This window comes from Coprococcus sp. RTP21204st1_G4_RTP21204_210225 (genome assembly GCF_040915385.1).
Taxonomy (GTDB): Bacteria; Bacillota; Clostridia; order Lachnospirales; family Lachnospiraceae; genus Allocoprococcus; species Allocoprococcus comes.
This window is the reverse complement of sequence record NZ_JBCPDP010000001.1, coordinates 173,015-353,203: the sequence shown is the minus strand read 5'-3', so window position 1 is coordinate 353,203 and position 180,189 is coordinate 173,015. Positions and strand designations below refer to the sequence as shown.

Here is a 180,189-nt window from a genome sequence, read left to right as displayed (position 1 = left end):
CAGAGGTGGAAGTGCAGTAATGCATGGAGCTGACTGTTACTAATCGGTCGAGGGCATAACCAAGAAGGTAGGACAGGGTAAGGAAGAATGGATGGAGTAAAGATTTAAATTTGTATGTGGTTTTCAGAGTACATAAAAAATGAAAAAAGCACTTGCAAAATATATGTAAAGTGTTTATAATAATAAAAGTAGTCCTCGATAGCTCAGCGGTAGAGCATTCGGCTGTTAACCGAAGGGTCGTTGGTTCGAACCCAACTCGGGGAGTTCTAAAATCTGTCAGCCAATTACTTGCAGATTTTAATTTTGAAAAAAATCAATATCTGGCTCCGTGGTCAAGCGGTTAAGACATCGCCCTTTCACGGCGGTAACACGGGTTCGATTCCCGTCGGAGTCATCTGGCGCCATAGCCAAGTGGTAAGGCAAAGGTCTGCAACACCTCTATCACCAGTTCAAATCTGGTTGGCGCCTCTAAGAGAAATCTGGAAACAAATGTTTCCAGATTTTTTGGTATACAAATATAATATACCATATATAAAAATGCGGTATGTGAAGAATGTGCTTCCTACATCAAAAAATAACAGAAAATATATTGAAAATCAGCTTTCGGGAGCCATTGAGCAGATGGAAGAATATATCAGAAAGTATCTGGAATTTCCAATACCTGCTCATTATGCTCATCCAATTGTGCTACAGAGAATGCAGGAGATCATGAGAGAAGAACGAGCAAAAACAATTCCTGAAGCATTACAGGTTTTGAAAAGCGATTTGAAAGCATTGAATTCGGATGTAGTGGTCGAGAAAGAAGAATATGATGAAATCGTAGCAATTAAACCGATGTTTCTTGTTATGGATTATGTGTAAAACTATAGATTATTATAACAATTAAAATATTGTTTCGTCATCTTGAATATGCTATACTTGAATTATGTTTATAGGGGCAAAGCTGTTGAAAAACTGTGACGCAAAGCCAAAGGGACTAAGGCAGTACGCTATGTCAGCCGGTTGCAATAAGAAGATGCGGATAGGTTAATAGAGTAAGTGAAAAAAGTTATTCGGCTTAAATTTTAGTCACCTGTATAACGCAGGTGACTTTTTTGTTTCATAGGAAATTTTGAAGGAACTTCCTATGAAACAAAAGGCACTGCGTGCCGGAGATGCGCACTCGCACGAAGATGAAGAATGTCGCAAGCGGTCTACGCTCCGCTTCGGTCGTTGCTTAACGAGCGCCACTGGCGCTCAGCAACGCGCTCGGCGCGAGAATGTGCCGAGGCACATTCTTTTTTGCATAGGAAATTACATTTTCTATGTAGAAAAGCTTCCGGCAGAATGCATAGGAGATGAGGGAAATGAAAAAAGGAAAGAAATGGAAAAAAATTGAAGCATTCTGCATTTTGCTCATTGTGACATTGTTGCTTATTTTTGTCAGAATACTGTATCAGCCGGGTACGGAGTCGGAAAGGGGCGAGTTGTACACCTTCAGCAATGGATGGTATCAGCTGAAGGATGGGAAAAAGACGGAGCTCAAATTGCCGTGTTTTGTTACAGCGGATAAAGATGGGCAGATCATTCTTTACAATGATATGTTATCAGAGGCTGATAAGGGAAAAATCTTGTCGATCCGAGGAATACAGGATCAGCTGGAAGTCTGCATAGGAGACCGGCTTCTCTACCAATATAAGGATAACAGATTTGAAAAAAACAGGCAGATGAAAGGGAAAATATGGGCAGATATTTCTTTGCCGGAGAAAATCGGGCAGGAAGTGTTATCAATCAGCTATGAAACTAAAAAGAATGCCAGACTATATGTGTATGCCCCGATGATCGGAGAGTTTTGTTCTGTTTTCAGACAGCATCTGCTAGGATCGATTTTTTCGATACTGGTAGTTTTGGGAATGACCGGTCTCGGTCTCGTTTCGGTGATTGTCTTTTTCTATACCAGATACAGGCAGATTGTAGAAAAGAGATTTTTAAATGTAGCATTGTTTTTGCTTTTATGCAGTTTGTGGTGTATTCTGGATTCAGGAATTTACCAGATGTATGGCAGTCAGAGTGCAGCAGGAACGTTGGTATCCTTTTATGCGTTTATGACGATGTCTGTTCCTATGCTGCTATTTATACAAAATACAGTAAGTGAAAGTGTAAGATGGATACCGCAGGTTTGGATTTTTCTTCTTTATGCAAATGCTGTTTTACAGGGGATCCTGCATCTTCTGTTTAAGATTCCTTTTATACATATGTTATATATCACACATCTCTTATTGTTTACGGGGGTTGTGTCTATGATCCTTCTTTTGTGGAAAGAGTATCGGAAAACGCAGGAGAAGGAAGTAAATCTCTGTCTAAAGGCATTTAGTGTATTAGGGATAAGCGGTGTAATCGCACTGGTACTGTACTGGGTATTATCCATTTACTGGTATGAATCTATTTTCCAGTTTGGCATTCTTCTTTATATTGCTGTTTTGTTTTGGGGATTGCTTTGTAAAGTATCCAACAACATTCAGTTTTGCCTGGAACAGGAGGTTTATAGGAGAATGTCCTTGGAAGACCGGATGACAGATATGAAAAACCGGAAATCATTTGAGATGTATCTTGAAGAGATCCAGGAGGGTGCGATTTTACTTGAAAATGTATTATTGTTGTTTGTGAAAATTGCAGAACTGAAGAAGATTAATGATATGTCTGGAAGACAGATGGGTGATGAAACGGTTATCCGAACGGCAAGAAGCATCCAGAGTGCAGAAAGAAGTGTTCTGGAACAGCAGGCAGTAAGTTTTCGTGTTGATGGTGGTGAGTTTGCGATTATCGTAAAAAACCCGCAAAAGACACCGGAAGAATGGGAGCATTTTATAAAAGAAGAGATGAAAGAAGAATGTGGAAACAGACAGCCTGTGCGGCTGAAGTTCGGGTATAGTTATCTGAGAAAAAAGAATGGTAGTCTTCTTTCGTTCAGTGACTGGAAACAGCAGGCAGACGATATGCTTTGTTCAAATAAATAAAAACCGGCGGAGGATAAATATGACTTATAATATAGATTTTCTTATTGCGGCAATGGTTATATTGTTGCTGGTTTTATGGTATTTTCTGGGACAGAAAAGAGCAGAGGATCTGAATAATCAGGTATTCCTTTCCTTTGCCATCATCGGTATTTTAGATGTGGTTGCGGAACTTGCCAGTAATTATTATATTTCTTTTCCAAATAGTAATTGTGAAATTGCTGCAATGCTTGCAACAACGATCTTTTATCTGCTTCAGGCATTGCTGCCGTTTACGGTGATCTGTTATATTCAGACATTACATGATAATAAGATCATTTCGGCAAAAAAGATGTTTTTATCAGGTGTGCCGACATTCATTCTGATGGGGATGATTCTGACAAACCCGTTCACAGAAAAGCTGTTTTATTTTGATATACCGGCAGGCTATATGAAAGGTCCATGGTATATGCTGATGTATTACAGTGCACTTTGTCATATGGCAGCAGCCTTGATCCTTATTGTTTTATGGCGGAAAAAACTGGGCTATCAAAAAGTGAAGAGCCTGCTGGAAATCCTGTTGATATCCGGTGCGGGAGTGGTGATCCAGCTTTTATATCATCCGCTTCTTACAACAGGGTTTGGTATGAGTCTGGGAATTCTGGTACTATTTATTACGATCAACAATCCTCATGCAAATATCGATACACTTACCGGATTATATAATCATCTGTATCTGGTCAGAAAAAGCAATGAGCTGATCAGTGCGGGAAAATCATTTCACATTATTACGGTGTATCTTTATCAATTGAAGCACATTAATAAAATCGCAGGGGTACAGGGCGGTAATTCAATCTTAAAGCTGACAGCAAGAAAACTTGGTGAGATGTGCGGGAAAAAAGCATTTCGTACAACGGGAAAGAGTTTTATGATACTCACCGGTTCACTTGAAGAATATGAATATTATCTTACGCAGCTGAAGAGAATGTTTGATGGAAACAGTAAGCTGAATGTCAACAATAAAATTATTACGATGCCTGTGATCATAAGCGGGATCATGAATGCGCAGAAACTCGGAGACAGCGGGCTTATTCTAGAATATGCTGAATATCTGGAAGCCTTATCTGCGAAAAATGGTCTGACAGAGGTGATACAGGATGATTATCAGACGATGAATGGTTTCCTTTATAATAAACGGGTAGAACAGTATTTGCATAAGGCGATTACAGAGGATCTGTTCGAGATATACTATCAGCCGGTTTACTCTACACGGAAAAAATGCTTTATCACACTGGAAGCGCTAAGTCGCCTTCAGCATCCGGAGCTTGGCTGGATCGCACCAGATGTATTTATTCAGATTGCAGAAAAGAATCACATGATCGAACAGATCACAGATCTACAGTTTAGTCGTGTCTGCAGATTTTTAGGAGAAAACCGATACCTGATGAGGCATCTTCTGAATGTAAAAGTGAACCTGTCTTCTCTGGATCTGATGAGAAATGACTGTAGCAGACATTTTATCCGGATTATGGATGCTTATAAGATTCCACATAACTGGATACAGTTTGAAATCACGGAAACGGTTGCGACTGAATGCAATGCGAGTCTAAGAAGAGTTGCGGAGGAATTTACGGACGCTGGCATTGGTTTGTGTCTGGATGATTTTGGTTCCGGATATGCGAATCTGAATACGGTAATGAGGCTTCCGTTTTCTGTGATCAAGGTTGACAGATCTCTGCTTTTTGATATCTGCAGGGATGAGAAACGGGCAATTTTCTATGAAAGTGTTGTAGAAACATTTCATAAAATGAATTATCATATTGTTTCCGAAGGGGTGGAAACACAGGAAGAAATGGAACAGATCAGCAGCTGGGGAGTCGAGATGATTCAGGGCTATTATTTTTCCAAGCCGCTTCCTGAAAAAGAGCTTTTGGAATTGCTGAAGAAGCAGGATAATATAGAAAGAGAAAATTAAGAGGGAAGGGAGATAGTAGATACACATGGGGACATCCGATTGCGGATGCAATTCATCAGGCAGACAAATTAATGTATGAAAATAAAAGAATGTCATAAAGAGGAGGAAAGAAAATGTTACTTATTAAAAATGCAAAAGTTTATGCACCGGAGTATGTTGGAAAAAAGGATCTTTTAGTATGTGGGGGAAAAATTGAATGTATGGAAGATAAGATCGAGGATTTTCCGATCGCATGTGAAGTTATTGATGCAGAGGAAAGAATTCTTACACCGGGGTTTATTGATCAGCATGTTCATGTTACCGGAGGCGGTGGGGAAGGAAGCTTTCATACCCGTACACCGGAACTTCAGCTGTCAGAATTGGTAAAAGGCGGAATTACAACGGTTGTAGGACTTCTTGGAACGGACGGACTTACAAGGAGTGTTGAAAATCTTTACGCAAAAGTACAGGCTTTATGCGAAGAAGGGGTAAGTGCGTATATGCTTACCGGTGCATATGGATATCCAAGTCCGACTATTACCGGAGAGGTAGATCGGGATATTATGTTTGTTGAAAAAGTACTTGGCGTGAAACTTGCCATTTCAGATCATCGGGCACCGAATGTGACGGAAAGTGAACTGATCCAACTTGCGAGCAAGACCAGAACGGCAGGTATGTTAAGCGGAAAACCTGGAATCGTGGTGCTGCATATGGGAGATGCAGATGCTGGATTGTCGCCGGTGTTTGAAGCTTTGGAAAAGAGTATGATTCCGATCAAGATTTTCCGTCCGACTCATGTGAACCGCAGAAAAGGTCTTCTGGAAGAGGGCTATCAGTTGCTTGAAAAGGGTGGATACATCGATCTCACCTGTGGCATCAGTGAGGACTTTTGTCCGGGCGGATGCATTTTAGAAGCAAAAGAAAAGGGAATCCCGACAGAGCATATTACCATCAGCTCCGACGGACACGGAAGCTGGTCAAAATACAGAGAAGACGGAAGCCTGTTGGAAATCGGTGTTTCCTCAGTAGATGCGCTGCGGGAAGAACTTCTGTATATGGTACATGAGCTTGATATGAAGCTGGAAGATGCACTTCCATATATGACATCACATGTAGCGGAGGCACTGGGATTGCAGGGTAAGAAAGGGACAATACAAAAAGGAGCCGATGCAGATCTGCTTTTGTGGGACAATGACCTGAAGCTTGACAGTTATATTGCAGGTGGAAAAATCTTTATGCAAAAAGAAAAAATCATTTGCAAGGGAACCTATGAAAAATAGGAATTGAATAAAGTACAACGTTAGCCTGTTAAAATATTCCCTTGCGGAAATGCCGGAAAAGCCTTAAAATAAAGGAATCATGTGTATACAGAAAGGAATATGCTTTATGGAAAAAGGGACTATTTTTAAATTTCATAACGATCTGGATACAGACCAGATCATCGCATCCCAGTATCTGTTGCTGCCGAATCTTGAGGAGATGAAGAGCCACGCATTTGAATCTCTGGATCCGGATTTTGCACAGAAGGTAAAACCGGGAGATTTCGTGGTCGGAGGAGAGAACTTTGGATGTGGATCTTCCAGAGAGCAGGCTCCGGGTGTGTTAAAAGCGTTAGGTGTAAAAGCTGTTATCGCAAAATCATTTGCAAGAATTTTTTATAGAAATGCTATCAATATCGGACTTCCTGCTATTGTCTGTAAAGACCTTCCGGATGAAGTAAAGACCGGAGATCAGATGGAGCTTCATATGTTGGAAGGAACCGCTGAGGCAAATGGAAAGGTTTATTCCTGCACAAAACTGCCGGAATATATGCAGAATATTTTGAATCAGGGCGGACTTATTGCGTCTCTGAACCGTGAGGAGGAATAGACGATGGGAATGACAATTGCTGAAAAGATCATTGCAGCGGCAGCCGGTGTGGAAAGCGTAAAGCCGGGTGACATCCATACAGTAGAACTGGATCGTCTGATGAGTAATGACGGAACTACACATCTTACCGTTGATATGTATAATAATAAATTAAAAAATCCACATATTGCAGATACAGGCAAGCTGGTATTTATCGTAGATCATAACGTACCGTCTGACTGTCCAAAGACAGCCGCATCCCAGAAGAAGATGCGTGATTTTGCAAAGGCAAACCACATTGATTTCTGGGAAGGGAAAGGTGTATGCCACCAGATTATGATGGAAAATTATGTTCGTCCGGGAGAACTGATCTTTGGTGCAGACAGCCATACCTGTTCTTACGGTGCACTTGGTGCATTCGGAACCGGTGTTGGATGTACAGACTTCCTTTACGGTATGGTAACAGGAACTTCCTGGGTAATGGTACCGGAGACTGTGAAATTCAACCTGGTTGGAAAGCTGCCGGAAGGTGTATATGCGAGAGATCTGATCCTCACCATCATCGGTGAAGTCGGAGCCAACGGATGTAACTATCAGGTGATGGAATTTACCGGAGAGGGCGCGAAGACTCTGACAATCAGTGACCGTATCGCACTTTGCAATATGGCAGTAGAAGCCGGAGCTAAGACCGGTATTTTTGAAGTTGATGATGTGGCAATGGAATATTTAAAAGAGCATGGACGCGAGCCAAAGGCTGTATATCACAGCGATCCGGATGCGCATTATGTAAGAGAATATACATTTGACTTATCCAAGGTAGAGCCGGTTGTTGCAAAACCGGATTTTGTAGACAATCTTGCGCCGGCAAAAGACGTGCGCGGTATCAAGATTGATGAGGCATTCCTTGGATCCTGCAACAACGGACGTATCGAAGATCTCCGTGTAGGCGCACAGGTTATCAAAGGAAAGAAAGTATCTGAAAAAGTAAGATTCCTTGTTGTTCCGGCAAGTCAGACTATTTACAGACAGGCTCTGGAAGAAGGACTGATCGATATCTTCATGGATGCAGGTGCGATCGTGATGAACCCGAACTGTAGTGTATGCTGGGGAAGCTGCCAGGGCGTAATCGGTGAAAATGAAGTCCTGATCAGTACAGGAACCCGCAACTTTAAGGGACGTGCAGGACATCCGAGTTCAAAGGTATATCTTGGATCGGCTGCAACCGTTACAGCATCTGCCATTGCCGGAGAAATTGCACTGGCAAGTGATGTGTAAGAGACGAAATTACGTTTGACGAGGTGACATAAGATGGATAAATTTACAGGACGTGTATGGGTTCTTGGAGATGACATTGATACCGATATCATCATTCCAACTGAATACCTTGCACTTAAGACAATCGATGATATGAAGCAGTATGGCTTTTCTCCTCTTCGTCCGGAACTTGCCGGACAGATCCAGAAGGGGGATATCATTGTAGCAGGAAAGAACTTTGGTTGCGGTTCGTCAAGAGAACAGGCACCGGAGATCATCAAGGCAATGGGTGTGCAGTGTGTGATCGCCAAATCATTTGCAAGGATCTTTTTCCGTAATTCGATCAACAACGGACTTCTTCTGATTGAACAGCCGGATCTTTATGATGATATGAAAGAGGGCGACGAGATCACGGTAGTGATGAATGAGCATGTGGATTATAATGGCAAGGAATATCCGATTGCTTCTCTGCCGGAGAATCTGATGAGCATTATTCAGGCTGGCGGTCTGGTAAAAGCCATGCGCAAGCTGAATGGACTGGATTAACCGGAAAGGAGAAGAAAATGGGCGAGACGATTATTGAAAAAATTATCAGACATAATACAGGAAAAGCCGTAAAGCCGGGAGACATTGTGACGGTTAACGTTGACCGCGTGATGATCCATGATATTTTCATCCCCTTTGTGGCAGAAAAATTTGAAGAAATGGGATTTACGAAACTGCATGATCCGGACAAGGTTGTTCTGATCTATGATCATCTGGTTCCGGCAAGTCAGCAGGATGATACCAGACATTTTCGTACCGGAGATGCATTTGCAGATAAATACGGACTTACACATGTACACAGAAGTGACGGAATCTGCCATCAGCTGATGACAGAGGCTGGCTATGTTAAACCGGGTGATATCGCATTCGGAACCGACAGCCATACCACAACTTATGGTTGTGTTGGAGCATTTTCATCTGGTATCGGTTATACCGAGATGGCAAGTATCCTTGGAACCGGAACGATGTGGATCAAGGTACCGGAGACGATCAAAGTTGTGATCGATGGTGAACTTCCGGAAAATGTCATGTCAAAGGATATCATCTTACGACTGATCGGTGATTTGAGAGCAGACGGTGCTACTTACAGAGCATTGGAATTTGCCGGAAGCACCATTGAAAATATGACAGTTGCAAGCCGTATGACAATGGCAAACATGGCAATCGAAGCAGGAGCAAAATGCGCACTTTTCACACCGGATGAGAAAACTGCCGAGTATTGCAATATTGAATTAAATGATTATCAGAAGAGTCTGGTTGGTGATCCGGATGCAACTTATATGAGAACGATCACTTATAAAGCAGAGGACTTTGTACCGGTTATGGCCCTTCCGTCACAGGTTGACAAAATCAGAAATGTATCCGAGGTAGAAGGAACCGAGATCGATCAGGTATTTATCGGCTCTTGCACAAACGGACGTCTGGAGGATCTTCAGGCAGCAGCAGAAGTGTTAAAGGGCAAAAAAGTTGCGGATTTTGTAAAACTGATCGTGACTCCGGCGAGCCGTAAGATCTACAAACAGGCAGCAGATATGGGAATCCTTACGACTTTATCTGAGGCAGGTGCGATCATTACCCATCCGGGTTGCGGACTTTGTTGTGGACGTACCGGAGGAATTCTGTCAGACGGAGAACGTGTGGTTGCAACCAACAACCGTAACTTCCTTGGACGTATGGGAACTTCTAAGGTCGAGATTTATCTGGCATCTCCGAAAACAGCGGCAAGCTGCGCGGTGGCAGGAAAGATTGTAAGTCCAAAGTAGAGGAGTTCACTATGAAAAAAATTGGATTTATCGGTGTTGGCATCATGGGAAAATCCATGGTGCGCAACCTTATGAAAACAGGATATGAACTGCATATTTACGCAAGAACAAAAGCGAAAGTCGATGATGTGATCAGCGAGGGTGCAATTTTCCATGAATCTATCAAAGAATGTGTACCCGGATGTGATGCAGTGATCACCATCGTTGGTTTTCCGAGAGATGTGGAAGAGGTTTACTTCGATGAAGGCGGTATTCTGGAAAATGCAGATCCGGGAACCTATCTGATCGATATGACAACTACAAGCCCGATGCTTGCAGAAAAGATTTCAAAAGAGGGCACAGAAAAAGGATTCCATGTGCTGGATGCGCCTGTAACAGGTGGGGATACCGGAGCAAAAAACGCTACATTATCCATCCTTGTCGGCGGCGAGAAAGAAGATTATGAAGCTTGTATGGAGCTTTTCAAAGCAATGGGAACAAACATCAATTATCAGGGAAAAGCCGGATGTGGACAGCATGCAAAGCTTGCTAATCAGATTATGATCGCCGGTGCCTTAAGTGGTGTATGTGAGGCCTTTTCCTATGCGCAGGCCAAAGGACTGGATCTGAATGTCCTTTTTGATTCGGTCTCTACCGGGGCAGCAGGAAGCAAACAGTTGGATGCTTTCGGACCAAAGATCATTGCCGGAGATTATGCACCGGGATTCTTTATGAAGCATTTCATCAAGGATATGAAGCTTGCGCTGACTGAGGCAAATATGAGCGGACTGAGTCTTGAGGTGCTGAGTCTGGTACTGTCAAATTATGAAGAGTTGGCACAGGAAGGGCTTGGAGATCTTGGGACACAGGCGCTGATCAAGTATTATGATGTGCAGGATGTAGAAGAATAATCGTATGTGATTCAGGGAGCTGTTTTGCAGCTCCCTGATATTTTGTGTTTCATAAACAGTAACGAGAAAACCCGCTGATCTTTCGACCAGCGGGTTTTCTTGTGCTTTTATTTAATTTCTAAAGGAATGAGAGTAAAGTGCGGCAATCGGGGTAACCCGATTGCGCTTACTTTATGAGGGGGGAGATAGTTGTTTATCAACTATCTGACTCTTAGTATACAGATAAATTGTGTTCAAAATATGTCTATATCATAAAAGAAAAAGAAAATTTCTTAAGGAAAAATGAACTATCGATTAAGGAATATTGATTAGAGTACAATAAAAAAATCATTGCGAAAGTACTTTCAAATGTAATCAGATTCTTTTTACATCGTTGCAACTGCGGTAGTTTAATGGTATACTGGACATATTGCAAAAGTAGAAAATGGCAGCAGAAGCTGTCGGCAATGCTTACAAGGCTCATTGGGGTTATGTGAAATATATAAGAGAGTAATATGGAGGAACAGAACAGATGGATTTGGTAACAGTAAGAGAATTATACAGAAACAGAGAGGAATATCTGGATAAAGAAGTGACCATCGGGGGATGGGTGCGCAGTATCCGTGATTCTAAGACATTTGGATTTATCGTTGTAAATGATGGATCTTTCTTTGAAAACCTTCAGGTAGTATATCATGATAATATGGAGAACTTTGGCGAGATTTCCAAGCTGAATGTTGGTGCGGCAATCATTGTAAAAGGAACACTTGTCGCAACACCACAGGCAAAGCAGCCATTTGAGATCCAGGCAACAGAAGTTGTTGTAGAAGGTACCTCTGCACCGGATTATCCGCTTCAGAAAAAACGTCACAGCTTTGAATATTTAAGAAGTATTGCACATCTTCGTCCAAGAACCAATACTTTCCAGGCAGTGTTCAGAGTACGCTCACTGACTGCTTACGCAATCCACAAATTCTTCCAGGAAAGAGGATTCGTATATGTACATACACCGCTGATCACAGGAAGTGACTGCGAGGGCGCAGGAGAAATGTTCCAGGTAACAACACTGGATATGAACAATGTGCCGAAAAATGCAGACGGAACTGTTGATTATTCCAAAGATTTCTTTGGAAAAGAGACAAACCTTACCGTAAGCGGACAGCTGAACGGTGAAACTTATGCACAGGCATTCCGCAACATTTACACATTCGGACCGACATTCCGTGCGGAGAATTCTAATACCACACGTCATGCCGCCGAGTTCTGGATGATCGAGCCGGAAATCGCATTTGCAGATCTGGAAGATGACATGATCCTTGCAGAAAACATGCTGAAATATGTTATCCGCTACGTGATGGAAAACGCTCCGGAAGAGATGAATTTCTTCAATTCTTTCGTAGACAAAGGACTGATCGACCGTCTGAACAACGTTGTAAATTCTGATTTCGCAAGAGTTACTTACACAGAAGCAATCGAAATCCTTGAAAAGCACAATGACAAATTTGAATACAAAGTATCATGGGGAGCAGATCTGCAGACAGAGCATGAACGTTATCTGACAGAAGAGATCTACAAACGTCCGGTATTCGTTACCGATTATCCGAAGGAGATCAAAGCTTTTTACATGAAGATGAATGATGATAACAAGACCGTAGCAGCAGTTGACTGTCTGGTTCCTGGAATCGGTGAGATCATCGGAGGAAGCCAGAGAGAGGACGACTACGATAAGCTTGTTGCAAGAATGAAAGAGCTTGGACTTAAGGAAGAAGATTACGGATTCTATCTGGATCTGAGAAAGTACGGATCTACAAGACATGCAGGATTCGGACTTGGATTTGAGAGATGCATCATGTATCTTACAGGAATGTCCAACATTCGTGACGTAATTCCGTTCCCAAGAACTGTGAATAACTGCGAACTGTAAAAAAGAAGAATGAAGAAAAAGGGGACCGGGAACTGCATCAAAAGGGTGTGTTTTCCGGTCTGCTGTTTTATACGCAAATCTTTCTATATACGGAAAGGAAAAGTGAAATATGAATATTTTAGTTGTAGATGATGAAAAAGAAATTGCGGATGTCGTAGAATTATATCTGCAAAATGAATACCATGTTTTGAAATTTTACACAGGGCAGGAAGCATTGGAATGTATTGAGAAGACAAAAGTGGATCTGGCGATCCTGGATGTGATGCTGCCGGATATTGACGGTTTCACGATTCTGAGAAAGATCCGTGAGAAATACACATTTCCGGTGATTATGTTGACCGCGAAGACGGAGTACCGGGACAAGATCACCGGGCTTACGATGGGGGCTGACGACTATATTCCGAAACCATTCAACCCGCTGGAGCTGGTAGCGAGAGTGAAAGCACAGATGCGCAGATACACGCAGTACAACGATGGTAAGAAAAGTGATTCTGAGAATATCATTGATTTTGCAGGACTCTTGTTAAATAAAGAATCCCATGAATGCATCTATAATGAGCAGTCTCTTCCGCTGACACCGACGGAATTTGAGATTCTGTGGATTCTTTGTGAGAATCGCGGAAAGGTGATCAGCTCACAAAGATTATTTGAAGAGGTCTGGCATGAAGAGTATCTGAAGAACAGCAACAATACGGTGATGGTACATATCCGGCATCTGCGTGAGAAATTGAGTAAACCGACTGGAAAATCAGATCTTATCAAGACTGTCTGGGGAGTGGGATACAAAATTGAAGAATAATTACAGAAAATTAAAACTGAGCATATTGCTTCAGACGGTTTTTATTACGGCCCTGACAGTGCTGGTTGGCAGATTTATTCTGGAGTATTTTATCGATGGTATTTATAATGACAGCTTTGCCAATGGTTTTTTGCGAATATTGGAAGCTTTTCATGTGAGTGAAGAGACCGCAACATCTTTGTATTGGCAGTGGATCGGCAATAATAAAGTGTTCTTTATGATCCTCGGTTTTTTACTTTTATTTTCGTTGTTTTTTTATGTGGCACTTTCAAAAATGACGCGTTATCTGGAACAGGTAGAAGATGGGATTGAAAATATTATTTCAGCGTCTGACCAGCCAATCCGGCTGATTACGGAGTTAAAACCAATCGAGGATCGTCTCAATGAGATTAAAGAGACATTAAGGAGCCAGGAGGAAGAGGCAGAAAAGCTTGAGCAGAGGAAAAATGATGTCCTGCTTTTTCTGGCACATGATTTAAAAACACCGCTTACTTCTGTGGTGGCGTATCTGAGTATGCTGGATTCTCATCCGGAGATGCCGGCAGAGGAGCGCGCCAAATATACGCAGATATCTCTGGAGAAGGCGAATCGACTGGGGGATCTTTTGAAAGAGTTTTTTGAAAGTATAAAGTTGAATCTGCAGGATATTGAACTGGATAAGGTGGATATTGATCTGACCATGATGCTGGAACAGATTGCAGACGAACTCTATGGGATACTTCAGGAGAAGATGCTGACCTGCAAGGTGGAAGCAGAGGAAGAGATCCTGATCGAGGGAGACCCGGATAAGCTTGCCAGGGTTTTTGATAATATTCTGCGAAATGCCATAGCATACTGCCGGGAGAAAAGTGTGCTTCTGATCCAGGCTGCCAAGGAGGAGAACCAGGTAAGAATCTGTTTTGAAAATGAAGGAGATACGATACCGGAAGAGAGCCTGAAGAGGATCTTTGATAAATTTTATCGCGCGGATGCGTCGAGATCCAGCAGTACCGGAGGAGCAGGACTGGGGCTTGCCATTGCAAAAGAGATTGTAGAGCTGCACAAGGGACAGATCATTGCCGAGAGCAGTGGGGGAAAGACACGTTTTATCGTGACACTTCCCCTTAAAGGAGGAGTAGAAAGTAATGAAATTCATACACACAGCGGACATTCATCTGGGGGCAGAGCCGGACGCAGGAAGTTCTTACACCGCAAAGCGACCGGAAGAACTGTGGAATAGCTTTGAGCGTCTTTTAAATATCTGTGAAGAGGAACAGACAGATCTTCTTCTGATCGCAGGGGATCTGTTTCACAGACAGCCGCTTTTAAGAGAGCTGAAGGAACTGGATTATTTATTTTCCAGACTGACACATACACAGGTCGTGCTGATGGCGGGCAACCATGATTACCTGAAAAGTACGTCCTATTACCGGAATTATAAATGGCAGGGACCGGTGCACATGTTTTTGTCTCAGAAACCCGCCTGTATGGAATTTAAAGAGCTTGGGGTCCGCATATACGGACTCAGCTATGAGGAACGGGAGATCACAGAACCGCTTTATGAGAAAATCCTTCCGGAAAAAAGAGGAATAGCCTCCATCCTTCTGGCCCATGGCGGCGATGAAAAGCATATCCCGTTCCGAAAGAACGAATTACTGAAGCTGGGATATGATTATATTGCTCTTGGGCACATTCATCTTCCGGCAGAGCTTGCAAAGGACCGGATGTATTACGCAGGATCCCTAGAGCCTACAGATAAAAATGACACCGGGAAGCATGGTTATATCAAAGGGGAGATTAAAAATGGAAGAACCCGGACGGAATTTATTCCTTTTGCATCCAGAGAATATGTGCATATGGAAGTAGAAGCAGGAAGAGAGATGACCGGACGGGAAATGAAAGAAAAAATTTCCCTTGCCATACGGGAAAGAGGTATACAGAACATTTATAAAATCATTCTGCGGGGATTTCGGGATCCGGATATGATCTATGATACCGACCGGATGGATTCCTATGGAAATATTGTCGAAATTCTGGATGAAACAAAGCCGGCATATGATTATGAAAAGTTGAAAAAACAAAATGCAGGAAATCTTCTGGGCTGGTATATAGAAAGTTTTGCAGAAGCAAAGGATGACAGTGTGGAGGCAATTGCATTGGCTGAGGGAGTACAGGCCATGCTGGAGGCAAAGGGGAGCAAATTATGAAGATAACGGAACTGATCCTGAAGAATTTCGGTAAGTTCACGAATAAGCAGATCCTGCTTACGGATGGGATCAATATTATTTACGGAGAAAACGAATCGGGAAAAACAACGCTGCATACCTTTCTGAAGGGAATGCTTTTTGGAATGGAAAGAAAGCGCGGGCGTGCCGCCGCAACAGATACATTCCGTACCTATGAGCCTTGGGAGAATCCAAACTTTTATGCGGGAATCCTGCGGTTTACCTGTGGTGACCGGAGATTTCGCCTGGAACGGAATTTCGATCGGTATGCGAAAGGCGGCTCTCTGATTTGTGAAGATGATGGAGAAGAATTGTCACTTGAGCATGGGGATCTGGAAATTCTGTTAGGTGGTATGACAGAAAGTGACTATGAAAATACAGTTTCGATAGGACAGCTCCGGGTACAGACCGGAGAAATACTGGCGGCGGAGCTGAAGAATTATGCGGCAAATTATTATGCAACCGGGAACAGTGAGATTGACCTCGAAGGGGCGCTTGCCCTTTTAAAAGAGCGGAAGAAAGAGCTGGAAAAAGAAGAACGTGAAAAGAGGCAGCTGATCAGCGAAAAGAAAGAGCGGGCAGAGATGGAGGCATCCTATGTCTGGCGGGATCTGCATCAGTTAGAAAATGAAGCGGAACAACTGAAAAGAAGCTGTGAAGAGAAACGCAGAGAATGGGAAAGCTGGGTAAATGAAGATAAAAAGCGGAAGAAACGGGAAGAGGCAGCAGGATATTTTGCTGGGTGGAGGATTCATCCACTGGAGGCAGTGAGTATGCTGGGGGCATTTTTTGTGACTTTTCTGCTTTTTCATAAGCCGTGGAATTTTCTTGTGGCAATCGTGGTGGCACTGGCTGAAGGGCTGTATGTCTGGAATTGTCTGAAAGATGGAAAGAAGAAAAAGAAAGCCAGATTACAGGAGATAAAAGAACAGGGCATTTCTCTCAAGGCAGATTATGAGAGGCAGAAAGGAAAGCTTGCAAAAGTACAGGAAACCTATCATGAAAAAGAAGTGTTGTATGAAAATCTGCAGGAACGAGGCGACGAGTTCGATGAGATGAACAGTGAAGAGATAGAGCGATTAAAAAACAAGCAGGGTGTTGAACTTGCTATGGAACAGCTGACCAGACTTGCCGCACAGATGCAGAGCCGGACAAGCGATCTTATGAATACAGAAGTATCTGCAATCATGGATGCCATCACAGATGGAAAATATAACAGACTCTGGGTAGATGAAAATCTGTATGTGCAACTTATGAGTAATGGGAAAAAGATATCCATGGATCAGGTAAGCCGGGGAACGCTGGAACAGATTTATTTTGCAATCCGGATGGCCGCAACAAAAATTCTCCACGAGGAAGAATGTCCGGTAATCCTGGATGATGCATTCGGCTATTATGACGACAGTAGACTTGCGCAGACCCTTCGCTGGCTGAAAGACAGTAAGCGGCAGGTAATTATATTCAGCTGTCAGAAGCGGGAGATGGAAATGCTGGAAAAGATGGGATGTGAATATCATAAGGTGATGTTGTAAAGACAAGGAGGAAGATTTTATGATTCGGCTTCAGGATATTGCAGAAATGGCAGGCGTCAGCCGTACTACGGTATCTAATGTTATAAATGGCAATACCAAAAGAGTTTCCCAGAAAACGATTGATAAAATCACGACTATTCTTAAAGAACAGAACTATGTTCCGCATATGGGTTCCGTGATGCTTTCCGGCCATGGTTCCAGAATTATAGGTGTAGTACTCGGATTTTCTTATGCCCATGGTATGCAGTCACTTCAGGATCCATTTGTGGGAGAACTGATCGGAACGATTCAGATGGAAACGGAAGAAAATGGATATTATGTTATGCTTATTGGCGGTGAAAGTATTCAGAATGTAGTGGATATTGCCTCAAAATGGAATGTAGAGGGATTGCTTATTCTTGGCTACAATGAAGAACAGTATCGCAGTCTTTCACGCAGATTAAACAAGAAAATGATTCTGATCGATGCTTATCCGGAAGGTGCTTATACCTTCCAGAATGTCGGTATAGATGATTATTCGGGAGGGTATCAGATCGGAGAATACCTGTATTCCTGCGGATATAAGAAAGCATTGTTTGTTGCGGAAACGGAGAGAGACAGTGATTACTATCGGTGGATGGGATTTAAACAGGCGATGGAAAAATCGGGGGGATTCTGCAGTCACTCCCGATATATAATTATTCCGGGCGAAAAAAGATTGCGTCTCAGAAAATACAGAGAACTTCTCCCACGTTTTTTAGAAGCAAAGGCACTTGCATTTTCCTCAGATTATAATGCGATGGAAGCGATAAATTTCTTTTTTGATGAAGGCATCATGGTCCCGGATCAGATTTCAGTTACAGGATATGATGACAGTGTCTATGCAAGTATGGTTCGACCGAAACTGACAACGGTTCATCAGGATGTTCCGCAAAAGGCGCATGTGGCGCTGAAACGTCTGCTGAAGTTAATTCAGGGAGAGACGCTGGACGAATTAAACATAAAAAATCCAGTCTATCTGGTAAAGAGGGATTCTGTCAGGGAATGACAGGATCCTTTTTTCGACTTTGCATGTATACAGGTAAGCCGATGGAATGGTCTGGTTGTTTTTGTGCAGACTGTATAAAAGCAGGAAATAAACTTTGTTGTCTTTTATAGTTTCGCGAGAAACCTCTTGATTTTGCTAAGATGTATGGGGTATCATGAATAGTGTTGTTACAGGAGCGGTTAAATAATACTAAACAATTATAAACGAGGAGATTTGGCATGGAGAAAAAATGGTGGAAAGAAAGTGTAGTATATCAGATATATCCAAAGAGTTTTAAAGACAGTAACGGTGATGGTGTGGGAGATATCAGAGGAATCATACAGAAACTGGATTACCTCAAAGAACTTGGGGTAAATGTATTGTGGATTTCTCCGATGCTGGAATCACCTCAGGACGATAATGGTTACGATATTTCTGATTACCGCAGAATTTATGAAGAATATGGAACGATGGAGGATTACGAGGAATTGTTGTGTGAAGCACACAAAAGATCCATCAGGATTCTGATGGATCTCGTAGTCAACCATACTTCAGATGAACATAACTGGTTTATTGAAAGCCGTAAATCAAAAGATAATCCATATCGTGATTATTATATCTGGAAAGACCCGGTAAACGGAAAAGAACCTAATAACTGGGGCGGAGCATTTGGCGGTTCTGCATGGGAATATGATCCGCAAACTCAGATGTATTATCTGCATCTGTTTTCAAAAAAACAACCGGATCTCAATTGGGAAAATGAAAAAGTACGCCAGGAAGTTTATGACATGATGAAATTCTGGTGTGAAAAAGGAATCGATGGCTTCCGAATGGATGTTATCAGTATGATTTCCAAAGATCAGAGATTTCCGGACGGAGAAATGAATAACGGTCTTTATGGGGACTTTGGACCATATTGTGTACATGGTCCAAGGGTCCACGAATTCCTTCAGGAAATGAATCAAAAAGTTCTTTCAAAATATGATATCATGACAGTCGGTGAGACCGCAGGAGTCACAATAGAAGAAGCACAGAAATATGCGGGTGATGACCGAAATGAATTGAACATGGTATTCCAATTCGAGCATGTGGAGAGTGGATGCGGAGATTATGGAAAGTGGACAACTGCAAAATATGACTTCAAAGAGTTCAAAAATATTATGATCAAATGGCAGGAAGAACTTCAGGGTAAGGCGTGGAACAGTTTGTTTTTAGGTAATCATGATCAACCGAGAAGTGTCAGCCGTTTTGGAAATGACAATCCGGTATACAGAGAAACCTCCGCAAAAATGCTGGCGACCTGTATTCATATGATGCAGGGAACGCCATATGTATATCAGGGTGAAGAGCTTGGTATGACAAACATTTACTTTGACAAACTGGAAGATTACCGTGATATTGAAAGTATTAATTACTTTGAAGAGTTTACGGAATCAGGTCTTATGACTCCGGAACACATGATGAAATGTCTGATGCTGAGAAGCCGTGACAATGCGAGAACTCCGATGCAGTGGGACGACAGTAAACAGGCTGGATTCACAGAGGGCGAGCCGTGGATCAAAGTGAATCCGAACTACAAGAAGATCAATGCAGCACAGCAGCTTGAAGATCCGGATTCTGTTTTCCACTACTATCAGAAACTGATCCGATTGCGTAAAGAAAAAGACATTATTGTTTATGGTGAATTTGAACCTCTTTACCGTGAGGATGAACAGATTTTTGCGTACACAAGAAAACAGGATGAGGAAAAGCTTCTGACTGTCTGCAACTTCAGCGATAAGAATGCAGAAGTAGAAGTGCCGGAAGAATTTAAAGGCGCAGAGTGTCTGATCACAAACCTTGGAAGAAAAGAATTTGAAGGAAAAATTGTTCTGAATCCATATGAAGCATTTGTACTATATTATAAACACTAGGTGATAAAGAAATGATTAGAAAATATAGATATGGAACTCCGTTTGATACGGAGGCACTGACTGAAAAGATTGAAACAACTAAGGGCGTTCTCCCGTATGGAGAGGTCAGTCAGGAGGAAGGATTTGTTTTTACTTATATCATGGATGAAGATGACATTGTCTATGGTCTGGGTGAAGCCAATCGTGGAATCAACAAGAGAGGGTACTGTTATATCAGTAATTGTACAGATGATCCGGTACACACAGAGGACAAGCGTTCTCTGTACGGAGCCCACAACTTCATTGTTGTGAGCGGAAAGAGGACGTTTGGATTATTTTTCGACTATCCCTCAAAACTGACCTTTGATATTGGATATGACAGAGAGGATACCCTTAAGGTATCTTGCGAAAATGCTGACTTGGATATCTACGTGCTTGAAGGTGAGAATGCTTATGATATCGTAAAACAGTTCCGCCACGTAATCGGACGCAGCTATATCCCACCGAAGTTTGCCTTTGGTTTCGGACAGAGCCGCTGGGGTTATACGACGAAAGAAGATTTCCGTACTGTCGCAAAAGGATATCGGGAGAATCATATTCCGATCGACATGATTTATATGGATATTGACTATATGCAGTCATTTAAAGATTTCACAGTGAGTGAAGAAAATTTTCCGGATTTTCCGGAATTCGTACAGGAAATGAATGACCAGAGTATTCGCCTGATTCCGATCATTGATGCCGGTGTCAAGGTTGAGCCGGGATATGAGATTTACGAGGAAGGTGTCAAAAACAACTATTTCTGCAAGAGAGAAGACGGAAGTGATTTCGTTGCAGCTGTATGGCCGGGAGATACCCATTTTCCGGATATGCTGAATCCGGAAGCCAGAAAATGGTTCGGGGACAAATATCGTTTTCTGATCGAACAGGGAATAGAAGGTTTCTGGAATGATATGAACGAGCCTGCGATCTTTTATTCTTCCGAAGGCCTTGCAGAGGCAAAAGAACTTGCCGGAGAGTTTGCAAAGGATACCGAAGGCAAGATCCATTCCTGGGAAATGCAGGACAAGATGCTCAGTATTGCGAATAATCCGGAAGACTATAAAAGATTTTATCACAATGTGGATGGCAAAAAGATCCGTCATGACAAAGTACATAATCTTTTTGGCTATAATATGACAAGAGCGGCCGGAGAAGCGTTTGAACGCATTGACCCGGAAAAACGTTTTCTGATGTTTTCCAGATCTTCTTACATCGGAATGCATCGTTATGGCGGAATTTGGACCGGAGATAATAAATCCTGGTGGTCACATATCCTTCTTAACCTGAAGATGCTGCCGTCTCTGAACATGTGTGGTTTCCTGTATACAGGTGCTGACCTTGGAGGTTTTGGTGCTGATACAACAAGAGAATTGCTGCTTCGTTTTCTTGCACTTGGTGTATTTACACCACTGATGCGTAATCATTCGGCGACGGGAACAAGAGAGCAGGAGTGTTATCAATTCGAAAATATCGAGGATTTCCGTGCTGTCATTAACACCAGATATCGTCTTGTGCCGTATCTGTACAGCGAGTACATGAAAGCTGCGCTGAGTGATGATATGTATTTTAAGCCTTTAGGGTTTGTTTATCCGGACGACAAGAGAGCAATCCGCGTAGAGGATCAGCTGATGCTCGGAAACGAGATTATGATCGCTCCGGTTTACGAGCAGAACGCAAGAGGCCGTTATGTTTATCTGCCGGAAGAAATGAAATTTGTCAAGTTCCTGCCGGATGGAAGCATTTCGGAAGAGATTCTCGCGAAAGGTATCCATTATGTAGATGTGGCATCAAATGAAGTACCGCTCTTCATTCGAAATGGTAAATGTATCCCGGTTGCAGAAGCGGCAGAGTGTGTGAAGGATATTGATACCGAATATCTGCAACTTATCGGATACGAAAACAGTAGTTATACCATGTATGAGGATGATGGAATCTGCAAAGATTACGATAAAAAAGAGAATTACCGAGTATTCACAAATTAACGTTTAAGAGTAAAAAAATACTGCTTAGATATCAAAATGATATTCAAGCAGTATTTTTTATCATATAGCGGAAAAATTTCGCTCGTATAAATTAATCGATCGCTTCCCCTTTTTTATATTTCTCAACTACATTCTGGATACGTTCGCTTGGATCAAGGATGCTGCTGATAGAAGCATCATGGTTCAGTGTATCGATCACCAGTGCGATGTACTTGCTCATGTCGCAGTTGATGTAGTAAGGACGGCTGAGCAGTTCCGGTGTCTGATAGATCAGGTTTGTTGTGAGGATTCCGCTGATCAGTCCTTCTTCGTAAGCCTGGTCGAATTTTTCCATACCGTTTGTGAAAAGTCCGAAGGTTGCAGCAGCGTAGATACGTTTTGCTTTACGCATCTTGAGCTGGCGTGCTACATCGAGGATACTGTCACCTGACGAAATCATATCATCGAGGATGATTACGTCTTTTCCTTCTACGGAAGAGCCAAGGAATTCGTGTGCTACGATCGGGTTACGTCCGTCTACGATGGTTGTGTAGTCACGGCGTTTGTAGAACATACCCATGTCGAGTCCGAGTACGTTGGCAAAGTAGATTGCACGTCCGGTTGCACCTTCATCCGGGCTGATCGCCATCATATGGTCAGCATCGATCTGAAGATCCGGTACATGCTTTAAAAGTCCTTTTACGAACTGGTAAGTCGGACGGATCGTCTCAAATCCGTTCAGCGGGATCGCATTCTGGACACGTGGGTCGTGTGCATCGAAAGTGATGATATTGTCAACACCCATGCGGACAAGCTCCTGCAGACCAAGTGCACAGTCCAGTGATTCACGGCCGCTTCTCTTGTGCTGGCGGCTTTCATACAGGAAAGGCATAATGACGTTCAGACGACGTGCTTTTCCTCCTACAGCGGCGATGACACGCTTCAGGTTCTGGAAATGGTCGTCCGGTGACATATGGTTGGTATTGCCGCTGAGCGAATAAGTCAGGCTGTAGTTGCAGACATCGACCATCAGATAAAGGTCTTTTCCACGTACAGACTCATTGATAATACCTTTGGCTTCACCAGATCCAAAACGCGGTACTTTTGCGTTGATCAGATAGTTCGGCTTTTCGTAGCCGTTGAAAACAAGATTGTCTTTCTGGAAACGAGTCTCTTCCTTTCTCCATTTTACGAGATAGTCATTGACTTTATTTCCCATCTCTTCACAGCCGTCTACAGCAATAATGCCGAGAGAGCCAACTGGAATATTATCCAGAATTCGTTCACTTCGATGTAACATCAGTGTTCCTCCCTGTACATAAGTTTCTTTTGAATGCGGATATCATCACCGGCAAGGCGAAGTATCTTATAATGGTTGCTTATCCGGGAAAATGTACGTTCTGTATAGTTCGTCTTGATTTCCTCCAGAGTAAGATTAGTAGAAATGATCGTGGATTTCCTGTTCAGGATCCGATCATTTAAACACACAAAAAGCTGAGAAACGACAAAGTCTGTATTTCGTTCGGTTCCCAGGTCATCAATGATCAGCAGATCACACTGGTGGATCTGCTCATATAAAAGACAGCTCTCATCATTCCGGGTCAGTGCTTTTTCAAGGAGCGCATCGAAAAATTCAGAGGCAGTCAGGTAAAGAACGGAATGCAGAGAATCCATTACTTCTTTTGCAATGCAGTGACTGAGAAATGTCTTCCCAATACCAGTATTCCCAAAAAGGAGCAGATTACCATGTTCGGTATCAAAATTGTGGATGAAATTCATACATTCCTGATAAGCCCGCGTTGCAAGCTCGCGGGAATTCTGACCGGAAAGCCGGTCTCTATAATTGGATGAATAATAATCAAAATTAAAATGTTCAAAATTTTCCTGTTCGAGAAGCCCTTTTAAGTTGGACTGGGTGTAGAACAGATCAATGATCGCTTTTAAAAAGCAATGGCACTTTTTCGTGCCGACATAGCCGGTATCCTGACAGTCCGGACATTCAAAATGCTGTTCCAGATAGTCTTCCGGGAATCCGGCGTCGGAAAGGAGTCGGCGGCGTCTGTCAGAAAGAGACCGGATATCTTCCTTCAAAGAAGCGAGGGCAGTGTCATCGCCTGCGAGCAGCTTTTTCGCCTGATCAAGACTGGCAGAAGAAATAGAGGCATCAATCGATGCAAGCTCCGGAACCTTCTGGCAGGCACGCTCGTAGTGAAGATTCGCGAGGTCACGGCTCTTCGCTCTTTTTTCTTCATATACGCGCATCAGCGCATTGTATTGTGAATTAGTTAACGGCACAGTGTTCCCCTTTCTTAGTTACTGCGTAATAATTTTTTGGTAAGCTCGTCCATATTGTAAGAACGTTCTTCAAAATTACGGAATTTGGAAGGCTGCTGGGCAGAAGGTGTACGGTTTTGCCCCGAAGGAGTTTTCCTCCGGTCTTTTTCCTGCTCAAAGGCAGAATCAAGACGCTCAACATCTGCCAGTGTACGAACGTTGCCCGTCTTCCAGTTTTCGAGAATCTTGTCAGTATATTCAAAACTTGGCTGGTGGATTGCACTGATGGTGCGGTTGCATGCTTCCAGAATGAGATCCAGTTCGAAATTCCCATCCTCCAGCCATTTGCGGATATAATCCAGTTCGGCAGATGCAGGTCCCCGCCCTTTGATGCCAAATGCATTCAGGATAGAATAGCAGGTTTTGTTGTAAAATGCAGAGGAATTACGTGCTTGATCGACGGTTGTAATATGTTCATCTGCCCATGAAAGTGCTACTTTCTGAATGTAATGCATGCTCTTATGTCCGTTCTCCACACAGTATTCGATCAGATACTCGATCAGGTCTGCGGAAAAACCAAGGGAATCATAAAAGTAGGTAATCGCATCAACATCGGTACGGGATAAGGTTTTGCCAAGATATTGTTCAGCAATAAAAAGAATCTGCTTTAATTCTCTTCTTGCAGCAAGGGAACGTCTTGATGCAGGAAGATTCTGACCGGCAGCTTTGTCTGAAACAGTGGTATTTCCATCAGACTGCGTGACCGGAGATTTTTCATGAACGGAAGCAGACTGTGCGGAAGGTGTATGGAAAGCCGCTTTGACAGGTGTCTGATGAGTTGGTGCTTTCCCGATACAGATTCCGGCGAGTTCATTTGTTTCGTCATATTCGAGAGAAAGAATTCCTTCTTTTTCCCAGTATTTGAGTGCGCGCAGGATATCGCCTTCGGTATTCTCCAGAAGGTCTGCCATCTGCGGGATATCCGGAAGCTGCTCCGGGATATTCTGATAACGGAGAAGAAGAAGATAGACTTTTACATATTCTCCGTTCGCAGATACCATATAATGATCGATAAAGTCATTCTCCACGATCGTTATGTTATTGTGGGAATGATTGCGCAAAATAAGTGCACTCATAATTTCCGCTTCCTTTCTTTTCTGACTTTGTTCATTATAACATCATCCCAGATTGTAAAAAAGAATTTTCTGACGGAAATTTTTGTTATTACAGATAAAATTTCGCAAATATTGGAGAAAATCAGGCTTTTAACAGGTCTTCCCCAATGGTTACAACATCTCCGGCACCCATTGTGATCAGAAGATCGCCAGGCTGGCAATGGGTGGTGACGAACTCTTCGATGGCTGCAAAGCTTGGCAGATAAGTTGCGTCACATCCATGTTCTTTGACTGCATCTGCAAGCTGTGCAGAAGAGATGCCTAAAGTATCTGTCTCACGCGCTGCATAGATGTCAGCAAGGATTACATGGTCTGCATGTGCGAGTGCTTCAGCAAATTCTGAGAATAATGCTTTTGTACGTGTATAAGTATGTGGCTGGAAAATACACCACAGCTTTTTATGTGGATAATGTGCAGCACTTTTCAGCGTTGCAGCAATCTCTGTCGGATGGTGTGCGTAATCATCAATGATGGTCACTCCGCCGACTTCACCTTTGTATTCAAAACGGCGGTCTGTTCCGTGGAAGGAAGCAAGACCTGTCTGGATCGTCTCAGCAGGAACACCAAGAATATCGGCAACTGCGATTGCCGCAAGTGCGTTATATACGTTGTGCTCACCGCCAACTGCAAGAGCGAGATGTGCAACATTCTGTCCGTCTTTTACGACATCGAAAGAGGCATTGCCCTGTTCGCTATAAGTAATATTGGCTGCACTGTAATCCAGGGAAGCTTCTTTGCCAAAAGTGATAACACGACAGGAAAGATCGGAGGTGATCTCTTCAATTTTATCAATATCTCCGTTGATGACGAGAGTTCCGTTTTCCGGAAGAAGCTTAGCAAAAAGGTGGAAAGAATTACGGATATCGTCCAGGTCTTTAAAAAAGTCCAGGTGATCCGCATCCACATTCAGAATAATACCGATTTTCGGGAAAAAGTGCAGGAAACTGTTGGTATATTCGCATGCTTCCGTAATAAAAAGGTCAGGTCCGCCGACACGGATATTGCCTTCGATCGCTTTCAGGATACCGCCGACAGAGATTGTCGGATCCAGGTCTGCTGCAAGAGCGATATGAGAAAGCATAGAGGTTGTGGTTGTCTTACCGTGTGTACCGGATATAGCAACCGGTGTCTTATAGTTAGTCATAAGCTGACCGAGTAATTCTGCTCTGGATAACATCGGAAGATTCCGACGCTTTGCTTCTGCAAATTCTTCGTTGTCTTCGTGGATCGCTGCGGTATAAACTACAAGGTCGATACCGTCTATAATATTGGAAGCTTTCTGACCGTAAAATACGGTTGCACCATTCTGAGACAGATGATCCGTAAGTGCCGATTCTTTGTTATCGGATCCGGATACTGTGAAGCCTTCTTCAAGAAGGATCTCAGCGAGTCCACTCATACTGATGCCGCCAATTCCGATGAAGTGGATATGGCAAGGCTGATTAAAATCAATTTTATACATAATGACACTTCCTGTTCTGTGAATTTGTTTCATAGTATTTGACTTACGTGCATAATTATAACATAGATAGGTCAAAAACCAAACCCTTTCTTTTTGTGATATTTCTATAAAAAAGATAGGTAAATGGAAATATTTTTGTAAAATATGTTCACTATATGTATGTAATATGTTATAATGAAAAAACCAGAATTACTGAGAAGGGGTGAAGACATGATAAAAAAGGAAATGATAGCAATGCTATTGGCAGGAGGACAGGGCAGCAGACTTGGCGTCCTGACTGCAAAAGTTGCTAAACCGGCTGTTGCATTTGGCGGCAAATACAGGATCATTGATTTTCCGCTGAGTAACTGTATCAACTCAGGAATCGATACAGTCGGTGTCCTGACCCAGTATCAACCACTCAGGCTTAATACACATATTGGAATTGGTATTCCGTGGGATCTGGACCGGAATATCGGAGGGGTGTCAATTCTTCCGCCGTATGAGAAGAGTACAAGCAGCGAATGGTATACAGGAACGGCGAATGCAATTTATCAGAATTTGGAGTATATGGAGACATTTAATCCGGATTATGTACTGATCTTATCAGGAGATCATATTTACAAGATGGATTACGAGGTCATGTTGGATTTTCACAAGGAGAATCATGCAGATGTGACGATCGCGGCAATGCCAGTTCCGATCGAAGAAGCAAGTCGTTTCGGAATCGTAATTACCGATGAAGACAAGAGAATCACCGAGTTTGAGGAGAAGCCGGCGAATCCGCGGAGCAATCTTGCGTCCATGGGAATTTATATTTTTAGCTGGCCGGTGCTCAAAGAGGCACTGATCAAGATGAAAGATCAGCCGGGATGTGATTTCGGAAAGCATATCATTCCGTATTGTCATGAAAAGAAGCAGAGACTGTTTGCATATGAATATAATGGTTACTGGAAGGATGTCGGTACATTGAGTTCTTACTGGGAAGCTAATATGGAACTGATCGACATTATTCCTGAATTTAATCTTTATGAGGAATTCTGGAAAATTTATACGAATAATTCAATTATACCGCCACAGTATATTTCAAAAGAAGCTGTGATCGACAGAAGCATCATTGGCGACGGAGCTGAGATATACGGCGAGATACATAACTGTGTGATCGGCGCAGGTGTTGTTGTTGGACAAGGCTGCGTGATCCGGGATTCGATCATTATGCAGGATGTTGCGATAGGAAATGACTGTGTGATCGACAAAGCGATCATTGCGGAGAATGTTAAGGTTGGAGATAATGTAACCCTTGGAATCGGCAATGAAGCACCGAACAAGCTCAGGTCTGATATCTACAATTCCGGACTGGTTACGATCGGTGAGAATTCTGTGATTCCGGCAGGAGTACAGATTGGAAAGAATACTGCGATCAGCGGTATTACCGTGAAGGAGGATTATGTACAGGGTGCTCTTGAAAGCGGCGGAGTATTGATAAAGGCGGGTGACAGATCATGAGAGCAGTTGGAATCATTTTAGCAGGCGGTAACAACAACAAGATGCGGGAGCTTACACAGAGGCGTGCAGTGGCAGCGATGCCGATTGCAGGAAGCTACCGGGCAATTGATTTTGCACTCAGCAATATGTCCAATTCGCACATCCAGAAGGTAGCAGTACTTACTCAGTATAATGCACGTTCACTGAATGAACATCTGAATTCTTCCAAGTGGTGGGATTTCGGACGTAAGCAGGGTGGTCTTTATGTATTTACACCGACGATCACCGCAGACAATGGCTACTGGTATCGTGGAACGGCAGATGCGATCTATCAGAACCTGGATTTCCTGAAGAGGTGTCATGAACCTTATGTGATCATCACATCCGGTGATGCGGTTTACAAGATGGATTATAACAAAGTACTGGAATACCACATTGCCAAGAGAGCAGATATCACTGTGGTATGCCGGGATCTGGATCAGGGCGAGGATGCAACCCGTTTTGGCATTCTGAAGATGAATGAGAATATGCGGATCGAAGATTTTGAGGAAAAACCGATGGTGGCAAATTCCAACACGATTTCCACAGGAATCTATATCATCCGCAGACGTCAGCTGATCGATCTGATCGAGCATTCAGCTGAGGAAGACAGATATGATTTTGTAACGGATATCCTGATCAGATACAAGAATCTGAAAAAGATATACGGTTATAAGATAAAAGACTACTGGAGCAATATTTCCACGGTCGATGCCTATTATAAGACAAACATGGATTTCCTCAAACCGGAAGTCCGGAACTATTTCTTTAAGCAGCTTCCAAGTATTTATTCCAAGGTGACAGACCTGCCTCCGGCAAAATATAATCCGGGTGCGGTCGTTAAGAACAGCCTTGTGGCAAGCGGAAGCATTATCAACGGAACCGTTGAGAATTCGGTTCTGTTCAAAAAAGTGTTTGTTGGAAATAATTGTGTGATCAAAAACTCAATTATTTTAAATGATGTGTATCTTGGGGACAATACTTACATTGAGAACTGTATTGTAGAGAGCAGGGATACGATCCGTGCCAATACACGGCATGTTGGTGAAGATGGCGTGAAAGTAGTAATAGAAAAGAACGAAAGGTACGCATTATAAAAACTGAGGGGGACTTGTAAGAGTCCGGATCAGAAGGCATGCCGGTCAAATAAAGGAAAAGGAGCGGACCGGTATGTGCGTTACTGGAGAAAGGGGCTAGAAAGTTATGCAGATTACAGATGTACGCGTGCGCAAAGTAGCAAAAGAAGGAAAATTAAAGGCAGTAGTATCAATTACAATGGACGAAGAATTTGTTGTTCACGATATTAAAGTCATTGAAGGGGAAAAAGGACTTTTCATTGCAATGCCGAGTAAGAGAGCACTGGATGGGGAATATCGTGATATTGCGCATCCAATCAATTCCGGTACAAGAGACAGAATCCAGAAGATCATTCTGGACAAGTATGCGGAAGTACTGGAAGAGACTGACGACGCGGAAACTGCAGAAATCTAAGTACAGAAAAATACTGAAAACAAAAATCCCGGAGACTGGAAGTAAAACCAGTTCTCCGGAATTTTTATATTTTGAGAAATGATATTTCTACGATGGTCAATCGCGCATAAACTGATCGATCACATAGAGAACTCCGTCATCATCATTTGATTTTGTGATAAAATCTGCTTTTTCACGGACCAGTGGCTGTGCATTTTCCATTGCCACTCCAAGACCTGCGGTTTCGATCATAGTCAGGTCGTTGTATCCGTCACCGCAGCAGATCATTTCATCAGCAGTCAGACCGATGCTGGTAAGAAGCTTCAGAAGAGAGGCGGCTTTGTCTACATTCTTTGGAACAATTTCGAGGAAAAATGGATCCGAACAGTAAACATCGATATAACCATGGAAATGAGCGGACATTTCCTCTTTAGCAGCAGCGATGCTGTCTGGTTCTCCGGTCAGGAGAAATTTATTGTTTGGAAATGTGGATACTTTCTCGCAGAAATTATCAATTTGTACAATTGGTAAATGGTTGATCCGGGATTCTAATTCGGAATATTTTGTCGGGGTAAATCCGGACAGAAGCTGTCCATCCTCATAAGCCAGAATATCAACCGGGTAGTTGGAAGCGATCCGGTAGATATCCGGGATCACGTCCTGCGGAAGTGTTTTGTTGTAAATGACCTGGCCGGTGCGGCAGTCAGTGATCCGTGCTCCGTTGAAGGATAGGATATAGCTTCCGTAACGTTCCAGATGGAGCTGCCTGGCAAGGGGAACCACGCCGTATGTAGGGCGACCGCTTGCAAGAACAACTTTTTTTCCGGCTTCCTGGATCTCGATCAGAGCCTTTAACGTTGGTGGAGTGATTTCTTTCCTGGAGTTGGTAAGTGTTCCGTCCAGGTCAAGAACAAGTATCTGATATTTCATGTCTTACCTCTCTTAAAACTTCATCTGTCTGAGTACATCAATGATCTCAGGAAATTCCATACCGTGGGAAGCTTTGACCAGAATGGTATCATCTTTTTTGACAACATTCCGGATTTTTCCCAGGAAGTCCTGTTTGGTTTTAAAGTAAAGTACGGCACTGCTCTTTGCACAGGCTTTTGCACCTTCATATGCGTGGTGGGAAAGTTCTCCGATACAGCAGATCACATCAATGCCGATCTCGGCAGCATGTGCGCCGGTATTGTAGTGAAGTTCATTCTCCTTATCACCAAGCTCATACATATCGCCCATTACAGCTACGGTTCTTCCTGTTGCGGTAGAAAGTACATCCAGAGAAGATTTCATGGAAACCGGATTAGCGTTGTAGCAATCATCGATGATCAAAAGAGATCCTGTGTCGATCAGATTGGTACGTCCGGCAATCGTCTTCAGGGAAGAGATCCCGGTCTGGATTTCCTCCAGAGTAAGTCCAAGCTTCATGCCGACACATGCTCCGGCGAGAGCATTATAAACCATGTGATTTCCAGGTACCGGGATATGTACGTTGATTTCACCAAGTGGAAGGTGGAGTACAGCGTCAGTTCCGCGAAGTCCCTGACTTACGATTCCGTCTGCATAGGCATCCAGCTGGTCTGAAAGACCGAAGAAAACAGGCTTTTTCCCTTGTACCTCTGCGACTGTGGAAAGTTTGTCGTCATCTCCGTTTAAGATGACAGAAGCATTTGGACGCAGATGATCAAAAACTTCGGTTTTGGCTTTTAAGATTCCGTCGCGGCTTCCGAGATTTTCCATGTGTGCAAGACCGATGTTGGTGATTACACAGATATCCGGCTGGCTGATGGATGCAAGTTCATGCATCTCTCCGAAATGGTCAATTCCCATCTCCAGGACAGCGACTTCATGTTCTTCGGTAAGATTGAAGATGGTAAGCGGAAGTCCGATTCCATTGTTAAAGTTTCCCTCTGTCTTAAGAACATTGTATTTCCGGGAAAGGACAGAGGCAATCGTTTCTTTGGTGCTGGTCTTGCCAACACTTCCGGTGATGCCGACAACCTTGATGTCAAGCTGCATGCGGTAAAACGCTGCGATATCACGAAGTGCTTTTTCGCAGGATTCTACATGAATGCAGGGACAGGTAAGGGAAGAAGGATCTTCTTCTGTAAGAGTAGCAAGTGCACCCTGTTCCATAACCTGTGGGATAAAGGTGTGGCCGTCTACACGGGCTCCTTTGAGTGGAACAAAAAGAAATCCCGGTGCTGCTTTCCGGCTGTCGATTGCAACGCCGGTAATCTCTTTTTCAAGAAAACTGCTGTCGCCATGGAAGGTTCCATGGCAGGCAGCGGTTATATTTTTTAATGTCATATTTTTCATCGGTAATACCTCTTTTCAAATTGTAACCTAGTCATCAGCACTCATGCGGTCAAGAAGCTGTTTCTTTACTTCATAAAGTCTTGGAGACAGATCGATATACATCTGGTGAGGATTGAAGAGTCGTTTGGATTCATCCCACAGGGTATCTTTTTCCTGACGGCAGTAAGCGGCAATCTCTTTGACAGACGGGGAAGTGTAGACACATTCACCGTTGATGAAGATTGGCTGCATCATTTCGCGGACGGTATAGGTTCCGGCTTTCATCTTTGTCTTTTTCCATGTCTCGCTTGGATCAAAGAGGAGAAGATCTTCCTCCGGATTGATTTCTTCGTCTACAAAGCAGATATAATCAGCTTTCATCTTGCCGGTTTCTTTTTCGTAAATACGGTAAACCGTCTTGTTGCCCGGATTGGTGATCTTTTCTGTGTTCTCAGAAAGTTTGATTTTAGGTTCGAACTCGCCATTCTTATTCTGGATGGCAGCGAGCTTATATACACCACCGAATGAAGGACAGTCTTTGGAGGTGATCAGATTGGTTCCGACCCCCCATGAATCGATCGCTGCGCCCTGCATCTTGAGGTCATGGATCAGATATTCATCAAGGTCGTTGGATGCGCAGATCGTTGCTTCTTCAAAGCCGGCCGCATCCAGCATTTTACGTGCTTTTTTGGACAGGTAGGCAAGATCGCCGCTGTCAAGACGGATACCAAGCTTTCTCGGACTGATGCCGGCATCTTTCATCTCCTGGAAGACACGGATCGCATTCGGCACACCGGATTTTAAGGTGTCGTAAGTATCGACAAGAAGGGTACATCCTTCAGGATAAAGATCTGCATAGGCTTTAAATGCGGTATATTCATCCGGGAAACTCATGATCCAGCTGTGTGCATGGGTTCCCATAACCGGAACGTCAAAAAGCTTGCCGGTAAGTACGCAGGAGGTTCCCACGCAGCCGGCGATCACGGCAGCACGTGCGCCGTATAATCCGGCATCCGGTCCCTGGGCACGGCGAAGCCCGAATTCCATAACACCGGTATCACCGGCAGCGTATACGATACGGGAAGACTTGGTTGCAATCAGACACTGGTGGTTCAGAATGTTCAGGATTGCGGTTTCCACAAGCTGAGCTTCCATGATCGGGGCAACGACTTTGAGGATCGGCTCCTTTGGGAAGATCAGGCTTCCTTCCGGAATTGCGTAAATGCTTCCGGTAAAGTGATAGCCGCTCAGATACTGAAGAAAATCTTCAGAAAAAATGTGGAGACTGCGAAGGTAATCCACATCATCATAACTGAAGTTCAGATTTTTCACGTACTCAATAACCTGTTCAAGTCCGGCTGCGATTGCATAACCGGAAGAAAATGGGTTGGAACGGTAAAATACATCAAAAATTACGGTAGGATTGTCCTGCTTATCGTAATAACCCTGCATCATAGTCAGTTCGTATAAGTCTGTAAGTAATGTTAAATTTTTAGAATGCATAATCGTACCTCTTTTCTGTTATAGGTTTAGATCAGACTGGCGTTTTTCTTAATTGTGTCCTGAATAAGATCATGACAATAGATTCCAAGATGTTTTCTTGTCTCTTTATCCAGTTCTTTTGGATAGATTGGTTTGCCGTATTCGATGACGACATGTACTTTTTTTACACGTGGGAAATGTGCTTCAAAAATGTCAGCAGTATTGTTCATGCTGATCGGAATGATCGCACACCCGGTCTTTTCGGCAATTTTAAGTGCACCGTCACGGAATGGAAGCATAGAAAGCTCTTCGCCATTGTTGCGGGTTCCTTCCGGGAAAATGCAGATGGAAATGCCATTTTTTACATAATCAATTGCCTGAAGGATTGTCTTCAGACCTTCTCTCATATTGTCTCTGTCAAGGAAGAGACAGTACAGATTCTTCATCCATGTGGAAAGAAGCGGAATCTTTTCCATTTCTTTTTTGGCAACATAACCGGTCAGACGCCTGCACCGGCTGTAAGTAAGGAGAATATCAAAATAACTGCGGTGGTTGCCGATAAAGAGTACCGGTTCATCCGGAACATTTTCTTCACCGATCACGGTTGTCGTGACACCGGTCATCTTAAGAATCACTTTAAAGCCCCACTGAACGATGCGCAGAGAACTGATATCTTTGGCTCTGCGATTGAATTTACCAATGATCCATTCCACCAGAAAAACCGGAATGGACAGGATCAGGTAAAGAATTAAAAAGACTGCGATACAGATAAATCGTATCATTACCCCAAAATCCTCTCTTTCATTGTATAAAGTAACATACTTTTCTTCGATTATACTATTCGAGGCATGAAAATACAAGGAAGATAATATGATAATAAAGAGACAAAAAAATGGAAAAGTTTGTGAATAATTATGAGAATAAAATGCCGTGTGACAGGGGTGATCTGGATGCTGATTTTCCTTGGCGGCTGTCAGGTCATGGAAAAAGAGGAAGCGGGTGGAGAAATGCTGGAATATTCCATTGTGGATGAGAAAAAAGTTCCGGCGGAAATGACCGAACGCATTGCCGGGATGGAAGAAACCCCATTTCAGATCATGTATGTGCAAGGAGACCGGCTGTATGTCGGACAGGGGTATGGGAGACAGGAAATGGAGGGATATGCGATCCGGGTTGATGGCTGTACGGAAGAAAAAGATGTGATCTGTGTACAGACAACACTTCTGGGACCGGGAAGTGACGAGACAGAAAAAAATGGGGAGGAGATGGGAAATATCTGTATGCGGGAAGATGGATTTTCCCAATACCCATATGTTGTCCTGGAAATGGCAAAAAGCGAAAAACCGGTGATATTTGAGTAGGAGGCTGACTATGGAACTGATAAGAAAACAGGTACGTATGAATCAGATGGGCAAAACAGTGACGGATCAGTTTATGATCGGTGGGGATTATAATGTACCAGATGCGAAAAGTGACGTGGGAAGAGTGCTTTCCGGTGAGGGAAGTCTGCGGATTGAAGAGACAAGAAGAGTGGAAAATTATCTCCGTGTGACGGGAAAACTGAATTTTAAAGTTTTGTATGTGACAGATTCGGGAGATCCGCGTCCCGGAGCTTTGGAGGGAATGATTCCGTTTGAGGAAATGGTCTACATGGAGGAAGAGAACGGAGAAGGCGAAGACATTGTGCAAGTTCAGCGGGTGGAATGCGGGGTATCACTGATCCATTCGAGAAAGCTTGCGGTAAAAGCGCTTGCGGAAATGACGGTACATACAGAGCAGATCACAGAAAAACAGGTGACACTTGATGTGGATGGGGAAGAGGGAATCTATCTGAAAAAATGTCCGGTGGAGCTGCTGCAGCTGTTTACCGCGAAGAGAGACATTTACAGGATCAAAGAGGAGATTAAGATACCGGGGACCAAAGAGAATATCGGAACGCTCTTGTGGACAGAGGTAAGCTCCCGGAAAATGGATACCAGACTTGTGCAGGATGCTATGCTGATAAATGGAGAATTGCAGATCTTTGTTCTCTATGAATCCCAGGAGGGCAAGACAGACTGGGTGGAGCAGACGGTTCCTTATGAGGGACGGATCGAGTGTGCCGGCGCAGAAGAAGGTATGTATCATCATGTCTATGACCGGCTGGATGATATCAGTGTGGAAGTGCGGATGGATGAGGACGGTGAGATGCGTGCACTTGGCATTGAAGCGGCACTTCAGGTTCGTCTTTTTGTCTATGGGGAAGAAAAGCTGGAGCTTTTAGAGGATGCGTATTCCCTTGATAAAAAATGTGTTTTGGAGACAGAAGAAGTTGTTGTTGAGGAGCTTCTGATGCAGAATCATTCAAAAAGTAAGATCACAGAACGATTAAGTCTGCCGGAGCTGAAAGATGAGATCCTTCAGGTGTGCCACAGCAGCGCAGATCTGCAGATAGAAAAAATGGAAGTGCAGGATGGAGGAATTCTGGCAGAGGGGATTCTAAATGTCAGCTTTCTGTATGTAAAGGCAAACGATGAAGTACCATTTGGTGTGTGGAAGGGGATGGTTCCGTTCTCGGCAATGCTTGAATGCCGGGAAGGAAGCAGCGATATGAAATATGACGTCACATATGCAGTGGAGCAGCTTGCGGTAGATCTTGCCGGAAATGATGAAGTAGAGATCAAAGCGGTCGTGGCGTTCAGGAGCTTCATGCGAAAAGCGGAAAAAATACAGATGGTGACAGAGGCTGCACTTGTGGATTATGAAAAAGAAGAGCGGATGAATCAGCCGGGAATTGTGGGATATATCGTAAAAGACGGAGATGATCTGTGGAGCCTGGCAAAGAAATATTCGACCACAGAAGAAAGCATTCTGCTTAATAATGAATTATTATCAAAAGAATTGAAAACGGGTGATAAAATATTGATTTTTCGGGAGAGTTTGAGTATACTATAGTAATGAAATGATGTATACAAGATACAAAAAAAGGTCGAAAAAATACAATAAGGAGATACACGCATGGATAAACTGGAGTTAAAAGCACTTGGGAAGATCAATCTTGGACTTGATGTGCTGGGGCGGCGGGAGAATGGTTATCACGATGTGCGCATGGTCATGCAGACGCTGTATCTGTACGATAATGTGACGCTGCAAAAGAAGTCGGCCCCAGGTATCGAGATCGATTCAAATCTTTTTTATCTGCCGAATGATGAGGACAATATTGCATGGAAAGCGGCAAAGCTTCTGATCGATGAATTTGATATCAAAGACGGGATCAGAATCCATCTGGACAAGCATATACCGGTTGCAGCGGGAATGGCAGGCGGAAGTTCCAATGCTGCGGCAGTGCTTTACGGAATGAACCAGATGTTCCGGTTGGGACTTTCTCAAAAAGAGTTGATGGAAAGAGGCGTGAAGCTTGGGGCGGATGTTCCTTACTGCATTATGCGCGGAACAGTACTCGCAGAAGGAATCGGGGAAAAACTGACGCCGCTTCCTCCGATGCCGAAATGTCAGATTCTGATCGCCAAGCCGCCGATCAGTGTATCGACAAAGATGGTTTATGAAAAGCTGGATTCCTGTGAAATCAAGGAGCATCCGGATATAGATGGTATCCTGGACGGATTGAAGAACCAGGATCTTGAGCAAGTGGCAGCATCCATGGGTAATGTGCTGGAAAAGGTTACGGTTGAAGCATATCCAGTCATTGCACAGATCAAAGAATGTATGATGGAAGCAGGTGCTCTTGGGGCGATGATGAGCGGAAGCGGTCCGACTGTATTTGGGATTTTCAGGGATCGCAGGACAGCGAAGGAAGCATTTACAAAAGTAAAAGCACAGAATCTGGCAAAACAGATTTATCTTGCAAATGTGCATAACGTCAGGAGGAGATAAGAATGGATATGGATTTTGAAGTAAATATGAATGAATACCTGCCGTTGAGAGATGTTGTGTTCAATACACTCCGGAAGGCAATTTTAAGAGGAGAACTGAAGCCGGGAGAACGGCTGATGGAGATCCAGCTTGCCAACAAGCTTGGAGTAAGCCGCACCCCGATCCGTGAAGCAATCCGTAAACTGGAGCTGGAAGGTCTGGTTCTGATGATTCCGCGAAAAGGGGCAGAAGTGGCACAGATCACAGAGAAGAATATGCAGGATGTGCTGGAAGTCAGAAAGGCACTGGAAGAGCTTTCCGTACAGCTTGCGTGTGAACGGATCACGCCGGAGCAGGTTGAAGAAATGAAGATGGCAGCTGAAGATTTCCGTAAAGTCTTAAAGAGTGGTGATGTGACGAAGATCGCTGAAGCAGATGTAAAATTCCATGATATTATCTTTGCCGCAACCAATAACCAGAGACTGATCACGCTGCTGAATAACCTGCGGGAACAGATGTACCGGTTCCGCGTAGAATACCTGAAGCAGAAGGAATGTTATCCACAGCTCCTGGAAGAACATGATAAGCTGATCGCACTGATTTCGGGTGGAGAGGTTGAAGAGGCATGTGAGCTCATGGGATGTCATATTGACAATCAGGCCTCTACAGTATCGGATGTTATCCGGAGAGATCAGGTAGAATATCACAGATAAAAATGTATAGTTTTCCATAGGTTGTCAATACTCCTGGTATCAAAGACAGGAGGTACATACGAAAATGAAAAAAATAAAAGCAGTGGTGCTGGTACTGATCATGATTCTGTGTGGTGCGGCATTTGCAAGGGGAATGCAGGTGGAAGCGAAGGCGAATGCAGTGCAGGAAAAGTTATCCGGTGAGGTGTTCCGCTTTCATGTGCTTGCCAACAGTGACAGCAAAGAAGACCAGGAGCTTAAGATGAAGGTGAAAGAGGCTGTTGTAGATTATATGTGTGAGAATCTTTCGGATGCAGGGAATGCAGCGGAGGCGAAAGCATGGGCGATCCGCCACAAAGAAGAACTGATCCGGACGGCCAGGGAAGTCTTGCAGGAAGAAGGATGTAACGATCAGATAACAGCTGAGGTCGTGCGGTGTGAATTTCCGGACAAAACTTACGGAGACATCACCTTCCCTGCAGGCTGGTACGATGCACTCCGGATCAAGATCGGAAAGGCACAGGGGCACAACTGGTGGTGTGTTCTTTATCCGAATCTCTGTTTTATGGATTCTGTCCATGCAATTGTTCCCAAAGAAGGGAAGGAAGAGCTGCGGAGTGTGCTGACGGATGAAGAGTATGCGATGATCGTAAAAGGCACACCGGTAAAAATCAAATGGTTTTTCTTGCAATTGACGGAGTAAATGTGTAGAATATACTTCAACGAAGATGGCAGGAAAATTTGTTTCGCCTAAGGCAAAGGAAAGTTTAATGACGGATATACTTGTAAAATTATTTGTAAAAGATTATAAAGATGTAGAAAAGGTGTCTGTCCGTACAGCATATGGAGTGCTGGCAAGCGGAGTAGGCATCTTTTGTAATGTTCTGCTGACGATTGCGAAGATGGTGATAGGAATCCTTCTTCACAGTGTGTCTGTTACTGCAGATGCATTTAACAACTTATCGGATGCAGGTTCTTCGATCATTGGAATGATCGGAGTGAAGATGGCAGAAAAACCGGCAGACAAGGAGCATCCTTTTGGGCATGGCAGGCTGGAATACATAGCGGCACTGATCGTATCCTTTCTGGTGATCGAAGTTGGATTTACCTTTTTCAAAAATGCGATCGTGAAGATCCGGGAGCCGGAAGAGTTAAAATTCAGTCTGGTGTCGATCCTGATCCTGGTGTTGTCCATAGGTGTGAAGCTGTGGCTTGCGATGTTTAACCGGAAACTTGGTGAAAAGATTTCTTCCCAGGTGATGATGGCGACGGCAGCAGATGCACTTGGAGATGTGATCACGACAGCAGCGACGATCCTGTCGGTTGTATTCTGGCGGATCACAGGGATCAATATCGATGGCTTTGTCGGACTTGGTGTTTCACTGGTCGTTATGTGGGCCGGATTTGGGATTGCGAAGGATACGCTTGAGCCGCTGATCGGAATTCCGGCGACATGGGAAGATTATGAGAAGATCAAGCATTTTGTGGAAAAATACGCTGGAATCGAGGGCAGCCATGATCTGGTGATCCATAATTACGGACCGGGAAGAAGTATGGCGATCATTCATGCAGAGGTTCCGAATGATGTCCCGATTGATGTATCCCATGAGATCATTGACCGGATTGAGAGAGAGGCAATGGAACAACTGGGGATCTCGCTGACAATTCATATGGATCCGGTGGAGACTCGTAATGAAGAAGTACTTCAGGCAAAACATGAGACAGAAAAAGCTGTGGAAGCACTGGATCCGAGATGCAGTATTCATGATTTCCGCATGGTGAATGGAGAAAAACAGATCAATCTCATTTTTGATTTTGTCATTCCGAGAGAGTATTCTGAGGAAAAAGGGAATGAACTGACACTGACTTTGATGGACCGATTGCAGCATCATAACCCAAAGTATCAGTGTGTTATCACATTAGATAGAAGTTATGTGGAAGAACAGAGGTAAAAGAGATGTATACATTTGAAAGCAGAGTACGATTCAGTGAAGCAGACCATACGGAGCTTCTGACATTACCGGGGCTTGTTAATTATTTTCAGGACTGTAGTACTTTTCAGTCTGAGGATATCGGATATGGCGTGGAATCACTGAAAAAAAGCGGGCAGGCATGGATTCTTTCCGCATGGCAGATTGTAGTAAACCGTTATCCGAAACTCGGGGAACATATCCGGGTGTCCACCTGGGCAACGGATTTTACCGGACTTTTCGGACTTCGTAATTTTAAGATGGAGGATGAAGCAGGCGAGATGACAGCCTGGGCCAATTCGGTCTGGGTATATATGGATATGAAAAAAGGAAGACCATGCAGACCGGCGAAAGAAGAGGTCGAGGCTTATCGGCCGGAAGCACCACTGGATGTAGAGTTTGCGCCGCGTAAGATCGTGCTTCCAAAAGAACTGGAAGATGGAGAAAGTTTTCCGGTAAGACGTCATCAGATCGACACAAACGAGCATGTCAATAACTGCCAGTATATCCAGATGGCAATTGATGTGGTGCCGGAATGTGAGCGTGCCGGACAGATCCGGGTAGAATATAAAAAATCCGCAGTTATGGGTGATATTATTTATCCAAAGATGGCGGTAGAGGAACAGAGAAAAATAGTGGAACTTTGTGATGCGGAGGGAAATCCGTATGCGGTAGTAGAATTCAAGGAGAAATAAGAGATGGAATTAGGGAAAAAACAGATGCTTACGGTAGTAAAGGTAGTTGATTTCGGAGTATATCTGGGAGATGACAGAGAAAAGGTTCTTCTTCCGAAGAAGCAGGTTCCGGCAGGAATCGAACCGGGCGATCCGATTGAGGTGTTTTTGTATAAGGATTCTTCTGACCGTCTGATCGCAACGGTAAATGAACCGAAGCTTACACTGGGGGAAAGTGCAATCCTGAAGGTAGCGCAGGTTGGCAAATTCGGTGCCTTCCTGGACTGGGGACTGGAAAAGGATCTGTTCTTGCCATTTAAGGAGCAGACTTATAAGGTGAAACCGGGGGATGAATGTCTGGTAGGACTTTATATTGATAAGAGCCAGAGACTCTGTGCGACCATGAAGGTATATGAGTATCTGACCAGTGATTCTCCTTATCAGAAGGATGATCAGGTAGAGGGAATCGTTTACGAAGTGAGTGATAATTTCGGGGCTTTCGTTGCAGTGGACGGAAAATATTCTGCGCTTGTGCCAAAGAGAGAAGCACCGAAAAGTCTAAGACCGGGAATGAAGATCCATGCGAGAGTGACAGAAGTAAAACCGGATGGAAAGCTGAATTTAAGTGTCCGTGAGAAAGCATTTATCCAGATGGATAAGGATGCGCTTCTGGTACTGGCGCGTCTGGAAGAAAAGGGCGGAGTCCTTCCGTTTAACGATAAAGCAGACGCGGAGGTGATCCGTTCGGAGTTTGATCTGAGCAAGAATGCATTCAAGCGTGCAGTCGGACATCTGTATAAAGAGCGTAAGATCGAGATCCGTAAGAACAGTATTGTTTTGAAATAGACATTGTGATTATGCACAAAAAACAGACTATTAAATTGTTCACAATGCCCAAAACGCTGATTTGAAAAAAACCCTTGATTTTCAAAAAAAAATTGTATATATTGAGGGTGTAAAAGATAGGAAGAGATAAAAGAAAAGGAGTGTACATCATGAAGGTACAGAATATTACAAACATTGATAAGTTTTTTGAAATAGTAGACAGCTGCAAAGGAAAAGTAGAACTTGTAACAGGAGAAGGCGACAGACTGAATCTGAAATCTAAACTTTCTCAGTATGTTTCTATGGCAAATATTTTCTCTAACGGAGAGATTCCGGAACTGGAAATCATTGCATACGAAAAAGAAGACATCGATAAACTGGTTAACTTCATGATCAATGGCTAATTTATATAAATACCAGGAATAGTGAGAAGCAGGAATCAAAGAAGATTTGGTTCCTGCTTTTTTGTGTATACGATGAGCCAACTGCAGATTTGTGCTTGCACAAGGATCGGCAGTTGGCGAATGTACATCATCGAGCTGTTAAGCGAGATGGTGTACAAAGTATACAAATCGAGTAGGAGTCAGCCTGCTCGATTGTGGAGAGAGACGGTCTGCGAGGGGGAGGTTGTGTGGCGGATTTAGAAAAAGAATAGGTGTGAAGTCCATTGCACAATAAGTGCCTTCACACCTATTCTTTTTCTAAATCCGCCCTCAAGACTTTGGGCGCAGACCTGGCGGCTGCTAAACATAAAAATTCAGGAAACTATAGAGAGATAGTTTCCTGGTATATGGGAGAGGGTATTTATATTGAGGGTGGGTTAGGTTAGTTTGCGCGTAATGATTCAATAAATGGTGTCAGGAGGAATTCACCGTATTGAAGCAGGGAGAAGCTTCTCTGGGTGAGACACCAGGAGTAGGTGAGACCGATCTGGGCAGAGGTGATCATCTGGGAGAGCTCGACGTAGGAGTAGTCTGACTTTAGTTCTCCACATTTGATCCCATCGAAAAGGATCTTGCGCAGGATCTTATAATAATTACGATCCGGGTTTAAAATATGTCTGGTTCCGGTAGTAGCTACCTGAAGACCGTAGAGGGACGCAAAGAGATCCATATATGGTGAGTGCTCCAGGTTATTCAGCACAAAATGGTTGAAGGCGAGCAGCAGATCGGCGGCTGGAAGCGTCCGGTCGCAGGTCTGAAGCCAGCTATCATAGTCACTGTCGTAGGAATAGGCGAGGCTGAAGAGAAGTTCATCTTTTCCACGAAAATGGTGGTAAAAGGTGCTGCGGGAATTACCGGAGAGTTCGATGATCTGCGCGATCGTAGTTTCGTCATAGCCCTGTTCTGTGAACAGCTTCCATGCTGCATCCATGATGTCCTGTTTTGCATGTCGTTTGCCGTGCGTTGTCATAATTGATCGTTCCTGCCTTCTTAAAAGTATTGAAGCTATTGTAACACAGGGATGTGGAGAGTGCAATGTTTTGTTTCTGCATACATTTTATTGAAAATGTCCATATAAGGATAATATGGTTGACTTTATTTGAACACTTTAGTAGAATGAAGGGTATAAAAAGCAGAACGTAGTTCGGAATACAGTATCTTTTTAGACCGTAGTATGAAAACGGACTACAGTGCTTTTGGAGGTGTAAGATGGAAAAATTAAAACTTGCAGCCGGCATGACAGGAGAACAGAAGCGTTATGCGGTTGAAGCAGCACTACTTCTGGGATTTCAGACAGAGACAGCTACATTTCCGGTGATCACAGCGGACGGTGAGATTCCGGTGCCGGAGAATATGGAAGAGCTGAAAGCCCTGTGGAAAAAGAGTACAGGGGGAACACCGGAAGAGTACGAATCAGCATCAAAGCATACAGGTCCGATCTTTGATCTGGATTTCCGTAAGGAAAAAGGGCTGGAGACGATGCTTCAGAAAGGGGATTTCCTGAAAGACGAGAATCAGGATCTTCTTCCGGATGTGTTGGATGTGAAGATTGTACTTCCGGAGGATGCAGATGATGCGATGCTCGTTGCAGCATGTAACCTGGCATGGCGTTTTGGTATGGAGACAACCGGATATAAAGGAACTATTACGGCAGATGCAGCTTATACAGGCAACCGGCTCGTTCTGGAAAAAGCAGAGCAGACAGAGCTTGTACGGGAAAAAGAAGGAGAAAGTGTAAAAGTATCTCTTCGCGGTGACGGAGAGGAACTAATCGCATTTACCTCCCGCCTCTGTATGGAATTTCCACAGATCAATGGTCAGAGAAGCTGGAAAGACCTGCTGATGGATATGGTGGATGACTTTGTACTGCGCGGCGCAGATGGCCAGCTTGCAGCTTTGAAAGCGATGCAGAAAGAGCAGACAGGAGAATACGAAGTGTACGGATCTCCGCTCTGGAATGATACACAGAAAAAAGAAGCCGGGGATGCAAAGGTATATAATTACAAATCCGGACAGAAGATGTACGAGAAGGTGTATGAGCTTCCGTGGGAAGTGGAAGTTTTTGAAAAACTTCTGGAAGAAAAGGTTTATCCGCAGATCGGGAAAGGAAGCAAGGTAAAGATTACCGGTGCGGTAAGTGAAAATATAAAAGTACGTCAGAAGATAAAAGAAAAAATCGAAGACAGAATCCAGATGTTAGGTGCCAAGCCGGAGGATACCTCCGTTATCTGTGCATACAAACAGGGATATTCCTGGATCGTTGAAGAGATGCTTCCGGTGATGAAGGAAGCGCAGGCAGATCAGGTTGAGATTTATTTCAAACCGTTCCTGCCGGAAGGCCAGACAGACTGGCTGGATGAGAACGGTGCAACCCCGTCCTATCACAATCTGAATGCAGACACTCCGGACAAGTGGTATGATCTTCCGATCCGCTATCTGCAGGAACTGTATCCGGTAGAAGATATTCTGGTAAAAGAGCTTGGAATTGAAAGAGATAAAGTCATTTTCAAAGCTTATGAAGGCGAAGAAGATATCACTTATCTCTGCAAGGGGATCAAGGACGAAAAGGTCTGCTGTGAGGATACTTACAAAGCAGTCTGGTCGGAAAGACCATATATGGATGAATATCCGCAGATGGGAAAGGTTCATCCGGCAACCGGTTATGTAAAAGCAGAGATTGACGGACAGGAAGTATTTTATCAGACCGTCCGTACCGATATGGAAGAGATCTGGGATGTTTACCAGAAGGAAGTTCTTCCGGATTGCAGACGATATATTGAGGAAAAGACAGGCGGAAAGATTTCCGCAGACCTGCAGCCGTTCTTCCATGAACTGCGTCTGGACGTGACCGCAAGTGAACCGGACTATGCGACCGGATCAAGAGAGGATCTGATCTCTTCACTGGATGCTTTGCATGAAGATATGTATTTTGTCGGAAGCGACTATTTTAAAAATTACGGTGTGAAGAAAGCAGATGTCATGCTGGATGCGCCGGGACTGATCCTTCCGGTGATCCATGAAAAAGAAGGCAGACCGGTATTTAAGGTGACACTGACCGAGCCGTTAAAAGAAGAAGCATGCATTGTAAAAGATGGAAAAGCGGTTCTTTTACAGAGAAAACGCGAAGAAGCAGATGCATGGATCCGTGCCATTTCATGGGAAAATGATAATTTTACTTTCCATATCCGCACAAATGGTGTACAATCTAATGTATTACACACTTACTCAACATTGTGGTCAAAGGGTGTACTGGCAGAGTGTGAAAGTGTTGCTGCAGGTACGAAGCTTTTGTTTGAAAGTGAGCAGGGCGAGATACAGTATGCAGCACTTACACCGGAAAGAGAAGAAAAACCAAAGACGAAACGGATTGAAGAGATTGACCTGCATGAGCATGAACTGATCGGATATGATACTTACCGTGAGATCATCGAAGAACTGAAGCAGGTTCCTGGAATCGAAGTGTTCCGAACTGCGGTATCTTATACAGGACGTGAACTCTATGCAGTATGGATCAAACCGGAATACGAAGGATATCTGTCCATGACGAAGCGTATATCAAGAATTCCTGGCGAGATGATCAATGCAAGACATCATGCAAATGAAGTATCTTCGACAAATGCAGCATTTATCCTGATCAAGAAGCTGCTGACAGAAGATGTTTACAAAGATTTACCGGATAAACTGAATCTGGTGATCGTTCCGATGGAAAATGTGGATGGTGCGGCAATCCATTATGAATTGCAGAAAGAGCATCCGACCTGGAAATTCCATGTGGCAAGATTTAATTCGCTTGGAAAAGAGTTCTACTATGAACATTTCCAGCAGGATACGATCCACAGCGAGGCGATGGGATTAACCCGTATTTATGACCGGTATGTCCCGGATATGATCGTGGACAATCACGGAGTACCGAGCCATGAATGGGAGCAGCAGTTTTCAGGTTATACCTCCCCGTCTTACAAAGGCTTCTGGCTTCCGAGATCTCTGCTTTATGGTTATTTCTGGTATGTGACCAATCCAGAGTACAAGGACAATTACCCGGTCAATAAGGTAATGGAAGATGTGATAGCAGACAAGATTGCCGAGTATCCGGAGATGAGAGAATTGAACCGTGAATGGAGTGCTCAGTTTGAAAAATATGCACATGCGTGGATGCCGAAATTGTTCCCGGCAAACTATTATAAAGAAATGATTAACTACTGGATCCCGTTCGCGGCAGATCCAAACCATCGTTATCCGTCGATCCGTTTTCCGTGGATCACAACGGTTGCTTATACCAGCGAGGTTGCAGATGAGACCGCACAGGGTGAATACCTGAATTTGTGTGCAAGGGCTCATGTGGCACATGACGAGGCGACTATCCGGATGTTGATGGAAGCAGTGCATGTGATGGAATGTCATCTGGAAGAGCAGGATGGACAGATTTTGACCAGTTACATAAGACAGCGTCCGATGATTGTCAAAGTGACTGGAAAAAATAAATAACTTTTTAATACTTTTCTAAAGGAGGAGTTAGGTATGGAACTCATCAAATTACTTGGCGTGTTAATCGTAATCGTTGGATTCGCGCTGAAACTGGATTCAATCCTCATTATTTTCCTGGCCCTTATCGCGACAGGGATTGTTGGAGGACTTGGAGTGGGCGGACTTCTGGAAACAATCGGTACAAACTTTGTAGCGAACAGAAGTATGGCAATCTTTATCATGATCCTGCTGGTTACAGGTACACTGGAAAGAAACGGTCTGCGTGAAGCAGCGGCAAACCTGATCCGTAAAGTAAAAAGTGCGACAGCAGGTAAGCTTGTTGCTGTATATGGTATGCTGAATGCTCTGTTTGGAGCATTCAATGTCAGCTTCGGTGGAGTTGCCGGATTTATCCGTCCGGTACTGCTTCCGATGATCGAAGGTGCGATCAGCAATAAAGAAGGAAAAGCAAATGAAGATCACGTAGAAGAAGCAAAAGGACTTGCTGTTGCTATGCAGAACTTCACATGGTTCTTCTTCCAGGTACTGTTCGTAGGTGGTGCCGGCGGAATCCTTGTACAGACAACACTTGCAGGTCTTGGATACGAAGTAGAACTGATCGACCTTGCAGCAGCTGAAATCCCGGTAGCATTAGTTGCACTTGTTGTTTCCTGCGCATTTGTTATTTTGAAAGATAACAAACTGATGAAGAAATACTATGGAAAATCAACAGATACTAAGAAATAGAGGGAGGAAGACAGATGAGTAATTTAAAATTTATACAGGTCGGCGATTCGTTTAATGCAATCGGACTGAATGTAGTATGGGTAATTATCGGATTGATCACGATTTACGCAGGAATCAAGAACCTGCTGGATAAAGAGAATCCGTCAAGAGTCGGAACCGCTGTTTTCTGGTGCTCTTTCGGTATCGTTTGTGGATTTGGTTCATGGCTCCCGGCAAAGGTTTCTGGTGTGCTTGTTCTGATCATGTGCCTGCCGCCGATCTTCAAGAAAGTAAAAATCGGAAAAACAGATAATCCGACAAAGGAACACACAGAACAGCAGTTTAAGAAGATCGGAATGAAGATATTTGTCCCGGCATTCTCCGTAGCGGTATGCTCCCTGTTCTTTGCATTATTCAGTAATATGAGTTCTATGGTCGCAATTACCGTTGGTGTGATTGTAGCTATGGTCTTACTGATGGCATTCGATACAAAACAGAATAAACCGGCAGTCTTTTTGAATGATTCTGAAAGATTCCTTGGAATCACAGGACCTCTCAGTATGCTGCCACAGCTGCTTGGATGTCTTGGAGGTGTATTTACCGCTGCAGGAGTTGGCGATGTAATCGCACAGCTTGTTGAAAAGATTGTTCCAAAGGGAAATGTAAATATCGGGATCATCGTTTATGCAATCGGTATGGTACTCTTTACCATGATCATGGGAAATGCATTCGCAGCTATCACCGTTATGACAGTTGGTATCGGTGCACCGTTCGTTCTTGCTTACGGTGCTAATCCGGTGGTGATCGGTATGCTCGCACTTACATGTGGATACTGTGGAACTCTGCTTACACCGATGGCAGCGAACTTCAACATCCTGCCGGTTGCGATCCTGAACATGAAGGACCGCTGGGGCGCTATCAAAAATCAGGTTCTGGTTGCAATTTTTATGCTTGTGTTCCAGATCTGTTATATGATAGTATTAAAGTAAATAAGACATAAGTAGCTAAGGTCATTATTTCACTGGAAAAGCAGAAAATAATGGCCTTAGAATTCGTAAGCTTATTCTAGTTTTGGGTATGGAGAAAGAAGAGGGACATATGACACCGAATATGGAACGGGGTGCCCGGATCATTATTCACGAATGGGTAAAAGTAAGGGCGTGGGACAAAGTACTGATCGTGACATCGAAGGAATATCTTGCAGAAGCAAAAGCAATGGAAAAAGAGGCTTCCGGAAAAGCACGGTCAGTGAATACACTGCTTGTCGAGAACAAGGGACGCCATGTGGGAATCTTTTTTGATGATAATGAAGCAGTTTTTGATCCTTATACGGCAATTATCGCGGCGACAGAGTATTCGCTGGTGACAACGAAAGCCGCAAAGCGTGCGATACAAAGACACAAGAAATTTCTGTCCTTGCCACTGGCAACCAATGACGGAAGATCTTTTCTGGAATACGATTTCCTGACGATGGATACGAAGAAGAGCCGACTGATGGCAAAGGCATTTATCAAATATCTCAAGTATTCAGAAAAAGTTCGTGTGACAACTCCGGCAGGAACGGATATGATGTTCTACAAAGTGGGCAGAGATCCGGGATTTTTTAACGGAGTTCTAAAGGATGGAAAGGGATATTCTTCTTCCAGTATTGAGGTCTATGTCCCGATCGAGGAGACAAAGACAGAAGGTGTGATGGTGCTTGACGGTTCTCTGGGATATATTGGTCGCGCAGAGGAACCGACAAGGATTTTATTTAAAGGCGGACGGATTACAGAGATTGAAGAGACTCCGACCGGTATTCGGTTGAAAAAATACATGGAAGATTATCAGGATCCCCGGATCTATATTGCGGGGGAACTCGGAATCGGGCTTAATTCATGCTCACAATGCCTTGGAAACTGCTATATTGAAGATGAATCTGCTTATGGGACATTCCATGTAGGACTTGGGCGTAATATTGCTCTTGGAGGTATTCAGAACGCCAAAGGGCATTTTGATCTGGTATGTATGGAACCGGATATCTACACGGACAACCGACAGATTATGCAGCAGGGGAAGGTTATTATCCCGGAGCCTGTGTTATACTAAGAGATATAAAGGAGGAAATTAACATGAAGGTTTTATTAACAGGATTTGATCCATTTGGAGGAGAAAGCGTAAACCCGGCATTCGAGGCAATCAAGCTTCTTCCGTCAACAATTGCGGGGGCAGAGATCGTATATGTAGAGATCCCTACAGAATTCAAGAAAAGTGCACCGGCAGTTGAAGCGGCAATCAAAGAACATAACCCGGATATAGTGATCAATGTAGGTCAGGCAGGCGGACGTTCCTGCGTCACTGTAGAAAAAGTAGGAATCAACCTTGCAGATGCCCGGATTCCGGACAATGCAGGTGACCAGCCACTTGATGAGCCACTTCAGGCAGACGGTCCAACCGGATACTTTGCAACAATTCCGGTAAATGCAATGGTTCAGAATGTACGTGCTCACGGACTTCCATGCCATGTATCTTTCACGGCAGGAACCTACGTATGCAACTGTGTAATGTACAATGTACTGCATATGTGTGCAACCAAATACACTAACATCCGTGCCGGATTTATCCATGTACCATATGCTTGCGATCAGGTTGTAGATAAGGCGAACGGAATGGCAAGTATGCCGCTTGAGACAATCGCAAAGTCTCTGGAGTATTGTGTTGAAGCTGTAGTGAATAATACAGAAGCTGTAAAAGAGGTTATGGGAACTACTCACTAGTTTTATGAAAGAAAAAAGTACCGCTGTGTCAGAATGAAGCTGATGCGGCGGTTTTTTTGTAAAATTTTATTGGAAATATAATTTCATGTCGCTTAATGAAAATGGACGTTCATTATATATTAAGAAATTCTATTATAAAGAAAAAGAATTGATTTGTCACGGGCAGAAATGTTATGTATAATATGCATAAAGAAAGTCGAAGCGGAAATAAGAAAAATGAACAATTTTATGAACGGAGAGAGCTTTTTCAAAAAACAAGTTGATTAAGAAGGTGAAGAAAAAAATCTAGTGGGGAAAAGATTATCGTAAAAATAGAATATGGATGGAAAACAATAACAGAGGCGAAGGAGAAGTGAAATGAGTAATTTAATGGGGATGCTGACGACTATCCAAAGTTATGTATGGGGACCTCCGACATTGTTGCTGTTGATCGGTACAGGGCTTTACTTTACGATTAAATTGAGAGGACTGCAGATCACAAAATTTCCACGTGCAGTAAGGGCCATTTTTGAAAAAGAAAGTGGGACCGGAAGCGGAGAAGGAGATGTATCGGCATTTGCGACTCTATGTACAACGATGGCAGCAGACATAGGAACGGGAAGTATTGTTGGAGTTGCAACGGCGCTTCGAATTGGTGGACCGGGATCGTTATTCTGGATGTGGATTTCAGCCATACTTGGTATGGTGACGAAATATTCAGAAAGTCTTTTAGCGGTAAAATACCGAGTGACGGACGAGAATAACCAGATGGCCGGCGGACCGATGTTTTATATCCAAAATGGTATGGGAGAGAGATTTATCTGGCTTGCAAAAGCCTTTTCTGTGTTTGGCATATGTACAGCATTATTTGGCTGCGGAACGTTTCCGCAGGTAAATGCGATCACAGAATCTGTCAATGTGACATTCCATATACCGATCATTGTAGCAGGAGTCATCATAACAGTGCTTACTGCGGTTGTAACGATCGGAGGAATTAAAAGTATTTCAAAGGTTGCTGAAATTGTGGTGCCGATTATGGCGCTTACTTTTCTTGGAGGCTCGGTAGTGGCGCTGGTGATCAACCGGGCGGCAGTACCGGATGCTTTTAAGACCATTTTTACCTGTGCATTTGCAAAAGAATCGGTAATCGGAGGAACTGCAGGAACAGGTGTCATTACGTTTATGACGGTTATGAGAACCGGGATTGCCAGAGGTGTCTATACAAATGAGGCAGGACTTGGAAGTTCACCGATCGTGGCAGCAGCGGCGAAGACGAATTCCGGTGTAAGACAGGGCCTTCTTTCCATGACAAGTGTGTTTGTTACTACGATTCTGACCTGTTCCATGACAGGACTAGTTATCATCAGCAGCGGGTTGATGGACAGTTCGGATATGAACGGAAGCACGCTTGTTACAGCTGCATATAACATGTGTCTGCCGCACAATATAGGCATGTATCTGATCGCAGTAGGAATCATGTTCTTTGCATTTACCACCATTTTGGGGTGGAATTATTATGGAGAACGCTGCCTGGTTTATCTAACCGGCACAACGAAATGGATCAAACCATATAAGATCATCTACATTGCAGCAATTGCACTGGCACCGTTTTTATCGCTGGAACCAATCTGGCTCCTGGCAGATATCACGAATGCGTTGATGATTATTCCGAACCTGATCGCAATCATTGCACTTAGAAAAGTGATCATTGGAGAAACAAAACTGTATTTTTCAAAACAAAATGAAGAAAAAATGTCTGCTGCGGTAAAAGCAGTGGAGTAAGAAAAGAAACCACCGCATTGGAAATGAGATCTGATGCGGCGGTATTTTTGCGTTAGAGGATAAATAAGGTTGTGACACCAACGCCCCAAAAAGAAAGTTAACAGGTTTACACTCGCATAGAGTATGAGTGGTACAGCGCAGGTAAGTATAATCTGTGTTTCCATCAATTCTCTTCCTGCAGATTCCAACACATCCCAAAAATCATTCGATACCGTTGAACAGGCGGATTTCCAAATATATGTACTCCGGTTCCCTTCGAGGCAATGGAGATGAAACCCAGGAATCGTGGAAGCCTTTGCTGAACACGATTCCCGCTTTCAGGGGTTCATCGGAATGTTTTGCCGAGGGGAACCGGAGTACATATATTTGAAAATCCGCCGCCCACCAACCTATAAAATTTTCCCCACACCAGTTGGAAATCCCCATCATTTCTGCTAAAATGGAACACAGAGAAAAGGAGCGAACACAATATGAATTTTGCGCATTTGCACGTCCACACGGAATACAGCCTTCTGGACGGTTCGAATAAAATTAAAGAATATGTTGCCAGAGTCAAAGAACTGGGGATGACAGCGGCTGCGATCACAGACCACGGTGTCATGTATGGCGTCATTGACTTCTACAGAGCCGCAAGAGCGGCAGGAATCAATCCTGTACTGGGATGTGAAGTCTATGTGGCACCGGGATCCAGATTCGATAAAACAGCCGTAGGACGCGATGAGGACCGATATTATCACCTGGTACTTCTTGCCGAGAATAATACAGGATACGCCAATCTGATGAAGATCGTGTCACGTGCATTTACGGAAGGTTACTATTATAAGCCAAGAGTAGATTATGAGCTTCTGGAGACCTATCACGAAGGAATCATTGCCCTCAGTGCATGTCTTGCCGGAGAGGTACAGAGAAACCTGGCGAGAGGGATGTATGAAGAAGGAAAAAAAGCTGCGCTTCATTATGAACAGATTTTTGGGAAAGGCAACTTTTTCCTGGAACTGCAGGATCATGGGATCCCGGAACAGCGCACCGTTAACCAGCAGTTGATGCGTCTGTCGCAGGAGATTGGAATCGACCTTGTGGCGACAAATGACGTGCATTATACTTACGCAGAAGATGAAAAGCCACATGATATCCTGCTTTGCCTTCAGACAGGGAAAAAGCTCGCAGACGAGGATCGGATGCGCTATGAAGGCGGACAGTACTACGTGAAGTCCAAAGAAGAGATGGCAGCACTTTTCCCATATGCACCGGAGGCGCTGGAAAATACACAGAAGATTGCAGACAGATGCCATGTAGAGATTGAATTTGGTGTGACAAAGCTTCCGAAATTCGATGTGCCGGAAGGATTTACCTCATGGGAATATTTGAATAAGCTCTGTTTTGACGGACTAAAAAGACGATATGGAGAAGACCCGGATCCAGCCCTTGTGGAGCGCCTGAATTATGAATTGGGCGTTATCAAAAGCATGGGTTACGTGGATTACTTCCTTATTGTATGGGATTTCATTCATTTTGCAAAAAGCAACGGAATCATGGTTGGACCTGGGCGTGGATCTGCGGCAGGAAGCATTGTGGCGTACACACTTGCGATCACCAATATCGATCCGATCCGGTATCAGCTGCTGTTCGAGCGTTTTCTGAATCCGGAACGTGTGTCCATGCCCGATATCGACGTGGACTTCTGCTTTGAAAGAAGGCAGGAAGTCATTGATTATGTTGTGCGTAAATACGGCAAAGACCGGGTAGTGCAGATCGTAACCTTTGGTACACTGCAGGCGCGCGGGGTGCTGCGGGATGTGGGAAGAGTTATGGATCTTCCGTATGCTTTTGTGGATTCAATTGCAAAGATGATTCCGAAAGAACTGAATATTACACTGGATAAATCCCTGAAGATGAACCATGAGCTGAAGAAGCTCTATGATGAAGACCCACAGGTAAAAGAGCTGATCGATATGTCAAAGAGACTGGAAGGTCTGCCACGGCATACATCCATGCATGCCGCGGGAGTCGTGATCAGCCAGAAGGATGTGGATGAATATGTTCCGCTGGCACTTGGAGCGGACAACAATGTAGTCACACAGTTTACCATGACCACGCTGGAAGAACTGGGACTTCTGAAAATGGATTTCCTTGGACTTCGTACCCTGACCGTCATCCAGGATGCGATCAGACTGGTTGAAAAAAGTACCGGTGTGAAGCTGGTAACAGAAAAATTAAATTATAATGATAAAGCAGTGCTTGACTATATCGGAACCGGCAAGACGGACGGCATTTTCCAGATAGAAAGTGCAGGGATGAAGAGCTTCATGAAGGAACTTCGTCCACAGAGTCTGGAAGATATTATCGCCGGAATTTCTCTTTACCGGCCAGGTCCGATGGATTTCATTCCACAGTATATCAAAGGAAAGAACCATCCGGAGCTGATTACTTACGAATGCCCGCAGTTAAAGCCGATCCTGGCACCGACCTATGGCTGCATTGTATACCAGGAACAGGTTATGCAGATTGTGCGTGACCTTGCCGGATATTCACTTGGGCGAAGCGACCTTGTACGCCGTGCCATGAGTAAGAAAAAGGGCGACGTGATGCAGAGAGAGCGTCAGAATTTTGTATATGGTAATGAAGAAGAAGGCATTCCGGGTTGTGTCAAAAATGGAATCGATGAAAAGGTTGCGAATAAGATCTATGATGAAATGATCGATTTTGCAAAGTATGCGTTCAACAAATCACATGCGGCAGCGTATGCGGTTGTCTCATACCAGACAGCGTATCTGAAATATTATTATCCGGTAGAATATATGGCAGCGCTTATGACTTCTGTCATCGACAATCCGGGAAAGGTTGCCGAATACATTTACACTTGCCGACAGATGGGAATTTCTATCCTGCCGCCGGATATCAATCGTGGGGTTGGTGATTTTTCTGTAGATAACGGTAATATCCGTTACGGACTTGCGGCGATCAAGGGGGTTGGAAGACCGGTGATCGAGCAGATCATCCGGGACAGAGAAGAGCATGGCACGTTTCGTGATCTGAAGGATTTTCTGGAACGGCTTTCCGGTAAGGAAGTCAATAAACGTGCGGTAGAAAACTTTATCAAATCCGGCGCATTTGACAGTCTGAAAGGGACCAGAAAGCAGTTTATGATCATTTATGTACAGATCATGGATCAGGTAGCACAGAACAAGAAAAATTCGCTTGCCGGACAGATGTCGCTCTTTGATATTGTAGATGACGAACAGAAAAAAGAATTTGAGGTCACGCTTCCGGATGTGGGAGAATACCAGAAGGAAACGATGCTTGCATTTGAAAAAGAAGTACTCGGCGTGTATATCAGCGGACATCCATTGGAAGAATATGAAGAGAAATGGCGCAAGAGTATTTCCGCAACGACATTGGATTTTCAGCTTGATGAAGAGACCGGACGGACAAAAGTACGTGACGGGTCAAGGGAGATCATCGGTGGTATGATCACATCGAAGATGATCAAATATACAAAGAAGAATCAAACGATGGCATTTATTACCGTAGAGGATCTTCTTGGAACGGTAGAGGTTGTCATTTTCCCGCAGAGCTATGAGAAAAGCCAGCAGTATCTGCAGGAGGACAGCAAAGTATTTGTGCGGGGACGTGTATCGGAAGAAGATGATAATGCAAGTAAGCTGATCTGTGAAGAGGTGATTCCGTTTGATATGACGAAAAAAGAACTGTGGATCCAGTATGCCGACAAACAGAGTTACCTTCAAGATGAGCAGAATCTGTTCCGGATGCTCGCGGAAAGTGAGGGTGAGGACCAGGTTGTAATCTTCTGCAAAGCGGAGAGAGCGGTAAAAAGACTGCCTAAAAACGCAAATATCCAGGTAGAACCTGGAATTTTAAGCAGATTGACGAATTATTTTGGAGAAGATTGTGTAAAAGTAATAGAAAAACCCATTGAAATGAAGGGGTGAATATTATACAATAACGTGTGGATTGAGATAAATTAAGCAAAAGGATAGTAAAGTTACAAAGTAGAAGAGACGGAGGAGACATATCATGGCAGAAAAAGTAATCAGAACTATCGGCGTATTGACCAGTGGTGGAGACGCACCGGGAATGAACGCTGCAATCCGTGCAGTTGTAAGAACCGCATTGGGAAAAGGACTGAAGGTAAGAGGAATCAGAAGAGGTTATTCAGGACTTCTTAACGAGGAAATTATTGATTTAAGTGCCAGAGATGTATCAGACACGATCCAGAGAGGTGGAACGATTCTTCTGACAGCCCGTTGCGAGGAAATGCGTACACCAGAAGGACAGCAGAAAGCAGCAGCAATCTGTAAGAAATATGGAATTGACGGTCTGGTAGTTATCGGAGGAGACGGTTCCTTCAAGGGAGCACAGAAATTATCTGATTTTGGAGTAAATACAATCGGACTTCCGGGAACGATCGATCTTGATATCGCATGTACAGAATACACAATCGGATTCGATACAGCGGTTAATACAGCGATGGAAGCAATTGACAAAGTACGTGATACATCTACATCACATGAAAGATGTAGTATTATCGAAGTTATGGGACGTGATGCGGGATACCTTGCACTGTGGTGTGGTATTGCCAATGGAGCAGAGAAGATTCTTCTTCCTGAGGAACATGACTACGATGAAGCAAAGATCATTGCAGACATCAAAGAAAGCAGAAAACGCGGTAAAAAGCATTACATTATCATCAATGCCGAAGGTATCGGTGATTCTATGAATATGGCAAAGAGAATCGAAAAAGAGACGGGTATGGAGACACGTGCTACTATTCTTGGTCATATGCAGCGTGGAGGAAGCCCGACAGCAAAAGACAGAGTTTATGCATCTATCATGGGATCTCTTGCTGTAGATCTTCTTCTTGAAGGAAAGACAAACCGTGTAGTAGGATACAAACATGGCGAGTATATTGACTTCGATATCAACGAAGCACTGGCAATGCAGAAAGGAATTCCGGAGTACCAGTACGATATCGCAAAACAGCTTGCCATCTAATAACAGACAGATTGGATGACGTGTATGACACAGGATGTATTATTGACGATTTCCGGACTGCATGATATGGTATTTGCAGATCCGAAAGAAAATGAAGAGAATGAGCCGATCGAAGTGATCACTCCGGCGAGCTATTACTGGAAGAACGGAAAGCATTATATTCTTTATGATGAAGTAATGGAAGGGATTCCGGGGGTGGTTAAGAATAAGATCAAGATCACCGGTGAAGATTCGATGGAGATCATGAAGAGCGGAATTACGAATGCACATATGGTATTTGAGAAGAATCAGATGAATGTCACATATTATGATACACCGTATGGGCAGCTTCATGTTGGAATTCATACACGGAAGCTGGATGTGAATGTGGATGATGAGCGAATTGATATTGCTGTGGAGTACGGGCTTGATGTGAATCATGAAGCGACGGCAGACTGCCGGATCGCAATGAGCATAAGACCGAAAGCACAGGCAGAGGAAGCAATTTCAGGAAAATAAAACAAAAAGGGTAAATGATTCAATCAGCTCAGAATCATTTACCCTTTTTTGTTACTTGTTCCGCAGTCTTGCCCAGAATCCTTTTTTCTTAGGTGGAGTCTCAAGAGAACCTCTGACTCCTTTTACTGCAGTGATGTAAATACCGCTTACGGTTGCTTTTACTTCTTTTTTGACTGGAATAAGATCATAGATGCTTGCATCACACATCAGAGTCATGATCTTTGGTCCGACTTTTGCCTTGACTACAGGTACCTTTGAACGACGAAGATACTTAGGTGTATTCTCAAGAACAACTGACGGGAAACCGGCATCTTTAAGCTTCATCTTACCTTTGTCGATAACCAGGATGTTGACCTGCTGTGCAGCAGCTGCAATCATCTCTTCCTGTTCTGCCTGCTTTTTCTGCGCTTTCTTACCGAGGAAATACAGAACAACCAGGGCGATAAGCAGTACGGCAAGAATTACCAGTAATACGATCGTTATCTTACTCACGGGTTTTCCTCCTCAAATCATATTTACACATAGCTTATTGTAGCATTGTTTGTAGACAAGTGCAAGTAATTTGAAGTTTTTGGCGGCTTTTTGAAAGTAATGGAAAATCTGAAATAAATGTGAATTTTGGGAAATCCCTTTTCAATGACGGATTATGTGTTATAATCATATGTAGCGCTCTGATGTGGGTGATTTGGACAGTCAGAGAGAATGAAGATATAAGAGGTGTAAAAGAAAATGAAAAAGAAATTAGCAGTACTGGTAGCAGGTATCTGTGCATTGTCATTATTTCTTACCGGATGCTCCGGTGAGATTTCCAATGATTATGTTACGATTACAAAATATAAAGGTGTGGAGATTGATAAAGTAGATGCGGATGCGGTATCGGATAATGATGTAGAAGCACAGATCAACAGTGTACTTCAGTCTAAATCAACTACAACAGAAGTTACAGACCGTGCAGCACAAACCGGAGATACGGTAACGATTGACTACGAAGGAAAGAAAGATGGTGTGGCATTTGATGGTGGAACAGCGACAGATGCACAGCTTACATTAGGAAGTGGTCAGTTTATTGACGGATTTGAGGATGGCGTTGTCGGACACAATATTGGCGATACTTTTGATCTGGATCTGACTTTCCCGGAGAACTATGGAAATGAAGATCTTGCAGGTCAGGCAGTTGTATTTACCGTTACACTGAAGGGAATCAGCCAGACCGATGTACCGGAACTTACCGATGAATTTGTACAGAGTGTTTCTGATACTTCCAAGACGGTGGAAGAGTACAAAAAGGAAATTAAAAAATCTCTGAAAAAAAACGGCAAAGAAAACCAGCAGAATACAATCAAGGAAAATGCATGGAAAGCAGTACTTGAGAACACAACTGTGAACAAGTATCCGAAGAAGGATCTGAAGAATATGATCAGTTCGATCAAGACACAGTATAAGAATATGGCATCTTATTATAACCTTGATTTTGCAGATTTCCTTAAACAATATATGAATATGGATGAGGAAACTTTTAATTCAAAGGCAACCCAGGCTGCAAAGGATCAGGTAAAGGCCAACCTTGCGGCAGATCTGATCATTGAGAAAGCAAAGATCGATGTGTCAGATAAGACACTTGAGAAGAAGTATAAGGAGTATGCAAAGGCTTACGGATACGAAGATGTAGATGCACTCAAAAAAGCACTGGAAGATGCTGGAAACCTGGAGAATCTGGAGAAGACAGCAAGACTGGATATCGTAGAAGACTGGGTAGCAGACAACTGCAAGCAGGTGAAAAGTACTTCATCTGACAGCAGCAAAAGCGGTTCAAACAGTACAGGAAGTACCGGCAGCACAGAAAATACAAAATAGATATAAGCAAACATTCAAAAGGCGGAGAATAAAATCTCCGTCTTTTTTCTTCCTGAAGGGAATGGTATGATATAGAAAGTAATTGTTTTTACAAAATGAAATATACTACAGGAGGACAAGATGAAAGCAGTACTTTTTGATATGGATGGCATCCTGATCGATACAGAGAAATATCTGACAGTATACAAACAAAAGGCAATGCGGGAGGCGGGATACCGGTTGGATCTGGAAACGGCATACAAATTCCGCAGCTGTGCATCCGTATTTGCAAGAGAGCAGATGAAGGGAATTTTTGGAGAGGATTTCCCATACGATGAGCTCAGACGGCGCAGACAGGAGCTGATGAGTGATCATATTGCGCGTTTCGGAATTGAGAAGAAACCGTATGTGGAAGAGACGATCAAGGAGCTGAAAAGACGTGGTTATCAGACGGCAGTCGTGACGGCTACAGCGGAAGACAGGGCTGTGCGTTATCTGGAAATGGTCGGATTTAAAGAGCTGTTTGATGAAATCATCAGTGCATCTATGGTGAAATTGGGAAAACCGAGACCGGATGTGTATCTCTATGCCTGTGAGAAGATCGGGCGGAAGCCTGAAGAGTGCATGGCGGTCGAAGATTCACCGAACGGGGTAAATGCGGCTTACCAGGCGGACTGCCATGTGACGATGGTTCCGGATCTGACACCTGCAGACGAAGAGGTCAAAAAGATGGCAGATCATGTCGTTCCAGACCTGCGAGGACTTCTGGAATATCTGAAATAACCCCTGAAAATGAGGAGAGCCGATATCCGGTTTCCCGAATATCGGCGTTTATGAAAAAGAAAAATTTTATTATGTGAAAAGGTTTATTTCCTTTTGACAATTATTAGTATACTCGTATCTTGTGAAAAAAGTGTGTTTATAATTTGAAAGAATTATGAACGTTTGTGAACATAGTATACATATATTCTGAAGGGACCGCAGACAGCAGAGTCTGCAGCCCGACAAAAGGGATTTAATCTGTTCCGGGAAGCATCGACCGGACGAAAAGCGAAAACAATTCCCGCATACATGGAGAAGTAAAAAACATGGATTCCGGATGCCACTGAACGCCAAGTGCAAAAGGCTGTCCTTCGATTTCAATTGCCTCAACTGTGCCATCAGAAGTGTGTGCACATGCATGGACATTTTTTCCGAGCAGATGAACGGACTGATGGTGGAAACTATTGGTATACAGAGTGTCTCCGGTCAGTTTATGAAGATGGCTGTCTTTGGCGATGAAAATCTGGTGCCACATATCGCTGCGGTTCTGTGAGGTCTGCATATGCAGAAAAGGATCTCCGGGCTGACAGGAAAGATCCTGGTAGATACTTCCGCCACAGGCGGCGTTGAGCACCTGCATACCCCGGCAGATGCCGATTACCGGAAGATGACGTTTTAAGATTTCCTCTGCAAAATGAATCTGAAAAAGATCCACAGAAAGATTGGTCTGTCCTACACCTGGAAGTGGATCTTCATTGAAGAGAAACGGTGTAAAATCACCTCCTCCGGGGAGCAGAAATCCATCGCATATGTCAAGATAAGAATTGATCGGGAAGTCCTGAGGAAGAAGCGGTATCAGCAGGGGGATTCCTCCGGAAATGCGGACTGCCCGCACATAGGTATCGGTTACAAACTGGTTTTTGCCGTCGAAGCCACAGCATAAGATTCCAACAACTGGTTTCATATTTACAATCCTCCTCTTTATCAGATAAATCAGTTGTTACAAAATATGTGGAGTCTGTATGAAATATGTATTATAATAAAAAAAGCAACATGCCAGATGGCAGGAAAGGAGTTCCTATGAAACTGGTTATTCCGGAATATAAAACATTAGAACTTGATACGATATTTTTAGATATGAACGGGACGATCGCTGTGGACGGCGTGATCCAGCCGAGTGTGAAGGAACGTCTTATCGCACTTTCAGAGCAGTTCCGAATTTATGTACTGACTGCAGATACGCATGGAAATGCGAAAGCGCAGTGCGAAGGGCTTCCGGTGATCCTGGAGACATTTCCGACAGGTAATGCAAAGGAGTATAAAAGGGAATTGGTAAAAGCGACCGGTGCAAAACGCTGTGTGGCAATCGGTAATGGCAGAAACGATGAGTGGATGCTGAAAGAGGCGGCGCTTTCCATCGCTGTTATGGACCGGGAAGGGGTCTATGGGAAATTATTGAAAAATGCGGATCTCTGCGTCAGATCTATGCAGGATGGACTGGATCTTCTGCTCTATCCAGGTCGGATCATTGCAGGACTCCGTGGATAATATTTGCAGAAGAATACGTAAGAGTATGTGGAAGGAGAAAAGATGCGTCAGGCTATAGTGACATTGAAAAAGGGTGAGGGACGTCTGCTGAAATCAGGCGGCGCCTGGATATTCGATAATGAAATTGATTCGATTATGGGAGAATTTGAGAATGGTGATATTGTGATCGTCCATGATTTTGACGGGTACGGAATGGGAAGAGGATTTATCAATATGAATTCTAAGATCCGGATCCGTATGATGACAAGAAAGCAGGATCAGGAGATCGATCATGCATTTCTGGAAATGCGGGTGAGAGATGCGTGGGAATACCGGAAAAAGACAGTAGATACATCAAGCTGCCGTGTGATTTTCGGAGAAGCGGATTTTCTTCCCGGACTGGTGATCGATAAATTCTCAGATGTGTTGGTTGTAGAGTCTCTTGCACTCGGAATTGACCGGATGAAAGAAGAAATCGTGGACATTCTGAAAGCGGTACTTTCAGAAGATGGAATTACGATCCGTGGCGTGTATGAACGAAGCGATGCAAAGGTTCGTCAGAATGAAGGCATGGAGAGAGTCAAAGGCTTTATCGGTGAAGAATTTGATACCAAAGTTGAGATTGTGGAAAATGGTGTCAGATATATGGTTGATGTCAAAGACGGACAGAAGACAGGATTTTTCCTGGATCAGAAATACAATCGTCTGGCAATCCAGAGACTTTGCAAGGATGCAGAGGTGCTGGACTGCTTCACGCACACAGGCTCTTTTGCGCTGAATGCAGGGATTGCAGGGGCAAAGCATGTGACAGGTGTAGATGCTTCAGAACTTGGTATAGAACAGGCAAGAGAGAACGCAAGACTCAATGGATTAGAGGATAGAGTTGAATTTGTCTGTGCAGATGTATTTGACCTGCTTCCAAAGCTGGAAGAAGAAGGAAAGCAGTATGATGTGGTAATCCTGGATCCACCTGCATTTACCAAATCCCGTAAGACGATCAAGAATGCGACAAAGGGATATCGTGAGATCAATATGCGCGGAATGAAGCTGGTAAAACCAGGCGGATATCTGGCAACCTGTTCCTGCTCGCATTTTATGGATTATGAGCTTTTTACGAAGACGATCCACCAGGCAGCGCAGAATGTGCATAAGAGGATCAGACAGGTAGAATACCGGACACAGGCGCCGGATCATCCGATTCTGTGGTCGGCAGAAGAATCGTATTATCTTAAATTCTATGTGTTCCAGATCGTGGATGAAAAATAAAGTGTTGTAGTAGATAAAAAAGGTATCGAAAATCAAACATAAATGATTTTCGATACTTTTTTTACTAGTGTACATATTTCAGATTTGATATTCTATTCAAACTGCGCAGCCGATAATGCAACATAATCCGCAGCATTTTTATAAATTGACTGGATCTCTTCCTCAGTAAGAGGTCTTTTTACTTTTGCCGGGCTTCCGATAACCAGCATTCCATCCGGAATAACTGTGTTCTGAGTAACCAGACTTCCGGCACCGATCAGGCAATGCTTTCCAATCTTTGCACCGTTTAAAATCGTACTTCCCATCCCGATTAGAGACGCGTCACCAATTGTACAGCCGTGGATCACACAGTTGTGACCAACAGTGACATCATCACCGATAACGGTCGGAAAACCGTAATCTACATGGACGGTACTGTTATCCTGGATATTACTTCGCTTGCCAATCGTGATAGACGATTCATCACCGCGGACAACGGCATAATAGAACACACTTGAGTCTGCACCGATGGTGACATCACCTAGGATGACGGACTGACTGGCAATGTGCGCCTGTGATGAAATATTTAAAGAAGACATTACAGCAGATTCCTTTCTCGTTATAAGATTATTTTTTGGCTTCAACAGCTTTGACCGGGTTTTTGGCGGCTGCTTTTGTATCCTGTTCCGCTTCCGGCTGATAACCGTTGATATTATATTTCTGCTCGTAATAATCAAAGGTGGATACATAATTGTTGTCTTTCAATTTCCGTACACTCTTAGTGTATTCGTGCATATCGAAATTGGAAGAATCCAGTTCCAGGATCGCAACGGCAATGTTAGAACAGTGGGCTGCAATACGATCATAGTTGGTGAGCAGATCGTTAAATGCAAATCCGGTGTTCAGATCACACTGCCCGTTACGGAGCCTTTTAATATGACGCATTTTCAAATCGTTGCATAAAATACCGATCAGTTCGCGAAGCGGTTCTACTTTGGCAGCATTTACAAGGTCTTCATCTACAAATGAATTGATCGTGAGATCAAGGAGCTCTTTTAATGCGGATTCAAGAACATGAAGCTCGTATTTGGCTGCATCTGAAAAAATACGTGATTTTTCATGAAGTTCCTGTGCAACACGGGAAATATTGACTGCATGGTCACCCAGACGTTCAAAATCACTGATCGTATGAAGGAACTTGGCGGTCTGTTTGGACTGTTCCGGTGTCAGGTCGTGCATATTGAGCTGCATCAGATAGGTTCCCAGTTTATCTTCGTATTTGTCGATCAGATTTTCCTTTTCCTGAATTTTGTTGAACTTATTATCTGAAAAATCTTTCAGCAGTGCAAGGGCGCGACGGATATTTTTGTATGCTTTCTTTGCCATTCCGTTGACTGCAAGCTGGCTCTGTGTGATTGCCAGTGGCGGATAATTGAGGAAACGTTCCTCAAGAAGATCGAAATCTGCCTGCTCTTCGTTGTCTTCATCGGTATCCTTAATAAGGAAGAAGACAAGCTTTTCAATCTTGCCGATAAATGGAGCAAGAACAAGGATCGTCAGAAGCCGGAATACCGTATTCAAAAGTGCCACACGGAAAGGTGACATAATTTCACCCATAAATGGGAAATGCACGATGGCATTTACAGAATAGAATACGATGGACCAGAAAATCATACCAAATAAATCGTTCAGCAGATAGATCAGAGCAGTACGCTTTCCGTTCTTGTTCGTTCCGATTGAGGAAAGAAGAACCGGACATGCGGCGCCAACGCCGATACCCATTGTGATCGGAAGTGCAGCTGCAAAGGTGATCGATCCGGTAATGGACAGTGCCTGGAGGATACCTACAGAAGCAGAAGCACTCTGCAAAACTGCTGTAAATACGATCCCGACAAGGATTCCCATAAATGGATTCGTGAACATGGTCAGAAGTCTGACGAAATGCGGATTCTCTTTCAGAGGAGAGACAGCACCGCTCATGGTCTGCATTCCGATCATCAGGATCGCAAAGCCAAGCATGATGTCACCGATATCAGAATACGGTTTTTTCTTGATAAATGTACGGAAAATAATTCCGATGATTGCTACGATTGCAGAAATTGTAGCGGTTGATAAAAGCTGCGCGATTCCGCTGGAACCATCAATGTAGGAGAGACATAGGATCCATCCGGTGATACTGGTTCCGATGTTGGCACCCATGATGATACCAATTGCCTGTGCGACCTTCATCATACCAGAGTTTACAAATCCGACTACCATAACTGTCGTTGCAGAGGATGACTGAATGATAGCGGTTACGACAGTACCGAGCAGAAGTCCTTTCAGAGGAGTATTGGTCAGCCTGTATAAAATAAGTTCAAGCTTATTGCCGGCAACTTTCTTCAGACTGTCGCCCATCAGTGACATACCGTATAAAAACAGGGCTACCCCACTGAGCAATGACAAAACCATTGTAATTCCCATAATTTTGTTTTCCTTTTCTTTAAGCATTAGTTTACATTTTGTCGCAAAAAAAATATCGTACAGCTACTTTAAATATGAAAAGTCTGCATGCAGATCACACAAAGTGACGCTATACGACACTCTTATTATATAACAAGAAAGTTTCCATAGGTAGACTGAAACGATATTTTTTTACACTTTTTTTACAAGGACTTAACTTTTTCTATACATTCGGTAGCAAAAAGAGCCGCATTTTCAAGGTCTGTGCGTGTCGGATGAATCATTGCTTCGTCAAAATTCTGTAATTGCCTTCGGATTTGCTGGCAATCGCAATCTTTTGGTGTGTTCAGCAAGGATTCATATTTTTGACGGACAGCAAGCGGCATTTTCCCCTGGCAGATAAAAGAACCGAGATAGTGGTTGTCATCTTCAAGCCAGATCCGGACGCTGGATGCGATCTCTTTGTAGTATTCCGGGCTGTTTCCGGCACCGCAGGTTCCAAAGAGAGCAACGGATTTGCCCGACAGACCGGAAAGGAAGTTGCCAATCTCGAGGCGGCAGGTTCCGCGGTGAACACAGAAACCAACAAAATAAATTTTGGCTTCTGGGAAATCGGTACGTTCATGAAGATTTATCAGATCTTTGGACATCCCCGGAAGGGATGCAAAAATTTCTGTTGCTATTTTTTTTGTATTTCCTGTCTCACTGTCATAGACAACAAGATAATCTAACATATAGTATTTCCTCCTGTCATTTAGTGGTATGTATAAGGAGAACCGCAGAAGAATCCACCGCCGCCACAGCAGAGATTGCACATGATGTTGGCAATGCAGAGCTTCACGCAGAAATCATTGTTGATCGTTGGTGTACCGCCATACATTGTCTGTTGTGTACGATACCAGCTTCCACCATTTTCAAGACGGCTGACAAGAGACTGATATTGATAGTTGGACGGCTCCAGACGAAGAGCTTCTTTGGCGTGCTCCAGGGCGAGGACATTATTGCCCATGCCGGAATTGGCGATAGAGCTGTAATAGTACCATCTGGCAGAACGGTCTTTGATTCCTGAAAGGACATTTAAAGCTTCTTTATAATGACCACTGTTCAGATAATTGGCGGCGGCACGCAGATGAATATCTTCTTCTGTCTCGGTTGTCTGCTGATTCTGATTGGTATACTGACCGTAGAAACCGCCGAATGGACCAAAACCGCCAAAACCTCCGTATCCGCTTCCGGCATCGCCATAACCTCCGGAGCCTGTTCCGGTATATCCGGAGGCACCCATTTCTTTTTCTTTTATAATCTGCTGGTAAGCCTGTTGGATTTCTTTGAATTTGGCTTCTGCCTGATCTTTATTTGGATTGTTGATATTGGCATCCGGATGATAAATACGGCTTAATTTGCGGTAGGCTTTCTTGATATCCTCGTCGGAAGCATCCCGTGAAACGCCGAGTATTGAGTAAGGATCCTGCATAATTGATTATTCTCCTGATCGTTAGCTTTTTTTGATAAAAGTAGTCTGGCATTTTGGACAGCGGATCTCAATTTTACCTTTTCCCTTTGGGACACGGATCTTCTGTTTGCAGTTTGGACACTTGTAAATGTGGTGTGTCTTGCGCTGCGTTGCCATATACTTCTGTTTTGCAAAAAATCCACGGATCTTTGAAGTGTGCTGGAGAAATTTCTGGTTTTCCAGTGCACGCTTGTAGGTTTGACGTGAAAACATGCGATAGTAAGAGTATATCACGAATGCCCACCCAATTACATAAAAAATACGAAAATGGAAGATGCTTGTGATCAGCATCAGAATTACGCCGCTCCATAAGAGAAATTTGCCGAAGGTATCTACTCCGTACCTTCCATACATAAAACGCATCAGTTTTTCTTTCATAATGTTCACCCAATCTTTTTTATTTATAGAATATGATGATACCAGGGGCAAAAGGCCAGAAAGCACGTAGCAATCTGGTATCAAAGGGGTCAAAATACCTTTTGACCACAACATCATATGATACTATACGATGGTTTACATTGTACGCCTGCACACACAAAAATCAATAAACTCTCTATTAAAAAACTCTAAAAAGTATGTTATACTGCTGATATCGTGAAAATATGGAAGAAAATAGGACTTCTGAGATTACATGGCAATGGAGCAGTCCGGGAATATCATATATAAAAAGCCAAGGAGGAAATTATGGGACGGAAAGAATATGGTCGGTATGGAAAGCATTCCAGGCGTGATCGGCGCAAGAAAAAAGGTGGAATCATCAGTACGGTCATTTTGATCGTTGCAATCTGTGTGTTTGCATTTTCTGCCTTTCAGCTGTATAAAATCTTTAACGGATATCACAAAGGGGAAAGTGAGTATAATGATCTGGTAAAGCTTGCGGTTACGGAAGATAAGGGGGAACAGGAGAACGGGACGGACGATCAGGATGGAAGCAGATTTTCCGTGGATTTCGATGCACTCAGACAGATCAATCCGGATGTGGTTGCATGGATCCGTTTTGATGAACCGGCGGTGATCAATTATCCGGTTGTGCAGGGAAGTGATAATTCAGAATATCTGAGTAAGACATTCAAAGGATATGACAATACCGTAGGAACGATTTTTGTAAATGCTTATAATCATGCGGATTTTAATGACAGAAACACGATCATTTACGGACATTATATGTATAATGGAACGATGTTTAATGAGCTGGAGCAGTATCACGAAAAAAGTTTCTGGGAAAAATACCCTTCCTTCTATATTTATACACCGGATGGCAATGTGGCTACTTATCAGATTTATTCTGTTGGAGTGGTAAAAGATACTTCCGAAGGCTATACATATCAGTTCGCAGATGATGCGGCGTTTGCATCCTTCCTTGAAGCAACGAAGGCGTCTTCTTTGTATGATACAGGTGTGGAAGTGGGAAATGATTCGCAGATCGTGACGTTGTCCACCTGTACACGGGAGGGAAATGATGACAGAACGATCGTACACGGTGTCAGGGTAAATGTACAGCCGGCAGGAGAATAAAAGAGGAGTAAAGCGATGGCAGCAGAAGCAAAATTTGAAGTCGGAGATGTGATCCGGATGAAAAAACCGCATCCGTGCGGAAGCTCAGAGTGGGAGATCCTGAGAGTAGGGGCGGATTTTCGTCTGAAATGTCAGGGATGCGGACACCAGGTAATGGTACCGCGCAGACTGGTTGAAAAAAATACAAAAGAAATAAGAAAAAAGGCTTGAAACAAAGCTTGAATTATGATATCATACCAACTTGTGATATATTATTTATCCTTGTTCCCGGCGGATCCGGGAGCCAAAAGACCATAAGGAGGTGCAGGACATGAGCAAATATGAATTAGCAGTTGTTGTCAGCGCAAAACTCGAAGACGACGCCAGAGCAGAAGTAATCGAAAAGGTGAAAGCACTTGTTACACGTTTCGGTGGTAACATTACTGACGTTGACGAATGGGGAAAGAAGAGATTAGCTTACGAAATCCAGAAGATGAAAGAAGCTTACTACTACTTCATTCACTTTGAATCTGAAACAACAACACCAGGCGAAATCGAAGAAAGAATTCGTATCATGGATGGTGTAATCAGATATTTATGCGTGAAACAGGAAGCTTAGAAAGAGGCAACGTATGAATAAAGTAGTTTTAATGGGACGTCTGACAAGAGATCCTGAAGTGAGATATTCACAAGGTGAGAACGCTCTCGCTATTGCAAGATATACATTAGCTGTAGACCGTAGATTCAAGCGTGACGGAGAACAGACCGCAGATTTTATTAACTGTGTTGTGTTCGGAAAGAGTGCTGAATTTACAGAACGTTATTTCCGTCAGGGAATGCGCGTAGTGGTTTGCGGAAGAATCCAGACCGGAAGCTATACCAACAGGGATGGTGTAAAGGTCTATACAACAGAAGTTGTTGTTGAGGAACAGGAATTCGCAGAAAGTAAGAATGCTAGCAGTGCTAATACACAGTCTTATCAGACAGCCCCGGCACCGGCGCCAAGCGCTGATGCAGGTGACGGTTTCATGAACATTCCAGACGGAATTGATGAGGAGTTACCGTTTAATTAAGGTTGAAAGGAGATGTGTACAATGGCATTCGAAAAAGGAAACAGACCGGATTCTCCAATGAAGAGAAGAGGCGGACGCAGAAGAAAAAAAGTTTGTGTATTCTGTGGTAAAGAAAACAACGAAATCGATTACAAAGATACAGCAAAATTAAAGAAATATGTTTCTGAGAGAGGAAAAATCCTTCCGAGAAGAATCACAGGAAACTGTGCAAAACATCAGAGAGCTCTTACAGTAGCAATCAAGAGAGCAAGACATATCGCTTTAATGCCATACGTTCAGGATTAATCGAATATGATCAGAACAGGATTTCCGTTTTGGAAGTCCTGTTTTTTTACTGTTTTTCTGGCTGGCAGACGATTGAAAAAGGAGTCATTTGGGGTTAGAATAAGAAAGAGAAAGTTTTGAAATCTAAAAAAGAATTGGAGAATCAATTATGAAAAAACCAGTTTTAGTAATTATGGCAGCAGGAATGGGAAGCCGTTATGGCGGACTTAAACAGATCGATCCAGTTGATAAAGAGGGACACATCATTATGGATTTTTCCCTGTTTGATGCAAAAAGAGCCGGATTTGAGAAGGTTATTTTTATTATAAAGAAAGAAAATGAAGACAGTTTCAGAGAAGCAGTAGGAAACCGTATGGCAAAATATATGGAGGTTTCTTATGTATTTCAGGATATCAACAACATTCCGGAAGGTTTTGAAGTTCCGGAAGGCAGAGTGAAACCGTGGGGAACCGGACATGCAGTCCTCAGCTGCATTGATGAGATCGACGGGCCATTTGCTGTTATCAATGCAGATGATTATTATGGAAGACATGCGTTTGAAGCAATTTATAATTATCTGTCTGAGCATGAGGATGATGATAAGTATCGTTATGCGATGGTCGGATATCTTCTGAAGAATACAGTAACAGACAATGGTCATGTGGCAAGAGGAATCTGTACGACCAATGAAGAAGGGGAACTGGTAAATATTACCGAAAGAACCCGCATTGAGAAGCGTGACGGTAAGATTGCGTTTACCGAAAATGATGGCGAAACCTGGGAAAATTTACCAGAGGATACACTGGTTTCCATGAATATGTGGGGATTTACGAGAAGCATACTGGACGAGCTGAAAGCAGAATTTCCACAGTTCCTGAAGAAAGGACTTACTGAAAATCCGATGAAGTGTGAATATTTTCTGCCGGCAGTCGTAAGCAATCTTCTGGAGGCAGACCGCGCAACAGCAGCGGTTCTTCCGTCGGAAGACAAATGGTACGGCGTAACTTATAAAGAAGACAAACCGGTTGTCGTAGAAGCAATCCGCAATCTGAAAAAAGAAGGTCTTTATCCGGAAAATCTCTGGGAAGAGTAGGAATGTGTTAAAATTTAGTAAATAGTTCATTTGATTTACTAAAAAATATAAATAATTTAGTAAAAACACTTCCATATAGGCAGGATGTGTGCTATAGTGTGTAAAGAAAAGTAAATGATTCTAATTTCAGGAGGAAAAAATCATGGCAATTTTAGTAACAGGCGGAGCCGGATTTATCGGCAGTCACACATGTGTAGAGATGCTGAATGCAGGATATGAAGTTATTGTAGTAGATAATCTTTGCAATGCTTCTGAAGAAGCAATCAGACGTGTAGAGAAGATCACCGGTAAGAACGTTACATTTTATAAAGCAGATATCAGAGATAAAGAAGCACTGGATCAGATTTTTGACAAAGAAAGTGTAGAATGTGTCATTCATTTCGCAGGACTTAAAGCAGTCGGAGAATCTGTTGCAAAGCCACTTGAATATTATCAGAACAATATTGCAGGTACACTTACACTTTGTGATGTTATGCGTAACCATAATGTGAAGAACATCATCTTCAGTTCTTCAGCAACGGTATATGGTGATCCGGCATTTATCCCGATTACAGAAGAATGCCCGAAGGGAACCTGTACGAATCCTTATGGATGGACAAAATGGATGCTTGAGCAGATCCTGACAGACCTGCATAAGGCAGATCCGGAGTGGAATGTTGTCCTTCTTCGTTACTTCAATCCGATCGGCGCACATGAGAGTGGACTGATGGGAGAAGATCCGAAGGGTATCCCGAACAACCTGCTTCCATATATTGCACAGGTTGCAATCGGTAAGCTGGAATGCCTGGGGGTATTTGGTGATGATTATGATACACCGGACGGAACAGGTGTGAGAGACTACATCCATGTGGTTGACCTTGCAATTGGACACGTAAAGGCGCTGAAGAAGATCCAGGAAAAATCAGGCGTAAGCATTTATAATCTTGGAACCGGAGTGGGATATTCAGTACTGGATGTATTGCATGCATTTGAAAAAGCATGTGGAAAAGAGATCCCTTACCAGATCAAGCCAAGAAGAGCCGGAGATATCGCAACATGCTACTGTAATGCAGAAAAAGCAAAGAACGAGCTCGGATGGGTTGCAGAACGCGGAATCGACAAGATGTGTGAGGATTCATGGAGATGGCAGACAATGAATCCGAATGGATACGAAGCTTAATAAAAGAAAGAAAAATGTGTCAGGGTGTACGTTCCCTGGCACATTTTTTAGTTCCCTAATATCCGGAAAGGTGATATAATACAAATATCTATAGGTTTTAAGAGGGCTGAAAGATGAAAAAGGATATAAAGTTAAAGGGACAACTGAAATTGTATATGCAATGGCCGGGAATTATGATTCTTTTCCTTATCCTGATGAATATCTGGATCTTCAGGATGGATCGAAAGGCCGGGCTGCTTATGAGTGCGTTTGTGCTGGTTTATGCAGTCGTCATTGGCATTATGTATTTTTACAACAAGTCTCTGATTCTGGCAGACATGGTAGAGTTTGCAGCGCAGTACGGGATTGTCCAGAATACACTTCTGAAGGAACTTTCGATTCCATATGCGATTTTACTGGATGATGGAAAAATCATCTGGACGAACACACAGTTCCGGGAAGTCCTTGGGACGACTATCCGGAAGGATACCTATCTGAGTAAATATATTCCGGAGTTGAACCGGGGCGTATTTCCAAAGGAAGAGAATGAATCGGTAAGCCTGGAATTCAATTATCTTGACAGAGATTATCAGGCTGAGATCCAGTGCGTATCGGTCGAAGGTTTCAGTGAGACAGAGCAGCTTCTGGAGATACCGGAGGAAAAGGAATATTTTATTGCGATACATCTTCAGGATGTGACAGAGCTGAACCGGTATATCCGGGCGAATGAAGAGCAGCGGCTGGTGGCCGGACTGGTTTATATTGATAACTATGAAGAGGTCATGGAAAGTGTTGAGGAAGTAAGGCAGTCTCTTCTGGTGGCATTGATCGACCGTAAGATCAACCAGTATATTGCGGATTTTTCCGGTATTGTGAAGAAGCTTGAGAAAGACAAATATTTTGTTGTAATTAAAAAAGAAAGCTTCAATCGAATGGAAAAAGACCGTTTTTCTTTACTTGATGAGGTAAAAGGAGTCAGTATCGGCAATCAGATTCCGGTTACATTAAGTATTGGGCTTGGACTCAGTACAGATACCTATGCTGCAGGATATAATTATGCCCGTATAGCGATCGATCTTGCACTTGCAAGAGGCGGAGATCAGGTAGTTGTGAAGAATAACAAGGGAATCAGCTATTATGGCGGAAAGCGTGAGCAGACTGCTAAGAATACCCGGGTAAAAGCAAGAGTAAAAGCAGAAGCACTCCGGGAGTTTATCACCGGAAAAGAGCGTGTGATCGTAATGGGACATAAGATGGCAGATGTGGATTCATTTGGTGCGGCAATCGGTATTTACCGGGCAGCAAGTGCGATGGAAAAGAAAGTCAATATTGTCCTGAACGATATTTCTGTGACACTCAGACCGCTTTATGAAGCATTTACTGATGATCCGAAGTATCCGGATGATCTGTTTGTGACTTCTCATGAGGCGGAGGAACTGGCAGATGACAATACAATGGTAGTTGTTGTTGATACCAATAAGCCAAAGATGACAGAATGTGAACGCCTGCTTCGCCTGACGAAGACGATTGCGGTTCTGGATCACCACAGACAGAGTGATGAAGTGATTGAGAATGCGGTTCTGTCGTATATTGAGCCATATGCTTCCTCGGCGTGTGAGATGGTAGCAGAGGTTCTTCAGTATATCGGCGATGATCTGCGTTTGAATTCCATGGAAGCGAACAGTATGTATGCAGGTATTCTGGTTGATACCAACAATTTCATGTCCAGAACAGGAGTCCGGACCTTTGAGGCAGCTGCGTACCTGAGAAGATGTGGCGCAGATGTTACTTATGTAAGAAAACTCCTCCGTGATGATATGGCATCTTACCGGGCAAAAGCTGCAGTAATCAGCAGTGCTGAGGTATATCGGGATGTATTTGCGATCGCACGAGGCGAACATCTGGGAATTGAAAGTCCCACTATTATCGGAGCACAGGCATCAAATGAGCTTCTCAATATTGAGGAGATCAAGGCTTCTTTTGTACTGACTGAATATAATGGTAAGATTTACATCAGTGCACGTTCCATTGATGAGATCAATGTACAGATCATTATGGAGCGGCTCGGCGGAGGCGGTCATATCAACACTGCCGGTGCCCAGTTTCCATATTCCGATATGGAAAGAGCGATTGAAACTCTGAAAAAGACAATCGATATTATGATAGAAGAAGGAGATATTTAAGATGAAAGTTATTTTATTGGAAGATGTAAAATCCCTTGGGAAAAAAGGCGAGGTTGTAAATGTAAGTGACGGATATGCAAGAAACTTCATTTTCAAAAAAAACCTTGGACTGGAAGCAAATGGAAAGAATTTAAATGACTTAAAGCTTCAGAAACAGAATGAAGAAAAGGTTGCACAGGAGCATCTGGAAGCAGCGCAGGAACTTGCAAAGAAATTAGAGGTAGCAAAAGTAGAACTCAAGATCAAGACCGGGGAAGGTGGAAGAACATTCGGTTCTGTGTCTTCAAAGGAAATTGCAATTGCAGTAAAAGAACAGCTTGGATATGATCTTGATAAGAAAAAGATCCAGATTAAAGAAGCGATCCGTACACCTGGAATGCATCTTGTACCGGTCAAACTTCACCAGAAAGTGACTGCTGAATTAAAAGTGCACGTTGGGGAAGCTTAGGAGGATCTGAGACATGGATGAAGCACTCATTAAGAGAGTACCGCCACACAGCATAGAGGCAGAGCAGTCTGTTGTTGGAGCGATACTGATGGACCGGGATGCGATTACAGTAGCTGCCGAGATCATTTGTGGAGACGACTTTTATCAAAAGGCATATGGTGTAATTTTCGATTCAGTGGTAGAACTTTTTAATGAGGGAAAACCCGTTGACTTGATTACACTGCAGAACCGTCTGCGTGAAAAAGCTGTTCCGGAAGAGATCAGTAGTCTTGAATTTGTCCGGGATCTGGTAACAGCAGTTCCAACCTCGGCAAATGTAAAGTATTATGCAGAGATCGTCTCTGAAAAAGCAACGTTGAGGCGTCTGATCAAGATGAATGAAGCGATTGCGGATGAATGTTATCAGGGACAGGAGCCGCTGGAGGCGATCCTTGAAAGGACAGAGAAGCAGGTTTTTGAGCTGGTGCAGAACCGCGGAGGAAACGGTGAATACGTGCCGATCAAGCAGGTAGTGTTAAATGCCCTTGAGAAAATTGAGAAAGCATCTAAGAGTAAGGGAACTGTTACAGGAATTCCGACTGGATTTATTGACCTGGATTACAAGACATCCGGTCTGCAGCCCTCCGATCTGATCCTGGTCGCAGCCCGTCCTTCTATGGGTAAGACGGCGTTTGTACTGAACATTGCACAGCATGTGGCGTTTAAACAGAACCGTACAGTTGCCATATTCAGTCTGGAAATGTCAAAGGAACAGCTGGTAAACCGTCTGTTCTCGCTGGAATCCTATGTAGATGCACAGCTTTTAAGAACCGGTAATCTGAAGGATTCTGACTGGGAAAAGCTGATCGAAGGTGCCGGAACAATTGGAAGATCGAACCTGATCATTGATGATACACCGGGTATTTCGATTTCGGAAATGCGTTCCAAATGCAGAAAATATAAAATGGAACATAATCTTGAGCTGATCATCATCGACTACCTGCAGTTGATGAGCGGAAGTGTTGGTGGACGTAATGAGTCCCGTCAACAGGAAATTTCCGATATTTCCCGTTCCTTAAAAGCGCTTGCCCGAGAATTAAGTGTGCCGGTCATTGCGCTGTCACAGCTGAGCCGTGCGGTTGAGCAGAGACCAGATCACAGACCGATGCTTTCTGATCTGCGTGAGTCCGGAGCAATCGAGCAGGATGCCGACGTGGTTATGTTCATTTATCGAGATGATTATTATAATAAGGATACGGAGCATGTCAATGAGGCAGAGATTATTATTGCCAAACAGAGAAACGGTCCGATTGGAACCGTAACACTTACATGGCTTCCGCAGTACACGAAATTTGCCAATTCAGAACGAAAAGTTGTGGATGGGGAATGAGAAATTATGAAATGAAAAAGACAGGGAACAGAATCAAAACTGTTCGCTGTCTTTTGACTTTTATGTGGTTTCGCCAAATAATTTCCGCAGGTAATGTCCGGCGGCAGATTTTGAAGCTTCTTTCCGGAGCGCCTGCTGCTGACGAAGTAAATGATCAAGCTTCCGATAACGGTCTTCTTCCAGGCGTTCTTTTGCCTGTAAAAGAAAATCCATTTCCTTTGTTACTTTTTCAGATACGGATTTGCCGAGAGACCCCTCCAGGATCTGGTTGTTTTCCAAAAGAATTTTTCGGAGAGACTCTTCGAGCAGAGGCTGATAAACAGAAAGAGAAAGGTTGTCCGCTGTATAAACAGAAAGAGCCGGATCCTGGGGGTCAGCAACTTCGTTTATCGAAGCGGCAGCCTTTGGTGCATCCGATTTTCTGGCCTTCAGAAGTGCTTTTGTGCGAAGCATGTCCGGAAGGAGCTGTTTGATCTCCTTCAGGAGTAGTCCCTGTTCTTTGAGTTCTTTGATACAGCTAAAAAGCTGTATATCTTCTTCCGTATAGTGCCGATGTCCCATCTCAGTGCGTCCGATCGGAAGATCAAGCTCTTCCTCCCAGTAGCGAAGAACATGTGATTCTACGCCAACGTGTTTGGCAGCTTCTGAGATCATGTAATGAACGTCGCCCATACGATAACCCCCTTATTAAAATAAGTATGTGATATAGATTGAGTACAAGTCTATTGTAGCATAAGAAGAAGAGATGGAAAGAAAAATCGTTCGACAAATGTTGCAGAGGGAAGAATGTCAGATAGGATGATGCTTACTGGATCTGTATTTGGTTCAGACGTATACATAAAAAGAGACGATCTTCAGATGAAAACCGTCTCTTTCTTACTGTCTTATTCAATCTACGTGTTCTGATTACTCAGCGCTGATTGCTCCTGTAGGACATGCTGATTCGCAAGCGCCACAGTCAACACATGCAGAAGCATCGATCTGCATATGATCTGCACCCATAGAGATTGCTCCTACTGGACATTCGCTTTCGCAAGCTCCGCAGCTTACACATTCGTCTGAAATTACGTGTGCCATGATATGTATCCTCCTTATTATTATGAAAAAGTTAAAATCGATATGCCTTTCGCATAACTTTATTCTAATACAGAACTTGAAAATATACAAGAGGAATTTATGCTTAAAAATAGATACAATCGAGTTAGAAATGTCAAACTAATAGCGCGAAATGGGCATTTCTTTGGTTAGAAATATAAAACCAAAAGGTTAGTAATATAAAACTCACAAATGAAAACAAAAAGAATTTATGAAATCTTAAGAAATTTTTCTACCTTTCCCGGGCGATTTGGTGTATAGTGGGTACTGTATCATTTTATAACCAATAATGAAACTGATTTTAAGATAGAGAAAGTGGAGTGGATTTATGAAAAAACGGTGGAGTATACTTTCGGCTGTACTTTGTGTGGCACTTTTGACTGGTGGATGTGGAACTGGAAGCAAGAATGATGCAGGTACAGGAAAAGAGCAGACATTCAGTCATGAGACAAGGGAAGAGAATGAGCATCAGAGTAACCTGGATGTTTTACAGCCATCTGCATATGGCAATGTGCAGGGACTGAATCTGGAGAAAGGAAGCTCGATTTCTATTATAGGAAGAGGAAGTTCTTCCGCATACTGGAAAGCTGTTCAGGAAGGTGCAAAGCAGGCGGTAGCGGATATTAATACAAACCTGGGATATAAAGGGAATGATAAAGTAAAGCTTGTTTATTCTGCACCGGAGACAGAGAATGATGTAGATGATCAGGTAAATATTCTGGATGAGGAGCTTGCACGGTATCCGGTTGCGGTCGGGATCGCAGCAGTTGATTCAGGGGCATGTGAGGTTCAGTTTGATCTTGCTGCAGAGAATGGGATTCCGATCGTAGCATTTGATTCCGGGACCGATTATCAGAATATTGTATCCATGATTGATACAGATAATACAACTGCCGCTGCAACAGCAGCAAGTAAGCTGTGCAACAGTATCGGTGAGAGTGGTCAGATCCTTGTAATCGCACATGACTCTAAGTCTACTTCTTCTGAAGAAAGAGAGCAGGGATTTGTACAGGAAGTGGAAAAGAATGATCCGAATGTAACGGTTGCAGAGATCTGGCATCTGGATGATCTGGATGCGATCTCGAAAGAGATCAATGCAGATTCATCTGAAAAGAATTCCCAGGAGACTGCAGATAATGTGCAAAAAGCAGAGGAAGAGAACGCAGATAGCCGGGATACCCAGACGGCACAGCAGGATGCAATCAAGTATCTTCTTGAAAAGTATCCGGATGTAAAAGGAATTTTTGCAACCAATGAAACAGTAGCAGACCTTGTGGTGAATGTCCTGGACTCTATGGACAAAACAACAGGGGAAGACCGAATCAAGGTAGTGAGCTTTGACGGCGGAGAGGATCAGATGAAGCTTCTGGAAGATGGGAAGATTGATGGGCTGATCGTTCAGAACCCATACGGAATCGGCTATGCAACGGTTGTTGCCTGCGCAAGAGCAGTGCTTGGTCAGGGAAATGAAGCAACGGTAAGTACCGGATATACCTGGGTTACAAAAGATAATATGAATAAAGATTCGATTAAGAAGATGCTTTATTAGTAAGAAGAAATGTCTGAAATCTGTGGAAAATGGGTTTCAGACATTTTTATATAAAAACGGTTGTGAGTGACATATTATTTATGCCGGCTACAACCGTTTCTTTTTGCTATTTTTTCGTCAGTGGAAGGGAGAAGATAAATTCTGTTCCAACTCCCTCGGTACTGATCACATTGATATTTTCATTGTGTGCCTGAATAATTTCTTTTACGATCGAAAGCCCAAGTCCGGTTCCTTTTTTGTCTTTTCCGCGGGAGAGATCGCTTTTGTAAAAACGTTCCCATATTTTGTTGATACTTGATTTCGGAATGCCAATTCCATAATCTTTGACGGAAGTATATACTTTGTCACCGCGCGGTGTAGTTTCAATCGTGATCGTAGACTCCGGATTGCTGAATTTGATCGCGTTGTCCAGCAGATTGTATAGAACCTGTTGGATTTTGTGCCGGTCAGCATGTACATACAGGGTACGAGTTGCCAGAAGAAGTTCGATAGAAATTTTTTTGGCAGTGCAGGTACCTTCGAAAGAAGCTGCTGTGTTACGGATCACTTCGTGAATATCAAAATCTGTTTTATCAAGAAGAAGATCCTTCGTATCAAATTCATTCAATGTCAGCAGATCGCGTGTAAGGTCAGTAAGACGTTCTGTTTCAAATAAGATGATATTTAAGTATTTGCCCTGCATTTCAGGTGGGATCGTGCCATCCGCCATGGCTTCAACATAGCCTTTGATGGAAGTCAGAGGAGAACGGAAATCATGGGATACATTTGCCACAAATTTCTTCTGGTAATCCTCCATATCTTTCAGTTGGGAAGACATGTAGTTGAGGGATGCGGAAAGATATCCTATCTCATCCTGCGTATTAACCGGGATGACAACATCCAGATTGCCGGAAGCATACTGCTTTGCTGCATTCGTAATCTTGACGAGCGGGCGGTAGATCAGAAAATGTACACCCAGCAAAATAATGAATGAGAGCACATAAATGATCAGAATCACGATATACGTGTTACGCATCAGAACAGAATGTGCGTCTGTGATCTGCGAGTAAGGCTTATGTACAAGCAGATATCCGTGGGTTGAAAAATTCTCTGTGACCGGAGCAATCACGGTGATCATTTCTGAGTTGAAGTACCCGTGATAATCACCGGTCAGATAAGTGGAGCCGCCAGATTCTGCAGGATCAAAATTTTCAATCCGGGAAGGGGCATACGATACATCGCCGGATTTGGCAGATGCAAGTAAAGATCCCTCATTATCAACAAACCAGATATCTGAATTCAGATAATCGCTCATACCATTGAGCTGTGTATAAACATCTGCCAGAGCAATGGTTTTGGAAAAATAGTCCGGCAGATAATTGGATGCAAGCAGATTCGCCGACTGATACATATTGCCGGAAATGCTGCTTTCCAGATAGTGGGTTGTCAGTGTGGATGACAGGGATGCCACTGTAAAAATACTTAAAAATCCGAGAATAATATATAAGAGGATAAATTTAAGGTAAAGAGTACTTTTCATTACTTCACCTCAAATTTGTAACCGATTCCCCAGACGGTACTAAGTCCCCAGGAAGGATGATCCTTGATCTTCTCGCGCAGACGCTTAATATGAACATCAACGGTACGGGTGTCGCCGACATACTCATAGCCCCAGATCTGGTCAAGGAGCTGCTCGCGTGTGAATACCTGGTTTGGTGAAGAGGCGAGGAAATACAAAAGTTCCAGTTCTTTTGGCGGCATATCTACATTCTTACCATCAACGGTTACTGCGTAATTGGTAAGATTGATCTCGATTCCCGGATAGTCAACAACCTTTCCGCGGCTGGCGGCAGGAGTTTCTGGTTTGGCAGGCTGATAGCGTCTGAGTACCGCTTTTACTCTTGCGACAAGCTCCTTGGAATCGAATGGTTTTAAGACGTAATCATCGGCACCAAGCTCCAGACCGAGCACCTTGTCAAATACTTCTCCTTTTGCGGAAAGCATAATGATTGGGGTATTGTGCTTACTGCGGATCTCGCGACAGACCTGATAGCCATCGATGCCCGGAAGCATCAGGTCGAGCAGCATCAGGTTTGGCTGATAGGATTCAAATGCGGTAAGAGCTTCTTCCCCGTCGTGTACGATCATCGTATCGAAGCATTCCTTTGTAAGGTAGAGAGAAATCAGTTCTGCAATATTCTCGTCGTCATCTACAATTAAGATTTTCTGTTTAGTCACCATGATAGTTCCCCCAATGATTATTTGAATTCTACGATAGTTACACCGGCATCGCCCTCCCCGAAAGCTCCCAGCCGGAAGGATTTGATATGTTTCTGGCGGCGCAGATACTGATGGATCCCGTTCCTGAGTGCGCCGGTTCCTTTCCCGTGTACAATTCGTACCGGACTTAAGTGTGCGATATAGGCATCATCCAGATATTTGTCAAGTTCGGCAACTGCTTCATCGACTGTTTTGCCAAGAAGATTGATCTCTGGACTGACATGCATGGATTTGCCCATCTTCATCTTGCCACTGCTGGTTCTGCGCATCTGCTTTGCAGTAACCGTAAGCGGTTCTTCGATCAGTTCGAGATCGGAAATATTGACCTGTGACCGGAGAATACCCATCTGGACAAACAGGTTGCCTTTGGCATCCGGTAGTGAATTTACCGTTCCGGTCAGATTCATGCTCAGTACTTTTACAGAATCGCCCAGATGGAAATCGCTTGCCTTGTAAGCTTTGGAAGGTTTTTTCTTTTCCAGACGGTTTTTATTTTCAGTTTTGGAAAGCTGCTTGCGGATCCGTTCTCTTTCTTTTTCCATCTCGGAAGCGGAAATACTGGCTTTGCCGAATTTGCGGAAGTTCTTCATTGTCTCATCAGCAAAATCTTTGGCTTCCTGAACAATGTCGGTTGCTCTGGCATTTGCCTCACGAATGATCCGGTCGCGCTGTGTATCCAGCTTTTCCTGTTGGTTCTTGAGTTCGGACTTGAGACGCTCCATCTCGCGGCGGTAAGAAGCAACCTCTTCCCGCTCTTTTTCGATGGTCTTGCGGCTCTGTTCCAGATCAGTAAGGAGATCTTCAAAAGATTCATCCTCCTCGGTCAGATGCGTTTTGGCATCCTGGATGATATAATCCGGAAGGCCGAGTTTTTCGGAAATCGCGAAAGCATTACTTTTTCCAGGAATACCGATCAGAAGATGGTAAGTCGGGCTCAATGTCTCCACGTCAAATTCACAGCAGGCATTTTCTACTCCCGGAGTAGAAAGAGCAAATACCTTCAGTTCGCTGTAGTGTGTCGTTGCCATAGTGCGGATTCCACGGTTATGCAGATGTGACAGAATGGCGATAGCGAGTGCAGCACCCTCAGTAGGATCGGTTCCCGCACCAAGTTCATCGAAAAGGACTAATGAATTCTCATCCACATGATTTAGGAAAGAAACCACATTTGTCATGTGAGAAGAGAAGGTACTTAAAGACTGTTCAATACTCTGTTCGTCACCAATATCAGCATAAACCTGGTTAAATACAGCAAGTTCTGAACGGTCAAGTGCAGGAATGTGCAGACCTGCCTGGCCCATCAGGGTAAAAAGTCCCACAGTCTTGAGGGAAACGGTCTTACCACCTGTGTTCGGACCGGTTATGACGAGAAGATCAAAGGTATCTCCAAGTGTCAGACTGATCGGAACAACTTTTTTACGGTCCAGAAGAGGGTGTCTTCCTTCACGGATCCGGATCCGGCCTTCGGTGTTAAAGACTGGGCGGCTGGCGTTCATATCCAGTGCCAGTGCACCTTTTGCAAAAGTAAAATCCAGTTCTACAAGTGCTTTGTAGTTCAGACGGATTTCTTCAATATATTCAGCTGCATCCACACTGAGGCGGGCAAGGATCACCTGGATTTCTTCCTGCTCCTGGGCATATAATTCTTTCAGATCATTGTTCAGTTTGACAACGGCCATCGGCTCAATGAAAAGTGTGGATCCGGTTGCTGACTGGTCATGGATCAGACCATTTACCTGGCTGCGGTATTCGGCTTTTACCGGGAGACAGTAACGGTCGCCACGCATGGTAATAATGGCATCCTGGAGATAGGTGCGCATGGAACCGTTCAAAAGTCCGGTCATAGTAGAATGGATCTTGTCATTCATGCCGTTAATACTGCGGCGGATCTGCTTTAATTTGCTGCTGGCATCATCGCTGATCTCATCTTCACCAAGAATGCAGCGGTCAATTTCGGCAGAAAGTGGTGTAAGCGGCGCAAGCTGTTCAAAATATACATCCAGACAATCTGCCTGATCGTCTGCATTTTCATGACGGCCGTAGGATTTGATCCGGGCGGTTGTCTGAAGAAGCTTGCCGATCCGGAGGAGTTCCGGTGCGCTTAAGGCACTTCCGATCTCCAGGCGCTTAAGAGAGTCGGAGACAGCATAGCAGCCGCTGAAAGAAGGAATTCCCTTCTTTACAATGCGGGTAAATGCTGCGGCAGTCTGTTCCTGTGCAGTGATGATTTTGTTAAGGTCGGTCATCGGCTTGATCCGTCGGCAGAATGAAGCTCCGCCAGGGGAAGAAGCGTGATCGGTCAGCATCTCTATAATTTTTGGAAATTCCAATTTTGTTAAAGATTTTTGATTCATAATACATTTATACCTCATATTTTGTCTGGTTCTATTCTAACTTATTTACCGTCTAAATGAAAGTGGAAAGGTGAAATTTCGTTGAACATTTGCGGGGAATCATGTATACTAAAACCAGGTGTGGCTGAAAGCACTCCGGAGGCCTAAGGAGAAGCACAATGTCTGATAATCGAGAGAATAAGCATAACGAAGAACCGCACGACAGTGAGGAAGAAAAATATTCGTTTTTGCAGGAAACAGTAAAAGATGAACAGCGAAGTAAAAAAGGAATCATGGGAAATCTGTGCAGGCTTGCAGGAAGAGGACTGATTTTTGGACTTGCAGCAGGCCTTGCGTTTTATGCCCTTCGCCCATGGGCGATGACACATCTGGGCGGAGAGAAGGTAACGATTCCGCTGGATCAGGAGGAAACTCCGGTTGAGAATGAGACGGATACCAAGGATCAGGAAGCACAGGAGGAAGAGATTCAGTATCCGGATCTGACTGTCGAAGATTATCAGGAGATGAACCATGCATTATACCAGGTGGCATTGTCAGCAGGAAAAAGTGTGGTTGAGATCTATGCCGTGCACCGGGATGAAGGCTGGGAGAATGCAGGGGAGCAGGCTGTATCGGGAGTTATTTTCTGGGATAATGGAGCAGATCTTTTGATTGCGGCACCGGCAAGAATTGTAAAAGATGCAGAAGCACTGAAAGCCACATTTTCAGACAATACTACATATAACGCAACTTTGAAAAAGCAGGACCGGAATCTTGGACTTGCGATCATTGCGGTCAAGAGATCAGATCTGTCGGATAGTACGAGGAACCAGATCCAGACGGCGATGCTTGGTAATTCTAATGCAGTGAACCGTGGGGACGGCGTGATCGTTCTTGGTGAGCAGTTTGGATATGCAGGTGGTGTCGGATATGGGATCATCAGTTCCACCAGAAATTACCGGACAGTGGCGGACGGGCAGTACCGGCTGCTTGATACAGATATTGCAGGAAGTGAAAAAGGGAGCGGAATTCTGTTTAACACGGCGGGTGAAGTGATTGGAATCTGTGACCAGTCAGAACTGCAGAGAGACGGAAATCTTGTAAGTGCCTATGCGATTTCGGATATCAAGGAAGAGATCGAACTTCTGGCAAATGGACAGGGAGTTCCGTATATTGGCGTTCACGGAGTTGTAGTGACGGAGAAGCTTGCCGGCGAACAGGGAATCCCGAAAGGCATTTATGTCAGGGAAGTAGAGGCTGATTCGCCTGCGATGCAGGCTGGAATCCAGAATGGTGATGTGATCACAGAGATTAACAAGACAGATATCACCGGTATAACAGGACTTCATAAACAGATCGCAGAAGCCGGAACCGGTACACAGATCAGGATCAAAGGGCAGAGGCGTGGCGCAGATGGTTATGTCGATGTAACATTTGATGTGACAGTTGGAAGTAAAGAATAGATTTGCAGATAAAAAGCAACCATAAATTTAAAATATAAAGCAGGAAGAGGAATGACATGAGATATATTGAGACATTACACGAAGGCGAGACAATCAGAAATACGTATCTTTGCAAAGGGAAAAGAAGTGCGGAGACAAGGAACGGAAAACCATATGACAACCTGATCCTTCAGGACAAGACAGGAACTTTAGATGGAAAGATCTGGGATCCGAATTCAAATGGAATTGCAGATTACAGCGAAAAAGATTTTATTGAAGTTTACGGGGAGATCATCAGCTATAACGGCAATCTTCAGATGAACATCAAGCAGCTCCGTGTAGCAGACGAGGGAGAATACGATCCGGCGAATTATATGCCGACCAGCGAGAAAAGTGTGGATGGAATGTATGAAGAACTGATGCGTTATGGAAAGCAGGTGAAGAACCCGTATCTGCAGCAGGTGATCCGGTATTATTTTGTAAATGATGAACAGTTTATCAAGAGCTTCAAGGCACATTCAGCAGCAAAGAGTGTACATCATGGATTTGCCGGAGGACTTCTGGAGCACACATTAAGCGTAGTGAAATTCTGTGAATATATGGCAGGGGCATATCCGATCCTGAATAAGGATCTTCTGTATACAGCGGCAATGTGTCATGATATCGGAAAGACACAGGAACTTTCCCTGTTCCCGGATAATGATTATACCGATGATGGGCAGCTGCTCGGTCATATTGTGATCGGTGTGGAAATGCTGGATGATGCAATTCGTGAGATCCCGGATTTCCCAAAGAAGCTTGCCAGCGAATTAAAGCACTGTATTGTAGCGCATCACGGAGAACTCGAATACGGTTCGCCGAAGAAACCGGCGCTTGCTGAGGCAATGGCACTTAATTGTGCAGATAATGCTGATGCAAAGATGCAGACACTGACAGAGATTTTTAAGGCAAAAGATACAAAGGACTGGTTAGGTTATAACCGTCTGTTTGAATCTAACTTAAGAAAGACCAGTATCTAAGAGAAGTTCTGAAAGAAAGATGAGTATAAAAATGAAGAAAAATGACGTAGTGACGGTAGAAGTTACAGATATCGGAATCGGTGGTGAAGGAATCGGAAAGGTTGATGGATATACTCTGTTTATCAAGGATGCAGTCATCGGAGATACCGTTGAAGTAAAAGTAATGAAAGCAAAAAAGAACTACGGATATGCGAGATTAATGCGGATTGTAAAAGAATCCGCATTTCGTGTATCTGCACGCTGTCCGGAGGCAAGACGCTGTGGCGGATGCCAGATTCAGGAGATGGATTACCGGAAACAGCTGGAGTTTAAAAATACAAAAGTAAGAAATAACCTGATCCGTCTTGGTAGTGTGGAAGAAGAATTGCTGGATCAGATCATGGAGCCAATCGCAGGAATGGAGGAACCGTTCCGTTACCGGAATAAAGCACAGTTCCCGATCGGAGTGGATAAAGAAGGGAATCTGATTGCCGGATTCTATGCCGGAAGAACTCATCAGATCATCCCGGTTCCGAACAGGGACTGCGTACTTGGAGTACCGGAGAATAAAGTGATCCTGGATCAGATTCTGGACTACATGCGGGAAGAGAAGATTTCTGCATATGATGAGGAACGGCACAAAGGGCTGGTGCGTCATGTCCTGGTCCGGTATGGATTTACAACAAAAGAGATTATGGTTTGTCTGATCATTAACGGGGATAAGCTTCCCTGCAGTGAAAAATTGTTGGAAAAGCTGACAAAGATTCCGGGAATGACAAGTATTACTTATAATATCAATAAAGAAAAGACGAATGTGATCATGGGATCAAAGGTTTGTCCGCTCTGGGGACAGACGTATATCACCGATTATATTGGTAATGTCAAATACCAGATTTCACCGCTGTCTTTCTATCAGGTGAATCCGGTACAGACAGAGGTACTTTACGGAACCGCACTGGAATACGCCGGGCTTACTGGAAAAGAGACGGTTTGGGATGTGTATTGTGGTATCGGAACGATTTCCCTTTTCCTTGCGCAGAAAGCACAGAAAGTTTACGGCGTGGAAATCGTGCCACAGGCAATTGAAGATGCAAAGCATAATGCTGAGATCAATGAGATTACAAACGCGGAGTTTTTTGTAGGAAAGGCAGAAGAAGTGCTGCCGGAGTATTATGCGGATTATGCAAAAGAGCATCCGGGAGAGCATGCGAGAGCGGATGTGATCGTAGTCGATCCGCCGAGAAAAGGATGTGAGAGAAGCGTACTGGATACGATGGTTCAGATGGAGCCGGAGAGGATCGTATATGTGAGCTGCGATTCAGCGACTTTGGCTCGGGATGTGAAGTATCTGCGGGAGAATGGGTATGAGATCAGGAAGGTGAAGGCGACTGATATGTTTCCGATGAGTGTGCATGTCGAGACTGTTGTTCTTTTGTCCCAACTGAAACAAAAATAATTTACCTAAAAATGAAGATAGCAGGCAACCGCAGTGTCCAGAAGATAAAGAGAGTGCAATTGTGGAGGCATTGAAGCATTTTAAGATGAATAGTTAATAAAGAGAGGTGCAGATGCTATGCCAGGTATACTCGTGGTTGAAGATGATGAAAATTTAAATCGTGGAATTACATTCTCACTGAAAAAATCCGGATATGAGGTTTTTTCAGCAGAATCAGTGAAAAAAGCGAAAAGAATTGCAAGTGATAATAATGTGGATGTTACCATTTGTGATGTGAATCTTCCGGATGGGAATGGACTGGAATTTGTAAGGTGGATGAGATGCAATTATAATACATACATTATTTGTCTTACAGCACTAGATCAGGAGATGGATCAGGTCATGGGATATGAAGCAGGGGCAGATGATTATATTACAAAGCCGTTTAGTCTTTCGGTACTTCTTTTGAAAATAGAAGCACATTTCCGCCGCAGACAGGAGAAAACGGAAGCCGGAAAGATGATTTCGGGAGATATCGTATTTATCGCAGGAGAAATGAAAGTCCTGATAAAGAGTCGTGAAATCAGTCTGACAAAAACGGAGTTGAAAATGCTGACTTTTTTTCTGCAGAATCCGAAACAGATTCTTTCAAAAACACAAATATTGGAAAATGTGTTTGATCTGGAAGGGGATTTTGTGGATGAAAATACAATCGCTGTCAATATCAGAAGACTCCGTGAGAAAATCGAAGACAATCCGGCTGCACCGGTCTATATAAAGAATATCAGAGGTCTTGGGTATATATGGAATCAGGAAGTAAGGCAGTGACAAAGAGATATCGCAAGAAGATTACAGTAGTGATCTCCTTGGTATTACCTGTCATATTATTGTTTGCAATATTAAATTGCTTTACCACGTATGTGTTTTATGAAGATTATAAATATAAAATGAATCTTATGACAGAGATTGCTGCAAAGGAAGAATTTTCCGGACTGGATGTTGTTTCGGAATTGCTTAAGGATAAGGATATTGAAACGAACGAACAGGGAAGGCAATTATTGGAGCAATATGGATACTGGGGAAATAATGGGAATACATTTTATTCACAATTCCGGCATCAGGTTATGGTGACCGGTGTTGTAAGCACTTTGATATGCGTGCTTCTTTTGACCTTTTTACTTTATTGGAAGAAAAAAGAAGGTGCGTTGCATCAGAAAATTTTAGACCAGTTGGAAGAAATTCTGATCAGATTCCGTGAAAACAAATTTGATGATTTACTGAAAACGGAAAATCATGCAGAACTGGAAAAATTGAATGACCAGCTTGAAGCAATCGGACATCATATTCAGTTGCTAAAGGAAGAAGCACGGGCAGAAAAGGAGAACACGAAAGAAATGGTTTCTGATATTTCTCACCAGTTAAAGACACCGGTTGCAGCTTTGGATACATGTTTTAGTGTGCTGATGCAGAATGACTTAAGTGCCACAGAACAGGAGGAGTTTCGTATCCGTTGTCGGAGTGCTCTGGATGGACTGGAGACATTATTGCAGTCGCTTCTTGAAATATCCAAGATGGAAACTGGATTGATTCAGATTAATAAGAAAAAACTTCCGCTTATGGATACTGTCATATCTGCTGTGAACCGCACTTATCCTAAAGCGGATGAGAAAGAAATTGAATTCGTTTTTGACTATGAAAAAGAGCTGGAAACATGCACGATTATGCAGGATAAAAGGTGGCTTGGTGAAGCTGTGATCAACGTTCTGGATAATGCGGTCAAGTATAGTCCGTGTGGTTCAAAAATATTTATCCGGTTACAAAAAAGAAACGATCTTGTAAGAATGGAAATTGAGGATCAGGGAATTGGTATTCCGCAGAATGAGTATCACAAAATTTTTCAACGATTTTACAGAGGAAATTCCAAGGAGGTCATGGAAAAGAGTGGTACAGGAATCGGACTTTTTCTATCGAGAGAAATTATCGAAAAACACGCAGGTACGATTACGGTAACCTCCGGCAAAAAGAAAAAAGGAAGCACGTTTGTGATTCAATTACCATATGTTGGTTAAATTTTAAGTGAGCAGAAATCTTACAATTCTGTAAGACTTCTGCTCGTTTTTTGAAAGTGAAATGAAAGATTGCCCTGATACAATTTGGATGTAGGTTGAAAAATGACTAAATATATAAACAGGCAAAGAAAGCGTGCTGAAAAGGTACGCTTTACAGAATTGAAAAGGAGGCAACACATGAGTGTGATATTAGAAACCAAGCAGCTTTGTAAGTTTTATGGCGCAGGTGAGAATCAGGTCAAAGCGGTCAATCAGGTGGACATTCGGATTGAGCAGGGAGAATTTGTCGCAATTGTTGGAAAGTCAGGTTCCGGTAAAAGTACATTACTTCATATGCTTGGAGGGCTAGACACCCCGACAAAAGGCAGTGTTACTTTAGCAGGGAAAGATTTATACAGGATGAAGGAAGATGCCCTTGCTGTTTTCCGCAGAAGAAAAATCGGATTTGTTTTTCAGGCATTTAATCTGGTTTCATCTGTTAATGTCTGGGAAAATATTGTACTGCCACTGGGGCTGGATGGAAGAAAAGTGGATGAAGCGTATGTAAATGATATCATTGCAACTCTGGGGATTGAAAAGAGGATTTACAATCTGCCAAATCAGTTATCCGGAGGACAGCAGCAGAGAGTAGCAATTGCAAGAGCACTGGTGAATCGTCCGGAAATTATATTTGCAGATGAGCCGACAGGAAATCTTGATTCCAAGACCAGTGATGAGGTAATCGCCCTGCTTAAGATGACAGCAAAAAAATATGGACAGACAATTGTAATGATTACCCATGATGACGAAATTGCACAGGTTGCTGATCGTATTCTGGTGATTGAGGATGGACAGGTGGTGGATTTCAGATGAAGACAATAAGCAGGATTGCATATAGCAATGACAAAAAGAACAAGACAAGAAGTATACTGATTATGATGTCCATATGTCTGACTACGATGCTGCTTGTGATTATCAGTACTGTGGGAAATGGGGTAATTCATTTACAGAAAAGTCAGGCGGCAAGCTCATACGGAAGCAACTACGGCCTGTTTATCGCCACAGATGGTACGCAATTAAAAGAAGTGGAACGCAGAGCTGAGATATCTGATATCGGCATCATGTGTACGGAGGGCATCCTGAAAGGAAATGAAAATGGTGGCTTTGTCAGTGCGGATGAAACGGTCAGGAAAATGCTTCCCTATAATCAGGAATATGTGTTGAAGGAAGGTACCTATCCGGAAAAGGCGCAGGAAATTGCCGCAGGACGCGCTTTCTTTGATGCAGTGGGATACCATGATGTAAAGGTCGGAGACACCGTAACATTGGAGTACCGTTCCGGCATGCAGTCGGAATACGCACCGGTGGAATTTACTGTCAGCGGGATTTTATATGACCGGGATGAATATACCATCGAGGCTTCCTATGTTGTATTCGGTTCGCAGGATTTTTATAATGAGCGTGTTGCGGAGGGTGACAGGCAATATAATATCTATTTTACCTTGAGCGATTCTGCAAATGTATCTATGAATAATGTTGCGCCTGTTATAAAAGAAATCGCGGATTCCTGCGGCATTGACCAGAAAAACGTGATCATCAATGACCTCTACCTGCAGTGGGTATTGCAGCCGAGCTATGAAATGATTGTGGTTTGTGGAACCCTGATCCTCGGAATCGTGCTGTTTTCCGTTGTGGTCATTTACAATATCTTCCAGGTCGGGATCGCCCAGAAGGTTCAGGAGTACGGAAAAATCAAGGCGCTGGGTGCAACCAGAAAGCAGATGAAGCAGTTGATCTTTCGTGAGGGCATTCTTCTGGCGGTTCCTTCGATACCGCTGGGTCTGCTGTTTGGTTTCCTGATTGCAAAAGTCAGCTTCAACTGGCTGGTGGAGCAGGGAAATCTGGTATCATCCGGAATCAAGAACCATCAGGTGCCTCTGTTTTCACTGACAATTATGCTCATCTGCATTTTTGTATCGTTTCTTACGGTCGTTTTGGCTCTGCGCAAACCCATGAAAATTGTTTCCCGGATTTCACCCATCGAAGCGACACGGTATCTTGACGGCTCCAAAACGCAAAAACAGGGCAGACGAAAAGGCAGAAAAGATGTCACCGTTTTCTCCATGGCAATGGCAAATGTGACAGGCAATTCGAAAAGAACCATTGCTACGATTCTTACCATGGGGCTTTCCTGTGTATTGTTTGTAATTATCTCTAATTATGTTGGAAATATTGACACGGAGCACGAGGCGCGGATTGCAATCAACCATGGACAATTTGAGTTGCAGTTGGATTATTCCCAGAATTATGATGAAGCCTATTCGGAGAATAATCTGGACACAATCCTACAGAACAACCCACTGAATGATTCAATGATTGAAGAAATCAAAAGCATTCCAGGAGTGACAGATGTCATGACGAGAGAGATTGTCTCTGTAAATCTGAACGGAACAAGATTTCCGGCTGATATTGTGAGTAAAAATGATTTTGATTTTATGCGCCAAGACGGGGATATTGGCTCTATGGACTATGATCAGGCGGTAAAGAATGGTGAAATTTTCTTTGGCTGGTCGGCGTGGATGGAACAAGATGGATATGCTCCGGGTGAATCTATTGTATTTGACTTTGAGAATGGAAGTGAAACTTATACCTATCAGGGAAAGATTGCAGGATCCTTTGTAAGCGCGGACACTTATCTTGTCATTCCGGAAGGTGTATACCGTTCCATGAATCCGAGGGGAACAGCCTATGGCTATCTGTGGGTGGACTGTGATAAAAAAGATGTTGCATCTGTGGAACAGAGTCTGAATACTTTGATTTCTAATACTTCGCATATAAAAATGGATACCTATCATGCACAGTTACAATCTGCAGAATACGTAAGCCGTATGATGAAGCTTGGCTGCTATCTGTTCATGGCAATTGTCGGTCTCATTGGGTTTATGAATCTGGCAAACACCATGATCATCAATATCACCACGAAGAAGCAGGAATACGGTGTGCTGCAAGCGGTAGGCATGACCAATAAGCAGTTGAATCTGAGCTTACAAATACAGGGCTTGATTTTTACGGTTGGCACCATCTGCGTCGCACTTGCTGCCGGTCTGCCCCTTGGCTATGCACTGTTTTCCTATGCGAAGCATAATGGGATTTTTGGAATGAACGTTTATCACGTTCCTCTTATCCCGATTCTTGTTATGATTCTTCTGGTTGGTATTCTACAAATTGTGCTTTCCTGTGTTTTAAGCAGTAATCTGAAAAAGGAAACGCTGGTAGAAAGAATAAGGTATCAGGGATAGCAAGTAATATGTAATGAACTAGGTCTTAACGAAGAGGAGAAATAGATAACTTCCATTTTGTATGTATGATAAATCTAAACAGTATTTTAGCAACATTTCCTACTGGTTAATTAAATTGAATAGAAATTAAACACTGTTCAATTGAGCAATCTATATGAATCTGATATGCTGAGTATACAAAAGCTTTTGAATTTTTTAGGAGATGAAGCAAATGGATATAGGCGTTGTTATAAAAAAATATAGAAAAGAAGCTGGTATGACGCAGGAGGAGATGGCAAACAGATTAGGCGTGACGACACCGGCTGTAAACAAATGGGAGAATAGTAATTCCAACTGGTGTTAAAAGAATAAAGACAATCAATTAACACAAGAGGAGTTTGGTAAATTATTTCATGTTACCAGGCAAACTGTTTCAAATTGGGAAAACGGAAAAAGTTATCCTGATTTGCAAATCCTTGTAAGCATGAGTAATCAATTGTTATAATGCCGACTAAATGGATTGAACAGAATATAAAATGTAGTCTTTTTCTTTTATTCCATATAGCTCGCACCCAGTGCTCTTTAAGATAAAGTGGAAATAGTGCAATTTTCACATGATATTATACAAGAATTACATAGAAATATATCGTATTATTGATATGGTATTCTTGAATTGTATGTGAGGAGAAAAACTATGGCAGCGGAAAGAAAAACATTAACACAGCTATCTGTGCCAATATGCTTAGAAACTTTATTTTATATGCTTTCAGGTATGGTTGATACGCTTATGCTATCATCTGTAAGTGATCAGGCTGTAGGAGCAGTGGGAACAGCAAATACATATATAGGTGTTTTTATTATTATGTTTGGAGTAATATCATCGGGTATGATAGCTGTTATGTCACAAAATATCGGAGCTGGAAGACCGGGGATAGCATATCAGGCAAGACAACTTGGACTTATATTCAACGCATTGATGGGTATCGTAATGTCTGTCATTCTTGCTACTTTTTCTGGTGGGATACTTCGAAGCGTAAGTATTGCTCCGGCTTTGCTTGAGCCGGCTGAAATATATCTTAGAATTGTTGGCGGCACATGTTTTTTAAATGCACTGATTCCTATTTTCTCCAGTTATTTGAGAGTGTTTGGATATACAAAACATTCTTTGATAGGAACTGTTGTTGGAAATGTTCTCAATATAATACTTAATTCAGTATTTTTATTTGCATTCAACTGGGGTGTGATGGGAGTTGCTGTTGCCACGGTTATTTCGAGAGTTGTAAATCTTATTATTGTAGCCGGCATGGGGGCTGTACTTGTAAAAGCAAAGCAGAGTCCTGAGCGAATTACATCAAGAAAGATATTTGCACAGATTGTTAAGATTGGTTTTCCTTCTGCGCTTGAAACAGCACTTTACAACATCGCAATGACATTTATAGTGCGTTTTATGAATCAGATGGATGTGGATGGAATGAATGTTACAGCGCGTTCATATGCGATACAGATTGCAAATTTCTCGTATTGCGTGGGAGCTGCCCTTGCTCAGGCAAATGCAATTATGACCGGCTGGAGAATTGGAGCAAAAGAGTTTGAGGAATGTAACAGGGGAACGAGAAAAGCTGCGATATATGGTATCATCACAGCGACATGCTTTTCCGTGACCTTTGCATTTGCCGGACATTTTATCGTGCATATATTTACGGATGATACACAGATGATAAATCTTGTGGTAAAGTTGTTAATAGTAGATATATTTCTTGAACTTGGAAGGGTAACAAACCTTGTATATGGGCAGGCGTTAAAAACGAGCGGAGACGCATTTTTTCCGGTTATATTAGGTGCGATATTTATGTATTTGTTTGCAGTTGGCGGAACCTATTTTCTCGGAATACACATGGGACTTCTGGCTGTAGGAGCATATATTGCTATGGCAGGTGACGAATGTGCGAGAGCAGTGGGAATGGTACTTAGATGGAAGAGTGGAAAATGGAAGAGTAAAGGTCTTGTAGAAGTATAGGAGAGAGTATGTACTTTGAATTAAAGGAAAATAAACCACATGGTACAAAGGATGATCCGTTTAGTACATATCATATAAAAAATGAAGGACGATCATTTCAGATACCGGTTCATTGGCATGATGAACTGGAAATTATATATGTAAAAAGCGGTTTTTTGACTGTAAGTATATCAGGAGAAAATTATATTGGAACCCCCGGGGATGCTTTTGTAGTGTCGCCGGGTAATCTGCATTTCATGGGTTCACAGACTGGTACAGTGGATTATTTTACTTTCCTTTTTCCGTTAAAATACATATCTTTTTGCATAAATGACATGTTAGATGATAAATTACTGGAGCCGTTAAAAAATGGTCATCTAATGATAAATCCAAGAGTAAAAGATACAGCAAAAGAACTATGTGAGCAGTTGGTTGAAATATATGTGGCAAAAAATAAGAAAACTGAGTCCATAATAACTGCTCAGATAAAGACAAAAATAATTCTTTTACAATTTATTCTTGAAATGTGGGAGAGGGGCTTTGTAATTGAAAATGATAAAAGCGGGAGAAATACGATAGAAAAAGAAATGATTTCATATATACAGCAGAATTTTATGGAAAAGATATCATTAAAAGAATTTAGTGAGCAGTTTCATCTTTCGGAAAAATATATATCGCGATATTTTAAGGAACATTTTCATATTACCCTTTCGCAATATATAACACATTTAAGGTTAGAGCATGCAAAACAGCTGTTACAAGATACGGATATTCCTGTTACAGAGATTGCAATGCAGAGTGGATATCAGAATGTAAGCTATTTTAGCAGAAGCTTCAAAAAAACATATGGAGTTTCTCCGTTAAAATATAGAAAAAAATAAGCCAGGTATATGATTAGAAAGGAGAGGATATCCCGGTAGAATCAGAAAATCTGCCGGAGAGATATCGAGAATGAGTATGGGAAATAAGAATAAATGGTGGAAAAATGCAGTTGTATATCAGATTTATCCGAAAAGCTTTCAAGATTCGGATGGAGATGGAATCGGTGATATTCCAGGAATTATCAGCAGATTGGATTATTTGAAAAAACTTGGAATAGATGCAATCTGGCTCTCACCGGTGTATCGTTCGCCACAGGATGACAATGGATACGATATTTCAGATTATCAGGATATTGAGCCGATGTTCGGAACAATGGAAGATATGGAACAGTTATTTGCGGAGGCAAAGAAACGCGGAATCCGAATTATGATGGATCTTGTGCTGAATCATACTTCAGATGAACACAGATGGTTTTTGGAGGCAAAGAAAAGCAAAGACAATCCGTATCATGATTATTATGTGTGGCGTGACGGAGAAGAAGGTATTTACCCAAATGATATGAATTCTGCGTTCGGAGGACCGGCATGGGAGTGGGTTCCAGAACTGGGACAGTATTATTTTCATCAGTTTTCAGTGAAACAGCCAGATCTGAACTGGGAGAATCCGAAAGTGAGAAGAGAGCTCTATGATATGATTCTCTGGTGGATGGAAAAAGGAGCAGGCGGATTTCGTCTGGATGTAATCGATCAGATTGCAAAAGAGCCAGATCTTAAGATCACAAATAATGGACCAAAGCTGCATGAATTTCTGCATGAACTAAGCAGAGAAACATTTCAGAAGGGGGATATGATCACTGTTGGAGAAGCCTGGGGAGCAACACCGGAAATTGCAAAGAAATATAGTAATCCAGATGGCAGTGAATTTTCTATGGTTTTTCAGTTTGAGCACATTATGCTTGATCAGGAAGAAGGAAAAGAAAAATGGGATACGATTCCATTGAATCTGGTTAAGCTGAAAAAATGCCTTGCAAAGTGGCAGAATACTTTATATCAGACAGGATGGAACAGTCTGTTCATGAATAACCATGATCTTCCTAGAATTGTGTCGCGTTGGGGAAATGACGGAAAATACAGAAAAGAGTCGGCAACAATGCTGGCGACAATGCTTCATGGAATGCAGGGAACTCCTTACATTTACCAGGGAGAAGAGCTGGGAATGACGAATGTGCAGTTTGACAGCATTGAGGAATATGAAGATATTGAGACATTGAATATGTACAAAGAGCGTCTGGAAAAAGGATATCAGCCAGAAGAAATCATGCAGTCTATCTACGCAAGAAGCCGTGATAATGCCCGTACTCCGATGCAGTGGAGCGGGGATGAGAACGGAGGATTCACAACAGGAGAACCATGGTTTGCCGTGAATCCAAATTATACCAGAATCAATGCCAAAGAGGCACTGGAAGATGAAAATTCGGTATTTTACTATTATCAGAAGCTGATTCGTTTAAGAAAAGAAAATCCAGTATTCGTGAATGGAAAATTTGAACTTCTTCTGCCGGAAGATGAGAGAATTTTCGCCTATACGAGAACAGATGAGCATACAAAGATGCTGGTATGTACAAACTTTACGGATGAGGAAGTTAGCTGCCCATTGCTTGATGAGTGGAAAGCCGGGGAAGTCTGGATCCGAAATTATGAGGACGACAGAGAAGGAAATATATTGCGTCCTTATGAGGCGGTGATAATTGCATTTACTGGCAAATAGATTGAGTTTCTTTTTTGGTATCAAAATTCACTTACTATATTTCTTCCCGCCACGCTCATCAAGAAAGAACGCCCATTCTCTCTTGAGGTATTTCGGCATACAGGGCATAGAGGACACCTCCTTTGTGCTGCCTAATTGCCGATTTGCTCCCGAAACGCAGAAACGCCCAAAACCGTTTCCCGTTGTATGGTTTCGGGGCGATTTTGGGCGTTTTCTTTCGATATGAGCGGCTTTGTTTTGACGGCGGTATCCTTTACCGCCAACCATTCAAAAGCCGCTGTTTGTCACTTCCGGGCAACAAAAAAGCGCCGTATTGCTACGACGCTTTTGTCTTGCTCGGAAGATGGAGCAAGGGAACGCTATTCAATTATCTGTTGTACTTTTTCTTTCTGCTGACAATCGTTGTGCCGATGGCTGCACCGCCGCTGACAAACAGCAAGGCAATCCACAGTGCAAGGTTGCTTGTATCGCCAGTCTAGAAAAGTTTGGAATCGTCTTTCAGCTTCGCCGTTACGGTGTCGGCTTTTTCCACCGCTTCTTGCTCGGCTTATTTTGTTGCTGGTGTCCTTAGCATACCACTCGTTCATTATGTTGAGGAACGGGGTGAAGTCGTTATTCTGCGGTTTGTCGCTGTCCACGCTGTTATTGATTGCGACAAAGCGTATCTGCTTCTTGGGGAACAGAATCTCGGTATAAAAGCCGACCTCAAGATAGTTTTTGCAGAAACGGCTCATATCCTTGACGATAGTTGTGCCGATTTTCCCGGCTTCGGCTTCTGCAAGCATTGCCTGAAATCCGGGACGGTTGAAGTTACGCTCTGTGCAATCGTCATTTTTCAAAAGATTGTTTGTAAAAAATTTGTAATTCTAAAAATTCATATAAACTGTAATCTATGTTATTCTATAGAAAAGTAAAAATACTGATGAAGAAAGCAGGAGGAAATTTATGAACATTGAGTTAAGTATTTTGGATTGGATCCAGACGTTGCATATGCCTTTTCTGGATAAAATCATGGTATTTATCACAAGACTTGGGGATGCAGGAATTATATGGATTGTGTTGAGCATAGTATTGCTTCTGATTCCTAAAACGAGAAAAAGCGGTGCGGTTATGGTGGCTGCTTTAGTAGTAGATGTAGTACTTTGCAATATTGTCTTGAAAAATCTTGTAGCACGGACAAGACCATATGATGTGAATACAGGTGTACACCTTCTGGTAGAAAAGCTTCATGATTATTCTTTTCCGTCCGGACATACGGCAGCTTCGTTTGCTTCGGTAACAGCTTTGTACCTGGCAGGTGAAAAGAAGCTTTGGAAATTTGCGCTTGTGCTGGCATGTCTGATCGCAATATCGAGGTTATATCTGTATGTACACTATCCGACAGATGTTCTTGGAGGAATTCTGTTCGGTGTGATTTCAGGATATTTGGGATATCGCAAAGTATTGAAATGAAGATGACCAAAGATTACCGACCGGGAATTATATGGAAGTCAGTTGGTATAAGCATCATTTTACATGAATTTTACAAAAACAGTTCTTTAAGAAGGTAGATATGAAAGCGTATTCAGATGTATAATTAATTCTTAAGCGTAGCTATAAAATATTCAAATTAGCAAAAGGAGATAAGTAGACAAATGAAAAAGAAGCAGTTAAAACCAGAACCATATATGATGAACAGGGAACTGTCATGGTTAAAATTTAATGAGAGAGTATTAAATGAAGCAGGGAATCCGAGAGTACCTTTGGCAGAACGACTTACTTTTGCGTCTATTTATCAATCTAATCTGGATGAATTTTATATGGTGCGGGTAGGTACACTGATGGATCAGATGGAATCATCGGAAGTAGTCCGTGAGAATAAAACCAATATGACCAGCAAAGAGCAGGTAAAAGCAATCATTGATGCAACAAGAGAGCTTGATATAAAGAAAGCAGTTATTTACGAGCAGTTAATGGGAGAATTGGAGCCGCAGGGAATCCGGATTATCAATTTCAACAAGCTTTCAGGAAAAGAAGGGGAATTACTGGAAACTTACTTTGATAATGAAATTGCACCATATCTGTCTGCGAATATCATCAGCAAACAGCAGCCGTTTCCATTCTTACAGAATAAAGAGATCTATGCGGTTGCACTGCTTGCAACGAAGGGTGGAAAGACAAAAACTGCGATCATTCCGTGTAGCAATAATGTGTTTAAGCGTCTGATCGATATCCCGACCAGACCGGGAACCTTTATGCTTTCGGAAGAACTGATCCTTCATTTTCTGCCGAAATTATTTAAAAAATATGAAATCAAAGAAAAATCTCTCCTGAGAATTACGAGAAATGCGGATATTGATACAGAAACCATTTATGATGAAGATATGGATTACAGAGACGCCATGGAAAATCTGGTAAAGCAGAGAAAACGTATGAATCCTGTCCGCATGGAATTCTCCAGAAAGATCAACAAAAAGCTGATCGCAGAGATATGTAAATATATCCATATGGATAAAAACCACGTATTTATGTCGAGAGTACCACTTGATTTATCATTTGTATTTGCAATTCAGAATTATCTGAGAATGCAAGGAGTAGAAAAGGAAAATTTGTTCTATCAGAAGAGGAGTCCGCGAATGACACCGCAGCTGAAAGAAAAAGAAAGTCTGATCGCACAGATTGAGCAGAAAGATGTTCTGTTATCTTATCCATTTGAAAATATTAAATCATTTACCAACCTGCTTTATGAAGCGGCAAGAGACGATTCTGTAGTGTCCATCAAGATGACCTTGTACCGTCTGGCAGTTCGAAGTCAGATCGTAGATGCTTTGGTTGAGGCAGCGGAAAATGGAAAAGAAGTGGTGGTACTTGTAGAACTTCGGGCAAGATTTGATGAGGAAAGTAATATTGAATACTCTAGAAAGCTGGAAGAAGCCGGATGCCGTGTAATTTATGGTCTGAATGGATTCAAGGTACATTCAAAACTTTGCCTGATCACCAGAAAGACAGATAAAGGTCTGGAATATATTACTCAGATCGGAACCGGTAACTATAATGAAAAGACTTCTACTTTATATACAGACCTGTCACTGATCACAGCAAAGCAGGAAATCGGAAAAGAAGCGGCAGAAGTATTTGCATGTCTGCTGCGCGGTGAAACCATCGAAGAAACACATGTCCTTCTTGTGGCACCGAAGTGTCTTCAGAATAAAGTACTTGATATGATCGATGATGAGATCTGTCACGCGAAGAATAGGGAAGAGGCCTATATTGGAATCAAGATCAATTCCCTGACGGATAAAGTTATCATTGAAAAACTGGTAGAAGCGTCACAGGCTGGTGTGAAGATCGAGATGGTAGTACGTGGAATCTGTTGTCTGATTCCGGGAATTCCGGGATATACAGAAAATATCAAGATAATCAGCATCGTAGGAAGATTTCTGGAGCATTCCCGTATTTATCGTTTCGGAACCCCGGAGAGAGAAAAAATTTACATCGCATCCGCCGATTTCATGACAAGAAATACCATCAGACGTGTGGAGGTTGCAGCTCCGGTTCTGGATGATACACTGCGTGCACGACTGGATGAAATGTTTGATACGATGATGAAGGATGACGAAAAAGGAAAAGAGTTAACTTCGAACGGTACATATGTGGATCGAAGGGTTAATGCAGAGAAATTGGATTCCCAGGAGCTTTTCTATGAAATGGCATATAAAAATGCGGAAAAAAAGACAATTTAAAACACTCAGGTTTTACTTTGATTTTATACAGATATGATAGAAACAAGATAGTACCGTGATTACGAACATGCTACGATGAGTCTGTAAGAAGGACAATTGTCGGAAAAGGAGTGTTCGTATTTATGATAAAAACCTATGTAATAGACACCAATGTGTTGATTCAGGCCCCATATGCACTGGAGTGTTTTGAAGATAATCATCTGGTTCTTCCGTTAGTTGTATTGGAAGAGCTGGATGGTTTGAAAAAGGCAGAAGGAGAGAAAGGCGCCAATGCCAGAGCAGCTGTGCGAAAGCTGGAAGAATACAGGCACAAAGGAGATTTGTTGCAGGGAGTAGAGCTTCCGGGCGGAGGATGTCTTCGTGTTGAAAAAAACTACGTGAATGTAGAGCTTCCACCGGATCTTCCGGATGATAAACCGGATAATAGAATTTTGAAGGTATGTAAAGGCCTGGCAGATGATAAAAAAGCAGATCAGGTCATACTTGTTACGAAGGATATTGTTTTGCGACTGAAAGCACAGATTTTAGGAATAAAGGCAGAAGATTTTGAAACGGAACAGATTTCTGCTGATGACGCGCAATATACCGGAAGGACAGAACTATACATACCGGAAGAGATGGTAAAAGAATTCAAAAAGAAAGGGATTTCCACTGAAAACCTGTATCAAAGTGATGAGGAGGGGAATCAGTTTCTTCCGGAGCTTCATGAAAATGAATTTGTGATATTAACACCGGATCAGTCTGCTAAAAAGACACTTCTTGGAAGAGTATCCGGAAATAAAGTTGTTCCGCTGGCTTTTAAAAAGAGTAAACCGTATGGTGTGTCTCCGAGAAATGTAGGACAGTATTTTATGCAGGAAGCACTGATGGCCGGTGCAGATACGGCACCTTTGGTTATCATTAAGGGAATGGCAGGCACCGCAAAGACTTTTTACTCTCTTGCAGTAGGAATGGAAAAGGTTTATAACAATCCGACAAAGGAATACAGGAGAGTGATCGTATGCAGACCGAATGCCCAGTTTGACGATGACATTGGTTTTTTGCCAGGGGATGAGAATGAAAAAATAGCACCGCTTATGCGACCAATCATCGATAATCTGGAACAGATCCTGGATTCTGATGAGAGTAAACGGTATGAAGATGAGGACGAACTGACAGACAAGGTAGCGGAAGTATTTGAAAGAGGGATCATCCGTACAGAAGCACTCAATTTTATCCGCGGACGTTCCATTGCAAAGACATATCTGATCATTGATGAAGCACAGAATATGACACCAAATCAGGTAAAGGGAATCATCACAAGAGCCGGTCATGGAACGAAAATCATTCTGTTGGGAGATCCGCAGCAGATAGACAGACCATTTCTGGACGAAAGAACAAATGGATTAAGTTATGCGGCAAAACATATGATGAATAGTCCGCTTTGTTGGCAGATAACCTTGTCAGCGGATGAATGTGAGAGATCTATACTTGCAATGGATGCCGTAAAGCGACTTTAAAAAATGAAAGAGGCAATAGAATATTTGAAATACAAGGAAATAGTAAAAAATAAGGAAATCAATGCATATCTGGAAAAGGGAAATGCAAATCTTGGACAGCTTGGATTTACAGACCATTCGCAGGCGCATTGCGTGCAGGTAGCTCATCAGGCAGGAAAAATTCTGGAGCGATTTGGATATTCAGAACATGAAGTGGAACTTGTCAAAATTGCAGGGTATATGCATGATATCGGGAATGCCATTAACAGAACGCACCATGCAGAGTACGGGGCACTTCTCGCAAACGATCTGCTAAAGGATACAGATATGTCTCTGGAAGACCGGATTACGGTGATGTCGGCAATCGGGAACCATGATGAATCAACCGGGGATCCGGAAGATGTGATATCTGCGGCTCTCATCATAGCTGATAAAACAGATGTAAGAAGAAGCCGGGTGCGTCAAAAAGAGCAATCAGCTTTTGACATTCATGATCGTGTCAATTATGCGGTTACAGATTCAAAACTTAAGATCGCAAAAGATAGGTCGGTTATTGCACTTAATCTTCAGATTGATGAAAATATTTGTTCCATGTATGATTACTTTGAGATTTTTCTGGAGAGAATGATGCTTTGCAGAAAATCCGCGGAAGTGCTGGGAACAACTTTTAAGCTGACGGTGAATGGTCGAAAAGTTTTATAAATACAGTTGACAAAAAAAGATGTTTGTGATACTTTTATTAAGTCGCAAACGTCATATGGGGGATTAGCTCAGTTGGGAGAGCGCCTGCCTTGCAAGCAGGAGGTCACGAGTTCGAATCTCGTATTCTCCACTTTATAAGAAGTGCAGCAGAGAAATCTGCTGCATTTTTGTGTGCTAAAAAATATATCATCATTTCCATCTTGCAGAGAAAAGAAAAAAAGAGGAAAATAAAATCATAGTAAAACAAGATGGTATGATTACCAGAAAGGAAGAGTTTATCATGAAAGAAAATTTAAAAGTACTTATGCTCAACGGAAGCCCGAAAGCAAATGGTAACACAGCCATTGCACTTCGCGAGATGGAAAATGTTTTCAAAGAAAATGGTATAGAAGTAGAAAATATTGTAATCGGAAACCAGGCAGTCCGTGGCTGTATTGCCTGTGGTTCCTGCTACGAAAAAGGCAAATGTGTTTTTGATGATGTGGTGAATGAGATGGCAACCAAATTTGAGGCAGCAGATGGTCTTGTAATCGCAAGTCCGGTGTACTATGCGTCTGCAAATGCAACTCTGATCGCCTGTCTTGACAGACTGTTCTACAGCAGTCATTTTGATAAAACGATGAAAGTGGGAGCAAGCGTTGCCTGTGCAAGACGTGGCGGATGTTCTGCGACATTTGATGAGCTGAACAAATATTTTACCATTTCCGGAATGCCGGTTGTATCCAGCCAGTACTGGAACAGCATCCATGGGGCAGCACCGGGAGAGGCCGAAAAGGATGAGGAAGGAAGGCAGACGATGCGTACACTTGCAAGAAATATGACTTTCCTTATGAAGAGTATTGCACTTGGAAAAGAGCAGTTTGGACTTCCGGAAAAAGAAGCAAAGATTCCGACAAATTTTATTCGGTAGAACAAGTAAAAGGCAGGGATTTGTGAAATATCACGAATCCCTGCCTTTAGAGTTGACAGCCAAATTTTCTTGTTTTATAGTGGAAGTTGCAATTTGGTAGGAAGTATTTAAAAGAGAGGTTTTGGTCATGGCACTTATAAAATCAATCATTATTTTAATTATAGGGTTTGCTCTATTGATGAAAGGAGCAGATTATTTTGTAGAAGGAAGTTCTTCTGTTGCGAAGCAGCTTCATGTTCCATCGATGATCATCGGTATGACCATCGTTGCAATGGGAACCAGCCTTCCGGAATGTGCGGTCAGTGTAACGGCATCCCTGACAGGAAATAACTCACTTGCGGTAAGTAATGTTGTCGGATCGAATATTTTCAACTTGATGGTTGTTTGTGGAGCTTGTGCGTTATTTGCACCTCTTACGATAAAAAAAGATACATTGAAAAAAGAGTTTCCATTATCAATTATCTGTGCGGCCTTGCTGATGGTGCTTGGATATGTCGGGATGCTTTTAGGACATTTAGATGGCGGTGTATTTCTCCTTATTTTTGCAGCTTATCTGATCTGGATGATTGGTTCTGCCAAGAAAGCAAGAGCAGCACACAAGGAAAGTCAGATGATGCTCGAAGAGGGAGAATTAGTAGACGAAGAAATTCAGATCCTGCCACTTTGGAAATGTGCGTTATTTATTGTTGGCGGCATGATCGCAATCAAGTTTGGCGGTGATTTTGTTGTAGACAGTGCTTCGGCACTTGCAAGCGCATTCGGACTCAGTCAGACACTTATCGGACTTACCATCGTTGCGATGGGAACCAGTCTTCCGGAACTTGTAACATCGATTGTTGCGGCAAGAAAGAATGAAGTGGATATGGCACTCGGAAATGTGATTGGTTCTAATATTTTCAATATCCTGTTGGTACTTGGAGTTGCAGCTGCCATCAGTCCAGTGAAATTTCTTACCGATAATATCATTGATACGGTTGTACTGATTGCGATGAGTCTTGTTGTTCTGGTGTTTGCATGGACTTCAAAAATGATTGACCGAAGAGAAGGCGCTACGATGCTTGGAATGTATGCAGTGTATATGGCATATATTTGCATACGATAAAATAAAAGAATCATAAGGAAAAATGGCTGTGGATGAAACCTGCCCCAAAAGTTAGACCTAAATTCTAACGATTGGAAGTCGGTTCAATCCACAGCTATTTTTATTGGGTCAGTGTACATTCTATTTTATACTTCCATAGAAAAAACATTGACATGTCTAACAAAAAGAGGTATAAAAAACGAGAGAATTTTGCGAAAAGGAGGAAGGCATAAGATGGGAAAATACAATTTTGATGAAGTAATTGACAGACATGGAACGGATTGTTTGAAATATGATTTTGGAATGAAACGAAAGGGAAGAGATGATCTGCTTCCGCTCTGGGTGGCAGACATGGATTTCCGTCTGCCGGATGAGATTTTGGATGAATTTCACAAGAGGATCGATCATGGAATCTTTGGTTATACCGATCCACTGGATGAATATTTTGCAGCGATGAACCACTGGTTCTCAACCCGCTATGGTTATACAATCGAGCCGGACTGGGTAACACTTGGAGCCGGAATCGTCTATGCACTCGGAACAAGCGTAAGAGCATTTACCGAAAAGGGAGATGCCATGATGGTTATGCAGCCGGTATACTATCCGTTCAGCGAAGTCATCAAGAATGACGGAAGAAGACTGGTGAACTGCCAGCTTCGCTATGAGAATAATCATTATTCAATTGATTTTGAAAAGATGGAAAAAATGATTCGGGAGGAAGGCGTAAAAGCGCTGATCTTCTGTAATCCGCACAACCCGGTCGGCAGGGTCTGGACAAGAGAAGAACTGGAGAGAGTTGCAGAGATTTGCCTGAAATACAACGTGACCTGGATGGTGGACGAGATGCACTGTGATTTCATTTTCCCGGGACATACGTTCACAAGCTGTATGAATCTGGATGAAAAATACCGTCAGATCTTTGCACTTTACAGTTCTCCTGGAAAAACTTTCAACGTGGCAGGACTTCAGCCGGCAAATATTATCATTCCAAACGAAGAGCTGCGAAAAAAATACCAGTGGGCGAATACACAGGCCGCTTACAGCCAAGGAAGCCTGATGGGACAGCTTGCTGTCAAGGTATGCTACACCAAAGGTGCCGGGTGGGTAGATGAACTGGTACAGTATATTTACGAAAATGTACAGTACATGAGCAAGTTCGTAAAAGAGAATTTCCCGAAGGCGAAGATGGTAGAGCCGGAAGGAACCTATCTGGTATGGGTTGATTTCTCCGGGTACGGATTCAGCAATGAAGAGCTGGAACATCTGATGCTGGAGGAAGCGAAATTGTGGCTGGATTCGGGAATTATCTTTGGACCTGAGACGGCGCAGTTCGAAAGATTCAATGTTGCCTGCCCTCGTGCGACTGTAAAGCAGGCACTGACACAGCTGAAAGACGCACTGGATAAGCATCTGGCAGCAAAATAATATAAAAAAAGGATTGAGAGGAAAAAAGATGGACAGACAAAAGAAAAATATGGGGGCAGTGGCATTTCTCCCATTGATTGTATTTCTGGTATGTTATGTAGGGTGCGGGATTACATTTACACTGCTTGGAGCAGACGAACCGTTCGGAAAGTTCCCGCGTCACGTCGCACTTCTTGCAGGGTGTGCGGTAGCACTTCTCCTTAACCGTGGCATTGGTGTACAGGATAAGCTGAATATTATGACAACGAGCATGGGAAATTCAGGAGTTATGATGATCGTTCTGATCTACCTGATGGCTGGTGGATTCCAGGGAGCAGCAGCGGCAATGGGCGGAAAAGATTCGGTTGTGAATCTCTGTCTGCATTTTATTCCGGTGAAACTTTTGGTTCCGGGTGTATTTTTGATGTGCTGCTTTATTTCTACATCGATCGGAACATCCATGGGAACGATTGCAGCGATGGCTCCGATTGCGATCAATGTGGCACAGGGAGCGCATTTAAATGTTGCGGTAGTCGGTGCGGCAGTGATCGGGGGATCTTATTTTGGAGATAACCTTTCCATGATTTCAGATACAACCATTTCTGCAGCAGAAGGATGTGGTTCTGAGATGAAAGACAAATTTAAAATGAACTTTTTCATTGCTCTTCCAGCGGCAATTGTGGCAATGATCCTGTACTCGATTTTTGGCGGAGTCGGAAGCGGAGCAATCGAAGCAGGAAGCTATAGTATCATCGAAGTCCTTCCTTATTTTATTGTTCTAATTGCGGCACTTATGGGAGTTAATGTTGCAGTAGTCCTTTTTGTAGGAATACTTGCATCCGGTATCATTGGACTTTGTGTTGGAAGCTGTGGATTTTTTGAATGGATCCAGGCAATTGGAAGTGGCATGAGCGATATGTTCAGCATCAGTATCGTTGCGATTTTAGTATCTGGTATTATCGGTCTTGTACGTGAATATGGCGGTGTTGAATGGCTGGTGGGCGCAATCAGCAGCAAGATCAAGAGCAGACGTGGTGCGGAATATGGAATCGGACTGATGTCAGGTATCCTTTCCGCAGCTATGGTAAATAATACGATCGCAATCATTGTTACCTGTCCGATCGCAAAAGAAATCGGGGAAAAATATAAGATCGCACCGAAGAGACTTGCCAGTCTGGTGGATATCTTTGCCTGCGCATTTATTGCACTGATGCCACATGATGGTGGTATGCTGATGATTACGGCACTTGCTGATGTATCACCGCTTAATGTACTGAAATATTCGTTCTATATGTTTGGACTGATTATTGCGACCTGCGTTACGATACAGTTCGGATTGATGGACAAGAAAAATTAGACAGGATGAAATTTAAAATATGAAAGATCTAACAAAAGGAAAACCATCCACACTGATACTGGCTTTTGCGCTGCCGATCTTTTTCGCAAATCTTCTGCAGCTTACATACAGTCTTGTGGATACCAGAATTGTCGGAACTTTCCTGGGAGAGGATGCGCTGGCGGCTGTCGGCGCGACCACAACCTTAAGTAATCTGATCATTGGATTCTTGCAGGGACTTTCGGGGGGATTCGCGATTATTATTGCACAGAAATTCGGTGCAAAGGATTATAAAAATGTGAAGAAATCATTCGCAATGTCGCTGACCATGGGTACAGGAATTGCAATATTTTTTACGGTGTTCGGATTGTTATTTTTACAGCCGATCTTAAATATACTGAATGTTCCGTCAGATCTGATGGCAACGGCAAAAAGCTATATTTTCGTGATCATTGCAGGGCTTGTGGCGACATTTCTCTATGATGCCTGCGCGGCTGCACTCCGGTCACTCGGAGATACCGTGACGCCACTTGTGATCCTGGCAATCTCAGTTGCACTGAATATTGTTGGGGATCTGCTTTTTGTCGTAGTGCTGAAAAGCGGAGTGCGGGGAGCTGCGATCGCAACGGTACTGGCACAGGCAATCGCGTTTGTTGTGTGCTGGATTTATATGGTAAAGAGATATGAACTGTTAAGACTTAGCCGGGAAGATTTCAAAGATCCGAATTCGGTTATGGTGAAAAATATGCTGAGTGCGGGAATGTCCATGGGATTCATGAGCTCTCTGATCAATATCGGTTCCCTGACGCTTCAGACAGCGATCAATAAACTTGGGAATGATTATATCGTAGCACAGACAGCGGCCCGGAAGCTGACTGAAATGTTCATGATTATGTTTACAGTATTTGGAAATACGATGGCGACCTACTGTGGACAGAACCTTGGAGCAGGAAAGATCGACCGGATCAAAAAAGGGATCTGGCTTGCGATTTTCTATACTTGTATCTGGTGTACACTTGTGATCGTGGCAAGCTACACGATTGGAGATAAACTGGTCTATCTGGTAACAGGTACACATAATGAAAATGTGATCTTAAATGCGACCAGATATCTGAAATTTGATACATTGTTTTATTATGTAACAGCAGTAATCTGCATTGTGCGAAATGCCATGCAGGGACTGGATGACCATATTACACCGATCGTATCAAGTACACTTGAGATGCTTGGAAAAATTGTAATCGCATTTACACTGGTTCCACATCTTGGATACACGGGGGTTATCATTGCGGAGCCGATTGTGTGGTTTGTTATGGTGATTCCGCTGATCGTGCAGATTTTCCGGATGCCGGTGCTGAAGCAGACAAGCCTTTCTTGACACTATTCATACGCCTGTGCTAGAATAGGCTTGTTTAGAAAAATAAATACAGATGCGTAAGGTGTCAATCAGACGGAATGTCTGGATTGGTGAAAAGGGAAACAGGTGCAAGTCCTGTATGAACTCGTCACCGTAATTTGCAAGCTTAGGCTGTCATACCACTGGGAGACCGGGAAGGAAAGCCACAAGCGTCTGAGCAATCAGTCGGGAGACCTGCCTTTCGCAGTACAGGAACGGAAAGTTCATGCCACGAGTAACTGGCAGTACGAAAGATAGAAACTTCAGACTGATTTTGCGAGGGCAAAATGTCAGTTTCTTTTTTGTACGCCCTCGTTAAATTTAGATACGGGGGATTTTTTTGTTTACAAAAAATATGCTGTAAAGTGTAATGAATATCATTCCGATTCCTGAAAGTATGACAAAAAAGTCAGGGAGGATCAAGATGAAGAAACGAGTATTAGTAGCATTACTGGCAACAGCACTTACGGTGTCTATGATGACTGGATGTGGAAGCAAGAAGACAGAGGACACTTCTTCTACAAAGACAGAAGAAACATCCGAAGACAGCGATCAGGAGGCAGCAGACAAAGTGGCAAAGCTGATCGATGACATTTATGTGCAGGAAAGAACAGACAAGACAGATGAACAGTGTAAGGCTGCAAAAGAAGCCTGGGATAAGCTTACTGATGCACAGAAAGAACTGGTAGAAGGCGAGAACGCTGATCCGGATTATTTTGGAAGGGATACAGGCGATGCATCGAAAGATGATCCGCTGAACGAAGATAACATCGGAGAAAATGAAATTCTGGTTGTAAGCTTTGGTACATCTTTTAATGACAGCCGTGCAGAGGATATCGGTGGTGTGGAAAAAGCACTTCAGGCAGCATATCCGGACTGGTCTGTAAGAAGAGCATTTACAGCACAGATCATCATCAACCATGTACAGGCCCGTGATGATGAGAAGATCGACAATATGGATCAGGCACTGGAAAGAGCAGTCGACAACGGGGTTAAGAACCTGGTCGTACAGCCGACACATCTGATGCATGGTGCCGAGTATGATGAACTGACAGAAGCAGTTGAGAACTACAAAGATAAATTTGAATCTGTAAAAATTGCAGAACCACTTCTCGGTGAAGTCGGAGCGGATGAAACAGCGATCAATGAGGATAAAGCAGCTGTTGCAGAAGCAATTACAGCAGAAGCTGTAAAGACAGCTGGATTTGACAGCCTGGATGCGGCAAAAGAAGAGGGAACCGCATTTGTATTTATGGGACATGGAACTTCACACACAGCAAAGATCAGCTATTCTCAGATGCAGGCACAGATGGAACAGCTTGGTTATGAGAATGTATTTATCGGAACCGTAGAAGGCGAACCGGAAGATACCGCTTGTGAAGCAGTAATTGAAAAGCTGAAAGATGCAGGATACAAGAAAGTAATTCTTCGTCCACTGATGGTTGTAGCAGGAGATCATGCAAACAACGATATGGCAGGCGATGATGACGATTCTTGGAAGAGCCAGTTTGAAGCATCCGGAGTATTTGACAGTATTGATACACAGATTGCAGGTCTTGGTGAGATCGATGCGATCCAGCAGCTTTATGTGGCACATACACAGGCTGCAATTGATGCAGAATAAATAAAAAAAGAGGGATTTATAAGATGAAAAAGAAACTGTTAGTATTGGTATTATCTGCTGTAATGGCAGTGGGAATGATGAGCGGATGCGGTGCAAAATCAGACACATCAGATACGAAAGCAAAGACAGCAGAAAGCTCTTCTGCTAAAGAAGAGGAAACAGAGGAACAGACAGAGTGTGAGCTTGAAGACGGAACCTACACAGCAGAGTTCAAGACTGACAGCGGAATGTTTCATGTAAATGAAGCGAATGACGGAAAAGGAACACTCACAGTAAAAGACGGGAAAATGACGATCCATGTCAGCCTGGTTTCTAAGAAGATCGTCAACCTGTTTGAAGGAACATCCGAAGATGCACAGAAAGATGGTGCAGAACTTCTGGAACCTACAACAGATACGGTAACCTATAGCGACGGTGCAACAGAAGAAGTTTATGGATTTGATATTCCGGTTCCTGAACTGGATAAAGAATTTGATGTGGCTCTGCTCGGAAAAAAAGGAGTCTGGTATGATCATAAGGTAAGTGTGACCAATCCGGTGAAAGTCGAAGAATAATTGAAGATAAGTGAAAGGACTGTTTCCCTGAGAAATGGGAAATGGTCCTTTTTTTGCTTGGGTATGAACTGGATAACACTATACTTTTATATGTCAGATAGTGTATACTAGGCAGTGGAAGATCATACAAAAGAGAGAATGTTTTGTATATAAAAACTAAAATGTGGAGAGGAAGTTAAAATACGATGTACTACGTACCAGATGGCACAAAAGAGTGTGGATTTTATGAATGTAAAAAATGTGGAAACCGTTTCTTATCCTTACAGACAATGAACCGGATCCCATGTCCGGAATGTGAGGCAGAGATCGACTATGAGATAGGACCAGACGAATCCATGGAAGATGCTCTGGACACGGCAGAATTACTGGAAAAGATCATCGGTGAAAAAGAAGTAGAGAAAATGGATGGACTTCTGAGTCTTGCAATTACCGGTGGAGACTGTAACTGGATTTAATTTTCGGTTAAAAGTGTTGAATGGGTGGTTAGGAAAAACAAACGAAGTGTGTTATAATAGAAATATGAGTAAAAGAGGGAGAAAATAGATGGATATTCATGATTTGAAAATATTTCTGACGATCGCACAGGCGTGCAGTGTTTCCGGAAACACGTACAGGAATGGCTGCAAAAGATTCGCTCAGGAGAGATTACACGATAAGAAAAAAGTTGATAAGTAGTAACGAAAAGTTGCGGGTAAGTCACAAACTATACAGAATGCATGAAAAAGCGGAGTATAGTTTGTGGCTTTTTTGTCGACAATTCCATGGAAATAGATGATGACTATAATAATGGAATATTTATAGAAAAATTGAATTTGAATAAAATGTATAAAAGAATATAATGGTAATACATGGATGCTGGCAAAATATACAAATAATCGTGCTGGCACAAATATATTTTTTACAGGAGGATTTGAAAATGAATATTGGGGTAACAGAAATCAGTCCAAGAGAGGTGCAGAGAAAGGCAGAGAAATGTTTTAAAGATGGATATTACTGCTGTGAAGCTCTGGTCAGCACGATCCGCGATGAATTCAAACTGGATGTGCCGAAAGAGGTTGTAGCTATGGCATCCGGAATGGCAGTAGGAGCAGGAAAATCAGGATGTGTCTGCGGTGCATTTAACGGAGGAATTCTTGCACTTGGAATGTTCTTCGGCCGTACCGAACAGGATGGACCGACCAACCCGAAGAGTATCAAATGTATGGAGCTTACGCACGAGCTTCATGACTGGTTCAAGAAGGCAAATGGTAAAAATGCAATCTGCTGCAGAGTTCTTACAAAGGAATTCAATATGGGACAGGGTGAACACAAAGAACAGTGTATCTATTTTACAGGACTTTGTGCATGGAAGGTAGCGCAGATCGTCTGTCGTGAGCTTGGTATCAAGAATCTGGATGAAATTGATGAACCGTGCGAAAGAAGAAAAATTGCAGATATCTAAATAAAGTGGTAACGACAGCCGCTTGATGAGAGAAAGGGAAAGAAACAATGAAAGACGTAATTAAGAAAGTACCGATTCCGCTTTGCGGAGTCATGCTTGGCGCGGCAGCACTTGGAAATCTACTTCAGAGCTATTCAGAAGGAATCCGTTATGTATGCGGTATATTCGCAGCATTTCTTCTGATACTGGTGCTTTTGAAGCTGATCATGTTCCTAGGAGCAGTGAAAGAAGATATGGGAAATCCGATCATGGCAAGCGTATCAGGAACGTTTCCGATGGCACTTATGATTCTCAGCACTTATGTAAAACCGTTTATCGGAAAGGCAGCTTATTACATATGGCTTCTGGCAATCATTCTTCACATCATTCTGATCATATACTTTACGGTGAAGTTTGTTCTGAAACTTCAGATGCCGAAAGTATTTGCAAGCTATTATATTGTATATGTAGGAATTGCTGTAGCGGCTGTTACAGCACCGGCTTATGAGCAACTTGGAATCGGAACCGCAGCATTCTGGTTTGGATTTGTAACACTGATCGTACTTCTTGTACTTGTAACCTATCGTTATGTGAAGTTTAAAGAAGTGCCGGATCCGGCAAAACCGCTGATCTGTATCTACGCAGCACCGACCAGCCTGTGTATTGCAGGTTATGTACAGTCCGTAACACCGAAATCATACGGTTTCCTGATGGCAATGTTTGTAGTTGCAACGGTTATTTATATTTTTGCCCTGGTAAAAGCAGTGGGATATCTGAAGATGCCATTCTTCCCAAGCTATGCAGCCTTCACATTCCCATTTGTTATCAGTGCGATCGCAACTAAACAAACTATGGCATGTGCAGCAAATATGGGACATCCAATGCCATTTCTTCAGTATGTAGTTCTGATCGAGACAATTATTGCAGCAGCACTTGTTGTTTATACTTATGTTCGTTTTATGGGGGCTATTTTCGGAGGAAAGAAATAAAAGATTTGACCGGACAGATAAAAAAGGGTAAACTTAAATTTATCAAGAATATGTCGGATGAGGGACGTCCTAGACACCGCAAGGGGCCGAAGAAGCAAAACGTAAGGTAACATCTTCCTTTCGTGGAAACTGACAGGCAAAAAGGAAGGCGACCTGACGAATCTTTGGAGAGTGTGCAAAGAAAGCACCACCTACGAGGCTAGAACCAACTGGTAAAAGGACAGAGAAAACAGATGAACGATTTTTTTCGTGTATCTGTTTTTTTCTGCCCTTTTTATATGGGCACTAATATGAGATGAGACTGTTAGCAGGCAGTACGTGGTGGCATACAAAAGTATTATCCGAGGAAGAAGGGAAAGGGCATTTTTTGAATAAAATTTGACAGAAGAAAAAGAAAAGCAGGAGGAAAAAAAGATGAGAATGATGCTTGTAGGAGCCGGTGCTGTCGGTGAAAGTATTTTAAAAGTAATGCAGTGGAGAGACCCAAAGGGAGAATGGCTGAAATATGTACTGGTCTGCGACTATGATCTGAAAAGGGCAGAGGAAGTTGTCGGTATGATGAAGGGGGATTCCCGTTTTGAAGCCTCTAAGATCGATGCAACAAATACAGAGGAAATGGCAGAACTGATCCGGGAGCATAAGATTGATTTTGTGATGGATGCAGCACCACCTTTTGCAAGTAATATGATTTTTGACGCTGCATTTAAAACGGGTGCAGATTACGGAAGCATGGGAACCTGGTCGGTTCCGATGGAAGATCCGGCTTACGGACTTGGTATTGAGAACAGCTATACTGAACCGATGACAAAATACAATTTTGACCGTCATGAAGCCTGGAAGAAGCAGGGGAATATGGCTGTGATCTGTATGGGAATCGATCCGGGTGTTGTAAATGTATTTGCAAAATACGCGGCGACAGAGCTTTTGGATGAAATAACAGAAGTTCATGTAAAAGACGGCGGAAATCTGTCTGTTCCGGGTGCAGATCCGGATGACATTATGTTTGGATTCAACGTGTGGACCGTGCTGGATGAGGTAATGAACCCGAATGTTGAGTATGATAAGGAGAAGGGCGGATTTATCGTAGAAAAAGCATTTGCAGGGCAGGAAGTCTATGAGATGCCGGAAGGAGTAGGAAAAAATACTCTGGTAAAGGTAGAGCATGAGGAGGTTGTGACGATGGCACGCTACTTAAGCCAGTATGGATTGAAAAAGGCAACCTTCAAGATCAGTCTTGATGAGAATCTGATCACGGCACTTAAGGTGCTGGATAAGCTGGGACTTCGCAGTATCAAGCCGGTGCAGGTAGGGGATGTGAAGGTAGTTCCAAGAGATGTGGTTGCAGCCTGTGCACCGCAGCCAAAAGATATCGGAGATGAGATGACCGGAAAAATGCTGGTCGGAGTACAGTGTATCGGAAAGAAAGACGGAAAGGAAAAAGAATACTTCTTGTATCAGCCATTTGATAATCAGGAGTCTATCGAAAGATGGGGAACCCAGGCTGTTACCGCCCAGACAGGATTTGGAGCAGCACTTGCACTGGAGCTGATCGGAAGAGGAATCTGGAAAGAAGCTGGGGTCTATGCACCGGAATATTTTGATCCGAAACCATACCTTGAATTAATGAAAGAAAGTGGTTATAAATACGGAATTATAGAGAAATAATCTGGATGCGCTCAGAGATGGTCTGAGAAAATAAACAAAATAAAGTTACGCGCAAAAACGGTACAAAGTCATAGAAGAACTTTGTGCCGTTTTGTGTGTGACAGGAAATCAGATCAACTTACACTCTTTGGCCCATTTGGTGACAAAGGTAAGAAACTTATCAAGTGCAGGAGAGAGTTCAGGTGTATCCAGATAGGCTACGGACAGATTCCTGCGGAAGTGTTCGGTAAAGGAACGGACACAGACGTTGAAGGGAATATTATGGAGCAGAAGTTTGGGAAGTACAGTGATGCCAAAGCCCTGTTCCACCATTTTAATCGCAGTATAGTCTTCATTGATCCGAAATCTTACGTTAGGCGTGATATGGTTTAATCGGAATAATTTTCCGGTTTCATAATCAAAATCATCGGCGGAGAGAACAAAATCCTGTCCGTCAATATCGGCAAAAGATACCGTCAGCTGATCGGCAAGAGGATGGTCCAAGGAGGTAACCAGAACCAGTTCGTCGGTGCCGACAGGCAGATTTGGGAAATCCTTTGCGACATATTGCGAAACAAAGATACAGTCCAGTTCTTTTTTGCGAAGCTTTTCCGTCAGGTTCTGAAATCCGTCAACATAGAGCCGAAAGGTGATATTCGGGTATTCGGCAGAAAAATTTTTCAGTACTCCGGGGAGCCAGTTATAGGCAATGCTCTGCACCGTTCCGATGCGGATAAAGCCACTGTCCAGATTGTTGATATTTGAGACGATCTGATCGATCCGTGTATTGGCGGAGCGGATATGCATAAGTTCTTCAAAGATGGGTTCTGTTCCGGGAAGTGCTTCCATTCCGTTTTTTGAACGCTTGAACAGCTTAAGACCAATCTCTTTTTCATAATTGCGGATAGTCTGGCTGACAGCTGACTGTGTGTAGTTGTGTTTTTGAGCAGCTTTTGAGATGCTCTGATTCTCATAGACATCAAGAATCACATCGTATTTAGACATGATGAAACCTCCCGTGGTGTTGATAAACAATGCTCTTTTACTATCTTACTTAATATAAGGAAGATAATCAATATCTGTGGGATTTTATTATAAATTTTTTTAAAATCAAACATAAGAAAAAGTGAAAATATAAGCGCAAATCAAAGAGTTAACAATGTATTAAGAAAAAGTGAAGTCTGATATCAGTTTTACAGACTTTTCAATGACCGGAAACTGGAATAGCATAGAACAGGGGAATGAAATTCAAAGGATTTTAAGTGTATCATGAATTAAAGGAGAAGAATAATGGGATACAATTACTGGAACGGAACAGAAGCGGCACACCGCCGTGTTATGATGAAGGCGGCAGGATATTCGGATGAAGATATCCGTCAGAAACCGCATATCGGAATACCGAATTCTTACATGGCAGGTTCTCCCGGAACTGCGCATCTTCGCCAGGTGACAGAAGCTGTAAAAGAGGGAATCTGGGCAGCAGGTGGAATCCCGGTAGAATTCGGAATCCCGGCTACTTGCGGAAATGTGGCAAATGGTGCGGATGAGATGAAGTATGAGCAGGTAGGAAGAGATATCGTGGCAATGTCCATCGAATTTGTATCCAGAATACATAATTTCGATACGATTTGCTGTGTGGCATCCTGTGATCTGATCATTGCCGGATGTTATCTGGCAGCGTGCAGACTGGATATTCCGGCTCTGGTAGTGACCGGGGGATCAATGCAGGCCGGAAATTACTGCGGGAAGACAGTTGTAGAGGCAGATCTGGATGCGGCAAGATTCTCAGGTGCTTCCGAAGCTGAGTTATTTGAAATGGAAGAAAGCGTCTGCCCGTCATTCGGTGCCTGCCCGTCCATGGGAACAGCGAACACGATGCAGATGTTAGGTGAGGTGCTGAACCTGGTTATGCCGGGAACATCTACGATTCCTGCATCAGATAATGCAAGACTTCGTGCTGCAAGAACAGCAGGAAAATACATGGTACAGCTTGCCAGGTCCGGAAAGACACCAAAAGATCTGATCACCAAAGATGTTCTGGAAAATGCGATCATGTTTGATATGGCAGTTGCAGGATCAACCAATGCGGTACTGCATATCCTGGCATACGCATATGAACTTGGTATCAAGCTTACACTGGCAGATTTTGAAAAGTATGCGAAGGAAATTTACTGCATCAATGCAGTGATTCCAAGCGGACCGTATACAGTTGTAGATTTTCATTATGCCGGCGGTGTAAAGCAGGTCATGAAGCAGCTTGCCGGTAAAATCCATACCGATGCGCCGACGATTTACGGGGATACAACTTGGGGTGAACTCCTCGATTCTGTGAAAAGCGCGCCAAATAAAGTCATTCATTCGCTGGAAGATCCTGTAGCAAAAGAACCGGGACTTAAAATCATGCGGGGAAATATTTCTCCGGCAGGAGCGATCGTACGTCCGACAGCAGTATATGAAGAAGTAAAATACATCAAAGGTGCGGCAAAAGTGTATGAATGCGATCAGGATGCATATAGAGCCATTATGGCAGGTGAGATTGTTGCGGGGGACATTCTTGTTATCCGCTATGAAGGCTGTAAAGGAGCACCGGGTATGAAAGAGCTGATGCTTAGTATCGATGCGCTGATCGGACTTGGACTTGATAAAAAGGTCGGGCTTATCACAGACGCGCGTTTCTCCGGATTCAACTACGGAGCAATCGTCGGACATGTTTCTCCGGAAGCTTATGACGGCGGTGTGATCGCTTTGATCGAAAATGGTGATGAAATTGAGATGGACATTGCAGGGGGAACCGTCAATCTTCTCGTATCCGATGAGATCTTAGCAGAAAGAAGAAAATCCTGGGTACGTCCGCCGCTTAAGCAGCAGAAGGGTGTTTTAAATATTTACGCACAGAACTGCAGACCGGCAGAAGAAGGCGGTGCAATGCAGCCATGGGCACTGGATGCAGACTACGGATATCATCACGAATAAAAGTATTGGTATGGATAAGGAGAGAACGGGTATGTTATTGCTTTCAAAAGAGGATATTAAAAGTGTAATTACAATGAAAGATATGATCGAGGCGGACAAGCAGGCATTTAAGATGGTTGTCGATGGTACGGTAGATACACCGCTTCGTACAGTCATCAATGGAAAATATGACGGCGCATTTCTGTTTATGCCGGCCTATGCTCCGGAATTAGATGCAGCAGCCATGAAGGTGATCAACATTTTTCCACACAATATCGATAACAATCTGATGACATCACCGGCGCAGACCATGCTGATCGACGGAAAGACGGGATATGTGATCGCGATGCTGGATGGAACTTATGTGACACAGCTTCGTACGGGGGCCTCTTCCGGTGCAGCATTTGATCTGCTTGGAAAAAAGGAATGTAAAAAAGGTGCAATGATCGGTACAGGGGGACAGGCAGCAGCTCAACTTGAGGCAATGCTCGCAGCAAGAAAGCTGGAAGAAGTAAAGATCTTTGACCTGAATGAAGAAAGATGCAAAGCATTTGCCGAAGAAATGCAGAAGGGACTGGCTAAATACGGTGCAAAAATCATACCGGCCAAGGATTCAGATGACTGTATCGAAGATGCAGATCTTATTATCACAGTGACTCCTTCCGCAAAACCGGTATTTGACGGAACAAAGGTAAAAGCCGGTGCAACCATCAGCTGCGTAGGTACTTATGAGCCCCATAAGCATGAGCTGGATCCGGCAGTTTTACCGAGAGCATCTAAGATTATCTGTGATTCAAAAGAGGCGGCGCTTTCAGAGACGGGGGATCTTCTGATTCCGATTGCAGAGGGAATCATTACAGAAGAGGATGTGCTTGGAAGTCTTGGAGATGTGATCAATGGAAAGATCAAAGGACGTGAAAATGACGAAGAAATTATCGTATATGAAACCGTAGGAGTTGCTGCGCAGGATTTGGTGGCAGCAAAGGTGATTTATGATAAGGCAGTAGAAGCCGGAAAAGGACTTCGCTGGGGAGAATAATCTAAAAAGAGGATGTAAATACAAAAAACACGGAATATTTCCGTGTTTTTGGTATTTTAAAGAATAGCTTTGTGATAAGATAAACAAGAACAATAATTTAAAGAAAAGGAAACAAGAGAAATGCTAACTACATGGATTCAGGCAGTATACCAATTTTTATGGGGAGATCTTTTAAGGATACCACTTCCGGGAGGTTCCTCTTTTGGTGTGTCACTGCTTATTATTTTACTGATTCCCACAGGAATCTATTTTACGATCAGAACAAGATTTTTGCCGGTTCGTCTTTTTGGAGATATGGTTCGCGCGCTTACCGGGAAAAAGAAGGAAGATGGCAGTCTGTCGACCTTTCAGACACTGATCGTCTCAACTGCAACGAGAGTCGGAATGGGAAATCTGGTTGGAGTAGTCGCTGCCGTTTCCGCAGGCGGTGCCGGTGCGGTATTCTGGATGTGGATCACAGCGATCATCGGTTCTTCAACTGCGTTTATCGAGGCAACACTTGCACAGCTTTATAAAGAAAAAGATCCGCTTTACGGAGGCTACCGCGGAGGTCCGGCATATTATATGCATCATTATGTAGAGAGACGGACAGGAAAGACAAAGAAACATGTCTGTATTGCGGTGCTCTTTGCAATCTCAGGGCTTATCTGCTGGGCCGGGATCAGTCAGGTGATCAGTAATTCGGTTGCATCTTCTTTTGAAAATGCGTTTGGGATTCCGCCAATTTTAACGACGGTGATTCTGGTAGCCGTTGCGGCAGTGATCGTACTGCGAAAAAATGCCACAGTAAAGGTGTTGGATATTCTGGTTCCAATCATGGCAGTCTGCTATTTTGTGATTACGATAGTCATTATCTTGTTGAATATCCGAAGCCTTCCGGGTGTATTTGAGCGGATTATCCAGGAAGCGTTTGGGATCCGTCAGGCAGCAGCCGGAGGGTTCGGAGCAGTTCTTATGAATGGTGTAAAAAGAGGGTTATTTTCCAACGAAGCGGGTTCGGGATCAGCACCATGCGCAGCTGCGGCTGCAGAATGTGATACGCCTGTAAAAGCAGGATTTATACAGGCATTGGGTGTATTTATAGATACAATTGTGATCTGCAGCTGTACGGCGATGATCATGCTTCTTGTGCCGGAAAAGATGATAGCAGGACTGGAAGGAATGGAGCTTTTGCAGACAGCAATGAATTATCATCTCGGTAAATTTGGCGTGATCTTTATTGCGGTTACGTTGTTCCTTTTCAGCTTTTCAACGTTTCTTGGAATCCTGTTTTATGCAAGAGGAAATGTGGCATATCTTTTAGGGGATAAGTGGTGCTGGCAGACAGCATATAAAATCCTCGCACTTGTGATGCTCTTTATCGGAGGAATTGCGGCTTATCATATTGTATGGGATCTTGGCGATGTGGGAATCGGACTTATGACGATTTTTAATATTGTGACTTTGTATCCTATGGGTGGAGAGGCACTGGAGGAATTGAGGAAGTACGAAAAAAATAAACAGTAGGAGAAACTGGAGAATGTCAAAAGATGAATATTTAATTACAGATGCGCCTCTTAAAGCATTAACTGTTTTTGCAATGCCTATGATTTTAGGCAGCTTTTTTCAACAAGTATATAATATGGCTGATTCTATTATCGTAGGTCAGTTTGTTGGTTCGTCTGCACTGGCGGCAGTCGGTGCCTGCGCTGCACTTACGAATGTCTTCATTTGTATAGCATTGGGTGCCGGTGTAGGTGCAGGAGTGCTCGTGAGCCGCTATTTTGGAGCCAGAGATTATAGTAAAATGAAAACAATCGTGTCAACATCATTGATCAGCTTCCTGATTCTAAGCGTACTTCTGGGTATATTTGGCTTTTGTTTTTCCCATTCGATGATGAGTTTATTACAGACACCTGCTGATATACTGGATGAAGCAGTACTGTACCTTCGTGTTTATTTTGTGGGATTTCCGTTTCTGTTTATGTATAACATCCTTTCAACGATGTTTACCTCGATCGGTGAATCAAAGATTCCATTGGGACTGTTGATATTTTCTTCTATTTTGAATATTTTTATGGATCTCTGGATGGTGGCCGGACTTGGTTTGGGGGTATTTGGTGCAGCTCTTGCAACCCTCATTGCGCAGGGGATTTCGGCAGTGTTTTCACTTTTGATTTTCTTTAGCCGGATGCGTCGATATAAAAGTCATTTTGACTGGTTTGATGGGAAGGAATTGCATTCCATGCTTCGGATCGCTGTGCCATCTGTTCTTCAGCAGTCTACAGTGTCAATTGGCATGATGATCGTACAGGCAGTTGTAAATCCATTCGGTACACAGGCACTTGCCGGTTATTCGGCAACGATGCGGGTAGAGAACGTTTTTTCACTGATTTTTGTATCCATTGGAAATGCAGTTTCACCGTATGTTTCCCAGAATTTTGGCGCAAAGAAAATGGAACGTATCAAAAAAGGATATCATGCGGCACTGGTGTTGGATTTATGTTTTGCAGTTCTTGCTTTTATAGTCATTGAAACGCTGCATACCCAGATTTCCTCGTTATTCCTGGGGAAAGACGGAACTGCCCTGGCATATCAGGTGTCCGGGGATTATATGAGATGGCTTGGTTACTTTTTCATTTTTATGGGTATCAAGATGGCAACAGATGGAGTACTCCGTGGACTTGGTGTTATGCGCCCGTTTCTCGTCGCCAATATGGTAAACCTTGCAATCCGCCTGACAGTTGCTTTGATTTTTGCACCTCGTTTTGGTATCGAATTTGTCTGGCTTGCTGTACCGGCTGGCTGGTTTGCCAATTTTGCGATTTCCTATGTGGCACTTAGAAAATCGTGGCCAACTGATAAAGCAGCTTCAGTTTGCTAACTGTCTGTTTATTCCGGAAATAGAATTACCCGCACCAACGGTGCGGGTAATAGCATAAGTCAGCAAGAATATGAAATCAGAAATATAATGCCGAAAATCCTTATGGAAGCGGATGACCTGCAGCCAGGTACAGCTCATACCATTCTTCGCGAGTCAGTGTTATCTCACATGCTGCGATAATTTCTTTCAGGCGGCTTTCGCTTGCAGTTCCGGTAATGATTTGCATATTTGCCGGGTGACGTAAAATCCACGCAGCCGCAATGGTAGTGTCGCTGACATTATATTTTTCAGCCAGTACATGAAGCTTTTGATTCAGTTCCGGGTATTCGTCACTTCCGAGAAAGCATCCTTTCCATGCCGGCATCTGAAATGGTGACCAGGCCTGGAGGGTGATATCATGGAGGCGGCAGTAGTCGAGCAGACTTCCGTCGTGGTCAATTGAACCGGGGGTTTCCATATTGACTTCCATGCCATTTGCAACAAGATTGGAAACCGGAATGCTGAATTGAACCTGGTTGACAACGAGCGGTTGGCAGACATACTTCTGCAGTAGTGCAATCTGCATCGGTTTGTGGTTTGAAACACCAAAATGGCGGACCTTTCCGCTCTCAAACAGAACATCAAATGCGGCAGCAACCTCTTCCGGTTCTACGAGTGCATCCGGACGGTGAAGCAGCAGAAGATCGAGATAATCTGTCTGAAGCCGTTTTAAAATACCATCGACGGATTTCAAAATGTGCTCTTTTGAGAGATCATAACAACCTTGCCGGATGCCGCATTTTGACTGCAGGTAAATATCTTCCCGTTTCAGGGATGGATCGCCGGCAAAGGCTTCGCCGAACACAGTCTCGCTCATACCGCCGCCATAGATATCCGCATGATCGAAGAAATATGCGCCCTGTTCCAATGCAGAGTGAATGAAATGGTTCATTTCCTCCTTCGATTTTTCAGAAAGTCGCATGCATCCGACTGCAATGGAAGGAATTTTTTGCAGATGATTGCCCAAAATAGTTTCTCTCATGATAAAAATCTCCTTTGTAATGATTTGATATTCGCGGAATTTTTCCGTAAAGCAAGTATGGAAGAAGTCCGGAAGTAAAGAAATAATAATTGTTATACTTTTGACCATAGTATCATCATATCATAGAAGCGCACTCGAGAGTCAATGAAAAAAAGATAAAAGACGAAATTCCTACGAACTGTGAAGTTAAGCAGTTTGTAGGAATTTTTTTGGAAAAATTTACAACCCAAAAATCAATGTAAATACAACCTTATAATGTTAAAATAAATATGCATATTCAACATATTTGTTGAAAAATAATGATGCTTGAATAAAGGAGGGACAGCCGGAATGAATTTAAAAGAAGTTTATGAGATTTTTTATCCGGGCAAATGTAAAGAAAATCCATCTGTGTGGAATGTTCCCCCAAAATACCGTTCGAAAAAAGATTTTTTTGAAGAACTTCTTCCAATGGAAATACGATGGATCAATTTTAAAATCTGGAATGATAAAGCACGAAGAAGCAGATTTTTTTCGAATTGTAAAGGAGAAACCCGATATATTGCATCATTACGCACATTTTTATTTGAACAACCATGGACTATCTCGAGGATAGAAGGAAAAGCGAATGAGCTTTTGAGTGGTCAGATTTCCGAAAAGGTTATGAATGAAAGCTTTTTACGGATTGTAGAGAAAGAAGGAATCGAGATTTCGAGGAAGCTTAGATCATATTTGTTTGATGACGAGACAAATCAGTTGAAAACAAAATGGGGGAATGTACTGACGTTTTATGTTCTACTGGCTATTTTACCGGAAGAAATTAATCAGATTTACGTACAGTATTTGTATAATCAAGAACAGAGTGCGCAACTTAAGGGAGAAGAGGAGAGTAATGGTGTAGCAATAAAAGATGCTGCATTATTTCAATATGAATATCCACCGGATATGAGCATTGTATCGCCGGGAGAAAAAATAAATCATACATGGGTAATCAAAAATGTAGGGGATACTCTATGGGAGAATCGATATTATGAATGTAATCAGTCTATGATGGAATTAGATGAAAAAAACAGAATTCTTCGGATTCCGAAATTTGTTTACCCGGGAGATAAAGTGTCTCCAAGTGTATCATTTTATGCACCGGACAAACCGGGAACTTATGTCATGAACTGGAAAATGAAGGATAGCAAAGGAAAGATTGTTTTCCCGGATAAATTGGGAATAGGATTGCATTTCATGGTAATGGATTTTGAAGAGGATAAAGCAATCCGGGGTGAAAATTATAATGTAATAGAAGAAATACCTCGACTTTCTGCCCCGATTATTGCAGGGAATTTGTATTCTCACACCTGGATTATTCAAAATACAGGAATGACTATTTGGAATGAGTATTATTTGGAGTGTATCAACGGAGATAACTTTTCTTACGTGAAAAAGGAATTATGCGTACCACTTAAAGCGCATGTTATGCCGGGGGAAAAAATCTCTGTCAAAGTGGAATTCGCAACGCCACCGATAGAAGGTATCTATACCATGGTCTGGCAAATTATGAAGAAAGACGGAACACCGGCGTTTGCAAAAAACAGGAGGCTGGAGGTTCTGTTGAATCTGATATAAAAGATGTCGGAAACCATTTGTTTAGAGGAAGGAATCAGAGGAACAGTATGAGTTATGTAGTTACAATTTTCACTGAAAAGCATTTATATCGGGTGAATATTGAAGAAGGAACAAAATATACCATTGGATCTGGTGAAAAAGATGCATTTCCGATGTCAGAGCTTGGCGTAGACGGGCAACTTGGGATCTGTTTTCATGCAAAAAAACAAATCCTGAAGTTGAATGCAAAAAAAATCCCTTTGTCAGTAAAGGAAATGAAAGAAGAAGCTAAGTTAGTTAATATTTGTGAATTTCCGAAAATAGAAGTAAGGTTTACCAGGGATACTGGAGAATATTCAGAATCATATCCTATTCCTTATGAGTGTCAGATTCATATCGGAAGATCTAAAAAAAATGATATTGTGTTAAATGATTCTTATGTGAGCAGAAATCACCTGCTCATTACATCTGAAAGAGGAAAAATACGAATAGAGGATTTAGGAAGTAAATATGGCACTTATCTGAATGGAAGTCCCCTTAAAAAGGCAATGCTGAAATCCGGTGATGAAATTGATATTTGTGATTTGCGTATTATTTGCAAAGAGAACACTTTATATTTTTATAATCTTCATGAAACACCGGAACTCAAATATCAGAAAGAGATAAATCATCCGGGGATGGCGACGAATATTGTTTCTATGCAGAAAGGGTATCCGGTATACCATCGTTCGCCGAGAATCAGAGAATCCTTGCCTGTGGATGAGGTGAGATTGTCGCATTTACCTAATAAACCACAAAGATTTTCTATCAGGAAAGCCAACTTTTTGCCACTTTTAAGTAGTGGTGCCATGGCGGGAGCTTCGTTTGCAATGTCGAGTTTTTCTCCTGCTATGCTTGCTATGCGTGCAGCAATGATGATTTCCCCTGTTGGAAGCCTGATTGGAAATAGCAATAAAAAAGCACGTAAGATGCTTATGGTCGAAGAGGAAGAACGTTTCCAGAAATATGCGGACTATATTGCAGGAGAAAAAGCGCATATTCATGCTATCGGAAAAAAACAAAAGGAAATCATAAACCAGGAGAATCCTTCGCCGGAAATATGCGAAACAATTCTGAATAAGATGTCGACTTCTTTATGGGAGAGAACAGCGACAGACTCTGATTTTCTGCAGGTCAGAATGGGCGCTGGGTATGCCCCTCTTTGTGTAGATGTAAAGCCGCCTACAGATGTCAACGATTTCCATATGGAAAGGGATGAACTGGAGGAGCTGACAGACCGTATTATACAGGAGACTCATTTGGTAGATGATGTCCCTGCCAGACTGGATCTTTTAAAGTATAGTTCTGTTGGTGTGATCGGAAACAGGGGCAAGGTGACAGACTTATTAAAGAATATACTGGTTTCGCTTTCTACATTGCATTTTTTCAGAGATGTTCGTATTGTAGGCGTTTTTGATCCGGAAGAAGAGGAAGAATGGAAATCTTTGCGCTGGCTTCCTCATATCTGGGACGATGAATTGCAGACCAGATATTTGAATTTTGATCCGCTTACAGAAGAATCTCTTGCAAGTCTTTCGCTGAATAGTGAAAAAGGATATGTAGATTCTTATGCTAAATTCCGTGAGAAAGTAAACAGTATCATTGCGGAACGAAAGGATCCGGATTTTCAGGCGAAGTGGAAAAATGGGACGAGTCCGATTCCGCATTATATTTTTCTTTTCGCTTCCAGAAAAAAAACGGAGTGCTTTTTATCAATGCTTTCCGAAAATGATCCTGCTATGGGGATATCAACAATCTTTTTATATGATGAACAGTATTATCTGCCGAATTTCTGCCAGTATATTGTAAATGTGGATGATCCGTATGATGACAGAACGGCCACCGCTTTTTATAAATACAGAGCAGATGAGAAAATGTGGTTTACCATGGATCAGCCGATTCCACAGAGAAAGTTTGATGCGTTTTGCAGACAGATGTCGGCTATCGAGGTTGAAGATGCTGTCAAGGGACAGATTCCGGTTTCGCTTACCTTCCTGCAATGTATGGATACAAACAAGGTACGCGACCTGAACGTGCTGGAAAGATGGAAAAAGAATGATAGCGCTGTGAATATCACTGCGCCGTTAGGGGAAGGTGAAGGCGGCAAGCTGTTTTCATTATCTCTTCACAGACACTGTTCTCATGGCCTTGTCGCAGGTATGACAGGATCGGGAAAGAGTGAACTGCTTATTTCATGGCTTTTATCTATTGCATGTAATTATCATCCGGAGGATGTTTCATTTGTAGTGATTGATTATAAAGGCGGAAGTACGGCAACATCGCTTGAAAAGCTTCCACATGTCTGTGGAATTATTACGGATGTTGGCAGTGGGATTGACAGATGTTTTCAATCGCTGGAGCATGAGCTGAGGCGAAGAGAAGCCATTTTTGCTTCGGTAGGTGCAAAGGATATCAAGGAGTACATAAAAGGATATCACAAGGGTGAGTTTAAAGAAGCGGTGCCAAGACTTCTGATCGTATTTGATGAATTTAAAGAGCTGATCAAGGAAAGACCGGTTGTCAAAAAAATGGTTGACTCCATAGCTGCAAAAGGAAGTTCTCTGGGCGTACATCTGATTCTGGCTACCCAAAGTCCGGCAGATGCAGTAGATGAGGGAACCTGGAATAATACCCAATATCAGATTTGTATGAAGGTGCAAAATGCTGCCGCCAGCAAGGTGATGATTCATGAACCGGATGCGGCGATGATTACACAGGCAGGAAGAGCTTATGTAAGAGTCGGAACCTCCGAAAAGGCAGAAATTTTCGCGTTGATCCAATCCGCCTGGTCCGGAGCTCCTTATCAGGAAAATAAAGAGCAGGGTGCTTTGGAAGTGCGCTATGTAGAAGTAGATGGATCGCGTATCAAAACAGTAGAAGAAAACCACACCCGATTTGTTTCGGATAAGAAAGAAATTGAGGCAGTGATAGCTTATATAGCAAGAACAGCAGAAGCGGCAGGTATAGAGAAGCAGCCATCGCCGTGGAAAACAGAACTTCCAGATCTCTTTAGTTGGAAGAAACTGCCGGTTGAGGGTGGCTTTGACGGAGAAAAATGGGAGATGACAGATGCTCCTTGGTTATCAGTGCCGATAGGTATTTTTGACAGACCGGAGCTTCAGGTGCAGGGAATACAGTATATGGATTTCCTGAAGGAAGGCAATTTCGGTGTCTTTGGAAGCTCGCAGACAGGAAAGACATCATTGCTCCGGACGATTGCAACATCTTTATGCCGTATGTATTCTCCGCGGGATATGCATCTTTATATCATTGCGGATATGGCAGGTATGGAGGCCTTCCCGCAGGTGGGAGGCGTTGTGGGATCCGGACAGGAAGAGAAGCTGGGTAAGCTTATAAATATGCTGATCAGTTTCCTGAATGAGAGAAGAAAAATCTTCAATCAGGAGAGAGTGGATTCTCTGAAAGCTTACCGGGAACTGGTTAGTGAAGAGATGCCGGCTGTTTTTGTTTTGATTGATCGCTTCAGTGGTATTCTGGAATCGAACCAGGATTATAAAGACATATTTGTCCGTCTTTTTAGCGAGGGTCCATCAAAAGGAATCTATTTTGTTTATACAGGTGTGAACAATACAGGCGTGCCTTATAAGCTGACGGCAAATGTTTCCGGGGCTATTTCTTTCATGCAGTCTGACCGAAGTGAATACAGCACTTTAATAGGACAGGTGAGAGAAGCAAGATTGCCGGACAGAGTAGGTAATGCTCTGATTAAAGTAAATCAGGAACTGATCAATTTCCAGAAGGCAATGTATGAACCTGGAGAAAATGATAAAGAGCGTGAAATGGCTTTGAAAGCAGAAGCAGAGGGCATGACAAGAGCTTGGAAAGGAAAACCTGCTTTGAGAATACCGGTTCTTCCGGAAAGCATTTCTGTGAAAAGTATGGCAGATCTCAGCAACAACGAGCAGGGAATTGCCGTTGGACTGGATGCAGAAAGCATAGAAGCGGTTCATGTAATGCCCGGAGAAACGACGGCAATGGCAGTTACCGGAAGAGTTGGATGTGGAAAGAGCGCAATGCTTCGCAGAATAGGAAAGATGGTACTGGAAGTGAATGGAAATACACTTTTATATTGCCTGGACTCAGAAAGAAAATCTCTGGCGGACTTGCAGGAGAAGGGAACTGCTTATGCGCAGCTTTCAGAAACTGAGAAAGTACAGGATTTATTTTCCCAGATCTTCAAAGAACTGACAGATCGCATGCGAAAAAGAAAAGAAGCTGCGGTCGAAATCACGGAAGAACCTTGGATGATCCTGCTTATCGATGACATAAAAGAATGCAGCAAGTTACCGGATGATATACAGCTGCAGTTACACAGGATTATGACAAAGACAAAAGGTTATGGCGTGCTGGTCCTCTGTGGAATCCGTCAGGGTGATCTTTTCAATTTTTATACGCAGGATCAGCTTGGTGTGGACCTCAAATCTTCCGGTGTTGCTCTTGCTTTGTCAGATACGGCAGTGCATTATGAAGGCTTTTATAAGAATAATTTTACGCAAAGCCAAAGAAATGCAGAGCTGGAAAAAGGCTTTGGAATCTTTTTTGCAGGCAATGGCAGCAAGAAGATCAAGTGCATAGATAGCTAGGAGGATGGGAAGATGAATCGAATCATAGTCACAATAAGAATAAAGCAAAAAAAAGAATATGATTTGGAACTTCCTGTAAATCAGAAGATCAAAGACTTGATGCAGGATATTTCAGATTCTCTGGAAGGACTGGATCCTTTGGCATCGTTTGACCCGGAACAGGTCAGTCTTGTGGATCAGAGGAATGGAAGAAGATTAAACGCAGAGAATTCCTTGTCGGAAGAGTGTGTATGGAACGGAGATATCCTGGAAATACAGGGATATAGATAGAAGAATGTATCTAAAATAAAGAGATTACGAAATAAAACGATCTTAAAAACGATGTATGTTTTTAAAGATAAAAAAGTCAGAAATGATGTATTAAGGAAAGGTGGAAATCAAATGAAAATTATTGTAACTCCAGAGGAAATGAGAAGTAACGCAACAAATATCCGCACTGAAAAGGCTAATTTTGAACAGTGTATCAGCAGCATGCGCACAATTGTAAACAGCATGAGTGGCGTATTCGAAGGTGAGGCTGCAACAGCTTTTGTATCAAATTTCGAAAGCTACAATGCCCAGTTTACATCTTTTGGAGAACTTCTGGAAAGCTTTGCACAGAAGCTGGATACAGCTGCCAATACTATGGAAGAAACTGACGGGGGACTTGCTGCATCTATGGGACAGTAAGAAAAGGCAATTTGTGCGGGGATACGTCCTCGCACAAAGATGTGCTGAGACAGAAATGAGTGATGAAAAGAATGAAAGAACTAATACTATCTCCGGAAGAAATCTATTATATCGGAAAAGTAAGTGGCGGAAAATATCTGGATTATGATTATATTGCCGCTATGCAGGATATTGGAAAGCGGGGGAAAATAAAAGCACAGGAAATTCTGGATGGTCTTGAAAGGAAGGGATATGCCGAGGAGGATTTCTTAGGCAATCTGGAAGTAGAGCCGGCATGTACAGAAATGCTGCAGCTGGTTTATCAGGGGATGTATGAATCTGAGCTGATTTTACGGGAAGAGTCAGGAGCATCTGTACATTATAAATTTCATCATATGGAGAATAGAATTACATCTGTAGAGTGCCGTGCGCAGGAGTACTGTGTCAGGGCGCAGGAAAAAGAAGGAATAGAAAAGATGCTGTATTCTCTTTTGGAGGAAGATGTGCATACAGAGGAAAGAGAAGCATACATTGCGATTGACCAGGCAGAAAGGAGCATCATTCTGAAAGGTACTCATATCGGAAAGGATACCTGTCTCTATTTCTATGCAGAAAAAGGTGGTTCTTTCTATGAGATAGCTCCGGAACAAAAAGAAGAAACGATACTTCGCCTGGTTGAAAAGAATGTCGTTTGTGAGCAGGCAAAAAAGATTCTGATGGGAGACTGAGAAAATGGCATACAAAGATGAAAATGGAAAAATAACAATTGATGATGTCGCTGCCGGAGAGGATATCAGGAAAATCGAGCGGGCACAGTCTATCCTGCAAAATGCATTGCAGAGTCTGAGAGCAGCTCAGACAGAAGGGGCAAATTCAAAAGGTGAGACAGCCCAGGCTATTTATGATAAATCCCAGGAACTGATTAACCAGATTCAAAGGCTTGATAGTAATTTGGAGGAAACAACAAATTATATTCGCCATGTGCTTGCTGTTTATAAGGCGAAGGATGAAATGCTCAAGGAGATTATGGCAGCAGCGCAAAACATGAATTAAAGTGGAGGTATCCAACATGGCTAATATTAGAATTGACGCAGATGGATTGCAGAACAATATTTCATCTATGCGAGCCTATATAAATGAACTGGATTCTTTGAATGCACGGACACAGACGCTTATGACACAGATTGCTTCTTCCTGGGAGGGAGAGGCAAGCACGGCTTATATTAATATTATGACAGAGAGAATTCAAAAAGCAGGGCAGATGAAAGAGCTTTTACAGGAATTTATATCCTATATGGAATCTACCAGAACAAAATTTGTGTCAAGAGATCAGGAAAGTTCGTACTCTATCAGGGGATGCTAGGAGATGAGAAGATGATTATAGATGTGAATCCACAGACAATTACGGGAATCGCCCAGACGATTGCAAATGCTTATGGAGAAGTGGAAGAGGCAGCAAGAATTTTGACATCCATCACGGAACATAACAACTGGAATTGCAAAGAGAGGGATGCTATCAATGACTATACCCGTTCAAATGCCCAGGAGATTTTGAAAATCAGTGAAAAATCCGGAAATTTTGCAAATGTCATGAAGGTGGTTGCAGAGAATTTTACGACAGATGAGAAAAATATATCAGAAATGTTTACCAGCGTAGAGAGCATCATTGCCTCCATGCTTACGATCCAGCCGATCGGAAGTGGGACTACGACAAGCAATATCCCGGAGGGTGTAATGCCAATTAATAAATCAATCGGAGCAGGAGATATCAATCTTTCTTCTGTGATCGATCTGGCAAGTATGAAATTGTAGGGACAGGAGGAGAAGAATGGCATCCAGAATTATATTAGATCCAGAAACCCTGTTGGCGCAGGCTGGTGAAATGCAGAGCCTGACAGCAGAATATGAATCCCTGTTTTCGAAGGTTACGGGTACTCTGAATGACACCAACAATAATTGGAGTGAACTGTTAGCACATAATTTTGCAGGGAAAATAAGCAGCGCCCAGCAAAGCTTTGCAAGTATTACAGAGCTTCTTGCCAGTGGGGCGGCAGCAGCGAAAAACAGTGCTACAACCATGCAGTCGGTAGACCAGTCTCTTTTTAAGGTGTTCGGAGGAGAAGCTGGTGAGGGGATTATTTCCGGACAGGTACAGGGGATGACTGATGTCATAGAGGATTACAGGAAATGGGAAAAGAAATCTAAAAAAGTAAAAGCAAAAAGTAAAAAGAAAAAAGACGGTTTTTTGGATTCTTTGAAAGCAGATATGGCAGGAGTGTCGAAAGCAATTGTAAAAAAAGGAAAGAAGACTGTTGCAAAAATAAAAAAATCCTATGATGAAAAAGGATTTGTTTATAAGGCACTTCAATATGGAAAATCTGCTGTAAAAGTTGGTGCAGGTGTTGTCAAAATTGCCGGTGCGGTAGCTCTGGTAGCAGGCTCCGGTGGTGCAGCACTTCCTGTAGCTGCTTGTATTACTTTAAGTGCCTGCAATGATATTTATAATGGCATGATGGATGCAACATACACCTATACCGGTGACTATAACAAGGTTGGTAATACAAATGCATTAAAGGATTTTCTTGTAAAAAAAGGTGGAGAGACAGGAGAAATCCTCTTTGGAGATGAGAAGCTGGGAGAAAAAATGGGCAGTTGGGCTTACACAGGATTGGACGTTGTTTCTTTCTTAAATGGTGTAGATAAACTTGGAAAATCTTTTGGTAAGCTTCAAACTATAACAAGCGGCACCGCAGAAACGTCAAAGGTATGGGGAGAAATTCACATGGATGACGTTATCGACAATGATCTTAAATATCTCAGCAAAGATGGAATTATTAAGACTATACTTCATATAGACCCCAACTCTGTAGCTAATTTTGGATATGACGTCGTCACAGGTACGATTAAATCTATAAAGTCAGCAGGAAAACTTGGCAATACTATAGCAGATCTGGCCGTTGGTTAGGACGAGAAAGGAAAATAAAATGGCAAAGCAATTACTACCAAATGGAAGCGTTGTAACCTTAAAAGGTGCAACAAAGAAGTTAATGACAATTGGCATTGAGGTTGAAATGGAGGGAGATGAAAAAACCTACGATTATATCGCAATTCCCTATCCGGAGGGTTATATCGATTCGGAAACCATGTTTCTCTTTATGCAGGAGGATATCGAAAATGTATCTTTCGTAGGTTTTGTAGATGCAGAAATGCAGGTTTTTCGAACTGCATTAGAAGAAACAGATGAAAACGATGCTGAGAAAGAAAGTGATTCATAGTATGATCAGCGACATTTATTTGGCACGTAATCGGAGCATAATGAGAATCTCCGCTGCCTGTAGCTGTCATATAGGAAAGCGAAGAAAAAATAACGAGGACAATTTTTTCTTTGCGGGACGCTATATGGCAAGCTGTAACAATGGACTCGGAAGTATTTTAGAGAAAAATTTTCCGCTAAAAAAGGACAGATTCTTTGCTGTTTTTGATGGCATGGGAGGCGGAGAATATGGCGAGATTGCTTCCTATATGGGTGCAAAGGCAACAGAGGAATACTTGAATGCAGAAGAAGCAGATGATATTGCAGGTAAAAAAGGCTATCTGGAAAAAATGTGTACGCATGTAAATGACAGGATATTTAAGGAAACCCTTCGTTTGGATGCGGAGATGATGGGATCTACTTTGGCAGGACTTTATTTTACAGGAAACCAGGTTTGGACTGTAAATGTGGGGGATAGCAGATGTTTTCTCCTGCGAGATGGGAAGCTTCGGCAGATTTCCGAAGATCAGACAGACGAAGCCTATATGAAAGAAAACGGTATTCAGGGACGAAAGCCTTATTTGACCCAGTATATGGGAATGAATCCGGAGGAAGTGCGCGTACTTCCCTATATGGATTGCCTGCAGACGAAAAGGGGAGATCGTTTTCTTATCTGTAGCGATGGCGTGAGTGACATGGTGCCGGTAGATTTTCTGGAAACCATGATGCAGCAAACGCAAAGTACGGCGAAGTGTGTCGATGCAATTCTCACAGCAGCGTTAGATGCAGGCGGTAAGGACAATATTACAGCAATTGTTTTGGAAATAAACAGATAGAATTACAGGAGATGTAAATGGATGAGGAGAGATATCCAGCTCTGCCCTGGCAGGGATGGAAGATTGTAAAAAGGCTGGGACGAGGCGGTTATGGCAGTGTGTATCTGGCACAGCGGAATTCGGCGGGTGTCATGGAAGATGCTGCTGTAAAGGTGATTTCTTTCCCAAAAAATGAAGAAGACATTGAAGCTGATTTTACAGATGGATATGATCTTGTCAGTGTAAGAAATAAGTATAAAAATATGCTTCACAGATACGTAGATGAGTATCAGATCATGCTGGCATTTAAAGGGCAGACCAATATTGTCAGCTGCGATGATTTTGAAGCAAAACCGCATAAAGACGGAATTGGATGGGATGTTTTTATCCGTATGGAACTGCTGACCCCATTGACTACATTGATCAAACAGTATGCAGGAATTATTCCTGAGGAAATGGTTATAAAAGTCGGAAAAGATATCTGTTCGGCGCTGATGCTTTGTGATTCTAAAAATATCGTACATAGAGATATTAAGCCGGAAAATATTATGGTATCGGAATTTGGCGATTATAAATTAGGTGATTTCGGAATTGCCAGAACTATGGATCATACGACCCAGGCAACGACAGTAGGATCAGAGCGTTATATGGCGCCGGAAGTGATTAAAAGAGAAGAATACGGAAAAGAGGTAGATATTTACAGTCTTGGACTGGTGCTTTACTGGATGCTGAATAACCGTAAGCGTCCGTTTATTGATGCGGATCATTTACCAACTCATGATGAAATTGAACTGGCACAGGCAAGGAGAGAAAAAGGGGATCCTTTGCCACGACCTAAATATGGAAGCAGGGATTTACAGAATATCGTTTTGAAAGCTTGTGCATATGCACCAAAAGACAGATTCTCTTCTGCCAGAGAAATGTACCAGGCGTTGGAGGTATTACAATCAGGTGGAAGTATACCAGAACTGCCGAAGCCTGAACCACCCGGAAAACCGAAACTGCCGGATGATGAAGGCGGGCTGCTGGGAGGATGGATTTCAGCAGAAGATGGTAAGGAGAATGGAAAGAATTTAGATGATGAGGATGAGTGGAGTTCTGTACATGTCACTGAAGAGAAAAGGAATATAGAAGAAGGACCTGCTGTTTTAGAAGGAGCTTATCCGGATGAGCAAGAACTTAAAACGATAAAGAAGGTTTTAAATATCTGCACAGTTATAATGGGAATCTGTACGTTTGGAATTGCTTTGTTATGGTGTATTCCTATCAGAAAGAAAATTCTAAACAGAATAGACAGACGAGAGCCAATCAGCGACGGATTAAAGATAGCGGCTACTATGATCGGACTTATACCGGGGCTGTTACTTCTTGTAAATGAAGATATTTAATTAAAGTGGCTGGAAAGTTGTCCAATCATAAGAGAAACAGGAAAAGAAAGGAAGAGAGAGTATGAGGAATCGAAAGGTTAAAATTTTTGCACTTGTTATGGCAGGTTGTCTGTGTTTATCTGGATTAACAGGATGCGGCGGTGGAATTAAGATGACAACTGACGATACATCGTCCAAATCAGATAGCGGATTGATGGGATCTGCAAAAAAAGAAGCAGAAAAAAGTGATGAATCAGAAGCAGATTCTGCCGATGAAGAGGATAAAATAAGTGATGATATGATTGGGCGCTATGTATCCCAGGGATATGAAAATCCTTCCTTTGGATTTGCAATTAATCTCCCGGATACTTATACATTGGAAAATAGAAACAATGTCGCACTAAACGATGCGGACATTGTAGAATCTTCTAATTCAGAAGGCACTTATGATTATTTAAAATCTTTAATTTCGTTGGGAAGTGCGGTAGTTTTTTCGGCAGAGGATGGGAATACATATATTGAACTGAACATTCAAAATGCAGCGGTTTTAGATAAAACAGCTACATGGGATGAAGAAAAGAATATAGCGGAAAATTCAGTGATGACTGAGGAGGATGCTAAAAAATTGATGGGAGAAGATGCACAGGTTACTGAATTTCAAAATAATGTGGAAGAAATCACATTTTTGGGTGAGAAACATTATGCGGCACAATATACATTTAAGAACTATGATGTTTCGTATTATGGTGTGACTGTCTTTTTGGTGAATGAGCAGGATTCACAGTATATGTTAGCTGTCAATATAATTGGAGTAGATCTGAATGTAGTAGATCAGGCGGATCAGTTCTTTAGTGTATATACGGAGTAAGGTGAAGGGGAAAAAAGAAAGGTATGAAAAAGTTTTGTGTATTGTTTAGCCTTTTGATGTCCACAATGGTGTTTACAGCATGTGGAGCTGGAATTAAGTATAGTAGTGACAGTAATAGTAGTAATAGTAGTAATAGTAGTGGTAGTAAGCAAACTAAAAATGCAGAGCTGGTGGATTTAGGATCAGATCCGCACGCTTATATGCTTTACGGGACCTATCGGAATGAAGAAAATTATAAAGATGAAGATGGTTCCTATGCGAATGAGCATGCGGATGATTATGGCTATATGACTCTGCAGCTTGAGGATTCGGAAAAATATGAGGTGCAGATTCTTCCGATACAGATATATGCAGACACTGATTTCCTGATTTATGACCTGTCTGGAAAAACAGACAAAGAACTGAAAGAAGAGGAAGGTCTGACAGACCAGCAGATTGGCGCATTGCATGAATATTGGCAATATGATCACATTCGTGCCTCTTTTGTCGAAAGAAAAAAATATAGTGAGGATGGAGAATATTCTTATTCGGTAAATACTCTCTTCACATTTGCCTACGAAGTAGTAGGAGACAAACTCTATATGGGATTGGAAGCTTTGATTATGGATGATGAGGATGAAACTAATCTGGGATATCATGTACAAGATCGCAAGGATTGGGTTGAATACTCTTATGGCTTCGACGGTTTGGATTTAATTTTGTCTAAGGACGGAAAAAGTACAAGACTTAGATCTGCGGATATACTTTATGCAGAAAAAAAGAATGAAGGACTTTATGAATGGGGATATGCCAAAAATTCTAGTTCCGGATATGATGGGATAGTTCATTTGTCTTTGAATACGGAAGACGGTGATGATTCTTATATTGAGTGGGCAGATGGAAGAACAGGTGAGAATGTAAAAACACAGATTGATGGCAATCAGTTTACTCTTACCTGGGACAGCACCTATCGTTACAATTATGATCTTGGAGAATCTGAAGAAGGCGAAGGTGGAAAAATCACAGGGATTTTCCTGATTACTAACCGACCAAATGGAGGAATGGATGGAGGCTTGTCCATCTGTGTTGATGGAAAATGGTATCCTTATGTTTATGATTCCACTGCATATTGGAATGGTGAATTAAGTGATAATTTAGAGACAGATGCTGATGTGAGCAGTATGAGTGAAGATGAGCTGGGAGAGTTAAAAGAAAACCAGACAGCAGTCTCAAGCGGACTCATGGGAGCCTTCAAAGAGCAGGGACTTGATTCTACGAAGATAGACGAGTCGACGGGAACAGTACAGATGGATAATAATGTGCTTTTTGCATGGGATAAGGCAGATTTGTCAGAAGAGGGAAAGGCTTATCTGGATCAATTCCTTGCAGCCTATGTACCGGTAATATCCAGTGCGATAGAAGATGGAAAGGTATCGACAATCGTAGTGGAGGGCTATACCGATTCAGCAGGAGACGAGGCTTACAATTTAAAACTCTCTCAGGAAAGAGCAAAGACTGTTGCAGATTATATTAAAGCAGGTTATCCGGAACTTACGAATGCTATCGAGGTTGTCGGTAATGGAGCAAATAATCTGATTCTGGATGGAGAAGGAAAAGAAGACGCTGCAGCATCAAGACGTGTAGAAGTCAGATATGTCCTGAAGACAGAGTAATGATAAAAATCAAACATAAAATAATATAATAGGAAATAAGAGCAGACACATAAGGAGAAGATAAGAATGGCGGAAAAAATTGATCTTAATACACTTCCGAAGGGACTTACAAAGGAAGAATTTACAGCTTTGCCTAATTTTAAAAAGATACGTTCTTTTTTTACCTGGGCTGGTGTGGTATCTATTGGATCAGGGATATTGATTTGTTCAGAGATAGGAAAGACAGCGGAAAGCGTATTTCAGGCTGGTGGAAGTTATGATGATATGAGCCGGCTATGGGCAGTAAAGCTTAATATGTTGTTTATGATTTTTGATATTGTTATGGGAATTCTTCTGCTAAAAAAGAAAACAACAAAAATGGCGTATATTCTTGCTATAACAGAATTGGTCTATATAGTTCTGGTACTTGTATTAGGCGGGACGATAGGTATTGGGGCTATAGCCTTTTTACTTGCTTTAGCCGGTGCGATCCGGATTGATAAAAAATGGAAACAGTATCAGGAAATATCAGGTGGAAGCAATCAGTTAAACCATACTGGGAATAGTACAGCCGGAACAACACAGAACAACACATATACAGAAATTCACACATCCGAAACTGCTAATAATGGAAGCACCTGGCAGCAGGCGGAAAAAAATAATGATTTTGTATCAGCTGACAGCCCTAAAAGTCTGGAGGAAACACTGAACATTTATAAAAAAGAAAAAAGCTGGTCTGCAGAAAATGATATGATAGAGACTTTGAAGAACAGCAAAGTATGGGTTCCATACATTAGTGAAAAAAATCAGCTGGATATTCTGAAAAATGGAGAAAGATATTATCTTCCAGTGTTTACAAGTAGAGCGGAAATGAAAGAATATGGAAAGAAATTTTCTCAAAGAGAGTTACGCTTTTCTGATGTGATGGATATGGCAAAGAGATCACAATATGCATTAACAGGTCTTGTCATCAATGCGTTTACTGATTCTGTTATTTTGGACTGGAATCAGCTCGGCACGATAAATCCTGGTGGCGATGACGAAGAAGAAGAAACTATGTATACGAGATAGTTGCAAAGAAACCTTACTGATATTCAGAAGTAAAAAACTGAAGATCGGTAAGGTTTTTTACTTCTGAAATTTGGAAGTGATTTTTGCGGAATATTTGAAATAAGAACAACAAATACCCATATGAAAAAATAGGTCTTACTGAATGAAATGGTTCAATTTAGTAAGAACTATTTTGAATTAGTATTTGTAAAATAAGTCAGTTTGTATACTTCTTGCATTATATTTATAAACCTATTTTTCACTATCTGGAGCGGCATTTGATAATGCTTTTGCATAATCTGTAAGTCGTGTTAATTGAGATGCGTTTAGGTTTTTGCATGTTTCGATGAGAAAAAACAGAGAAGGGGATTCATTTTGCACAACTACTATTCTATTTGGAGTCGGATCAGCAGATTTCCCAACGAGGTAATCTGTAGATGTTGAAAAAACTTCAGCCATTTTAGCAATAGTTTGTATAGAAGGATTACGTGAGCCTGCTTCATATCGCAGATATGCGGGCTGAGAAATTTGTACCCTTTTAGCAGCTTCTTGTTTGGTTATTCCCAGTTTTAGTCTACATTCTTTTAATCGTTCTTTATCTAAAATATCCATTACGTTTACTAATACTCCTGTTATTGTTGGAATAATGATATTTATATTTTATCATAAATAACTTGACAATACCATTAGTATATGATTAATATAAAATATACCAATGGTATATTTGGGGGGGCGAAGAATGGGAAAAGAAGAGATTGGAAAACAGATTGACAGTAAGAAATTTAGTAAAACGATGCGGTGCTACGGAGATGACAAACTTGGAAATATTATTAAAGAAATATACTATGACGGTATGAGAGAAGGCTATAATTTAGCCAAATTTCGATTAGAGTTGCTTAATGGTGTGCCACCAGGAGTAGCAGAAAAATATTGGGATGATAATATGGAAAATATTAGAAATGTTTTGAGTTTATGTGAACAGTACGAGGAGTGTGAATGATGATGAATAAAATGCGTGAAATATACGGTGTTGTAAATATGATATTGTTTCCTGAAGATGAGGATCCTGAGATGTTATCATTAGAACTTTTTTCTTCTTTTGCGAAGGCTAAAGAAAGAAGCGAAGAAATAATAAAAGAATTTATTGATGATTATGGTGAAGATTATATTGAGCATGCTACAAAGAAAAATCCAGTAGCAGTCATGGGAAATGGTGATGTGACAGGATATGTTTACATTGTAAAAACACATGCATTATAGCTATTAAATTTGAGTAAGAGATAGAAGAGCAGATATTATATCTTGAAAAAAGTAATTTGCGTAGCAATCAATAAAGAAAATTAAACCTTGAAATATGAACTTGTGGGTTCTGTTTTCCAGAATCCCAAGACACAGCTGGTTTTCTGGATGCTAGAAAAATCAAATTGTGGAGGTTCAAAATTTAGTTGTAGAGAAGAAAAATACTGGCTATAATATAAAAAAAGAAGAGAAATTTTCCCGAAACTTTGTGAAAACAAAGAAGTAAATAAGATAGTATAAAAGGATGTGACATTATGGTAAAAAAGGAATCTGTAACTATTAATGTTCCAACAGGAATGGCAAAATATTTGGTGACGTTGAATCCAGAAGCTGAGCTTACTAGAAATGCGTTATTGTTGTACCCATATATCTTGAATCAAACAATTTCGCATGGGCGCGCAGCGGAAATTCTTGGTATAAGAAAATCAGAGTTGATAGATTTATATGATAAGCTGGGTTATTCTTATTTTGATATGACAATGGATGAACTGGATGATGAACTGGATACTTTCAGGCGGATGAAGGAGAAGGAGGTTTCTGTATGATTGTTGTATCAGATACAACACCACTTATATCGCTTCTTAAAATCAAGCGTGTGGATTTGCTGAAAGAATTATTTGGAGAAGTATTGATTCCACAGGCAGTATTTGATGAATTGACAAGTGATAAGCGTTTTCAAGTGGAAGCAGATCAAATTTGTCAAAAGGAATTCATTTTTGTGAAGCGAGTAAATGTTCCAGAATCCGTTAATATCTTAAAAAGAGCAACTGGACTTGATCAAGGCGAGAGTGAGGCAATTGTTTTGACAGACGAATTGAAAGCAGATATCTTGTTGATGGATGAGGCAAGGGGGAGAAATGTATCTGCTCAAATGGGACTTAGTATAATGGGAACAATTGGAATACTTATGGCTGCTTATGAAGAAAAGGAATTGACAGCTGATGAAGTAAGAGAATGTATTGATGGGTTACAGCGTGCAGGACGACATATCGGACAGCGGCATTATCAAATGCTGTTAAGCAGATTGAAAGATTAAAATGGAATACAACTTCAAATCAGGGTTTCGTATTGAGTTTCATATCAAAGATCTGAATAATGCGCTGAATGTATCTCACGCGGTAAATGCTTCACTTCCGCTGACTGCATAGTTAATGGAAACCATGCAGTCTCTTAAGGCAGACGGGTGTGAAAAAGAAACTTCCTGCTACTTGGTTTGTGGCAGGAAGCTTTTTTGGTGGGAAAAGAATGGAAAATGAAAACCAGTAGATAGTATTACGTTCCGTTGAAGTCAATAGATTCCTCTTTACTTTCCCGACACAACTGCTATAATATATCAGACAGCAAGTAAAGGCAAAACAGAGAGGAATTCTATAATGGACATTATACAAAAATTTGGTAACGCAGTGAGCAGTATGTCTCTGGAGGATCCCGGGAAGGCGCGCAGGCTTCTTCTTACAGGATACCGACTTCAGGAGAAACGACTGCTCTTTTTTTCAGATAAAAAACTGCCCAAGTCGGGACAGTATGTAGCAAGAATTGTTATGAAAAATATCATCCAGGCACTTTCAAAGCCTGAAAATTCAGCGATGGTCAGCATCTTTGTTCCGGGAGAGCTTTTGACGGCGGCAGGGCTGACTCCGTATTCGGTAGAAGCAATGTCCTGCTTTATCGCGGGAACAAGATGTGAGCAGACATTTTTGAGAAAAACAGAAGAAGAGGGATTTCCGGAAACGATGTGCTCCTATCACAGAGTTTTCCTTGGGGCGGCACTATCCGGACTTGTGCCAAAGCCAAAATGTATGATCTACACAAATCTGGCATGTGACAGCAATATGATGACCTTCCCGTATCTGAAGCAGAAAAATATGCTTCCGGGATTTTTTATAGATGTACCATATGACAAGAACGAAGATTCTGTAAAATATGTGGCAGATCAGCTCCGGGAGTTGAAAGCATTTTTAGAAGATGTTACTGGAAAGAAGATTTCCGAAGAGGCAGTACGGCAGGCGGTCAATAACAGCAACCAGGCAGCCGCATATTATCATGAACAGCTGGCACTGCGCAAAGAACATGATCCGGTCACGAGCCTGACCAATGAGCTGTACGCGATTTTCATGTGCCACCTCATGGCGGGGTCGCAGGAGGCAGTCAAGTACACGAAATTGCTTCTGGAAGATGTGAAAAAGGCACCGAAGAGCGAAGGTCTGCATATTCTCTGGATGCATATGATGCCATTTTTGCAGGAACCGGTAAAGGATATTTTCAATTACAGTGACCAGATTCATATCAGTGCCTGTGACTTTGTGGCAGACGGATTTCAGAAGACACATTATGAAGATCCGTATGAGTCCATGGCAGAAAAGATGGTGAACTGCATTTACAATGGAAGCGTCAAGCAGAGAATCCAGAAGGCAAAAGAGCTTGCGGCGCAGACAAATGTGGATGGAGGAATCCTTTTTACACATTGGGGATGCAAAGGTACGATCGGAGCTTCCAGTCTGATCAAAGGATCGCTTGAGGAAGCAGGGATCCCGACCATGATCCTTGATGGAGATGGATGTAATCCGGCAAACAGCAGTGATGGACAGATTTCTACAAGACTTCAGGCTTATATGGAGATGCTGAAGGTAAATAAAGCAGAAAAATATGCCGCAAATCACGGAAAGGGGGCTGGGTCAGATGATACATTATGTCTGTAAATATACGCCGGTAGAGTTATTGAATGCATTTGGAGAAGAGTGTGCCGTACTGGAGGAAATGCCGGAGAACTTTGAAATGTCGGATCAGATCGCACACGCAAATCTGTGCGGCTTTGGGAAATCTGTGATTCAGGCAGTTCTGGAAGGAAAGGTCAAGCAGCTTGTACTTGTGAACTGCTGTGATTCTGCGCGGAGAGTTTATGATATTGTAGAGAGCACCGGAAAATGCAAATTTTTATATATGCTGGATCTTCCGCATGAGGATAATGAATGTGAGAAGGTAAAGTATGCACAGGCAATCATGCGTCTGAAAAAAGCATACGAAAAATTTTCCGGAAAAACATTTGATAAGGAAGCATTTTTAAATTCATTTACAGAAAATGAGACAGAAATGAAGCCATACATTGGTCTGCTGGGTGTGCGTGTAACGGGTATTCTTGAAAAAATGATCCGGGATAATATTCAGATGGACGTGGACAATCTTACCTGCACCGGCGGAAGACAGCTTGCAGTTGTTCTGGAGCAGATGAGACAGATGGATGAAGAAAAAATGTTTCTGGCTTATGCGGATGCCCTGCTTTGCCAGATCCCGTGTTTCCGAATGAATAACAACACTCGGAGAAATCAGCTGTATCTGGATCCAAACCTGAAGGGAATTATTTATCATACGATCAAATTCTGTGATTATTATGGATTTGAATATGCGAGCATTAAAAAGAATATCAAAGTACCGCTTCTGAAAATCGAGACGGATTTTACAAGTCAGAGCGCTGGACAGTTACTGACGAGAATCCAAGCATTTGCAGAGACGATTGAAGGATCGGAAGATATGGATCCGGGAAAAGGAATCAGTGAGGAGGCAAGAAAAAAGATGGAGTCAGGAATATATTATGTAGCAGGGATCGACAGTGGCTCTACAAGTACAGACGTTGTGATTCTGGATCAGGACGGAAAAATTAAATCTACGATGATCATTCCGACAGGCGGCGGAGCGATGATGAGTGCGGAGAAAAGTCTGGATCTTGCCGTAGAGAAGGCAGGAATTAAGAAAGAAGAAATCGTCAGAATTGTCACGACGGGATATGGACGTGCTTATATTGAAAGCGGGGATGACAGTATTACAGAGATCACCTGTCATGCCAAAGGTGCGCATTACCTGAACCCGAATGTGCGGACGGTGATCGATATCGGCGGACAGGATATCAAGGCGATCAGCATCGATGAAAATGGCGCAGTAAAGAATTTCCTGATGAATGACAAATGTGCGGCAGGAACCGGAAGGTTTCTGGAAATGATGGCACGGACTTTGGGACTTTCTCTTGAAGAGATGAGTACAAAAGGATTGGAATGGAAGGAAAATATTGTGATTTCCAGTATGTGTACGGTGTTCGCTGAGTCAGAGGTGGTATCACTTGTGGCTCAGAATAAAGATGTGGCAGATATCATCCATGGTCTGAATGTGTCGGTTGCTTCGAAAGTAGGAGCACTGGCGGCACGTCTTGGAAAAAAGAATCCGGGAGAATATATGATGACAGGCGGAGTGGCAAAGAATCCTGGAATCATCAAAGCACTGGAAGAAAAGCTGGATGCGAAATTGTATATTTGCGACGAGGCACAGCTTTGTGGTGCGCTTGGAGCTGCATTGTTTGCATATGAGAAGTGCAGTGTGTAGAGGTTGTGTTTGTAATCACCGGACATTATTTTATATTGCATAAAAAAGAGAAACCTTACCAATTTTCAGATGTAAAAACTGAAAACCGGTAAGGTTTTTTACGCATATCGCCATGCAATATGCAATTATCTTTTATTTCATTGCATCTTTAATTGCGCCAAGCAGCTCTTCGTAGGTTTCATATGCCGGGATCTGCGGATAATCCGCTTTGATCTTGTCGGTTGTACGGAATAAAAATCCTGCCTTACTTGCCTGGATCATACCAAGATCGTTGTAAGAATCCCCACTTGCAATCGTTTCAAATCCGATGGATTGCAGTGCCTTTACGGTTGTTAGTTTGGAATTTTCCACACGCATCTTGAAGTCTGTGATCTCGCCGTTTTCTGTAATTTCCAGACTATTGCAGAAAAGCGTCGGATGACCAAGCTTTTCCATGAGCGGCATTGCAAATTCGGTGAAGGTATCACTAAGAAGGATTACCTGGGTGAAGGAACGTAGCTCATCCAGGAAGTCTTTTGCGCCCGGAAGCGGATCAATCTTGGAAATTGTTTCCTGAATTTCTTTGATCCCGAGACCATGCGCTTTTAAAGTATCCAGTCTCCAACGCATCAGTTTGTTATAATCAGGTTCATCTCTTGTGGTTCTTTTCAGTTCCGGAATTCCACTTGCTTCTGCAAATGCAACCCAGATTTCCGGTACAAGTACTCCTTCGACATCCAGACAAGTAATATACATATGTTAACCCTCCTGTACTTTCTGTTTTTTGCTTTCTATCATACCATATATCTGTTTATTTTGCATTCTTTTTTGTAATTGATTAAAAATTGTGGGAGAGAAACCTGTATAAACTACATGATGGTATGGAAAACCATGTAAAGAAGTCAGTCGGGAAAATTGCGGGTTCCATTTTGGAATGTGTGCGAACCGGAAAGATATTGACGATAAATTTTTTCAGGGACTATAATATAAGTATCTGTGACAAAAGAGGGATGTTTCGGAATGAATCATTGAAAAAAGAAAATCTGCCGAAACATATTTTGCTCAAATTGCATAAAGGAGAAAAAGGATGAATAACTTTATTTTTGAAAATAAAACGAAAGTATATTTCGGGAAAGGATGTGTCGGCGAGTATTTGCCGAAAATCGCTGCGGTGCATGGGGATAAGGTTCTGCTTGCCTATGGCGGCGGCTCGATCAAGAAAAATGGAGTTTATGAGGAAGTCATAGCGGCACTTGAAAAAGCCGGGAAAACGATCATTGAATTTCCGGGGATCATGGAAAATCCGACTTATAAGAAGGTGCTTGAAGGCACAAAGCTGGTAAAGGAAAAACAGGTGGACTGGATCCTTGCAGTCGGCGGTGGTTCGGTTATGGACTGTAGCAAGGCAATTTCCATGGCAGCGGTCAGCGAGAAAGATGTGTGGGATGAGTACTGGGCGAAGAAGGGTGTTGTGGATTTTGAACCGATGCCACTTGGCGTGATCGTAACAGCGTCCGGAACAGGCAGCGAGTGCAACGGGGGAGCAGTTATTACCAATGAAGAGGTCATGATCAAGACAGACCGGGATTATCCGAAATGCAATCCGGAATTTGCATTAATGGATCCGACTTACACTTATACTGTTCCGACAAAACAGATGGTGGCAGGAAGCTTTGATATCCTGTCTCACGTTATGGAGACTTATTTCAGTGAGCCGGACGAGGATAACGTATCAGATGATATTTCGGAAGCTCTGATGCGCGGCGTGATAACAAGTCTTCGTGCGGCATTGGTAAATCCGGAGGATTATACAGCAAGAAGTAATCTGATGTGGCTGTCTACCATGGCGGAGAACCGGATCATCAAGCTCGGCAAAAAATGTGATTTTGAATGCCATCAGATGGAGCATCAGATCAGTGCTTATACCAACTGCAGTCATGGATGTGGACTTGCTGTGCTGCATCCGGTTTATTATCGGCATATCTGTCAGGCAGGCGCAAAGAAATTTACCCGGTTTGCGGAAAATGTATGGAGAATTCCGAGAAATGGACGTACCGATGAAGAGATGGCTGAAGCTGGCGTAGAGGCATTGGCTGATTTTATCAGAGAGATCGGACTTCCGACAACACTTCGGGAAGTAGGCGTGGAGAAAAAAGAGGATCTGAAAGAAATTGCGGATTCTTGTTATCTGGTGGATGGAAGTTATAAGAAGATGACACATGAGGAGATTCTGGAAATATTTCTGGAGTGCTTCTAGCTAATTGGAATGGAACTGAAAGAGATTAAAGGGATCCCTGTGCCGTAAATGGTGCAGGGATCTCTTGCTGTCGTGATCTGGTATGCAGGAAAAGATATCAGTGATAGTTTTTCTCTTTCTGGCTAGCATTTAGCTATTGTAATTCGTTAATAATTGTTTCAATGGTTGCGATATCTTCTTCCAGCATATCTGCGATTTGTTCTTTGGAATATTTTTTTTCTAATTTCTTTTTGACCTGACTTTTTAAAAGGTCATTTTTTCCTTGAGTTTTTCCCGTCTCGATTCCAGCTTCCTCACCCTCAGCAAAGGCTTTTTGCCGTTCTATTTCTCTTTCTTCCCATGCCCGCATGAACTTCGCCTCCATTTTCTTGTTCGACCTGATCTGACAGACTTTCTGATGGAGCAATTTAATCTTCTGGCTTGTGCACGAACCCGCGACCTCATTCGTTGATTTTTCCATGTAATGAAGTAACTCTATCAGTTCCGGTGATACCATTTCAGGATGCGTGCCATGGCAGTTCAGAAAAATACGTGTTGCATCATCTTGCAGATCAAGATCTGGACATTCTTCGCATTTCATTCGGAAAGTATACTTGTAAAATCCTTTTCCGAATGGATCAAAGGGCATGATCAGAATGATAAAAGCTCGATTTAGTTTATTGAAATCAACGCTTCCAGGCGGTAGCAGATTACTGTCCAGTACCGCCTGATAGAAGCGGCTGCGTTTGGGAAGATTCTTTGTATCTTCCTTCTGCGCTTCTGTATCGTACACAGTATCATCGTCATCCCATGCATAGACATCTAATCGGACCTGCCGGTTATCCGGAAAAGTCCGTATTTCTTTTTCAGAATGTGGTGGCAATCTAAGTGGGATATCCTGCCCCAGAATAATATCCAGTACCGTTTTCATATTCTCTGAATCTTCCATTGCTTCATCGAATAAAAATCTGTCCAACAGATTAAGTTTTGAGAATTCTTTTCTTTTGTTCATTTGTTTCTCCTTTCATTAGATAAAAATGTTCCGAAAGGAGAAAGGCTATATGATTATATTAACATATGACGGGAATATGTAAAAGAGGCGATCTCAATCCGGATATTTTCAGTTGTCGTTCATTGTCGGAAAAAGTTGCCGGAAACTGGCTCCGAAAATGAGATTGGGTTGAATAGATAAGGTTGCAAACAAGAAGAAGTTTGTTTGCGTATGGATATCGTAGCATAAGTCTGCTGAAACGGCAATTTCGAAAACAGTCGAAAAATTTCGTTGGGATTTCTATAGACAATATTTGCAGGCGCAGTGATCGTGGTGGCACTGCTGACCGGAAAGGTCAGAGGAAGAAAAGAATAAACAAGTAATACAGAAAAATGAGGAAAACATCGAAGTGAAAACCGGTTGTTTTCCTCATTTTTTAATAAGTTTGGAAAATTGCATTTCACAGCAGATAAAAGTCTCAGGTAGTAAAATTTCTATACTGGATGGATATCTTGGTTAAGGTGATCTGAAGTGTTTTGAGGATTTGTTTCCTCCGAGTGTTCATTTACCGGAAGATATTCATACTTCGGAATGAAATCCCGTTTATCGTACAGTTTATAATACTGAATGAAAATACGATCCATAACTTTTGGAATCTGACTTTCATCTGATTCAAATAAAATGATCAGATACTGCATGGCACTATACCGTGTACATACGTCAATCCTACGGATCTTGTGACGGATCGCTTCCTCCATGTATTCCAGTGCCTGTTCAATATTTTCAATATACATCATAGAATCTGGAGCGGTTTCCATTGTGACCATGACCAGGAAACAATGGTATTTATGTCGTTCTCCAAGTTGGTTGATGTACTCATAAATCTTAGAAAATTCACGGTAATTAAGATTAAGTGCTCCGGAATAGTTTCCGCTGTTGCGGAGTGCTTTTGCCACAAGGGAAAGATCTTTTGCTACGCTGGAAACCGGAAATACGGTATTGCCCATCTGTTGATAGAAAAAGAAGTTGTGTTTTCCGTTTTGCTTGACATAATAGAGTGCTTTATCTGCTTTGGAAGAACACTCGTCAAAGGAATCTCCCTTGGTACACATGCAAAGTCCGGCAGAAATGGATGCAACACGGATCTCAAAATCTTTTTTCTTCTCAGAATCAAAGCGGGAAAACAGAGTTTCCATAAGCTCGGATATTTCATTTTTACCGGCATCTGGTACAAAAAGAAGGAATTCATCGCCACCAAACCTGCAGCCAACCGAATTTCCGATATGCTCGGAGAGGAGAGCGCCAAGTGCTTTCAGTGCACGGTCGCCGGCTTTATGACCGTAGATATCATTTATCTTTTTCAGATTATCCATATCCATAAAGATCAGACAGCCATTGTGTTCCTGCATCAGCTGTGCGATCATTTTCTGACCGGTATTTCGCATAGGGAGTCCGGTAAGAAGATCAAAATTTTCTGATTCCTCCTGGCTCTTCATCGTATTCATAACATTGGAAATGAAGTTGCTGATTTCAAATTCCATGCCAGGAAGAGCTGGCTCATCATCAATTTCCAGATAAGTATCTGTGATTGTCAGACGATTCTCATCCATCAGTCTGAGAAAAATATCTGCGATTTCCGGATCGAACTGAGTTCCTCTGTTTTTGCGTATTTCTTCATAAATTGTTTCTTTTGGAAGAGAATTACGGTAAATACGGCGGGAATTCATTGCGTCATAGCTGTCAGCAACAGCAACGATTCGCGCATGGATCGGAATTTCTTCACCTTTTAGACCGTCCGGATAACCATGGCCATCATAACGCTCATGATGAGATCGGGCAACTTCGGTTACATGATTGATGATCGAAACATTTTTCAAAATCTCAGCACCAATAACCGTATGTTCCTTAATAACAGCGTACTCTTCGTTTGTCAGTCTGGATGGCTTGTTTAAAATAATATCAGGGATGCCGACTTTTCCGATATCATGCAGATGAGCAGCATGTCGGAGATTGACGATTTCAGAGCGATTCCAACCCATTTCCTGCGCAATCAGTGCAGAGTATTCCGCAACACGATGGGAGTGCCCTCTGGTGTATTCGTCCTTGGCCTCGATGGTTGTAGAGAGAGTCTGCATCATCTGTAAGGAAATTTTTTCCATCTGCCGTTTACGTTTCAAAAGCTCCTCTTTTTGACGATGCATTTCAATGGTATGCACATTCTTTATTGTACGGATAATGTTAATGAAAAGAAGGATCAACATGCTGACACCAATAAAAAGACCGGAAATCAAAACTACAAAATATGTAGAAATGGATTCGATGGCGATGGCAAGCATTGCAATGATCAGGCCAATCAGCACCAATTTGTTTTTCCGGTATTCTTTCTTTCGCATATCCAGACAGAAAGTCAGGAAAATCAGAAAGAAGGTGACTGCAAGAATCACGTGGGCGCCCGGCAGAGTTTCAATAAAATCAGCGGTGCCAGTCAGATGAAGAACCAGACAGATCAAAAAGTTACAAAATGCCACACAGCCAAGGTAAAAGTAAGGCTTTTTATAACGCCCCTGCTGAATGAGATCTGCATAAAAAAGTACCGGGATCGGAACGAGCATGATCATCACAAAGCATAAAGTTCCCAGTGCAGATGGATTCGGAACTATAAGCTGTCTGAGCTTGGATTCGCCGAGCATCCATGTAGCTCCCATGGTCATGCACCATCCAAGATATTCCATATCGAATTTTCTGTCATAGACAATTCCGAGTGCGATACTGAAAAGGATGGTAATGATACCGGCGAACAAGATAAAGAAAGCAATAATAGTCTCAAGCCCGTAAGATTCAAAAATATATTCCCAGATATCACTCTTGTCTCCGGAATAGATCTCATTGACTACACCGGAATAGTTAGAGGTATTGGTAGTCAGCTCAATACGGAGTTCTTTTCCTGCATCAGCTGTTGAAGTAGGACAGAAAACATAACAGCTGGCAGAATTTTTCCCAGTCAGTCGATGGTCTTTGGTTGAGTATTCAGTGCGAAGCACTCCGTCAATATAGAAATGGATATCCTGCAGAGAGGAACGTATAGCCAGTGAACTTTGCGTATAATTTTCAGGAAGTGTTGTGGTAATGACCATAGTCTCTTTTGCAGGAACATTGTAATGTCCGGGGACGGCAATCTGTTCTTTGCTTCCATCGGAGTGAATCCAGGTAAAAGTACCACGATATGTGATGTCGCTGGATTGGATTCTGGCATTGTGATTGTTAATTCCTGTGAATTGTATTACCAGAAACCAGATAAGTATCAGGAACATCAGAAGATAGTAAAATCCGATCTGGATTTTGCTTATTTTATAGTTTTCTTTTGTCAAAACAGAGACTCCTTATCTACAATTTTGGTCTATTTGAAGATATTATACGATGTGAGTGTCAAAAGTGAATTTTGCCACTTACTGATGTAACCGGATTGCTCCATTGCTACGCAATTCCCACAATCCTTAAACATCATTATACTATTTGCGGACAATATTTGCAATTAAAGAGAAGGGGGAATGGTGGAAAAAGACAGGTCATGGAAGTTGAGAAATACCAGAAGATAGATTATAATTTTCATAAAATATTGATACCAGGGTCAAAAGGTCAGAAAGCCGATGCAAGCTTGCTTGCAAGAGGTTTTTTGACCTCTTGACCCGCCAAAAATATGAGTAAGTAGCCATTTTTTAAAGAAAAATGAGCGGATTACGAATGCTTTTGAGGATTGCGAGAGTGCAAAGCACGTAGCAATCTGGTATCAAAGGGGTCAAAATACCTTTTGACCCAAACATCAAAATATTTTGTGTATGAAAGGGAACGTAAAATGGTAAAATTAAGCACACTTTGTTATATTGAACAGGATGGAAAATATCTGATGCTTCACCGGACTATCAAAGAAAATGATATCAATAAAGACAAGTGGATCGGAGTAGGCGGTCATTTTGAAAAAGGGGAAAGTCCGGAGGAATGTCTTCTTCGTGAGGTATGGGAAGAGACAGGATACACGCTGACATCCTGGAGATATCGTGGGATTGTAACCTTTGTATATGGCGAAGATGTAGTAGAATATATGTCGCTTTATACGGCAGATGGTTTTACAGGAACGCCGATTGCGTGTGATGAAGGAGAACTGGAATGGGTAGAAAAGTCTAAGATCGGAGAACTGGAATTGTGGGAAGGGGATCGGATCTTTTTTGAACTCCTCGAAAATGAGCAGCCGTTTTTTTCATTAAAGCTTGTATATAACACAGATGATGTTCTGGAATATGCAGCGTTAGATGGAAAAGAGATGAAAGATTTCAGAAGAAGAGAGTGTTAAAGTGGAATGTCGAATAGTGTGAAAAAGTTACGAAAGTAATGTTTTGGCATGGAATGTTGAGTCTGCTCATTTGGATAGTGTATGATGATAAAGATTCTCATTAAATGAAGGGGGAAAAGAGAATGTATAGTGAGTTGACAAAGATGGAAGGGAAAAGGATTGTAATCCGCACATTCGGTTATTTTGATATTTTTGTGGATGGGGAAACGATTCCTTTTTCATGTAAGAAAGCCAAAGAACTGTTGGCACTTCTGGTTGACAGAAGAGGAGGATTTGTGACGACGGGGGATGCAATCAGTTATTTATGGGAGGATGAATGTACAGAAAAAAGAATAAAAGATAAATTCCGCAAAGTGGTAAAAGAACTTCGGAGAACGTTAAATGCATACGGAATCGAAAGAGTCCTGCACCGGGTAAATCAGGAGAGCCGTATCCGCACAGAACATGTGGAGTGTGATCTGTATGACTACCTGGAGGATGAGGAAAAACATAAAAAGCTGTTTAAAGGAGTGTATATGACGAATTACAGCTGGGCGGAAAACACTTTGGGAACGTTGTTGAATCAAAAAGAATAATGGGAAATATAGCAAAAATCGGGAGACTGTTATCAGACAGCCTCCCGATTTTTTTGAAGAGATTTTATTGGACTACACATTCTTTGTACAGTTTTTTGATTGTGAATGTCTGCTGTAAAAGGAATAAAAATTGAATGGTCCAAAAGAATTTGTAAAAGAAACGAAAAAAGGATGAAAAAGAAACGGTTTTTGGACGGAAAAGAAACGGAAAACGGTTGTATGGATGTGTAAAATGAGGAAAGGATCCGAAAATAAAAAGAAAGAGAGGAAAAAGAATGAGACAATTGAGACGGCTGTTATCCGTTTTGGTAATGGCAGTAACGATCGTGGGGATGTCGATGACGGCATTTGCACAGGAAAGTGTATCGGGGGCAGGAGGTAATGGCAGTATTACGATTGAGAATGCATCAAAAGGGATTGTATATTCTATCTATAAAGTATTTGATGCAAAAGTGAATGCGGAAGGGACTTCAGTAGCGTATAGTACAAAAAATTTTGTAGATAATCCGTATTTTGAGAAAGATTCGGTAGGAAACATATCGGCGAAAAAAGAAGCATATAAAACAGATTCTAACGAACAGCTTTCAGAAGGTGCAATTGAATGGATTAAGGAGAATGGAACAAAGATATGCAGTGAAACATCCGATGGCTCTATATTAAAAATCACCGGTCTTCCATACGGCTACTATTATGTCACCAGCACTTTAAAAGATGGCGGTATGATCATGGTAACGAGTGTTGCAAAAGACGCGCAGATCGTGGACAAAAACAGTAAGGAGCCGCAGTGGACTCCGGGGAATGACGGGAATGCCGGAGGGAAAAGTATTGTACTTGACGATGGTAAACAGGTAAAGGAAAATAATGTCAGTATCGGTGAAACGGTTCATTTCCGTTTACAGATCAACACCTCGAATTATGTTGCAGACAAGCAGATCAAGGAATTCATTATTGAAGATACTCTTCCGACCGGATTTGATGCAGCAAAGATCTCATCTGTGATGATTGAAGAAGAACCGCTGGAACAGTTTGAAAATACAACTTTCCCGGTTACGATCCCTTGGGCAGCGGATGAAGGAGAAAATGGCTGGAAAAATCTTTATGATACCGGGGCAAGAATTACCATTGATTATACGGCTGTGTTAAACGATAAAGCAGTGATCGACGGTGAAGGAAATAAGAACAGTGCCAGATTTTCATGGAATTATACGACAGAGGAACCGGGAAAAAGCTCGATAGAGGATTCTACAACAACAGATACCTATGCGGTTGTGATCCAGAAGGTCAATGAAAAAGGAGAGGCACTTACCGGAGTGGAATTTGAAGTGCCGTTCCCGGTTCAGGCAGAAGAAGAAAGAGGTGTGTATACTGTAAAAGGCGGACAGACCGGAACCGGAAAGGTGAAAGCCGGAAGTGATGGAGCTGTGGTGATCAAAGGTCTGAAGATGGGTGATTACAGAGTTACAGAAACAAAAGCACCAGAAGGATATAACAAGCTGACGGAGTCATTTCTGGTAAGTGCCGAAAAGATCAGGGCGATAAGAACGGACGCCAGCACATATCTTGATGAAAACGGAAATGTTACAGAAAGTGAGACTGGGACAAAGGTAACTTATACAAATGAAGATTTTGCAGCAAAGGTAAAAGTTGTTGTAAATAAATCAGGAAAACTTCTTCCGGGGACAGGTGGAACAGGTGAAATGATCTTTACGGTCAGTGGAGTACTGATTGCAATTGTTGCAGGAGTTGTCCTGTTGAATACAAAAAGACGAAAACGAATTGTATGATAGTGAATAAGCCGGAACGAAGGGGAAGACTTTTCTTTTTTATATGGACAGGAATCCTTTTTGTGGGAATCGCGGTCATGCTCTATCCAAAAGTCGGAAAGATCTGGAATGCCGGTCGGCAAAGCAGGGTGGTAGATGGATATGAAAGGTCAGTGGAGAAGCTGGATGCCAGGAAGGAAGAGGAAATGATCGCACAGACAAGAGCGTATAATGTGATGCTTCTGGAACAGAATAACCCAGTGCCGAATGACAAAAATGCTGATAGTTATGGAGCACTTTTGAATATGACATCTGACGGTGTGATGGGATATCTGGAAATTCCGGAAATCCGGGTGAAACTTCCGATTTACCATGGAACGGGTGATTTTGCAATCTGCAATGGCGCAGGACATGTGGAAGGAAGCAGTTTCCCGATAGGCGGAAAGGGAACACATGCGGTGCTTTCTTCCCACAGAGGACTGCCGGGGGCGAAACTTTTCTCGGATCTGGACAAGCTGAAGGTGGGAGACTATTTTACAATTACAGTGCTCCGGCAGACGATTTTCTATCAAATCGATCGGATCGATATTGTAGAACCGGAGGAAACGGGACTGCTTGCCCTGGATAAGGAGAAGGATTACTGCACATTACTGACATGTACGCCTTACGGTATCAATACCAAACGGCTTCTGGTGCGGGGCGTACGCTGTGAGGTGACGGAGAGAGCGGAGTCAATCTTGACAGGAGAGAAGACGTATCGGAGATGGTATGCTGCAATCGGTCTTAATGTACTCGTGGCAGGCATGATCTTGTGCTGGAAAAGGAAGAAAAAAAAAAAGAGGATAAATATAAATGAGGGGGGATAAAAATGCAGACAGTATTTGCTGAAAAAACAGAAGAGCGGTCGCTGGATGATAACAGACATATCGGGGAGCTTTTCTTTATCCGGATGTACTGGGAAAAAGGGAGGATTCCGTCTGGAAATATTCTGTACTGGAAGGATGCCAAAAGAGAGGATGCACAGATCAATTTCACAGGATTTGACGGGCTTTTGCTGTATCTGGATGAAACTTGCGAGCAGAATGGCGTGCTTCTGAGAAAAGCGCAGGTCAGACGATGCCAGAAAAGAAGACGTTATCTGGAGACTGGGAACGTGCCGGACATGGAACAGATGAAAAAATCGGGGCACGCAGCAATCTTCTGGTTAAAGGTGATGGGAAGAGAGTTTGCCTCGTTTCAGGGAATCGTCCACATCTGGGGAAGGGATTATCCGTACCGGAGCGGATTTGAACTGATTATTCTGCTGAAAGATATTGTAGGATTTACAGAGAGGCGGGGGACAAGAAGAAACTGGATGGCGGAGAGAAGCTGTTGATGAATATTGCAAATAAGATTTTGCAAAATGATTTTTTCGTCTGCAAAGGATTGTGAAGTCTTAAAAGACATATTATAATGACATAAGAAACTACAGACAAGACGGACAGGAGATGCAGACAATGGAATTATGGGATATTTATGATGCAGATAAGAAACCAACAGGAAGAACGATGAAGCGCAATGACTGGTGTCTGAAGAACGGGGAGTATCACCTTACTGTTCTTGGCGTTGTAGCAAGACCGGACGGGAAATTTCTGATCACTAAAAGGGTAATGACGAAAGCCTGGGCACCGGGCTGGTGGGAGGTATCCGGCGGTGCTGCGCAGGCGGGAGAAGCGTCTTACGATGCTGTATTAAGAGAAGTCAGAGAAGAAACAGGACTGGATGTAAGCCAGGCAGACGGAGGTTATCTTTTCACTTACAAGAGAGAGAATCCGGGGGAAGGAGATAATTATTTCGTAGACGTGTATCGTTTTGTGATGGATATTGATGAAAAAGATCTCCATCTTCAGGAGGCAGAGACAGATGGTTATATGTTTGCAACATTAGATGAAATTAAGGCATTTGCGGCAGAAGGAAAGTTTCTGCATTATGACAGTATAAAGAAAGCATTTGAGATGTAAGTAAAATAAAAATCGGATTATCGGGGAAATGACAGATCGCCTGATAATCCGATTTTTTATAAAACAGAAACTCTGAAAAAATATGCAATACATAGCGAGTATCTGTTTCTTTCTGCTACTTGCAATATGATGCAATCACTTTCAACACCTTATCCATTTCCAGTGGCTTTGCGAGATGCTCATTGATTCCAGCATTCTTTGACTTCTGGATATCTTCCGCAAAAGCATTGGCGCTGAGGGCAATGATTGGAACCGTTGGGGCATCAGGGCGGGAAAGTCCGCGGATCGCCTTTGCGGCATCTAGACCATTCATAACCGGCATCATAATATCCATAAGAATGATGTCGTATTCATATGGCTTTGATTTTTCAAAAAGCTGGACGGCTTCCAGTCCGTTGATGGCTGTGGATACATTAAGTCCTGCGGCTTCCAGAGAGAAAACAGCAATCTCAAGGTTCAGTTCATTATCCTCTACAACAAGAATATGAAGATCCGTAAGATCTGCGGGGTGACTCCTGCGGCGCACTACTCATAAGTATTGGTAGAAGTATGATTTTCACTGGTTTCAAATACATAAGCACGGTCGGCGTCTGTAAATTCTCCGATCGATTTGAGCATAAAATTGATACCGTCAGCCAGATCTTCTGCTTCATGAAGCAGGGAAATCTGATCTGTCATAAAACGTTCGGCTTTCAGCTCAGCATATAAAGTTGCATTATCCTTGTCATTATTCATAAGGAAGTCCCTCTCAAGTAAAGTGTAAAGTTTATAAAATTACTTTACCTTGTTTTTGCGAATTCGTCCACGAAAAATTTGAAATACAAACAAATTGTCTGGTGGTTGAAAAAAAGAAGGAATGATTCTATAATTTCAATTAGACGAAAAAAATTTTGTCAGGAGATAACAGGAGGAAAATAAAATGGCTTGTACAACAATACTGGTTGGAAAAAAGGCATCGTATGACGGTTCTACGATGATCGCAAGGAATGATGATTCACCGTCAGGCGCTTATATGCCGAAAAAATTTGTGGTGATTCATCCGGAAGATCAGCCGAAGGTATATGAATCAGTGATTTCGCATGTGAAAATAGAATTACCGGAGAATCCGATGCGTTATACCGCCATGCCGAACGCAGTCAAGGGGGAAGGAATCTGGGCGGCAAGCGGGGTAAATGAAGCACAGGTAGGAATGACGGCAACCGAAACGATCACATCCAATCCACGTGTGCTTGGAGCGGATCCGTTGGTTACATATCAGCCGAAGTCAGACGACCAGGAAGAAATTGCAGGTGGAATCGGGGAAGAGGACATTGTATATATCGTGCTTCCTTATATCCACAGCGCAAGAGAAGGCGTGCAGAGACTTGGAAGTATTCTCGAGAAATACGGTACTTATGAGATGAATGGGATTGCATTCGAGGATGTAAATGAGATCTGGTGGCTGGAAACAATCGGCGGACATCACTGGATTGCCAGAAAAGTGCCGGATGAGGTTTATGTGGTGATGCCGAACCAGCTTGGAATGGATGAATTTGATCTGGAAGATGCACTTGGTGAGCAGAAAAATTATATGTGTTCTCCGGATATGAAGGAATTCATTGAGAAATATCATCTGAACCCGTCCATGGATGGAACCTTAAATCCAAGAGATGTTTTTGGAAGCCATGATGACTCGGATCATGTATACAATACACCGAGAGCCTGGTTTATGGAACGTTACCTGAATCCAAATTCATACAGCTGGGACGGACCGGATGCAGATTATACACCAGTATCCGATGATATTCCGTGGTGTATGGTTCCGGAAAAGAAGATTACAGTAGAAGATGTAAAATATGTTCTGTCTTCACATTATCAGGGAACACCTTATGATCCGTATGGAGCTTACGGGGACAAATCAATGAATGGTGCATATCGTTCCATTGGTATCAATCGAAATGATTTTATGTCTTTGATCCAGATGAGACCGGATCAGCCGGAAGATTCCCGCGCAATTGAATGGGTGGCATTTGCATCAAATGCATTTAATGTAATGGCTCCATTCTATGCAGATATTGATGAAACACCGGAATATTTTGCAAATACGACAGGGGAAGTTTCGACGGAGAACTTCTACTGGTCAAGCAGAATGATCGCTGCGATGGCAGATGCTTCTTATAAAAAGTCTATTTTCCATATTGAGCGTTACCAGGAACATGTGATGGCAAAGGCACATCAGATCATAAACCGGTATGATGACGATCTTACGAAAGAAAGTGATATAGCAAAGCGTATGCAGATCAAACGGGAAGCGAACCGGGAGATTGCGAAGATGGTGAAGAAGGAAACTTCGGATACACTGTCTAAGGTTTTGTACGAACTGAGCAATCAGATGAAGAATTCTTATGCGAGATCGGATGCATAAATAAAATACGAGTGGGAAATGAAGAGGGCAGAAAAATCATAAAATGATGTAAGTGTTAAAATAAGAAAAAAGTTGATAAAAAAATAATTTTATAAACAGAAAGGTTTGAATTTTGTAGACTAAGGTATTATAATAGCGTAGGAAGTTGAAAACTTCTTAATCAAATTCAAACAAAAGGCAGGTGAACAGAATGGACAGTTGTGATAGTCATGGGCGAAGTATATACGCAGGATGGGAAAATGGCAGCAGTTCATTCTGTTTGTTCGTATAGCATTTCTTATCCTGTTTTCCCGTATTGACATTCATAATTGAATATTGGATGAAAGACAGAAATGTGGAGAATTTTAGACTTTGATTCTGCATGTTTTTGTGCTGGAAAAGGATAAGGAGGGCGAAAGTTATGGAAAATACACAGGATTATCAGGACTACCAGGACTACAGAGCTGAGATCCTGGGCATTGTAAGAAGCAATGCCTCTCCGGGAATTATGAGAAACAAACTGGAAGACTACCATGAGAATGACCTTGCAGATGTATTCCCGGATCTCTCCGTTGCAGAGCGGCGGAAATTGTGCCGGATTCTGAATCTGGACATGCTTGCGGATATCTTCGAGTATATCGATGAAAAGCAGGCTGCTGAATATCTGGATGAGATGGATGTGCGGAAAGCAGCAGCAATTCTTTCCAGAATGGAAACAGATGCGGTTGTAGATGTACTGCGGATGATTCCAAAAGAAAAGAGAGCTCTTTTGCTAGAGCTGATGGATGATGAAGCCAGAAAGGATATGGCAGTTATTGCTGCATTCGATGATGAAGAGATCGGTTCAAGAATGACCACGAATTACATTGAGATCAGAGAGAATCTTACTGTAAAGCAGGCGATGACCGAACTTGTCAGTCAGGCAGCAAAAAATGACAATATTTCTACAATTTTTATGGTGACAGCGGATCACACCTTCTACGGTGCGATGGATCTGAAGGATCTGATCACGGCAAGACAGGATACACGTCTTGAGGATCTGATCGTGACATCATATCCATATGTATACGGTCACGAGCTGATCGATGACTGTATCGAAAAATTGAAAGATTATTCGGAAAATTCTATTCCGATCCTGGATAACGATAATAAACTTCTCGGTGTTATCACATCCCAGAGCATTGTAGATTTGGTCGATGATGAGATGGGTGAAGATTATGCGATGTTCGCTGGTCTGACTGCAGAAGAAGATTTGAAAGAGCCACTCAAAGAGAGCATGAAAAAACGTCTCCCTTGGCTGCTTGTTCTGCTGGCACTGGGAACAGTTGTATCTTCTGTTGTAGGTGTATTTGAGCAGGTAGTAAGCCAGCTGACGATCATTATGTGTTTCCAGTCACTGATCCTGGACATGGCAGGTAACGTCGGTACTCAGTCACTGGCGGTAACGATCCGTGTTCTGATGGATGAATCACTGACAGGAAAGCAGAAAGTAGAACTGGTATTCAAAGAGATGCGGATCGCATTTTCAAATGGTGCGATTCTTGGAATTTTGTCATTCCTCGTATTAGGACTTTATATTGCACTTTTCAAAGGAAAGACCTGGACATTCGCGTATGCGGTATCCGGCTGTATCGGTCTGTCTCTGATGGTGGCAATGGTAATTTCCGGTGCGGTGGGTACACTGATTCCTCTGTTCTTCAAGAAGATCAATATCGACCCGGCGGTAGCATCCGGACCACTTATTACGACCATCAATGACCTTGTTGCGGTTGTAGCTTACTATGGACTGTGTGGTATTCTGCTGATCGGAGTGCTTCATCTGGCGGGATAATTATAAAAGAGAGTAAAACGAAGTGCGTGTAGGATATAAATGCTTTTACTGAATAAAACGGTAAAGACAGTACAGTATCCCACATGCATTTCTTTTATAGAAAATAAAAATAAAAAAATAGATAGAAACTATAGGAATGATTATCTATAGAGAAAAACAATTTGAAAATTAAAATATCTGGTGCTAGAATGTAAAAAGCATGTCGGAATAATATCAGAGATATGTTAAAGGGAGGAACATTATGAAAAAAATGAAAAAATTTGCAGCTCTTCTCCTTGCAGTATCAATGGCAGCAGGTATGGTAGCCTGTGGAAGCTCAGATAAAAAGGAAGAGACTACAAAAAAAGAAGAAACCAAGAAAGACGACAAAGAGACAAAGAAACTGGAAGGAACTCTGAAGGTTGTTACAACAGGGGATGCTTATCAGCCTTTATTTGATAAGTTTACAGAAGAAGTAGGACCGAAGGTAGAATTCATTTCCATGTCTTCAGGAGAAGTTTTATCAAAGCTTAAAGCAGAAGGCGGAACACCTGCAGCTGACCTGTGGTTCGGGGGCGGAATCGATGCATTTATGGATGCAAAAGATAATGACCTTCTTGAAAAAGTAGATTTTGATGCAGCTGATGAACTTGCACCGGAATTCAAAGACAGTGATAATTACTGGTTCTCAAAAGGTGTTACTGTTGTAGGATTTATTGTTAACAATGATATTTTAAAAGAAAAAGGACTTGAAGCTCCTAAATCATGGGATGACCTTACAAAAGAAGAATATCAGGGAGAAGTCCTGATGTCTAACCCGGCTATTTCAGGAACAAACTACGCAGTAGTAAATGCACTTCTTCAGACAAAGGGAGAAGAAGAAGGCTGGAAATACTTTGAAGATCTGAATAAGAATGTAGATTATTACTCAAAACGTGGTTCTGATCCGAGCACTAAGACTGCAGCCGGTGAAGTTGGAATCGGTATTACTTATATTGATGGAACTTTAGATGAACTGAAAGAACAGGCAGATGTTGAAGTTGTATATCCGACAGATGGAATGCCATATGTTCCGGAAGGTGTTGCAGCATTTGCAAATGCAGAAAACACAGAAGCAGCAAAAGCATTTATCAAATGGTTCTTCTCAGATGATGAAAATATGAAGATGCTTGCAGAAATCGATCATAAAAATACTTGTTTATTAGTAAAACCAAGTATAGAAGGACTTGAACTCGATTTTGACCAGAGCAAACTGATGAAAGAAGATCTTTCACTTTTTGGAGCAGAAAGAACTACAATTCTTGATAAGTGGAATACTTTGATGGGAGATAAAGGTGAAGAATAGAAAACCTAGAGAAAAACGGGCATCATTTTATGATGCCCATTTTTATAATATTTTAGATTATTTTATATTAGCGGTAATGGTGGCGGGAGTTCTGCTTTTTATTTTATATCCGCTGCTTTGTATGATAAGGCAGAGCTTTATTGGAGAAAATGGATTCTCAACAGAGGTATATAAAAGTATTTTCAGCAACAATCTGCTGCTTGTAAAAAACAGTGTATTTGTAGGTGTGTTATCGGCATTTTTCTCTACAATTTCCGGACTTTTTGTGGCAATCTGCGTATGGACAGCAGGAAAAAAACTGGGGAAATTTCTGGAATGTATTTTGCTGATCAGTATGGTTTCACCGCCTTTTATAGCTTCACTTGCTTATATCCAGCTATTCGGAAGAAATGGCCTGATCACAAAAGGAATTCTTGGGCTTTCCGTCAATCCATACGGATGGGTCGGTGTTGTCGTTATGCAGACGTTATTTTTTTCATCGCTGAATGCACTGATGATCATCGGAATGCTGCAAAAAACGGATATGTCGCTTGTAAGAGCCTCCTCTGATCTGGGAGCTCCGTCGGGATATACCTTGTGGAGAATCATTGTTCCTTTGCTAAGGCCGGTTTTACTCAGTTGTTTTTTACTTTCCTTTATTCGATCGATTGCGGATTTTGGTACGCCGGTGGTAATCGGAGGACGTTTTGAAACAGTTTCGACGGAAATTTATATGCAGGTAATCGGATATTCCAGACTGGATAAGAGTGCGGCACTTAATGTACTGCTTCTGATCCCGACGATTCTTGTTTTTATCTTGTACCGCTATCTAATGCAGAAAAATGAAAAAGTCATCAGCGGAAACAGTAATAAGACGGTAGAAGCGGGAGATACATTCCGGGTTCGTGGGCTGTCAGCAGTGATTGTATGGCTGGGCGCAGGTATCTTTTTTGTAATGATGGCGCTTGAATACGGATCCATTTTTCTAAACAGTTTCAGTAGAAACTTACGTGGGAAAATCACATTTACAACGATGTATCTGGACGCACTTCTGGAACGGAATATGGATACATTTATCCGAAGTGTGGAATATGCGCTTATTGTAGCAATAGTCGGCAGTCTGATCGGTATTTTACTTTCGTATTATATTGAAAGACGAAAGATAAAATTTGGCGGAGTACTGGACTTTATTATTACACTTCCGTATATGCTTCCGGGAAGTTGTTTTGGAATCGGATATATTCTGGCATTTAATCATGAACCGTTAAAACTTACCGGAACAGCGGTCATTGTTATCTTGAATATGATCTATAAACAGATGTCAATTACAACGAAGGCTTCGGCATCCTCCCTTTTGCAGATCAGTACAGAGCTTGATGCAGCAGCGCGGGATCTTGGAGCGAATAAATTTCTGGTAATGAAAGATGTCATTCTTCCGAATGTAAAGCAGGCATTTGCAACGGGATTTATCAATAATTTTACAAGTGCGATGGTTACGGCAGGAGCAGTTATTTTCCTGGTGACACCGGGACAGAAGATTGCAGTATTTACATTATTTGATTGCATTAACACAGGTCGGTATGGAGAAGCATCTATGATTGCGACATTTATTATTGTGATCACAATTTCAGTAAATGTGCTGTTTTCGATAATTGTTGCATGGAAAGGGAAAAAGAAACGTGTATTTAGAACTGAAAAACATAAGTAAAAGTTTTGGTGAAAAAGAAGTAGTAAAAGATTTATCACTCTCCCTTCCAAAGGGAGAACTGTTGTGTCTTCTGGGAGCATCCGGCTGTGGAAAAACGACAACACTCAAAATGATAAGTGGATTTTTAAAAATAGATAAAGGGCAAATCCTGGTTGATGGCCAGGATATCACCACACTGGCTCCGGAGAAGCGTCCGGTATCGACTGTTTTTCAGTCTTATGCATTATTTCCACATATGAGTGTTCTGGAAAATGTGATCTATGGTCTGAAGTTCCGTGGCATCCGAAAAAAAGAAGCCAGAGAAATGGGTATGGAATATTTGAAAATCGTAGATATGGAAGAATATGCCGGGGCATCGATCGGGGAAATTTCCGGAGGACAGCAGCAGAGAGTAGCACTGGTCAGATCTCTGATCACAAAACCGAAGGTGCTTCTTCTGGATGAACCGCTTAGTAATCTGGATGCGAAACTCCGGGTAAAAATGAGAGAAGAAATCCGTGAAATCCAGAAGAAATATGAAATTACAATGGTTTTTGTAACGCATGACCAGGAAGAGGCAATGGTACTTGGAGATCAGATCGCTATTATGGATCAGGGAAAGTTGGTTCAGATTGGAAAGCCGGAAGAGGTGTATCTGCATCCACAGAATGATTTTGCAAGAGATTTCCTTGGAATATCCAACCGTTTTACTGATATCCATGGAAATACAATATGCTGCAGACCGGAGGAACTGGAATTTGCAGCAGAAGGTTCTGTGAAAGGAATTGTAAGACAGGAAGAATTTCTTGGGTTTTACAGACAGTATTATGTTGAAACAATGAATCATGAACATATTATTGTACGGACAGACAGAAATATAAAAGTAGAAGCTGGCAAAGAAGTGCAACTTCGGGTGAAATAAAAAAGACACTGTGCAAGGTGACAATATCAGTTTGATATGCTGCCCTGCATAGTGCCTTTTTTATTTTGAGGAATGACCGGTCAGACGTGCATCATCCCTGACATCACACAACCTCCTGCAGCACCGGCATTTTTCAGTTCGTGCAGTTGTGCTTCATCAATTTTGATTCCGCCAATGCCATAAACCGGAATCTGCACAGCTTGGCATACATTCTGCAGAAATGGAAGTCCCCGTGGCGGGAGCCCTTTCTTGCAGTCGGTAACATAAATATGTCCTGCTGTGAGATAGGAAGCTCCCAGCTTTTCCGCTTCGACTGCTTCAGAAACAGAATGGATGGAAGTTCCAACTGTATGAAAATCGGAAACCACTTTCGGATTTTCAAGCAAAAGTGGAAGTGGTAAATGTAGCCTGTCGCAGCCGAGTTCTCTCGCAACGGCTGGATAAAAATGCGGAATAAACGGAACTTCAAACTGTTCACAGATTTCCTTCACCTGCCGGGCAAGAGAAAAATATTCCTCTTCCGGCAGATCTTTTTCACGCAGGATCAGAGCTTTCGGATGCAGCTTGCAGACACGGGTAATCTGTTCTGTAAAAGGACGGGAACAGATATGGCGGTTTGTTACGGCAATAAGATCTCTATACATAGATATAATCACTCATAACCGGCTGCATATTGTTGGAAAGAAGTGCCTGATAAACCTCATCTACGGAACGTCCGTCAGAAATCTCGAACTGGTCATCTCCCTTATCCTCAATATCATCCACATGGCTTCCGATTCCGGTGCTGACTCCGGCAGAAATCTTGGTTGCGGCGATCTGTGTCAGATTGTCTCTTACACGAGCACATTCTCTGGTAGATACCGTAATGCTTGCAAATGGCATGAACAGACGGTAAGCACAGACTACCTGGAGAAGCTGTGGCTCATGGACATCCATCGGATTGATCCGGTCATTGTTGATGATCGGGCGCAGCCTCGGACATGAGAACGCGATCTCAGCATGCGGGTATTTTCTCTGGAGAAGATAAGCATGGTATCCGGTTGCAAAAGCATCTTTTCTGAAATCATCCAGGCCAAGTAGGGCACCAAAGCCGACACCACGCATTCCGCCCATCAGTGCACGTTCCTGTGCATTTACACGATAAGGGAAGATCCTCTTATGCCCGGCAAGATGCAGGGTTTCGTATTTGTCGGAATTGTAAGTTTCCTGGAAAACGGTTACATAGTCTGCACCGCATTCGTGGAGATATGCATACTCATCTGAGTTAACCGGATAAATTTCCAGTCCGATAACTTTAAAATATTTGCGCGCGATCTTGCAGGCATTTCCAATATATTCGACGGTAGATTTACTGCGGCTTTCACCGGTCAGGATCAGGATTTCCTGAAGCCCTGTCTTGGCAATTGCAGCCATCTCTTTTTCAATCTCTTCGTCATTTAACTGCGCACGGTTGATCTTGTTGTGGCAGTTGAAACCACAGTAAATGCAGTAGTTCTCACAGTAGTTGGCAATGTAGATTGGTGTGAACATATAAACGCTGTTGCCAAAATGCTTACGCGTCTCTTCCTGGGCAGCCTGTGCAATTTCCTCCAGAAGCGGAAGAGCAGCAGGAGAAAGAAGAGCAGCAAAATCTTCCGGTGTACGGATGTCGTGTGCAATAGCACGCTTTACATCTGCTTCCGTATATTTGTCATAATCATAAGCATTCATGGCGCTCACTACCTGATCCATCACGTCAGAACCAATGTCCTCCATACCCGGAAGATAGGTCATATGATCGATCCGGTTCTTTTTCTGGTCCTCCAGAATTTCCTCACTTAAAATACTTTCGTTGATATGTGAATTTTCCATTTTGACGACCTCCTAATTCTCTAAGAATCCTGTCAGAGGTGAGGATGCGCTTGCGCCTCTTTCGATGGTGCGTCCCAGTCCGGAAAGATAAGCACTGCGTCCGGCTTCAATGGCTTTTTTGAAAGCTTCTGCCATGGCAGGAACATTTCCTGCAGTTGCGATAGCAGTATTTGCCATGACAGCGGAAGCACCCATTTCCATGGCTTCACAAGCCTGGGAAGGGCGACCGATTCCGGCATCAACGATGATCGGCAGATCGATCTCATCAATCAGGATCTGGATGAAATCCTTTGTGCTGAGCCCTTTGTTGGAACCGATTGGAGAGCCGAGCGGCATAATGCAGGCAGCTCCGGCATCAGCAAGTGCTCTTGCAGCATTCAGATCCGGGTACATATACGGCATGACAACAAAGCCTTCTTTTGCAAGGATTTCTGTTGCTTTGATGGTTTCGTAGTTGTCCGGAAGCAGGTATTTGGAATCATGAACGACTTCGATCTTTACAAAGTCGCCGCATCCGACTTCACGGGAAAGTCTGGCGATACGGACTGCCTCCTCAGCATTACGTGCACCGGATGTATTTGGAAGCAGGGTTACATTGTCCGGAATATAGTCCAGGATATTTGCAAGACCGCCTTCATTTGCGCGACGCAGGGCAAGTGTGATGATCTGAGCTTCTGCTTTTTCGATACAGGCTTTTACAAGATCCAGAGAAAATTTACCGGATCCGAGAATAAAACGGGAAGTGAATTCATGACCTCCCAGGATAAATTTATCTTCATTCGTACTCATAATAAAGTTCCTTCTTTCTTATGTTTTTAAATTTCTTCTTCACCGAGGATCAGCCGCGTGATCATGTTGGCTTCATGTGCGGCACAGATGGCAACACGCGGCGCCATCAGTCCATGACCGTAAGTCGGTGCTGTCACGCCATCACCACACAGATAAAAGTTTTTCATGATCCGTTTTGTGATAATGGTATTGCTGCTTCCATAGCCGGCCATTCCGGTTGCGGATACGAGCTTTTTCTCTGGGAAATGTTCCAGAATTCCATTGACCAGCATTGCTTTGGCTTCCGGATTATCAAAAGCTTCGCAGACAATTGTGGCATCTGCAAATAATTCCTGCAGATTATCGTCCGTAACTTTTACACAGTCTGTGCGGATATCCAGATACGGATTGATCTTCAGAAGCAGGGATTTCAGGGCATCGGTCTTGTACATTCCGATATGCTCCATGAAATATTGCTGGCGGTTCAGATTGGTAATGTCAACTACGTCAAAATCAATCAGGTGAAGATGACCGACACCGATCCGTGCAAGCGCATAAGCAACATTAGAGCCAAGGCCGCCAAGCCCTGCGATCGCTACATTTCCTGCCGAGAGAAGCTTCTGCGTCTCCGGTGAATGTCGCTCGTCAAGGGCGGTGTAGATTTCTTCTTTTGTAAGTGTATGATACATGATTTCTTAGCCTCCTCCTACAAAACTTACAACCTCCAGACGGTCCCCGTCTTTGAGCATGGTGTCAGAATAGCTGTATTTTGGTAAAATATCACCATTCATTTCAACGGCGATCCGTTTGATCTGATAATTGTTTTGTTCCAGATAATCCGCAACACTGAGCGGTCCGGTCAGAGTAACTTCTTTACCATTAACTGTAATCATGGAAAAACCTCCTTTCAAAACGGAAAAGTTCTTAAAAATGAAAAAAGAGTCCACAAAGAATTACACCCGTGGTGGTGTACCCCTTCATGAACTCTCGCCCAATCTCAACTTTACCTTATTCATTTTCGTGTAAACCCTGGTTGAATGTGGAATTTCATGATGTTGGGGTCAAAAGGTATTTTGACCCCTTTGATACCAGATTGCTACGTGCTTTGCACTCTCGCAATCCTCAAAAACATTCGTAATCCGCTCATTTTTCTTTGAAAAATGGCTACTTACTCATGTTTTTGGCGGGTCAAGAGGTCAAAAATCCTCTTGCAAGCAAGCTTGCATCAGCTTTCTGACCTTTTGACCCTGGTATCATTTCATATTATTTTAGGAAATCCTGTTTCTCAAATATCATCAGAGTATGCTGATGGTATTTGACGCCGCATATCAAAAAAAGAGAGATACCAATGTATCTCCCGTTATCATCAAAATATACGTTCCTACGTTGGCATTATCCAAATCAGGTATATGGGTCGAAGCTCTGAACTTCCTCTCAGCCTGTCAAACAAGCTCCCCGTTTCATTTACAAAATTCAGTATAGTTCGGTTGAGAAAAAATGTCAATATCAATATAAAAATATATCCAGTCATATTCTGGAGTCAGATGCAGGTGTCACGGACAAATTGTATATTACAGGAATGCTTTCGAGAAGCGGTCATATGTTTTTGTAACGCGGAGTATGGAAAAATGCACAAAAAAACAGAGCATACTCTAAAAAATCATGTGAACGTGCCGAAATTGCGAGAAGTCCATTGACAAAAGGACTTTAAAGAGTTAAAACACCACTATAATAATTTAATAAATTTTTTATTTATCTTATTAAAACTTAATTATTTTAACTGGAAGAGAAAGAGAGGGATTAGTATGAATACATTAGTTATCGTATTGATCGCAGCAGTACTTCTTAGCTGTGCATATGTATTCTATGGCCGCTGGCTCGCTAATAAGTGGGGAATCGATCCCAAAGCAGAGACTCCGGCAAAGAAATTTGAAGATGGAAAGGATTATGTTCCGACAGACGGATGGACCGTATTCAGTCATCAGTTTTCGTCAATTGCAGGTGCAGGTCCTGTTACCGGTGCAATTCAGGCGGCGGTATTTGGATGGGTTCCGGTATTCCTGTGGATCATCGTTGGAGGTATTTTCTTCGGTGCTGTTACAGACTTTGGTGCACTGTATGCCAGTGTAAAGAACGAAGGAAAGTCTATGGGACTTCTGATCGAAAAATATATCGGTAAATTCGGACGAAAAGTATTCCTGCTTTTCTGCTGGCTGTTTACACTTCTTGTAATTGCAGCATTCGCAGATATGGTTGCAGGTACATTTAACGCTTACACAGAAGTAGACGGTGTCGTAAAACTTGCAGATGCAGCAAAGACAAACGGAGCTGCAGGAACCATTTCCCTGCTGTTTATCGTATTTGCTATGATCTTTGGTCTGGTACAGAAAAAATTCCGGTTTCACGGATGGAAAGAAACAGTTGTCGGTCTTGTATTTACAGTAGCTGCTCTTGGTCTTGGTATGTTAGTACCGATCACAGCAACAAAAGATACATGGACTTACATTACATTTGTATATATCTTCTTTACAGCAGTACTTCCGATGTGGATCTTAAAGCAGCCTCGTGATACCATGACAACTTATATGTTCATCGGTATGATCGCAGGAGCTGCACTGGGACTTCTGGTTGCACATCCAACCATGAACCTTCCGGTATTTACAGGCTTCCACAATGATACACTTGGAGATATGTTCCCAATCCTGTTCGTTACCGTGGCATGCGGTGCTGTATCAGGTTTCCACAGCCTTGTTTCATCAGGTACATCATCTAAGACTGTATCCAATGAAAAGGATATGCTGAAGGTTGGATACGGAGCAATGGTTCTGGAAAGTCTTCTTGCAATTATCGCACTTTGCGTAGCTGGTGCAGCTGCAGCAGCAGACGGAACACCGGCAGCCGGAACACCATTCCAGGTATTCTCAAGCGGTGTTGCAGGATTCTTTGAAATGTTCGGTATTCCGGTTTACATCGCACAGTGCTTCATGACCATGTGTGTATCTGCACTTGCACTTACCAGTCTGGATGCTGTTTCACGTATCGGACGTATGAGTTTCCAGGAACTTTTCAGTGTAGATGATATGGAACATGCAGAAGGATGGAGAAAACTCCTTTGCAATACATATTTCTCAACAATCGTGACTCTGTTATGTGCTTACGTTCTGACACGTATCGGATATGCAAATATCTGGCCACTGTTCGGATCAGCAAACCAGTTACTGTCAGCACTTGTACTTGTAACACTTTGTGTATTCATGAAGGTAACAGGAAGAAGCAACAAGATGCTGTTCGCACCGCTGATCATCATGCTTTGTGTAACAGGAACCGCACTGGTAGAGAGAACCATCGGACTTGTAAAAGCATATGCAGCAGGTTCCGCTACTTTCCTTGTAGAAGGACTTCAGCTGATCATCGCAGTTCTGCTGATGGCACTCGGACTTGTTATTGTGATCAATTCTCTGAAGGCTTACTTTGGAGCTAAGAAAGAGTCTGAAGCGTAGGCTTTATAAAATATGACGAAAAGGGATGGCTTGTCAAAATGATGGGCTGTCTCTTTTTTTGATTGACTTTTTTTAAAATCTGCCCTGAAATACTTAGGAAACAATCGGGATCAGCGGTGCACAGGGGAATATTTTAAATTATATTTTAGTAGAATCTCAGAACAGATCTGTCTATCAGAAGGATATTGAACAGGAATTCGGACTTCGTCATTCCACGGCAATCGAAGCACTGAAATCGCTGAAGAAAAATGAACTGATGGGAAGTATGAAGGTGTCAAATGTCATTGCGAAGATGGCAATACCAAGCGTGATCAGCAGTCTGGTTAAGTACGGAGATGCACTTCTTGCAAATATAACGTGCAAAGTGGAAAGAATCATTGCGGACACGCATATAATAGTCAGGTACAGGAAATAATTCATCTGAATAAATGTAAGAAAGAGAGGCTGTTTATGGAAGAGCGAGATGATCTGGAACAGATGGCATTTATACAGAAGTGGAATGACGGAAAGACAGAACGGGAGAAAAAGCGAGAGCAGATGTGGAACGGGATTCTGGAGAAGGCTGGGATAAAGAAAGAAGAAAAGTAAAAAGGAAAATGATTTTTTAGAAAAAATGAAAAGAACTCAAATAGGAACTCAAAATTTAAGTTTCTGTTTGAGTTCTTTATTTGAGTTTCTTTAAGAAACTAAAAAAATATGCTATTATCTTAAAAGTAGAGAGAAGGAAGTAAAATTACAGCAGAAAATTTTTGAAGAACTAAAAAATCAAAGGGGAAGATTAGCGATGGTAAAAATAGATTTAATCACCGGTTTCTTAGGCTCCGGCAAGACAACGTTTATTAAAAAATATGCAAAATATCTTCTGGATAAAGGAATGAACATTGGTATCCTTGAGAATGATTTTGGTGCGGTAAATGTAGATATGCTTCTTTTGCAGGACCTGATGGGAGATAACTGTGAGCTTGAAATGATTTCCGGTGGGTGCGACAAAGAGACGCACAGGCGGCGTTTCCGGACGAAGCTGATCGCAATGGGAATGTGCGGATATGACAGAGTAATTGTTGAACCGTCCGGGATTTATGATGTAGACGAATTTTTTGACGTTCTTCACGATGAACCACTGGATAAGTGGTATGAGATTGGCAATGTGATTACGATCGTTGACGCAAAACTGGAGCCGGAATTGTCAGAAGAAGCAGACTATCTGCTTGCGTCCGAGGCTGCAAATGCAGGAAGCATCATCCTCAGCAGGGCAGAAGAAGCAACAAAAGAACAGATTGAAAATACAATTGAACATTTGAACAGAGCGCTTGAACAGGTTCAGTGCAAGCGAAGGCTGGATCGGGAAATCATGAGAAAAGATGGAGCAGAGCTTTCGAAAGAGGATTTTGATAAGATCTTAAAGAGCGGTTATGTTGCAGAAAATTATCGAAAGATGGAGCTGGATGAGAAAAAAGGTTTTGATTCGTTGTATTTTATGGAATTGAAAATTTCTGCAGATGAATTGAAGACGCAGGTTGCGAAGATGATGCAGGATCCGGAATGTGGCGGTATTTTCCGGGTGAAGGGATTTGTGAAAGATGATGCAGGAAGCTGGATGCAGCTGAATGCAACCGGTCATGAGATCAGTGTGAAGCCGATCGGAGACGGGCAGGAGGTTGTGATCGTGATTGGGGAACAGTTGAAGGAAGATCGGATACGGAAGTATCTGGAGAATTAGAAAGTGTAAAAGAGCACATCAAAAGCGATGTGATCCGGTCAGTATGCTGAAAACAGTTTTGTTTGTGTAATACAGCTGTTATTGTATCCATAAGCAACAGGACGCATGAAAAAGCTTTCGTTTTTTCATGCGTCCTGTTAATTTATTGTTTTTGGTAAATGATATGTTTAACACGGCCGCCATCTATAATGATGGTATCATTTTCAGCTTTTACATACATTACAAGATTTGCATCCATTCGGAAGATAATACTTCCTGATCCTGATTGATAAAGTGTTGTTTTCCCATAACGACGCATATGGATTTCGCATGTATTTTCAACTTTCACTAATTTCATGAAGGAATCGGTTTCATCGTTGTAATAGGTTCCTTCCTGGAAAAGTGCCGGATCTGCAGGCTTGGCAGGGGTCAATGTAAGTACACGGGCAGGAAGCCGATAAAGGATTCCATTATCTGTGAAGTAGATCTTTTCATCCAATGAACCAATGCGATAACCGCCATCCTCTTCTTTTACCAGTTCTGTGCGGCACCATTCTCTTTGCATATAGAAAGTACCGTTTTGCTCTGTGATATCAACAAACATTGGATCATCCGGAAGTGCTGTCAGGAATACACCGCTGCGAGCAGGTGCATTTTCATGTTCCGGCACGGCTGGTTCGGTACAATCCGGTAATCCGAGTACGATGCAGGCGGCTTTATCGGCAAGCTTAGACATTGCGTAAGTTGTGGTGTTACTGATCAGTACAATCTCCAGTTCTTTTTCCGGAATGCAAATAATTTCACCACGGTATGCAGCATCGGCACCGCCATGACCGAATACATCCAGACCATGAAGCTTATGGGTGATCAGTCCGCCGCAGTATTCAGCCGTTTTGCCATTGCTGAGAAGGACAGGTTTCTTCATAAGCTCGATAATTTCAGGATCGATCACATTTGGATGAATGTACTCATCTAATACTTTGCAGAGATCGGAAGCACAGGTATTTACAGAGGTTGGTCCGTAAAGTGCATAGTTCAGTGGATTGTAGTAGAATGTATCATCACCTTCGTCCTGATAAGAGTAAGTAAGATCCGGAACAATCTGTGTAAAGCTTTCGCGGACAAAAGAATGTGTCATTCCGAGTGGAGTGAAAATACGTTCTTTTACAAATTGTGGGAAGCTCATTTGCGACAGCTTTTCAACGATAAGTGCCAATAAGTGGAAACCGGTGTTACTGTATAAATACTGTGACTGCGGTTCAAAGTTCAGCGATTTCTGAAGAGATATCGTTGTATTGATATCATCCATGTCAATCTGATCGTTGATCTTGATACCGCGTAAAAATAAGAGTTCCCATTGGTCGCGAAGTCCGCTGACATTATTCATCATCTGGCGGATCGTAATCGGTGTTTCAATGTTGATATATTCATCTAAATATTTTCTGATGTTGTCATCTAAATCAAGTTTTCCTTCTTTCCAGAGAAGAAGAATAGACATAACAGTAAATTCTTTGGAAATCGATGCGACATGGAAAATACTTTCTTTATGGATTTTTAATTTATTTTCAAGATTTCCATATCCAAAACATTTTTCGTAAAGAGTTTTACCGTGCTGGCGAATCAATACCTGAGCGCCAGGGCAAAGACCGCGATCCCACATACGGAAAAGCTGATCTAATTGTTCTGTCATATTTGAATTCATTACAAAAATACTCCTTCTGATAAACTATTTTTTTAGGATTTTTTCGAATGCATAAAGCCAGTTTTGCCTGCAAGCAGAGAAATCCGTTCATCTGAATAATTATGTTCTTTCATATCCAGCACTCCATTTTTGCAGCGTACAGCGACATCAGTTAGCAAATCAAAATATGCATCAATAATATATTTCATAATCGTGTTTTCCTTAATAAACTAATTGTGAAAAGTAAACTATTATAGTCGCTTCTTCATTTGATGTATTCAGGTAGTTATGTAAACAATTTTTAGGGATATAGAAACTGTCGCCCTCGTAGATCATATAAGTGCTGTTATCGATGCGGAGTTCTAATTCCCCTTTGAGGAGCAGGAGACTTTCGTCGTAATTACCATGTGAAATCATTTTCTCAGTCACCCAGGTGTTAGGCTTTAATCTCACGATGAGTCCGGTCATTTGTGCTTCTTGTGCGTTTGGAAGTTTAGAAGGTGTAAAAATAGAGTAGGAAACATCGATTTCCGGGATTTTCATTGGAATTCGGTTCTCTTTTCTCATCAAATAAGATTCTTTTGATTTCTTTCCTTCTTCAGATGACTTGGCAGAGAGTTCGGAGTCATCCATGATCAACCATACTTCTGAACAATTTAAGCAGGCTGCAATTTTTCTAAGTGCTACAAGTGAAGGAGATTTTAAATCTCTTTCAATTTGTGATATATGACCTATTGTGTATCCGGTAGCTTCAGCTACCTCTTTGAGCGTGAGCCCCCTTCTCTTTCGCATTTCGCGAATTCGGCTTCCATACATGGTTCCGCTCCTCCTTTCGCAATTCAAGTATAAAAACTAGCGGTTTTTGATTGCTTTTTCAAAGAAAAATTGATTGAATAACGTCCGTTTTCATCACAATCTAATTGATGATCAATGATAACACGTCCATTTTCTTTGATCGAAGAGTAGAATGGATGATAGGCAGGTGTTTAGTTAGATGTTCCTGCAAGACCGGTAATTGCAGAGATACCACATTCTAATTCATGCATATCATCGCATATGATTTCTACTTCTGTACCGCTTAAGCGTTTCATGCGTGGAATTTGTGCAACAGTGTCTGCCATTGCTGTTGATTTAAATTCAAATCCCAGCTTGATCGGAGTCGCAACTTCGTATAAAGGAATTTTGCTTAAATCGGAATCAAGAACTTCTTTTACTGCAGAAATCGTATTTTCCCTGAGAACTTTTTGTGGTGGGAATTTTGCAGCATAGCGTGACAAAGCTTCTTTTGTTGTTACGAATTTTACCCATGGCATCATTTTTTTCTCTATAAGCTGTTTGCGAAGGCCGGAATCACCGATGATAAGACCGACCGGAACCTTATAAGAAGCAGCAAGTGCTGCGTTCGTTGTACTTTCGTTCATATAGGCTCCGTTGATCTTAAGGCTGGAAACAACTCTTCCGTAGAAGCTGTGATCCATATTGGCGAAATCTTCTCCCGGACCGGCATGATATCCGGCAAGGAATACAACATCGTAGGTTTCATCCAGGCAAGACATCATGTACTGTCTTCTTGGAGAACCGCTTACTAAGCTGATACGTTCATCCATCTGGCAAAGTTCATCATAAGAAAGGTTCGTTCCGCTTCCGTGAGAATCAGAAATGGTGATTTCCCCGATTTCATCATTTCTGGAGGAAGCATGAATTCCTTCGATGATCCAGCGTACCTGATTGTGTAAAGCGCGGCGGAAGGAAGGAACCTCATCACGTTCCTGAGATGGAGAAGTGATACCTGCCATTCCTTCCATGTCTACAGAAATGTAGATTTTTAGTGCTTTTTTCATAAGAAAATCCTCCTTTATGTAACTTATTTGTTTTCTTATAGAAAAACAAAACATACAGTTGTTAAAATATTATAAAGTAATAAAGAGAATGTGTCAATATTTTGACATAATATACAAAATAAATTATACTGACAGTAATAATTGTACTGTGAGTAAAAAACACAGAGAAAATCTTTTTCGTAAAACGAAACTCAAAAAAAGGATGTAAAGGAGGACGGAAAAACATATACATTCCATTTGAGAAAAGATGCAAAATGGTCAGACGGAAGTCCGGTGACAGCAAAAGATTTCGAATATTCCCAGAGAAGGACCGGTTGGATGTAAATTTGCATCCAGATGCCCATATGCTACCAAACGCTGTCATGAAGAAAGACCAATCTTCAGAAACGTTGGAAATGAACATTATGTAGCCTGTCATCTGGTAGAATAATGCATTTAACTTTGCTACAATGGAAGTAGTATTGAAGCAGTCAATAATCTGAATATCTGATTAGAGGAGAAAAAGAAAATGCATGAATTAACACAATTAATCAAAGATGATATGCGTCCGGCTCTTGGTGTAACCGAGCCGGGAGCGATCGCATATGCGGTTTCAAAAGCAAAATCCTACGTTCCGGGAGAACTGGAACAGGTTACGCTTTTGCTGAACAGCGGTATGTATAAAAATGCATATACATGTGGTATCCCGAACAGCCATTTTTATGGGAACGAATACGCAGCAGCTCTTGGAGTCGTAGCAGGGAAACCGGAGAAAGAGCTGGAGAGTCTTGCTGATGTAACAGAAGCTGACAATGTGGAAGCAGAGCAGTTGGTAAAAGATGGAAAAATTGCTGTAAAAATGAGTGAGATCACAAGCCGTATTTTTATAGAAGCCTGTGTAAAGACAACAGGCGGAAAGGCTATGGTTCAGATTCGTGATGCACATACGAATATTGTTCGCATTGAGGCAAATGGAGAGGTGCTTCTTGAGAAGGAAGAAGCTTCTGTGGAAGGTGGACACGAAGAAAAACCATTGATCCACAATTATACATTAAAACAGATTTACGAATACGCAAAAGAAGTTCCGGCAGAGGAAATTGAATTTATCAAGGCTGCCTATGAGATGAACTATGCTCTTTTTGAAGAAGGAATCCAGAACCCGAGAACAACCTATGCACGGTATCTGCTTGAGAAAAATGGCGGAAAGATTATTTCGGATGATGAGTTAAAGACTGCATCTTTACTTTGCAATGCAGCAATTGAGGCCCGTGTGATTGGACTTGACAGACCAGCCATGAGCATTACCGGTTCCGGGGCACATGGAATTATTGCAACCATGCCTCTTTACGGTGTTTGCAAGATCCGCGGATTAAGCGATGAAACCTTATATCGTGCCACCGCATTAAGCTATCTTATCTGCATGTATATCAAAGAATATTCCGGTAAGCTTTCTGCTTTCTGTGGCTGCGGCATTGCTGCCGGTACAGGAATGGCCTGTGCGTTGGTTTTCCTTCATGGAGGTGATGAGCATGCAATGGCAAGAACGATCAACAACATGTCCAGCAGTATTACCGGTATGATCTGTCATGGCGGAAATAAGGGTTGTACGATGAAAGGAGTCGTGGCGGTAAATGCCGCATTTCAGTCGGCGGATTTTGCAATGCATGAAATCTTTATTGATGATATTCATGGAATCAATGGGTTTACACCGGAAGAGACCATGCGTCATATGGGAGAGATCGCATCACCGGGAATGATCGGAACGGAGAAGACGATCGTAGATATTTTACAGGAAAAAGGGGAATAGAAACTATATATAGGGTGATATTTGGATAATGTAAAAGCCTTTAAATTGATTGAAAAAGATCAGTTTGAAGGCTTTTGTTTTCTTTGAAGAACATCATGAAGAACTATCCTACTGTGCAAAACATTGTTTAGATAATTAAAAAATTAGTAAAAATTGATTAACGAGTTGAAAATTTCTATAGAATTTGCATGAAAAAGAATTGTAGTATATTATGAAAATGATGATGTTGGGGTCAAGAGGTCAAAAATCTTCTTGCAAGCAAGCTTGCATCGGCTTTCTGACCGTTTGACCCTGGTATCATCATAAAAATGCATAGTAAGAAGAAAGGAACACACCATGGATTTCAAATACTGCAAATTAGAAATTTTCATCCCGGAAACACATCTTCCGGCTCTCCAGAAAACCCTCCAGGAAGTAGATGCCGGACATATCGGGAACTATGATTCCTGTATGTCATCAAGTGAAGTGACCGGATACTGGCGTCCGCTTGAAGGCTGCAATCCTTATATTGGAAATGAAGGAGAGATCAGTAAAGAACCGGAAGTAAAGGTTGAAGTCACTGTATTTACAGAAGCAGTTGACAGGACAATTGAAGCAATCAAGAAAGTTCATCCGTACGAAGAACCGGTGATCAATGCGATCCCGATCCTGAGAACTTCATTTTGATGTAAAAAAAGAAGCTTAATAGTCAGAACAGAAATGGTAAAAAGTGAGCGTTCAGATTAAAGAAAATTGATTCTAAAATTTGTTAATAAAGTAACGGAAAAGTTGCATAAAGAAAAACATCTTTTTTCAAATAACAAGCCTGATTATTGGCAAAAAAATTGTAGAAACTGTACAAAAAGTATATTTTTGAAAAAATTATTTGCATATAATTGTGCAATGTGATATAGTGAAGTCAAGTTGAAAAAGCAATTGAAGAGAGATGCCGTGACAGGAGAGCGAATGTTATATCAGCCATGAGGCTGTTACAAGAGGCGCTCTTTTTTTGTGTATACGATGAGCCAAGTGTAGATTTGTGCTTGCACAAGGATCTACATTTGGCGAATGTACATCATCGAGCTGCTAAGTGAGATGCTGTACGGAGTATACAGATCGAGCAGAAGTCAGCCTGCTCGATTATACGATGAGTCAAGTGCAGAGGCTGTACAAAGTATACAGAGTGGGCAGGAGCATCCTACTCGATCATAGTATGAGGGGTGAAAAAATGAGCAGTTTTTTTCATGAAGCAGTAGAAGAGAATCCGATCATTGCAGCAGTAAAGAACATGGATGATTTAAAAATCTGCTGTTCTTTGGAAGATATCCAGGTTGTGTTTATTTTATTTGGAGATGTCTGTTCGATCCGTGAGATCGTCCAACAGATAAAAGATTCCGGGAAGGTTGCGATGGTTCATGTAGACCTGATAAGCGGTCTTAGCAGTAAGGAAATTGTCGTAGATTTTATCCGGAAAAATACAGAAGCAGATGGAATAATTTCCACAAAAGCCGCATTGATTAAAAGGGGGAAGGAACTTAAGCTGTTCACAGTCCTAAGGTATTTTCTTCTGGATTCAATGGCATATGAGAATATCAGGCAGCAACAACACGCTGTGAAGCCCGATTATATCGAAGTACTTCCGGGTGTGATGCCGAAGGTGATCGGAAAAGTCTGTAAAATGTCAAAGACACCGATCATTGCAGGTGGTCTGATCTCGGACAAAGAATCTGTGATGGCGGCACTTTCAGCTGGAGCGATCGCAGTTTCATCTACGAATCATGAAGTCTGGAAAATGTAAAACAAAAGTAACAGAAGATATTTAAACAAAGTACAGGTATTTGAGGAGGAGTAAGTAGCGAAGCGGCATAGAATATCCGCTTTACTATAAAACATGCAAAGCAGCGATTTTTATTAAAGGAGGAAAAAGAGTATGGCTAAGTATGTAATGGCACTGGACGCAGGAACAACAAGTAACAGATGTATCCTGTTCAATGAAAAAGGAGAAATGTGCAGCGTTGCACAGAGGGAATTCACACAGTATTTCCCGAAACCGGGCTGGGTTGAACATGATGCAGATGAGATCTGGGCAAGTATGCTTGGTGTAGCCGTTGAAGCAATGAACATGATTGGGGCAGAAGCAGAGGACATTGCAGCAATCGGTATTACAAACCAGAGAGAGACAACCATCGTCTGGGATAAAGAGACAGGAGAGCCGATCCATCATGCAATCGTATGGCAGTGCCGCAGAACTTCTGAGTATTGTGACAGTCTGAAGGAAAAAGGACTTACCGATAAATTCAGAGAAAAAACAGGACTTGTTATCGACGCGTATTTTTCAGGGACAAAGGTAAAATGGCTTCTTGATAATGTGCCGGGAGCAAGAGAGAGAGCGGAAAAGGGAGAATTATTATTCGGTACAGTTGAGACATGGCTGATCTGGAAACTGACAAAAGGTGCAGTTCATGTAACTGATTATTCAAATGCTTCCCGTACGATGCTGTTCAATATCAATACGCTTGAATGGGATGATGAAATTCTTGCAGAGCTGAACATTCCGAAATGCATGCTTCCAGAACCAAAACCGTCAAGCTGTGTATATGGA

Annotated in this window: 163 protein-coding genes, 4 tRNA genes, 4 pseudogenes and 3 riboswitches (1 of these 174 running past the window's edge); of the genes and pseudogenes, 132 read left to right on the top strand and 39 right to left on the bottom strand. The window is 42.4% G+C overall.

Annotated elements, in window-relative coordinates; genetic code table 11:
• Positions 1 to 192 precede the first annotated feature (192 nt).
• The 20 genes from AB5213_RS01680 (at position 193) to AB5213_RS01585 (ending at position 22,086) form a co-directional block, all read left to right on the top strand.
• Positions 193 to 264 (top strand) — tRNA-Asn (locus AB5213_RS01680).
• 58 nt (positions 265 to 322) lie between these two features.
• Positions 323 to 394 (top strand) — tRNA-Glu (locus AB5213_RS01675).
• 3 nt (positions 395 to 397) lie between these two features.
• A tRNA-Cys gene (locus tag AB5213_RS01670) sits at positions 398 to 468 on the top strand.
• Between the two features lie 69 nt (positions 469 to 537).
• On the top strand, positions 538 to 861 hold the full coding sequence (locus AB5213_RS01665) for a hypothetical protein (RefSeq protein ID WP_368276253.1): 324 nt from the start codon (positions 538 to 540) through the stop codon (positions 859 to 861).
• 65 nt (positions 862 to 926) lie between these two features.
• A riboswitch (cyclic di-GMP riboswitch) is annotated at positions 927 to 1,010 on the top strand.
• A 336-nt stretch (positions 1,011 to 1,346) separates the two neighbouring features.
• Positions 1,347 to 2,996, top strand: a complete 1,650-nt coding sequence (locus AB5213_RS01660) for a diguanylate cyclase (RefSeq protein ID WP_368276252.1) — start codon at positions 1,347 to 1,349, stop codon at positions 2,994 to 2,996.
• A 19-nt stretch (positions 2,997 to 3,015) separates the two neighbouring features.
• Positions 3,016 to 4,947, top strand: a complete 1,932-nt coding sequence (locus AB5213_RS01655; protein ID WP_055249406.1) for a GGDEF domain-containing protein — start codon at positions 3,016 to 3,018, stop codon at positions 4,945 to 4,947.
• A gap of 113 nt (positions 4,948 to 5,060) precedes the next feature.
• Positions 5,061 to 6,206 (top strand): beta-aspartyl-peptidase, encoded by a 1,146-nt coding sequence (gene iadA / locus AB5213_RS01650; RefSeq protein ID WP_055157883.1) that lies wholly within the window; start codon positions 5,061 to 5,063, stop codon positions 6,204 to 6,206.
• A gap of 106 nt (positions 6,207 to 6,312) precedes the next feature.
• Complete coding sequence (gene leuD, locus AB5213_RS01645) at positions 6,313 to 6,795, top strand: 3-isopropylmalate dehydratase (protein ID WP_044998914.1); 483 nt, start codon at positions 6,313 to 6,315, stop codon at positions 6,793 to 6,795.
• 3 nt (positions 6,796 to 6,798) lie between these two features.
• Complete coding sequence (locus tag AB5213_RS01640; RefSeq protein WP_055157885.1) at positions 6,799 to 8,049, top strand: 3-isopropylmalate dehydratase large subunit; 1,251 nt, start codon at positions 6,799 to 6,801, stop codon at positions 8,047 to 8,049.
• Between the two features lie 33 nt (positions 8,050 to 8,082).
• Positions 8,083 to 8,574: a 3-isopropylmalate dehydratase small subunit gene (locus tag AB5213_RS01635; RefSeq protein WP_008371705.1), complete on the top strand. Its 492-nt coding sequence runs from the start codon at positions 8,083 to 8,085 to the stop codon at positions 8,572 to 8,574.
• Positions 8,575 to 8,591: 17 nt separating this feature from the next.
• Positions 8,592 to 9,836, top strand: a complete 1,245-nt coding sequence (locus tag AB5213_RS01630) for a 3-isopropylmalate dehydratase large subunit (protein ID WP_055157887.1) — start codon at positions 8,592 to 8,594, stop codon at positions 9,834 to 9,836.
• Positions 9,837 to 9,847: 11 nt separating this feature from the next.
• Complete coding sequence (locus AB5213_RS01625; protein WP_022220458.1) at positions 9,848 to 10,726, top strand: NAD(P)-dependent oxidoreductase; 879 nt, start codon at positions 9,848 to 9,850, stop codon at positions 10,724 to 10,726.
• Positions 10,727 to 11,237: 511 nt separating this feature from the next.
• Positions 11,238 to 12,629: an asparagine--tRNA ligase gene (gene asnS, locus AB5213_RS01620; protein ID WP_008371696.1), complete on the top strand. Its 1,392-nt coding sequence runs from the start codon at positions 11,238 to 11,240 to the stop codon at positions 12,627 to 12,629.
• 109 nt (positions 12,630 to 12,738) lie between these two features.
• Positions 12,739 to 13,428 carry a VanR-ABDEGLN family response regulator transcription factor gene (vanR, locus tag AB5213_RS01615; RefSeq protein ID WP_055297440.1) on the top strand — a complete coding sequence of 230 codons (690 nt, stop codon included), beginning with the start codon at positions 12,739 to 12,741 and terminating at the stop codon, positions 13,426 to 13,428.
• Positions 13,418 to 14,647, top strand: a complete 1,230-nt coding sequence (locus tag AB5213_RS01610; RefSeq protein ID WP_368276251.1) for a sensor histidine kinase — start codon at positions 13,418 to 13,420, stop codon at positions 14,645 to 14,647. The genes vanR and AB5213_RS01610 overlap by 11 nt, the downstream gene beginning before the upstream one ends.
• Positions 14,553 to 15,614, top strand: a complete 1,062-nt coding sequence (locus tag AB5213_RS01605) for a DNA repair exonuclease (protein WP_195368745.1) — start codon at positions 14,553 to 14,555, stop codon at positions 15,612 to 15,614. The genes AB5213_RS01610 and AB5213_RS01605 overlap by 95 nt, the downstream gene beginning before the upstream one ends.
• Entirely contained in the window at positions 15,611 to 17,164 is a 1,554-nt protein-coding gene (locus tag AB5213_RS01600; RefSeq protein WP_368276250.1) for an ATP-binding protein, read from the top strand. The genes AB5213_RS01605 and AB5213_RS01600 overlap by 4 nt, the downstream gene beginning before the upstream one ends.
• Before the next feature lie 19 nt (positions 17,165 to 17,183).
• Positions 17,184 to 18,191: a LacI family DNA-binding transcriptional regulator gene (locus tag AB5213_RS01595; protein WP_368276249.1), complete on the top strand. Its 1,008-nt coding sequence runs from the start codon at positions 17,184 to 17,186 to the stop codon at positions 18,189 to 18,191.
• 218 nt (positions 18,192 to 18,409) lie between these two features.
• Positions 18,410 to 20,083 carry an alpha-glucosidase gene (locus tag AB5213_RS01590; RefSeq protein ID WP_368276248.1) on the top strand — a complete coding sequence of 558 codons (1,674 nt, stop codon included), beginning with the start codon at positions 18,410 to 18,412 and terminating at the stop codon, positions 20,081 to 20,083.
• 11 nt (positions 20,084 to 20,094) lie between these two features.
• Positions 20,095 to 22,086: a TIM-barrel domain-containing protein gene (locus AB5213_RS01585; protein WP_368276247.1), complete on the top strand. Its 1,992-nt coding sequence runs from the start codon at positions 20,095 to 20,097 to the stop codon at positions 22,084 to 22,086.
• Positions 22,087 to 22,177: 91 nt separating this feature from the next.
• Here AB5213_RS01585 and AB5213_RS01580 read toward each other — a convergent pair whose 3' ends face one another.
• The 4 genes from AB5213_RS01580 to murC form a co-directional block, all read right to left on the bottom strand.
• Positions 22,178 to 23,365, bottom strand: coding sequence for a ribose-phosphate pyrophosphokinase (locus AB5213_RS01580; protein ID WP_008369012.1), 1,188 nt, complete (start codon positions 23,363 to 23,365; stop codon positions 22,178 to 22,180).
• On the bottom strand, positions 23,365 to 24,360 hold the full coding sequence (locus AB5213_RS01575; RefSeq protein ID WP_022221120.1) for an ATP-binding protein: 996 nt from the start codon (positions 24,358 to 24,360) through the stop codon (positions 23,365 to 23,367). Before AB5213_RS01575 ends, AB5213_RS01580 begins: the two co-directional genes overlap by 1 nt.
• A 14-nt stretch (positions 24,361 to 24,374) precedes the next feature.
• Positions 24,375 to 25,475, bottom strand: a complete 1,101-nt coding sequence (locus tag AB5213_RS01570) for a DnaD domain protein (RefSeq protein ID WP_211133642.1) — start codon at positions 25,473 to 25,475, stop codon at positions 24,375 to 24,377.
• Positions 25,476 to 25,596: 121 nt separating this feature from the next.
• Entirely contained in the window at positions 25,597 to 26,976 is a 1,380-nt protein-coding gene (murC, locus tag AB5213_RS01565; RefSeq protein WP_368276246.1) for a UDP-N-acetylmuramate--L-alanine ligase, read from the bottom strand.
• Between the two features lie 210 nt (positions 26,977 to 27,186).
• On the opposite strand from murC, the gene AB5213_RS01560 reads away from it, so the two are divergent.
• The 3 genes from AB5213_RS01560 to spoVG all read left to right on the top strand — a co-directional run bounded on the left by AB5213_RS01560 (position 27,187) and on the right by spoVG (position 29,970).
• Positions 27,187 to 28,461, top strand: coding sequence for a glucose-1-phosphate adenylyltransferase (locus AB5213_RS01560; protein ID WP_055157904.1), 1,275 nt, complete (start codon positions 27,187 to 27,189; stop codon positions 28,459 to 28,461).
• Positions 28,458 to 29,576 carry a glucose-1-phosphate adenylyltransferase subunit GlgD gene (gene glgD, locus AB5213_RS01555; RefSeq protein ID WP_368276245.1) on the top strand — a complete coding sequence of 373 codons (1,119 nt, stop codon included), beginning with the start codon at positions 28,458 to 28,460 and terminating at the stop codon, positions 29,574 to 29,576. Before AB5213_RS01560 ends, glgD begins: the two co-directional genes overlap by 4 nt.
• A 106-nt stretch (positions 29,577 to 29,682) precedes the next feature.
• Positions 29,683 to 29,970 carry a septation regulator SpoVG gene (gene spoVG / locus AB5213_RS01550; protein ID WP_008368997.1) on the top strand — a complete coding sequence of 96 codons (288 nt, stop codon included), beginning with the start codon at positions 29,683 to 29,685 and terminating at the stop codon, positions 29,968 to 29,970.
• A gap of 96 nt (positions 29,971 to 30,066) precedes the next feature.
• Here spoVG and AB5213_RS01545 read toward each other — a convergent pair whose 3' ends face one another.
• Genes AB5213_RS01545 through AB5213_RS01530 form a run of 4 tightly spaced genes read right to left on the bottom strand, consistent with a single transcriptional unit; the run spans position 30,067 to position 34,511 of the window.
• On the bottom strand, positions 30,067 to 30,879 hold the full coding sequence (locus tag AB5213_RS01545; protein ID WP_055157909.1) for a Cof-type HAD-IIB family hydrolase: 813 nt from the start codon (positions 30,877 to 30,879) through the stop codon (positions 30,067 to 30,069).
• Positions 30,880 to 30,891: 12 nt separating this feature from the next.
• Positions 30,892 to 32,268, bottom strand: coding sequence for a UDP-N-acetylmuramoyl-tripeptide--D-alanyl-D-alanine ligase (murF, locus tag AB5213_RS01540; RefSeq protein ID WP_022221116.1), 1,377 nt, complete (start codon positions 32,266 to 32,268; stop codon positions 30,892 to 30,894).
• Positions 32,269 to 32,295: 27 nt separating this feature from the next.
• Positions 32,296 to 33,750 carry a nicotinate phosphoribosyltransferase gene (locus tag AB5213_RS01535; protein ID WP_008368990.1) on the bottom strand — a complete coding sequence of 485 codons (1,455 nt, stop codon included), beginning with the start codon at positions 33,748 to 33,750 and terminating at the stop codon, positions 32,296 to 32,298.
• 26 nt (positions 33,751 to 33,776) lie between these two features.
• Positions 33,777 to 34,511: a 1-acyl-sn-glycerol-3-phosphate acyltransferase gene (locus AB5213_RS01530; RefSeq protein ID WP_022221115.1), complete on the bottom strand. Its 735-nt coding sequence runs from the start codon at positions 34,509 to 34,511 to the stop codon at positions 33,777 to 33,779.
• Positions 34,512 to 34,643: 132 nt separating this feature from the next.
• Here AB5213_RS01530 and AB5213_RS01525 point away from each other — a divergent pair, with 132 nt between their 5' ends.
• The 9 genes from AB5213_RS01525 (at position 34,644) to AB5213_RS01485 (ending at position 42,146) form a co-directional block, all read left to right on the top strand.
• A complete protein-coding gene (locus tag AB5213_RS01525) occupies positions 34,644 to 35,090 on the top strand; it encodes a protease complex subunit PrcB family protein (RefSeq protein ID WP_117559031.1) in 447 nt (148 codons plus the stop codon).
• A gap of 10 nt (positions 35,091 to 35,100) precedes the next feature.
• Positions 35,101 to 36,663, top strand: a complete 1,563-nt coding sequence (locus AB5213_RS01520) for an SPOCS domain-containing protein (RefSeq protein WP_055157918.1) — start codon at positions 35,101 to 35,103, stop codon at positions 36,661 to 36,663.
• A 63-nt stretch (positions 36,664 to 36,726) separates the two neighbouring features.
• Positions 36,727 to 37,602: a 4-(cytidine 5'-diphospho)-2-C-methyl-D-erythritol kinase gene (gene ispE, locus AB5213_RS01515; protein ID WP_008368982.1), complete on the top strand. Its 876-nt coding sequence runs from the start codon at positions 36,727 to 36,729 to the stop codon at positions 37,600 to 37,602.
• Between the two features lie 2 nt (positions 37,603 to 37,604).
• Positions 37,605 to 38,294 carry a GntR family transcriptional regulator gene (locus AB5213_RS01510; protein WP_008368980.1) on the top strand — a complete coding sequence of 230 codons (690 nt, stop codon included), beginning with the start codon at positions 37,605 to 37,607 and terminating at the stop codon, positions 38,292 to 38,294.
• A 64-nt stretch (positions 38,295 to 38,358) separates the two neighbouring features.
• Entirely contained in the window at positions 38,359 to 38,976 is a 618-nt protein-coding gene (gene spoIIR, locus AB5213_RS01505; protein ID WP_368276244.1) for a stage II sporulation protein R, read from the top strand.
• Positions 38,977 to 39,043: 67 nt separating this feature from the next.
• A complete protein-coding gene (locus AB5213_RS01500; RefSeq protein ID WP_022221113.1) occupies positions 39,044 to 40,225 on the top strand; it encodes a cation diffusion facilitator family transporter in 1,182 nt (393 codons plus the stop codon).
• Between the two features lie 5 nt (positions 40,226 to 40,230).
• The gene (locus AB5213_RS01495) at positions 40,231 to 40,938 is read left to right on the top strand and encodes an acyl-[acyl-carrier-protein] thioesterase (protein ID WP_055157924.1); all 708 of its coding nucleotides are present in this window, start codon (positions 40,231 to 40,233) and stop codon (positions 40,936 to 40,938) included.
• A 3-nt stretch (positions 40,939 to 40,941) separates the two neighbouring features.
• Entirely contained in the window at positions 40,942 to 41,763 is an 822-nt protein-coding gene (locus tag AB5213_RS01490) for a S1 RNA-binding domain-containing protein (RefSeq protein ID WP_368276243.1), read from the top strand.
• A 149-nt stretch (positions 41,764 to 41,912) separates the two neighbouring features.
• On the top strand, positions 41,913 to 42,146 hold the full coding sequence (locus AB5213_RS01485; RefSeq protein WP_055157928.1) for a hypothetical protein: 234 nt from the start codon (positions 41,913 to 41,915) through the stop codon (positions 42,144 to 42,146).
• A 421-nt stretch (positions 42,147 to 42,567) separates the two neighbouring features.
• Here the strand turns inward: AB5213_RS01485 and AB5213_RS01480 are convergent, their stop codons facing one another.
• Entirely contained in the window at positions 42,568 to 43,155 is a 588-nt protein-coding gene (locus AB5213_RS01480; RefSeq protein WP_055157930.1) for a TetR/AcrR family transcriptional regulator, read from the bottom strand.
• Between the two features lie 239 nt (positions 43,156 to 43,394).
• Between AB5213_RS01480 and AB5213_RS01475 the strand changes: the two genes are divergently transcribed.
• The 9 genes from AB5213_RS01475 to AB5213_RS01435 all read left to right on the top strand — a co-directional run bounded on the left by AB5213_RS01475 (position 43,395) and on the right by AB5213_RS01435 (position 57,403).
• Complete coding sequence (locus AB5213_RS01475; RefSeq protein ID WP_243273146.1) at positions 43,395 to 46,670, top strand: M14 family metallopeptidase; 3,276 nt, start codon at positions 43,395 to 43,397, stop codon at positions 46,668 to 46,670.
• Positions 46,671 to 46,703: 33 nt separating this feature from the next.
• Positions 46,704 to 47,396: a 5-oxoproline transporter, DUF969 family subunit gene (locus AB5213_RS01470; RefSeq protein WP_055297428.1), complete on the top strand. Its 693-nt coding sequence runs from the start codon at positions 46,704 to 46,706 to the stop codon at positions 47,394 to 47,396.
• 14 nt (positions 47,397 to 47,410) lie between these two features.
• The gene (locus tag AB5213_RS01465) at positions 47,411 to 48,364 is read left to right on the top strand and encodes a DUF979 domain-containing protein (protein WP_055157932.1); all 954 of its coding nucleotides are present in this window, start codon (positions 47,411 to 47,413) and stop codon (positions 48,362 to 48,364) included.
• 109 nt (positions 48,365 to 48,473) lie between these two features.
• Positions 48,474 to 49,463, top strand: coding sequence for a thermophilic metalloprotease (locus AB5213_RS01460; protein ID WP_022221111.1), 990 nt, complete (start codon positions 48,474 to 48,476; stop codon positions 49,461 to 49,463).
• Positions 49,464 to 49,486: 23 nt separating this feature from the next.
• Positions 49,487 to 50,131 carry a pyroglutamyl-peptidase I gene (gene pcp / locus AB5213_RS01455; protein WP_055157934.1) on the top strand — a complete coding sequence of 215 codons (645 nt, stop codon included), beginning with the start codon at positions 49,487 to 49,489 and terminating at the stop codon, positions 50,129 to 50,131.
• 357 nt (positions 50,132 to 50,488) lie between these two features.
• On the top strand, positions 50,489 to 51,892 hold the full coding sequence (locus AB5213_RS01450; protein WP_055157936.1) for a sodium:alanine symporter family protein: 1,404 nt from the start codon (positions 50,489 to 50,491) through the stop codon (positions 51,890 to 51,892).
• Positions 51,893 to 52,362: 470 nt separating this feature from the next.
• The gene (locus AB5213_RS01445; protein WP_008368946.1) at positions 52,363 to 55,842 is read left to right on the top strand and encodes a DNA polymerase III subunit alpha; all 3,480 of its coding nucleotides are present in this window, start codon (positions 52,363 to 52,365) and stop codon (positions 55,840 to 55,842) included.
• 85 nt (positions 55,843 to 55,927) lie between these two features.
• Complete coding sequence (pfkA, locus tag AB5213_RS01440; protein WP_008368944.1) at positions 55,928 to 56,905, top strand: 6-phosphofructokinase; 978 nt, start codon at positions 55,928 to 55,930, stop codon at positions 56,903 to 56,905.
• Positions 56,906 to 56,929: 24 nt separating this feature from the next.
• A complete protein-coding gene (locus AB5213_RS01435) occupies positions 56,930 to 57,403 on the top strand; it encodes a DUF1934 domain-containing protein (protein WP_368276257.1) in 474 nt (157 codons plus the stop codon).
• A gap of 51 nt (positions 57,404 to 57,454) precedes the next feature.
• Here the strand turns inward: AB5213_RS01435 and AB5213_RS01430 are convergent, their stop codons facing one another.
• On the bottom strand, positions 57,455 to 57,895 hold the full coding sequence (locus AB5213_RS01430) for a hypothetical protein (RefSeq protein ID WP_022221110.1): 441 nt from the start codon (positions 57,893 to 57,895) through the stop codon (positions 57,455 to 57,457).
• Between the two features lie 237 nt (positions 57,896 to 58,132).
• Between AB5213_RS01430 and tig the strand changes: the two genes are divergently transcribed.
• Positions 58,133 to 59,257 carry a trigger factor gene (tig, locus tag AB5213_RS01425; RefSeq protein ID WP_368276242.1) on the top strand — a complete coding sequence of 375 codons (1,125 nt, stop codon included), beginning with the start codon at positions 58,133 to 58,135 and terminating at the stop codon, positions 59,255 to 59,257.
• Between the two features lie 120 nt (positions 59,258 to 59,377).
• Positions 59,378 to 60,019 (top strand): HAD family hydrolase, encoded by a 642-nt coding sequence (locus tag AB5213_RS01420; RefSeq protein WP_368276241.1) that lies wholly within the window; start codon positions 59,378 to 59,380, stop codon positions 60,017 to 60,019.
• Between the two features lie 232 nt (positions 60,020 to 60,251).
• On the opposite strand, the gene AB5213_RS01415 is transcribed toward AB5213_RS01420, so the two are convergent.
• On the bottom strand, positions 60,252 to 60,962 hold the full coding sequence (locus AB5213_RS01415; protein ID WP_368276240.1) for a gamma-glutamyl-gamma-aminobutyrate hydrolase family protein: 711 nt from the start codon (positions 60,960 to 60,962) through the stop codon (positions 60,252 to 60,254).
• A 116-nt stretch (positions 60,963 to 61,078) separates the two neighbouring features.
• On the opposite strand from AB5213_RS01415, the gene AB5213_RS01410 reads away from it, so the two are divergent.
• Both AB5213_RS01410 and AB5213_RS01405 read left to right on the top strand, forming a co-directional pair.
• Positions 61,079 to 61,546: an HAD family hydrolase gene (locus AB5213_RS01410; RefSeq protein WP_368276239.1), complete on the top strand. Its 468-nt coding sequence runs from the start codon at positions 61,079 to 61,081 to the stop codon at positions 61,544 to 61,546.
• 42 nt (positions 61,547 to 61,588) lie between these two features.
• Positions 61,589 to 62,791, top strand: coding sequence for a class I SAM-dependent rRNA methyltransferase (locus tag AB5213_RS01405; protein WP_173692361.1), 1,203 nt, complete (start codon positions 61,589 to 61,591; stop codon positions 62,789 to 62,791).
• Positions 62,792 to 62,883: 92 nt separating this feature from the next.
• Here AB5213_RS01405 and AB5213_RS01400 read toward each other — a convergent pair whose 3' ends face one another.
• The 5 genes from AB5213_RS01400 to AB5213_RS01380 form a co-directional block, all read right to left on the bottom strand.
• On the bottom strand, positions 62,884 to 63,369 hold the full coding sequence (locus tag AB5213_RS01400; RefSeq protein ID WP_055262093.1) for a gamma carbonic anhydrase family protein: 486 nt from the start codon (positions 63,367 to 63,369) through the stop codon (positions 62,884 to 62,886).
• 28 nt (positions 63,370 to 63,397) lie between these two features.
• Entirely contained in the window at positions 63,398 to 65,233 is a 1,836-nt protein-coding gene (locus AB5213_RS01395; RefSeq protein ID WP_022221105.1) for a Na/Pi cotransporter family protein, read from the bottom strand.
• A 182-nt stretch (positions 65,234 to 65,415) separates the two neighbouring features.
• Positions 65,416 to 65,946, bottom strand: a complete 531-nt coding sequence (gene bilS / locus AB5213_RS01390; protein WP_173690071.1) for a flavodoxin family protein BilS — start codon at positions 65,944 to 65,946, stop codon at positions 65,416 to 65,418.
• A gap of 20 nt (positions 65,947 to 65,966) precedes the next feature.
• Entirely contained in the window at positions 65,967 to 66,686 is a 720-nt protein-coding gene (locus tag AB5213_RS01385) for a J domain-containing protein (protein ID WP_173686397.1), read from the bottom strand.
• A gap of 21 nt (positions 66,687 to 66,707) precedes the next feature.
• Positions 66,708 to 67,103 carry a hypothetical protein gene (locus AB5213_RS01380; protein ID WP_055247930.1) on the bottom strand — a complete coding sequence of 132 codons (396 nt, stop codon included), beginning with the start codon at positions 67,101 to 67,103 and terminating at the stop codon, positions 66,708 to 66,710.
• A 306-nt stretch (positions 67,104 to 67,409) separates the two neighbouring features.
• On the opposite strand from AB5213_RS01380, the gene srtB reads away from it, so the two are divergent.
• The 10 genes from srtB (at position 67,410) to dnaB (ending at position 75,787) form a co-directional block, all read left to right on the top strand.
• Entirely contained in the window at positions 67,410 to 68,240 is an 831-nt protein-coding gene (gene srtB, locus AB5213_RS01375; RefSeq protein WP_368276238.1) for a class B sortase, read from the top strand.
• A gap of 15 nt (positions 68,241 to 68,255) precedes the next feature.
• Positions 68,256 to 68,450, top strand: coding sequence for a DUF951 domain-containing protein (locus AB5213_RS01370; RefSeq protein WP_022221102.1), 195 nt, complete (start codon positions 68,256 to 68,258; stop codon positions 68,448 to 68,450).
• 100 nt (positions 68,451 to 68,550) lie between these two features.
• On the top strand, positions 68,551 to 68,838 hold the full coding sequence (gene rpsF / locus AB5213_RS01365; protein ID WP_008368913.1) for a 30S ribosomal protein S6: 288 nt from the start codon (positions 68,551 to 68,553) through the stop codon (positions 68,836 to 68,838).
• Between the two features lie 13 nt (positions 68,839 to 68,851).
• Positions 68,852 to 69,292 carry a single-stranded DNA-binding protein gene (locus AB5213_RS01360; protein WP_055262097.1) on the top strand — a complete coding sequence of 147 codons (441 nt, stop codon included), beginning with the start codon at positions 68,852 to 68,854 and terminating at the stop codon, positions 69,290 to 69,292.
• Positions 69,293 to 69,313: 21 nt separating this feature from the next.
• Positions 69,314 to 69,577 (top strand): 30S ribosomal protein S18, encoded by a 264-nt coding sequence (gene rpsR / locus AB5213_RS01355; RefSeq protein WP_008368909.1) that lies wholly within the window; start codon positions 69,314 to 69,316, stop codon positions 69,575 to 69,577.
• 148 nt (positions 69,578 to 69,725) lie between these two features.
• The gene (locus AB5213_RS01350; protein ID WP_055155541.1) at positions 69,726 to 70,649 is read left to right on the top strand and encodes a sugar phosphate nucleotidyltransferase; all 924 of its coding nucleotides are present in this window, start codon (positions 69,726 to 69,728) and stop codon (positions 70,647 to 70,649) included.
• Between the two features lie 142 nt (positions 70,650 to 70,791).
• Positions 70,792 to 71,808 carry a UDP-glucose 4-epimerase GalE gene (galE, locus tag AB5213_RS01345; protein WP_022221100.1) on the top strand — a complete coding sequence of 339 codons (1,017 nt, stop codon included), beginning with the start codon at positions 70,792 to 70,794 and terminating at the stop codon, positions 71,806 to 71,808.
• A gap of 113 nt (positions 71,809 to 71,921) precedes the next feature.
• Positions 71,922 to 73,970 (top strand): DHH family phosphoesterase, encoded by a 2,049-nt coding sequence (locus tag AB5213_RS01340; RefSeq protein ID WP_175305157.1) that lies wholly within the window; start codon positions 71,922 to 71,924, stop codon positions 73,968 to 73,970.
• A gap of 1 nt (position 73,971) precedes the next feature.
• Entirely contained in the window at positions 73,972 to 74,418 is a 447-nt protein-coding gene (rplI, locus tag AB5213_RS01335) for a 50S ribosomal protein L9 (protein ID WP_368276237.1), read from the top strand.
• A gap of 13 nt (positions 74,419 to 74,431) precedes the next feature.
• Positions 74,432 to 75,787: a replicative DNA helicase gene (gene dnaB / locus AB5213_RS01330; protein WP_022221098.1), complete on the top strand. Its 1,356-nt coding sequence runs from the start codon at positions 74,432 to 74,434 to the stop codon at positions 75,785 to 75,787.
• Between the two features lie 60 nt (positions 75,788 to 75,847).
• Here dnaB and AB5213_RS01325 read toward each other — a convergent pair whose 3' ends face one another.
• Complete coding sequence (locus AB5213_RS01325) at positions 75,848 to 76,459, bottom strand: helix-turn-helix domain-containing protein (RefSeq protein WP_055247937.1); 612 nt, start codon at positions 76,457 to 76,459, stop codon at positions 75,848 to 75,850.
• Positions 76,460 to 76,693: 234 nt separating this feature from the next.
• Entirely contained in the window at positions 76,694 to 76,864 is a 171-nt protein-coding gene (locus AB5213_RS01320) for a DUF362 domain-containing protein (RefSeq protein WP_008368888.1), read from the bottom strand.
• Positions 76,865 to 77,210: 346 nt separating this feature from the next.
• Between AB5213_RS01320 and AB5213_RS01315 the strand changes: the two genes are divergently transcribed.
• Complete coding sequence (locus AB5213_RS01315) at positions 77,211 to 78,431, top strand: substrate-binding domain-containing protein (protein WP_055247939.1); 1,221 nt, start codon at positions 77,211 to 77,213, stop codon at positions 78,429 to 78,431.
• Positions 78,432 to 78,537: 106 nt separating this feature from the next.
• Here AB5213_RS01315 and AB5213_RS01310 read toward each other — a convergent pair whose 3' ends face one another.
• The 3 genes from AB5213_RS01310 to AB5213_RS01300 are packed head-to-tail and all read right to left on the bottom strand — an operon-like array spanning position 78,538 to position 83,044.
• On the bottom strand, positions 78,538 to 79,950 hold the full coding sequence (locus AB5213_RS01310; RefSeq protein ID WP_055297415.1) for a cell wall metabolism sensor histidine kinase WalK: 1,413 nt from the start codon (positions 79,948 to 79,950) through the stop codon (positions 78,538 to 78,540).
• Positions 79,950 to 80,651: a response regulator transcription factor gene (locus tag AB5213_RS01305; protein ID WP_008368880.1), complete on the bottom strand. Its 702-nt coding sequence runs from the start codon at positions 80,649 to 80,651 to the stop codon at positions 79,950 to 79,952. The genes AB5213_RS01310 and AB5213_RS01305 overlap by 1 nt, the downstream gene beginning before the upstream one ends.
• A 17-nt stretch (positions 80,652 to 80,668) precedes the next feature.
• A complete protein-coding gene (locus tag AB5213_RS01300; RefSeq protein ID WP_055155536.1) occupies positions 80,669 to 83,044 on the bottom strand; it encodes an endonuclease MutS2 in 2,376 nt (791 codons plus the stop codon).
• Positions 83,045 to 83,202: 158 nt separating this feature from the next.
• On the opposite strand from AB5213_RS01300, the gene AB5213_RS01295 reads away from it, so the two are divergent.
• The 11 genes and pseudogenes from AB5213_RS01295 to AB5213_RS01245 all read left to right on the top strand — a co-directional run bounded on the left by AB5213_RS01295 (position 83,203) and on the right by AB5213_RS01245 (position 96,809).
• A complete protein-coding gene (locus tag AB5213_RS01295; protein WP_347007128.1) occupies positions 83,203 to 84,486 on the top strand; it encodes a S1C family serine protease in 1,284 nt (427 codons plus the stop codon).
• Positions 84,487 to 84,542: 56 nt separating this feature from the next.
• A complete protein-coding gene (locus AB5213_RS01290) occupies positions 84,543 to 85,484 on the top strand; it encodes a 3'-5' exoribonuclease YhaM family protein (protein ID WP_368276236.1) in 942 nt (313 codons plus the stop codon).
• 19 nt (positions 85,485 to 85,503) lie between these two features.
• Complete coding sequence (gene rlmD / locus AB5213_RS01285; protein WP_368276235.1) at positions 85,504 to 86,919, top strand: 23S rRNA (uracil(1939)-C(5))-methyltransferase RlmD; 1,416 nt, start codon at positions 85,504 to 85,506, stop codon at positions 86,917 to 86,919.
• Between the two features lie 117 nt (positions 86,920 to 87,036).
• Positions 87,037 to 87,726 (top strand): response regulator transcription factor, encoded by a 690-nt coding sequence (locus tag AB5213_RS01280; RefSeq protein WP_008120506.1) that lies wholly within the window; start codon positions 87,037 to 87,039, stop codon positions 87,724 to 87,726.
• On the top strand, positions 87,702 to 88,967 hold the full coding sequence (locus AB5213_RS01275; RefSeq protein ID WP_368276234.1) for a sensor histidine kinase: 1,266 nt from the start codon (positions 87,702 to 87,704) through the stop codon (positions 88,965 to 88,967). The genes AB5213_RS01280 and AB5213_RS01275 overlap by 25 nt, the downstream gene beginning before the upstream one ends.
• 177 nt (positions 88,968 to 89,144) lie before the next feature.
• Positions 89,145 to 89,819, top strand: a complete 675-nt coding sequence (locus AB5213_RS01270) for an ABC transporter ATP-binding protein (protein WP_195368578.1) — start codon at positions 89,145 to 89,147, stop codon at positions 89,817 to 89,819.
• Entirely contained in the window at positions 89,816 to 92,245 is a 2,430-nt protein-coding gene (locus AB5213_RS01265) for an ABC transporter permease (protein ID WP_368276233.1), read from the top strand. Before AB5213_RS01270 ends, AB5213_RS01265 begins: the two co-directional genes overlap by 4 nt.
• Before the next feature lie 202 nt (positions 92,246 to 92,447).
• Positions 92,448 to 92,729: pseudogene (locus AB5213_RS01260) on the top strand (helix-turn-helix domain-containing protein).
• A gap of 189 nt (positions 92,730 to 92,918) precedes the next feature.
• Complete coding sequence (locus AB5213_RS01255; protein WP_368276232.1) at positions 92,919 to 94,241, top strand: MATE family efflux transporter; 1,323 nt, start codon at positions 92,919 to 92,921, stop codon at positions 94,239 to 94,241.
• 8 nt (positions 94,242 to 94,249) lie between these two features.
• Entirely contained in the window at positions 94,250 to 95,101 is an 852-nt protein-coding gene (locus AB5213_RS01250; protein WP_368276230.1) for a helix-turn-helix domain-containing protein, read from the top strand.
• A 76-nt stretch (positions 95,102 to 95,177) separates the two neighbouring features.
• Positions 95,178 to 96,809: an alpha-glucosidase gene (locus AB5213_RS01245; protein WP_368276228.1), complete on the top strand. Its 1,632-nt coding sequence runs from the start codon at positions 95,178 to 95,180 to the stop codon at positions 96,807 to 96,809.
• Positions 96,810 to 97,357: 548 nt separating this feature from the next.
• Here the strand turns inward: AB5213_RS01245 and AB5213_RS01240 are convergent.
• Positions 97,358 to 97,621, bottom strand: a pseudogene (locus tag AB5213_RS01240) (recombinase family protein); the annotation flags it as partial.
• Between the two features lie 133 nt (positions 97,622 to 97,754).
• Here AB5213_RS01240 and AB5213_RS01235 point away from each other — a divergent pair.
• The 17 genes from AB5213_RS01235 to AB5213_RS01155 all read left to right on the top strand — a co-directional run bounded on the left by AB5213_RS01235 (position 97,755) and on the right by AB5213_RS01155 (position 115,090).
• Positions 97,755 to 98,261 carry a phosphatase PAP2 family protein gene (locus AB5213_RS01235; RefSeq protein ID WP_215633583.1) on the top strand — a complete coding sequence of 169 codons (507 nt, stop codon included), beginning with the start codon at positions 97,755 to 97,757 and terminating at the stop codon, positions 98,259 to 98,261.
• Between the two features lie 182 nt (positions 98,262 to 98,443).
• On the top strand, positions 98,444 to 100,531 hold the full coding sequence (gene ppk1, locus AB5213_RS01230) for a polyphosphate kinase 1 (protein WP_195255320.1): 2,088 nt from the start codon (positions 98,444 to 98,446) through the stop codon (positions 100,529 to 100,531).
• 122 nt (positions 100,532 to 100,653) lie between these two features.
• Entirely contained in the window at positions 100,654 to 102,030 is a 1,377-nt protein-coding gene (locus AB5213_RS01225) for a PhoH family protein (protein ID WP_368276227.1), read from the top strand.
• A 3-nt stretch (positions 102,031 to 102,033) separates the two neighbouring features.
• Positions 102,034 to 102,711, top strand: a complete 678-nt coding sequence (locus AB5213_RS01220) for an HD domain-containing protein (protein WP_055155521.1) — start codon at positions 102,034 to 102,036, stop codon at positions 102,709 to 102,711.
• Positions 102,712 to 102,768: 57 nt separating this feature from the next.
• A tRNA-Ala gene (locus AB5213_RS01215) sits at positions 102,769 to 102,841 on the top strand.
• Positions 102,842 to 102,991: 150 nt separating this feature from the next.
• Complete coding sequence (locus AB5213_RS01210) at positions 102,992 to 103,621, top strand: flavodoxin family protein (protein ID WP_175305867.1); 630 nt, start codon at positions 102,992 to 102,994, stop codon at positions 103,619 to 103,621.
• A 127-nt stretch (positions 103,622 to 103,748) separates the two neighbouring features.
• On the top strand, positions 103,749 to 104,723 hold the full coding sequence (locus AB5213_RS01205; protein ID WP_022220053.1) for a calcium/sodium antiporter: 975 nt from the start codon (positions 103,749 to 103,751) through the stop codon (positions 104,721 to 104,723).
• Between the two features lie 213 nt (positions 104,724 to 104,936).
• Positions 104,937 to 106,127, top strand: coding sequence for a MalY/PatB family protein (locus AB5213_RS01200; protein ID WP_195255321.1), 1,191 nt, complete (start codon positions 104,937 to 104,939; stop codon positions 106,125 to 106,127).
• 28 nt (positions 106,128 to 106,155) lie between these two features.
• Entirely contained in the window at positions 106,156 to 107,463 is a 1,308-nt protein-coding gene (locus AB5213_RS01195; protein ID WP_055296528.1) for a Na+/H+ antiporter NhaC family protein, read from the top strand.
• A gap of 19 nt (positions 107,464 to 107,482) precedes the next feature.
• Positions 107,483 to 108,820 (top strand): MATE family efflux transporter, encoded by a 1,338-nt coding sequence (locus tag AB5213_RS01190; protein WP_215633581.1) that lies wholly within the window; start codon positions 107,483 to 107,485, stop codon positions 108,818 to 108,820.
• Positions 108,821 to 108,862: 42 nt separating this feature from the next.
• Positions 108,863 to 109,056: riboswitch (cobalamin riboswitch) on the top strand.
• Between the two features lie 206 nt (positions 109,057 to 109,262).
• On the top strand, positions 109,263 to 110,462 hold the full coding sequence (locus AB5213_RS01185; RefSeq protein ID WP_215633580.1) for a sirohydrochlorin cobaltochelatase: 1,200 nt from the start codon (positions 109,263 to 109,265) through the stop codon (positions 110,460 to 110,462).
• Positions 110,463 to 110,485: 23 nt separating this feature from the next.
• The gene (locus tag AB5213_RS01180; protein WP_022220058.1) at positions 110,486 to 111,016 is read left to right on the top strand and encodes a hypothetical protein; all 531 of its coding nucleotides are present in this window, start codon (positions 110,486 to 110,488) and stop codon (positions 111,014 to 111,016) included.
• A 185-nt stretch (positions 111,017 to 111,201) separates the two neighbouring features.
• Positions 111,202 to 111,471 (top strand): hypothetical protein, encoded by a 270-nt coding sequence (locus AB5213_RS01175; protein WP_215633579.1) that lies wholly within the window; start codon positions 111,202 to 111,204, stop codon positions 111,469 to 111,471.
• A gap of 88 nt (positions 111,472 to 111,559) precedes the next feature.
• Entirely contained in the window at positions 111,560 to 111,691 is a 132-nt protein-coding gene (locus AB5213_RS01170) for a hypothetical protein (RefSeq protein ID WP_271817264.1), read from the top strand.
• Positions 111,692 to 111,932: 241 nt separating this feature from the next.
• Positions 111,933 to 112,457: a C-GCAxxG-C-C family protein gene (locus tag AB5213_RS01165; protein WP_022220060.1), complete on the top strand. Its 525-nt coding sequence runs from the start codon at positions 111,933 to 111,935 to the stop codon at positions 112,455 to 112,457.
• Between the two features lie 47 nt (positions 112,458 to 112,504).
• A complete protein-coding gene (locus AB5213_RS01160; RefSeq protein ID WP_215633578.1) occupies positions 112,505 to 113,425 on the top strand; it encodes a TDT family transporter in 921 nt (306 codons plus the stop codon).
• A 414-nt stretch (positions 113,426 to 113,839) separates the two neighbouring features.
• Positions 113,840 to 115,090, top strand: a complete 1,251-nt coding sequence (locus tag AB5213_RS01155) for a saccharopine dehydrogenase family protein (protein WP_368276226.1) — start codon at positions 113,840 to 113,842, stop codon at positions 115,088 to 115,090.
• Between the two features lie 108 nt (positions 115,091 to 115,198).
• Here AB5213_RS01155 and AB5213_RS01150 read toward each other — a convergent pair whose 3' ends face one another.
• Complete coding sequence (locus tag AB5213_RS01150) at positions 115,199 to 116,074, bottom strand: LysR family transcriptional regulator (RefSeq protein WP_008368761.1); 876 nt, start codon at positions 116,072 to 116,074, stop codon at positions 115,199 to 115,201.
• Positions 116,075 to 116,359: 285 nt separating this feature from the next.
• Between AB5213_RS01150 and ilvD the strand changes: the two genes are divergently transcribed.
• From ilvD to AB5213_RS01130, 4 genes are all read left to right on the top strand, one after another.
• Positions 116,360 to 118,042, top strand: a complete 1,683-nt coding sequence (gene ilvD, locus AB5213_RS01145; protein ID WP_368276225.1) for a dihydroxy-acid dehydratase — start codon at positions 116,360 to 116,362, stop codon at positions 118,040 to 118,042.
• A complete protein-coding gene (locus AB5213_RS01140) occupies positions 118,014 to 119,060 on the top strand; it encodes an ornithine cyclodeaminase (RefSeq protein WP_008368757.1) in 1,047 nt (348 codons plus the stop codon). Before ilvD ends, AB5213_RS01140 begins: the two co-directional genes overlap by 29 nt.
• Before the next feature lie 120 nt (positions 119,061 to 119,180).
• A complete protein-coding gene (locus tag AB5213_RS01135) occupies positions 119,181 to 120,566 on the top strand; it encodes a sodium:alanine symporter family protein (protein WP_173692141.1) in 1,386 nt (461 codons plus the stop codon).
• A gap of 13 nt (positions 120,567 to 120,579) precedes the next feature.
• Complete coding sequence (locus AB5213_RS01130) at positions 120,580 to 121,923, top strand: MATE family efflux transporter (protein ID WP_055155513.1); 1,344 nt, start codon at positions 120,580 to 120,582, stop codon at positions 121,921 to 121,923.
• A gap of 100 nt (positions 121,924 to 122,023) precedes the next feature.
• Here the strand turns inward: AB5213_RS01130 and AB5213_RS01125 are convergent, their stop codons facing one another.
• Entirely contained in the window at positions 122,024 to 122,944 is a 921-nt protein-coding gene (locus AB5213_RS01125; RefSeq protein WP_022220063.1) for an aldo/keto reductase family oxidoreductase, read from the bottom strand.
• A gap of 330 nt (positions 122,945 to 123,274) precedes the next feature.
• Here AB5213_RS01125 and AB5213_RS01120 point away from each other — a divergent pair, with 330 nt between their 5' ends.
• The 15 genes from AB5213_RS01120 (at position 123,275) to AB5213_RS01050 (ending at position 138,815) form a co-directional block, all read left to right on the top strand.
• Complete coding sequence (locus AB5213_RS01120; RefSeq protein ID WP_022220064.1) at positions 123,275 to 124,540, top strand: NBR1-Ig-like domain-containing protein; 1,266 nt, start codon at positions 123,275 to 123,277, stop codon at positions 124,538 to 124,540.
• 47 nt (positions 124,541 to 124,587) lie between these two features.
• Complete coding sequence (gene essC, locus AB5213_RS01115) at positions 124,588 to 129,162, top strand: type VII secretion protein EssC (protein WP_270223077.1); 4,575 nt, start codon at positions 124,588 to 124,590, stop codon at positions 129,160 to 129,162.
• A 12-nt stretch (positions 129,163 to 129,174) separates the two neighbouring features.
• Positions 129,175 to 129,432: an EsaB/YukD family protein gene (locus AB5213_RS01110; protein ID WP_055155510.1), complete on the top strand. Its 258-nt coding sequence runs from the start codon at positions 129,175 to 129,177 to the stop codon at positions 129,430 to 129,432.
• A 111-nt stretch (positions 129,433 to 129,543) separates the two neighbouring features.
• Positions 129,544 to 129,831: a WXG100 family type VII secretion target gene (locus AB5213_RS01105; RefSeq protein WP_044998562.1), complete on the top strand. Its 288-nt coding sequence runs from the start codon at positions 129,544 to 129,546 to the stop codon at positions 129,829 to 129,831.
• A 71-nt stretch (positions 129,832 to 129,902) separates the two neighbouring features.
• Positions 129,903 to 130,538: a hypothetical protein gene (locus AB5213_RS01100; protein WP_368276224.1), complete on the top strand. Its 636-nt coding sequence runs from the start codon at positions 129,903 to 129,905 to the stop codon at positions 130,536 to 130,538.
• A gap of 4 nt (positions 130,539 to 130,542) precedes the next feature.
• A complete protein-coding gene (locus tag AB5213_RS01095; RefSeq protein ID WP_008368736.1) occupies positions 130,543 to 130,863 on the top strand; it encodes a hypothetical protein in 321 nt (106 codons plus the stop codon).
• A 16-nt stretch (positions 130,864 to 130,879) separates the two neighbouring features.
• On the top strand, positions 130,880 to 131,173 hold the full coding sequence (locus AB5213_RS01090) for a WXG100 family type VII secretion target (RefSeq protein WP_008368735.1): 294 nt from the start codon (positions 130,880 to 130,882) through the stop codon (positions 131,171 to 131,173).
• Positions 131,174 to 131,184: 11 nt separating this feature from the next.
• Entirely contained in the window at positions 131,185 to 131,622 is a 438-nt protein-coding gene (locus AB5213_RS01085; RefSeq protein WP_044998517.1) for a hypothetical protein, read from the top strand.
• Positions 131,623 to 131,638: 16 nt separating this feature from the next.
• Positions 131,639 to 132,775, top strand: coding sequence for a WXG100 family type VII secretion target (locus AB5213_RS01080; RefSeq protein ID WP_055260365.1), 1,137 nt, complete (start codon positions 131,639 to 131,641; stop codon positions 132,773 to 132,775).
• Positions 132,776 to 132,794: 19 nt separating this feature from the next.
• Positions 132,795 to 133,085 carry a DUF4176 domain-containing protein gene (locus tag AB5213_RS01075; protein WP_008368726.1) on the top strand — a complete coding sequence of 97 codons (291 nt, stop codon included), beginning with the start codon at positions 132,795 to 132,797 and terminating at the stop codon, positions 133,083 to 133,085.
• Positions 133,086 to 133,209: 124 nt separating this feature from the next.
• Positions 133,210 to 133,899 (top strand): PP2C family serine/threonine-protein phosphatase, encoded by a 690-nt coding sequence (locus tag AB5213_RS01070; RefSeq protein WP_172676438.1) that lies wholly within the window; start codon positions 133,210 to 133,212, stop codon positions 133,897 to 133,899.
• A 17-nt stretch (positions 133,900 to 133,916) separates the two neighbouring features.
• Positions 133,917 to 135,266, top strand: a complete 1,350-nt coding sequence (locus AB5213_RS01065; RefSeq protein WP_055155506.1) for a serine/threonine-protein kinase — start codon at positions 133,917 to 133,919, stop codon at positions 135,264 to 135,266.
• 61 nt (positions 135,267 to 135,327) lie between these two features.
• On the top strand, positions 135,328 to 136,113 hold the full coding sequence (locus AB5213_RS01060) for a hypothetical protein (RefSeq protein ID WP_008368719.1): 786 nt from the start codon (positions 135,328 to 135,330) through the stop codon (positions 136,111 to 136,113).
• Positions 136,114 to 136,169: 56 nt separating this feature from the next.
• Entirely contained in the window at positions 136,170 to 137,765 is a 1,596-nt protein-coding gene (locus AB5213_RS01055) for an OmpA family protein (protein ID WP_368276223.1), read from the top strand.
• 66 nt (positions 137,766 to 137,831) lie between these two features.
• On the top strand, positions 137,832 to 138,815 hold the full coding sequence (locus AB5213_RS01050) for an SseB family protein (protein WP_008368715.1): 984 nt from the start codon (positions 137,832 to 137,834) through the stop codon (positions 138,813 to 138,815).
• 231 nt (positions 138,816 to 139,046) lie between these two features.
• Here the strand turns inward: AB5213_RS01050 and AB5213_RS01045 are convergent, their stop codons facing one another.
• Positions 139,047 to 139,406 carry a helix-turn-helix domain-containing protein gene (locus AB5213_RS01045; RefSeq protein WP_008368713.1) on the bottom strand — a complete coding sequence of 120 codons (360 nt, stop codon included), beginning with the start codon at positions 139,404 to 139,406 and terminating at the stop codon, positions 139,047 to 139,049.
• A gap of 127 nt (positions 139,407 to 139,533) precedes the next feature.
• Here AB5213_RS01045 and AB5213_RS01040 point away from each other — a divergent pair, with 127 nt between their 5' ends.
• The 7 genes and pseudogenes from AB5213_RS01040 (at position 139,534) to AB5213_RS01010 (ending at position 144,464) form a co-directional block, all read left to right on the top strand.
• Entirely contained in the window at positions 139,534 to 139,794 is a 261-nt protein-coding gene (locus AB5213_RS01040) for a hypothetical protein (protein ID WP_044998510.1), read from the top strand.
• Positions 139,791 to 140,054, top strand: coding sequence for a hypothetical protein (locus AB5213_RS01035; RefSeq protein WP_008368709.1), 264 nt, complete (start codon positions 139,791 to 139,793; stop codon positions 140,052 to 140,054). Before AB5213_RS01040 ends, AB5213_RS01035 begins: the two co-directional genes overlap by 4 nt.
• A 293-nt stretch (positions 140,055 to 140,347) precedes the next feature.
• Entirely contained in the window at positions 140,348 to 140,638 is a 291-nt protein-coding gene (locus AB5213_RS01030; protein ID WP_008368707.1) for a hypothetical protein, read from the top strand.
• Complete coding sequence (locus AB5213_RS01025) at positions 140,635 to 141,129, top strand: DUF3368 domain-containing protein (RefSeq protein WP_008368705.1); 495 nt, start codon at positions 140,635 to 140,637, stop codon at positions 141,127 to 141,129. Before AB5213_RS01030 ends, AB5213_RS01025 begins: the two co-directional genes overlap by 4 nt.
• Positions 141,130 to 141,139: 10 nt before the next feature.
• A pseudogene (gene garR / locus AB5213_RS01020) lies at positions 141,140 to 141,238 on the top strand (2-hydroxy-3-oxopropionate reductase); the annotation flags it as partial.
• A 228-nt stretch (positions 141,239 to 141,466) separates the two neighbouring features.
• Positions 141,467 to 142,792, top strand: a complete 1,326-nt coding sequence (locus AB5213_RS01015) for a 2-hydroxyacyl-CoA dehydratase subunit D (protein ID WP_008368701.1) — start codon at positions 141,467 to 141,469, stop codon at positions 142,790 to 142,792.
• Positions 142,773 to 144,464, top strand: coding sequence for an acyl-CoA dehydratase activase (locus AB5213_RS01010; RefSeq protein ID WP_215633795.1), 1,692 nt, complete (start codon positions 142,773 to 142,775; stop codon positions 144,462 to 144,464). Before AB5213_RS01015 ends, AB5213_RS01010 begins: the two co-directional genes overlap by 20 nt.
• A gap of 132 nt (positions 144,465 to 144,596) precedes the next feature.
• Here the strand turns inward: AB5213_RS01010 and thrH are convergent, their stop codons facing one another.
• On the bottom strand, positions 144,597 to 145,199 hold the full coding sequence (gene thrH / locus AB5213_RS01005) for a bifunctional phosphoserine phosphatase/homoserine phosphotransferase ThrH (protein ID WP_215633796.1): 603 nt from the start codon (positions 145,197 to 145,199) through the stop codon (positions 144,597 to 144,599).
• A 331-nt stretch (positions 145,200 to 145,530) separates the two neighbouring features.
• Between thrH and AB5213_RS01000 the strand changes: the two genes are divergently transcribed.
• Positions 145,531 to 146,700: an iron-containing alcohol dehydrogenase gene (locus AB5213_RS01000; protein ID WP_022219934.1), complete on the top strand. Its 1,170-nt coding sequence runs from the start codon at positions 145,531 to 145,533 to the stop codon at positions 146,698 to 146,700.
• 133 nt (positions 146,701 to 146,833) lie between these two features.
• Here AB5213_RS01000 and AB5213_RS00995 read toward each other — a convergent pair whose 3' ends face one another.
• Positions 146,834 to 147,691 (bottom strand): Rpn family recombination-promoting nuclease/putative transposase, encoded by an 858-nt coding sequence (locus tag AB5213_RS00995; protein ID WP_022219935.1) that lies wholly within the window; start codon positions 147,689 to 147,691, stop codon positions 146,834 to 146,836.
• 473 nt (positions 147,692 to 148,164) lie between these two features.
• Complete coding sequence (locus tag AB5213_RS00990; protein ID WP_368276222.1) at positions 148,165 to 151,038, bottom strand: HD domain-containing phosphohydrolase; 2,874 nt, start codon at positions 151,036 to 151,038, stop codon at positions 148,165 to 148,167.
• Between the two features lie 485 nt (positions 151,039 to 151,523).
• On the opposite strand from AB5213_RS00990, the gene AB5213_RS00985 reads away from it, so the two are divergent.
• From AB5213_RS00985 to AB5213_RS00960, 6 genes are all read left to right on the top strand, one after another.
• Positions 151,524 to 152,018, top strand: a complete 495-nt coding sequence (locus AB5213_RS00985; protein ID WP_055296575.1) for an 8-oxo-dGTP diphosphatase — start codon at positions 151,524 to 151,526, stop codon at positions 152,016 to 152,018.
• Between the two features lie 122 nt (positions 152,019 to 152,140).
• Complete coding sequence (locus tag AB5213_RS00980) at positions 152,141 to 152,593, top strand: hypothetical protein (RefSeq protein ID WP_055155495.1); 453 nt, start codon at positions 152,141 to 152,143, stop codon at positions 152,591 to 152,593.
• Positions 152,594 to 152,868: 275 nt separating this feature from the next.
• Positions 152,869 to 154,377: a SpaA isopeptide-forming pilin-related protein gene (locus AB5213_RS00975; protein WP_195548571.1), complete on the top strand. Its 1,509-nt coding sequence runs from the start codon at positions 152,869 to 152,871 to the stop codon at positions 154,375 to 154,377.
• Positions 154,374 to 155,222, top strand: coding sequence for a class C sortase (locus AB5213_RS00970; protein ID WP_368276221.1), 849 nt, complete (start codon positions 154,374 to 154,376; stop codon positions 155,220 to 155,222). The genes AB5213_RS00975 and AB5213_RS00970 overlap by 4 nt, the downstream gene beginning before the upstream one ends.
• Positions 155,223 to 155,224: 2 nt before the next feature.
• Entirely contained in the window at positions 155,225 to 155,731 is a 507-nt protein-coding gene (locus AB5213_RS00965; RefSeq protein WP_055155493.1) for a hypothetical protein, read from the top strand.
• Positions 155,732 to 155,852: 121 nt separating this feature from the next.
• Complete coding sequence (locus AB5213_RS00960) at positions 155,853 to 156,356, top strand: NUDIX domain-containing protein (protein ID WP_055155492.1); 504 nt, start codon at positions 155,853 to 155,855, stop codon at positions 156,354 to 156,356.
• A 115-nt stretch (positions 156,357 to 156,471) separates the two neighbouring features.
• Here AB5213_RS00960 and AB5213_RS00955 read toward each other — a convergent pair whose 3' ends face one another.
• Together AB5213_RS00955 and AB5213_RS00950 are read right to left on the bottom strand one after the other, a co-directional pair.
• Positions 156,472 to 156,882 carry a response regulator gene (locus AB5213_RS00955; protein WP_055248025.1) on the bottom strand — a complete coding sequence of 137 codons (411 nt, stop codon included), beginning with the start codon at positions 156,880 to 156,882 and terminating at the stop codon, positions 156,472 to 156,474.
• Positions 156,882 to 157,091 carry a hypothetical protein gene (locus AB5213_RS00950; protein ID WP_175306016.1) on the bottom strand — a complete coding sequence of 70 codons (210 nt, stop codon included), beginning with the start codon at positions 157,089 to 157,091 and terminating at the stop codon, positions 156,882 to 156,884. The genes AB5213_RS00955 and AB5213_RS00950 overlap by 1 nt, the downstream gene beginning before the upstream one ends.
• Before the next feature lie 184 nt (positions 157,092 to 157,275).
• On the opposite strand from AB5213_RS00950, the gene AB5213_RS00945 reads away from it, so the two are divergent.
• From AB5213_RS00945 to AB5213_RS00925, 5 genes are all read left to right on the top strand, one after another.
• Positions 157,276 to 158,760: a C69 family dipeptidase gene (locus AB5213_RS00945; protein WP_215651804.1), complete on the top strand. Its 1,485-nt coding sequence runs from the start codon at positions 157,276 to 157,278 to the stop codon at positions 158,758 to 158,760.
• Between the two features lie 400 nt (positions 158,761 to 159,160).
• Positions 159,161 to 160,570 (top strand): magnesium transporter, encoded by a 1,410-nt coding sequence (gene mgtE, locus AB5213_RS00940; RefSeq protein ID WP_022219946.1) that lies wholly within the window; start codon positions 159,161 to 159,163, stop codon positions 160,568 to 160,570.
• A 241-nt stretch (positions 160,571 to 160,811) separates the two neighbouring features.
• Complete coding sequence (locus AB5213_RS00935) at positions 160,812 to 161,894, top strand: ABC transporter substrate-binding protein (RefSeq protein ID WP_349096593.1); 1,083 nt, start codon at positions 160,812 to 160,814, stop codon at positions 161,892 to 161,894.
• Entirely contained in the window at positions 161,884 to 163,581 is a 1,698-nt protein-coding gene (locus AB5213_RS00930; protein WP_175305835.1) for an iron ABC transporter permease, read from the top strand. The genes AB5213_RS00935 and AB5213_RS00930 overlap by 11 nt, the downstream gene beginning before the upstream one ends.
• Positions 163,553 to 164,482 carry an ABC transporter ATP-binding protein gene (locus tag AB5213_RS00925; RefSeq protein WP_173686371.1) on the top strand — a complete coding sequence of 310 codons (930 nt, stop codon included), beginning with the start codon at positions 163,553 to 163,555 and terminating at the stop codon, positions 164,480 to 164,482. Before AB5213_RS00930 ends, AB5213_RS00925 begins: the two co-directional genes overlap by 29 nt.
• 80 nt (positions 164,483 to 164,562) lie before the next feature.
• On the opposite strand, the gene AB5213_RS00920 is transcribed toward AB5213_RS00925, so the two are convergent.
• The 5 genes from AB5213_RS00920 to thiS are packed head-to-tail and all read right to left on the bottom strand — an operon-like array spanning position 164,563 to position 167,994.
• A complete protein-coding gene (locus AB5213_RS00920) occupies positions 164,563 to 165,126 on the bottom strand; it encodes a thiamine phosphate synthase (protein WP_368276220.1) in 564 nt (187 codons plus the stop codon).
• Positions 165,119 to 166,333, bottom strand: coding sequence for a 2-iminoacetate synthase ThiH (thiH, locus tag AB5213_RS00915; protein ID WP_368276219.1), 1,215 nt, complete (start codon positions 166,331 to 166,333; stop codon positions 165,119 to 165,121). The genes AB5213_RS00920 and thiH overlap by 8 nt, the downstream gene beginning before the upstream one ends.
• Before the next feature lie 12 nt (positions 166,334 to 166,345).
• Positions 166,346 to 167,122 carry a thiazole synthase gene (locus tag AB5213_RS00910; protein ID WP_008368613.1) on the bottom strand — a complete coding sequence of 259 codons (777 nt, stop codon included), beginning with the start codon at positions 167,120 to 167,122 and terminating at the stop codon, positions 166,346 to 166,348.
• A gap of 26 nt (positions 167,123 to 167,148) precedes the next feature.
• Positions 167,149 to 167,790 carry a sulfur carrier protein ThiS adenylyltransferase ThiF gene (gene thiF, locus AB5213_RS00905; RefSeq protein WP_008368611.1) on the bottom strand — a complete coding sequence of 214 codons (642 nt, stop codon included), beginning with the start codon at positions 167,788 to 167,790 and terminating at the stop codon, positions 167,149 to 167,151.
• Positions 167,791 to 167,796: 6 nt separating this feature from the next.
• Complete coding sequence (thiS, locus tag AB5213_RS00900) at positions 167,797 to 167,994, bottom strand: sulfur carrier protein ThiS (RefSeq protein WP_008368609.1); 198 nt, start codon at positions 167,992 to 167,994, stop codon at positions 167,797 to 167,799.
• Positions 167,995 to 168,462: 468 nt separating this feature from the next.
• Positions 168,463 to 168,567: riboswitch (TPP riboswitch) on the bottom strand.
• Positions 168,568 to 168,906: 339 nt separating this feature from the next.
• Between thiS and AB5213_RS00895 the strand changes: the two genes are divergently transcribed.
• From AB5213_RS00895 to AB5213_RS00880, 4 genes are all read left to right on the top strand, one after another.
• The gene (locus AB5213_RS00895) at positions 168,907 to 170,601 is read left to right on the top strand and encodes a carbon starvation protein A (RefSeq protein ID WP_118218589.1); all 1,695 of its coding nucleotides are present in this window, start codon (positions 168,907 to 168,909) and stop codon (positions 170,599 to 170,601) included.
• A gap of 256 nt (positions 170,602 to 170,857) precedes the next feature.
• Positions 170,858 to 171,016, top strand: coding sequence for a hypothetical protein (locus AB5213_RS00890; RefSeq protein ID WP_368276218.1), 159 nt, complete (start codon positions 170,858 to 170,860; stop codon positions 171,014 to 171,016).
• A gap of 35 nt (positions 171,017 to 171,051) precedes the next feature.
• Positions 171,052 to 171,189 carry a hypothetical protein gene (locus AB5213_RS00885; protein WP_156339388.1) on the top strand — a complete coding sequence of 46 codons (138 nt, stop codon included), beginning with the start codon at positions 171,052 to 171,054 and terminating at the stop codon, positions 171,187 to 171,189.
• 196 nt (positions 171,190 to 171,385) lie between these two features.
• The gene (locus AB5213_RS00880) at positions 171,386 to 172,321 is read left to right on the top strand and encodes a GTP-binding protein (protein ID WP_368276217.1); all 936 of its coding nucleotides are present in this window, start codon (positions 171,386 to 171,388) and stop codon (positions 172,319 to 172,321) included.
• A gap of 142 nt (positions 172,322 to 172,463) precedes the next feature.
• On the opposite strand, the gene AB5213_RS00875 is transcribed toward AB5213_RS00880, so the two are convergent.
• The 4 genes from AB5213_RS00875 to AB5213_RS00860 all read right to left on the bottom strand — a co-directional run bounded on the left by AB5213_RS00875 (position 172,464) and on the right by AB5213_RS00860 (position 175,822).
• Positions 172,464 to 174,002, bottom strand: coding sequence for a serine hydrolase domain-containing protein (locus tag AB5213_RS00875; protein WP_368276216.1), 1,539 nt, complete (start codon positions 174,000 to 174,002; stop codon positions 172,464 to 172,466).
• A gap of 32 nt (positions 174,003 to 174,034) precedes the next feature.
• The gene (locus tag AB5213_RS00870; protein ID WP_173685247.1) at positions 174,035 to 174,190 is read right to left on the bottom strand and encodes a hypothetical protein; all 156 of its coding nucleotides are present in this window, start codon (positions 174,188 to 174,190) and stop codon (positions 174,035 to 174,037) included.
• A gap of 13 nt (positions 174,191 to 174,203) precedes the next feature.
• Positions 174,204 to 174,797, bottom strand: coding sequence for a helix-turn-helix transcriptional regulator (locus tag AB5213_RS00865; protein ID WP_055260345.1), 594 nt, complete (start codon positions 174,795 to 174,797; stop codon positions 174,204 to 174,206).
• Positions 174,798 to 174,967: 170 nt separating this feature from the next.
• Complete coding sequence (locus AB5213_RS00860; RefSeq protein ID WP_270475361.1) at positions 174,968 to 175,822, bottom strand: M55 family metallopeptidase; 855 nt, start codon at positions 175,820 to 175,822, stop codon at positions 174,968 to 174,970.
• Positions 175,823 to 176,014: 192 nt separating this feature from the next.
• Between AB5213_RS00860 and AB5213_RS00855 the strand changes: the two are divergent.
• From AB5213_RS00855 to glpK, 6 genes and pseudogenes are all read left to right on the top strand, one after another.
• Positions 176,015 to 176,131, top strand: a pseudogene (locus AB5213_RS00855) (ABC transporter substrate-binding protein); the annotation flags it as partial.
• On the top strand, positions 176,109 to 176,252 hold the full coding sequence (locus AB5213_RS00850; protein WP_368276256.1) for an oligopeptide/dipeptide ABC transporter ATP-binding protein: 144 nt from the start codon (positions 176,109 to 176,111) through the stop codon (positions 176,250 to 176,252). The pseudogene AB5213_RS00855 and the gene AB5213_RS00850, both read left to right, overlap by 23 nt.
• 78 nt (positions 176,253 to 176,330) lie before the next feature.
• A complete protein-coding gene (locus AB5213_RS00845; RefSeq protein WP_368276215.1) occupies positions 176,331 to 177,608 on the top strand; it encodes a serine dehydratase subunit alpha family protein in 1,278 nt (425 codons plus the stop codon).
• A gap of 336 nt (positions 177,609 to 177,944) precedes the next feature.
• Positions 177,945 to 178,274, top strand: a complete 330-nt coding sequence (gene cutA / locus AB5213_RS00840; protein WP_270223057.1) for a divalent cation tolerance protein CutA — start codon at positions 177,945 to 177,947, stop codon at positions 178,272 to 178,274.
• Between the two features lie 541 nt (positions 178,275 to 178,815).
• On the top strand, positions 178,816 to 179,385 hold the full coding sequence (locus AB5213_RS00835) for a glycerol-3-phosphate responsive antiterminator (protein WP_368276214.1): 570 nt from the start codon (positions 178,816 to 178,818) through the stop codon (positions 179,383 to 179,385).
• Between the two features lie 132 nt (positions 179,386 to 179,517).
• Positions 179,518 to 180,189: the 5' portion of a glycerol kinase GlpK gene (gene glpK, locus AB5213_RS00830; RefSeq protein WP_008373317.1), read on the top strand. Its footprint extends 825 nt past the window's final position; the window shows 672 of its 1,497 coding nt (coding positions 1-672); it begins with the start codon at positions 179,518 to 179,520; its stop codon lies beyond the right edge, outside the window.

What these genes read in the sequence shown, in the direction of transcription:
- AB5213_RS01665 (WP_368276253.1), top strand. Translation starts at nt 538, where the DNA reads ATGCGGTATGTGAAGAATGTGCTTCCTACATCAAAAAATAACAGAAAA.
- AB5213_RS01660 (WP_368276252.1), top strand. Translation starts at nt 1,347, where the DNA reads ATGAAAAAAGGAAAGAAATGGAAAAAAATTGAAGCATTCTGCATTTTG.
- AB5213_RS01655 (WP_055249406.1), top strand. Translation starts at nt 3,016, where the DNA reads ATGACTTATAATATAGATTTTCTTATTGCGGCAATGGTTATATTGTTG.
- iadA (WP_055157883.1), top strand. Translation starts at nt 5,061, where the DNA reads ATGTTACTTATTAAAAATGCAAAAGTTTATGCACCGGAGTATGTTGGA.
- leuD (WP_044998914.1), top strand. Translation starts at nt 6,313, where the DNA reads ATGGAAAAAGGGACTATTTTTAAATTTCATAACGATCTGGATACAGAC.
- AB5213_RS01640 (WP_055157885.1), top strand. Translation starts at nt 6,799, where the DNA reads ATGGGAATGACAATTGCTGAAAAGATCATTGCAGCGGCAGCCGGTGTG.
- AB5213_RS01635 (WP_008371705.1), top strand. Translation starts at nt 8,083, where the DNA reads ATGGATAAATTTACAGGACGTGTATGGGTTCTTGGAGATGACATTGAT.
- AB5213_RS01630 (WP_055157887.1), top strand. Translation starts at nt 8,592, where the DNA reads ATGGGCGAGACGATTATTGAAAAAATTATCAGACATAATACAGGAAAA.
- AB5213_RS01625 (WP_022220458.1), top strand. Translation starts at nt 9,848, where the DNA reads ATGAAAAAAATTGGATTTATCGGTGTTGGCATCATGGGAAAATCCATG.
- asnS (WP_008371696.1), top strand. Translation starts at nt 11,238, where the DNA reads ATGGATTTGGTAACAGTAAGAGAATTATACAGAAACAGAGAGGAATAT.
- vanR (WP_055297440.1), top strand. Translation starts at nt 12,739, where the DNA reads ATGAATATTTTAGTTGTAGATGATGAAAAAGAAATTGCGGATGTCGTA.
- AB5213_RS01605 (WP_195368745.1), top strand. Translation starts at nt 14,553, where the DNA reads ATGAAATTCATACACACAGCGGACATTCATCTGGGGGCAGAGCCGGAC.
- AB5213_RS01600 (WP_368276250.1), top strand. Translation starts at nt 15,611, where the DNA reads ATGAAGATAACGGAACTGATCCTGAAGAATTTCGGTAAGTTCACGAAT.
- AB5213_RS01595 (WP_368276249.1), top strand. Translation starts at nt 17,184, where the DNA reads ATGATTCGGCTTCAGGATATTGCAGAAATGGCAGGCGTCAGCCGTACT.
- AB5213_RS01590 (WP_368276248.1), top strand. Translation starts at nt 18,410, where the DNA reads ATGGAGAAAAAATGGTGGAAAGAAAGTGTAGTATATCAGATATATCCA.
- AB5213_RS01585 (WP_368276247.1), top strand. Translation starts at nt 20,095, where the DNA reads ATGATTAGAAAATATAGATATGGAACTCCGTTTGATACGGAGGCACTG.
- AB5213_RS01580 (WP_008369012.1), bottom strand. Translation starts at nt 23,365, where the DNA reads ATGTTACATCGAAGTGAACGAATTCTGGATAATATTCCAGTTGGCTCT.
- AB5213_RS01570 (WP_211133642.1), bottom strand. Translation starts at nt 25,475, where the DNA reads ATGAGTGCACTTATTTTGCGCAATCATTCCCACAATAACATAACGATC.
- murC (WP_368276246.1), bottom strand. Translation starts at nt 26,976, where the DNA reads ATGTATAAAATTGATTTTAATCAGCCTTGCCATATCCACTTCATCGGA.
- AB5213_RS01560 (WP_055157904.1), top strand. Translation starts at nt 27,187, where the DNA reads ATGATAAAAAAGGAAATGATAGCAATGCTATTGGCAGGAGGACAGGGC.
- glgD (WP_368276245.1), top strand. Translation starts at nt 28,458, where the DNA reads ATGAGAGCAGTTGGAATCATTTTAGCAGGCGGTAACAACAACAAGATG.
- spoVG (WP_008368997.1), top strand. Translation starts at nt 29,683, where the DNA reads ATGCAGATTACAGATGTACGCGTGCGCAAAGTAGCAAAAGAAGGAAAA.
- AB5213_RS01545 (WP_055157909.1), bottom strand. Translation starts at nt 30,879, where the DNA reads ATGAAATATCAGATACTTGTTCTTGACCTGGACGGAACACTTACCAAC.
- murF (WP_022221116.1), bottom strand. Translation starts at nt 32,268, where the DNA reads ATGAAAAATATGACATTAAAAAATATAACCGCTGCCTGCCATGGAACC.
- AB5213_RS01535 (WP_008368990.1), bottom strand. Translation starts at nt 33,750, where the DNA reads ATGCATTCTAAAAATTTAACATTACTTACAGACTTATACGAACTGACT.
- AB5213_RS01530 (WP_022221115.1), bottom strand. Translation starts at nt 34,511, where the DNA reads ATGATACGATTTATCTGTATCGCAGTCTTTTTAATTCTTTACCTGATC.
- AB5213_RS01525 (WP_117559031.1), top strand. Translation starts at nt 34,644, where the DNA reads ATGAGAATAAAATGCCGTGTGACAGGGGTGATCTGGATGCTGATTTTC.
- AB5213_RS01520 (WP_055157918.1), top strand. Translation starts at nt 35,101, where the DNA reads ATGGAACTGATAAGAAAACAGGTACGTATGAATCAGATGGGCAAAACA.
- ispE (WP_008368982.1), top strand. Translation starts at nt 36,727, where the DNA reads ATGGATAAACTGGAGTTAAAAGCACTTGGGAAGATCAATCTTGGACTT.
- AB5213_RS01510 (WP_008368980.1), top strand. Translation starts at nt 37,605, where the DNA reads ATGGATATGGATTTTGAAGTAAATATGAATGAATACCTGCCGTTGAGA.
- spoIIR (WP_368276244.1), top strand. Translation starts at nt 38,359, where the DNA reads ATGAAAAAAATAAAAGCAGTGGTGCTGGTACTGATCATGATTCTGTGT.
- AB5213_RS01500 (WP_022221113.1), top strand. Translation starts at nt 39,044, where the DNA reads ATGACGGATATACTTGTAAAATTATTTGTAAAAGATTATAAAGATGTA.
- AB5213_RS01495 (WP_055157924.1), top strand. Translation starts at nt 40,231, where the DNA reads ATGTATACATTTGAAAGCAGAGTACGATTCAGTGAAGCAGACCATACG.
- AB5213_RS01490 (WP_368276243.1), top strand. Translation starts at nt 40,942, where the DNA reads ATGGAATTAGGGAAAAAACAGATGCTTACGGTAGTAAAGGTAGTTGAT.
- AB5213_RS01485 (WP_055157928.1), top strand. Translation starts at nt 41,913, where the DNA reads ATGAAGGTACAGAATATTACAAACATTGATAAGTTTTTTGAAATAGTA.
- AB5213_RS01480 (WP_055157930.1), bottom strand. Translation starts at nt 43,155, where the DNA reads ATGACAACGCACGGCAAACGACATGCAAAACAGGACATCATGGATGCA.
- AB5213_RS01475 (WP_243273146.1), top strand. Translation starts at nt 43,395, where the DNA reads ATGGAAAAATTAAAACTTGCAGCCGGCATGACAGGAGAACAGAAGCGT.
- AB5213_RS01470 (WP_055297428.1), top strand. Translation starts at nt 46,704, where the DNA reads ATGGAACTCATCAAATTACTTGGCGTGTTAATCGTAATCGTTGGATTC.
- AB5213_RS01465 (WP_055157932.1), top strand. Translation starts at nt 47,411, where the DNA reads ATGAGTAATTTAAAATTTATACAGGTCGGCGATTCGTTTAATGCAATC.
- AB5213_RS01460 (WP_022221111.1), top strand. Translation starts at nt 48,474, where the DNA reads ATGACACCGAATATGGAACGGGGTGCCCGGATCATTATTCACGAATGG.
- pcp (WP_055157934.1), top strand. Translation starts at nt 49,487, where the DNA reads ATGAAGGTTTTATTAACAGGATTTGATCCATTTGGAGGAGAAAGCGTA.
- AB5213_RS01450 (WP_055157936.1), top strand. Translation starts at nt 50,489, where the DNA reads ATGAGTAATTTAATGGGGATGCTGACGACTATCCAAAGTTATGTATGG.
- AB5213_RS01445 (WP_008368946.1), top strand. Translation starts at nt 52,363, where the DNA reads ATGAATTTTGCGCATTTGCACGTCCACACGGAATACAGCCTTCTGGAC.
- pfkA (WP_008368944.1), top strand. Translation starts at nt 55,928, where the DNA reads ATGGCAGAAAAAGTAATCAGAACTATCGGCGTATTGACCAGTGGTGGA.
- AB5213_RS01435 (WP_368276257.1), top strand. Translation starts at nt 56,930, where the DNA reads ATGACACAGGATGTATTATTGACGATTTCCGGACTGCATGATATGGTA.
- tig (WP_368276242.1), top strand. Translation starts at nt 58,133, where the DNA reads ATGAAAAAGAAATTAGCAGTACTGGTAGCAGGTATCTGTGCATTGTCA.
- AB5213_RS01420 (WP_368276241.1), top strand. Translation starts at nt 59,378, where the DNA reads ATGAAAGCAGTACTTTTTGATATGGATGGCATCCTGATCGATACAGAG.
- AB5213_RS01415 (WP_368276240.1), bottom strand. Translation starts at nt 60,962, where the DNA reads ATGAAACCAGTTGTTGGAATCTTATGCTGTGGCTTCGACGGCAAAAAC.
- AB5213_RS01410 (WP_368276239.1), top strand. Translation starts at nt 61,079, where the DNA reads ATGAAACTGGTTATTCCGGAATATAAAACATTAGAACTTGATACGATA.
- AB5213_RS01405 (WP_173692361.1), top strand. Translation starts at nt 61,589, where the DNA reads ATGCGTCAGGCTATAGTGACATTGAAAAAGGGTGAGGGACGTCTGCTG.
- AB5213_RS01400 (WP_055262093.1), bottom strand. Translation starts at nt 63,369, where the DNA reads ATGTCTTCTTTAAATATTTCATCACAGGCGCACATTGCCAGTCAGTCC.
- AB5213_RS01395 (WP_022221105.1), bottom strand. Translation starts at nt 65,233, where the DNA reads ATGGGAATTACAATGGTTTTGTCATTGCTCAGTGGGGTAGCCCTGTTT.
- bilS (WP_173690071.1), bottom strand. Translation starts at nt 65,946, where the DNA reads ATGTTAGATTATCTTGTTGTCTATGACAGTGAGACAGGAAATACAAAA.
- AB5213_RS01385 (WP_173686397.1), bottom strand. Translation starts at nt 66,686, where the DNA reads ATGCAGGATCCTTACTCAATACTCGGCGTTTCACGGGATGCTTCCGAC.
- AB5213_RS01380 (WP_055247930.1), bottom strand. Translation starts at nt 67,103, where the DNA reads ATGAAAGAAAAACTGATGCGTTTTATGTATGGAAGGTACGGAGTAGAT.
- srtB (WP_368276238.1), top strand. Translation starts at nt 67,410, where the DNA reads ATGGGACGGAAAGAATATGGTCGGTATGGAAAGCATTCCAGGCGTGAT.
- AB5213_RS01370 (WP_022221102.1), top strand. Translation starts at nt 68,256, where the DNA reads ATGGCAGCAGAAGCAAAATTTGAAGTCGGAGATGTGATCCGGATGAAA.
- rpsF (WP_008368913.1), top strand. Translation starts at nt 68,551, where the DNA reads ATGAGCAAATATGAATTAGCAGTTGTTGTCAGCGCAAAACTCGAAGAC.
- AB5213_RS01360 (WP_055262097.1), top strand. Translation starts at nt 68,852, where the DNA reads ATGAATAAAGTAGTTTTAATGGGACGTCTGACAAGAGATCCTGAAGTG.
- rpsR (WP_008368909.1), top strand. Translation starts at nt 69,314, where the DNA reads ATGGCATTCGAAAAAGGAAACAGACCGGATTCTCCAATGAAGAGAAGA.
- AB5213_RS01350 (WP_055155541.1), top strand. Translation starts at nt 69,726, where the DNA reads ATGAAAAAACCAGTTTTAGTAATTATGGCAGCAGGAATGGGAAGCCGT.
- galE (WP_022221100.1), top strand. Translation starts at nt 70,792, where the DNA reads ATGGCAATTTTAGTAACAGGCGGAGCCGGATTTATCGGCAGTCACACA.
- AB5213_RS01340 (WP_175305157.1), top strand. Translation starts at nt 71,922, where the DNA reads ATGAAAAAGGATATAAAGTTAAAGGGACAACTGAAATTGTATATGCAA.
- rplI (WP_368276237.1), top strand. Translation starts at nt 73,972, where the DNA reads ATGAAAGTTATTTTATTGGAAGATGTAAAATCCCTTGGGAAAAAAGGC.
- dnaB (WP_022221098.1), top strand. Translation starts at nt 74,432, where the DNA reads ATGGATGAAGCACTCATTAAGAGAGTACCGCCACACAGCATAGAGGCA.
- AB5213_RS01325 (WP_055247937.1), bottom strand. Translation starts at nt 76,459, where the DNA reads ATGGGCGACGTTCATTACATGATCTCAGAAGCTGCCAAACACGTTGGC.
- AB5213_RS01320 (WP_008368888.1), bottom strand. Translation starts at nt 76,864, where the DNA reads ATGGCACACGTAATTTCAGACGAATGTGTAAGCTGCGGAGCTTGCGAA.
- AB5213_RS01315 (WP_055247939.1), top strand. Translation starts at nt 77,211, where the DNA reads ATGAAAAAACGGTGGAGTATACTTTCGGCTGTACTTTGTGTGGCACTT.
- AB5213_RS01310 (WP_055297415.1), bottom strand. Translation starts at nt 79,950, where the DNA reads ATGAAAAGTACTCTTTACCTTAAATTTATCCTCTTATATATTATTCTC.
- AB5213_RS01305 (WP_008368880.1), bottom strand. Translation starts at nt 80,651, where the DNA reads ATGGTGACTAAACAGAAAATCTTAATTGTAGATGACGACGAGAATATT.
- AB5213_RS01300 (WP_055155536.1), bottom strand. Translation starts at nt 83,044, where the DNA reads ATGAATCAAAAATCTTTAACAAAATTGGAATTTCCAAAAATTATAGAG.
- AB5213_RS01295 (WP_347007128.1), top strand. Translation starts at nt 83,203, where the DNA reads ATGTCTGATAATCGAGAGAATAAGCATAACGAAGAACCGCACGACAGT.
- AB5213_RS01290 (WP_368276236.1), top strand. Translation starts at nt 84,543, where the DNA reads ATGAGATATATTGAGACATTACACGAAGGCGAGACAATCAGAAATACG.
- rlmD (WP_368276235.1), top strand. Translation starts at nt 85,504, where the DNA reads ATGAGTATAAAAATGAAGAAAAATGACGTAGTGACGGTAGAAGTTACA.
- AB5213_RS01280 (WP_008120506.1), top strand. Translation starts at nt 87,037, where the DNA reads ATGCCAGGTATACTCGTGGTTGAAGATGATGAAAATTTAAATCGTGGA.
- AB5213_RS01275 (WP_368276234.1), top strand. Translation starts at nt 87,702, where the DNA reads ATGGAATCAGGAAGTAAGGCAGTGACAAAGAGATATCGCAAGAAGATT.
- AB5213_RS01270 (WP_195368578.1), top strand. Translation starts at nt 89,145, where the DNA reads ATGAGTGTGATATTAGAAACCAAGCAGCTTTGTAAGTTTTATGGCGCA.
- AB5213_RS01265 (WP_368276233.1), top strand. Translation starts at nt 89,816, where the DNA reads ATGAAGACAATAAGCAGGATTGCATATAGCAATGACAAAAAGAACAAG.
- AB5213_RS01255 (WP_368276232.1), top strand. Translation starts at nt 92,919, where the DNA reads ATGGCAGCGGAAAGAAAAACATTAACACAGCTATCTGTGCCAATATGC.
- AB5213_RS01250 (WP_368276230.1), top strand. Translation starts at nt 94,250, where the DNA reads ATGTACTTTGAATTAAAGGAAAATAAACCACATGGTACAAAGGATGAT.
- AB5213_RS01245 (WP_368276228.1), top strand. Translation starts at nt 95,178, where the DNA reads ATGGGAAATAAGAATAAATGGTGGAAAAATGCAGTTGTATATCAGATT.
- AB5213_RS01235 (WP_215633583.1), top strand. Translation starts at nt 97,755, where the DNA reads ATGAACATTGAGTTAAGTATTTTGGATTGGATCCAGACGTTGCATATG.
- ppk1 (WP_195255320.1), top strand. Translation starts at nt 98,444, where the DNA reads ATGAAAAAGAAGCAGTTAAAACCAGAACCATATATGATGAACAGGGAA.
- AB5213_RS01225 (WP_368276227.1), top strand. Translation starts at nt 100,654, where the DNA reads ATGATAAAAACCTATGTAATAGACACCAATGTGTTGATTCAGGCCCCA.
- AB5213_RS01220 (WP_055155521.1), top strand. Translation starts at nt 102,034, where the DNA reads ATGAAAGAGGCAATAGAATATTTGAAATACAAGGAAATAGTAAAAAAT.
- AB5213_RS01210 (WP_175305867.1), top strand. Translation starts at nt 102,992, where the DNA reads ATGAAAGAAAATTTAAAAGTACTTATGCTCAACGGAAGCCCGAAAGCA.
- AB5213_RS01205 (WP_022220053.1), top strand. Translation starts at nt 103,749, where the DNA reads ATGGCACTTATAAAATCAATCATTATTTTAATTATAGGGTTTGCTCTA.
- AB5213_RS01200 (WP_195255321.1), top strand. Translation starts at nt 104,937, where the DNA reads ATGGGAAAATACAATTTTGATGAAGTAATTGACAGACATGGAACGGAT.
- AB5213_RS01195 (WP_055296528.1), top strand. Translation starts at nt 106,156, where the DNA reads ATGGACAGACAAAAGAAAAATATGGGGGCAGTGGCATTTCTCCCATTG.
- AB5213_RS01190 (WP_215633581.1), top strand. Translation starts at nt 107,483, where the DNA reads ATGAAAGATCTAACAAAAGGAAAACCATCCACACTGATACTGGCTTTT.
- AB5213_RS01185 (WP_215633580.1), top strand. Translation starts at nt 109,263, where the DNA reads ATGAAGAAACGAGTATTAGTAGCATTACTGGCAACAGCACTTACGGTG.
- AB5213_RS01180 (WP_022220058.1), top strand. Translation starts at nt 110,486, where the DNA reads ATGAAAAAGAAACTGTTAGTATTGGTATTATCTGCTGTAATGGCAGTG.
- AB5213_RS01175 (WP_215633579.1), top strand. Translation starts at nt 111,202, where the DNA reads ATGTACTACGTACCAGATGGCACAAAAGAGTGTGGATTTTATGAATGT.
- AB5213_RS01170 (WP_271817264.1), top strand. Translation starts at nt 111,560, where the DNA reads ATGGATATTCATGATTTGAAAATATTTCTGACGATCGCACAGGCGTGC.
- AB5213_RS01165 (WP_022220060.1), top strand. Translation starts at nt 111,933, where the DNA reads ATGAATATTGGGGTAACAGAAATCAGTCCAAGAGAGGTGCAGAGAAAG.
- AB5213_RS01160 (WP_215633578.1), top strand. Translation starts at nt 112,505, where the DNA reads ATGAAAGACGTAATTAAGAAAGTACCGATTCCGCTTTGCGGAGTCATG.
- AB5213_RS01155 (WP_368276226.1), top strand. Translation starts at nt 113,840, where the DNA reads ATGAGAATGATGCTTGTAGGAGCCGGTGCTGTCGGTGAAAGTATTTTA.
- AB5213_RS01150 (WP_008368761.1), bottom strand. Translation starts at nt 116,074, where the DNA reads ATGTCTAAATACGATGTGATTCTTGATGTCTATGAGAATCAGAGCATC.
- ilvD (WP_368276225.1), top strand. Translation starts at nt 116,360, where the DNA reads ATGGGATACAATTACTGGAACGGAACAGAAGCGGCACACCGCCGTGTT.
- AB5213_RS01140 (WP_008368757.1), top strand. Translation starts at nt 118,014, where the DNA reads ATGCAGACTACGGATATCATCACGAATAAAAGTATTGGTATGGATAAG.
- AB5213_RS01135 (WP_173692141.1), top strand. Translation starts at nt 119,181, where the DNA reads ATGCTAACTACATGGATTCAGGCAGTATACCAATTTTTATGGGGAGAT.
- AB5213_RS01130 (WP_055155513.1), top strand. Translation starts at nt 120,580, where the DNA reads ATGTCAAAAGATGAATATTTAATTACAGATGCGCCTCTTAAAGCATTA.
- AB5213_RS01125 (WP_022220063.1), bottom strand. Translation starts at nt 122,944, where the DNA reads ATGAGAGAAACTATTTTGGGCAATCATCTGCAAAAAATTCCTTCCATT.
- AB5213_RS01120 (WP_022220064.1), top strand. Translation starts at nt 123,275, where the DNA reads ATGAATTTAAAAGAAGTTTATGAGATTTTTTATCCGGGCAAATGTAAA.
- essC (WP_270223077.1), top strand. Translation starts at nt 124,588, where the DNA reads ATGAGTTATGTAGTTACAATTTTCACTGAAAAGCATTTATATCGGGTG.
- AB5213_RS01110 (WP_055155510.1), top strand. Translation starts at nt 129,175, where the DNA reads ATGAATCGAATCATAGTCACAATAAGAATAAAGCAAAAAAAAGAATAT.
- AB5213_RS01105 (WP_044998562.1), top strand. Translation starts at nt 129,544, where the DNA reads ATGAAAATTATTGTAACTCCAGAGGAAATGAGAAGTAACGCAACAAAT.
- AB5213_RS01100 (WP_368276224.1), top strand. Translation starts at nt 129,903, where the DNA reads ATGAAAGAACTAATACTATCTCCGGAAGAAATCTATTATATCGGAAAA.
- AB5213_RS01095 (WP_008368736.1), top strand. Translation starts at nt 130,543, where the DNA reads ATGGCATACAAAGATGAAAATGGAAAAATAACAATTGATGATGTCGCT.
- AB5213_RS01090 (WP_008368735.1), top strand. Translation starts at nt 130,880, where the DNA reads ATGGCTAATATTAGAATTGACGCAGATGGATTGCAGAACAATATTTCA.
- AB5213_RS01085 (WP_044998517.1), top strand. Translation starts at nt 131,185, where the DNA reads ATGATTATAGATGTGAATCCACAGACAATTACGGGAATCGCCCAGACG.
- AB5213_RS01080 (WP_055260365.1), top strand. Translation starts at nt 131,639, where the DNA reads ATGGCATCCAGAATTATATTAGATCCAGAAACCCTGTTGGCGCAGGCT.
- AB5213_RS01075 (WP_008368726.1), top strand. Translation starts at nt 132,795, where the DNA reads ATGGCAAAGCAATTACTACCAAATGGAAGCGTTGTAACCTTAAAAGGT.
- AB5213_RS01070 (WP_172676438.1), top strand. Translation starts at nt 133,210, where the DNA reads ATGGCAAGCTGTAACAATGGACTCGGAAGTATTTTAGAGAAAAATTTT.
- AB5213_RS01065 (WP_055155506.1), top strand. Translation starts at nt 133,917, where the DNA reads ATGGATGAGGAGAGATATCCAGCTCTGCCCTGGCAGGGATGGAAGATT.
- AB5213_RS01060 (WP_008368719.1), top strand. Translation starts at nt 135,328, where the DNA reads ATGAGGAATCGAAAGGTTAAAATTTTTGCACTTGTTATGGCAGGTTGT.
- AB5213_RS01055 (WP_368276223.1), top strand. Translation starts at nt 136,170, where the DNA reads ATGTCCACAATGGTGTTTACAGCATGTGGAGCTGGAATTAAGTATAGT.
- AB5213_RS01050 (WP_008368715.1), top strand. Translation starts at nt 137,832, where the DNA reads ATGGCGGAAAAAATTGATCTTAATACACTTCCGAAGGGACTTACAAAG.
- AB5213_RS01045 (WP_008368713.1), bottom strand. Translation starts at nt 139,406, where the DNA reads ATGGATATTTTAGATAAAGAACGATTAAAAGAATGTAGACTAAAACTG.
- AB5213_RS01040 (WP_044998510.1), top strand. Translation starts at nt 139,534, where the DNA reads ATGGGAAAAGAAGAGATTGGAAAACAGATTGACAGTAAGAAATTTAGT.
- AB5213_RS01035 (WP_008368709.1), top strand. Translation starts at nt 139,791, where the DNA reads ATGATGATGAATAAAATGCGTGAAATATACGGTGTTGTAAATATGATA.
- AB5213_RS01030 (WP_008368707.1), top strand. Translation starts at nt 140,348, where the DNA reads ATGGTAAAAAAGGAATCTGTAACTATTAATGTTCCAACAGGAATGGCA.
- AB5213_RS01025 (WP_008368705.1), top strand. Translation starts at nt 140,635, where the DNA reads ATGATTGTTGTATCAGATACAACACCACTTATATCGCTTCTTAAAATC.
- AB5213_RS01015 (WP_008368701.1), top strand. Translation starts at nt 141,467, where the DNA reads ATGGACATTATACAAAAATTTGGTAACGCAGTGAGCAGTATGTCTCTG.
- AB5213_RS01010 (WP_215633795.1), top strand. Translation starts at nt 142,773, where the DNA reads ATGATACATTATGTCTGTAAATATACGCCGGTAGAGTTATTGAATGCA.
- thrH (WP_215633796.1), bottom strand. Translation starts at nt 145,199, where the DNA reads ATGTATATTACTTGTCTGGATGTCGAAGGAGTACTTGTACCGGAAATC.
- AB5213_RS01000 (WP_022219934.1), top strand. Translation starts at nt 145,531, where the DNA reads ATGAATAACTTTATTTTTGAAAATAAAACGAAAGTATATTTCGGGAAA.
- AB5213_RS00995 (WP_022219935.1), bottom strand. Translation starts at nt 147,691, where the DNA reads ATGAACAAAAGAAAAGAATTCTCAAAACTTAATCTGTTGGACAGATTT.
- AB5213_RS00985 (WP_055296575.1), top strand. Translation starts at nt 151,524, where the DNA reads ATGGTAAAATTAAGCACACTTTGTTATATTGAACAGGATGGAAAATAT.
- AB5213_RS00980 (WP_055155495.1), top strand. Translation starts at nt 152,141, where the DNA reads ATGTATAGTGAGTTGACAAAGATGGAAGGGAAAAGGATTGTAATCCGC.
- AB5213_RS00975 (WP_195548571.1), top strand. Translation starts at nt 152,869, where the DNA reads ATGAGACAATTGAGACGGCTGTTATCCGTTTTGGTAATGGCAGTAACG.
- AB5213_RS00970 (WP_368276221.1), top strand. Translation starts at nt 154,374, where the DNA reads ATGATAGTGAATAAGCCGGAACGAAGGGGAAGACTTTTCTTTTTTATA.
- AB5213_RS00965 (WP_055155493.1), top strand. Translation starts at nt 155,225, where the DNA reads ATGCAGACAGTATTTGCTGAAAAAACAGAAGAGCGGTCGCTGGATGAT.
- AB5213_RS00960 (WP_055155492.1), top strand. Translation starts at nt 155,853, where the DNA reads ATGGAATTATGGGATATTTATGATGCAGATAAGAAACCAACAGGAAGA.
- AB5213_RS00950 (WP_175306016.1), bottom strand. Translation starts at nt 157,091, where the DNA reads ATGAATAATGACAAGGATAATGCAACTTTATATGCTGAGCTGAAAGCC.
- AB5213_RS00945 (WP_215651804.1), top strand. Translation starts at nt 157,276, where the DNA reads ATGGCTTGTACAACAATACTGGTTGGAAAAAAGGCATCGTATGACGGT.
- mgtE (WP_022219946.1), top strand. Translation starts at nt 159,161, where the DNA reads ATGGAAAATACACAGGATTATCAGGACTACCAGGACTACAGAGCTGAG.
- AB5213_RS00935 (WP_349096593.1), top strand. Translation starts at nt 160,812, where the DNA reads ATGAAAAAAATGAAAAAATTTGCAGCTCTTCTCCTTGCAGTATCAATG.
- AB5213_RS00920 (WP_368276220.1), bottom strand. Translation starts at nt 165,126, where the DNA reads ATGTATAGAGATCTTATTGCCGTAACAAACCGCCATATCTGTTCCCGT.
- thiH (WP_368276219.1), bottom strand. Translation starts at nt 166,333, where the DNA reads ATGGAAAATTCACATATCAACGAAAGTATTTTAAGTGAGGAAATTCTG.
- AB5213_RS00910 (WP_008368613.1), bottom strand. Translation starts at nt 167,122, where the DNA reads ATGAGTACGAATGAAGATAAATTTATCCTGGGAGGTCATGAATTCACT.
- thiF (WP_008368611.1), bottom strand. Translation starts at nt 167,790, where the DNA reads ATGTATCATACACTTACAAAAGAAGAAATCTACACCGCCCTTGACGAG.
- thiS (WP_008368609.1), bottom strand. Translation starts at nt 167,994, where the DNA reads ATGATTACAGTTAATGGTAAAGAAGTTACTCTGACCGGACCGCTCAGT.
- AB5213_RS00895 (WP_118218589.1), top strand. Translation starts at nt 168,907, where the DNA reads ATGAATACATTAGTTATCGTATTGATCGCAGCAGTACTTCTTAGCTGT.
- AB5213_RS00890 (WP_368276218.1), top strand. Translation starts at nt 170,858, where the DNA reads ATGGGAAGTATGAAGGTGTCAAATGTCATTGCGAAGATGGCAATACCA.
- AB5213_RS00885 (WP_156339388.1), top strand. Translation starts at nt 171,052, where the DNA reads ATGGAAGAGCGAGATGATCTGGAACAGATGGCATTTATACAGAAGTGG.
- AB5213_RS00880 (WP_368276217.1), top strand. Translation starts at nt 171,386, where the DNA reads ATGGTAAAAATAGATTTAATCACCGGTTTCTTAGGCTCCGGCAAGACA.
- AB5213_RS00875 (WP_368276216.1), bottom strand. Translation starts at nt 174,002, where the DNA reads ATGAATTCAAATATGACAGAACAATTAGATCAGCTTTTCCGTATGTGG.
- AB5213_RS00870 (WP_173685247.1), bottom strand. Translation starts at nt 174,190, where the DNA reads ATGAAATATATTATTGATGCATATTTTGATTTGCTAACTGATGTCGCT.
- AB5213_RS00865 (WP_055260345.1), bottom strand. Translation starts at nt 174,797, where the DNA reads ATGTATGGAAGCCGAATTCGCGAAATGCGAAAGAGAAGGGGGCTCACG.
- AB5213_RS00860 (WP_270475361.1), bottom strand. Translation starts at nt 175,822, where the DNA reads ATGAAAAAAGCACTAAAAATCTACATTTCTGTAGACATGGAAGGAATG.
- AB5213_RS00845 (WP_368276215.1), top strand. Translation starts at nt 176,331, where the DNA reads ATGCATGAATTAACACAATTAATCAAAGATGATATGCGTCCGGCTCTT.
- cutA (WP_270223057.1), top strand. Translation starts at nt 177,945, where the DNA reads ATGGATTTCAAATACTGCAAATTAGAAATTTTCATCCCGGAAACACAT.
- AB5213_RS00835 (WP_368276214.1), top strand. Translation starts at nt 178,816, where the DNA reads ATGAGCAGTTTTTTTCATGAAGCAGTAGAAGAGAATCCGATCATTGCA.